This is a genomic window from Roseibium sp. ROS1, from assembly GCF_054658215.1.
Map to the genome: position 1 here is coordinate 1 of NZ_BAAGIG010000001.1, position 229,926 is coordinate 229,926.

Annotated in this window: 204 protein-coding genes, 3 tRNA genes, 1 other RNA gene and 1 riboswitch (1 of these 209 only partly in view); of the genes, 131 read left to right on the plus strand and 77 right to left on the minus strand. The window is 59.5% G+C overall.

Annotated elements, in window-relative coordinates; genetic code table 11:
* A tRNA-Met gene (locus tag ACYQ6M_RS00005) sits at positions 1-77 on the plus strand.
* A 333-nt stretch (positions 78-410) separates the two neighbouring features.
* On the opposite strand, the gene ACYQ6M_RS00010 is transcribed toward ACYQ6M_RS00005, so the two are convergent.
* From ACYQ6M_RS00010 to ACYQ6M_RS00060, 11 genes are all read right to left on the minus strand, one after another.
* Complete coding sequence (locus tag ACYQ6M_RS00010; RefSeq protein ID WP_460071428.1) at positions 411-758, minus strand: cupin domain-containing protein; 348 nt, start codon at positions 756-758, stop codon at positions 411-413.
* 12 nt (positions 759-770) lie between these two features.
* On the minus strand, positions 771-1,775 hold the full coding sequence (locus tag ACYQ6M_RS00015; RefSeq protein WP_460071430.1) for a quinone oxidoreductase family protein: 1,005 nt from the start codon (positions 1,773-1,775) through the stop codon (positions 771-773).
* Positions 1,776-1,814: 39 nt separating this feature from the next.
* The gene (locus ACYQ6M_RS00020; RefSeq protein ID WP_460071432.1) at positions 1,815-2,693 is read right to left on the minus strand and encodes a beta-keto acid cleavage family enzyme; all 879 of its coding nucleotides are present in this window, start codon (positions 2,691-2,693) and stop codon (positions 1,815-1,817) included.
* Positions 2,694-2,696: 3 nt separating this feature from the next.
* Complete coding sequence (locus tag ACYQ6M_RS00025; protein ID WP_460071434.1) at positions 2,697-3,443, minus strand: SDR family NAD(P)-dependent oxidoreductase; 747 nt, start codon at positions 3,441-3,443, stop codon at positions 2,697-2,699.
* The gene (locus ACYQ6M_RS00030; protein ID WP_055661117.1) at positions 3,440-4,366 is read right to left on the minus strand and encodes a dioxygenase family protein; all 927 of its coding nucleotides are present in this window, start codon (positions 4,364-4,366) and stop codon (positions 3,440-3,442) included. The genes ACYQ6M_RS00025 and ACYQ6M_RS00030 overlap by 4 nt, the downstream gene beginning before the upstream one ends.
* Positions 4,367-4,375: 9 nt before the next feature.
* On the minus strand, positions 4,376-5,170 hold the full coding sequence (locus ACYQ6M_RS00035) for a glutathione S-transferase family protein (protein ID WP_460071436.1): 795 nt from the start codon (positions 5,168-5,170) through the stop codon (positions 4,376-4,378).
* Between the two features lie 17 nt (positions 5,171-5,187).
* Complete coding sequence (locus ACYQ6M_RS00040) at positions 5,188-6,225, minus strand: branched-chain amino acid ABC transporter permease (RefSeq protein ID WP_168685496.1); 1,038 nt, start codon at positions 6,223-6,225, stop codon at positions 5,188-5,190.
* A complete protein-coding gene (locus ACYQ6M_RS00045; protein WP_055661120.1) occupies positions 6,225-7,103 on the minus strand; it encodes a branched-chain amino acid ABC transporter permease in 879 nt (292 codons plus the stop codon). Before ACYQ6M_RS00045 ends, ACYQ6M_RS00040 begins: the two co-directional genes overlap by 1 nt.
* Positions 7,104-7,114: 11 nt before the next feature.
* Complete coding sequence (locus ACYQ6M_RS00050) at positions 7,115-7,843, minus strand: ABC transporter ATP-binding protein (RefSeq protein WP_460071439.1); 729 nt, start codon at positions 7,841-7,843, stop codon at positions 7,115-7,117.
* On the minus strand, positions 7,843-8,586 hold the full coding sequence (locus ACYQ6M_RS00055) for an ABC transporter ATP-binding protein (RefSeq protein WP_023003760.1): 744 nt from the start codon (positions 8,584-8,586) through the stop codon (positions 7,843-7,845). Before ACYQ6M_RS00055 ends, ACYQ6M_RS00050 begins: the two co-directional genes overlap by 1 nt.
* Before the next feature lie 72 nt (positions 8,587-8,658).
* Positions 8,659-9,951 (minus strand): amino acid ABC transporter substrate-binding protein, encoded by a 1,293-nt coding sequence (locus ACYQ6M_RS00060; RefSeq protein ID WP_023003759.1) that lies wholly within the window; start codon positions 9,949-9,951, stop codon positions 8,659-8,661.
* Positions 9,952-10,530: 579 nt separating this feature from the next.
* Between ACYQ6M_RS00060 and ACYQ6M_RS00065 the strand changes: the two genes are divergently transcribed.
* The 10 genes from ACYQ6M_RS00065 (at position 10,531) to ACYQ6M_RS00110 (ending at position 20,624) form a co-directional block, all read left to right on the plus strand.
* Positions 10,531-11,562 (plus strand): LacI family DNA-binding transcriptional regulator, encoded by a 1,032-nt coding sequence (locus ACYQ6M_RS00065; RefSeq protein WP_023003758.1) that lies wholly within the window; start codon positions 10,531-10,533, stop codon positions 11,560-11,562.
* 629 nt (positions 11,563-12,191) lie between these two features.
* Complete coding sequence (locus ACYQ6M_RS00070; protein ID WP_460071442.1) at positions 12,192-13,649, plus strand: NAD-dependent succinate-semialdehyde dehydrogenase; 1,458 nt, start codon at positions 12,192-12,194, stop codon at positions 13,647-13,649.
* Position 13,650: 1 nt separating this feature from the next.
* Positions 13,651-14,529, plus strand: a complete 879-nt coding sequence (locus ACYQ6M_RS00075; protein WP_152505458.1) for a fumarylacetoacetate hydrolase family protein — start codon at positions 13,651-13,653, stop codon at positions 14,527-14,529.
* The gene (hpaH, locus tag ACYQ6M_RS00080) at positions 14,523-15,323 is read left to right on the plus strand and encodes a 2-oxo-hept-4-ene-1,7-dioate hydratase (RefSeq protein WP_206909202.1); all 801 of its coding nucleotides are present in this window, start codon (positions 14,523-14,525) and stop codon (positions 15,321-15,323) included. The genes ACYQ6M_RS00075 and hpaH overlap by 7 nt, the downstream gene beginning before the upstream one ends.
* Positions 15,324-15,328: 5 nt before the next feature.
* Complete coding sequence (locus ACYQ6M_RS00085; protein WP_460071446.1) at positions 15,329-16,090, plus strand: aldolase/citrate lyase family protein; 762 nt, start codon at positions 15,329-15,331, stop codon at positions 16,088-16,090.
* Positions 16,091-16,313: 223 nt separating this feature from the next.
* Complete coding sequence (gene prpB / locus ACYQ6M_RS00090) at positions 16,314-17,201, plus strand: methylisocitrate lyase (protein ID WP_460071448.1); 888 nt, start codon at positions 16,314-16,316, stop codon at positions 17,199-17,201.
* 20 nt (positions 17,202-17,221) lie between these two features.
* A complete protein-coding gene (locus ACYQ6M_RS00095) occupies positions 17,222-18,193 on the plus strand; it encodes a Bug family tripartite tricarboxylate transporter substrate binding protein (protein ID WP_023003742.1) in 972 nt (323 codons plus the stop codon).
* 76 nt (positions 18,194-18,269) lie between these two features.
* Complete coding sequence (locus ACYQ6M_RS00100) at positions 18,270-18,656, plus strand: 5-carboxymethyl-2-hydroxymuconate Delta-isomerase (protein WP_023003740.1); 387 nt, start codon at positions 18,270-18,272, stop codon at positions 18,654-18,656.
* Positions 18,657-18,675: 19 nt separating this feature from the next.
* Positions 18,676-19,116 carry a tripartite tricarboxylate transporter TctB family protein gene (locus tag ACYQ6M_RS00105; RefSeq protein WP_460071451.1) on the plus strand — a complete coding sequence of 147 codons (441 nt, stop codon included), beginning with the start codon at positions 18,676-18,678 and terminating at the stop codon, positions 19,114-19,116.
* A 2-nt stretch (positions 19,117-19,118) separates the two neighbouring features.
* The gene (locus tag ACYQ6M_RS00110; protein ID WP_460071453.1) at positions 19,119-20,624 is read left to right on the plus strand and encodes a tripartite tricarboxylate transporter permease; all 1,506 of its coding nucleotides are present in this window, start codon (positions 19,119-19,121) and stop codon (positions 20,622-20,624) included.
* Positions 20,625-20,655: 31 nt separating this feature from the next.
* Here ACYQ6M_RS00110 and ACYQ6M_RS00115 read toward each other — a convergent pair whose 3' ends face one another.
* Positions 20,656-21,426, minus strand: coding sequence for an IclR family transcriptional regulator (locus ACYQ6M_RS00115; protein WP_460071455.1), 771 nt, complete (start codon positions 21,424-21,426; stop codon positions 20,656-20,658).
* A 257-nt stretch (positions 21,427-21,683) separates the two neighbouring features.
* Complete coding sequence (locus ACYQ6M_RS00120) at positions 21,684-24,443, minus strand: AAA family ATPase (protein ID WP_460071457.1); 2,760 nt, start codon at positions 24,441-24,443, stop codon at positions 21,684-21,686.
* Between the two features lie 350 nt (positions 24,444-24,793).
* Between ACYQ6M_RS00120 and ACYQ6M_RS00125 the strand changes: the two genes are divergently transcribed.
* From ACYQ6M_RS00125 to ACYQ6M_RS00195, 15 genes are all read left to right on the plus strand, one after another.
* On the plus strand, positions 24,794-25,936 hold the full coding sequence (locus tag ACYQ6M_RS00125; RefSeq protein WP_460071459.1) for a serine hydrolase domain-containing protein: 1,143 nt from the start codon (positions 24,794-24,796) through the stop codon (positions 25,934-25,936).
* A 14-nt stretch (positions 25,937-25,950) separates the two neighbouring features.
* Entirely contained in the window at positions 25,951-27,672 is a 1,722-nt protein-coding gene (locus ACYQ6M_RS00130; protein ID WP_460071461.1) for a ShlB/FhaC/HecB family hemolysin secretion/activation protein, read from the plus strand.
* A 93-nt stretch (positions 27,673-27,765) separates the two neighbouring features.
* Positions 27,766-29,328 (plus strand): serine hydrolase, encoded by a 1,563-nt coding sequence (locus ACYQ6M_RS00135; protein ID WP_460071463.1) that lies wholly within the window; start codon positions 27,766-27,768, stop codon positions 29,326-29,328.
* A 290-nt stretch (positions 29,329-29,618) separates the two neighbouring features.
* Positions 29,619-31,007 (plus strand): sigma-54-dependent transcriptional regulator, encoded by a 1,389-nt coding sequence (locus ACYQ6M_RS00140; protein ID WP_023003722.1) that lies wholly within the window; start codon positions 29,619-29,621, stop codon positions 31,005-31,007.
* Positions 31,000-33,021 carry a sensor histidine kinase gene (locus ACYQ6M_RS00145; RefSeq protein ID WP_460071465.1) on the plus strand — a complete coding sequence of 674 codons (2,022 nt, stop codon included), beginning with the start codon at positions 31,000-31,002 and terminating at the stop codon, positions 33,019-33,021. The genes ACYQ6M_RS00140 and ACYQ6M_RS00145 overlap by 8 nt, the downstream gene beginning before the upstream one ends.
* 403 nt (positions 33,022-33,424) lie before the next feature.
* Positions 33,425-35,164, plus strand: coding sequence for an OFA family MFS transporter (locus tag ACYQ6M_RS00150; protein ID WP_460071467.1), 1,740 nt, complete (start codon positions 33,425-33,427; stop codon positions 35,162-35,164).
* A 539-nt stretch (positions 35,165-35,703) separates the two neighbouring features.
* Positions 35,704-36,720 carry a substrate-binding domain-containing protein gene (locus tag ACYQ6M_RS00155; protein WP_023003716.1) on the plus strand — a complete coding sequence of 339 codons (1,017 nt, stop codon included), beginning with the start codon at positions 35,704-35,706 and terminating at the stop codon, positions 36,718-36,720.
* A gap of 115 nt (positions 36,721-36,835) precedes the next feature.
* Entirely contained in the window at positions 36,836-38,353 is a 1,518-nt protein-coding gene (locus ACYQ6M_RS00160; RefSeq protein WP_460071469.1) for a sugar ABC transporter ATP-binding protein, read from the plus strand.
* 71 nt (positions 38,354-38,424) lie between these two features.
* Positions 38,425-39,369, plus strand: a complete 945-nt coding sequence (locus ACYQ6M_RS00165; RefSeq protein ID WP_075284065.1) for an ABC transporter permease — start codon at positions 38,425-38,427, stop codon at positions 39,367-39,369.
* A 26-nt stretch (positions 39,370-39,395) separates the two neighbouring features.
* Positions 39,396-40,376 (plus strand): sugar-binding transcriptional regulator, encoded by a 981-nt coding sequence (locus ACYQ6M_RS00170; protein WP_023003710.1) that lies wholly within the window; start codon positions 39,396-39,398, stop codon positions 40,374-40,376.
* On the plus strand, positions 40,366-41,361 hold the full coding sequence (locus ACYQ6M_RS00175; protein ID WP_055661136.1) for an aldo/keto reductase: 996 nt from the start codon (positions 40,366-40,368) through the stop codon (positions 41,359-41,361). Before ACYQ6M_RS00170 ends, ACYQ6M_RS00175 begins: the two co-directional genes overlap by 11 nt.
* Positions 41,362-41,421: 60 nt before the next feature.
* Positions 41,422-43,149: a glycerol-3-phosphate dehydrogenase/oxidase gene (locus ACYQ6M_RS00180; protein ID WP_460073167.1), complete on the plus strand. Its 1,728-nt coding sequence runs from the start codon at positions 41,422-41,424 to the stop codon at positions 43,147-43,149.
* Positions 43,140-43,982 (plus strand): class I fructose-bisphosphate aldolase, encoded by an 843-nt coding sequence (locus tag ACYQ6M_RS00185; protein WP_031270580.1) that lies wholly within the window; start codon positions 43,140-43,142, stop codon positions 43,980-43,982. The genes ACYQ6M_RS00180 and ACYQ6M_RS00185 overlap by 10 nt, the downstream gene beginning before the upstream one ends.
* Positions 43,975-45,486 (plus strand): FGGY-family carbohydrate kinase, encoded by a 1,512-nt coding sequence (locus tag ACYQ6M_RS00190; RefSeq protein WP_152505467.1) that lies wholly within the window; start codon positions 43,975-43,977, stop codon positions 45,484-45,486. The genes ACYQ6M_RS00185 and ACYQ6M_RS00190 overlap by 8 nt, the downstream gene beginning before the upstream one ends.
* 258 nt (positions 45,487-45,744) lie before the next feature.
* Positions 45,745-47,364, plus strand: coding sequence for a GMC family oxidoreductase (locus ACYQ6M_RS00195; protein WP_460071472.1), 1,620 nt, complete (start codon positions 45,745-45,747; stop codon positions 47,362-47,364).
* A 272-nt stretch (positions 47,365-47,636) separates the two neighbouring features.
* Here ACYQ6M_RS00195 and ACYQ6M_RS00200 read toward each other — a convergent pair whose 3' ends face one another.
* Positions 47,637-49,076, minus strand: a complete 1,440-nt coding sequence (locus ACYQ6M_RS00200; protein ID WP_023003698.1) for a helix-turn-helix domain-containing protein — start codon at positions 49,074-49,076, stop codon at positions 47,637-47,639.
* 131 nt (positions 49,077-49,207) lie between these two features.
* Here ACYQ6M_RS00200 and ACYQ6M_RS00205 point away from each other — a divergent pair, with 131 nt between their 5' ends.
* Positions 49,208-49,510, plus strand: coding sequence for a helix-turn-helix domain-containing protein (locus ACYQ6M_RS00205; protein WP_077291702.1), 303 nt, complete (start codon positions 49,208-49,210; stop codon positions 49,508-49,510).
* A gap of 276 nt (positions 49,511-49,786) precedes the next feature.
* Here ACYQ6M_RS00205 and ACYQ6M_RS00210 read toward each other — a convergent pair whose 3' ends face one another.
* Both ACYQ6M_RS00210 and ACYQ6M_RS00215 read right to left on the minus strand, forming a co-directional pair.
* Positions 49,787-50,725 (minus strand): LysR substrate-binding domain-containing protein, encoded by a 939-nt coding sequence (locus ACYQ6M_RS00210; RefSeq protein WP_031270575.1) that lies wholly within the window; start codon positions 50,723-50,725, stop codon positions 49,787-49,789.
* 228 nt (positions 50,726-50,953) lie between these two features.
* Positions 50,954-51,757, minus strand: coding sequence for a creatininase family protein (locus tag ACYQ6M_RS00215; RefSeq protein ID WP_460071475.1), 804 nt, complete (start codon positions 51,755-51,757; stop codon positions 50,954-50,956).
* Between the two features lie 172 nt (positions 51,758-51,929).
* On the opposite strand from ACYQ6M_RS00215, the gene ACYQ6M_RS00220 reads away from it, so the two are divergent.
* The 6 genes from ACYQ6M_RS00220 (at position 51,930) to ACYQ6M_RS00245 (ending at position 57,498) form a co-directional block, all read left to right on the plus strand.
* The gene (locus ACYQ6M_RS00220) at positions 51,930-52,925 is read left to right on the plus strand and encodes a putative metalloprotease CJM1_0395 family protein (RefSeq protein WP_460071477.1); all 996 of its coding nucleotides are present in this window, start codon (positions 51,930-51,932) and stop codon (positions 52,923-52,925) included.
* A gap of 178 nt (positions 52,926-53,103) precedes the next feature.
* Entirely contained in the window at positions 53,104-54,264 is a 1,161-nt protein-coding gene (locus tag ACYQ6M_RS00225) for an MFS transporter (RefSeq protein WP_055661140.1), read from the plus strand.
* Between the two features lie 49 nt (positions 54,265-54,313).
* Positions 54,314-55,102: an ABC transporter ATP-binding protein gene (locus tag ACYQ6M_RS00230; RefSeq protein WP_062486936.1), complete on the plus strand. Its 789-nt coding sequence runs from the start codon at positions 54,314-54,316 to the stop codon at positions 55,100-55,102.
* 227 nt (positions 55,103-55,329) lie between these two features.
* Positions 55,330-55,872, plus strand: coding sequence for a MarR family winged helix-turn-helix transcriptional regulator (locus tag ACYQ6M_RS00235; RefSeq protein ID WP_062486938.1), 543 nt, complete (start codon positions 55,330-55,332; stop codon positions 55,870-55,872).
* Between the two features lie 149 nt (positions 55,873-56,021).
* A complete protein-coding gene (locus ACYQ6M_RS00240; protein WP_447239006.1) occupies positions 56,022-56,261 on the plus strand; it encodes a hypothetical protein in 240 nt (79 codons plus the stop codon).
* 256 nt (positions 56,262-56,517) lie between these two features.
* Positions 56,518-57,498: a hypothetical protein gene (locus ACYQ6M_RS00245; protein WP_460071481.1), complete on the plus strand. Its 981-nt coding sequence runs from the start codon at positions 56,518-56,520 to the stop codon at positions 57,496-57,498.
* Between the two features lie 25 nt (positions 57,499-57,523).
* Here the strand turns inward: ACYQ6M_RS00245 and ACYQ6M_RS00250 are convergent, their stop codons facing one another.
* Positions 57,524-58,402: a LysR family transcriptional regulator gene (locus ACYQ6M_RS00250; protein WP_460071484.1), complete on the minus strand. Its 879-nt coding sequence runs from the start codon at positions 58,400-58,402 to the stop codon at positions 57,524-57,526.
* A gap of 117 nt (positions 58,403-58,519) precedes the next feature.
* Between ACYQ6M_RS00250 and ACYQ6M_RS00255 the strand changes: the two genes are divergently transcribed.
* The 7 genes from ACYQ6M_RS00255 to ACYQ6M_RS00285 all read left to right on the plus strand — a co-directional run bounded on the left by ACYQ6M_RS00255 (position 58,520) and on the right by ACYQ6M_RS00285 (position 68,286).
* On the plus strand, positions 58,520-58,909 hold the full coding sequence (locus ACYQ6M_RS00255) for a VOC family protein (RefSeq protein ID WP_209171397.1): 390 nt from the start codon (positions 58,520-58,522) through the stop codon (positions 58,907-58,909).
* Position 58,910: 1 nt separating this feature from the next.
* Complete coding sequence (locus ACYQ6M_RS00260) at positions 58,911-59,582, plus strand: SDR family oxidoreductase (protein WP_460071487.1); 672 nt, start codon at positions 58,911-58,913, stop codon at positions 59,580-59,582.
* A 20-nt stretch (positions 59,583-59,602) separates the two neighbouring features.
* Complete coding sequence (locus ACYQ6M_RS00265) at positions 59,603-60,694, plus strand: alkene reductase (protein ID WP_460071489.1); 1,092 nt, start codon at positions 59,603-59,605, stop codon at positions 60,692-60,694.
* Complete coding sequence (locus ACYQ6M_RS00270; RefSeq protein WP_460071491.1) at positions 60,691-61,029, plus strand: cupin domain-containing protein; 339 nt, start codon at positions 60,691-60,693, stop codon at positions 61,027-61,029. The genes ACYQ6M_RS00265 and ACYQ6M_RS00270 overlap by 4 nt, the downstream gene beginning before the upstream one ends.
* Before the next feature lie 298 nt (positions 61,030-61,327).
* Positions 61,328-63,061, plus strand: a complete 1,734-nt coding sequence (locus tag ACYQ6M_RS00275) for a trypsin-like peptidase domain-containing protein (protein ID WP_209171401.1) — start codon at positions 61,328-61,330, stop codon at positions 63,059-63,061.
* Positions 63,058-66,156: an AAA family ATPase gene (locus ACYQ6M_RS00280; RefSeq protein ID WP_460071493.1), complete on the plus strand. Its 3,099-nt coding sequence runs from the start codon at positions 63,058-63,060 to the stop codon at positions 66,154-66,156. The genes ACYQ6M_RS00275 and ACYQ6M_RS00280 overlap by 4 nt, the downstream gene beginning before the upstream one ends.
* A 156-nt stretch (positions 66,157-66,312) precedes the next feature.
* Entirely contained in the window at positions 66,313-68,286 is a 1,974-nt protein-coding gene (locus ACYQ6M_RS00285) for a DNA/RNA non-specific endonuclease (RefSeq protein WP_460071495.1), read from the plus strand.
* A gap of 141 nt (positions 68,287-68,427) precedes the next feature.
* Here the strand turns inward: ACYQ6M_RS00285 and ACYQ6M_RS00290 are convergent, their stop codons facing one another.
* Positions 68,428-68,883 carry a methylated-DNA--[protein]-cysteine S-methyltransferase gene (locus ACYQ6M_RS00290; RefSeq protein ID WP_023003661.1) on the minus strand — a complete coding sequence of 152 codons (456 nt, stop codon included), beginning with the start codon at positions 68,881-68,883 and terminating at the stop codon, positions 68,428-68,430.
* A 132-nt stretch (positions 68,884-69,015) separates the two neighbouring features.
* Between ACYQ6M_RS00290 and ACYQ6M_RS00295 the strand changes: the two genes are divergently transcribed.
* The 4 genes from ACYQ6M_RS00295 to ACYQ6M_RS00310 all read left to right on the plus strand — a co-directional run bounded on the left by ACYQ6M_RS00295 (position 69,016) and on the right by ACYQ6M_RS00310 (position 72,545).
* Entirely contained in the window at positions 69,016-69,921 is a 906-nt protein-coding gene (locus ACYQ6M_RS00295; protein WP_023003659.1) for a DMT family transporter, read from the plus strand.
* A 130-nt stretch (positions 69,922-70,051) separates the two neighbouring features.
* The gene (locus ACYQ6M_RS00300) at positions 70,052-70,696 is read left to right on the plus strand and encodes a L,D-transpeptidase (RefSeq protein ID WP_447238997.1); all 645 of its coding nucleotides are present in this window, start codon (positions 70,052-70,054) and stop codon (positions 70,694-70,696) included.
* A 105-nt stretch (positions 70,697-70,801) separates the two neighbouring features.
* Complete coding sequence (locus ACYQ6M_RS00305; RefSeq protein ID WP_023003655.1) at positions 70,802-71,338, plus strand: OmpA family protein; 537 nt, start codon at positions 70,802-70,804, stop codon at positions 71,336-71,338.
* 115 nt (positions 71,339-71,453) lie between these two features.
* Positions 71,454-72,545: a LacI family DNA-binding transcriptional regulator gene (locus ACYQ6M_RS00310; RefSeq protein WP_055661151.1), complete on the plus strand. Its 1,092-nt coding sequence runs from the start codon at positions 71,454-71,456 to the stop codon at positions 72,543-72,545.
* Positions 72,546-72,701: 156 nt separating this feature from the next.
* On the opposite strand, the gene ACYQ6M_RS00315 is transcribed toward ACYQ6M_RS00310, so the two are convergent.
* The 4 genes from ACYQ6M_RS00315 to ACYQ6M_RS00330 form a co-directional block, all read right to left on the minus strand.
* Entirely contained in the window at positions 72,702-74,330 is a 1,629-nt protein-coding gene (locus ACYQ6M_RS00315; protein WP_055661152.1) for a BCCT family transporter, read from the minus strand.
* 29 nt (positions 74,331-74,359) lie between these two features.
* Complete coding sequence (locus tag ACYQ6M_RS00320; RefSeq protein ID WP_208984754.1) at positions 74,360-74,800, minus strand: universal stress protein; 441 nt, start codon at positions 74,798-74,800, stop codon at positions 74,360-74,362.
* A 274-nt stretch (positions 74,801-75,074) separates the two neighbouring features.
* Complete coding sequence (locus ACYQ6M_RS00325) at positions 75,075-77,246, minus strand: diguanylate cyclase (protein ID WP_460071499.1); 2,172 nt, start codon at positions 77,244-77,246, stop codon at positions 75,075-75,077.
* Positions 77,247-77,397: 151 nt separating this feature from the next.
* Positions 77,398-78,579 carry a pyridoxal phosphate-dependent aminotransferase gene (locus ACYQ6M_RS00330; protein ID WP_460071501.1) on the minus strand — a complete coding sequence of 394 codons (1,182 nt, stop codon included), beginning with the start codon at positions 78,577-78,579 and terminating at the stop codon, positions 77,398-77,400.
* Positions 78,580-78,809: 230 nt separating this feature from the next.
* Between ACYQ6M_RS00330 and ACYQ6M_RS00335 the strand changes: the two genes are divergently transcribed.
* The 5 genes from ACYQ6M_RS00335 to ACYQ6M_RS00355 all read left to right on the plus strand — a co-directional run bounded on the left by ACYQ6M_RS00335 (position 78,810) and on the right by ACYQ6M_RS00355 (position 83,159).
* Positions 78,810-79,898 (plus strand): CobW family GTP-binding protein, encoded by a 1,089-nt coding sequence (locus tag ACYQ6M_RS00335; protein ID WP_031270558.1) that lies wholly within the window; start codon positions 78,810-78,812, stop codon positions 79,896-79,898.
* A 12-nt stretch (positions 79,899-79,910) separates the two neighbouring features.
* Entirely contained in the window at positions 79,911-80,888 is a 978-nt protein-coding gene (locus tag ACYQ6M_RS00340; protein WP_152509494.1) for a WD40 repeat domain-containing protein, read from the plus strand.
* 36 nt (positions 80,889-80,924) lie between these two features.
* Positions 80,925-81,425 (plus strand): DUF2937 family protein, encoded by a 501-nt coding sequence (locus ACYQ6M_RS00345; RefSeq protein ID WP_023003636.1) that lies wholly within the window; start codon positions 80,925-80,927, stop codon positions 81,423-81,425.
* 98 nt (positions 81,426-81,523) lie between these two features.
* On the plus strand, positions 81,524-82,423 hold the full coding sequence (locus ACYQ6M_RS00350) for a LysR family transcriptional regulator (protein ID WP_023003634.1): 900 nt from the start codon (positions 81,524-81,526) through the stop codon (positions 82,421-82,423).
* Between the two features lie 196 nt (positions 82,424-82,619).
* Positions 82,620-83,159 carry a TetR/AcrR family transcriptional regulator gene (locus tag ACYQ6M_RS00355; RefSeq protein WP_152505486.1) on the plus strand — a complete coding sequence of 180 codons (540 nt, stop codon included), beginning with the start codon at positions 82,620-82,622 and terminating at the stop codon, positions 83,157-83,159.
* A 133-nt stretch (positions 83,160-83,292) separates the two neighbouring features.
* On the opposite strand, the gene ACYQ6M_RS00360 is transcribed toward ACYQ6M_RS00355, so the two are convergent.
* Positions 83,293-84,366 carry a Glu/Leu/Phe/Val dehydrogenase dimerization domain-containing protein gene (locus ACYQ6M_RS00360; protein WP_152505487.1) on the minus strand — a complete coding sequence of 358 codons (1,074 nt, stop codon included), beginning with the start codon at positions 84,364-84,366 and terminating at the stop codon, positions 83,293-83,295.
* A gap of 249 nt (positions 84,367-84,615) precedes the next feature.
* On the opposite strand from ACYQ6M_RS00360, the gene ACYQ6M_RS00365 reads away from it, so the two are divergent.
* Positions 84,616-86,538, plus strand: a complete 1,923-nt coding sequence (locus ACYQ6M_RS00365; RefSeq protein ID WP_460071505.1) for a HoxN/HupN/NixA family nickel/cobalt transporter — start codon at positions 84,616-84,618, stop codon at positions 86,536-86,538.
* Here the strand turns inward: ACYQ6M_RS00365 and ACYQ6M_RS00370 are convergent, their stop codons facing one another.
* From ACYQ6M_RS00370 to ACYQ6M_RS00380, 3 genes are all read right to left on the minus strand, one after another.
* The gene (locus ACYQ6M_RS00370; RefSeq protein WP_460071507.1) at positions 86,539-87,297 is read right to left on the minus strand and encodes a gamma-glutamyl-gamma-aminobutyrate hydrolase family protein; all 759 of its coding nucleotides are present in this window, start codon (positions 87,295-87,297) and stop codon (positions 86,539-86,541) included.
* A gap of 82 nt (positions 87,298-87,379) precedes the next feature.
* Positions 87,380-88,048 carry a response regulator gene (locus ACYQ6M_RS00375; RefSeq protein WP_055661261.1) on the minus strand — a complete coding sequence of 223 codons (669 nt, stop codon included), beginning with the start codon at positions 88,046-88,048 and terminating at the stop codon, positions 87,380-87,382.
* A gap of 7 nt (positions 88,049-88,055) precedes the next feature.
* The gene (locus ACYQ6M_RS00380; RefSeq protein ID WP_460071510.1) at positions 88,056-89,417 is read right to left on the minus strand and encodes a cache domain-containing protein; all 1,362 of its coding nucleotides are present in this window, start codon (positions 89,415-89,417) and stop codon (positions 88,056-88,058) included.
* A 189-nt stretch (positions 89,418-89,606) separates the two neighbouring features.
* Between ACYQ6M_RS00380 and ACYQ6M_RS00385 the strand changes: the two genes are divergently transcribed.
* The 3 genes from ACYQ6M_RS00385 to ACYQ6M_RS00395 all read left to right on the plus strand — a co-directional run bounded on the left by ACYQ6M_RS00385 (position 89,607) and on the right by ACYQ6M_RS00395 (position 94,505).
* Positions 89,607-90,707 (plus strand): TRAP transporter substrate-binding protein, encoded by a 1,101-nt coding sequence (locus ACYQ6M_RS00385; protein ID WP_023003619.1) that lies wholly within the window; start codon positions 89,607-89,609, stop codon positions 90,705-90,707.
* A gap of 75 nt (positions 90,708-90,782) precedes the next feature.
* Entirely contained in the window at positions 90,783-91,817 is a 1,035-nt protein-coding gene (locus ACYQ6M_RS00390) for a TRAP transporter small permease subunit (protein ID WP_023003617.1), read from the plus strand.
* 21 nt (positions 91,818-91,838) lie between these two features.
* Positions 91,839-94,505, plus strand: coding sequence for a TRAP transporter large permease (locus ACYQ6M_RS00395; protein WP_460071513.1), 2,667 nt, complete (start codon positions 91,839-91,841; stop codon positions 94,503-94,505).
* An 80-nt stretch (positions 94,506-94,585) separates the two neighbouring features.
* Here ACYQ6M_RS00395 and ACYQ6M_RS00400 read toward each other — a convergent pair whose 3' ends face one another.
* The 3 genes from ACYQ6M_RS00400 to ACYQ6M_RS00410 form a co-directional block, all read right to left on the minus strand.
* A complete protein-coding gene (locus ACYQ6M_RS00400; protein ID WP_460071515.1) occupies positions 94,586-95,275 on the minus strand; it encodes a DUF4336 domain-containing protein in 690 nt (229 codons plus the stop codon).
* Positions 95,272-95,994: a response regulator transcription factor gene (locus ACYQ6M_RS00405; protein ID WP_023003610.1), complete on the minus strand. Its 723-nt coding sequence runs from the start codon at positions 95,992-95,994 to the stop codon at positions 95,272-95,274. The genes ACYQ6M_RS00400 and ACYQ6M_RS00405 overlap by 4 nt, the downstream gene beginning before the upstream one ends.
* A 152-nt stretch (positions 95,995-96,146) precedes the next feature.
* On the minus strand, positions 96,147-98,117 hold the full coding sequence (locus tag ACYQ6M_RS00410) for a PAS-domain containing protein (protein WP_460071518.1): 1,971 nt from the start codon (positions 98,115-98,117) through the stop codon (positions 96,147-96,149).
* Positions 98,118-98,285: 168 nt separating this feature from the next.
* Here ACYQ6M_RS00410 and ACYQ6M_RS00415 point away from each other — a divergent pair, with 168 nt between their 5' ends.
* Positions 98,286-100,199, plus strand: a complete 1,914-nt coding sequence (locus ACYQ6M_RS00415; protein ID WP_460071520.1) for a S8 family peptidase — start codon at positions 98,286-98,288, stop codon at positions 100,197-100,199.
* A gap of 33 nt (positions 100,200-100,232) precedes the next feature.
* On the opposite strand, the gene ACYQ6M_RS00420 is transcribed toward ACYQ6M_RS00415, so the two are convergent.
* Positions 100,233-100,493: a hypothetical protein gene (locus tag ACYQ6M_RS00420; protein WP_152505492.1), complete on the minus strand. Its 261-nt coding sequence runs from the start codon at positions 100,491-100,493 to the stop codon at positions 100,233-100,235.
* Between the two features lie 56 nt (positions 100,494-100,549).
* Positions 100,550-100,972 (minus strand): Ros/MucR family transcriptional regulator, encoded by a 423-nt coding sequence (locus ACYQ6M_RS00425; protein WP_023003602.1) that lies wholly within the window; start codon positions 100,970-100,972, stop codon positions 100,550-100,552.
* 728 nt (positions 100,973-101,700) lie between these two features.
* On the opposite strand from ACYQ6M_RS00425, the gene ACYQ6M_RS00430 reads away from it, so the two are divergent.
* From ACYQ6M_RS00430 to ACYQ6M_RS00485, 12 genes are all read left to right on the plus strand, one after another.
* The gene (locus ACYQ6M_RS00430; protein WP_023003600.1) at positions 101,701-102,831 is read left to right on the plus strand and encodes a porin; all 1,131 of its coding nucleotides are present in this window, start codon (positions 101,701-101,703) and stop codon (positions 102,829-102,831) included.
* 238 nt (positions 102,832-103,069) lie between these two features.
* Positions 103,070-104,098 (plus strand): LacI family DNA-binding transcriptional regulator, encoded by a 1,029-nt coding sequence (locus tag ACYQ6M_RS00435; RefSeq protein WP_447238987.1) that lies wholly within the window; start codon positions 103,070-103,072, stop codon positions 104,096-104,098.
* Positions 104,099-104,320: 222 nt separating this feature from the next.
* Complete coding sequence (locus ACYQ6M_RS00440) at positions 104,321-106,306, plus strand: AMP-dependent synthetase/ligase (RefSeq protein ID WP_055661165.1); 1,986 nt, start codon at positions 104,321-104,323, stop codon at positions 106,304-106,306.
* Positions 106,303-107,130, plus strand: coding sequence for an ABC transporter ATP-binding protein (locus ACYQ6M_RS00445; protein WP_023003592.1), 828 nt, complete (start codon positions 106,303-106,305; stop codon positions 107,128-107,130). The genes ACYQ6M_RS00440 and ACYQ6M_RS00445 overlap by 4 nt, the downstream gene beginning before the upstream one ends.
* A 12-nt stretch (positions 107,131-107,142) precedes the next feature.
* Entirely contained in the window at positions 107,143-108,096 is a 954-nt protein-coding gene (locus ACYQ6M_RS00450; protein WP_023003590.1) for a branched-chain amino acid ABC transporter permease, read from the plus strand.
* Positions 108,097-108,109: 13 nt separating this feature from the next.
* Positions 108,110-109,186: a branched-chain amino acid ABC transporter permease gene (locus tag ACYQ6M_RS00455; RefSeq protein ID WP_023003588.1), complete on the plus strand. Its 1,077-nt coding sequence runs from the start codon at positions 108,110-108,112 to the stop codon at positions 109,184-109,186.
* Between the two features lie 104 nt (positions 109,187-109,290).
* Positions 109,291-110,622, plus strand: coding sequence for an ABC transporter substrate-binding protein (locus ACYQ6M_RS00460; RefSeq protein WP_460071524.1), 1,332 nt, complete (start codon positions 109,291-109,293; stop codon positions 110,620-110,622).
* Between the two features lie 61 nt (positions 110,623-110,683).
* Positions 110,684-111,538: an ABC transporter ATP-binding protein gene (locus tag ACYQ6M_RS00465; RefSeq protein WP_023003584.1), complete on the plus strand. Its 855-nt coding sequence runs from the start codon at positions 110,684-110,686 to the stop codon at positions 111,536-111,538.
* 40 nt (positions 111,539-111,578) lie between these two features.
* A complete protein-coding gene (locus tag ACYQ6M_RS00470) occupies positions 111,579-112,817 on the plus strand; it encodes a phenylacetate--CoA ligase family protein (protein ID WP_460071526.1) in 1,239 nt (412 codons plus the stop codon).
* Between the two features lie 298 nt (positions 112,818-113,115).
* Positions 113,116-114,195, plus strand: a complete 1,080-nt coding sequence (gene hemH / locus ACYQ6M_RS00475; protein ID WP_460071528.1) for a ferrochelatase — start codon at positions 113,116-113,118, stop codon at positions 114,193-114,195.
* Positions 114,196-114,428: 233 nt separating this feature from the next.
* Entirely contained in the window at positions 114,429-115,412 is a 984-nt protein-coding gene (locus ACYQ6M_RS00480) for an SPFH domain-containing protein (RefSeq protein ID WP_035908098.1), read from the plus strand.
* Positions 115,409-115,864: an NfeD family protein gene (locus ACYQ6M_RS00485; protein ID WP_077291733.1), complete on the plus strand. Its 456-nt coding sequence runs from the start codon at positions 115,409-115,411 to the stop codon at positions 115,862-115,864. Before ACYQ6M_RS00480 ends, ACYQ6M_RS00485 begins: the two co-directional genes overlap by 4 nt.
* A 53-nt stretch (positions 115,865-115,917) precedes the next feature.
* Here ACYQ6M_RS00485 and ACYQ6M_RS00490 read toward each other — a convergent pair whose 3' ends face one another.
* The 3 genes from ACYQ6M_RS00490 to ACYQ6M_RS00500 form a co-directional block, all read right to left on the minus strand.
* Positions 115,918-116,775 carry an OmpA/MotB family protein gene (locus ACYQ6M_RS00490; protein WP_023003573.1) on the minus strand — a complete coding sequence of 286 codons (858 nt, stop codon included), beginning with the start codon at positions 116,773-116,775 and terminating at the stop codon, positions 115,918-115,920.
* 126 nt (positions 116,776-116,901) lie between these two features.
* The gene (locus tag ACYQ6M_RS00495) at positions 116,902-117,669 is read right to left on the minus strand and encodes a motility protein A (protein WP_023003571.1); all 768 of its coding nucleotides are present in this window, start codon (positions 117,667-117,669) and stop codon (positions 116,902-116,904) included.
* A gap of 157 nt (positions 117,670-117,826) precedes the next feature.
* The gene (locus tag ACYQ6M_RS00500) at positions 117,827-118,840 is read right to left on the minus strand and encodes a KpsF/GutQ family sugar-phosphate isomerase (RefSeq protein ID WP_023003569.1); all 1,014 of its coding nucleotides are present in this window, start codon (positions 118,838-118,840) and stop codon (positions 117,827-117,829) included.
* Between the two features lie 205 nt (positions 118,841-119,045).
* Between ACYQ6M_RS00500 and ACYQ6M_RS00505 the strand changes: the two genes are divergently transcribed.
* The 3 genes from ACYQ6M_RS00505 (at position 119,046) to ACYQ6M_RS00515 (ending at position 123,169) form a co-directional block, all read left to right on the plus strand.
* The gene (locus ACYQ6M_RS00505) at positions 119,046-120,509 is read left to right on the plus strand and encodes an outer membrane beta-barrel protein (RefSeq protein ID WP_460071531.1); all 1,464 of its coding nucleotides are present in this window, start codon (positions 119,046-119,048) and stop codon (positions 120,507-120,509) included.
* Between the two features lie 76 nt (positions 120,510-120,585).
* Positions 120,586-121,857 (plus strand): lytic murein transglycosylase, encoded by a 1,272-nt coding sequence (locus ACYQ6M_RS00510; RefSeq protein WP_051990118.1) that lies wholly within the window; start codon positions 120,586-120,588, stop codon positions 121,855-121,857.
* Positions 121,858-121,891: 34 nt separating this feature from the next.
* On the plus strand, positions 121,892-123,169 hold the full coding sequence (locus ACYQ6M_RS00515) for an SGNH/GDSL hydrolase family protein (protein ID WP_460071534.1): 1,278 nt from the start codon (positions 121,892-121,894) through the stop codon (positions 123,167-123,169).
* Positions 123,170-123,247: 78 nt separating this feature from the next.
* Here ACYQ6M_RS00515 and ACYQ6M_RS00520 read toward each other — a convergent pair whose 3' ends face one another.
* On the minus strand, positions 123,248-124,678 hold the full coding sequence (locus ACYQ6M_RS00520) for a glutamate synthase subunit beta (RefSeq protein ID WP_031270545.1): 1,431 nt from the start codon (positions 124,676-124,678) through the stop codon (positions 123,248-123,250).
* A gap of 91 nt (positions 124,679-124,769) precedes the next feature.
* Positions 124,770-129,446 (minus strand): glutamate synthase large subunit, encoded by a 4,677-nt coding sequence (gene gltB, locus ACYQ6M_RS00525; protein WP_460071536.1) that lies wholly within the window; start codon positions 129,444-129,446, stop codon positions 124,770-124,772.
* A gap of 668 nt (positions 129,447-130,114) precedes the next feature.
* Here gltB and ACYQ6M_RS00530 point away from each other — a divergent pair.
* From ACYQ6M_RS00530 to ACYQ6M_RS00550, 5 genes are all read left to right on the plus strand, one after another.
* Positions 130,115-130,414 carry a BufA1 family periplasmic bufferin-type metallophore gene (locus tag ACYQ6M_RS00530; RefSeq protein ID WP_023003557.1) on the plus strand — a complete coding sequence of 100 codons (300 nt, stop codon included), beginning with the start codon at positions 130,115-130,117 and terminating at the stop codon, positions 130,412-130,414.
* 190 nt (positions 130,415-130,604) lie between these two features.
* Positions 130,605-131,501, plus strand: coding sequence for an MNIO family bufferin maturase (bufB, locus tag ACYQ6M_RS00535; protein ID WP_023003554.1), 897 nt, complete (start codon positions 130,605-130,607; stop codon positions 131,499-131,501).
* 1 nt (position 131,502) lies between these two features.
* Positions 131,503-132,288 carry an HvfC/BufC N-terminal domain-containing protein gene (locus tag ACYQ6M_RS00540; RefSeq protein ID WP_460071539.1) on the plus strand — a complete coding sequence of 262 codons (786 nt, stop codon included), beginning with the start codon at positions 131,503-131,505 and terminating at the stop codon, positions 132,286-132,288.
* 43 nt (positions 132,289-132,331) lie between these two features.
* Complete coding sequence (locus ACYQ6M_RS00545; protein ID WP_023003550.1) at positions 132,332-132,916, plus strand: DoxX family protein; 585 nt, start codon at positions 132,332-132,334, stop codon at positions 132,914-132,916.
* A 43-nt stretch (positions 132,917-132,959) separates the two neighbouring features.
* Complete coding sequence (locus tag ACYQ6M_RS00550; protein ID WP_460071541.1) at positions 132,960-134,018, plus strand: threonine aldolase family protein; 1,059 nt, start codon at positions 132,960-132,962, stop codon at positions 134,016-134,018.
* 109 nt (positions 134,019-134,127) lie between these two features.
* On the opposite strand, the gene ACYQ6M_RS00555 is transcribed toward ACYQ6M_RS00550, so the two are convergent.
* On the minus strand, positions 134,128-134,574 hold the full coding sequence (locus ACYQ6M_RS00555) for an Hsp20 family protein (protein ID WP_023003544.1): 447 nt from the start codon (positions 134,572-134,574) through the stop codon (positions 134,128-134,130).
* A 274-nt stretch (positions 134,575-134,848) separates the two neighbouring features.
* Here ACYQ6M_RS00555 and ACYQ6M_RS00560 point away from each other — a divergent pair, with 274 nt between their 5' ends.
* The gene (locus ACYQ6M_RS00560) at positions 134,849-135,268 is read left to right on the plus strand and encodes a hypothetical protein (protein WP_460071543.1); all 420 of its coding nucleotides are present in this window, start codon (positions 134,849-134,851) and stop codon (positions 135,266-135,268) included.
* A 215-nt stretch (positions 135,269-135,483) separates the two neighbouring features.
* Entirely contained in the window at positions 135,484-136,557 is a 1,074-nt protein-coding gene (locus ACYQ6M_RS00565; protein ID WP_460071545.1) for an alpha/beta fold hydrolase, read from the plus strand.
* A gap of 30 nt (positions 136,558-136,587) precedes the next feature.
* Here ACYQ6M_RS00565 and hisN read toward each other — a convergent pair whose 3' ends face one another.
* Entirely contained in the window at positions 136,588-137,394 is an 807-nt protein-coding gene (gene hisN / locus ACYQ6M_RS00570; protein ID WP_460071547.1) for a histidinol-phosphatase, read from the minus strand.
* 268 nt (positions 137,395-137,662) lie between these two features.
* A complete protein-coding gene (locus tag ACYQ6M_RS00575; RefSeq protein WP_161633288.1) occupies positions 137,663-138,508 on the minus strand; it encodes an N-formylglutamate amidohydrolase in 846 nt (281 codons plus the stop codon).
* A gap of 444 nt (positions 138,509-138,952) precedes the next feature.
* Here ACYQ6M_RS00575 and cpdR point away from each other — a divergent pair, with 444 nt between their 5' ends.
* The 5 genes from cpdR to ACYQ6M_RS00600 all read left to right on the plus strand — a co-directional run bounded on the left by cpdR (position 138,953) and on the right by ACYQ6M_RS00600 (position 141,773).
* A complete protein-coding gene (gene cpdR, locus ACYQ6M_RS00580; RefSeq protein ID WP_006932209.1) occupies positions 138,953-139,312 on the plus strand; it encodes a cell cycle two-component system response regulator CpdR in 360 nt (119 codons plus the stop codon).
* Between the two features lie 149 nt (positions 139,313-139,461).
* A tRNA-Val gene (locus tag ACYQ6M_RS00585) sits at positions 139,462-139,536 on the plus strand.
* A 149-nt stretch (positions 139,537-139,685) separates the two neighbouring features.
* Positions 139,686-139,811, plus strand: coding sequence for a type B 50S ribosomal protein L36 (gene ykgO / locus ACYQ6M_RS00590; protein WP_006932207.1), 126 nt, complete (start codon positions 139,686-139,688; stop codon positions 139,809-139,811).
* 162 nt (positions 139,812-139,973) lie between these two features.
* The gene (locus ACYQ6M_RS00595) at positions 139,974-140,636 is read left to right on the plus strand and encodes a tetratricopeptide repeat protein (RefSeq protein ID WP_460071550.1); all 663 of its coding nucleotides are present in this window, start codon (positions 139,974-139,976) and stop codon (positions 140,634-140,636) included.
* Between the two features lie 129 nt (positions 140,637-140,765).
* The gene (locus ACYQ6M_RS00600; protein WP_460071552.1) at positions 140,766-141,773 is read left to right on the plus strand and encodes an alpha/beta fold hydrolase; all 1,008 of its coding nucleotides are present in this window, start codon (positions 140,766-140,768) and stop codon (positions 141,771-141,773) included.
* A 57-nt stretch (positions 141,774-141,830) separates the two neighbouring features.
* On the opposite strand, the gene pyk is transcribed toward ACYQ6M_RS00600, so the two are convergent.
* Together pyk and ACYQ6M_RS00610 are read right to left on the minus strand one after the other, a co-directional pair.
* The gene (gene pyk / locus ACYQ6M_RS00605) at positions 141,831-143,267 is read right to left on the minus strand and encodes a pyruvate kinase (RefSeq protein ID WP_023003528.1); all 1,437 of its coding nucleotides are present in this window, start codon (positions 143,265-143,267) and stop codon (positions 141,831-141,833) included.
* On the minus strand, positions 143,264-143,701 hold the full coding sequence (locus ACYQ6M_RS00610; RefSeq protein ID WP_023003527.1) for a DUF1036 domain-containing protein: 438 nt from the start codon (positions 143,699-143,701) through the stop codon (positions 143,264-143,266). The genes pyk and ACYQ6M_RS00610 overlap by 4 nt, the downstream gene beginning before the upstream one ends.
* 461 nt (positions 143,702-144,162) lie before the next feature.
* On the opposite strand from ACYQ6M_RS00610, the gene ACYQ6M_RS00615 reads away from it, so the two are divergent.
* The 3 genes from ACYQ6M_RS00615 to ACYQ6M_RS00625 all read left to right on the plus strand — a co-directional run bounded on the left by ACYQ6M_RS00615 (position 144,163) and on the right by ACYQ6M_RS00625 (position 145,727).
* Positions 144,163-144,972, plus strand: a complete 810-nt coding sequence (locus tag ACYQ6M_RS00615; protein WP_460071555.1) for an N-formylglutamate amidohydrolase — start codon at positions 144,163-144,165, stop codon at positions 144,970-144,972.
* A gap of 37 nt (positions 144,973-145,009) precedes the next feature.
* Positions 145,010-145,306, plus strand: a complete 297-nt coding sequence (locus ACYQ6M_RS00620) for a DUF1244 domain-containing protein (RefSeq protein ID WP_023003523.1) — start codon at positions 145,010-145,012, stop codon at positions 145,304-145,306.
* Positions 145,307-145,457: 151 nt separating this feature from the next.
* A complete protein-coding gene (locus ACYQ6M_RS00625; protein WP_031270542.1) occupies positions 145,458-145,727 on the plus strand; it encodes a DUF2312 domain-containing protein in 270 nt (89 codons plus the stop codon).
* A 90-nt stretch (positions 145,728-145,817) separates the two neighbouring features.
* Here ACYQ6M_RS00625 and ACYQ6M_RS00630 read toward each other — a convergent pair whose 3' ends face one another.
* Positions 145,818-147,563, minus strand: a complete 1,746-nt coding sequence (locus ACYQ6M_RS00630) for a DUF882 domain-containing protein (RefSeq protein WP_460073170.1) — start codon at positions 147,561-147,563, stop codon at positions 145,818-145,820.
* Positions 147,564-147,876: 313 nt separating this feature from the next.
* Complete coding sequence (locus tag ACYQ6M_RS00635; protein WP_023003516.1) at positions 147,877-149,451, minus strand: sigma-54-dependent transcriptional regulator; 1,575 nt, start codon at positions 149,449-149,451, stop codon at positions 147,877-147,879.
* A gap of 190 nt (positions 149,452-149,641) precedes the next feature.
* Here ACYQ6M_RS00635 and ACYQ6M_RS00640 point away from each other — a divergent pair, with 190 nt between their 5' ends.
* Complete coding sequence (locus ACYQ6M_RS00640) at positions 149,642-151,468, plus strand: M3 family oligoendopeptidase (RefSeq protein ID WP_228871284.1); 1,827 nt, start codon at positions 149,642-149,644, stop codon at positions 151,466-151,468.
* Positions 151,469-151,479: 11 nt separating this feature from the next.
* Positions 151,480-152,382, plus strand: coding sequence for a heme-dependent oxidative N-demethylase family protein (locus ACYQ6M_RS00645; protein WP_367021894.1), 903 nt, complete (start codon positions 151,480-151,482; stop codon positions 152,380-152,382).
* Here the strand turns inward: ACYQ6M_RS00645 and ACYQ6M_RS00650 are convergent.
* On the minus strand, positions 152,369-153,226 hold the full coding sequence (locus ACYQ6M_RS00650; RefSeq protein ID WP_460071558.1) for a helix-turn-helix transcriptional regulator: 858 nt from the start codon (positions 153,224-153,226) through the stop codon (positions 152,369-152,371). The genes ACYQ6M_RS00645 and ACYQ6M_RS00650 overlap by 14 nt on opposite strands.
* 97 nt (positions 153,227-153,323) lie before the next feature.
* On the opposite strand from ACYQ6M_RS00650, the gene ACYQ6M_RS00655 reads away from it, so the two are divergent.
* The 4 genes from ACYQ6M_RS00655 to ACYQ6M_RS00670 all read left to right on the plus strand — a co-directional run bounded on the left by ACYQ6M_RS00655 (position 153,324) and on the right by ACYQ6M_RS00670 (position 156,983).
* Positions 153,324-154,211: an SDR family oxidoreductase gene (locus ACYQ6M_RS00655; protein WP_460071560.1), complete on the plus strand. Its 888-nt coding sequence runs from the start codon at positions 153,324-153,326 to the stop codon at positions 154,209-154,211.
* 167 nt (positions 154,212-154,378) lie between these two features.
* Positions 154,379-155,758: an ABC1 kinase family protein gene (locus ACYQ6M_RS00660; protein WP_460071562.1), complete on the plus strand. Its 1,380-nt coding sequence runs from the start codon at positions 154,379-154,381 to the stop codon at positions 155,756-155,758.
* Between the two features lie 155 nt (positions 155,759-155,913).
* On the plus strand, positions 155,914-156,195 hold the full coding sequence (locus tag ACYQ6M_RS00665) for an aa3-type cytochrome c oxidase subunit IV (protein ID WP_023003505.1): 282 nt from the start codon (positions 155,914-155,916) through the stop codon (positions 156,193-156,195).
* Between the two features lie 116 nt (positions 156,196-156,311).
* Positions 156,312-156,983 (plus strand): RluA family pseudouridine synthase, encoded by a 672-nt coding sequence (locus ACYQ6M_RS00670; protein WP_460071564.1) that lies wholly within the window; start codon positions 156,312-156,314, stop codon positions 156,981-156,983.
* Between the two features lie 61 nt (positions 156,984-157,044).
* Here the strand turns inward: ACYQ6M_RS00670 and ACYQ6M_RS00675 are convergent, their stop codons facing one another.
* The 3 genes from ACYQ6M_RS00675 to rpsU form a co-directional block, all read right to left on the minus strand.
* Complete coding sequence (locus ACYQ6M_RS00675; protein ID WP_296596813.1) at positions 157,045-157,905, minus strand: sulfotransferase; 861 nt, start codon at positions 157,903-157,905, stop codon at positions 157,045-157,047.
* 173 nt (positions 157,906-158,078) lie between these two features.
* Entirely contained in the window at positions 158,079-158,930 is an 852-nt protein-coding gene (locus tag ACYQ6M_RS00680; RefSeq protein ID WP_208984760.1) for a tetratricopeptide repeat protein, read from the minus strand.
* A 168-nt stretch (positions 158,931-159,098) separates the two neighbouring features.
* Complete coding sequence (gene rpsU, locus ACYQ6M_RS00685; protein WP_008188883.1) at positions 159,099-159,326, minus strand: 30S ribosomal protein S21; 228 nt, start codon at positions 159,324-159,326, stop codon at positions 159,099-159,101.
* Between the two features lie 403 nt (positions 159,327-159,729).
* Between rpsU and ACYQ6M_RS00690 the strand changes: the two genes are divergently transcribed.
* Entirely contained in the window at positions 159,730-161,127 is a 1,398-nt protein-coding gene (locus ACYQ6M_RS00690; RefSeq protein WP_460071567.1) for an MATE family efflux transporter, read from the plus strand.
* A gap of 91 nt (positions 161,128-161,218) precedes the next feature.
* Here the strand turns inward: ACYQ6M_RS00690 and ACYQ6M_RS00695 are convergent, their stop codons facing one another.
* The 3 genes from ACYQ6M_RS00695 to ACYQ6M_RS00705 form a co-directional block, all read right to left on the minus strand.
* Complete coding sequence (locus tag ACYQ6M_RS00695) at positions 161,219-162,310, minus strand: 5-(carboxyamino)imidazole ribonucleotide synthase (protein WP_168685386.1); 1,092 nt, start codon at positions 162,308-162,310, stop codon at positions 161,219-161,221.
* A gap of 29 nt (positions 162,311-162,339) precedes the next feature.
* On the minus strand, positions 162,340-162,828 hold the full coding sequence (purE, locus tag ACYQ6M_RS00700) for a 5-(carboxyamino)imidazole ribonucleotide mutase (RefSeq protein WP_460071569.1): 489 nt from the start codon (positions 162,826-162,828) through the stop codon (positions 162,340-162,342).
* Positions 162,829-162,976: 148 nt separating this feature from the next.
* On the minus strand, positions 162,977-163,183 hold the full coding sequence (locus ACYQ6M_RS00705; RefSeq protein ID WP_023003497.1) for a YdcH family protein: 207 nt from the start codon (positions 163,181-163,183) through the stop codon (positions 162,977-162,979).
* 355 nt (positions 163,184-163,538) lie between these two features.
* On the opposite strand from ACYQ6M_RS00705, the gene ACYQ6M_RS00710 reads away from it, so the two are divergent.
* Complete coding sequence (locus ACYQ6M_RS00710) at positions 163,539-163,718, plus strand: YdcH family protein (protein ID WP_031270536.1); 180 nt, start codon at positions 163,539-163,541, stop codon at positions 163,716-163,718.
* Between the two features lie 58 nt (positions 163,719-163,776).
* On the opposite strand, the gene ACYQ6M_RS00715 is transcribed toward ACYQ6M_RS00710, so the two are convergent.
* Positions 163,777-165,417 carry an acyl-CoA synthetase gene (locus ACYQ6M_RS00715; RefSeq protein ID WP_460071572.1) on the minus strand — a complete coding sequence of 547 codons (1,641 nt, stop codon included), beginning with the start codon at positions 165,415-165,417 and terminating at the stop codon, positions 163,777-163,779.
* Positions 165,418-165,612: 195 nt separating this feature from the next.
* Positions 165,613-166,377, minus strand: coding sequence for a sulfite exporter TauE/SafE family protein (locus ACYQ6M_RS00720; protein WP_023003494.1), 765 nt, complete (start codon positions 166,375-166,377; stop codon positions 165,613-165,615).
* A gap of 185 nt (positions 166,378-166,562) precedes the next feature.
* Between ACYQ6M_RS00720 and ACYQ6M_RS00725 the strand changes: the two genes are divergently transcribed.
* On the plus strand, positions 166,563-168,470 hold the full coding sequence (locus tag ACYQ6M_RS00725) for a propionyl-CoA synthetase (RefSeq protein WP_460071574.1): 1,908 nt from the start codon (positions 166,563-166,565) through the stop codon (positions 168,468-168,470).
* 135 nt (positions 168,471-168,605) lie between these two features.
* Entirely contained in the window at positions 168,606-169,397 is a 792-nt protein-coding gene (locus ACYQ6M_RS00730; protein ID WP_055661189.1) for an SDR family NAD(P)-dependent oxidoreductase, read from the plus strand.
* Positions 169,398-169,462: 65 nt separating this feature from the next.
* Here the strand turns inward: ACYQ6M_RS00730 and ACYQ6M_RS00735 are convergent, their stop codons facing one another.
* Positions 169,463-171,271, minus strand: coding sequence for an ABC transporter transmembrane domain-containing protein (locus ACYQ6M_RS00735; RefSeq protein WP_460071577.1), 1,809 nt, complete (start codon positions 171,269-171,271; stop codon positions 169,463-169,465).
* 319 nt (positions 171,272-171,590) lie between these two features.
* Here ACYQ6M_RS00735 and rpmE point away from each other — a divergent pair, with 319 nt between their 5' ends.
* Entirely contained in the window at positions 171,591-171,815 is a 225-nt protein-coding gene (gene rpmE, locus ACYQ6M_RS00740; protein WP_006932159.1) for a 50S ribosomal protein L31, read from the plus strand.
* A gap of 375 nt (positions 171,816-172,190) precedes the next feature.
* Here rpmE and rcdA read toward each other — a convergent pair whose 3' ends face one another.
* Both rcdA and ACYQ6M_RS00750 read right to left on the minus strand, forming a co-directional pair.
* A complete protein-coding gene (gene rcdA, locus ACYQ6M_RS00745; RefSeq protein ID WP_023003489.1) occupies positions 172,191-172,730 on the minus strand; it encodes a protease adaptor protein RcdA in 540 nt (179 codons plus the stop codon).
* A gap of 414 nt (positions 172,731-173,144) precedes the next feature.
* Positions 173,145-173,342 (minus strand): DUF1192 domain-containing protein, encoded by a 198-nt coding sequence (locus ACYQ6M_RS00750; protein WP_460071580.1) that lies wholly within the window; start codon positions 173,340-173,342, stop codon positions 173,145-173,147.
* A gap of 183 nt (positions 173,343-173,525) precedes the next feature.
* Between ACYQ6M_RS00750 and ACYQ6M_RS00755 the strand changes: the two genes are divergently transcribed.
* From ACYQ6M_RS00755 to ACYQ6M_RS00770, 4 genes are all read left to right on the plus strand, one after another.
* The gene (locus ACYQ6M_RS00755) at positions 173,526-174,530 is read left to right on the plus strand and encodes an NAD(P)H-quinone oxidoreductase (RefSeq protein WP_460071582.1); all 1,005 of its coding nucleotides are present in this window, start codon (positions 173,526-173,528) and stop codon (positions 174,528-174,530) included.
* Between the two features lie 155 nt (positions 174,531-174,685).
* Positions 174,686-175,426, plus strand: a complete 741-nt coding sequence (locus ACYQ6M_RS00760) for a DUF1013 domain-containing protein (protein WP_055661191.1) — start codon at positions 174,686-174,688, stop codon at positions 175,424-175,426.
* A gap of 208 nt (positions 175,427-175,634) precedes the next feature.
* Positions 175,635-176,591: a TAXI family TRAP transporter solute-binding subunit gene (locus tag ACYQ6M_RS00765; RefSeq protein WP_460071584.1), complete on the plus strand. Its 957-nt coding sequence runs from the start codon at positions 175,635-175,637 to the stop codon at positions 176,589-176,591.
* A 233-nt stretch (positions 176,592-176,824) separates the two neighbouring features.
* A complete protein-coding gene (locus ACYQ6M_RS00770; protein ID WP_460071586.1) occupies positions 176,825-178,618 on the plus strand; it encodes a TRAP transporter permease in 1,794 nt (597 codons plus the stop codon).
* A 9-nt stretch (positions 178,619-178,627) separates the two neighbouring features.
* On the opposite strand, the gene ACYQ6M_RS00775 is transcribed toward ACYQ6M_RS00770, so the two are convergent.
* The 17 genes from ACYQ6M_RS00775 to ACYQ6M_RS00855 all read right to left on the minus strand — a co-directional run bounded on the left by ACYQ6M_RS00775 (position 178,628) and on the right by ACYQ6M_RS00855 (position 193,309).
* Entirely contained in the window at positions 178,628-178,876 is a 249-nt protein-coding gene (locus tag ACYQ6M_RS00775) for a DUF1272 domain-containing protein (protein ID WP_460071588.1), read from the minus strand.
* A gap of 69 nt (positions 178,877-178,945) precedes the next feature.
* The gene (locus ACYQ6M_RS00780; RefSeq protein WP_209171434.1) at positions 178,946-179,635 is read right to left on the minus strand and encodes a M50 family metallopeptidase; all 690 of its coding nucleotides are present in this window, start codon (positions 179,633-179,635) and stop codon (positions 178,946-178,948) included.
* 103 nt (positions 179,636-179,738) lie between these two features.
* The gene (locus tag ACYQ6M_RS00785; protein WP_023003479.1) at positions 179,739-180,779 is read right to left on the minus strand and encodes a peptidoglycan -binding protein; all 1,041 of its coding nucleotides are present in this window, start codon (positions 180,777-180,779) and stop codon (positions 179,739-179,741) included.
* 3 nt (positions 180,780-180,782) lie between these two features.
* On the minus strand, positions 180,783-181,772 hold the full coding sequence (locus ACYQ6M_RS00790) for a flagellar motor protein MotA (protein WP_023003478.1): 990 nt from the start codon (positions 181,770-181,772) through the stop codon (positions 180,783-180,785).
* A gap of 273 nt (positions 181,773-182,045) precedes the next feature.
* Positions 182,046-182,852, minus strand: a complete 807-nt coding sequence (locus ACYQ6M_RS00795; protein WP_077291762.1) for an inositol monophosphatase family protein — start codon at positions 182,850-182,852, stop codon at positions 182,046-182,048.
* Positions 182,853-182,925: 73 nt separating this feature from the next.
* Positions 182,926-183,489: an elongation factor P gene (gene efp, locus ACYQ6M_RS00800; protein ID WP_006932138.1), complete on the minus strand. Its 564-nt coding sequence runs from the start codon at positions 183,487-183,489 to the stop codon at positions 182,926-182,928.
* A 245-nt stretch (positions 183,490-183,734) separates the two neighbouring features.
* Positions 183,735-184,895: a tetratricopeptide repeat protein gene (locus ACYQ6M_RS00805; RefSeq protein ID WP_229004903.1), complete on the minus strand. Its 1,161-nt coding sequence runs from the start codon at positions 184,893-184,895 to the stop codon at positions 183,735-183,737.
* Between the two features lie 14 nt (positions 184,896-184,909).
* Complete coding sequence (locus ACYQ6M_RS00810; RefSeq protein ID WP_152509548.1) at positions 184,910-185,551, minus strand: thiamine phosphate synthase; 642 nt, start codon at positions 185,549-185,551, stop codon at positions 184,910-184,912.
* Between the two features lie 116 nt (positions 185,552-185,667).
* On the minus strand, positions 185,668-186,735 hold the full coding sequence (gene fba / locus ACYQ6M_RS00815) for a class II fructose-bisphosphate aldolase (RefSeq protein WP_023003474.1): 1,068 nt from the start codon (positions 186,733-186,735) through the stop codon (positions 185,668-185,670).
* Positions 186,736-186,969: 234 nt separating this feature from the next.
* A complete protein-coding gene (locus ACYQ6M_RS00820; RefSeq protein WP_077291765.1) occupies positions 186,970-187,338 on the minus strand; it encodes a VOC family protein in 369 nt (122 codons plus the stop codon).
* A 24-nt stretch (positions 187,339-187,362) separates the two neighbouring features.
* Positions 187,363-188,556 carry a phosphoglycerate kinase gene (locus ACYQ6M_RS00825; protein WP_228871315.1) on the minus strand — a complete coding sequence of 398 codons (1,194 nt, stop codon included), beginning with the start codon at positions 188,554-188,556 and terminating at the stop codon, positions 187,363-187,365.
* Between the two features lie 28 nt (positions 188,557-188,584).
* Positions 188,585-189,208, minus strand: a complete 624-nt coding sequence (locus ACYQ6M_RS00830) for a LysE family translocator (RefSeq protein WP_023003471.1) — start codon at positions 189,206-189,208, stop codon at positions 188,585-188,587.
* Between the two features lie 40 nt (positions 189,209-189,248).
* The gene (locus tag ACYQ6M_RS00835; RefSeq protein WP_023003470.1) at positions 189,249-189,422 is read right to left on the minus strand and encodes a hypothetical protein; all 174 of its coding nucleotides are present in this window, start codon (positions 189,420-189,422) and stop codon (positions 189,249-189,251) included.
* A gap of 22 nt (positions 189,423-189,444) precedes the next feature.
* A complete protein-coding gene (locus tag ACYQ6M_RS00840; protein WP_023003469.1) occupies positions 189,445-189,633 on the minus strand; it encodes a hypothetical protein in 189 nt (62 codons plus the stop codon).
* 163 nt (positions 189,634-189,796) lie between these two features.
* A complete protein-coding gene (gene gap / locus ACYQ6M_RS00845; protein ID WP_077291767.1) occupies positions 189,797-190,807 on the minus strand; it encodes a type I glyceraldehyde-3-phosphate dehydrogenase in 1,011 nt (336 codons plus the stop codon).
* Positions 190,808-190,951: 144 nt separating this feature from the next.
* Positions 190,952-192,940: a transketolase gene (gene tkt, locus ACYQ6M_RS00850; RefSeq protein ID WP_460071594.1), complete on the minus strand. Its 1,989-nt coding sequence runs from the start codon at positions 192,938-192,940 to the stop codon at positions 190,952-190,954.
* Positions 192,941-193,024: 84 nt separating this feature from the next.
* Positions 193,025-193,309 (minus strand): hypothetical protein, encoded by a 285-nt coding sequence (locus tag ACYQ6M_RS00855; RefSeq protein WP_077291768.1) that lies wholly within the window; start codon positions 193,307-193,309, stop codon positions 193,025-193,027.
* A gap of 67 nt (positions 193,310-193,376) precedes the next feature.
* On the opposite strand from ACYQ6M_RS00855, the gene ACYQ6M_RS00860 reads away from it, so the two are divergent.
* From ACYQ6M_RS00860 to ACYQ6M_RS00890, 7 genes are all read left to right on the plus strand, one after another.
* On the plus strand, positions 193,377-193,673 hold the full coding sequence (locus tag ACYQ6M_RS00860) for a DUF4164 domain-containing protein (protein ID WP_077291769.1): 297 nt from the start codon (positions 193,377-193,379) through the stop codon (positions 193,671-193,673).
* 6 nt (positions 193,674-193,679) lie between these two features.
* Positions 193,680-194,060: a cell division protein ZapA gene (locus tag ACYQ6M_RS00865; RefSeq protein ID WP_023003457.1), complete on the plus strand. Its 381-nt coding sequence runs from the start codon at positions 193,680-193,682 to the stop codon at positions 194,058-194,060.
* 108 nt (positions 194,061-194,168) lie between these two features.
* A non-coding RNA gene (gene ssrS / locus ACYQ6M_RS00870) (6S RNA) lies at positions 194,169-194,323 on the plus strand.
* A gap of 44 nt (positions 194,324-194,367) precedes the next feature.
* Positions 194,368-194,946: a 5-formyltetrahydrofolate cyclo-ligase gene (locus ACYQ6M_RS00875; RefSeq protein WP_460071597.1), complete on the plus strand. Its 579-nt coding sequence runs from the start codon at positions 194,368-194,370 to the stop codon at positions 194,944-194,946.
* A 42-nt stretch (positions 194,947-194,988) separates the two neighbouring features.
* Positions 194,989-195,819: a TIGR00282 family metallophosphoesterase gene (locus ACYQ6M_RS00880; protein WP_023003453.1), complete on the plus strand. Its 831-nt coding sequence runs from the start codon at positions 194,989-194,991 to the stop codon at positions 195,817-195,819.
* A 99-nt stretch (positions 195,820-195,918) separates the two neighbouring features.
* A complete protein-coding gene (locus ACYQ6M_RS00885) occupies positions 195,919-196,665 on the plus strand; it encodes a YebC/PmpR family DNA-binding transcriptional regulator (RefSeq protein ID WP_023003451.1) in 747 nt (248 codons plus the stop codon).
* Positions 196,666-196,764: 99 nt separating this feature from the next.
* Positions 196,765-197,076, plus strand: a complete 312-nt coding sequence (locus ACYQ6M_RS00890) for a MazG-like family protein (protein WP_023003450.1) — start codon at positions 196,765-196,767, stop codon at positions 197,074-197,076.
* 214 nt (positions 197,077-197,290) lie between these two features.
* Here ACYQ6M_RS00890 and ACYQ6M_RS00895 read toward each other — a convergent pair whose 3' ends face one another.
* A complete protein-coding gene (locus tag ACYQ6M_RS00895; RefSeq protein WP_460071600.1) occupies positions 197,291-198,052 on the minus strand; it encodes a TSUP family transporter in 762 nt (253 codons plus the stop codon).
* 190 nt (positions 198,053-198,242) lie between these two features.
* Between ACYQ6M_RS00895 and ruvC the strand changes: the two genes are divergently transcribed.
* From ruvC to serA, 18 genes are all read left to right on the plus strand, one after another.
* Complete coding sequence (ruvC, locus tag ACYQ6M_RS00900; protein WP_062487062.1) at positions 198,243-198,758, plus strand: crossover junction endodeoxyribonuclease RuvC; 516 nt, start codon at positions 198,243-198,245, stop codon at positions 198,756-198,758.
* Entirely contained in the window at positions 198,755-199,372 is a 618-nt protein-coding gene (gene ruvA / locus ACYQ6M_RS00905; RefSeq protein ID WP_062487064.1) for a Holliday junction branch migration protein RuvA, read from the plus strand. The genes ruvC and ruvA overlap by 4 nt, the downstream gene beginning before the upstream one ends.
* On the plus strand, positions 199,369-199,614 hold the full coding sequence (locus ACYQ6M_RS00910) for a hypothetical protein (RefSeq protein WP_023003446.1): 246 nt from the start codon (positions 199,369-199,371) through the stop codon (positions 199,612-199,614). The genes ruvA and ACYQ6M_RS00910 overlap by 4 nt, the downstream gene beginning before the upstream one ends.
* Positions 199,604-200,644 carry a Holliday junction branch migration DNA helicase RuvB gene (ruvB, locus tag ACYQ6M_RS00915; protein ID WP_023003445.1) on the plus strand — a complete coding sequence of 347 codons (1,041 nt, stop codon included), beginning with the start codon at positions 199,604-199,606 and terminating at the stop codon, positions 200,642-200,644. Before ACYQ6M_RS00910 ends, ruvB begins: the two co-directional genes overlap by 11 nt.
* Positions 200,645-200,815: 171 nt before the next feature.
* Positions 200,816-202,870, plus strand: coding sequence for a methyl-accepting chemotaxis protein (locus ACYQ6M_RS00920; protein ID WP_460071603.1), 2,055 nt, complete (start codon positions 200,816-200,818; stop codon positions 202,868-202,870).
* Positions 202,871-202,954: 84 nt separating this feature from the next.
* On the plus strand, positions 202,955-203,422 hold the full coding sequence (ybgC, locus tag ACYQ6M_RS00925; protein WP_023003443.1) for a tol-pal system-associated acyl-CoA thioesterase: 468 nt from the start codon (positions 202,955-202,957) through the stop codon (positions 203,420-203,422).
* A gap of 265 nt (positions 203,423-203,687) precedes the next feature.
* The gene (gene tolQ, locus ACYQ6M_RS00930; RefSeq protein WP_023003442.1) at positions 203,688-204,392 is read left to right on the plus strand and encodes a protein TolQ; all 705 of its coding nucleotides are present in this window, start codon (positions 203,688-203,690) and stop codon (positions 204,390-204,392) included.
* A gap of 3 nt (positions 204,393-204,395) precedes the next feature.
* A complete protein-coding gene (gene tolR / locus ACYQ6M_RS00935) occupies positions 204,396-204,848 on the plus strand; it encodes a protein TolR (protein ID WP_023003441.1) in 453 nt (150 codons plus the stop codon).
* A 6-nt stretch (positions 204,849-204,854) separates the two neighbouring features.
* Complete coding sequence (locus ACYQ6M_RS00940) at positions 204,855-205,805, plus strand: cell envelope integrity TolA family protein (RefSeq protein WP_460071606.1); 951 nt, start codon at positions 204,855-204,857, stop codon at positions 205,803-205,805.
* A 45-nt stretch (positions 205,806-205,850) separates the two neighbouring features.
* On the plus strand, positions 205,851-207,200 hold the full coding sequence (gene tolB, locus ACYQ6M_RS00945) for a Tol-Pal system beta propeller repeat protein TolB (RefSeq protein WP_023003439.1): 1,350 nt from the start codon (positions 205,851-205,853) through the stop codon (positions 207,198-207,200).
* Between the two features lie 151 nt (positions 207,201-207,351).
* Entirely contained in the window at positions 207,352-207,837 is a 486-nt protein-coding gene (gene pal, locus ACYQ6M_RS00950; protein ID WP_023003438.1) for a peptidoglycan-associated lipoprotein Pal, read from the plus strand.
* 246 nt (positions 207,838-208,083) lie between these two features.
* The gene (gene ybgF / locus ACYQ6M_RS00955; protein ID WP_460071610.1) at positions 208,084-209,031 is read left to right on the plus strand and encodes a tol-pal system protein YbgF; all 948 of its coding nucleotides are present in this window, start codon (positions 208,084-208,086) and stop codon (positions 209,029-209,031) included.
* Between the two features lie 88 nt (positions 209,032-209,119).
* Positions 209,120-210,388: a tRNA lysidine(34) synthetase TilS gene (gene tilS / locus ACYQ6M_RS00960; RefSeq protein ID WP_370199712.1), complete on the plus strand. Its 1,269-nt coding sequence runs from the start codon at positions 209,120-209,122 to the stop codon at positions 210,386-210,388.
* A 169-nt stretch (positions 210,389-210,557) separates the two neighbouring features.
* On the plus strand, positions 210,558-212,477 hold the full coding sequence (gene ftsH, locus ACYQ6M_RS00965; protein ID WP_023003435.1) for an ATP-dependent zinc metalloprotease FtsH: 1,920 nt from the start codon (positions 210,558-210,560) through the stop codon (positions 212,475-212,477).
* Between the two features lie 186 nt (positions 212,478-212,663).
* On the plus strand, positions 212,664-214,007 hold the full coding sequence (gene glmM, locus ACYQ6M_RS00970; protein ID WP_023003434.1) for a phosphoglucosamine mutase: 1,344 nt from the start codon (positions 212,664-212,666) through the stop codon (positions 214,005-214,007).
* Between the two features lie 432 nt (positions 214,008-214,439).
* Positions 214,440-215,261, plus strand: coding sequence for an outer membrane protein (locus tag ACYQ6M_RS00975; RefSeq protein ID WP_168685347.1), 822 nt, complete (start codon positions 214,440-214,442; stop codon positions 215,259-215,261).
* Between the two features lie 276 nt (positions 215,262-215,537).
* Positions 215,538-216,716 carry a phosphoserine transaminase gene (locus tag ACYQ6M_RS00980; RefSeq protein ID WP_460071614.1) on the plus strand — a complete coding sequence of 393 codons (1,179 nt, stop codon included), beginning with the start codon at positions 215,538-215,540 and terminating at the stop codon, positions 216,714-216,716.
* A 78-nt stretch (positions 216,717-216,794) separates the two neighbouring features.
* On the plus strand, positions 216,795-218,381 hold the full coding sequence (gene serA / locus ACYQ6M_RS00985; RefSeq protein ID WP_023003430.1) for a phosphoglycerate dehydrogenase: 1,587 nt from the start codon (positions 216,795-216,797) through the stop codon (positions 218,379-218,381).
* A gap of 158 nt (positions 218,382-218,539) precedes the next feature.
* Here the strand turns inward: serA and ACYQ6M_RS00990 are convergent, their stop codons facing one another.
* Positions 218,540-219,436: a DMT family transporter gene (locus ACYQ6M_RS00990; protein ID WP_460071616.1), complete on the minus strand. Its 897-nt coding sequence runs from the start codon at positions 219,434-219,436 to the stop codon at positions 218,540-218,542.
* A gap of 317 nt (positions 219,437-219,753) precedes the next feature.
* On the opposite strand from ACYQ6M_RS00990, the gene ACYQ6M_RS00995 reads away from it, so the two are divergent.
* The 5 genes from ACYQ6M_RS00995 to ACYQ6M_RS01015 all read left to right on the plus strand — a co-directional run bounded on the left by ACYQ6M_RS00995 (position 219,754) and on the right by ACYQ6M_RS01015 (position 226,687).
* Positions 219,754-221,025: an MFS transporter gene (locus ACYQ6M_RS00995; protein WP_077291776.1), complete on the plus strand. Its 1,272-nt coding sequence runs from the start codon at positions 219,754-219,756 to the stop codon at positions 221,023-221,025.
* Positions 221,026-221,308: 283 nt separating this feature from the next.
* Positions 221,309-222,601, plus strand: a complete 1,293-nt coding sequence (locus tag ACYQ6M_RS01000) for an adenylosuccinate synthase (RefSeq protein ID WP_023003427.1) — start codon at positions 221,309-221,311, stop codon at positions 222,599-222,601.
* Positions 222,602-222,865: 264 nt separating this feature from the next.
* Positions 222,866-224,632 carry a hypothetical protein gene (locus ACYQ6M_RS01005; RefSeq protein ID WP_460071619.1) on the plus strand — a complete coding sequence of 589 codons (1,767 nt, stop codon included), beginning with the start codon at positions 222,866-222,868 and terminating at the stop codon, positions 224,630-224,632.
* Between the two features lie 81 nt (positions 224,633-224,713).
* Positions 224,714-224,820: riboswitch (TPP riboswitch) on the plus strand.
* Between the two features lie 57 nt (positions 224,821-224,877).
* A complete protein-coding gene (locus ACYQ6M_RS01010; RefSeq protein WP_460071621.1) occupies positions 224,878-225,723 on the plus strand; it encodes an ABC transporter permease in 846 nt (281 codons plus the stop codon).
* Positions 225,724-225,745: 22 nt separating this feature from the next.
* Complete coding sequence (locus ACYQ6M_RS01015; RefSeq protein ID WP_023003424.1) at positions 225,746-226,687, plus strand: ABC transporter substrate-binding protein; 942 nt, start codon at positions 225,746-225,748, stop codon at positions 226,685-226,687.
* A 303-nt stretch (positions 226,688-226,990) separates the two neighbouring features.
* On the opposite strand, the gene rpoH is transcribed toward ACYQ6M_RS01015, so the two are convergent.
* The gene (gene rpoH, locus ACYQ6M_RS01020; RefSeq protein WP_062487082.1) at positions 226,991-227,875 is read right to left on the minus strand and encodes an RNA polymerase sigma factor RpoH; all 885 of its coding nucleotides are present in this window, start codon (positions 227,873-227,875) and stop codon (positions 226,991-226,993) included.
* A gap of 177 nt (positions 227,876-228,052) precedes the next feature.
* On the minus strand, positions 228,053-229,078 hold the full coding sequence (locus tag ACYQ6M_RS01025) for an RluA family pseudouridine synthase (protein WP_460071624.1): 1,026 nt from the start codon (positions 229,076-229,078) through the stop codon (positions 228,053-228,055).
* Here ACYQ6M_RS01025 and ACYQ6M_RS01030 point away from each other — a divergent pair.
* Both ACYQ6M_RS01030 and ACYQ6M_RS01035 read left to right on the plus strand, forming a co-directional pair.
* The gene (locus tag ACYQ6M_RS01030; RefSeq protein WP_152509567.1) at positions 229,077-229,433 is read left to right on the plus strand and encodes a hypothetical protein; all 357 of its coding nucleotides are present in this window, start codon (positions 229,077-229,079) and stop codon (positions 229,431-229,433) included. The two genes, ACYQ6M_RS01025 and ACYQ6M_RS01030, sit on opposite strands and share 2 nt — an antisense overlap.
* Before the next feature lie 135 nt (positions 229,434-229,568).
* Positions 229,569-229,644: transfer RNA gene (locus ACYQ6M_RS01035), tRNA-Glu, on the plus strand.
* Between the two features lie 91 nt (positions 229,645-229,735).
* On the opposite strand, the gene ACYQ6M_RS01040 is transcribed toward ACYQ6M_RS01035, so the two are convergent.
* A protein-coding gene (locus tag ACYQ6M_RS01040; RefSeq protein ID WP_055661274.1) for a DeoR/GlpR family DNA-binding transcription regulator crosses the window boundary here: on the minus strand, positions 229,736-229,926 show its final stretch. It continues 592 nt past the right edge of the window; 191 of the gene's 783 nt are visible here — the last part of the coding sequence; its start codon lies beyond the right edge, outside the window; the stop codon is at positions 229,736-229,738.

Here is a 229,926-nt window from a genome sequence, read left to right on the forward strand (position 1 = left end):
CGCGGGATGGAGCAGCCCGGTAGCTCGTCAGGCTCATAACCTGAAGGTCGCAGGTTCAAATCCTGCTCCCGCAACCAAATAAACAAAAGGCCGGCCAATAGGGCGGCCTTTTTTGTTGGATCACGCGCGGCAGGGATCTTGACATGACCCGGCCCCATCAAAAAGCGCTATGCCCGACGCACTGGCACAAAAAATCTAAAAGCCAAATACCAAAACAATATCAAACCCCGGCAGATATCCTGACCGGGGTTTTTTTGTGCCATTATGACAGGGGCTGGGCGAATGACCCACGCAGCGGGGCAGAAAACTCTCAAAGCCGGCGACAGGCCCAAATAAAAAGCTTGTTCACACCGACACCAACCTGACAGACCACTGAAACAAGAGCCACGACCGGTTAACCCAAAGACCTTCTAGAGACTTTGGGCTGTTTCCTCCATCGCCAGAAGGATGGTGGCCGGTTGGTTTGTCCTGTTTTCGAGAGCTCTTGGTTCATTTGAAGATAGAACGCAGGAATCCAGTGGTCCAAGGGTCACCACTTCATTTCCATTGGTGATGGTGACCTGGCCGGAAATGACCACATAGATCTTCTCTTGTGGGGACGCCTTGAGAGATGTGTGGCCTCCAGGAAGAAGATGGGACAGGCCTACCCACATTGAGTGCGTTGACGTTGCCTCCTTTCCCTGAAGACGAACGCACGCCATCGCGTAGTGTTCCGGCGCCTCATATTGCTGCGCGCTGTCAATGCGGGTTACCTGCATGTGCGTTTCCTTCTAAGGCTTGAGGATAACCCGCTCAGGCGTTGCACGCAGAACTGAAGCGTAGGCCTTGGCGGCGTCGTCAAATCCGTAGACGGTTTCCGGATTGATCGGGAAGGGCTTCAGAACACCGGCCTCGAACTTCGGCTTGAGCACGTCGAAGATCTTCGCGCCGTACACACTGTCGAGCGCCAATGTATCGATACCGATGAACTTGTGACGCCCGCGGAAAAACGTGAAGATGTCGAAGTCTACCGCCCTGTCGAACGTGGAGATGAAGACCTGACGCCCCTGTTTTGCAAGCGCCTTGTTGGCCATTTCGAAATAGGGGCTTCCGACGGTGTTGAAGACGATATCAGCGCCCCGCCCCCCGGTCTTTTCGCGAACCAGTTGAGCGACGTCCTGAGAAGAGCTGTCGAACATTTCGATGGGTTGCGCACTATGGCCGAGAAATTCCATGGGCTTGTATTCGACACCGAACACTGTTGCGCCTGCCATCGTCGCAAGCTGGATTGCAGCCTGTCCTACCTTGCCGTTGGCCCCGCAAACCAGGACATTGTCCCATGGCTGAACGCCGCCAGCTTCCCGCAGACCTTCAAAGGCGGTTATGAAGGGAACGCCGATCGAACCGGCTTCTTCCATGGTAAAATTGACCGGTTTTTCGCGGACTGCGGCCTGTGGCAAGGCCATATACTTGGCGTGAGAACCGTTTTGTGTGATGCCGAGTTCTCCGCCTCCTCCCCAGATTTCCTTGCCGATCAGATGTGCTGGTCCATCAACAACAACGCCTGCAAAATCGCGACCGGGAACTCTTGGCCAAACCGCATGCGGCATATGGCCGAGAGACGCCTTCACGTCTGAAGGATTTACACCAGCTGCCCTGATTTCAACCAGGACCTGACCCGGCCCGTGCTGAGGTATTGCCGGTTCGATCACGTCGATCAGAAGATTGTCCAGATCCGGCGACTTTTCCGTCACCCAAAGGGCCTTGCCGGTGACTGTCTTGCTTTGAACGTTCATGGCTCTTGTCCCCGTCCTTTTCACTTTGTTGCGGCGCGCTTACTGCTGGAGTCCAAGCATTTGCCTGGCTTCGCCTGCAGTGGCGATTTCGCCTCCCAGTTTCTCAATGAAGTCACGGGCTCTGGCGGTCAGTTCGCCATTGCCCTTTGTCCGTTTGCCCTTGCCGATATAGACGGTGTCCTCCATGCCAATGCGCACGTGGCCACCCAGCAGCCAGGCTTGCACCAGCATCGGAAAAGCCCATCGGCCGACACCAAAGCCGGTCCACACCGTGCCTGGCTGCAACATTCGGGAAGCCATGGACATGGCATCCGGAGTTGAAGGCAGGCCGTATCTCACGCCCGTTACAAGCGAACACATGGCGGGACCTTCGATACGTCCGGCCTTCAGAAAATCATTGGCCATCACGATGTCGCCGGTGTCGAACAATTCCAGTTCCGGTTTCACACCGCTGTCGCGGATGACTTCAGCCATCACGCGTACATTCCGGGGTGTGTTGATCACCACCTGTGCACCCGAGTTCATGGTGTTGAAATCCAGTGTGCAGATGTCCGGACGGATCCTTGCGATATGTTCCACCCGTTTTTCAGGGGGCAGGATCGTCGTTCCCGGGCCGGCGACCGAAGGATCGTCATCGGAGGGGACGAAACGGCCGCCTGGACCGGTCGTCAGGTTGAGGATCAGATCAGTGTTCTTCTGCCGGATCAGCCTGACAACGTCTTCATAAAGGCCGATCTCCATCGATGGCTTGGCCGTCTCCGGATTCCGCACGTGAATGTGGGCAATTGCGGCGCCGGCTTCGGCTGCCTCAAGGCATGCATCGGCAATCTCCTGAGGGGTTGCCGGCAGGTCAGGGTGCTGGTCTCGGGTGGTCAGGTTTCCTGTCACAGCGCAGGTGATGATGGTTTTATGCACCATGGTTCAAAGCCCCCGCCCGGCATCGACAACGATGCGCGTGCCCGTGGAGTGGGTGAGGTAGGCAACGGACGCAAAGATCGCCTTGCCGATATCCTCGGCTTCGACAACCTTTTGCAATGGGGTCGCTGCACCTGCCTTTTCGACCTGTTCCCGTGTTCTGCCTGGAACAAAATCCGTCGCAACCATTCCTGGAGACACTGAGAGGATCCGGACTTCCGGTCCAAGTGCCAGGCCAAGCGTATGGGTCATCGAATCGAGTGCTGCCTTTGCGCCGCAGTAGGCGATGGAAGAACCGAACCCCTTGAAGGCCGCGATCGAGGACACGTTGATGACGGCACCATCGCCGCTCGCCTTGAGCAGGGAGGCAAAGGCGCGAATGGACGCGAACACCCCCCGGAAATTGGAGGCGAAAACCTCATCGATGATGGTGTCCGTCAGTCCATCCAGATCCTTGTGAGCGACCGGCGTCGTGGTACCCGCCGAATTCACGAGAATGTCGACCCGCCCAACTCTGCTCGCGATTTCCTCCTTGAAGGCCTCAATGCTTGGCGTGTCGATGACATCGACTTTCAGCGCAAGATGGCCGTCGCCTTCGAGTGCCGTGACGACTGCCTGCGCCTTGTCTTCGCTGGAACGATATCCGACGACGACACGCGCGCCCGCCTCTGCGAACAGTTTGGCAGATGCTGCGCCTATTCCGCCGGAGCCGCCGATGACAACGGCGACTTTCCCTTTCAATGACTGGCTCAAGACACTTTCCCCTTGATCGGCGGTTCGGGGAAACGGGGTTCGCCTGGCTTCAGGATGAAGTCGTAGGTGCAGGTGTAGAAGGGGGCGGCAACGTCGGGATATTCGGCTGAAGGTGTTTCCCGGAGTTCCAGATCACCCGCGATCTGTTCCTTCGCACCGAACACAACGTCGTTCACCATCGCTTCGTCCGTATCGGCGAAAATCTGGGTGATGAGTGTCTTGTGTTCAGGGGCGGACACTATGAAATGGACATGCGCCGGACGCATGGGTGTCCGTTTCTGTGCCCTCAACAGATCTCCCGTAGTGGTGTGAACGGGGACCGGGTAACCGGCCGGTTTCACCGTGCGGATGAGGTAGTTGCCGTTTTCGTCCGAAACAAATTTGCCACGCAGATTGAAGTCAGCCTGGTCCTTGTCCTGGTTCTCGTAGAGTCCATCCGGGGATGCCTGCCAAACATCAAGCGTTGCCCCGGCAATGGGTTCACCATTCACGTCCAGTACACGGCCCTTCAGAACCAGCGGGTCTCCCGACGTGGTGGACCGTGCGATGGTGTCGCCAAACTCGCAGTCAGGTGCAGATCCCCGATAGAAGGGGCCAAGCAAGGCTGACATCGTCTCGCCCTGCATGCCGTCATTGTTGATGAGATCGATGAGTGTCGAGGCGCCGAGAACGTCGCAGATGAGCACCGCCTCGTTGTGGGCGTTGTCGGTCTGCTGGCCTATGGCATTGAGGATCTGCAGGCCTTTTTCGTATTCGGCTTCGGTCGGGCGAACCTCCCGCAGAAAGGCATGCAGGTGCCGGACGAGAGAGGTGATGATTTCCTTGAAACGCGGATCCGATGTCGCCTCCATGGCCGCCAGAACGGCAGGGGTGACATCCTCTTCCTTGCTGATCAGTCTTGTGGTCGTAACGTAGCTGTCCATGACGTTCCCTCAGGCGGACGCCGCTGTCGCATGTAAGGCCTGGTCGGCCCTGGCTGCTTTCAGGTGCGGGTATTTTTCGGTGAGCAAGGAGCCGTGGTAATAGGTGGCCCTGAAGGCGGGCTCCTTGCGAATGTTATCCAGCCATGCCGCGACCATGGGCTTGTCTGCCCAGGCATCACTCAGGTTGATGTCGTCCATGCGCACAATGACCGGCATGATGGCGATATCGGCATAGGTGAGGGTCTGTCCCATGATCCAGGGGCCACCTCCTTCCAGGAGCCACTGGTTCATTCGGTCCACGCCCCTGTCCAGGCGTCCCTGCGCCTCGTCCATGTCAGCCTTCGGAAAACCGGTGCGGCCCATTTTCATGAGAAACTCGCGGCGCAACGGCTTGCTGTCGCAAAGCGCCTGAAATTCTTCTGCGCTCATGGCCTGAAAATGCGGCAGGAAGGCAAGATTATAGGATGGTACGCGGATCGCCGGTGTCGGCACTTCATCGATGAAGCGCAACATCGCCCGCATCCTTGCACGCTCATGAGGAGCAGACGGTCGCATCGGGGATGTGTCCGGCAGTATGTCTTCCAGATACTCCATGATGACGGCGCTATCGGTCACGGGGACCCCGTCATGCACGAGGGTCGGAACCACGCCATTGGGATTGATCGCCAGATAATCCGGCTTGAGCTGGTCGCCACTGAAGAGGTCTAGCTTTCTTTCTTCAAATGCCTGTCCCTTTGCGTGAAGGGAGAAGCGCACACGCTGCGAGCAGGTGGATTGAGGCGCGTTGTAAAGTACGAAACCCATCGGTTGAGCCCTTTCTCTCAGTCCCAGTTCAGGAAGCGGGGCAGGCGGTGTTTCGCTGCCAGGGTCCCAACGATGCCGAGGGGAAAGAACATCAGCGCCAGCGCCATGATCAGGCCGGTTGCCAGGATGTTGAATTCCGAAGAGCCAAGAGTTGCGACGAAGATCTCGTTGAAGGCGACAATCAGGACTGCACCGATGACCGGGCCCGCGATCGTGCCCTTGCCGCCGAGAATGCACATCAGAACCATGTTCACGCTGACAAGAATGATCAGGAAGATGTTCGGACGGATGTAGGTGAGATATTCACCCCAGATAGCGCCTGCCATGCCGACAAAGGCTGCCGAGATGGCGAAGGCGAGCGTCTTGTAGGTGCGGGTATCGATCCCTGCGCTCTCGGCCTTGATCTCGTCCTTCGAAATGGCGCGCAGCCCGAGCCCGAATTTCGAGTGCTTGATCTTGTAGCTGATGAAGACGGTCAGCGCCGCCAGAATGACGAAGGCGTAGTAATACGGCAGCTTGGCCCATTCCACACTGAGGTCGTTGGCAGGTAGGGCGACACCATTGGCCCCACCGACAAAGTGCCAGTTGTCAAACAGGATGCGGGCAATCATCACCAGCGCCAGCGAGGAAATGATGAAGCTCGGGCCGCGCGTTTTGAGCGTGATACGACCGATCAGATAGCCGACAGCAGCGCAAACGAGGCCTGCCAGAGGTGCCGTCAAAAGCGTCGAAATGCCGAAGCGTGCCAGCAGCATTCCGGCAAAGTAGCCGCCAATGCAGAAGAAGACGTTGTGTCCCAGCGAGATGTAACCGGTGAAACCGCCAAGAATGTTCCAGCCCGATGCCATGACCGCATAGCAGGCCGTGAACAGGATGAGGTGGATCACATAGTTGAAGTTGCCGACAAATTGCAGTGCCGGAACCGCCAGCAAGAGGGCCAGAAGGACGATCGGAAACCAGGTGGCCCGTGTCCTGTCGGCGCGCCGTGCAAGCTTTTCGTTGTGCTCGGCCCGGGCCTGCAGAACGTTGGAAGTCTCGTTGAAAGCAAGGGACATTATGCAAGCTCCGGTTTTTCACCGAACAGCCCCTGGGGCCGAACGAGAAGGATGAGAAACAGGGCGAGAAAGAAGGTCATGGTCGACCATGTCGCTCCGACATAGGTGCCGACGAAGGCGGCAATCACGCTCAACAGGAAGGATGCGACGACCGTGCCGAGCAGTGAGCCCATGCCGCCGAGAACCACCAGGGACATGAGGACCGCGATCCACTCCCAGTGTTTTGCCGGAAAGAACGAGAAGACGAAGGAGACAAGGCAGCCAGCAGCCCCGGCGAGACCAATGCCGATTGCGAAGCTGACCAGGGCAACGCGGTTGACATTCACCCCCAGCAGTTCAGCCGCTTCGCGGTTCTGGGTGGTTGCGCGGATGGCGTAGCCGAAACTGGAATACTTCAGGAAAAGCGCCAGCACGGAAATGATGATCAGCGACAGAATGCCTGCATAAAGCTGGCCGGTCGGAATGAAGACATCACCGATAAAGATCGCATCGGTCGCGTAGTCCGGAGACGTCACACGCTGGGTGTTCGAGAAGAACCCTCCCAGTGCCCCTTCGACAACCATCGCGATTGCGAAGGTGAGCAGGACCGTCATTTCCGAATATTTGGCCGAGCGTGCTTCCCGTTCGAAAACCAACTTGTAAAGCAGCACACCTATGGCGGCCAGAATGACGATCGCCACGGGCAGCATCATCAAGGGGTCGATGCCATACAGCCGAAAACCCCAGTAGGCGACGTAAGCGCCGGCGATGATCAGCACCGGATGCGCCAGGTTTACGATGCGCATGACACCGAATACGAGACTGAGCCCGGATCCCATGAGGGCGAACACACCACCAAGAGCAAGGCCCAGAATGAGAGTTTGAATAATATCAGCCATGGTTGCCCTCCTCAGGCTGCCTTCTTGCCGCCGAGATAAAGGTCCTGTATCCGCGGGTCGCGCAGGACGTCGTCCGCAGGACCGGAAAACAGGGTGCGTCCCAGATCCAGAACGACGCCCTGGTCGGAATTCTTCAATCCCATCAAGGTGTTCTGCTCAACAAGAAGGATCGTGATGCCTTCTGCGGCCATCATCTTCATGATTGAAAACATTTCCTGGACGATCTTTGGCGCCAGTCCGAGCGACGGTTCATCCAGCATGACAATGTCCGGCTTCAGGATCATCGTGCGGGCCATGGCCAGGGTCTGTTGTTGACCTCCCGACATCGTGCCTGCGTGCTGGTCGCGGCGTTCCTTCAGGATCGGGAAGAGCTCCTCGATCTCGTCGATGCGTTTTTCCAGACCGGATTTGTCGCTCATGGAAAATCCGCCCATGCGCATGTTTTCCCGTACGGTCATTTTCGGGAACAGCGCGCGCTCCTGGGGAACGAAACAAATTCCCTTTCGAAGTACCTGGTCCGGGCGAAGGCCCTTCAGGCTTTCGCCCTTGTAGAGAACGTCGCCGTTGCGCACCTTGAGCATGCCGCAGATGGCCTTCAGCAAGGTGGACTTGCCGGCGCCGTTCGGACCGATGATGCAGTGGACCTTGCCGGGTTCGACACGAAGCTCGGCTCCGTCCAGAATTGCCGGGCCGTCGCCGTAACCGGCAGTCACATTGGAAACGTGGAGAAGTTCGCTCATCACGCAGCCTCCTCCAGGACGCCACCAAGATAGGCGTCGAGAACAGCAGGATTTTCGCGGACTTCTTCGGGCTTGCCATCAGCAATGACCTTGCCCTGTGCCATCACCACGATCTTGTGGGACAGGCGCATGATGAGGTCCATGTTGTGCTCCACGATGAGCACCGTCAGGCCCTGTTCGTTCAGCTTTTGTATGTGGCCGATGATTTCCTCAAGCAGCGTCGGATTGACCCCGCCAGCAGGTTCATCGAGCAGAATGATCTTGGGGTCGCTCATCAGGAGCGCTGCCAGATCCATCAGTTTCTTCTGGCCGTAGGACAGGTTGGAGCCGTCCTCGTAGGCGATCCGCGTAATGCCGAGGAAGTCGAGGATTTCCATCGCCTTTTCGACTTCTTCCGCACCAAGGGCGGGTTTGAAAAGATCCCGCCAGCCGCCGATCCTGGATTGGCAGATGACGTTTTCCAGAACCGTCATGTCCGCCAGGTTTCGGCTGATCTGGAACGTGCGGCTCAGGCCCATGCGGGTGATCTTGTGCGGCCGCAGATGTTCGATGCGTTGGCCCTCAAGAAGAACCTTGCCGGCCGAGGGTTCGGTTGTCCGGCTTATGCAGTTGAAGGCGGTGGTCTTGCCCGCGCCATTCGGGCCGATCAGGGCCGTGATGCTGCCTTTGGGAACGGTGAACGAACAGCCGTCGACTGCGCGGATCCCGCCAAAATGCTTGGACAGGTTATCTATTTCGAGCATGGGAACTCGCTTTGCGCTTGGAATGTCAGGAGAGCTTCCCGGGCGCCACGCGCCCGGGACCGGTTCGATCCGTCAGAACGAACCCTTCGGGTAGGTGAGGGCGCTGACGCCTTCAAACTCGTCCGTCGGATAGACAAACTGCAGTTCACCATCGTTCCACTGGGTCATCAGGAACGGCTTGTCTGCAGGCAGCCCCAGTTCATCCCAGTTGAACCGCCCGAGGATCGTGCGAACCGGCTCGTCCCTGGTGCGTTCCGACAACCATTTGCCCATGGCTTCATTGTCGGTTGAACCGGCACCGAGAATTGCCTGCTCGATGCCCTGGCAGACAGCGAAGGGAATGGCAGCGTCTTCATCGGGAACCGCTCCGAATTTTTCCTGATAGGAGGCGACGAAGTCGCTGTTGGAAAACGGTTCGCCGGCCAGTGTCGACTGAAACGGCGCATCCTTGTGCCAGGAGGTATGAACCAGGACGCCTTCTGCACTTGAGCCGGTGCCTTCCAGGTATTCAGCCTGTGTTCCCTGGCTGAAATAGACGAGTTTCGGCTCCGCCCGGACTGTCTTGAGTGCGCGTGTCAGCTGGACCGCCTCTTCCGCGGAAGCTGTCAGTCCGATGATCAGTTCCGCTCCGGAGCGTTTCACCTGATTGGCAAGGTTGAGCCAGTCGCTGAAACCTTCTTCCGGCCAACGCTCGGAAAAGACGACTTCGATGTTGTTTTCAGCAAGGTATCCCGGTGCGAGGTCGCGCACGAGTGAGCCGTCCGCCGGGTCCATGACCTTCTCGCCCATAAGGCCCGACCAGACACCGTTTGCGAAGAAGTCGTCCGCGGATATCACCGCCGCAGTCTTGGGTGTTTCACCCTCGGGGATCAGGTCCTTGATGATGCCTGCGAGGGAAGCGCCGACATATTCGGCGGCATTCGGCTGGAAATAGAAGATGTTCTTGTGACCCTGCGTATAGATGCGCAGGGCGCCACCGGCCGGCAACGGGTGAACCATGTTGTTCTTTGCCAGAATGCTGGCGACAGGGAAGGACAGACGCGAGGAAAAGGTTCCGTATACCGCCTCCACGCCGTCGACATTGATGAAGCGTTCGTACTGGTTGATGGCAGTTGCCGGGTCGGATCTGTTATCGGAAACAAGCAGCTCGACCTGGCGACCCATGATGCCGCCGCGCTCGTTAATGAGATCGACACACAGTTCATAGCCTTGCTGGTGTTTTTGTCCGGCAATCGAAAAACCACCGGTCAAGGGCAGGCTGGCGCCGATCTTGAGCGGATCAGCCGCCTGAGCCATTCCGGTATAGCCAGATGCAAGCATGCTGGCAGACACAAGAGCTGCCACCGTCCAATTAATGCGTTTCATCTTTTTCCTCCCTGAAGATGAGATCAGATCCTTTTCGGTAGATCTGCGGTGGAGCCCTCCCAAGCCCTTGCACCATACCGTAGCCATTCGTCGTGCCCCTTGCTCACGTTCGAGATCGGGGCGGCATTCACATCACCTCATGCATTTCAGCAATCGAACTTAATCGTGCAATCGATTGCACAGATATTCGCAATAATATGCGCGACGAAAATCGTCACGCTCTGATCCGGATGTGCCGGACAGGAAAAGTCTGACTCCCTCCCAAATCATCGATAGCGCCCGAAACACGTGTCGTGTTTCAGAGCGTTGGGCCGACGCCTCTCCCAAGGCTGACAGTCCCAAATCGAAGCACAGATCTTTCGCGCGTCCAACCCGTTTCGGGTTTGCCCTCGCCACAACGAACGAACCGCACGTACCGGTGCGGCGCCCATTTCAGGCAAGTCGCAGAACGCGAAATCCAAATCTCTGCAATCGATTGCATAATCGGTAACACGATCACAAACGAGGTGTCAACAGTTTTATGCAATCGATTGCGAAGAGGGTTCCATCCAGCTATATGGAGGGTGGGAGGACGCAAAGATGAGCCGACGGCCGACACTGAAGGATATTGCCCGGGAAACAGGTGTTCATGTTTCCACGGTTTCCCGTGCGCTTGATCCGCAAAAGCGCAGCTCGCTGACCGAAGAAATTGTCGTGAAGATCCGTCAAGCGGCCGACAGGCTGGGGTATCGGCCCAACCGGATTGCCTTCAGTTTGCGCAAGCAGAAGTCGATGACGGTCGGGGTGATGATCCCGGATATCACCAACATGATTTTCCCGCCGATCGTTCGCGGCATCGAAAGTGTGATGGAGCCGCTGGGTTATGCTTCCATCATCGTCAACACCGATGGTGACAGTGACCGGGAGCGCCGATTGACCGAGACGCTTCAGGAGCGCGGCGTGGACGGCATCATCCATACGGCTGTGTTGCGCAGCGATCCCAATATCGTGGAAGCGGCGCGCCAGGGTCTTCCGGTTGTCACGCTGAACCGAAAGGTCGAGGAAGCCGAGATCCCATATGTGATCAACGACGAGGAAGCCGGGATCCGCATGATTTTTGATCATCTTCATGATCATGGTCACCGGCGAATTGCGCATCTTGCCGGACCTCGGGACTTGTCGACCGGACTGCTGCGCCGTGAAGCGTTCTGCTCGGTTGCCCGGGACTACGGACTTTCAGCCGATGCACTTGTCATTGAGGAAGCCTGCCGTTTCGAGGAGGAGGAAGGCCGCCGTTGTGCGAAAGAGATATTGAGCCGGTCACCGGAAACAACCGCAATTCTGTGCGCCAATGACAGGCTGGCCCTCGGGGCCATGGATTATTGCGCCAGAAACGGGCATCCGTGTCCCGACAAGATTTCCATCACCGGCTTCAACGACATGCCGTTCCTGGATCTCATTCCGCCTGGCCTCACAACAGTGCGCATAGAACAGTTTGATGCAGGGGCCACCGCTGCCCGGCTGCTGGTTCAGATGATTGACGGCTGTGACGGCAAGGTTCCAAGGGAAACAGTTCTTCCGGTCAGCCTGAAATGCCGAAACAGCGTCCTTCGGATAGAAACCGACCATTAGAGAGCGCCTGACTTCTGCTGGCCGGGCGATTTTTGCGCAGCAACCTCAAGTGCGCCGTCATCCGGCCCTGGGGTGAAGAACAGTCACCCCAAAAGACTACCAACCAGGCACACCATTCCCTTGGGACGACACTCGTGACAGCGCCTGTCAGCTTCATTTTGGACGATCGGGGTGCTCTGATCGCGAGCCTGGTTTGCTTGAGCCCGCATTTCACTATTGGCTCCTTGCATTTAGTGTGCCCGATCGACGGGTTCAGAATGTGGTCGCTGAGCCGGATCGTTGATGTTCTTTCGGTTCTTTCGCATTCGTTGCCGGACCGTACAGCCGCGTAAACGTTCAGTGCCCGGCTAGTGGCACTCATTCATTCGTCTTTTCAGATACTTACGAAAGTGACCGATCCGGCAACCCGATGGTTGCTGGATCGTCCTGCTTCTTTCAAACGTCGGTTCGAGCCGTGGTTGGGCAGCCGCAGCTTCTGCTCTCGGCGACAGGGCCTCCCAAAAACACTGTAGTCAAGCGTCCCTTGAACAAATAAGTTCATAATGTGATTGTGATTATAATATTTGTTGAATATATATCCACAATATGAACTTTTTGAATTGAGTGTCCGGGCAGGGGGAGATGCATCAGTGTTAAAAGACAGGAGCCTTCTCTGCGAAAGCGTCCGTATTGGTGAAGGCAACTACGAAGCGGGTGTTGAGGGCCTTACCGTCACGAACCCGGCGACCAGCGCTTGCCTCGGTAATGTTCCCAACCTTGGGGGCACTGAAACAGAGTTGGCCATCAGACATGCCAAGGAGGCACAGGCCGATTGGGCCGCACAGCCTGCGAAGGCACGGGCCGAGGTGCTTCAGCGCTGGTTTGCGTTGATTGTCGAGAACGCTGACGATCTGGCGCGCATCATCACCCTGGAACAGGGCAAGCCTTTGAAAGAGGCGAAAGGGGAAGTCCTCTACGGTGCCTCCTATGTCGAATGGTATGCCGAGGAAGCGCGCCGCATATACGGCGAGACGATACCTGCGACGTCCCGGGACAAGCGCCTCCTGGTGGTCAGGCAGCCTGTTGGTGTGGTTGCGGCGATCACCCCCTGGAACTTTCCGAATGCGATGATCACAAGAAAGGTTGCACCGGCATTGGCTGCCGGGTGCGCAATCATCGTCAAACCCGCCGAGCAAACGCCTTTTTCAGCCCTTGCGCTGGCGACGCTCGCCGAGCGTGCAGGTGTTCCGCCTGGTCTCTTCACGGTTATCACGGGGGACGCGCGCAGGATTGGCGCAGCGATGACCTCCAGTCCCTTCGTGCGCAAGCTGTCCTTTACCGGCTCAACGGACGTCGGCAAGTTGCTGATGCGGCAGTGCGCCGACACCGTCAAGAAGATCTCGCTGGAACTCGGCGGCAATGCGCCTTTCATCGTCTTCGATGATGCCGATGTGGAAGCCGCCGTCGAAGGGGCTGTGGTGGCCAAATTCCGCAACAGCGGCCAGACCTGCGTTTGCGCCAATCGCATCTATGTGCAGTCCGGTGTTCACGACGCATTCGTTGCCGCTCTGGTGAAGCGGATGCGGACCATGAAGGTCGGCGATGGGCAGGCTGATGATACGGACCTTGGTCCGCTGATTGACGTTTCAGCCATAGACAAGGTCCAGGCGCATATCTCGGATGCCATTGCCAATGGTGCCAGGATTGAACTGGGCGGAACGCATCATTCCCTTGGTGGCACCTTCTTTCAGCCGACCGTTCTGACCGGTGTGCACCATGAGATGCGCATCGCACGTGAAGAGACCTTCGGGCCTGTGGCGCCAGTCTTCCGTTTCGACACGGAAGAAGAAGTGATCGCGCTTGCCAACGACAGCGAGTACGGGCTCGCAGCCTACTTCTTTACCCGCGACCTCGCGCGCAGTTGGCGGGTCGGCGAGCGTCTCGAGTACGGCATGGTCGGCATAAACACGGGCCTGATCTCCACTGCCGAAGCACCGTTCGGCGGCATCAAGCAATCCGGCCTGGGACGGGAGGGATCCCGCCTTGGCCTGGATGAATACCTGGAAGCCAAATACCTGTGTGTTGGCGGAATCGATGAAGGAAATTGACATGACGGCATATGAGCCAGCCATTGCAGCGTTTCGGGCAGAAGGTGCCCTGCGTTATGGTGTCCTGACAGGCGATGATCTGGTGGACGTGACCGACAATCTGGAAGCCCGGTTCAGCAATCTTCTGGACGTTGTTGCCGCCGGCGCCCTTCCGGATCTGGTCAAGGCCGGCGAGAGGCGTCCGGTGAGCTATCGGGCGTCAGATGTCGCCTTCCAGATTCCGATCGCCGCTCCCCAGAAGATCATCTGCGTCGGGGTGAACTACCCGGACAGGAACGCAGAGTACAAGGACGGCCAGGCACAACAGATGCGGCCCTCCCTTTTTCCGCGGTTTGCGAGCGGGTTCACCGGTCATGGCCAGCCACTGATCCGGCCACCGGAAAGCGATCAGCTGGACTATGAAGGCGAGATTGCGATCGTCATCGGAAAAGCCGGCCGTCGCATTCCGCGCGAGACGGCATTCGACCATATTGCCGCGATTACCCTTTGCAACGAGGGAACGATCCGCGATTGGACGCGCCATGCGAAATTCAACGTGACGCAGGGCAAGAACTGGGAAAGGACCGGCAGCATCGGCCCGGCTCTCGTCCCGCTGCATTCCCCGGCCCAATTGCAGGATGTTGCTCTTGTAACCCGCGTCAACGGTGAGGTTCGCCAGCAGGACCGGACGTCGAGAATGATTTTCGACTTCCCCTATATCGTCAATTACGTTTCGACATTTGCGCAGCTGATGCCTGGCGACATTCTGGTCTGTGGCACTCCGACAGGTGCCGGCGCAAGGATGGAGCCCCCTTGCTGGTTGAAGCCGGGTGATATTGTGGAAGTCGAAGCCGAAGGCATCGGCATCCTGCGCAACGGCATTGAGGACGAAAAATGCTGAGTGCCGCGCAGGTGCAGGACGTGGCGGCCGAACTTCTGGAAGCGGAAGCGACCCGGCAACAGACTGGCCTTCTCAGCGTGCGTTACCCGGACATCTCGCTGGATGATGCCTATGCCATACAGGGGGCGCAACTTGCGACCAAACTGGCAGCCGGGCGGCGCATCCTGGGGTGGAAAATCGGCCTGACATCCAAGGTCATGCAGAACGCACTCGGTATCGATACGCCGGATTCGGGCGTGCTTTATGACGACATGCTGTTCCCGGATGGCGGTCAGGTGCCACGCGGCCGATTTATCGAACCGCGCGTGGAAGCCGAGATAGCGTTTGTGATGAAGGCGCCAATCGATGGCAACGTGTCCCGTGAAGATGTGATCGCGGCGACGGATTATGTCAGCCCTGCGCTTGAAATCCTGGACACCCGCATCTTGCGTGCTGATCCGGAGACGGGAACGCGCCGGCGCATCTTCGACACCGTGGCGGACAATGCCGCCAATGCGGGCGTGGTTCTGGGAGCTCAACGGCATGACCCCGGCGAAGTGGATCTTCGCTGGGTTGGGGCTATCGTCGAACAGGATGGTGAGGTCACAGCCACCGGTCTTGGTGCGGCTGTCTTGAACGACCCCGTGATGGGGCTCGTCTGGCTTGCCCGGCGGATGGCCAGCTACGGCCACCGCATCGAACCCGGCCAGATCGTCCTGACGGGATCGTTTATCGGCCCCATCGAATGTCCACCCGGCACGGCGATCCGGGCCGACTTCGGACCGTTTGGCGCCGTCTCCACCAGATTTGCGTGAGCGTGATGACCTTAGCGAAAAACCTCTTCAAGGCGCGGCTTGCAAAGCCGGAGACCCAGATTGGCCTTTGGATGGCGCTGGCACATCCCGGCGCCGCGGAAATTTGCGCAGGAGCCGGGTTCGACTGGCTCGTCATCGATGCCGAACACGGGCCGAACGGGCTTGCCGAAATCATGGCGCAGCTGCGGGTTCTCTCCGGCAGCAGCCATCCGGTGGTTCGCGTCCGTGAGAATGACCGTGCCCTGATCAAGCAGATGCTGGATATCGGGGCGCAGACAATTCTGGTGCCGATGATCGAAACGGCAGCGGAGGCGCAGGAAGCCGTGGGCTCGGTCCGTTATCCGCCGGAGGGGGCGCGCGGTGTCGGCGCGGCCCTGGCAAGGGCATCGGACTATGGTCGCATAACCGACTATCTGCACACGGCAAACAAGCAGGTGTGTCTGCTTGTCCAGGTCGAAAGCTGCAAGGGCATCGATGCGCTGGACGAGATACTTGCCGTTGAAGGTGTCGATGGCGTCTTTGTCGGGCCAGCGGATCTGGCCGCGGACATGGGCTATGTCGGCAAGCCCGAAGCGGCTCCTGTGCAAGCGGTCGTGGTTGAGGCCCTTTCGCGGATCAGGGCCGCGGGAAAGCCTGCCGGTATCCTGACGTCCAACCGTGAACTTGCGCAACGTTATGCGCTCATGGGTGTCGAGTTTCTGGCCGTTGGGGCTGATATTGGTGTCTTTGCCCGCGGTCTTGCGGAGTTGAGGCAGGCGTTTCCCTGATCATTTCCCGGTTACGGCCGGGCGTGTCCATATTATGAACAGGCGGGCCCGTTGCGCGAAAGCGCGGCGGGCCTTTGTTTTTGGCTGTTTTCTGCGGCTGGGGCGGCTCGAAATCATCGGGAAATAACTTATTGACTTTGAAAAAAGCCATAATATGATCTTTATCAAATAAAGAGTTCAAAAAATGATCATATTATGATCAGTCAAAAATGAGAGGTTTATAATGACGACACTTTCGGCAGGCGCACGGTTCCGGCAGGCCTTGAAGGAAGAAAATCCGCTTCAGGTCATGGGGTCGATCAACGCCTACACGGCGATGATGGCAGAGCGCGTGGGCTACAAGGCTCTTTATCTTGCCGGTGCAGGCGTCGCGAACGCATCTTATGGGCTTCCCGATCTCGGCATCACGAACCTGAGTGACGTGCTGACGGATCTCCGCCGCGTTACGGATGCAAGCAGTCTGCCGGTCCTGGTTGATGTCGATACCGGCTTCGGCGGTGCCTTCACCATCGCGCGCCTTGTGCGCGGCCTGATCAAGGACGGCGCCGGTGCCATGCACATGGAAGATCAGGTCCAGCTCAAGCGGTGCGGTCACCGTCCGGGCAAGGAGATCGTTTCCAAGCAGGAGATGGTTGACCGCGTCAAGGCGGCCGTGGATGCAAAGACCGACGATCAGTTCTTCATTGTTGCCCGCACGGATGCGCTGGCCATCGAGGGCCTGAACGGTGCGATCGACCGGGCCTGTGCCTACGTCGAGGCTGGCGCCGACATGATCTTCGCAGAAGCCTGCACGGAGTTGTCCCAGTACAAGGCTTTCGTCGATGCGCTCGACACGCCGTATCCGGTTCTTGCCAACATTACCGAGTTTTCCAAGACGCCGAACTTCACTCTGGACGAGCTGCGCGGCGTCGGTGTTTCAGCGGCGCTCTACCCCTTGTCTGCGAATCGCGCAATGAACGCGGCAGCCCTGAAGGTTTACAAGCATATTCGTGAGGTCGGATCGGCGACCGGTGTGCTGGATATCATGCAGAAGCGCGAGGAACTCTACGACTTCCTGAACTACCACGACTACGAAAGGAAGATCGACGAGTTGTTCCAAAGTCGGAAGTAATTGAGCAAAGGGAGGAAAGAATGCTCACCAAGAGAACTTTGTTGTCAATCGCAGCGGGCGCCTTGGCGCTCACAGTGGCGGCTCCGGTTATCGCGCAGGACGCGTTTCCGGAGAAGCCGGTCCGCCTGATTGTGCCGTATTCGCCTGGAGGGGGGACAGACACTACGGCCCGGATTGTTGCCGACAACATGAAGGAGTATCTGGGGCAGCCTGTTGTCGTCGAAAACCGCCCGGGTGCGTCCGGAACGGTCGGCACGCTTCTGGCGAAACAGGCAGAGGCTGACGGGTATACCATTCTGTTCGGTATCCAGGCGACGCTTGCGCTCAACCCGTCGCTTTTCAAGTCGGCGACCTACAACTCGAAAGAAGACTTCTCGGGGATCGCGGTGATCTCCGAGTCGCCCTATGTGGTCACGGTGCCGGGGGATTCCGAAATCTCCGACTATGAAGGCTTTGCCGCGGCCGCCACGGAAAACCTGACCATGGCAAACGGAGGCAGCGCGGCGCTTCTGGCGGCGCGTTTGCTGGCCCGGCAGGCGGATCTCAGCTTCACCAATATTCCCTATTCAGGTTCCGGAGATGCAATTTCCGATATCCTGGCCGGCCGTGTGAATGCGATGATCAGCAGTCCTGTTTCGGTCCTGCCACATGTTGAGAGCGGTGCCCTGAAGCCGATCCTCGTCACGAGCACGGACCGTTACGCCGCGCTGCCCGACACGCCAACGGCAGACGAACTCGGCTTCGACGGTTTCAACGTGGTTGGGTGGTACAGTGTCGTTGCTCCGGCTGGTGTCCCCCAGGAGCGTCTGGACGTTCTGAGCGATGCCTTCAACAAGACCATTGCCAATCCGGACGTGCAGGCGAAACTCGAAAGCATCGGTGTAACGCCGTCCCGGCGTGGCCTGGATTCTGCGGCGACGACAGAATTCATCGCCTCCGAGGTCGACCTGTGGGGCCAGGAAATCAAGGACGCCGGCATCGAGCCGAAGTGACCTTTCCCTGAACTTCCATTTCGCAACAATTGAACCTACCGGGCGAGCTTCGGCTCGCCCTTTCAAGGATGGAACCATGCCGCACGCCTGGATCGAATATTCCGGTAATATTGCAGATCAGACCGAGGTCGAAACTTTCGGTCGCTGTGTCCACGCCGCCATGACGGAAGCCGGTATCTTCCCGATCGCGGGTATCCGCATCCGCATCACCCGCATTGACGATTGCCTGGTCGGTGACATGAACCCGGACAACGGGTTCGTCCACTTGTCCCTTCGCATCGGTGAAGGCAGGGATGCGCAGACCAAACAGGAGGCGGCAGACTTGATCTTTGATCGGACTTCGTCGCATCTGAAGCCTCTCGCTGACCGTGCCCGGCTTGCATACGCAATGGAAATGCAAGAGATCCCGAGTGCTTACAGTTACAAGATGAACAATTTGCACAAACACTTGAAAGCCAGCTGACGGTTTTCTGGAGGATGGGATGAAGGCTCTCTTCAAGGCACAGGACGGGCTGCTGGTCGCGCTCGCAGGTGCAGTTTTCCTCTACGCTTCCCGCGATCTCGACATGGGCGTGCCGCGCAACATGGGGCCGGGAATGTTCCCGGTCGTCTTGAGTGCCTTGACGATTGTCTTCGGATTGCTGATCGCGGTCGTCAACGTCGTTCGTGACGTCACCCTTCCAAGGCAATTCCCCTGGCTCGGCCTCTGCGGGGTCGTTGCTTCCATCGCACTCTACGCTTTGCTGATCGAACGGCTCGGCATCGCACTCACCACCTTGTGTGCGATTTCGGTTCTGGCGCTCGTCATTCCGCGCATGAAATGGCTGGAAACGGTGCTGCTCTCCATCGGCGTTTCTGCCTTCCTGTGGCTCACATTCGTTTTGGGCCTCGGCATGCCTCTCAGGCTTTTCCCCGGGTTCTGATCATGATGGATTTCCTCTCAGGGTTTACGGTCGCACTGCATCCGGTAAATCTCTTTTATTGTTTCGCAGGTGTTCTGCTGGGCAATATCGTCGGTGTTCTTCCAGGTATCGGCGCGATCGCGGCGATCTCGATCCTGCTGCCGGTCACCTTCTATCTGGAGCCGACGACCGCGGTCATCATGCTGGCCGGTGTCTATTACGGAGCCGAATATGGTGGCTCCATCGCATCGATCCTTCTCAATCTGCCGGGCACGGCTTCCAATGCGATCACAACGCTGGACGGTTACCCGATGGCGAAAAGGGGCGAGGCTGGTCTTGCCCTGCTGACAGCGCAGATCTCCTCGCTGAGTGGCGGCACTTTCGGCATTCTGGCCATGGTTTTCCTGTCGCCGTTGATCGTGAAGTTCTCGCTCTCCTTCGGACCGGCTGAGTATTTCGCGACCTTGCTGCTGGGGCTCGTTGCCGGATCGGTTGCAGTGGGCGGCTCGGCGCTCAAGGGCGTTGCGATGGTCTTCATCGGCATGCTGCTGGGCAGCATCGGCCTTGATCTCAACAGCGGCGTTGCCCGGTTCGACATGGGCTATGCAAACCTTCTCGACGGGCTGTCGATCGTCGCCGTTGCCATGGGGCTGTTCGGCATCCCGGAGGTCATCAACAAGCTGAGGGATGATCAGGGCGACAGGAAACCGATCGCCATTTCCGCCCGCTCCATGTTTCTCGCTTTCGGCAAACTCAAGAGCATCAAGTTCTCGATCCTTCGCGGAGCCTCCGTTGGTGGCATCCTGGGGCCCTTGCCCGGTGCAGGACCCACGATTTCCTCTTTCCTGGCCTATTCGCTGGAACGGTCCGTGGGTGGCAAGAAGGAAGAATTCGGCACTGGACGGATCAACGGGATCGCCGCACCTGAGGCAGCCAACAACGCTGCCGCCCAGACGGCCTTCATTCCGACCATGACGCTCGGTATTCCCGGAACGCCGACAATGGCGATCATCCTGGGTGCCTTAATGATCCATGGCATCGCACCCGGACCACAACTGGTGGTCGATCACCCGGATCTGTTCTGGGGCCTGGTCGCCAGCTTCTGGATTGGCAACGTGTTGCTGCTGGTGTTGAACGTACCGCTGATCGGGGTCTGGGCACGACTGGTTGCCGTGCCGAGACGGTTCCTGTTTCCCGTGATCATTGCACTGATCTGCACTGGCGTCTTCGGCGTGGCAAATTCCACCTTCGACGTCTGGGCTGTGTTGTTGATGGGGGTTATCGGGGCGATCCTGCGATTTTACGACTATTCCCCCGCACCGCTGCTCATCGGGTTCGTTCTGGGGCCGATGCTCGAGGAGCACCTGCGCCGCGCCTTGATGATTTCAGGAGGAGACTTCGGTTATCTTCTCGGATCCAGCACGGCCATCGCGATCCACTGCATCACGATCCTGATCATCGTGCTGCCGCTGCTCAACCTGCTCTGGTCGCGGATCAAGCGTAATAACGAAAATCCCGTTGCCGATTAACAGCCTCGGTCAATCGGAAGGCGCGGCCGGATCAGGCTCTACCTATCGGCCGCATCTTCGACAGCTTGGCGCTGATCTTCGCGACTTCCTCCCCCATGATGGCGAGTACCGATTGCAGGTGCTCGCCGGTCATGCGCGCCATGATGCTGGAAACGCTGATTGACGCAAAAGGTGTGCCGGCACTGTCGCGGATTGCCATGGCGACGGTCCTGACGCCAACGTCCGACACCCTGTCGATGTAGCCGGTCTCTCTTGCCAGGTCGACCATTTCACGGATTTTCGTGACGCCACCGGAGAACTCCTTGAGGTCGCCGGTGTTTCTGTCAAGGATCGCTTCGGCTTTTGCAGGCGGAAGGGCGGCAAGGACAGCCATGCCACCGGCGCCCAGCCCGATCGGGCGATGAACCCCGACGTCCAGAACAAACGCCTTCACGGGAAACGCGCCGCTTTCCCGGGCAATGCAGGTCATCTTGTCACCGACGACACGATTGAGGAAAACGGTGTCGCCCGTTACCTCGACCAGACGTTCGAGTTCCGGTTTGCAAACATCTTGCAGGTCATAGGCTGGGAAGACCAGCAGACCCAGTTCGTAAATTCTGGAGCCGAGGAAAAAGCGGCGGTTTTCCGCATCCTGGTCGACGAAGCCATGTTCGATAAGCGCCTGCAGCACTCGTCGGGCAGTCGGCCGGGTCAGGCCGGACTTTGCGAGTATGTCCGCGAAGGGAACACCGTCGGGATGCCCACCCGCGACAAGATCGAGCAGCATCGCTGCGCGGTCGATGCTTTGTGTTCCTGCAGTCATCCTCGTAAGTCTCTATAATCGTATGTGTTTAATATCTAATTCGACCGAATGTCCTAGTAGAGTGGTATTGCATGAGGGCACACGGGTCCATTGAAATGAAGGGCATTCGGGAATTTATTGGCATGGCTAAAGGCCTCGTTTCCGGATCCGATGTTGCCACTGTGTCTCCAAGTCGGAATGGGGTGACCTGGAAGCCTGTTGAACGGCTGGAGATGTGGGCTGAAGTCCGATCCGGACGCGGGTTGGCGGAGTGCTTCTCAGGTCAGTTGACCTGCAATCCGGTCCAGAAGGTCTTGCGCACGTTTTTCGTAAGTCACGGCGTTTTGGGTTCGTGCAATCCTGATTGCACGGCGAAGTGCAGATGAAGCGTTTCGGGTTCGTCCGGTCTGAACCGAGAGCAAGGCCCAAAGGCGATGGAGCTCCGCTTCGTGCCAGCGTTCGCCGGTACGTCTGATGATCTTGAACGCCGACGCAAGTGCCTTCAGCCCTTCGACCGGGTTACCGCAGCGGCTGGTCGCTTCTGCGTAGAGTGCCAATCCGTAAGGACGGGTCAGCGTCACGTTCATTGCCGCCTGTGCGTTCAGACCTTCGTGAATTTGCTGAAGGCCGGAAGCGTTCCCAAGCACGACCTGCGCCCACCCGGCCAGCAGGTCGCCATAGGGGCGCCAGAATGGAATTGCGGCTGCTTCGCAGGTTTCGATCAGGCCCGTCGCCCGTTCCAGCACACGCACCGGGTCTTCACGTTCACGAGCGATCAGAGCTCCTGCCCAAAGCATCTGCGCTCGACCGAAAGGCTGCTCCAATGTGTCCGTCAACGTCATGCCTTCGGCATAAAGGCGTTCGGCACGTTCGCCTTGGCCGAGCAACTGATGAACGCAAGCGGCATACTGGCGGCAGACGATGCCGGGGTCCTCGCCGAACAGAACCGATGCCTCTGCGCCGTGGTTCGTGTCGTAGGCGCTGCAAACAGCGTTGATATGAGGCAGACAGGCGGCAAGATCACCACGGAAGAACCGTGTTTGCCCGACAGCATTGTGGGCCACCATTGCATAGAGCGCTGGTGCATCCTCTGCCAGGTCATCGAGACCCTTGGCAAGTTCGTCGGCGGCTGCAAGGTCTGCCTTGGTCAGGTGGTGGTTCCAGAGCCCCGCAAGTGCGGGCACAATTGTCGTCGGGTCATTGGTTCGGCCTGCAAGTGTCGCGGCGCGTTCGTAAACGTCCCGAAGTTCGTCTGTGGTGAAGTGATCCCCGACGATAAGTGCTGCTCCCAAGCCCAGTAGCGTGCGGCATTCCGCCGTGTGCGTTTCGGGGTCAGGCTCGCAGGCGGCAAAGGAGACAAGCGCCTGCCGGAACTGGGCGGCTGCATCGGTGATTGCGCCGCGTTCCAGCGCGGTCAGGCCCGCAAGCCCTCGATGGACGGCAGCACGTTTCCAATCGGCGGCACGCTCGAAATGATCGGCTAGTGTGGACGCGATTTCGCCAGTGCGGGATTTGAACGCGGTTTCAAGCCGGCTGCCGATGCGTTCGTGAAGTCCTTGCCGATTTGCGGCCGGAATAGCGTCGTAAAGGGCCTCCTGATAAAGCGCGTGCCGGAAGACGTAGCGTGTTGCCTGCGTCCCGTCCGGCCAGGCCATGACACCGGCCCGTTGAATAAAGCGCCTGACGCTTGCAAGGCGGTCGAGAACCGCTTCGCCTTTTTCCACCTCGAGCCGTTCATCGCTCAACATGGCTGCGGAAAATCGAATTCCGGCAACGCTGGCAATGTCGAGTAACTGCCGCTCATATGGGTCCAGCCGGCCGATTTCGCCCGCGATGAATTTTCCGGCTCCGCGTGAGATTGCCGAAACGATTTCAGTGATGTCCTGCTCGGGTGCTTGCCGATTTTCGGAACTCTCCAGGACCCCGTCCCGATGCCACTGGTCGATGATCGCATCGACCAGGATGGCATGCCCTTCCGTTCTTCGCCTCAACTGGCCGGCAAGGGAGGCAGGCAGTCTGTGGTCCGGAAAGCGTCGCTTGAGAAGGTCCGCCACGGCTGTTTCGTCGAGGCCGTCCAGCGTGATCGGGCTAAAGTCCTGAACACGTTGAAGGTAATGCAATGTCGTTTGAAGATCTCCGGACTTGTCCAGTTCATCAAACCTGTAGGTTCCAACCACAAGGGTTCTGGCAGGAGCGCGGCGTTGAGCCCAGGAAAGAAGCCATGCCAGCGTGCTCTGATCGGCCCAGTGCAGGTCTTCCAGAATGATGACACCGGGCTGCTGCTGAGAGAGACGCTCCATGAGTGCGGTCAGCTCCCGCAACATTGAGTCCGGGTGCGTGTCCGTCAATCTTGTGGGCAGGGGAGCGGGCTCCCGGCCAGAACGAAGCTGAGGCAGCAGGTCTCGCCACGACGGTGCGACATCCTCAAGGAGTCGTAGGACCCGTTTTCGTGAGGCACCTTCGGCAAGCTGTGTCACGATCTCGATCAGTGGGCCATAGGGTTCCCGGGCACCTGGATGGGGAATGCACTGCCCCCGGGCAGACCAGAAGTCTGCCGTGCGTGGCAGCGTGGCGGCGAACGTCTCCACCAGCCTTGATTTGCCCGATCCGGCTTCCCCTGCGACAAGGCTCACAATGCGCTTGCCAGCGCGCACTGCCGCTGCGCAGTCCGCAAGGGACTGCAGTTCCGTGGTTCGGCCCACGCAAAGAGGGGCTGTTCCGGTGGTCTCCGTTCCGGAGTTCAGAACCGTGATCTCGCCTACAAGGCGGTAGCCCTGCCTGCCGACCGTTTCGATGAACCCGGGTGTTTCGGCGCTGTCCCCCAGCAAGCGTCTAAGCTCGCGGATACACTGCTTTGGACCGGTCTCGCGTCCATGCTGCTGTCCCCAGATCAGATGTCTCAGTTCTTGCTGGCTGACGACCTCTCCCTCGCGGGCGTGCAGCTCGACCAGCACGGCGAGAGTCTTGGGGCGCAAACGAACGACTTCCCCGTCACGCAGCAGTTCACCGCGAGAAACATCAAGTTCGACTTTTTGCACTGGGACGCAGATTCCGATGTTCAGGTGAGGCACGAGGACCGTGCCCCGATGAAGAATTACACTGATTGACGAACTACTTATACCATTTTTGCACCGTTGCCGACTTTGTTTGCCATCCTGATTTCCCTACCACCAGTCCTCATGGAGACGCGCCCCTGCGGCATGCCCCGCCGCAAGCGCGATCTCCCGTCTGCAACCGGAAAAGAGGACAGCCCAGTTTGACAAGATCGGTCACAACAGGCCCGGTGACAGCACGGGCCGTGCAATTGCTTGCGGTCCTGCTGGTGTCGGTATGCAGCGTTAACCCCGTCGCAGCGACAGTAACATGTGTTGAAGATTTTGACCGGGGTGTGACTTCCGAGGCAGCGGGTGTCAGGCCCGGCACGCCGCTCTCCGCAGCACTCTCGCAAAAGCTGGATGATGCGGTGCTGGCCGCGCTTCCGCTTGCCGAAACGCCGGGCGTCATTGTTGGTGTCCAAACACCAGACGGCACATGGAAAAAAGGGTACGGCGTTGCCGACCCGGCAACGGGAGCTCCGATGGAGCCGGGCATGCACACGCGCATCGGGTCCGTGACCAAGACCTTTACCGGAACAATGCTGTTGCAGCTTGCAGAGGCCGGACGGCTTTCTCTCGATGACACGATCGATGCCTATGTCGAGGGAATTCCCAACGGAGACAGAACCACGCTGCGCCAGCTTGCGGACATGACCAGCGGTGTGGCGAGCTACACCGCTTCCGAACGGTTTGTGGAGTTGTTTCTCGATCAACCCGGTGTCGCGTTTTCGCCCGAGGACCTTTTGACCTTTGCCGTCGAAAATTCGCCGCTCTTCGAGCCGGGAACGCGATACGATTATTCCAACACGAACACGATCCTCCTTGGCATGGTCATTGAAAAGACCACCGCGCAGCCTTTCGAGACGTCTTTGCGGAAGATGATCCTGGAGCCTCTCGGACTGGAAAAAACAGTCTGGCCGGGAAGCAGGACGGAACTACCGGAGCCCTACGCGCAGGGTGTTACCCTTCAGGGGTACGATGCGACGCCTGAGACACCTCTTGTTGCCACACACTGGAACCCGGCTTCACTCTGGACGGCGGGGGAGCTGATTTCCAACCTCGACGATCTGCTCGTCTATGGCCGAGCCCTTGGGTCCGGCCAAGGGCTTCTCGGCACCGAGATGCAGCAAGCGCGGCTGCGATCCTTCCGTCCGCCTGATGGGTACGGCCTGGCGCTTCGGTGCAACGGAGAGTGGGTCGGCCACACGGGCGAAGTGCCCGGATACACAACGGTCGTTTTCCATAGCCCGCGGACCGACACGACCCTTGTTGTCCAGGCGAACAGCGACATGCCTTCCGGTGACTGCGAGGAGGCAAAGGAGGCTCAGGACGCCGACGAAGCTTCGGGTCTGTCCTGCTCGCTGCCTGCCATGCGCATTTTTAACGCCGTCGCTCCGTTACTCGGCGAAACGGCTCCCCAGAACACCGCTGAATAAGAACGGAGCCGTCCGTGACAAGACAGGTGCTGCCTCCCCCGGCAACAAAAACCCTGCGCGGTGCTGCCGCTGCTAATTCCAAATCTGCCTTTCGGCTTCGGGCTGCTTCGGTTCTGGCCGTCTCTTTCGTGGCCGCGGTGTTTTCTCATTCTGCACCGGCTCAAACGCTTGATCAGGCCGTCGCCGGGCAAACCGTCATTATCGAACGGTTCACGCCGCCTACAAGGCCGGGCACGGTCGACATCACTGTGCAGGATCAGCGCAAGCGTGTTTCAGAACAAGATGCCGAGAGGGTACGCTTCACCCTCCGCTCGGTATCGATTGCCGGCGCTCATTCGGTTTCGAACACCGATCTGTCGGCCATCTGGCAGGGCAAGATCGGCAAGGACATGTCTCTTGCGGATCTCTACCGGATCGCCGAGGCGGTTGATGCCGCCTATCTGAGAGCCGGCTATTTTTCGATGACCGTCGTTCCGGTGCAGGACTTTGCGTCCGGTGCGGTCACGCTCCGGGTCTACGAAGGCTATGTTGAAACCGTCGAGATCACCAGTTCCATCCCGCGCATCAGGGAGCGACTGGCGCCCTATATCAACCGCCTGACCTCCATGCGGCCCATTCGGATCAAGGAAGCGGAACGTGTCCTGCTGCTGATGAGCGATCTTGCCGGTCTGCAGATAGAAGGAACAATTGTGCGCCCGGAAACGCCCACAGGTGGCGGTACGCTGAAGCTCGCGGTTGATTTCAGCCGATACAGCGCCGGCGTCGGTCTCGATAACCTTGGAACAGATACGGTCGGTCCGCTGGAACTTTCCGGAAATGCCACGGTCAACGACATCTTCGGGTTGTTCGAAACGACAAGCCTGGTTGGGGTGACCGTTCCGGACGCGCCCGAGGAAATGGTGCTGCTGCAGGCTTCGCAGTCGGTTCCAATCGGGTTCAACGGGCTCTCCGCGGGCTATGACCTAACCTATGTGACACAGAAGCCCGGCGCAGACCTGAAAGAGCAGGACATCCACATCGAAACCGTTATCGGTTCGGCTCATCTCCAGTATCCGCTCATTCGCACCATCGACCAGAGCCTTTACGGCAAGGTGGAAATCAATCTTCGGAACGACCGGATCGACGTGATGGGCGCGCGGGCTGCCCGTGAACAGGCGCGTTGGGCGACGGTGTCCCTCCGGTACGACCTTGATGCAGGCCCTGCCTCATTTTCCGCTGGAGCCGAACTGGGTCAGAGCCTGAACCACAAAGGTGAAATGGAAATTGACCCGGACGACTATCGCTTTGGCCGGTTCAACTTCGGCGTCTCATACGATCTGGCGTCCATCGCTCGGCTTCAGCTGCGCACGGCCAGCCAGTATTCGCCGACACCGCTGCCCGGTGCGGTCCGGTTCGCTCTCGGCGGCGACCCCTACGGCTGGGCGTTCGATGGCGGCAGCCTCTCCGGTGACAGTGGCTTTGCGTCCGCGTTTGAAGTCAGTCACGACATCGAAACCGGATGGTCTGCGCTTCCCGGTCTCACCCTGACGGCCTTTGCCGATTATGGCGTCGTCTGGAACGTGGATGAAGCCGCCGACTTTGCCCGCGACGAACTCGGTTCAGCCGGTGTCGGTGTCAGTGGCATGGTTGCCGACCGGGTGAATTTTCAGGTTCTCACCGCCACACCCTGGCATCGGCCGGAAAACGCCGAAGATCCGGGGACCCGGGTTTTCTTCAGGCTGGGGCTGGCGCTTTGACAACACCGGAAAGTATCGCCCCGGCCGGATCGGCCGAAACCCATCTGCAATGACCTGCAGGCGCGAATAGCAAGACTGATTGAGAGGTTACACATGTCGTTCTTCCAGCTCACACGGCGCCGGTTCCTGGCGTCCGCGTCTCTCGCGGTTCTGGCAGCACCAGCCCTTGCCGAGGACCTGCCGCCATCCAGAACGGCGGGAACCGATGTTCCGCCTGGCCAGATCGACAAGGCGATCGCCGGGCTTGACGGGATCGTTGAAGACATCAAGGCACGCAGCAAGGTGCCGGGCCTAGCGGTTGCCGTCGTACACAAGGGAGAGACTGTCTACGCGAAAGGCTTCGGAAAGCGGGGCGTCGAGGGCGATCAACCGATTGACGCCGACACCGTTTTCCAGATGGCTTCCGTGTCCAAGTCGATCGGGGCAACAGTCGTTGCCCGGCAGGTCACGCGCGGCGTTGTTTCGTGGGACAGCAGGATGCGCGACCTGCTGCCATGGTTCAGCCTTGCCGATCCCGATATTACCGAACGTTTGACAGTGGGGGATCTCTACAGCCACCGTTCCGGCCTGCCGGACCATGCTGGTGACGATCTGGAAGACATCGGCTTTGACAGGCAGACGATCCTCGAACGTTTGCGTCTGCAGCCCCTGCGCGCCTTCCGCACGAGCTACGCCTACACGAATTTCGGCCTGACCGCCGGCGCCGAGGCGGTTGCCGAAGCATCCGGGGCCGAATGGGCCGACCTTTCTGACGAGGCCCTGTTTCAGCCGCTTGGCATGACCAGGACCAGTGCGCGGTTCGATGATTTCATGGCACGGGAAAACCGCGCGGTGCCGCATGCCAGAAGCGGCGACGGTTTCAAGGCGCTGTACCAGCGGCAGCCGGACGCCCAGTCGCCCGCCGGCGGGGTGAGTTCTTCCATCAACGACATGGCCAGATGGATGAAGATGGTTCTGGCCGATGGTGGGGAGCTTATTTCTCCCGAAGCCTTGCAGCCTGCAATCAGTCCGCAGAGCTTTTCCAGCCGTCCCCATACGCCTGACGAACGCGCCGGGTTCTACGGCTATGGTTTCAATGTCGGCACTGACCCGTCCGGCCGGGTAATCCTCAGCCATTCAGGTGCTTTCATCCTTGGTGCGTCGACCTATTTCCTGATGATCCCCTCGCTCGACATAGGGATCGTGGTCCTGTCGAATGCGGCTCCTGTCGGTGCCGTTGAATCCATCGGCGCATCCTTCTCCGACATGGTTCAGTTCGGGCGTGTGACCCGAGACTGGTTCTCCGGATACGAAGGCCTGTTCGCTTCCTTCTATACGCCTGCCGGTTTCACCGCCGGTGAACCTGCGCCTGCGGCTGCCGCACCTGCTCCTGCGGCTGGCTATTGCACGGGCCGTTACGGCCATCCCTACTTCGGCACGGTCGAGGTGCGAGAGGAGGACGGCGGGCTCGTCCTGCTTGCCGGTCCCCAGCCAATAAAGCTGCCGCTGCATGCCTGGGACGGGTCGATGATGGTGTTTGACATTGCGAACGAAAATGCCGTGGCGGGTTCGCGCTCGACGGTGACTTTCTCAGGCGATGGCAAGGAAGCAAGCACCCTGGAAATCGAGCTCTTCGTGCTGAACGGACCTGCGCGGTTCGAAAGGCTTGCGCAATAGAGTGAGCTGATTCTGCGACGCACATTCAAACCCCGCAGGGACATCCTGCGGGGTTTTTGCTTTCGCACACCCTCAGCACCTGATCCGCAGAGAGAACAAGCAGAAGACGTCGGGATACTTGAGAACTCCGGTGCTGAGGCTGCTTCCCGTCCGGGCAATTGGTCGCGCGATTTCAGATAGTTGCAATTGCACGTGCGTCTCCGGAAGACATTGCATACTGGAATATGCAATGCTCCGGGCCGGAGGATGGACCATGACAAAAGAACGGATGAAACTGCCGGGGAGGGGCTATGAAGAGCGGTGTTTCCAAACGTCCTGAAGAGGCAGATTCACAGCCGGAATTCGGTCCCTGGCTGCCGCAGGCGTCGATCCTGATCGTCGACGACGAGCCTGGCATGCGCAATTTTCTGGTCCGCACGCTTGAGCCTTATTGCAAACGCATCGAGCAGGCCGCCGACACGGTCGAGGCCTCGGCTCTTCTCGATACCCACCATTATGACGTGGTGATCCTCGACAATATCATGCCAGGCAAATCCGGCGTGGAATGGCTTGGCGAACAGCGGCGGATCGGGTTTTTCGCCGATGCGATCCTGATGACGGCCTATGCGGATCTGGAAACCGCGATCCAGGCCTTGCGGGCAGGTGCCGTGGATTTCATCCTCAAGCCCTTTCGGTCCAACCAGCTGCTGAACGCGGTTGCCAGATGTCTCGACCGGGTCACGCTGCTGCGGGAAAACCAGCTGTTGCGCCACCAGTTGCAGGCAACATCCGACCATCTTCTTCTGCGTGACAAGCTGATCGGACATTCGCGCCAGATCGGCGAGATCCGCGAAACGATCTCCCGCGTCGCGCCACTGCCGACATCCGTTCTGATCACGGGGGAATCCGGGACCGGAAAGGAAGTTGCTGCCAGGTCGCTTCACGATCTTTCCGATCGGGCGGACAAGCCCTTCGTTCCGGTCAATTGCGCCGCTATTCCCGGAGACATGATCGAAGCTGAATTGTTCGGGCATCTCAAAGGCGCTTTCACCGGCGCCGGGTCCAGCCGCGACGGCCTGTTCATGCATGCGCATGGCGGCACGCTGTTTCTGGACGAGATCGGCGAATTGCCCATGGCACTACAGAGCAAGTTGCTGCGGGCAATCGAAGACCGGAAAATTCGGCCGGTCGGGTCCGAGCGTGAAGTGCCTGTCGATCTGCGGTTCGTGTTTGCGACCAACGCAAATCTGGAGCAGGCCGTGGAGGAGGGCCGGTTCCGGGCGGATCTCTACTACCGGGTCAACGTGCTTCAGCTCGAAATGCCGCCGCTGCGCGAGCGTGGCGACGACATCCGTGAACTTGCCTCGCTGTTCATGCAGAAGCTGTCCGTTCAGCTTGGAATGCCGCCGGTACCGTTTACCGATGAAGTGGTCTCCGGACTGCTGGCTTATGAATGGCCGGGCAATGTTCGCGAACTGCGCAACACGATCGAACGAACCTTGATTCTTGGCCGCTTTCCGGCGGAGTTCCACAGTACGCAGAGCCTGTTGCTGCCCGGCGGAGAAACGCTGCAGGACATGGAGAAGCGTCATATCCTGATGGTGCTCGAGGAAGCCGGTGGAAACCGTGCCGAAGCGGCGCGGCGGCTCGGCATTTCGCGCAAGACCATCGACAGGAAGCTGATGGACTGGAATGGCTGAGGAGAGACGACGCCGGAAATCGGGAAGCCGCCTGTCCGTCAGAGTCAGGCTTCTGGCCATCGCCCTGTTGCCGACACTTGTGGTTCTGCCACTCTTTCTCGGCTGGGCGATGGTGCGCTGGAACGCGAAGTTCGATTCCCTGTTGATCACCAAGGTCAATGGCGACCTGACCATTGCCCATCAGTACTTTTCGAGGATCCTGGAAAATTCGGGTGAAAAGATCGATGCGCTGGGCCAGTCGGCCTCCTTTCGCGACGTTGCAGACAGTGGTGATGCTGCACTTCTGGCAGGGCTGCTGGAGCGGCGGCGTGAGGAGCTGGGTCTCGATTTTCTATATGTCGTGCGCAAGGACAGGACAGTTGAGGCGGCCTCTCCGCCAAGTGCCGTTCCGCCGGTCTCCAAGGACTGGCCGGTCATCGAACAGGCCTTTGCGGGATCTGCCGCCACAAGCGTGGATATCTTCGAAGCCGATGATCTGACGGCGATTTCTCCGGCACTAGCAGATCGGGCCCGGCTGGATCTCGTCCCGACACCCAATGCGGTGCCGACCGAAAGGGCCGCGGAAACACGTGGCATGGTGGTTCACTCCGCAAGCCCGGTCACCGTGCCGGGTGCGCCCGTGGCAGCTCTGGTCGGTGGCATCCTGCTCAACCAGAACCTCGTTTTTATCGACACGATAAACGATCTCGTCTACCGCGAGGCGAGCCTTCCCGAAGGCAGCCAGGGCACCGCGACGCTGTTTCTGGAAGATGTCCGCGTCAGCACCAATGTCCGTCTGTTCGAAGACAAGCGCGCGCTTGGGACGAGGGTGTCCGCCGCCGTTCGCCAGAAGGTGCTGGGCGAGGGGCAGGTCTGGCTGGACAGCGCCTTCGTCGTCAACGACTGGTACATCTCGGCCTATGAACCGATCGCCGACAGTTTCGGCGAGCGGGTGGGCATGCTTTATGTCGGCTTTCTGGAGACGCCGTTCCGGGAAGCCAAGCTGGCGACACTGGTCGCGCTGCTGCTGGGCTTTCTTGTCGTGACCGCTGGCAGCGTGCCGCTGTTCCTGAGGTGGGCTCGCGGTGTCTTCAAGCCACTGGAAAAGATGACGGACACCATTGCCAGCGTCGAAAAGGGAGACCTTGGCGCCCGCACGCGGTCCGAAGGCAGCGGTGACGAAATAGCGCGTGTCGCCCAGCATCTCGATCATCTGCTCGACCTGGTTCAGGAAAGCGACCGGCAGCTCAGGTCCTGGAACGAGGAGCTGAACACCCGCGTCGAGGAACGCACGCGCGACCTCAAGATGGCGAACAGGCAGCTGGAAGACACCACCAAGCAACTGATCATGTCGGAGAAGCTCGCCGCCATCGGCGAGATCACCGCCGGTGTTGCCCACGAGATCAACAATCCGATTGCGGTGATCCAGGGCAATCTGGAAGTGCTGCGCATGCTGCTCGGCGATCATGCAAAGGTTGCCAGTACGGAAATCCGCCTGATCGACGAGCAGGTGGACCGGATCAACCAGATCGTCATGAAGCTGCTGCAGTTCGCCAAGCCGGACGAATATGCAGGCTACGCCGATCGGCACGCGCCGGACGAGGTGATTTCGGACTGTCTTCCGCTGGTTCGCCATCTCTTGCGCAAGACCGATATCGAGGTTGTCCGCGAGGCCACTGCCTCCCGTCTGGTGCTGATGAACCGGACGGAACTGCAGCAGGTGCTGATCAACCTCATCGTCAATGCCATCCATGCCATGCCCGGCGGCGGCACGCTGACGATGAAAACCTGGGATATGAACAAGGAAGATGTCGCCGGAGTGTCGATCGAGATTTCGGACACCGGTGTCGGCATGAGCGCGGATGTTATCGCGCGAATATTCGACCCCTTCTACACGACGAAAAGCCGGCAGGGCACCGGATTGGGGCTTTCGATTACCCAGACGCTGGTCAGCCGTCAGGGCGGCGATATCAAGGTGGAAAGCATCGAAGGGACCGGGACCGTTTTCACAATCTGGTTGCCTGAAAGCGCTTGACGTTGCGGGTGGGCTGCCCCTGAGTTGCGCCCGGCATCTAGGCCGTTTGGGCGATCAAGGGCTTCTGGACAGATTGTCCCAAACGGCCGGAAAACAACTTTTGAATGTGGACAAAATGTCCACTCATCGTTCTTCCTGAAAATCTAACTGTCTGAAATTCAACAGAAAAGAAACTGGCCCCGAACTTGCCCTCAGCAAGGAGCTGCCGGAAGGCGCGGGACGGTGCAACCGTTCCTGCGTTGCGGACCTGAAGCGGGAGGCTTCGACAGGTGCGCGTCTGCTGGGAGCGGGGCATCCGGCTTTGTCTTGCCGGACCGGGGGAGACATGACAGGCCGGCCGCAAAGGGACCGGCACCTTCCCGGAGGAATGCCCGACAACCGTGCATGGGAGGAAAATAAGTGCATGTTTGATCGGTTGAAAAAGGAACATATCGTCGCAGAGGACGGTTTTAACCGCTGGAAGGTTCCGCCAGCATCCATCGCCATCCATCTTTGTATCGGCTCCGTCTACGCCTGGAGCATCTTCAACCCGCCTCTGATCAAACAGTTCGGGGTGGTTGCCGCAGCGCCGGAAGACTGGAGCCTGTCTTCGGTCGTCTGGATCTTTTCCGTTGCCATCGTGTTTCTCGGGCTTGCGGCCGCCTTTGGTGGCAAGTGGCTTGAGGAAGTCGGCCCTCGCATGGTCGGTGTCGTTGCCGCCATCTGCTGGGGCGGCGGATTCATCATCGGCGGCTTCGGTATCATGACGCACCAGCTCTGGCTGCTTTACCTCGGTTACGGCGTGATCGGCGGCTGCGGTCTGGGACTTGGGTACGTATCACCCGTTTCCACCTTGATCCGGTGGTTCCCGGATCGGCGCGGCATGGCCACCGGCATGGCCATCATGGGCTTTGGCGGTGGAGCGATGATCGCAACGCCGATCAAGGAATATCTGCTCGGTCTATTCTACAAGGCGCCGGAGTACCTGGGCCCTGAAGGGTCTGTTACCCTGATCACCGAAGGCGGCAAGCGCCTTGCGGAAGTCAACGGCCAGATGGTGGAAGTGGTTATCGCAGGCGCCAAGCAGGTGGCAGCAGCGCCCGTTGCCCTTCAGGAGGGGATCTATGTGGTCGGTACCGGTAACACCGGGGCTGCAGGGACCTTCTTCACGCTCGGCATCGTCTATCTGGTCGTGATGATCATCGCGGCCTTCTCCTACCGGGTTCCGCGCGAAGGCTGGCGTCCGGCCGGCTGGACACCACCAACTGCCGATGCTGCGTCCCGCAAGATGATCACCCACAACAACGTTCACATCGATCAGGCGCTCAAGACACCGCAGTTCTATCTGCTGTGGATCGTGCTCTGCTTCAACGTGACGGCGGGTATCGGCGTGATCGGCGTTGCCAAGACCATGATGACGGAAATCTTCGGCACCACGTTGCCGTTGATCGTGAATTCGGCCTTTGCGGCAACCTACGTGTTCATGATCTCGGTCTTCAACATGGTCGGACGGTTCTTCTGGGCTTCCACATCTGACTTCATAGGCCGCAAGAACACCTACCACTGCTTCTTCGTGCTCGGGATCATCCTTTACCTGTCGATCCCCTTTGCAGCAGAACAGGTGAGCGTCAATCCGGCCGTTACCTGGCTCGTGATGTTCTATGCAGCCACCATGATCATCTTCACGATGTATGGCGGCGGCTTTGCGACCATCCCGGCGTATCTCGCCGATATCTTCGGCACGAAATATGTCGGTGGTATCCATGGGCGTCTGCTGACGGCGTGGAGTACGGCAGGCGTTCTGGGGCCGCTGGCGATCACCCAGCTGCGGAACATGTCCCTGAACAATGCGATCACGGATCTTGCCGCCAAGGTGGACCCGAGTGCCTTTGCCGAGAAATTCGGTGCAGGTGTCGATCAGCTCGACCAGCTGGTGGCCGCAAAGACGGTGACTGTTGCCCGGCTTATGGAAATCGCTCCGGCCGGCACGGTGGATCCCACACCGAGCCTCTACAACACCACCATGTATGCCATGGCAGGCTTGCTCGTGATCGCTTTGATCGCGAACTCGCTGGTGAAGCCGGTGCACGACAAGCATCACATGGAAGCCGGTGCCGACGGGACCAGCCCGGTTCCGGAAGGTGCGGAGCCGGCGAAGGCCTGATCAAGGCTTCTGCCATCACGATCAACCGGCCCGGAAGCATCCGCTTCCGGGCCTTTTTTGTGTTCATATGCATCGCAAAGCTGAGGGACTGGGGGTCGGATTTCGGCCCCGTCAGGGGCGTTCCGTCAGTTTTTCGGCACGTTCATGGTGAGCGTTTTCGAGTGACCAGATGCAATGCCTGCCACGAAAAGATGTTTTCTCTCAATGGCTTGTGTTCTCTCTTGGGTTTTTATTCGGCAATGTCTTATTTGAAGTGTTGATTGAAATAAATTTCAGAAAAAGAAATAAATACCAAAACAGTTTGACGGCTTTCGGGGGCTGCCCTTATCCATGGTCTCGCTGGGATAAAAACCAGTGTTTGAAATTTCTTGCAGTGAGCTGGCCTGTTTGACAGGCTGACCTGCAAGACCGGGAGGAGCAGCGTCAGGCTCCCTGCGTTGAGAGGAACGCAGACTGGATGTCCTGACAATCTGAAATCGATCACCCATCGGGCATTCGACCGTTCGCGGTTGGCAGCCCGTTGGTCCAGGGAGGAAACCATGGGCACTTCTATCTTCAAGGGAATTCTCGCGTCGACCATGCTGTCGGCTGCAGTTCTGACCGCAGCTCCGGCCGCGGCAGACGGTTTGAAATGCGAGCCGGGCGAAACCTACATCATGAACGTGATGGTTTCCGGCCATCCCTACTGGGTGCCGGTCTATCAGGGCTTCAAGCAGGCTGCGTCCGCATTCGGCTGCGAGACGATCTTCTCCGGCACGCCGGACTATGACATCACCAAGCAGATTGCTTCCTTCGAGCAGGACATGGTCAAGCAGCCGGCTGGCGTCTTGCTGCACCCGATGCAGTCCGATCCGTTTATCGAGCCGATCGACCGGGCCGTCGACAACGGCACGCAGGTCGTGACCTTCGCGGCGGATTCTCCGAAGTCCAAGCGCAGTGCCTATATCACCTCCGACAACCTTGCCGAAGCCAAGTTTGCTGCCGAAGAAATCGTCAAGCAGGTTGGCGACAGCGCGGAATATGCGGTTCTTGAAAACCCGGGTCAGTCGAACCACGATCTGCGCGTGACCGCGCTGCTCGACTACATGGGAGAGCACTACCCGAACATGAAACTGGTCGGCCGCCAGGCGACCAACCAGGACAGCAATGCCGCCTACCGGGCAACGGCCTCTATCCTTCAGGCCAACCCGAACCTTGCCGCTCTCTGGATCCCGGAAGCAGGCTCTGCTGAAGGAGCTGTCGCAGCGGTGCTGGAAGCGGAAGCGAAGGTGCTGATCATGCATGCCGATGTGACGCCGACCACTCTTGAGCACATCAAGGCGGGCAACATCCACATGGCGCTTAATCCGAACCAGGGCATGCAGGGGTTCATGGGCTTCATGGCCGTGTTCCTCGCCGCGCACTCCGACGTGTTCGATCCGTTCAACGACTACAAGGTTTCCGGCTACAACCCGGTTCAGATCCCTTACGTCGACAACGGCTTTGCCGTGATCACCAAGGAAAACGCCGACAGCTTCGACCTCAACGCCTACATGGAAGGCCGCGACCCGAGCTGATGAACAGACCGGGGCTCCTTTGGAGCCCCGTGTGATACGGCGGGCTGCCTGCAATCAATGCAGCAGATCAGGCAGCCCGTTCTTTCTCCGGAATTGCGAGCAAATCGGCCCTGTCATGACTGACGATGTGATCCTCAAGATCTCCAACCTCTCGAAATCCTTCGGGCCGGTTCAGGCGCTCAAGGGGGTAAGTTTCGAATTGCGCAAGGGCGAGATCCATGCGCTTGCCGGGGAAAACGGTGCCGGCAAATCGACGCTGATGAATATCATCGACGGCATTCTGCAGCCGGACAGCGGAGAAATCCGCTTCGATGGCGAACCGGTGGTCATTTCATCTCCGGCGATGGCGCAGAAGCTCGGCATCGGCTTCGTTCACCAGGAGATTGCCCTGTGTCCCGATGTGACGGTTGCCGAAAACATCTTCATGGCGACGACCAACGTCAGCAGTTCATTCCTGATGAACTATCGTGCACTTGAAAGGAAGGCCGCTGAAGTACTGGGCCAGCTTGGCGACATCGATCCGACGACACTCGTGCGGGATCTGTCGATTTCCCACCAGCAGCTTGTCGAGATCGCCAAGGCCCTGACACTCGATTGCCGGGTGCTGATCCTGGATGAGCCGACCGCGGCGCTGACAGAGAAAGAAGCGCAGATCCTCTTCAAGATCATGCGCCGTCTTGCCGACAAGGGCATCTCGATCATCTACATCTCCCATCGCATGGTCGAGATCTTCGACAACTGCGACCGGGTCTCCGTTTTCCGGGACGGCACCTACATCACTACCCGCAATGTTGCGGAGATCCAGCCCGATGACGTGGTCAATGCCATGGTCGGCCGGGTTATCGACGAGCTTTACCCGCGCAAGCAGTCCGAAAGCGAAAAGACGGACGATATCATTCTGGACGTTCAGAACCTGAGTGAAAGGACGCGTTTCAAGGATGTCTCGTTCCAGCTCCGCAAGGGCGAGATCCTCGGGATTGCCGGGCTGATCGGTGCCGGGCGCAGCGAGATCGTGAAGGGCATCTGCCGGCTTGAAGGCGACGTGACCGGGGAGGTTTCGCTCAATGGCCGCAAGCTGTCGCTGAAGACCTATCGCGACAGCATCTCCGAGGGCATCGTCTATCTGTCCGAAGACCGCAAGGGTGACGGCATCTTTCTGGATATGTCCATTGCCGCCAATGTCTCCGCCCTGAAGCCGGAACAGGTCGCGAATTCCTTTGGTCTGATTGCCGGAAGCCGGGAGGAGGCGCAGGCAGACTCGCTTGGCAAGCGTCTCAATCTCAAATGTGGCTCGCTGTCTGACCCGGTGTCATCGCTTTCCGGAGGCAACCAGCAGAAGGTTGCGGTCGCGAAAATGCTGTCGGTCAATCCGAAGCTGATCTTCCTGGATGAGCCGACGCGTGGTGTCGATGTCGGCGCAAAGGCCGAGATCCATCGCATCCTGCGCAATCTCGCCAGCAGCGGGGTCGGAATTCTGGTGATCTCGTCGGAGTTGCCGGAACTGATTGGCGTTTGTGACCGTGTGCTGGTCGTCCGGGAGGGACAGATCAGCGGCGAAGTCACGGGCGATCAGATGACCGAAGAAAACATAATGCACCTGGCGTCCGTGGGCGCCCAGGCAACCATAAACTAATCGTGGGGGAAACCATGGAAGACGCCGTCTCCCTGACAGACGCGCCGAACGGCAAACCGGCAGACGTATCGATGATCCGCAAACTGTTGCGCATGCGTGAAACGGGACTGATCGCGATCATCCTTGTGCTGTTCATCGTGATGTCCTTCGCCTCGCCCTACTTCCTGACCTGGGTGAACATGCGCGCCATGGTCATGGCCTTTGCCGTGGAAGGCATCGTGGTGGTCGGCATGACCATCCTGCTGATTTCCGGCGGGATCGATCTTTCGGTTGGCTCGGTGACAGCGCTCGCCATGGTGATTGCCGGCTGGCTGTTTCTGAACGGGGTCGACCCCTGGGCCGCGTCGGCGATTTCGATTGCCGCCTGCACGGCCATCGGGGCGTTCATGGGGTTCTTTGTCACCCGCGTCGGCCTTCATCATTTCATCGTGTCGCTGGCGATCATGGTGATCGCCCGGGGGGCGTGCCTTCTGGGCACGGGCGGGCGTCCGCTCGGTCTGTTCACGCTGCCGCCCGAGTTCAAGTTCATCGGCCAGGGGTCCATTGGACCGATCCCGGTCGTGATCCTGATCTTCCTTGTGGTGGTGATCGGCTTCGACTTCCTGCTGCGCCGCACGACCATGTTCCGCAAGGTGTTCTATACCGGCAGCAACGAGAAGGCCGCCGCCTATTCCGGCATCCGTACCAAGCGCGTGGTGTTCTTCACGACCACCCTTTGCTCGGCTCTGTGTGGTGTGGCCGGCATCATCTACATGGCCCGCTTCGGTTCTGCCCAGCCGACCTTCGGCATCGGCATGGAACTGAACGTGATTGCGGCGGCCGTTATCGGCGGGGCGAGCCTCAAGGGTGGTTCGGGAACCATTTTCGGAGCGATCCTGGGGGCGGTGCTGCTGTCGGTGGTCTCCAGCTCGCTCGCGCTTCTGGATGTATCGGTCTATTGGCAGGACATCATCCGCGGCTCGATCCTGCTGGCGGCGGTCTCCATAGACCACTATCTCGTCAAGAAACGCGCCTGACCCGGCTCCAGCGAAGAGGCAACCAGATGGCGGACAAGAAAAACGATATCGAGCTGATGCGCCAGATGCACACGGTTCTCGTGCTGCATTTCCTGGAAGGCAAGAAACAGTCGGAAATCGCCGAACTGCTCAACCTGTCGACGTCCAAGGTGAACCGACTGATCACCCAGGGCCGCAAGATGGGCATGATCAAGATCGATATCGAAAACCCGTTCCAGCGGTTGACGGATCTGGAAAACCTGCTGGAACAATCGACGCCGCTTTCAAAAGCACTGGTTACATCGTCCGTCGAAGGCAGCCCGAACACGACGCTGAAGCAGGTCGGGCTTGCCGCTGCCAACCATCTGGTGGAGACCATCCGCGATGGCGACATCATCGCCATCACGGGCGGCAAGGCCGTCGGGGCGGTCGTGCAGAACATCGAGACCGAACGGAAGTTCGACGTCACCGTGGTGCCGCTCACCGGAGGGGTGCAGGGTAAGTACCACACGGATGTCAATCATCAGGCCAGCCTGATGGCCGAGAAGCTGGGCGGCAAGGCACTGCAGCTTCATGCGCCGCTCTTTGCCGAAAGCCGGGAGCAACGCGACATGCTGATGGAAGTCGGCTCCATTCGCGAGGTCCTGGACCTGGCACGGCAGGCAACGATCGCTCTGGTCGGCATCGGATCCATCGCGACGCCCGGATCGAGCTACTACGACCTGCATCCGATGCCTGAATCGGACCGCAAGATGCTGGTTGGCAGCGGTGTCAGCGCCGAATTCCTGGCCTACCTGATGCGCCAGGACGGCACGGTTGCCGACTACGCCCTCAATTCGCGGCTGGTTGCACTGGCGCCTGAAGAGCTGCGGCGCTTCAAGCGCGTCATCGGGGTGACCTCGGGCGACGAAAAGATCTGGCCGATCCGGGCCGTCCTCAACGGAAACTATCTGAATTCACTCATCTTGGACGAGGACACCGCGGGAGCGGTCCTTGCAACCATGGAAGGCAAACAGAATGTTGCATGAAATGCTGACACGCGAGATCGGACGTTCAGGCATCGAGGCGTCGGCTATCGGGCTCGGCACCTGGGCCATTGGCGGCTGGATGTGGGGCGGCACGGATGAAGCCAAGTCGATTTCCGCAATTCAGGCTTCCATCGATGAAGGCATCAGCCTGATCGACACCGCTCCAGCGTATGGCCAGGGGCTGTCGGAGGAGATTGTCGGCAAGGCGATTGCGGGCCGCCGCGAAAAGGTGGTGCTGGCAACCAAATGCGGTCTCGTCTGGCACACCCAGAAAGGCAATCACTTCTTTGATTACGACGGCAAGCCGGTGCACCGGTATCTCGGCAAGGATGCGATCGTCCATGAGGTAGAGCAGAGCCTGAAGCGGCTTGGGACCGATTACATCGACCACTACATCACCCATTGGCAGGATCCGACCACGCCGATTGCGGAAACCATGGAGGCGCTGGAAACCCTGAAGACCCAGGGCAAGATCCGCTCCATCGGTGCCAGCAACACGACTGCCGACGATGTGAAGGCCTATGTGGCTGCAGGGCAGCTGGATGCGATCCAGGAAGAATATTCGATGATCAAGCGCGACATCGAGGAGACCCTGGTGCCGCTCTGCCTCAAGGAAAAGGTTTCGGTGCTGAGCTATTCATCGCTGGCGCTGGGTCTTCTGACGGGCAAGATCGGTCCTGACAGAACCTTCGAAGGTGATGATCAGCGCAAGGACAATCCGCGGTTCTCGGTCGAGAACCGCCGCAAGGTTGCCAGATTGATGGATGCCATTGCTCCGATAGCGGAGGCCCATGGAGCCACCAAGGCCCAGGTGGTGATCGCCTGGACGCTGCAGCAGCCGGGCATCACCTTCTCCTTGTGCGGAGCCCGCGATCCGGAGCAGGCGCGGGAGAATGCCAAGGCGGGGCGCCTCAGGTTGACCAGTGAAGAAATCGGGCTCATCGGCGATGCCGCCGCGACCCATCTGACCGAACTCGCCGCTTAAGAGACTTCGAAATTGAGATTGGAAAGGGCACCGGGCATCCGTCCGGTGAACGGGGAAGGCATGTCCGAACAACGGCAAGGAAAATGGGACCGTATCGCGCGTGACGGCGCGTTCGACGCCGTTGTCGTCGGCGGCGGTATCAACGGGATCGGGGTCTACCGGGATCTGGCGCTGCAGGGTGTCAGGGTGCTGCTGGTGGAACGGAACGACTTTTGTTCGGGGTGCAGTTCTGCCTTGTCGCGCATGATCCATGGAGGATTGCGCTATCTGGAAAACGGCGAGTTCGACCTGGTGCGCGAATCCCTGCGCGAACGCGACGCACTGCTGGTCAATGCGCCCCATCTGGTCCATCCGCTGCCGACCGTCATTCCCATCGGCTCGCTCTTTTCCGGGCTCTTGAACAGCGCGGCAAGTTTCTTCGGCTTTTCAGGTCAGCCTTCCAGCCGGGGAGCGGTCCCGATCAAGCTCGGGCTGACGCTTTATGACTGGGTGACACGCAAACGCCGACTGTTGCCGAAACACCGTTTCCGCGGAGCGAAGGCGACCCGGGATACCTGGCCTGGACTGACCGGTGCCATCCGGTGTTCGGCCACTTATCACGATGCCTGGATCAGCCACCCGGAGCGGCTTGGTCTGGAATTGGTCAGGGAAGCGGAAGAGGTGGCTCCGGACTGTGTCGCCCTCAACTATGCCTGTCTTGAGCCGTCCGGGAGCGGTTTTGTTGTGCGAGATCAGGTGAGCGGCCGAACGGAAGAGATCTCGGCGAAGATCCTCGTCAATGCCACTGGCGCCTGGCTGGATGATGCCATTGATGAGCTTGCCGGCAATTCCAGCCACGAACGCCTGGTGTCGGGTACAAAAGGATCGCATCTCATTCTCGACAATCCGGCGCTGGAGAAGGCGCTTGGTGGCCATATGGTCTATTTCGAGAATTCGGATGGCCGGGTCTGCATTGTCTTTCCGTTCTTTGGCAAGGTGCTGGCCGGGTCGACGGATATCCGCGTCAAGACAGCCGAACGTGTGCGCTGTGAGCCGGAAGAAGAAGCCTACATTCTGGGCTCGCTCCGGCTGGTTTTTCCGGAGATCGACTTCAATGCGGATGATGTCGTTTTCAGTTACAGCGGCATTCGGCCGTTGCCGAAGAGCGATCATGATTTTACCGGCCGGATTTCCAGGGGCCATTTTACCAAGCGTATCGAAGGACCTGTTCCGCAGATCTGCATGATCGGCGGCAAGTGGACAACGTTCCGTGCCTTTGCCGAACAGGCAACGGACGAAGTGCTCAGCGAACTTGGCCGGACCAGGCAGGTCGGCACCCTGTCGCGCCCGATCGGCGGCGGAAAGGATTTTCCTGATGCTGCCGTGATCCTGGAGCGCGACCTGATCTCGAACCATGGCATTGGTCCCGCGCGCGCCGCGCACCTGGTGGCGACCTATGGCACCACAGCGACGGAGCTGCTGGCCTTTTGTCAGGGCAGGCCGGCCGACGAGGCACTTTCGACGCAGACAGAAATCACAGCGGCGGAGATCGCGTTCCTCGCCTCCCGCGAAAGCGTCGTGACCCTTGCCGACATCGTGTTGCGGCGGACGACACTCGCCATCCAAGGACTGATCAGTGAAGAGCTGCTCGACAAGCTGGCGGCTGTCGCCGGTGAAGAGCTCGGCTGGTCCGACGCAGAGCGCGGGTTTCAGCGCGACCGGCTGATCGAAGACCTTTCCACCTATCACGGCGTTTCGTTTGAAGATCGCCGGAACCAAGACACAAGCAGGAGCAGAATATGCGTTTGAGCCCCAAAGCCCGGATGAACCGGATGTTCACCCACGGCGGCTGCCTGGATGTTGCCGTTGATCATGGCGTGTGCAACGAACCGAGCTTCATGGTTGGTCTGGAAGACATGGCCGGGGTTGTCGACACCCTGGTCAAGGCCGGACCGGATGCGATCCAGATGGCCTATGGCCAGGCGGATCTGTTGCAGTCGCGTCCGGAGAAGGACAAGCCGGCGCTGGTGATGCGCATCGACATGGGCAACCCCTACAATGACCAGCGCCACCGGGTGATGTGGTCGCTGCTGCAGAATGCCGACGAGCCGATCATCGGGGCTCTGGAAATGGATGCGGCTTGTGTCGTGGTGAACCTGTTCATGTTGCCGGACGAGCCGGAGCTGTTTCGCCAATGCGTGGAGAATATCTCCAGGGTGCGCGCTGCCTGCCACAAGTACGGCATGCCGTTGATGATCGAGCCGCTGGTGATGCTGCCGAACGACATCCGGGGTGGCTATCAGGTTGATGGCGACGCAGACAAGATCGTGACACTGGTTCGGCTGGCAAGCGAGATGGGAGCTGACATCATCAAGGCGGACCCGACCGATAACGCGGAAGATTTCCACCGGGTGGTCGAAGCGGCGCGCGTTCCGGTTCTGGTGCGTGGTGGTGGCAAGGAAGACCTGAAGACCGTTCTCAGGAAATCCGCTGCACTGATGCGCCAGGGTGCCAAGGGCATGGTCTATGGACGCAACATCTATCAGCACGACAACCCGAAAGCGGTGGTTGCGGCACTCATGGCGATGATCCACAACGGTGCCGACGGTGACGAAGCATGGGACATCTATAATCGTGGCTGACGACAGGACTTATCTGCTGGGGCTTGATGCCGGCAACACGGTGATCAAGGCTGTCCTGTTCGATCTGGCGGGCCGCCAGGTGGCGATGAGCGCACTGGACGGCCAATCGTTTTCACCTGCTCCCGGACATGTTGAACGCGATCTCGGAGAGTTGTGGCGCAATGCGCAAACGGTTATCCGCGAGTGCCTTGACAAAGCCGGTGTCGAGCCTTCGCAGATCGCGGCAGTTGGTTGTGCCGGGCACGGCAATGGTCTTTACCTGCTGGACAAGGACCATGAGCCACTGCTGGGCATCCAGTCGCTGGATACGCGCGCCGCGGATCATGCAGGCAAGCTGCGTGAGGCGCATGGCGACAGGCTGCACGCCCTGAGCCTGCAGGAGCCCTGGCCATCCCAGACCCCGACGCTGCTTGCCTGGATCAAGGATAACCGGCCGGATCTTTATGCCCGGACCGGAACCGTGCTCCTGTGCAAGGACTTCATCACCTTCAAGTTGACCGGAGAACGCGTCAGCGAGATCTCCGACATGTCGGGGTGCGGTCTGCTGAGGTTGCCGGACAATCTCTACGACAGGGAGCTGCTGGAACTTTATGGTCTCGGCGAGGCGGAGCCGATGCTGCCGCATCTGGTCGAACCGGCGGATGTGGCCGGGCATGTCACGGCAGAAGCCGCGGCTGCGACCGGACTGAAGGAAGGGACGCCGGTTGTCGGCGGCTATTTTGACGTGATCGCCAGCGCGCTCGGGTCGGGCGTTGTCCATCCCGGCGAAGCCTCGATCATTGCAGGCACCTGGAGCATCAATCAGGTCTTTTCGGAGGCCCCGATCGTCGACAAGGCAATGTTCATGGCCTCGGGTTTTGCCCCCGGCCGGTTCGTCAATATCGAATCGAGCGCAACATCGGCTGCCAACCTGGAATGGTATGTGCGGGAGCTGGTGGAGCGCGGGAAACATCACGACGATCCGTTCGGCTATTGCAACGCGAGGATCGCGGAGGTCGCGCCCGCGGCGGACGACCCGTTCTTTCATCCGTTCCTTTACGGCTCGCGGCTTGGGGCGGACTTCCGCGCCGGGTTCTATGGTCTCGCCGGCTGGCATTCGGAAGGGCACCTGCTGCGGGCCTTGTTCGAAGGGGTTCTCTTTGAACATCGCCGCCATATCGAGGTGCTCGGGAGAACCGGTGTCACGTTCGACCGGGCAGTGCTCTCCGGAGGCGGGTCACGCAGCCCGGTCTGGCCGCAGATGTTCGCCGATTGCCTGGGCGTTCCGATCACCGTTGCGGAAGCCCGTGAGACGGGTGCGCTGGGCGCGGCCATTGGAGGCGGTGTTGGTGTCGGTCTCTTCCCTGATTACGAGACGGCTGTTGCAGCCATGACGAGGGCGCAGAAGGAATACCTGCCGGTGGCTGCGATGAAATCGCACTACGACCGGCGCTACCGGACCTACTGCAAGCTGACAGATGCTCTTCGGTCCTTCTGGGCCGATATGCATGTCATGGACGAATAGTCCTCTTGGAGGAATTGCCGAAACGTCAGGATCTTCTAGTGTGAGGGAAACAGCCGGGCGAATTCGCATCGGCGAGCGCCCACATATGTCTTTTTTCGAGTTTGCGAAGAAACAGAAAACCTGATCAGGATGAGGGTGTTAAAGGGTCTCATCAGTGCCGGCGGAAGATTGCCTGGTCCGGCATGATGCAGATCATCGAAGTTTGGACCGCAGCAGGAAAGACTGCGGACAGGAAATGGGCAGGAAACGGGAAACGACATGAGCGGTCCGACTTCACTCGATGGAACCTACGATTATGTGATCGTTGGGGCCGGAACGGCCGGCTGTGTTCTGGCAAACCGGCTGACCGAGGATCCTTCGGTCAAGGTGCTGCTTTTGGAAGCAGGCGGTTCGGACAATTATCACTGGGTGCATATCCCGGTCGGATATCTCTTTTGCATTGGCAATCCGCGCACCGACTGGATGATGAAGACAGCCAGCGAGCCGGGCCTCAACGGACGCAGCCTAGTCTATCCGCGTGGCAAGGTTCTGGGCGGCTGCACGTCCGTCAACGGCATGATCTACATGCGCGGCCAGGCGGCGGATTACGACCATTGGCGTCAGCTTGGCAACGTCGGCTGGTCCTGGGATGATGTGCTGCCCTATTTCCTGAAGTCGGAAGACCATCATGCCGGAAAGTCAGGTTTGCATGGCGGTGGCGGTGAGTGGAAAGTCTCCAAGCAGCGCCTGAAATGGGAAATCCTCGAAGCCGTTCAGAAAGGCGCACGGGAGTTCGGTGTCGAACCGCGCGCGGATTTCAATGACGGCAGCAACGAAGGCAGCGGTTTCTTCGAGGTCAACCAGAATGGCGGCGTTCGCTGGAACACGGCGAAAGGTTTCCTTCGCCCGGCACTGAAACGGCCGAACCTGCGCTTGATCACCCATGCCGAAACCAGGTCGATCCTGCTGGAAGGCAAGCGCGCAGCCGGTGTTACCTTCACCGTGAAGGGGCAGGAAAGGACCGCGCGGGCGGAGCGCGAAGTTCTGCTGGCTGCCGGTGCGATCAATTCACCCAAGATCCTGGAGCTTTCCGGCATCGGCAATGGCGCGGTGCTGTCGCAGCACGGCATCGAGGTGAAGCATGAACGTGCTGGCGTTGGCGAGAACCTGCAGGATCACCTTCAGATCCGAACGGTCTACAAGGTCAAGAACGCCAAGACCCTGAACACCATGGCCAACAGTCTTTTCGGAAAAGCCTCGATTGCGCTTCAATACGGGTTGATGCGATCCGGGCCCATGTCAATGGCACCCAGCCAGTTCGGCATGTTCACCAAGTCAGATCCGTCACTTGAAACGCCGGATCTCGAATATCACGTCCAGCCGCTCTCGACCGACAAGCTCGGCGACCCGCTGCATCCGTTCCCGGCAATCACGGTTTCGGTGTGCAACCTTCGTCCGGAAAGCGTTGGTGCGTCACATATTCAGAGCGGTGATAGTGGGCAGCAACCCGACATCAAGCTGAATTACCTGTCGGCGGAAAAAGACAAGCTCATTGCCCTCAAGTCCGTACGTCAGGCACGGGAGATCATGACGGCCAAGGCCTTGCAGGCCTACCAGCCGGAGGAAATCCTGCCGGGGCCTCAGGTCGACAGCGACGAGGACCTTCTGAAAAAGGTCGGCGATATCGCCACCACGATCTTCCACCCGGTCGGAACCTGCCGGATGGGTCCGGACGAACAGTCGGTCGTCGATCCTCAGCTGAAAGTTCGCGGTCTCGATGGCCTTCGGGTTATCGATGCCTCGATCATGCCGAAGATCGTTTCCGGCAACACGGCTTCGCCCGTGGTGATGATCGCCGAAAAGGCGGCGGACATGATCCAGGCTGAACGGCGTGCCTGAGAGGAGCTCTGGTCGGAGAAATTGGGTGTGGTTGGTCCATTCTGCTGAAATCTGCCCACCCACTGCCTCATCCTGAGGAAGCGCCTTGGCGGTGTCTCGAAGGATGGGCGGCATATTCTGGGCAAGCGGCCCATCCTTCGAGACGGACCTGACGGTCCTCCTCAGGATGAGGGGGAAGTTGGTTGGGCTGAACTGAGTCGAGCTAACTTAAGCTGAGCAAACCTGTATTGAGCTGCTTGGGGCGTGTCCGGCAAATCTCTGAAATTTCACACCTAATCAGCCGCCTTCACCCGATATGGCACAATACCGCGCTGGCCTGAATCGATGAAGGGTTCCTTGTCGACGGCCGGGAAGGCGCGCTGGTCGCAATTGTCCCTCGGGCAGATGCGGCAGTTGACGCCAATGGGCTCGGGCGAGGAGATCTCGTCGACTGCAAGCCCGTCGGCATAGACGACCGCATCGGCATATTGCACCTCGCAGCCGATACCAAGCGCGTAGCGACGCTCACCGCTGCGGTAGTCCGGCTGGTGCTTGGTGATGCTGGTCGCCACGCAAAGATAGCGTACTCCGTCAGGCATCTGGGCGACCTGTGAGGTGAACTTGTTGGAGTTCTGTTCAAAGGCCTGATGGACGTTCCAGCGCGGGCAGGAGCCGCCGAAGCGGGCGAACTGGAACCGGGTTGCGCTGTGGCGTTTGACGACGTTGCCGGCTCGGTCGATCTTCACGAAGTAGAACGGCAGACCTTTGGCACCGGGGCGCTGCAGGGTCGACAGACGGTGGCAGACGGTCTCGATACTGGCGTCCAGCCGGTTGGACAGAAGCTGGATGTCGTGCCGGGTTTCCGCAGCGGTTTTCAGGAAGTCGTCATAGGCCAGGATCAAGGCGCCCGCGAAATAGTTCCGCAAGGCCAGCCGCGCGATGCTTTCCGCCGACTTGGTCTTGAACCTTGCCTTGGTGACCTCTTCTGAAATGAGGTCCCGGACACACAGTTCGGCGACGACTGACCCAAGCAGGAAGCTCTTGGTCGATTGCGGAATGGCACTGTAGAGCGCGATGGTGCGGGCGAAATCGTCCTGACGGATCAACGTGCCTCGATAGTCCGGAAATTCCGTGACTGATATACCGAAGCGTTCCTGAAGCCAGGTGGTCAGGGCGGTGAACTTCGAAGGGGCTTTCGAAAGTCCGATCTCCAGCGAGAGCTTCTCCGCGGCCCGGTCGATGCTGTCGACGTAATTGTCCATGTAGTGGAAATAGTCGCGGACCTCTTCATAAGCGGATTTCCGAGGTCCGGGACCGCTTTCCGGACTGCCGCCGAGCTGGACCAGATCGTCCTCGTTTGCTTCCCGGTCGTGATAGGTCCGCAGCGCGCCGTAAAGATCCATGATCGCCTTGGTGACGCCTGGTGCCCGAGTGACCAGCTCATGCACTTCCTGCCGGCCGACGGAGGCTGTCAGAAACTGGGTGTCGGCGAAAATTTCCTGAAGATCCTGCACCACCCGGTCGAGGTCGTTCTGTTCGAAGGCCGACAGATCGACGCCAAAGATCCTGTTAATCGTTAGCAACACCGAGGCGGTGACCGGGCGGTTGTTGTTTTCGATCTGGTTCACATAGGCGGTGGACAGGCCGATTTTCTTTGCAAACTCCACCTGGGAAAGGCCGAAATCCGAGCGGATTTGCCTCAACGTGTGGCCGGAATAGAGTTTTTTGCTCACGCTTGGCACCCTTCAGGATCAAATTGCAAAACTTTAACATTATGCAGTATGCATTTTAACATTTTACAATAGCCGGATAATCATGAAAAGTCCTGCCACCACGGAGGAATACAAACCCAAGGAACATAGTGATGACCGCTCATTTCGCCTTGCCGACAAGTTCCGCAGTCAATGGTAGCGCCGGCCCGTTCGCCGCAGGCATCCGTTGGCCGATCAACCTCACCGACCTGGTGACGCCGCGCCAGCTGGAAATCATGGTGAAGCTGTGCGAAGGCAAGGTGAACAAGCAGATTGCCTATGAGCTGGACGTGTCGATTGCGACCGTCAAGGCGCATATCCGCAATGCGATCACTCGTCTCGGGGCGAAAAATCGCACCAATGCGGTTGCCATCGTCGCTGCCAACAGCGCGATTTTCCAGAACGCAGCCGCCTGATCTGGTGACAGACCAGCCTTCCGGACATCCAGCCAGAAACCTGTGGGTGTCCGGAGGTGGGTCAAACTGAAATACCGGTGCAGCCAGCTCGACTTTGTTTGATCAGGCGTGCGTCTGACAGATTGTGCAAGCCCCATCGACCGCGGCATAACGCGAGAAAATAACCGCGAACCGCAGCCAGTCTGACGGCGAGACCGCCGTCAGTCGCTTGCATTTTGTCGAAAACCTGCTTCCCGACCCCACTGAACATACGAGCCGGACGTTTCCGGCAAAGGATCAGGCTGTCCGCTTGATCATGGATGTGCGGATGCTTTCCACCTCCGCGGCGAGGAAGTCGCAAAAGTCCTTGGCGACAATGGAAATCGGCCGGTGGGTCGGTGTGAGGATCGACAGGCTGTTCTGAATGCGCGGCCGGAACGGACGAAAGACGATCATGGGCGGGCCCATGCCGAGCCGACCTTTTTCCTGCGCGTTGTAGGCCGTGATCATGTCGCACATCAGGGCGCAGAGGCCTGCTTCGACGAAGCGGAGCCCAAGCCAGGCCGTCTGAAGTTCGAAGCGCTGGTTGAAACGAACTCCGGCATCGCGAAAACGGGCGAGTGTCTGCCGGTGGCTGCGATGTTCTGAATGAAGCAGCGCCAGCGGATATCCATCCAGTTCAGTCGGGGTAATGACTTCCTTCGAGGCCAGGGGATCGGTCGCGGGGATCGCGCACATGCATTCCAGGTCGAAGTCGATCTGGTCGAAGGAATTTCGGGCTCTCGGTGTTTCTGCAAATCCGATATCGAATTGCTGCGCGGCGATCAGTTCCTCGATTTCGGCTGACGTTCTGCTGGCCAGGGCAACCTTGACGCTTGGCTTGTCGGCAATGAACTTCGACAGGCTGTTGGGCAGGAAATCGGCCGTCGCTTCCGGTATGCCTGCGACCCGCAGTTGGCCGTGTTCCCGGTTGGCGAGACCGCGCAGGGTGCGCTTGGAAATTTCCAGCCGCTTGAGAATGGCTTCCGCTTCTTCCAGGAAGAATTCCGCTTCCGGTGTCGGAACCAGACGGCCTTGCTCGCGAACGAACAGTTTCAATTCCAGTTCGGTTTCAAGACCCGCGATTGTGGAGCTGACTGCAGGTTGCGTCCGGCCAAGCGTACGCGCGGCTTCAGAAATCGAGCCACTTCGCATGACCTCTCGAAAGGTCGCCAGTTGCCGAATAGAAAGATTCATGGTTCTGCGAGAACCGCCCTCTCAAATCTCCACATTTATTAATGTGTCGCCTAAACAGGTGCAGGTCAACACATGCAGAGAATTGTTGTGTATTCTTGTGGGTTTAGCTGAATAAACGCGAATAATACCTGCTTCGATTCCGTAATATTGCTATATTACGGAATCGAATGCTTCCCTCCGCGTAAGCTCAAGCCGTCCCGACAAGCTCGGGACGATTTCCGGCTGGTCTCAAGGTGCCGGTGACCAGAGCCTTGCAAGATCGAAGTTGTTGACGTCCTCAAGCAGCTCGACAAAGCCGCGTGCTGCGTGATCGAGCGATTGCCGACCCTTTTCAGCCGTGGCCAGCGAGGCGTTGCCGAGCGCGCCAGTTATGTTCAGGTCCTGCGCCTTCCATCCGTATTGGGCTTTGCCGTGGCCACGCAGATGCTTGAATTCCTGCAGGTAGGTTTGCTGTTCCGACGGAAAATCGGTGGCAAGCTCCATGCGGACAAGATCAGGACGCAGATGTAACATCAGTGATGTTTCGATGTCGCCGCCATGTATGCCGTATGTGAATTCCGCGTCGGCATACAGCCCGTCAGGCTGACCGAACCGCAGCCAGTTGGTGGCGGTGACGAACATGTCGTGTTTCACGCGTAGCTCCCGCGCCACGATATCCAGAACAGGAACGTTGCCGCCGTGGGAGTTGATCAGCACAAGTTTGCGAATTCCGGCACGAGCGACGCTTTCACCCAGCTCTAGCCAGGCGCGTGTGACCGTGTCCCAGGCCAGGGTCAATGTGCCGGGTGAAGAGATGTGTTCGTCCGATTTGCCGACGGCCTGTACGGGTAGGAAAGTGACGGGCAGACCAGTGGGCAGAAGCTCGAGTACCCGCTTGACCTGACCTTCTGCGATCGTCGTGTCCGTGGACAGTGGCAAATGCGGGCCGTGCTGTTCGATGGCCGCAACGGGAAGAACCGCGATCCAGTCTTCAACTCCTTGCGACTGAAAGTCGAGGGTTGTCATGTCTTGCCAATACGGCTTGGGCAGCATGGATCCGTTCCGCTTTGAAGATACGTCACTTTCTCCTTTGCATAGCGTGTCCGGGCAGGCAAGAGGCGGCAGAAGAACGGCCATTGAGCGAGTGGGTCTTCACGAACTTATGATGCCGGATTCTTAACCGGTGTTTAGAATTTGCTGACGCCTTTTTGGGACAATCCGCGCCATGATCGGCGCAATCCTGTCAAATACGCCGGCAACGATCCTGAGAGGAAGCGGTGTCGCGGCTGAACGCGATCCTGGTTCTGGGGAAAATACCCAGGGCCGGGACCAGGCTTCTGCGCGTGCAAGCCAGGCAAGTGCCCAGGCAATTTCTGCCCGTGCCGGCAATTCGCCGACCTTGACCGCACAAGCCGTGATCGCCCTGCAGGAAGCCGACGGTTCTGCCGATGCGCCAGGTCGATCCCGCCAGGCAACTGCACCCGGAAATCCCGAAAGCGAAGAAACCGAGACCGGAACGCCCGCAAATTCGGCGCCTGCTGGCGATAGTGCTGATGCGGAGGCCGAAGCCGCCAACGGTGGAGCTGGCCAGGCGCAGGATGATGCTGCAAAGGACGAAGACCCAGATGGCGACGGCCTTGACCAGGCCGAGGAAAAGCAGGTCGACAAATTGAAACAGCGGGACCAGGAAGTCCGTGCCCATGAGCAGGCACATGCCCGTGTTGGCGGTGCTTATGCCGGGGCGCCCAGCTACACCTTTCAGCAGGGACCGGACGGCAAGCGGTATGCCATAGGGGGCGAGGTCCAGATCGATACCTCCAGGGAACGCACCCCGGAAGCCACGATTCGCAAGATGCAGGTTGTCATTCGCGCTGCGACCGCACCTGCCGATCCGTCTTCTCAGGATCTGAAGGTGGCGCAGCAGGCAAGGGCCCAGATTTCCGAAGCGCAGGCAGAAGTCCGGCAGAAGAAGTCGGAAGAACTGTCCGGGGATGATGACGACGGGAATGTCAATTCCGCCTCCGGTTCCGATCCTGAAGCTGCTGGTACCGGCAGCACGACTGGCCGGAACAATTCTGGCGGCTCGGATAGTGCCGAGAATGCTGGCGGAACGAGCGGGGACAGGGCCCGGGCGGAAACCGCTGCAGCCATTTCCGCCTATCAGTCCGCAGTGGAGCGGACCAATGAAATCCAGTCCCGTCTGTCCGGGCTGGCCACTTGAGCCAGCAATCCTGGTCCTGCACAGAATCGAGACCTGGCTGCAGGCATTTTTTCCTATCGCGGAAGCTGGTTTAAGGCGCTGCTTATTTCACCCGGAATGATGCTTGTCAGGCTGGCACTTGCGTGACAGAAAGACGGCTCCCTTTCGGGCGCTCGCCCTCCCAGAAAATGTTAGCTCCATGTCAGTTTCAATTCAGCGCCAAGCCATTGCCGCGCGTCGTGTCGTTTCGGCGATCTTCTTCATGTGCGGAACCAGTATCGGTACGTGGGCATCGCGAATTCCCAATATCAAGTCTGCAACCGGGCTCGATGAAAGCGGCTTCGGCATTCTTCTGCTTGTCATGGCTTGCGGTGCGTTTGTCGCCTTTCCCATTACCGGAATGCTGATCGACCGCCTGGGCGCGGCCCCCATGACAAAGTTGCTGGCGGTCGCCAACATCATCAGTTTCGTTCTGATCGGTCTTTCGCCCAACGTGGCCTTGCTGACAGCGGCATTGTTCCTGGCAGGGCTGAGCATTGGTGCGCTGGATATTTCCATGAACGGCTGGGGTGCTGAAGTGGAAAAGGCGCTGGAGCGTCCGATCATGTCCTCCTATCACGGGCTGTACAGCCTGGGTGCGGGTGTTGCTGCCCTGGCCGGCGGGCTTGCGATCATGGCGGATCTCAGCGTGCTGTCGCATTTTGTCCTGTGGGGCATCGTGGCGGCGCCATTCCTTGTCTGGTATTGGCGCCAATCCTGGCCGCAGACCAAGGCGGAAAACGAAGATGGCAGCAAGGCGCCGCTTTTCGCGCTGCCCAAGGGGGCTCTGGTGCTGGTCGGGCTGATGGCGCTGGTGGCAGCGCTGGGCGAAGGCGCAGTTACGGACTGGGCCGCGCTCTATCAGATCGAGGATCTTGGCATTGCCGAGTCGATCGCACCCGCCGCTTTCACGATTTTCTCTATCGCCATGGTGATCATGCGCCTGTCCGGTGACAAGGTGATCGCCCGCTTCGGGCCGGTGCCGACCGCGCGGGTCAGTGGTATCGTCGCGCTGCTCGGGTGCATCCTGCTGGTCTCCGGCGCAGGTCTGTGGTCTGTTTGGGCCGGCTGTTTCGTGATGGGCCTTGGGTATGCGGTGCTGTTTCCGCTGGCCATGTCGCGGGCAGCCAGTGATCCGCACATGTCGAAAGGGGCTGCCCTTGCGGCCGTTGCGACACTTGGCTATGGAGCTTTTCTGTTCGGTCCGCCGCTGCTGGGCTTTGTTGGCGACTATCTCTCGCTGAGAGCGTCGTTCATCACCGTTGCGGTGCTGACGGTTGCCATTCCACTGCTTGCAGGGGCGCTCAAGGTCAAGGACTGACGGGCACTGTGGAGACGGTTCACATAACGGGAACGCTGGAAGCGATCACATGACGTCACACAAGAAGGCCCCCGTCGTTGTATCCCTGAACGGTATCGGCAAGGTTTTCGAAAACGGCACAACCGCGCTCGACGATTTCTCGCTGGATGTGCGCGAGGGCGAATTCGTGTCCCTGCTTGGGCCATCCGGGTGCGGCAAGTCGAGTGCGCTCAGGATCATCGCCGGATTGTCCGATCCCAGCACGGGCACCGTTTCCTGGCCGGCGGAGCGAAGCGGGCAGGAGGAACATGAGCTCGGGTTCGTGTTCCAGGAACCGACCCTGATGCCGTGGGCAACGGTTTTTGCCAATGTCTGGTTGCCACTGCGGTTAAAGGGCGTATCTCGCCAGGCTGCCCGGGACAGGGTGATGGAAGCACTTGCGACCGTCGGACTGGCCGACTTTGCAGAAGACTTTCCCCGTCAGTTGTCCGGCGGCATGAAGATGCGGGTCTCGATTGCCCGGGCGCTTGTCACCCGGCCAAAAGTTCTTCTGATGGATGAACCCTTTGCCGCGCTTGACGAAATCACCCGGTTCAAGCTTAACAACGACCTGCTGCACCTGCAGAAGACCTTCGGCTGGACCGTGCTTTTCGTGACGCATTCGGTATTCGAATCCGTCTATCTCTCCAGTCGCATCGTGGTGATGGCCGCCCGGCCAGGCCGGGTGATACGCGAGATGGAAATCGACGCGCCTTACCCGCGAGAAGACAGTTTCCGGACTTCCGCCGAATACAGTCAATATTGCCGCGAGGTTTCCGATGCGCTGCATGGTGCACTTGAGCCGGCTGACGCGCTTTAAAAAGGTGCCGGATGTCCATGGTAATGGTCTGTATCACCGTTCGACAGAGGCACGTCAGCGGTCGGTACATCAAAAGTTAGCTGGATAACAGGCGCCAAGTCTGCGCAGTCTCAGTAAAATCGACTTTTCCCGGGCGAGTGTCATTTGACGGTTAAATACTCCCGCTAGGGTTCCGCCGCATCATTGATGAACGTGATTCGAGTTGATTGGAAGACGGGGTTGCTGCGATGGCTTTTAATTACAAGAAAAGCATAACGTTTCGGCTGGTTCAGGCGGCGAAGGCGCAGCGGGCCCGGTCCGGGGCGCATCTCATGCGAATCGGGCTGCACCCCGGCCAGGAACTGGTGCTGAAGGTTCTGGCAGATACGGACGGGCGCACAATGAGCCAGCTGGCTCTCGCGCTTGGTGTGCAGCCGCCCACCGTCACCAAGATGGTGACCCGGCTTTCCAGTCAGGGATATGTTCGCCGCCAGGTTTCCGACACGGACGGCCGTCTTGCCCGCGTTTATCTGACCGATGTCGGCCGTGAACTGGTGCTGTCGGTGGACAAGGCCTGGAAGCGTCTGGAACGGGAAGCCATGTCCGGTCTGGAGGACAAGGACCGCAAGAAACTGCGGAAGCTGCTGCGGCAGGTCGAGAAGAACCTGTCGATTTCCGTCGACGACGACCCGGAACACGAGGCCGATTTCGACACAGACGGCGATGAAGTCGCGGAAGCCGAAGCCAAGGAAAAAGACAAGGCCAAGGAGAAGGAACTTTCAGTGGCCTGATCCACATCTGGCTCCCGAAACTCCCGTCAGCCGCCAGGTGGCACCATGTGCAGGGCGGCCGGGAAAGATTACAAATCCGTCATTTGAAAAGGGGCTTTGTGCTTCTTACCTCCGTCGCAGCCAGACTGGCACATACGGAGGATGCACACATGCAACTGAGGTATCGGACGATAAACGAGGACCGCGGTGCCCGCCGGGCAGCAGAGCTGCGAGACCGGTTCCGGCACGTGTCGGATGCTTCCATCAACCACCCGCAATTCGGTTTGAGACACGGTGCGCAAGCCCGCACATGGAGCGAGGTCAAATCCCGTCAGTCTCAATTTCAGGAGCTCATGGCCTGGAGTGTGCTGGCGGTGGTGATGGTCTTCATCGGATTGATGATACTCTAGACATCGCTGCCATCCTGGCTGAAACCGACCGGTGACGCTTCGGACAAAGGGGCACCGGCACGAGATGAACACGCGGCGAACGGCTGGACCGTTCGCCGCTTTTTTGTGTCTACCGGCCATGGCCCATCTGGGGGATGCAGGGCTATGGTCTCCGGCGCTAGAGCATTCGCGTTTCACAAACGGTTGATCCGGCTTATGAAGATTGTCGAGGACGTCGCAAGCAACCGCTGTCGTCAACAGCAACTGGGGGAATGCCATGAGTGCCACGATGACTGGGGGGAGAAAGAATTGGTTCGGGCAATCCACAGCCGTCAGGCGCGGCAAAGCTGCCCGGCTCTCTGCGACGCTGGATCACGGCAAAACCCTACGGCCTTTCCTGGCATTCATTGTTCTCCTTGCCGGAACAAGTTCAGCGGCAACCGCGCAGACGCCTGATCCCGAACCGAAATTGCCGGCGGGTCTTGAAGCCGAGATTGAGTCTTGCAAGGCGGATCCAGCGAACCGGATCGGCGGCGCCGCGATTGGCGAGTGCCTGGAGGACCGGGCAGCGGAACGGCGGGCGGAACTGGACCGCAGACGCGAAAAACTCGCTGAACGGCTCTGCAATCCCGCGCATACGAAACAGCTGTTTGAAGGTGGAAAAACCTGGGAGGCGCTGCGCCAGAGCGAATGCGGATTGCTTGGCAAGCTCCCGGGAAATACCGCGTCCTATATCAACATGGCGTCCTGCGAGATGACGCTGGCACTTCAGCAAAGCGAGGCGCTGGCTTTACTGGAGGATTTTGCCAATCCGTGGTGCCCTTCCTACGAACTGGTCGAAGACGCAAGCCGGAAGGGCGAGCCGGTGCCGGGCGAAGCGGTCGAGATTGTGGGCAGCTCCCTGTCGTGGACATTCGAGCCCACGCCAGACGCCCGGATCGTCGTGTCGGACAGTGTGTCCGGAGAGGTCGTTCCACTCGATATCTCTGGTTGCTCGTTTTGTTCGGGTGATGCGGACAATTGCGAGCAGGACGGTATCTACACCATGCGCGAAGACCCGGAACGTCCGCTTTTTGTCGCGGTTTGCCACAAGGGCGCACATTCCCAGCGTCTGACCCTGTTCGACCCGGTTGTCCGGGGCGCTGAACCCGTCGTCGAGAGTACGGGCGAATATTTCATCGAATGGCAGATTCAAAAGGGACGGCTGGAGTACCGGCCGGACGGGGCAGGGGACGCAGTCTGGCCCGAATACGACTGACCAATCGCTGTCGGCTGGACTGCCTTCATTTGAATGCAGGTTCCAGTTCCTCCAGCAAGGCCTTGATCCGCCGCACCCCCGACCGGCCTTTTGGATAAACAGCCTGTAGCCCGGCGGGGGGCAGCTCGAATTCCCGCAGCAATGGCACGAGTTTGCCCGCTGCCAGGTCTTCAGCAACATCCCACTGGGACTTGCGGGCAATCCCGAACCCGGCGAGACACCAGTCGCGCACCAGCCCGCCGTCATTTGCCGTGCGCCGTCCACTGACCGGGCAGCGCACTATCTTGCCGTCGATCAGGAACTGCCAGGAATTGTCGGGCTCGGAGCCAAAACGCATCAGCAGGCAATCGTGCCGGGCAAGGTCCCGGGGATGGTGCGGACGGCCATGGCGTTCCACGTAGGACGGAGCGGCACAGACAATCCGGGCGTTGGCCGCAAGCTTGCGGACGATAAGTGTTGAATCCTTCAACTCGCCATACCGGATCGCAACGTCGTACCCCTGCGAGGCAACGTCCACGAAACCGTCACTCAGGTGAAGATCGATCGTCACGTCCGGATGAGTTTCCAGAAACCGATCCAGCACAGCCCGAAGGCGTGTTCTGCCGAGGTCAAGCGGTGCCGACAGGCGAATGGGTCCGGCCAGTCTTTCCGCGCCTAACCGGATACGGACATCCAGCTCTTCCGCCTCGGCAAGCAGGCGGCGGGCGCCGTCCAGCAGCAAACGTCCTTCCTCGGTCAGACTGAGGGCGCGCGTGCTCCGTGTCAGTAACCTGACGCCATAGTGAGCCTCAAGTGCTGCCAGCCGCTCGGACGTCGTAGCGGGGGAATAGCCCATCTCCCTGCCCGCGGAGGCAATGCCTCCCGTTTCCGCAATGCGCACGAACAGTGCGAGATTGTCCATCATTATTCGAAAATTCCGAATTTTAGTTTCGGAATTGTCTCAATTATCTGGCTCTGTCGCAAGCATTAGGTTCGTGGGCAACAACGGTAGTCCGATGATTGCTGCCGGAAAGGAAACGGGATGCTGCTCGATCATATCACCATTAGAACCCACGATCTGGTGACAACACGTGCCTTCTTCCTTCGGGTCTTCGACGATCTGGAAGAGCGTCCGCGTCCACGCCCCATCCGCCAAATTCCGGGGCACTGGCTCTACTTCGGAAATGAACCGCTCATTCATCTGATCGGAATTCCTCCACACGCAGAAGAGGATCGGCAGGCGGACGGCTGGGACCATATCGGTTTCCGCCTCGAAGGTTACGGGGCTTTCCGGGCAAAGCTGGAACGGCTTGGCATTGCCTATTCTCCCATGGAGCTGCCGGAACTGGGCGAGCGTCGTCTGTTCTTCCGCACGCCCACCGGTCAGCTGATTGAAACCGTCTTTCGGGAAACCGACCAAAGGAGTGCGTGAGATGGCATTTACCCAGGAAACAAGAACCGTCGTCATTGGCGGCACATCCGGCATCGGAAGTGCTGTGGCCGATGCGCTGGAAAGCCGGCCGGGAGAGGTCTTGCGCGCAGGGCGCTCCAATGGACTGGACGTTGAAGACCCGAAAGAGGTTGCTGTCTATTTCACCGCGATCGGTCCGGTTGATCATGTGGTTTTCACGGCCGGCAGCCAGGCGCCGGGTGGACCCGTGTCCGGTCTTGATCTCGAGGCAGCCAAAACCGCTTTCGACACGAAATTCTGGGGTGCGGTCGCGGTGGCGCAAGCTGCGGCCAAGCATGTTCGACCGGGCGGTACCATAACATTCACCAGTGGTTTTCTGGCGCGGCGAACGGTTCCCGGTACCTTTGTGAAAACCACAATGAATGCGGCGCTGGAGGCAGGTGCCAAGGTGCTGGCGAAGGAGCTTGCTCCCGTCCGGGTCAACGTCGTCAGCCCGGGCCTTACCGATACATCCGCTTACGCCGCAATGGATCCAGCCGCCCGGACAGCCATGCTGAACAAGGCTGCAGAGACCCTTCCCGCCGGGCGTTTCGCAAGACCTGCGGATGTGGCGGCAGCCTATCTCCTACTGATCGACAACCCTTCCATGACCGGTGCCGTGATCGATGTCGACGGCGGCGCCCTGATCAACTGACGTTTGTGAAAGGACTTTCCATGGCCAGCCTGTTCGACCGATATGACCTCGGTCCCCTTGCCCTGCCGTCGCGCATCGTGATGGCTCCCATGACGCGCTCGCGCAGTACGCAGCCGGGCAATGTGCCCAATGACATGATGGCGGACTATTACGCCCAACGGGCAAGCGCCGGGATGATTGTCAGCGAGGCCACGCAGATCTCACCTCAGGGCCAGGGTTACAGTTTCACACCCGGCATCCATTCGGCGGAACAGGTCGATGGCTGGCGCAAGGTGACGGACGCCGTTCACCAAAAAGGCGGACGCATGGTGTTGCAGCTCTGGCATGTCGGCCGCATGAGCCATGCCCAGTTCCAGGGTGGAGGCCAGCCGGTTGCCCCTTCGGCCATCGTCCCGGGTGCGTCCATCTGGGCAGTTGATCCGGAGACCGGGCAGGGTGGCATGATCGAATGTCCCGTTCCGCGAGCACTCACGGCTGAAGAGATTTCTGCCATCGTCGAGGACTACCGGACAGCTGCAGCCAACGCCAGGGCAGCCGGGTTTGACGGTGTCGAGATCCATGCCGCCAATGGGTATCTGATCGACGAATTCCTGCGATCGACCTCCAATCGGCGGACGGATGCTTTTGGCGGCAGTCAGGAAAACCGCATCCGGTTTGCGCGGGAAGTGGCCGAAGCCGTTTCAAAAGTCATGGGGGCGGAGCGGACCGGCATTCGCTTTTCACCCTTCATCACCCAGCGCGGCATGGACGATCCGGCCGCACCGCAGACGATCCTGAAGCTCGCCGGGGAACTGGACAAGATCGGTCTTGCCTATGTTCATCTTGCCGAGGCCGATTGGGACGACGCGCCTGAAACGCCCGAAAGCTTCCGGGCTGCCTTGCGAGAGGTCTACTCCGGTACCGTCATTGTTGCCGGTGGCTATACCAAGGTGAAGGCAGACCGGATCCTTGCAGATGGATATGCGGACCTCGTTGCCTTCGGTCGTCCTTTCATCGCGAACCCGGACTTTCCGCGCCGCCTGGCGGACGGAGTGCCGCTTTCCGATTTCGATGGGTCGACTCTCTTCGGTGGTGATGCCGCAGGTTACACAAGCTATCCGGTGGCAGCATGACCACACCAATAAGCAAGGCAGAGATTGCAATGGCGACCGGCAGGGTCGGGACGCATCTGGTGTCGGAAGAAAACGGCGTGAAAATCTGGCATCTCCGACTGGCGCCGGGGGAGACACTGCCTGCCCACCGGCACGAGCGGCCTTATTTCTGGACCGTCCTGACCGATGGCAAGGCCGTTTCACGTCAGGCGGATGGCCGCATTCTGGACGTGACCTACAGGGCGGGTGATACCCGGCATATGTCGGATCTGTCGCCGGATACGGCCTTCGTGCACGACCTCACCAACACGGGCGAAGCAGAACTTGTTTTCGTGACCGTCGAATTCGTTCGGTAAACGGGTTTCGGCAGACAGGACAAACGGAATGGACGATACCTGTTGCTTTGCTTGCGAGCACAGGATCGTCCTTTTCGGCGTCTGCAGCCGCATCAGGCGGCGTATACTTGTGCGTTTATTTTCAGCTTGAATGACGCTATAATTGTGCCCTTGGGTTCCGAAGCCTGGGAGAACGTGCGGTTGGCCGTATTTTGACCGACAAGACGCATATTCTCATCCGACCGTCGGCGGTTGACTGACGTGTCGGCTCGAAGAGACAGGCTCGATTGATTTAACGATTCTCGATACGGTGTTGGTCATGCCGGTAACCAGTGCAGAGCTGAAGCAGCATCTGGAGCAGAACGAAGCGGCTGTCGACAGGGTGTTGCGCCGGGTTCAGGGGTTCACGGATTCCCTGATGACGCTCGACGCCTTGCGCAGTACGGCGGGCATCACCGGGCAGCCTCTTGAAGAACTGCTGGCTGATTATCTGAACGAGGAAAATCTTGGCTGGGAGTTCATGTTCCACCTCACCCAACCAATCGAGCCGATCAACGCGGCCAATTTCGACCTCGAGGATCTCGGTGATTTCGCGCACAAGATGCTGGGCTTCAAGCTGTATGTTTTCGATGAAATAGGGTTTTGCGGTATCGCGACACTCGTGTCTCACCGGCTCGCGCTGACCGCCTGGCATGTAACAGTCAAGGACAAGCGGAAGGAGCGCCGGTCCGGCCTCACGGTTCGCACGCAAGAAGGGAGCAAGTCGCTGCGCGTGCTTGGTGTGCGTTTCGAGATGCCTTGCCATGACGATCAATGGGATGTCGGTCTGCAGGACGGGGATATCCTGCGTGCCAACCCGGATGTCGCCTTGCTCGCCATCGAGCAACCGATGACAACGTATTACGAATTGCCGGCGAAACCTCCGGCGTGGATCACCGGGCGGAGAAAGCTTTGCCTGAGCCACAGACAGGACGACAACGGCAGGGGCGTCACCTTCGTTACCGGTCGTGCGACGATCGATGATCCGCCTCGTATCCAACTGGAATGGGAGGACGGTGTCACCAGACCCGGGTCGTCAGGCGGGTCGGTTTTCGACACGGATCTTGCATTCGCCGGCTTCCATCAGGGACAGCTGAACGGCGTTTCCGAGATCGTTCCTTACGCCACCTTCGCCGGCATAGAGGAATTTACCCAGGCAATTGCGGAGGACCGGGCACCGCCTTACATCTATTCGCTGACAGGGCGTGTCGATGGTCATCTGATTATCGGACGGCAGCGCTATTGTCATGCCATCCATGACGTGGTGCGGGGAGCCGCCCGTCACTTGCGCGGGATCTGGATCAAGCGGATGGAGATCGACCAGACGACGGGACTGGAATTTTCCTACGATCTTTTGTGTCAGGTTCTGGCGCAGAACGGTCAAGCGGCGCAGGTGTTCAGGGTTGAACTGTCTCTGGGAATGGAAGACCTGCTGGAAACGCTGAACGAGAGATTGCACGGCGGAACGCCGCTGCTGGCACGGCCGGGGGCTGCGGACGACGAAACCAGTGAAGGGGCAAGCGACAAGGACCGCGCCAGGCAACTGGTGGACCTCCTGGCCAAGACGACCGGCGCAACCGCGGACAAGCCGAGCTGGATCTATTTCGACAATCCGCGCGGAGGCTTGCGCAAGGCGGCACAACAGCAACTGGAACTGCTTCTGGCAATGATCCTGAGCGATACGCGCCTTCGATTTGTCATGGCCGGTGGAGAGACCTACAGCGTTCCGGGGCCAAAGGCGGAAAATGCCAGTGCGCTGACGGGGCCGGGGGTGATGGTGGATTACATCGGCCAGTTCGACCGCGAGGATGTGCGTCATACGCTTGAGGCGATCAACCGATCGCTGGGGCTTGGCCTGCCGACGCATGTGGTCGATTTCGTTCTGATGCAGGCCCTTCACGGCGTGCAAGCCCAGGGAACGGTCTATCGCAGTGCGGAAGTGAAAACCGTTTCGGAGAATCTGCAAAGGTCTCTCGCACCGTTGCTTCCGGCCGAAGGAGCATCATCGCCATGAGCAAGGACGGTGACCAGCTCGCGGAAGGCCTGAAGGCGGCCATGCGGTTTGCCGCAACGCGCAAAACCTTCACGCCGCGTGATGCGGTGGAGGCGGCGTCCAAGGTCTTGCAGGAGAAGCTGACGCCATTGACGATTGCCCGGCTGCTGACGGAGCTCAACAAGGTCGTCCTGGAAATTTCCTCCGAGCCGGTCTGGTCTCTTCGCAACGGGCCTCGCCATGGTGTGCTCAAGACCATCGAAACACCGGAGGAAGACACACCTGTTGCCAGAGCCCTGCGTGGTGACGAACCGTTCTCGCAGGAGACCATCGAACGACTGATTGCGGAAACACCGGATCTGCCCGAGCAGGATCAGCTCAAACGGATCGAAGAGATATCCGATGACCTCGACAGGGCCGGACCGAGTGCGCCTGCCTATCCGTTGCTGGTGCGCCTGCGCGGTGTCATGAACCGCGTGGATGCCGCAAGGCGGGCCAATGCCATGCTGAGCCGGGAGTTTTTTGGCCGGGAGAAGGAACTGGCCCGCTTGCTCGACTGGTGCGCGCGGCCCCAGGAAAAAACACCTGTCAGCGCCTTGTTCATCACCGGTCTGCCGGGCATCGGCAAATCCTTTCTGATTGACCGGGCAATGGCGGAACACAGGTCTGTTCAAAAGGCGCCAATCGTTCTGCGCCTGGACTTCGACCGGCGCGGGCTGAACCTGGAAGATCCCGACAAGCTGGTGCATGAGCTCTCCCGCCAGCTGGGCGATATCCTGACGGACGAAGCCCCCAGACTGCGCGACCTGAGGCTCAAGTATTCCGGCAATGCGGAAACGACCGGCACGACGGTGAGCAGTACCCTTTTGCCGACCGAGCTGGTCGATGCCATGGGCGCTGCGGTGCGGTCGCATGGCGGGCAGGTGGTCCTGGTGCTGGATACGCTTGAAGTGTTGCGCGGTCATGGCGAAACCCGGCCCATTCTGCTGTTCGAGGTTCTGGACAATCTGGTGCGGGCCGGGCTGTCGCCGATCTCGATCATTGCGGCCGGACGGGGAGATGCGCTCGATTCCGTCCGCAAACGCATCGAGGGACCGCCTCTGGAGCTGGAAGGCCTGAGCGAGACGGAATCCCGCAATCTTCTGGACAAGTTGGGGGCTCCCCCGGATTTGCATGACAGGATCTTCGAACTTTCGCGTGGCAACCCGCTGATGCTGCGGCTTTCAGCCAAGGTAACCCAGGCGGAGGACTTCGATCCGGGTGAACTGGAATACGGCGAAGCAGGCAGCATCACGGAAGCCTATCTTTACCGGGCTATCCTTTCGCGCATTGACGACTCGCTGCTGGCGAAGCTGGCACATCCTGGTCTTGTCCTGCGCCGGATCAGCGCCGAGGCAATCCAGTTCGTTCTGGCGCCGGCGCTCGGGCTCGGTGAGGATATCGATGAAGCTGCGTCCAGGCGACTTTGGCAGGAACTGAGCAGCCACCATTGGCTGGTGGCCGTTGACGGTCAGGACTGGCTGAAACACCGCGGCGACCTGCGGCGGGAAATCCTGCCCATGCTCTACGTCGAAAAGCCGGAGCTGGCCGCAAGAATAGACCGGGCGGCAGCAAACTGGTTCGCCGGGTTCGACCGTGAGACCGCGCTCTATCATGCCTTCCAGGCGACGCGGGCCGGAGACCCGATGCCCGAATTCACCGCAGCCGACGTTGCGGGCCTCAGCGAAGATGAACTGGACGAACTTCCTCTTCCGGCGACGAATGCCATTCTGCAGGAGCGCGGCGAGCGCTCGCGCCGGGCGCGCTACACCAGCAGCGAGCAGGGAACATCCGAACCGGTTCCGACTTCGAAAGCGGAGGAGGTCGAGCCGGAGCTGATCCGCGAACTCGAACTGACCCTTCGGCGGGGCGATGTGTTCGAGGCCGATCATATCTTCACCCTCAACAACGCCTTTCCGCGAAATCCGTCACCTTCCCGTCCCGAAGCTGCTGCCACGCTTGCCTATTTCTGGCTCTCCGGCCAGTGGGCGCGGGCCATGTCCCTTTGGCGGAAGCTGCCGAAATCCTTGCTGGAACGATTGAGCCGGGAAGACCCGGGCCTCTACGGGCTGGTCCTGCTGGAAATCGAAGCGGAAGCGGATTTCGACGGACTTGTCGCCCGGTTGCGTGGTGATGAAAAACTGGCGGCAACAGCCTGGCAGGCGCGTTCCGAGGGTTCCAGGATTGCCCTGAAAGGGGCGCTGGAATTCGCTCTCATGGCCAGCCAGGAAGGGCGCCCGGAGTATGTGGAGATCCTGGATCCGGTTGCCATGTCCGTCTTCAGGTTCGGCGAGAGGGTTTCGGAGTACCCGGCAGATGCAATCCGGCAGGGTGCCAACCGCGCCGAGCGGTTTGCGATCATGACCGGACAGCAGCATCCCGACACGGATCAGCACACCATTGCCCGAATGAACCCTGCGATCGCGCCCTTGAGCGTTCTTGCCCGCATTCAGCACAGTCCGCGCATGGCGCAATATCTGCGCGGCTTTTACGAGGGGTTGCATGAAACGCTGGAGATGCTGGGAACACCTGATCTCTTCGACAGTTTCGAACGCTATTCCAGCGACATCGAGATCGAAGGACCGGAAATTCTGGGAGCACTGGGCCTTACCTGCGACTGGGTAGGGGCATTTGCAGTGTTCAATGCTGTTCCGGATGCGCCGACGGTTGCGCGGGCGGCCGAACGCTGGCGTCGCTTCAGTGGCGGTATCTGGTCCTACCCGGGTACGCCGCCGTCTTACTGGGGCAACGGCGAGAGCGATGTCTTGCTGATGGCGCGGGTCAACAGTCTGATTTCCCGGAAGGATCCGCCGGCAACCGCCCGAGCGCTGTTGCGGCGATTGGCCTATGCGGCCGACTATCCCGACACGGAAGAAGGGGCCCGGCGTGCCCGGAGTGTTTTCGAGCGACGGCTGATGCGGCCTCTGGCAATGGCGATGACCGCGGGCTCTGCCCAGGACATTGCAGCTGCCCTTGCACCCAGGCTCATGGGGCCAGCCCTGACAGCGGCGTTGGCCGTGATCGGGGCTGATGCTGCGAAAAGAAACGAACCGGTCGACGCGTCGACATTGTTCTAGTCGCGTGCGTTTGCAGGTTCGTCAAACACGAAAGAAAGGAGAGAACCGGGCACTGTTCAGGTTCCGTGTTTCCGGCAAGGCCGCAAGCCTCGTCGATGCCCGAACCTATGGGGAATACCGGACAATAATACAGACATTGATATTGGAGGAATTTCCATGAACACGCGAGCATCATTGGAAAGTCAGGGACGGCTCGAAGCATTGAAATCGGGCGGACGGCTTGAGGCTGCGAAACGCGCCATCGAGGCAGGACACCCCTTTGTCGAGCAACTTGGACTGGACATACCGGATACGCTTGATGCGCTGGATATGTCCCTCGGCCAGCTTGAAGCCGCCGGCACGCCGTTGACGCAACTGGAAGCCATCGTGCGACTGGTTACCCGGCCGCCGATGGTTGTTGAAAACGGCGCGGCCTCGCTGATCCCGCTGCCGGATGAATTCGGTGCCGACATAGACATCAAGATCAAGCGGAACGAACACTGGATCGGCTCGGTCGGGCGGGTTGAATTCATCAACCACTCGATGACCTGGGGCGGAACCGCCTGGGTGGTTGGAGAAGAAGCCGATGGCCGGCATCTTCTTGTCGTGACCAACCGGCACGTGGCCAAGATTGTCGCACGCCGAAACGCCAGGGGAGAGGGCGTCTTCATGCGCTCGCCCTTCACGATGGTCCGTTACGGTGCGCGCGTGGATTTCAACGAAGAGGTTGGCGCGTTGCCGTCAGACGAGCGCCCGGCCGAGATCCTTCGCTTCACCTATCTTGCAGATGATGCCAGCGCCGACGTCGCGATCGGGCGGATCGAAAAACCTGCCGGCTTCGCCGTGGCGCCCTTGCCTCTGGTGGATACGGACGCGGAAACGGACGAGATCGTCGCGGTGATCGGCTATCCGGCCTTCGACAGCCGAAACGACCGCACCGAAATGGAGAAGTATTTCAAGGGCCTATACGATGTGAAGCGGTTTGCTCCGGGCAAGATGATGCCGGTTGCGCCGGGAACCGTGCTCAGCCACGACTGCACCACGCTCGGTGGAAACTCCGGCTCGCCGATCCTGAGCCTTGATCGCAACAAGGTGGTGGGGTTGCACTTCGCCGGAGCCTATGGAATTGCCAACAGCGCTGTCAGGGCGAGCACGCTGCGGGACCTTCTGTCAGGCAATCGGCCCACACAGGTCCTGGTCGAGGCTAGCCTTGAACAGGAGGTGGCCGACGGATTCCACGACCCGAACCATTTTATCGGCCGGAACGGCTACGATCCCAACTTCCTGTCGAAAAAGGTCGACTTTCCGAAGTTGCCGGACGGCATGTTCAATCTGGCCAGCCCGACGGATGCGCTCGCCGGCCGTCCGCATGAGCTGCGCTATACCCACTTCGGGCTTCTCTATGATGTCGATCGCAGAAGCCCCGTGGTCACTGTCGTCAACATCGACGGCGAAAAGGCAATCAAGATCAAACGCAAGAAACCGGACAAGTGGTTTTTCGATCGGCGCATTCCGGTGGAAGCGCAGCTCGGCAAGGGCGACTTCCCGGGAGATCTGGACCGGGGACACATGGTTCGGCGCGAGGACCCGAACTGGGGCGATGACCGCCCGGTGGCGCAACTGGCAAACGACGATACGTTCCACTACACGAACGCCTCGCCGCAGCATTCCTCCCTCAACCAGAACCGGTCCACCTGGCAAGGTCTGGAAAACCATATCCTCGACAGCACAAAGACCCATGCCTTCCGGGCAACGGTCTTTACCGGCCCCCTTTTCGACGACGACGAGGATCCGTTCCTCGATGGGGTCGGCATCAATCTGCCCCTGCAGTACTGGAAAGTGGTGGTGATGGATGCCTTGCAGGACGACGGCAGTCTTCGCCTGCACGCGACCGCCTATCTGTTAAGTCAGGGACAGGCCATTCAGAAATACCTGCAGGACCGCCGCGAGACGGAAGCTGTCGAAGGGTTCGCCTTTGGTGAGTACAAGACGTTCCAGGTGTCCGTTGCCTTTCTGGAAGACCTGTCGGGCTTCGATTTCGGACCGTTGAGGGATGCAGACCCGCTGGCGGCGCTTGCAGACGAGCTTGAGCTGCCCGACAGCCGACCGCAGTTTGTCGAGATCACGGGAGCAGATTCTCTGGTCCTGTGAGGAAATGTGAGCCTGCCGTGCGCGTGATATGACCAATCGGTCAGAGCATGCGTCTCGGCGGGTCCCTGCCGTTGCTCAGGTCTTTGCCTTTATCGACAGGGCCGGAGTGGCAGGTGTTTGACATCGACGACTTGAGTTGCGCTAGACCAGGAACGGGTAGCCACCCTCCAGTTTCAGAAGGGCGATCTTTGTTTCCGTACCGCCCGAGCCGGAATATCCGCCAAGGCCGTTCGCCGACAGGATCCGGTGGCAGGGGATGATGATCGGTATCGGGTTGGCTCCGCAGGCCTGGCCGATCGGCTGCCCGTATGTGTCCAGTTCCCTGGCAAGGTCGCCATAGGTGCGGGTTCCGCCATAGGGGATTGCGAGCATTGCCTTGAACACCGCCTGGTGCAGCTCGCCGCCTTTCGGGGCGAGCGGCAGGTCGAAGGTTTTCAGATCACCCGCGAGATAGGCCTGTACCTGGCGTGCCGCTTCCTTGAGCAACGGTGTTTCTTCTTTGCCAGAGGGCCCGTTCCAGTGTAATTGGGTGATTGCGCCGTCAACTTCCGTAATGGAAAGGCGTCCCAGCCATGTTTCAATTTCTGCAACCGGCATAACCGCCCCCGCTTGTCTTTTAAGGTTAGGTAGTGGGTTGGTGCAATTATCTCAACCGGACCGTTCCTGCCGGGACATGTCCGCTACTCTCTTTTTCATCTGCGGATGATCGTTTGAAAAGGGCCGCCGCCGATGGCGCATGACAGTCAGCACCGTTCGACCGGCAATGCCGCCGCTGCCACGGCGCCGCTCGCCGGGATCGGTCTCATCGTGCTGGCTTGCCTCAGTTTTTCCGTTCTGGATGCAACGGCCAAATACATGTCGGCCAGCCTGCCGACGCTGCAGATCGTCTGGATGCGGTTCGTCAGTCATGTGATCCTGTCGCTGGTCCTGTTCCAGGTCTGGAAGAAACCTTCGCTCCTGAAGACGAACCGGCCGGTCCTGCAGATCGTGCGGTCGTTCTGTCTGCTCGGCACCACCATTTTCAACTTCCTGGCGGTTCGTTACCTGCAGCTGGCCGAAACAATGTCGATCATGTTCGCCGCGCCATTCGTCATCACCGCCCTTGCCGGGCCGCTGCTGGGTGAATGGGCCGGATTACGCCGCTGGATTGCGATCATTGTCGGCTTCATCGGGGTTCTGGTGGTCACCCGGCCAGGACTTGGCGGTATGCACTGGGCGGCGATCTATTCGGTTGCGGCCATGTCCTTTTACGCGGTCTATGCGCTGCTGACACGCCAGCTCACGGCAACAGATAGCTCTGCCGGAATGCTGATCATTTCAGGTATTGTCGCAGCCATTGCCATGGCGCCGGCTGGTATCTCGGTCTGGGTCACGCCTCCGGACCTGTGGACATGGGTTCTGCTGTTCGCGACCGGCGCTTTTGGTGCGGGTGGGCATTTCCTGTTCATCATGGCGCACAGGATCGCGCCTGCACCGGTGCTGGCGCCCTTCATCTATACGCAGATTGTCTGGATGATCGCGCTTGGCTTCCTGATCTTCGACGACGTGCCCACGTATACGACCATTCTCGGAGCAGCCATCGTCGTCGCGTCAGGCCTCTACATCCTCTACCGGGAACGCGTGAAGGGGATCTGATCAAGGCTGCATCTGCCCGCACGCTGGCCTTAGGCGGTTGACGGGATTGGTTAGTTCCCGTCTTAATACCCGCCGGGGTTAAAACAACCGCCGGTCAGGAAGGATCGCCAGCCTTTAAGGGAGGTGTGGGATGGAGCTGAACCGCCGCAGGTTCTTGACAGGGGCAGCAGCCACGGCAGGCACATTGGCCTTGCCGCAGATGGCGCACGCCAATGCAGCTGCAAACGCTTATTTCAGTGGCTATCAGGAAGATAGCGGATTTCAATACAGAAGAACCAACTTCAAGAAGATCGATCCCGTCTGGCATCGGCAGATGGTGAAGTATTTCAGTGACGAGCCACCCGGCACCGTGGTGGTCGATACCAACAATCACTTCCTGTACTGGGTATGGGAAAACAACACCGCGCTTCGTTATGGCGTTGGCGTCGGGCGTGAAGGCTTCCAGTGGTTCGGCCGCGCCCGGATTGACCGCAAGGCCCTTTGGCCGAGGTGGGTGCCGCCACCGGAGATGCTGAAGCGGCAGCCGGATCTTCCAAGAATGGTCGAAGGCGGAGCTGCCAACAATCCACTCGGGCCACGGGCCTTGTATCTCTATCGGGATGGAAGCGATCTCGGGTACCGGCTGCACGGCACGCTGGAGCCCTGGAGCATCGGCCATGATGTGTCGAGTGGCTGCGTGCGCATGTTCCCGGAAGACATTGTCGACCTTTACCAGCGCTGCCCCAAGGGGACCGGCGTTCTGGTGCTGGAGCATCTTGGAGAGAAAGCGGGCTGAGCCCGTTCATCCGGAGCAATTTGCAATCGACCGGCGGAGCTGCAGTCGAAGGGGCTGAGGGCTGCCGGGCGAGGGGGAAACTGAAAGAGGATTTGGGGGCTTTCCTTGGAAAATACATTTGGCCGGATCGGCCGGGGCGCAGTCTTTGCGCTCATGATCGGATTTGGAGTCGCCGGCTGCAACAGCGCCGGTGGATTGTCGTCACCCGACGTGACCAACGCACCGGCCGCCGGTTTCGGAAATATTTCGTCGGGTTCGGAAGAAGAATTCATCATCAATGTCGGTCGCCGGGTCTATTTCGACCAGGGCTCGGCTGTGGTCACCGATGAGGCTCGCATCACAATCGAAAATCAGGCCAAGTGGCTGAAGTCGAACAAGAAGTGGCTGGTCAAGATCCAGGGCCACGCCGACGATCCGGGCAGCGAGGCTGCGCAGAAGACATTGTCGACCCAACGGGCGAACGCGGTCATGGCCGAACTGGTCAAACTGGGGGTCAATCCCAAGCGCATGTGGGTGAAGGGGTATGGCGTGGAGCGTCCGGTGACGGATTGCGACAAGGTCACCTGTCAGTCGCAGAACCGCAGGGTTGTCGTCAATCTACGTGAGGAATTCGACGATTCCGCTCCCGCTGGACGGCGCTGATCCTTGTGAGGGGCTTCGATCCCAAACTTCGGAAAAACAGAAAAACCTGTTTACCCAGAGGGGAGAGGGCTATAACGGTCTCTCCCAACGCCGCTGCGGTTATTGAGAAATAGGAATGTCTGAAGACAACGGTTCCCCTCCCTCCCAGCCGGAATTTCCGCAAAAGCCTGGTAAAAGGCTCACTCTCGGGCACATTGCCGACCAGCTCGGTATTTCCACGGCAACCGTGTCGCTGGCGCTTCGGGACAGTCCGCTTGTTGCCGAGGAAACCAGGGCGAAGGTCAAGCAGACCGCGGAGGAGATCGGATATATTTACAACCGGTCGGCGGCTTCTCTCAGAACCGCCCGCAGCCAGATTGTGGGCGTTGCCGTTCATGACATCCTGAACCCTTACTTCGCCGAAGTCTTTTCTGCGCTCGAGGACGTTCTGGAAGAGCAGGGGCAGATGATCTTCATCTGCAACCACCGCGACGACGTCAAACGCCAGCGTGCGTTCGTCAACACGCTGCTGCAGCACCGCGCGGACGGATTGATCCTGTGTCCTTCGGTCGGAACCTCGGCCGAAGAGATCAACAGGCTGGTGGACCAGGGGATACCCGTGACGCTGGTGGCGCGCGAGGTTCCGGGGGTCTGGGCACCGTGCGTACGCGGTGACGATCTTGCCGGCACCTATCAGATCACCAAGCACCTGATCAAACAGGGACACAAGGACATCGCCATGGTTGGCGGACGCCGTGGCAGCTCGACCGGCCGCTACCGCAATGCCGGCTGGCGCAAGGCGCTGGAAGAAGCGGGGATCGATCCCGCAAGCCAGCTTGACCTGCCGGAGCTGATGACCCAGGCCGATGGCCGGGCCGCAGTGCCGAAGATCCTGGAAGCCGAACATCGCCCCACAGCCATCGTCGGCTTCAACGATCTCGTCGCCCTTGGAATGATGACCACGTTCCGGCGAGCGGGGATCGAGCCGGGGCCGGACATGGCGATTACCGGTTACGACGATATCGACGGCGCTGATGCGCGTACGCCGGCGCTGACGACGGTGTCAGCCCAGCCGGACAAGATCGGACGGTTGGCAGCACTGACCCTGCTGCGCCAGATCGCGGGTGACCGCGTGCCCAATACGCCCATCGTGATCGAACCCGATGTGCGGATCCGTGAAAGCTCGCCGCCTCCCGGCGTGCGACTGGCCCCCAAGCTGGCCGACTAGACAAGTCGGCTGGCGATTGCCGCCTGCTTTTTAAAGGCCGTCAGATCATCCGGTCGCCCTTCGCCTGTCCGCGATGACTGCAACGTGGCTCGTCATGTTCGGATGCAAAAACGGGCGGCCAGAGCCGCCCGTTCCAGGTGTTCCTGCTGTCTCAGGTCAACGCGGCTCGTCCGCCAGTCCCTTGAAGATGGCGTAGCAGGCCAGCAACAGCACGATCGTGAAGGGGAACCCGGTCGAGACCGCCATTGCCTGCAGGGCACCCAGGCCCCCGCCAAGCAGAAGCGCGATGGCGACCAGACCTTCGAAGGTACACCAGAACACGCGCTGCGGCACCGGCGCATCGACCTTGCCGCCTGCCGTGATCGTGTCGATCACCAGAGAGCCGGAGTCCGAGGAGGTGACGAAGAACACGATGACCAGAATGATGGCGATGAACGAGGTGATCGATGCCATCGGCAGATCGGCGAGCATGCCGAACAGCGACAGTTCGGGGCTGTAGCTCGCGATCACGTATTCATGCACCTGGCTGTCGTTGCTGGCCAGGACCTGTTCGATGGCGGTGCCGCCGAACGCTGTCATCCAGATTACGGACACGATGGTCGGAATGATCAGGACGCAGACGATGAACTCCCGAACAGTGCGGCCACGGCTGACGCGTGCAATGAACATGCCGACAAACGGCGACCAGGAAATCCACCAGGCCCAGTAGAACGATGTCCAACCCTGGCGGAAGCTGTCGTCCTCGCGGCCGAACGGCATCGACAGCGGTACGATTTCCCTGCCGTAGGCAATAATGTTGGAGAAGAAGTCGGAGACCAGCGTTGCGGTCGGACCAGCGGCAATCACGAACACCAGCAGCAGAGCCGCAATCAGCATGTTGATTTCCGACAGAACCTTCACGCCGCCGTCGAGACCACGCAGAACCGAGACCAGCGCAACGCCGGTGATGCCGATGATCAACACGACCTGTGCCGTGGTGCTGACAGGTATGCCGAAAACGAAATCGAGACCTGCATTTGCCTGCTGGGCGCCAAAGCCAAGTGAGGTCGCAAGACCGAAAAGGGTCGCGAACACGGCCAGGATATCGATGACATGGCCCGGCCAGCCCCAGGTGCGCTCACCGAAAATCGGATAGAACACCGAGCGCATGGTCAGCGGCAGACCCTTGTTGAAGGAGAAGATCGCAAGAGCAAGTGCAACCACGGCGTAGATCGCCCAGGGGTGCAGGCCCCAGTGGAAGATGGTTGCGGCCATGCCCATGGCCTTCGCGGCCGCGACATTTTCCGGAATGATATTGCCGTCGGCGTCGAAGGGTTTTGGCACACCGATCGGCTCGGAAAAGGCCATGTGATAGACCGGTTCCAGAACGCCGAAGAACATCAGGCCAATGCCCATGCCGGCGGCGAACAGCATGGCGAACCAGCCGAAGTAGGTATAGTCAGGCTCGGCGTCCTTGCCACCGATGCGGACGTTGCCGAGGGGGGTGACGATCAGCGCCAGGCAGACGAGGACGAAGACGTTGCCGGAGATGATGAAGAACCAGTCGAGGTTAGATGTCAGCCACTTGCGCAGATGATCGAACATCGGGCCGACTTCGGTCTGAAAGGCAAGGGTCAGAAAGACGAAGGCAACGATGGTCAGGCCAGAGACCAGGAAAACCGGATTGTGGATGTCGAGGCTGAAAGGGCCGACAGAAGTTTCGATGTTGTCCTGGCCAATCTCGTATTCGGTGTCGATGAGATTGGCGGCGCCTTCCGGATCCGGAATGCCTTGATTGTCGCTCATGGGAGCGCTCCTTTTGTTCGGGAAACGGGTTATCTCACGAGGAAGACGGAAACATCTGCATGGCTCGCGACGCGTCCACCGTTCGACGGCCAGAAGTGATCCGGCACGTGCGGGATGTGCGTCGCCATGACCACGAGATCCGCGCCGGTATCGTGAACAGCCTTCAGAATCGCGTTTTCCAGGTCGACAGCCGGATCGTGAGAGAAAACGGCATGACCGGTAGCGGTGATCCCGTGTTTCTGCCCTTCTGCGGCAGCGTAGGCAGCCAGCTTTTCCCGAAACTCGTCCGGAGTGTGGGCAAGGGCGCTTGGGGTGTTTGAAGTTACCGCCGCAAATACCACGGGAATACTATTGGTTTTTGCTATATAAGCACCCGTTGCGATGGCTTTTTCAAGTTTATCCGCATGACTGAGGTCAATCGGAACTAGTATTTTTGTGAACAAATGTCCCTCCAAGATCTGTTCAGGCAAGAATATACAAGATTCAAGCCGTAGAGGTCCTTGCGCGGAGGGTCCGCTTCAGTATTGCATTCTAGTGTAATGTCGTCTTGTCCCGCTCCGCTACGATTACACTACTGTTGCATATACGGAGGGCGGCGTCAAAAGAACGGCAAGAATACGTCCCGATGCGACATATTGGCGCGTTGGGTTCGAATTAGCGCGCAGTTTTGCGCGGGAAGCCGGGAAAACGCTACGGCATCGCGTGTCGAACGTGGCCGCGAGCAGGCCAGACGGTCTGGGCCGGTCAGAGGGCCGGAGCGTGTTCCGGATACGAACTCTTGTGGGCAACGCATTTGTTGCGGCCCGTCGCCTTTGCCTCATAAAGCGCCGTGTCGGCCTTTTGCATGAGGGTCGAAAATTCCAGATCTTCGCGGGCGACGGTGGCAAGGCCCATGCTGCAGGTGACCGTCTGTTTGACGATGTCGAGCTGGCATTCCTCGATAATCTTCACCCGCAGGCGTTCACACACCAGCATGGCATCTTCGATTTCGGCGTTGTGCAGGATCATGCAGAACTCTTCGCCGCCGACCCGGCCGAAGATGTCGACAGCACGCAGGGCGCTGCTGACGGTATCGGAAAATTTTTTCAAAACCTCGTCGCCGGTGGCATGGCCGTACAGATCGTTGATCTGCTTGAACTTGTCGATGTCCATCATCACAGCCGTGAAGGGGCGTTTGGTGCGGCGGAAGCGTTGCACTTCAGTATTGGCCCGTTCCAGGAAAGCGCGTCGGTTCAGGATCTGGGTCAGGTCGTCGATGCTGGCGACCCGCTCCAGGTTGATCTTGGCGTTCATCAGGGCCTGGTGATCGCGCTGGCGGGCGATCTCATGTCCGACCCAGTCCGCGAACTGACGCACGATCTGAAGATCCGACGGGGAAAATGCCCTTTTGCGCACGTCCGGGGCGGTGAAGTTGATTGTCCCATGAACTTCACCATCCACGAGAATCGGGGCGCCGATGTACGTCTCCAACTTGAAGATCTCGTGGCAGGGATGCCTGGCGAACTCCGAGCTCGCGGCGTTTGCGGTCGCGATCGGCTCTTCGGACTTCAGCGTCAACAGACAATAGGTGTCCTGCAACGGGAACGAAGTGCCTGGAACGAGTTCTCCTTCCGGGCTCTGGGCGTGCGTGATCGTGTAGTGGTCGTCAATCACGTGACTGATAATGCCGAAGGGAACCTCGAAATGTTCGGTCCCCAGACGCAGGATTTCGGCAATCTTGTCTTCGTGGCCGAGCTCGCGGGTCGAGGTGATGGCGTAAAGCTCGGCCAGCGTACGTTCCGTTTTCTTCCGGTCGGTTATATCGGAAATCAGAACCACGATAGCTTCAACGGCACCATCATCGCCGAAGCGCGGGTTACAGCTCATCAGGCATTCGCGCAAAATGCCGTCGGGAAAATGGAAGCTGACTTCCGATGAAACCTTCTCACCGCTCATCGCTTCCTCGAAGATCGTGCGAACGGCTTCGCGTTCCTTCCAGGGCAAGCGGTCACGAAGCCGGGTGCCGATGAGAGTTTCCGGTTTTTCGTTGAACCAGTCACACGCGGTCTTGTTGATGAAGACGCATCTGCCCTCCAGATCGACCTCGGTGACGCTGGCCACAATGTTGTCGGCCATAAGCGAAAGGTTCTTGTAGGCGTTTTCTGCCTTGGCCTGAGCGTGTTTGAGTTCCGTGATGTCGAACCGGATGCCGGCGATGCCGCCGGCGCGGGTGCGGGTTTCCGAAATGCGCAGCCAGCGGCCGTCACTGAGGTTTTGCTCCAGGATCGAGCCATCGCCGGCCTGATGCCGATCGAGGCGCTCCGCCAACCATTCGTCGTCCGTCTTGCCGCCCGTCTCGTATTGCTTGCGGTTCAGGCCGAACCGCAGGATGTCCTCGAAACGATTGCCGGGGAACATGGCCGGTGCCGAATGGGCATAGATCTCGCGATAATTGTCGTTGCAGATAACCAGCCGGTCATCCTTGTCGTAGAGTGCGAAGCCTTCCGAAATCGCGTCCAGGGCATCTTCAAGTGTCAAGGCGATGTCGCTCAGTTTGCTTTCCAGCGCCTTTCGTTCCGCCTGATCCCGCGCGATAAACAGGATGCCGGTCAATGTGTGATCTGTATCGAACAGCGGTGCGCTGACAACCTCGACGGATACGGTCGACCCGTCTTCGAGCGCTAGATCTATTGAATAGGCCTTGCGGTTCCGGTGATCCGTTGGCGATTGGTAGAGTTCCGCCATCTGGGCAAACTGGTTCGGATCGGCGAAGAACCGTTTCGTTGTCGTGCCGACGACCTTTTCGCGATCCACCTTCAGCAGTTTGGACATAGCGTTGTTTACGAAAACGATGGTGCGTTCGGGGTTGGTCACGAGGACACATTCGTTCAAATCGCCGAACGTCTGTTCAAGATCCAAAGTGATGTTCTTGGTCATTTCCGTCCCCATTGTCCGACCTTTGTGCGGGTCGCGGTGTCATTCAAGACAATAAAAGTTTAATAAAAGGGATACGTAACGGAAGACTCCTTGAAGAAAATACGCATGTTAACCTTGGTCAGGTCTAGCGATCAGTATTTATGCCAAGTGTTCAGTTCTTGCGGTTTTCGTTCAGGAATTTTTCTATCCGTCCCAGCGCATCACGTATGTTGTCCGTGGAATTCGCGTAAGACAATCTGATGTAGCCTTCGCCCAATACACCAAAATCAGGGCCTCCGATGGTCGCAACGCCTGTCTCTTCCAAAAGGGCGGATGCAAGTGCCTTTGCCTTCCAGCCGGTCTGCTTGATATTCGGAAAGGCATAAAAGGCACCAAGCGGAACGCGGCAGGAAATGCCCTCGATGGCGTTCAGGCCGTCAACGGTCACCTTTCGCCGGCCGTCGAATTCCCGAACCATGTCCGCCACTGCGGTTTGCGGTCCGGTAAGGGCTGCAAGAGCGCCGAACTGGGCGGGGGCGTTGACACAGGACCACGCGTTGACCGCGAGCTTGCGCGCCTTGTCGATCAGGCCCTCAGGCCAGAGGGAAAAGCCCATCCGCCAGCCGGTCATGGCATAGGTCTTCGACCAGCCGTCGAGCAGGATGAGCCTGTCGCGCAGTGACGGGAACCCCAGCAGGGAGACGTGCTCCATGCCGTCATAGGTCATCTGCGAATAGATTTCGTCGGACATGACGGCTACATCAGGACAGCGTTCCAGCCCGGCGACGAGCTTTTCTATTTCAGCACGCGGGGTGACGCCGCCGGTGGGGTTGGCCGGCGAATTCAGGATGAGCAGACGGGTCTTGTCGGTGATCAGCGACAGCGTCTCTTCGGCAGAAAAGGCAAAGTCGTTTTCCTCGCGGATCGGAACCGGCACGGGCCGGGCGCCGGTGAACTCGATCATCGAGCGGTAGATCGGGAAGCCCGGATCGGGATAGAGAATTTCACTTCCCGGTTCGCCGAACATCAAGATGGCCATGAACATGGTGACCTTGCCACCGGGAACGATCAGAATGTTGCCCGGGTCAGTCTCCACTCCGTGACGTTTCAGAAGGTCGGCGGAGACTGCTTCGCGCAACGGGGCAATGCCGGTTGCGGGCGTGTAACCGTGCTGACCGTCGCGCAGGGCCTTGATGGCCGCTTCAACGATGTGATCCGGCGTTTTGAAGTCCGGCTGACCGATGCCCAGGTTGATGATATCGCGGCCTTGTGCGGCAAGTTCCGTTGCCCGTGCTAGCACGGCGAATGCGTTTTCCTCGCCAATCCGGTCAAATCCGCCAATCGTGTGCAGCATTTTGGTCTCCATGCCTTTGCGCGCTTCCTCGAGCCGACGTTAATGCGGTGGACAAGGATTTGAAAAGGCTGAAGAACGGTCAAAGCGTTCGGGCGAGTGTCCACAGGTATGGCGGGAAAAGGGAAATTTCCGTACCGCCCTCCCAATACGGCGGTGAAATGCTTATATTCGCGCCCAAGCGGCCCGCCGATCGGCGGGCGACCCTTTATCTTCTGCCAGGAAAGCGCGCAATGACTGCGACCCAGGACAGCCAGGCACAGATCCCCGTTACCGTTTTGACGGGGTATCTGGGTGCCGGCAAGACCACACTTCTCAACCGGATCCTGACCGAAAACCACGGTCAGCGTTATGCGGTCATCGTCAACGAGTTCGGCGAAGTCGGTATCGATAACGATTTGCTCGTGGAATCCGACGAAGAAATCTTCGAAATGAACAACGGCTGCATCTGCTGCACCGTGCGCGGTGACCTGATCCGCACTGTGCAGAACCTGATGAAGCGCAAGAATGCCTTTGACGCGATCATCGTCGAAACCACCGGCGTTGCCGATCCGGCTCCGGTCGCACAGACCTTCTTCATGGACGACGATGTGCGTGCCGCCGCGAAACTCGACGCGGTTGTGGCCGTTGTCGATGCCCGCCACGTGCTGCAGCGTCTGGAAGACACCGAAGAGGCCGAAGACCAGATCGCCTTTGCCGACGTCATCCTGATCAACAAGACCGATCTCGTCTCGGGCGAAGAGCTTGCCACCGTCGAGGCGCGTATCCGTTCGATCAATCCGTATGCCGTGCTCCACCGTAGCGAGCGTTGCGGCATCGAGATCGCCAAGGTGCTGGATCGGGGTGCGTTCGATCTCGACAGGATCCTGTCGCTCGATCCGCATTTCCTCGAGCATGGTCATCATGCCGACGAATGCGGTCCGGACTGCGACCATGACCACCATCATCACGGCCACGACCATCATCATGACCATGGACACGATCATGGACATGGGCATCACCATCATCACCACGATGAGGATCCCCATTCGGTCAAGAGCATTTCCCTGAAGGCAGGCGACCTTGATCCCAACATGTTCTTTCCCTGGATCAACCAGGTCACGCAGGTTCAAGGCCCAAACATTCTGCGCCTGAAGGGCATCATTGCCTTCAAGGGGGATCCGCAGCGCTATGTCATCCAGGGGGTGCACATGATCGTTGAAGGCGATCATCAGCGCGACTGGAAAGAGGATGAGCCGCGAGAAAGCCGCCTGGTCTTCATCGGACGCGATCTCAACTGGGATGTCCTGAGAGACAGTTTCCAGGCCTGCGCCGCGCAATAAGGAAGAAGAGACTTGCCGACAGTTGCTCCCGTGGAGGTGGACGGCTTCGTCGTCCGCGCCGGCTACTTGAAAGACACGGCCTTTTTTGCGTCCGGAGAAGGCGACATCGTCCTGTCCGGACAGGGTGAAACGAAACTGAAGCCGCACAAGGCCGGGCTTCTGGCTGCCGAGCCGACAATCGACGGCAAGGGGCTGATCACATCGGGTGACGACGGCTGCATCTTCCTGAGTGCGGCGGACGGATCGAGCGAATGCGTTGCCGAACGGCCGCGCAAGTGGATCGACCTGATCGCTGCCGGACCGTCCGGTGCGCTTGCCTTTGCCAGCGGCCGCACCGCCTGGGTGCGGTTCGCGGACGGGCGCGAAAAGGAATTCGCGCATGAACGGGCCGTCGGCGGTCTTGCCTTCGCGCCCAAGGGCATGCGGCTGGCAGTCGGGCGCTACGACGGAGCGACGCTTTGGTGGGCCGGCACGGACGGCGCACCGGTCGAGCTCAGCTGGAATGGCGCACATCTGGGCGTGAGCTTTTCGCCCGACGGCAAGTATGTTGTTACCGCCATGCAGGAAAACGCGTTGCACGGCTGGCGTCTGTCGGACAGCCAGGACATGCGCATGACCGGCTACCCGGCCAAGGTCAAATCGTTCAGCTGGTCGGTCAAGGGGCGATATCTGGCGACCTCCGGTGCCAATGCTGCGATCCTCTGGCCGTTCTTCGGCAAAACCGGGCCGATGGGGCAGACACCGCTGCAGTTGGGCACAAGGGGTGACAACCTGGTCAGCGCCGTTGCCTGCCACCCGAAGGAGGATGTCGTTGCTGTCGGCTATCAGGACGGCATGATCCTGATGTGCCGGTTCGAGGACAATGCCGAGGTACTGCTGCGGCGCCCGGGCCTGGGGCCGGTGTCTACAATGGCCTGGGATGCCGATGGAGTTCGGCTGGTCTTCGGAACGGAAACCGCGGAAGCCGGGATCATCAGTCTGCAGGACTGACGGGCCGTAACCTGGAAAGGGAGATCCTGACACGCGATGGCACGTATCATGATGCTGATTGTCATGTTGCTGAGTGGAACCGCGACGTCCCAGTTGCCGGAGTTCACACAGCAATATCGCCAGCGACTTGGTGGGGCCATCGACGCTCTGGAGGAAATTCTGGCCGATTTCAATCGTGACGCCGCTCGTTACGGGCTGACGTCGGCAGAAGCCATAGCGCGTCAGAAATCTTCGGAAGATCCCTTTATCAGAGCACGGGGCGACAGCATGCTGAACGCCGAAATCCGCTTGAGCAGGCTGAAACTGCAGCGGGAAGAGCTTGAAACGGCCGGGCCGCTGGATCGCATGATCATCTTTGCGCGCGGCTTCGACCCAACCCTGGCGCAGGCAACGGCCGAAGACTACGAGCCAGCCGTTCCGGTAACGCCGGCCGGCTTTGCCAGTGCAGGTGTTGGTGCGCTTGGCGGGCTCCTTGTCATGCGCCTGCTGATCGGCGCAGCGCGCCTTGGGCGCCGCACCAGACCTGCCCGGCACTAAACGCCCCGCCAGGCCGGCCTTTGGCGAAGCCTTTGACCGGCCGCCGGAAAATACGCTAAGCAGGGTTTCTGGAATGGCCCCAACGGGAAGGATGCCGGATGGACGCAATCACGCGGATGCGCTGCTTCATTCAAGTTGTCGATTCAAACGGATTTTCCGCAGCGGCCCGTGAAATGGGGCGTTCCAAGGCGCTGGTCTCGAAATATGTCGGCGAGCTGGAAGATGAACTGGGTGTGCGTCTGTTGAACAGGACCACCCGTCAGGTGTCGCTCACCGAAGTCGGCGAAGCCTATTACAAGGAAGCTGCCGAAATCCTGCAGCGGATCGATGATCTGCAAGCCTCGGTTCAGTCCTCGCACCAGGAAGTCCGTGGGCGTTTGCGTGTTTCGGCTCCCCGTTCGATGGGCGACGACCTGCTGAACCAGGCCATGATGCATTTTCTGGTGAAGTATCCGGAAATCAATCTGGACCTCAGGCTGGAAGACCGCTTCGTCGATCTCGTGGAAGAAGGTTTCGATCTTGCGGTCCGGGTCACCCAACTGGAAGATTCCAGCCTGATCGCCCGCAAGATTGCTCCATTTCGCACCGTGGTGTGCGCCACGCCTGAGGCGATCGAGACCTATGGGGCGCCGAATGTGCCCGCCGATCTTTCCACACGGCCTTGCATCATCGATACGAACTACCGCTTCAAGCAGAACTGGGCCTTCTACACGAATGGAGAGCGTTCGTCGGTGGCAGTGAAAGGCCCGCTGGAAGTCAACAGTGCTGCCGCGGCGCGCGAAGCGGCGTTATGTAACCTCGGTTTCCTTCGTACGCCGCTGTTTTTTGTGTCCAAAGATATCCGCGACGGCAAACTGGTTACGCTACTGGAGGCCTATGAGGAGCCGATGCGCGGTATTCATGCAGTTTATCCGCACCGCCGGCACTTGAGCGCAAAGGTGCGCGCCTTTGTTGATTTTCTGGTCGAATGGTATTCGTCAGGTCAAAACGACTGCTGATTTTTTTTAGCTGGTTCAGCTATTTCCCATTCCTTTGAGAATACGTTTTCGAATTTTATTTTCCGTTTCGTTTTTCTTGGTTAAATGAATGTATTCTGTAAATTTCTATCTATGGTTATTTAAGGGAAATTACTTACAATAAGTTTCGGTGAAGGTTTTCCTTGAAAAGCCGATGTATAAATCCCAAGGTTTACTCATGGAAAACGCGCAGGAACATATTGCCGCTCGCCTGGAAGAGGTTTTCTGGAGCCGGGGTTTCGCCGAGCCGAGCGTTCCCGAACTCAGGGCCGGCGCGGGTGTCAGCATGCGCACGCTTTACCGTCATTTTCCCTCGCGCGAGGCGATGGTGCTGGGCGCCCTTGAATACCGGCATCGACGCTATCTCTTCTATGTTCGCGAAGGTGTGACGTCGCCCGGGCTTGAGGCCGCCGTTCAGCTTTTTGACAAGCTGGGTGGCTGGATGCGCATGACGGCGGGCAAGGAGTGTCTGTTCCGCCAGGCGCTTGCGGCCAATCCCGGCAGCACCGAAATAGCGGCGATGGTCAAGCGCCACAAAGGCGAGCTTCTGCGTTTCTTCGGCGAATTGAGCGGGCAGGAAAGCTTCGCCTCGCGTCTTTACCTCCTGCATGAAGGTGTCACCGCCTGTTATGCGGAAATGGGGGAAAGAGCCGTTGAGGACGCGAAGAACCTTGTGAGGCAGATGTTCAAGGCAGCCAACGAAAGCCAGCTTTCCTGACCTGAGCATTAAATCAGGCGCACTGTTGCAGTGCTTTCTTCTGCCGACCGTATGCAGGCTCGACAACCGGAAACAGGCAAAGCAAAAAACGGCGGCTCAAGGCCGCCGTTTCCGTCTTTCGTGAAAGTTTTAATCAGGCCGACTTCGCTTTTGCCAGACGCTCTTCCGCCATTGTGTCGGCCACGCGTTCTGGGGTGCTGCCTTCGCGGGCGGCCCGCTCGAAAATCGTTGCCAGCGTTTCGCCGATGGCGATCGTCTTTTCACGCACCAGCTTGTCGCCGCTGTCCGCTGTTGCCAGGGCAATGGAGATCACGCCGCCGGCATTGATCGCGTAGTCGGGAGCGTAGAGGATGCCGCGTTTCTTCAGGGCCTCGCCGTCCGCCGGCGTCTGCAGCTGGTTGTTGGCGGCCCCTGCAACGATCTTCGCCTGGATTTGCGGAACGGTGCGAGCATTGAGGCCTGCCCCGAGAGCGCAGGGAACGAAGATATCCGCCTCCACCATATGAGCTTCGGCCGGATCAACCGCTGTGGCTCCGAACGCATCGATGGCACGCAGCACAGCCGGTGCATGAATGTCGGAAACAATGAGCCTTGCACCGGCTTCGTGAAGCTGGCGGGCAACGTCATGTCCCACGTGGCCCAGTCCCTGCACGGAGACAGTCTTTCCGGAAAGGTCGCTGCTGCCGTAGACAAATTTTGCGGACGCCTTGATACCTTCGAAGACACCGAGAGCCGTATAGGGCGACGGGTCGCCGAGGCCGGTTGCCTTGGTGCCGCGCACATGGGCGGTCTGGCGGGCAACGGCTTCCATGTCGTCTGGCGACACGCCGACGTCTTCTGCGGTGATGTAGGTGCCGGACAGGCGCTCCACATGGCGGCCGAATGCCTCCATCAGGGCTTCGGACTTGTCCTTGCGGGGGTCGGCAATGATGACGGCCTTGCCGCCGCCGAGATCAAGGCCTGCCAGAGAGTTCTTGTACGTCATGCCACGGGACAGGCGCAGGGCATCCGTTAGCGCATCCGCCGGGTTCTCGTAGGGCCAGACGCGGCAGCCGCCAAGTGCCGGGCCGAGCGTGGTGTCGTGGACGGCAATGATTGCCTTCAGGCCGGTGGCCTTGTCCTGGACGAAAACGATGTCTTCGTGATCGCCCATCTCCGGATGATCGAAAACGGCACTGTGGTGAACTGATTTATGCAAGGCGTTCATGGCTGGCTCGGTGCAGTGGTTATTGTTGTGAATATTTTAGACTTCACCCCGGGAATATTGTCTTTTTTCTCCTAATTTTGGTTGTTGGATGAGTTGAAAAATTCCTTATTTGATTACCAAGTGCGAAAATTGTTCCTTGGGTGTTTTGCGCCGCGAAATTGTCGCGGTCATCTTCCTGCCGTCTTCTCTGGTCAAACAACGCACTGCGTGTCATGTAAACATATTACATCTGATCAGTGGGTGATCCCGTTGCGCTTGCTTTCCACCTTTCGAGCCAAGGTTCTTCCTGCGGCCTCTCGCCGTTTCCTGTTGGGTCTGGGTCTTCTGTTGGCTGCTCTTGCCGGAGCCAGTGCGCACCCGCATGTCTTTGTCGAGGCACGAAGCAAGCTGGTTTTCGACGATGCTGGACAGGCGATTGCGCTTCAGCACGTGTTTCGTTTCGATGATGCGTTTTCCGCTTTCGCCATCCAGGGCTTCGACAAGGATGGCGACGGTCACTATTCCCGTGAAGAGCTGAGTGAACTGGCGAAGGTCAACGTGGAGAGCATGGCCGATTACGGCTATTTCACGTTCGGTGACAATAGCCGGGTCGAATTCGATTTCGATGACCCGACGGATTACTGGCTGGAAGTGGTCAAGGTTCCCCTCAAGGACTACTGGGTGATGAAGCCCGAGGACTTCGAGGCCATGGAGGAAGATGTCCGCATGAATGGCGGCTCCATGCCGGAGGATGTGAACCTGCTGGAACTGCATTTCACGTTGCCGTTCAAACAGCCCAGCGATACCGAGAGCCTGATCACGCTCGACGTTTACGACCCGACCTATTACGTCGATTTCCGCTTTGGTGCGGGGGACGATGCGCTGGGGACGGAAAACGCACCGGGCACTTGCCGTGTGAGCCGCAAGGAACCGCCGCCGCTGGATGATGCCGAAGCCTATGCGCTTGCACAGATCGGCGCAGACCAGCGTGACCTGCCGCCTGAGCTTCAGTCCGCTGCCGCCTCGCAGGTCAATCAGATGCTGGTTGCCTGCGGTGATGCAATGGCCGCCGCGAGTTCATCGTCCGGAACTTCGGAAGCCGCAACGCCCGAAACCACGTCTGCTTCCACGTCCACGGACAGTGCTGCCAGCTCGCCCGCCGATGCTGCCGCCGCAATTACGGCTGCACTCGATACGGCGAAGGCTTCAGAAGAAGCGGTTGCCGCGCCGAAGGCGGGTTTCCTTGATACGGTTTTCGGGACAATTGCAGTCAAGCAGAAGGAATTCTACCAGGCGCTGGTCGCCAGTCTCAGGGCCTTCCGCAACAATCCGCATGCGGCCTGGCTGCTGATGGGGCTTTCCTTCGCGTATGGCATCTTCCATGCCGCAGGGCCTGGGCATGGCAAGGCCATCATCACGTCCTATGTGGTTGCCAACAACGAGACCCTTCGCAAGGGTATTTATCTCTCCTTTGCCTCGGCATTCGCACAGGCGGTGACCGCGATCCTTCTGGTTGGAGGTCTGGCCGTCGTTTTCAATCTCACCAGCATCGCGATACAGGATACGGCGCGGTGGTTCGAGATCGGATCCTATGTGCTGATCACCGGTCTGGGCGGCTGGCTGTTGTGGCAGAAAGCCCTTCGTCCGCTGGCCATGAATGTGGCGTCCCGTCTGTCAGGCTCGCAACTCGCGCTCGCGGGCGCTTCGGCGGCCGGCCATCACGGTCATGGCCACAGTCACGATGGCCACCATCATCATGGTCACGATCATCACCACCATGACCATCACCATCACGAGATCGGTGCAGATGGCGTGTGCACCACATGCGGTCATGCCCATGCCCCGACGCCGGACATGCTTCAGGGCAAGATCACCCTTGCCCGGGCCGTGTCGATCATTTTTGCAGTTGGTCTTCGACCCTGTACCGGTGCGCTGGTGGTGCTGGTCTTTGCTCTTTCGCAAGGTATGATCGCAGCCGGCATCGCTTCCACCCTGGCGATGGCGGTTGGCACCGGCATAACCGTCTCGCTGCTTGCAGGCATGGCAGTCGGGGCCAAGGAACTTGCCGTGCGGCTTTTCGGCGAAGGCAGTCCGATGGCGGTAAAGGTTCACCGGACGATCGAAATCGTCGGGGCAGCCATCGTCTTCCTGCTGGGTCTCACGTTGCTGATCGCAACGCTCGGCTGGGGTTGATTACAAACCCAGGCGTTTGACGCGATAGGCCCGGACGGCATCACCGAAAGCGGCAAACAGCTTCTTCGACGGGCCGTCCGTCGACACCCAGTATTCGGGGTGCCACTGTGTCGCGAGGACGTAGCCGGCACTATCCTTGACGGAGGCCGCTTCGATGGTCCCGTCTTCGGCTTCCGCTTCCATGATCATGCCATTGCCCAGCCTGCCGACAGCCTGACGGTGGAGTGAATTCACCTCGAAAGGCTCGCTGCCGACAACGGTGGCCAGACAGCTGCCTTCGGCGACTTCCACCGGATGGGCAATCCGGAAACGTTCGTCCTGCCGTTCCGATGTTGGCGCGCGGTGATCGGCGCGACCTTCAAGGGACTGGATTTCGGTCAGCAGCGTACCGCCAAGGGCAACATTCAATTCCTGCATGCCGCGGCAGATGGCAAAGACGGGAATGCCGCGTTCGACGGCGCGCTTGAGCAGCGGCAGTGTCGTGGAATCGCGGGATGGATCGTATGGACCGTTCTCTTCCGTCGGCATTTCGCCATAAAGTTCCGGATTGACGTTGGACCGGGAACCGGTCGCCAAAACGCCGTCGACCTGGTCCAGAGCCGCATCCAGATCCAGATCCGCCCCCAGGGACGGCAGGATCATCGGGATGGCATCGGAGCCTTTCAGCACGGCCTGCAGATAGGTTGAGGTCGCGGCGTGCCAGTTGTAGCCCTCGATGGTTTTCACATCGGCGGTTACCAGGACAAGTGGTTTGGTCATTTCATGCCTGTCAGATGGGAGACCCATGTCTCCGGAAGTGTTTGGCCAGGGTGTGGACCCAAACAGATTTAGCCGAGCCGGATCAGTCCAGCAATCCCAGATCCTGCGCGACCTTGTAGAGCTGAGCGGCATTCTTGTTGCCGACCTTTTCCCGCAGGTTCAGGCGGTGGGATTCGACAGTGCGTACGCTGATGCCCAGTTCCTTGGCGACTTCCTTGTTGGGCTGGCCTTTGGCAATGGCTGTCAGCACCTGGCGCTCCCGATCGGTCAACCCGTATGGGTCTTCCACCGGTGCGGATGTGCCGGCACCAACCAGCGTCGGGCCGACCGCGGAGGAGAAATAGTATCCCCCATTGGCAACACTGGTGATCGCAGTAATCATCTCGGCTGCGGAGATATCCTTCAGGATGTAGCCGCGGGCACCTGCCTGGACGACGCCGCGCACATACTCCGGGTTGTCGTAGACCGACAGGATCAGTACAGCGATTTCAGGCAGCGTCTTGCGCATCTGGGTCGCCGCTTCCAGCCCGTTCATGACCGGCATGGAGACATCCATCAGAAGAACGTCGGGGCGCAGGTCTCGGGCGAGTGTCAGAGCATCGCGGCCGTTTGTCGCTTCACCGACCACTTCCAGGTCGGCCACCTTTTGCAGCCGGGCCCGGATACCGTCCCGAACCAGCTCATGGTCGTCTGCCAGAAGAACGCGGATGGGCCTGGTAAATGACCGGGGTGAAGGTGAATGCACTGTCATCTTTGCATCATGCCGCTTTTGCCGCCGCATTGTCGAGCGGCATCTGGACTTTAAGACGGGTTCCGCCGGAAGCACGTCTGCTCAGGGTTAACCGGCCACCATAGGTTTCGATCCGCTCACGCATGTTGCGGAAGCCGAGGCCGCCGGATTTCGGCAGCGGGCGGGGGAGGCCGACACCGTTGTCTTCCACCGAGAGCACAAGCTGCTGCATGCCGACCTTGAGGGAAATTGCGACTTCGCTGGCGTGGGAATGGCGCGCTACATTGGTCATGCATTCCTGAACCACACGGTAGAGGGCGGTCTTGGCACCTTCCGACAAGCGGGCGTGGCATTGCTCCGCCTGTACGTTGACGGTGATGCCCGACTGGTTCTGGAACTCCTTGCCGAGACTGCCGAGCGCCGCCGCAAGGCCCATGTCATCGAGGACACTGGGTCTGAGATCTCGCGATATCCGCCGGACCTCGGCAATGGTTCCATCCAGTGTCTTGAGGCATTTGGCTGCCTGCACCTGAAGATCCGGATCCCGGTTGGCCTCGCTATGGATCATTTCAACGCCATAGCGCACGGACACAAGAAGTTGGGAGATACTGTCATGCAGTTCGGTGGAAACGCGTTTGCGCTCCTGTTCCTGCACCTGGAAGATCCTGTTGGTCAGTTCCTTCAGCTTGGTGTCCGCAAAGCGCTGTTCGGAGAAACGCACACCGGCGATGAGGAAACCCGCAATAACGATGGCCGCAAGCGTGATCATGAAGGTGACGAACAGTGTCTGGCGGATGGAGCGGGCAAAGTCGGTGCGGATCGCGGTGACCTCGCGGGCGATGTCATCGGTGTAAAGGCCGGTGCCAAGCATCCAGCCCCACTTGTCGAGCAGGATTGCGTAGCCGAGCTTTTCCTCGACCGTGCCTGTCGAGGGCTTGTGCCAGACATACTGGTGGAAGCCGCCGCCGTTCTGGGCCGCCTCGATCAGGTTGCGGATGACGTAGTCGCCGTTGTCATCCTGGAGCTGCCACCAGTTTCCCCCCACCAGGTGCGGCAGCTTGGGATGGACGAGGTTGGTGCCGTCGAGCGTGTAAACGAAGAAATAGCCGTCGTAGTCGAAGGTCAGATGCTGCAGGATCATCTTGACCTTTTCCTGCGCCGCTTCGCGACCTCCCGGTTCTTCCTTGTAGATCTGCTCGATCGAGGTGAGAGCAAGACTGACGTAGTTCCGGATTTCCTGGCGCTTGGAGGACAGGATGCGCTGTTCCACTGCCTGGGTCTGCGTGTTGATCAGTTCCCGAGACTGATAGTACGTGGCCGCACCGATGAGTACGGAGACGGCGATCAATGGCAGGATCGTGATGAGCAGCAATTTGGTCTTGAAGGTCACGAATTTTGCTCTCTTGTTGCGCGAACATGCGGCAAACGATTATCTCTCTTGCGTGGTTCTCGGTAGTATTACTGAGAAGCTGCGCAGAACCACGAATAGCGCTTCAGACACTCGGTCAACTAGACATACCTCGAGATCGGTGCAAGTGTGTACCCGGTCCGAAATCGGGTCCGATTAGGGAGGAAACTAATGGATCGTCGTTCGTTTATCAAAAAGGCTGGTATTGGTGCCGGCGGTGTTGCCGCTGGATCCTTGCTGGCTGCTCCGGCAATTGCGCAGGGCACCAAGGAAATGGTCATCGTGTCCACATGGCCGCGCGACTTTCCGGGTCTCGGTATTCCGGCACAGCGCCTCGCAGCCCGTATTGCAGAGCTGACCGCAGGCCGCCTCAACGTTCAGTATTTCGCCGCTGGCGAACGCGTTGGTGCCTTTGACTCCTTCGACGAAGTCGCTTCCGGTAACGCGCAGGCCTATATCGGCGCCGATTACTACTGGAAAGGCAAGCATCCGGGCTGGGCAGCATTCACTGCCGTGCCGTTCGGTCTGACCCAGGCTGAAATGGACGCCTGGATCAAGTACGGCGGCGGCCAGGAACTGTGGGATGAGCTGGCTGGTGAATTCGGCCTGAAGAACTTCGCCATGGGCAACACCGGTGTCCAGATGGGCGGCTGGTTCAACAAGGAAATCGAAACCGCTGACGACCTGAAGGGTCTGAAGATGCGTATTCCGGGTCAGGGCGGCGACGTCATGGCGAAACTCGGCGCGTCTCCGGTTTCCCTGCCGGGTGGCCAGATCTACGAAAACCTTGTTTCCGGCGCGATCGATGCGACCGAGTGGGTTGGTCCGTTCAACGACTACTTCATGAAGTTCTACGAAGCTGCCAAGTACTACTACTATCCGGGCATGCACGAGCCGGGCGCCATGCTTGCTCTGGGCATGAACAAGGCATTCTGGGATGGCCTCGACAAGGTCGATCAGCAGATCATCGTTGCAGCGTGTGCGGAAGAAAACTCCAACACGATGGCTGAAACCAACGCCAACAACGGTAAGTACCTGACCCGCCTGATCAACGAGCACGGCGTTGAGCTGCGTGAATTCTCCGACGAGATCTACGACAGCTTCGGTGAAGCCGCTCAGGAAGTTCTGGAAGAAGCGATGGATCATTCCCCGCTGTCCAAGAAGATCTTCGAGAGCGTCATCAACGCACGTCAGGAAATCGGCAGCTACATGGCGATCGCCGACATTGCCTACAGCAACAAGCGTAACCGTTACCTCGGCATTCCGAAGTAATCGGTTGAGCAAATAAAAGGGGCGGGAGAAATCCCGTCCCTTCTTCTTAGACAAAGATAAAAAGGCACAGCCACGATGACGGCCTTGGACAATGTTCAAGACGGCTCGCCTGTTATGAATTCCGGTGGTAAAGCCTCGCCGGAGAGCGCCCGCTTCTTCCGCCTGTGCGGCTGGATCGTATTGGCGATCATGACGGCGTTTCTGCTCAACAACTACCTGACCTATTGGCAAGACCTACCAGGCATTGCGCCCATTTTCGGCGGCGCGGCCAATGGATCCATGCCGATTCTCTGGTCCTGGTTGCAATTGGCGCTCTATGCGGCGTTTGTCCTGTTGGCCTTCGGCTATGTGCGGACGAACGGAAACACGCTGCGTGAAGACAGCGTCCGGATCACCAACATCAACGCCTATCTCATCAGGGCCTGCTTCTTCGCGGTGCTGATCGTCGGGCTGGTTGACAGCGCGATCTCGTTCCTGCGCATCGAGGGCTTTCTGCCCGATGTCGTCGGGCAGGCGCTTGCCGACGATCTCGGCAAATCGCAGTTCCGGGGCCCTTATGTGCACATGCCGCTGATCGCGCTTTCATTCGTGATCGCAGCCTTCACCCGCACGCTGGGTTTCACCTGGCTTGCGCTTCTGGTGGTTGCCGCCGAACTGATGATCGTGATCGGCCGTTTCGTCTTCTCCTACGAGCAGGCTTTCCTCGCTGATCTCGTGCGGTTCTGGTACGCGGCGCTGTTCCTGTTCGCCAGTGCCTACACGCTGCTTGAAGAAGGGCATGTTCGGGTCGACATCTTCTATGCGGGCCTGTCCTCGAGAGCCAAGGGCATCGTCAACGCGGTCGGTTCCGTTGTGCTCGGCATCAGCCTTTGTACCGTCATCCTGGTCATCGGCATGGGCGGCAAGCAGAACATCATCAACAGCCCGATCCTGACCTATGAGACCACGCAGGCAGGTTTCGGTCTTTACGTGAAATATCTCATGGCGGGTTTCCTGGGCGTGTTCGCCGTTTCCATGATGATCCAGTTCGTGGCCTATTTCCTGGACGCGGTTGCCGATATTCGCGGCGAACCGGGTGGCCGGGATCATGACAGCCACACTGTTCAATAGAGCCTGACGAGACCGCTTGATATGGAACTTTTCTTCCTTCTTCTCCTGGTCGTCCTGATGGCGATTGCGCTTGGGTCGGGTTTCCCCGTCGCCTTCGCGCTCCCCGGATCGGCCATCCTGACCATCGGCATCGCTGCCGGATCGGGCTATCTGTTTGCCGGCGACCCCGGCGCGTATTTCTCTCACGGTGGCCCAAGCCAGTGGCTCAGCGCGGGGGTGACGAACTTCCGTGGCATCTACTGGGAGGCCGAGCGAGATACGCTCATAGCCATTCCGCTGTTCGTCTTCATGGGCATCATGCTTCAACGATCCAAGATCGCTGAAGACCTGCTGGTGACGATGGCGCGGCTGTTCGGCCCGGTGCCGGGTGGTCTCGGTATCTCCGTGGTGTTCGTGGGGGCTCTTCTGGCAGCCACCACGGGCATCGTCGGCGCAACCGTTGTCGCCATGGGCCTGATCTCGCTGCCGGCCATGCTGCGCAACAAGTATTCGGTGCCGCTGGCAACGGGAACGATTGCCGCTTCCGGGACACTGGGACAGATCATTCCGCCGTCGATCGTTCTGATCATTCTGGCCGACCAGCTTGCCAGCGCGGTCGATCAGGCCGGTTCGCTACGCCAGACACTTTACAAGGCGAGCACCGGCGAGCTGTCGATGCCGTCGGATTACTCTGTCGTGTCGACCAGTGCCGGCGAAATGTTCCTGGGTGCCTTCCTGCCGGGTCTTGTCCTGGTTGGCCTCTACATGCTGTTCATTCTGGGTTTCGCGCTGTTGAATCCGAAGTCGGCACCGGCAGTCCATGAAGAAGGCACCTTCACGCGTGCGTTCGCAGGCAAGGTGGTCCTGACCCTGGTGCCGCCGCTGGCCCTGATCTTCCTGGTGCTTGGTTCGATCATCGCCGGTGTCGCTACCGTGAACCAGGCTGGCGCCATCGGTGCCGTCGGTGCGATGGTCATGGCCGGTTATCGCCTTCGCGACGGCAAGCGCGGAGCCTACAGCCCGGCGATCCTGGCTATTCTGGCCTTGTTGGGGCTGGCCGTGGTTGTCAGTTTCTTCGGCTCGGTCAACATCAAGCTGATCCAGACCAGCGACGATGTTCTCGCCCTGGTGCTGGCTATCATCGCTGTTTCGCTGCTGCTGATCGCTGTCCTTTGGTCCGGTTGGCGTACGCTTAAGTTCGAAGACACCATGCGCGGAGTGATGGTGGAAACCGCCAAGACCACTGCGCTTGTGTTCATCATTCTTCTCGGCGCTGCCATGCTGACCTCTGCTTTCCGTGCCTTCGGCGGGGAAGAGCTGGTCAAGAACTTCCTGCAAGGTCTGCCGGGCGGGTTCTGGGCTCAGTTCCTGATCGTGATGCTCGTGATCTTCATCCTCGGCTTCTTCCTCGATTTCATCGAGATCGCCGTCGTGGTGGTGCCGATCGTTGCACCGATCCTGCTTGCCGATCCTGAGGCAAACGTCACCGCCGTATGGCTTGGCGTGATGATCGGTCTCAACATCCAGACCTCGTTCCTGACACCGCCCTTCGGCTTCGCGCTGTTCTATCTGCGCGGCGTTGCACCGGCCGTGGTCAAGACGCTGGACATGTACAAGGGCGTGGTTGCGTTCATCTGCCTGCAGTTGCTGGCACTCGGCATCGTCGGGCTCTATCCGCAGCTTGTGAACTATCTGCCGAACCGCTCGTCGCTGCTGTCCGAGACAGCTCCTCCGCCAAAGAACCCGCGTCTGCAGTACTGCATGGAGACCCTCATCTACGAGGACTTCCAGCAGAACGGCGACAAGATCCTGTCGGCAATCCAGTCGGTCGAATCCATCGACATGAGCTATCTGCCGGAAGATCTGCGCGATGATGTCATGGACGGTCTGGAAAAGGCGAAGGAAGCCATGCCGCAGATGGAGGCGATCCATCAGGCTGAAGCTGAAGTAGCAGCAGCGGCAGGGGCCTACAAGCCGGTGCACACACAGGTTCGCGCCATCGAACGCGATGCCCGCCGTCTTAATGACCGGATTGCCGACCTTCAGGTCATCGTTGACCGGTCGGGAGAAACCGGCATCTACACGGCTGCACAAGGTGAACGTGCTCAGGCTCGCATCGACGAGCTGAAAGCCCGGCATGAAGCCCTGATGGCTCAGATCCCGTCCGATTGGCAGGATACCTATACAACCTTCGCCAAGATCCAGAAGGCAGAGGATGTGGCCCGGATGACCTATCGTCGGACTGTCGATCAGGCTTACGAGCCGATTGCGGAGCTGAAGGCGATCCTCAACGGTGCTGATCTTGTTGCAAGCTTCAAACCGGAACTCGAAGCCCTGAAGGCCGAAGTGCCGACGCTTGAGCCGGAAGCGGCCGAAGAAGCGATTTCGGCCATGCGTTCCCGGGTTGGAGATGCGGAAGGCACGAGCGATATCCGCGATGGCCTGAACGAAGCCCGCAAGATCATGCGCAGCCGTCAGCCGAACGCGGAAGAAGCTGTTGCTGAAATCGACAAGTCGATTGCCGCTCTGGATGCGGATCTTGCCTGGCGCCGCAAAGGGGCCGAGGAAATCCTGCCGCAGCTGGAAACCTTCGATGACACCGTGGCAGCCAATATCGGTGTGAGAGCCCAGAACCGTTTGCCGACGGATATGGCTCTGGATGTTGCCGGGTGTCTGTCCGGGCATCGGGATATTTCCCTGAGCTTCTGATCTTCAGGAGCTTTCCAAGATGCAAAAAGGGCTGCCCCGGTGGGCAGCCCTTTTTAATTGTCTGATTGGTCTTGCGGAAGTCAGGCGAAGCGCTGCCAGGCGGACGCGAAAATACCGGCGGCTTCGGGCGCTTCAACAATTCGGCCATGACACATGACGATCCGTTTCACGGGCCAGCTGCCAACGGCTTCCTGAAAGGGGGCGATGCCGGATTTGTCGCGGATCGCGTAGCGGTGATAGAAGGCTACTCCCGGCGCGCCGTAGCAACCGATTGCCCTGAAGAACAGTTTTTCGGTGAAATTGTGTTCCGGTTGGTAGTTATAGAGCAGGTCAGCCGTTACCAGCGTGCCCGAACGCCGGTGAAAGAGAACCGTTTCGTTCAAGTCGTGCCCGCTCAGTGTCGCATGCTCGATTTCTCCATCAGCCACGACTGGTTTGTCAGTGACAATTTCCGAGTTCGCGATCTTGCCGATCTTCCGTTCAAGCCCTTTGGGAACAAGTACACGGGCATTGGGAAAATGGTCCTGTGCAGCGCGCAAATACATGTGATGGAAAAGGTTCGGCGCAAAGAGCACCGCGATCTCGCCCAGGCTGCGGAGGGCGTTTCTGACATCCTTGTCCAGTGCCACCGGAGAGTGGAGCACCAGTCCGGCGGAGGTTTCCAGAACGGTCATGCGAAGGCTGCCCTTGCAGCCGAGCCTGGTAAAGGTGGTATCGAGCGTCCAGAGCCCTTCGTCGAGTTTTCGGAGTTCCTGTGCGGAGTTGCTCATGACCACTTCACATCACAGGCCAGCATGTAGCCGGAACCGTAGATGGTGCGAATGTGGGCGGGCTCGTTCTTGCGGTTGAGCTTCTTGCGGATGCGCGAAATGCGCACATCGATGGACCTGTCGAGGCTCTCGTCACGGCCGCCATGTTCAAGCAGGTAGTCTCGCGACAGCACGCGCTTGGGGGCTCTCAGCAAAGCTTCCAGCAACGTGGCCTCTCCGGTGGACAGAAAAGTTTCCTCGCCTTCCGGAGAGGTCAGGCAATGGGAGGCGGGCTGGTAGGTCCAGCCTTCGAACCGGGCGCAGTCGACGCTGGCCTTCACCGGTGCCTGATCGGACGAGCGACGCAGAATGGAGCGGATACGCGCAACCACTTCGCGCGGGTCAAACGGTTTGACCACGTAATCATCCGCGCCAAGTTCCAGCCCCATGACACGGTCGGTGGAATGTCCGCGCGCCGACAGAACGATGATCGGCACTGATGACCGGCGTCTGATCTCGTTGATGAGCGCCATACCCTCCATATCAGGCAGGCCGAGATCGACGATGCAGGCATCCGGTGTTTCCAGGCCGAGTGCGATCAGCATCTGTGAGGCCGTGGAAAACACCTTGCCTTCCATCTCGAACTGGAGAAGGGCATCCAGCAACAAGTTGCCGATTTCCGGTTCGTCGTCGACGATGAAAACCGTGCGTTTGGTTGCCTGGAGGGAGCGTGTCTGCAAGGCGCGTTCCTGTGTCCTAGATCAAGGGTTACTGATTTCGATCCGTCTGTCGGATCGTTTGAGCGGAAAAGCCTGGCAACTGAGACCGGCAAGTTGGAGAGGGGCTCGGGACCAGAACTGATGGGTCAATCGCAATACTCTTTGCATAACCTTCAGGCCGGATCTGGTGTGGGGCTGAGAATCTTTTGCAGGGTGTCTGCAAGTTGAGCATCTGCGAAGGGTTTCGCCAAGACCGGAAATTCACAGGCGCATTCCTGTCCTGCAAGGTCGGACCAGTCGGCGTAACCGGACATCAGTGCAATGCCCAGATCTTGACGCTTCTGCTGGATCTCGCGCGCGAGCGCCAGACCATTGATCTGCCCCGGCATGATGATGTCACTCAACACTCCCCGCAATTCGGGAAGGTCCAGCGCCAGGCTCCGGGCGTCTTCCGCGTTTTCGGCTCTCAGCACCGCGTATCCGAGGTTCTGCAACTGGTCCGTCACCGTGTTGGCAACATCCGGGTCATCCTCCACCAGAAGCAGAAGTTCACCCTGACCCGGTTTCAAGGGGAGCGTTTCGCCCTCGTCCGCGTCCCGGCCAGTGGTTGACGTGATACGCCGATAGGGCAGATAAAGGGTCAGATAGGTGCCGACGCCCAGGGCGCTGGAGATGTGGATCGCGCCGCCTGACTGGCGAATGAAGCCATAGACCATGGACAGGCCGAGCCCGCTGCCCGTGCCGAAGTTCTTGGTGGTGAAAAAGGGTTCGAAGACACGCAGTTGCGTGTCCGGATCCATGCCGCCGCCAGTGTCGCCTACGGTAATACGCGCAAACCTGCCGGACGGAATGCCCAGGTCTTCGGCTTCGCGGGTGTCCAACTCACATGCATCCAAAGTGATGGTCAGCGTGCCGCCTTCCGGCATCGCATCGCGTGCGTTGAAGGCCAGGTTGATCAGCGCTGTTTCCATCTGCGTCGGGTCGATGCAGGCGCCGATTTCCTTGTCCTGAGCTGTAATCGTCACGTCGACCGAAGGCGGCAGGGAGCCTTCCAGCAACCGGCCGGCACTGGCGATGACCTTGGCAAGCGACACATTCTGGGGATCGATCGCCTTGCCACGGCTGAAGGCAAGCAGGCGCTGGATCAGATCCGAGCCGCGCTTGGTGGCTTCGAGCATCGGTGACAGCTTGCTGTCGAGGGTTTCCCGGTCGAGCGGCGTTTCCATACGCCCGAGAGACAGAAGATTGCCCATCAGGATCGCAAGCAGGTTGTTGAAGTCGTGGGCGAGCCCACCGGTGAGTTTGCCGACGGCGTCCATGCGCTGGGACTGCACAAGCGCTGCTTCCGCCTGCTTCTGGTCCGTGGCATCGAGCGACAGCACAAAAATGCCCAGGGTCCTGCCGTCCTTGGTCATGTCCGGAATGAGGGTCGAGCGCATGTAGGCGGTACTGCCGTCCGAACGATTGCGCTGATATTCGTAGCTGACGGCATTGCCTTCAAAGGAGCGGTTGATATGAGGCTCCAGCTCCTTGAACAGCTCCTCGCCAACCACTTCCGGTGCCGGCCGTCCCGCGATCGAGGCAACCGAGTGGCCGAACCAGTCGGCGTAGCGGCGGTTGGCGAAGCGGAAGACGGGGCCGGGAGACAGATAGGCAATCAGGGCAGGGATGTTGTCCGTCACCAGACGGAGCCAGTCTTCCGACTGCTGCAGTGCCCGTGTGCGCTCTTCCACCGTTCGTTCCAGCTTTTCCTGCCGGCGGCGATCCTCGGTGACGTCCGAATAGGTTGTGACGAACCCGCCCTTCGGCAATGGCGTGCCTGAAACGGCGATCACCTGGCCATTTGGACGGATGCGTTCGAAATAATGCGGTTCGAACAGCTTGGCCCGTTCCAGCCGGCGCTGGATCTTGCCTTCGATATCGCCGGGCCCATATTCGCCGCGCTCGGCGTTGACACGCAGGAACGCTTCCAGATGTGTGCCACGACGAGCCAGTTCCTGAGGAAAATCAAGCATTTCCCAAAGGCCACGATTCCACGCGACAAGTCTGAGATCGGCGTCGAAGGCCGAAAAGCCCTGATTGATGTGGTCAAGCGCGGCCTGCATCAGATCGAGCTGCGTCTTGAGCTGTTGTGTCTCCTCCATGGGGTGAGAGTAAGCCCGAAAAGCAGGTTTGACCATTCATCCGAGAAGAGAATGGCAGTCCTTGCCGACAAGACCCGGCGGGGGGCACGTGCAGGCCGAAAAACTTCGCCTTTCATGATATGCTGGCCAAGTATTTTTGACTTTGTTTTTCCTGCGATGGAGGGATCCATGCAATTAAAGAAACTTGATCCGAGGCTGCGCCGGTATGCGGCCGAGGCAGAACTGAAATCATTTGACGACGAAACCGCCCTCGACACCTTTCCGTCCGCTCCCGCGTCCCTGGAGAGCACTTCTGCCGGGTCGCCGCCGCTTGGGGAGGTCCGGCGCGTTCTGGTCGAACTGCAGGCGGATCAACCGCCAGCGGCCTTTGCTGACTTTCATTGGGTACATGTGGCCGGGAAAATCTATTCCGTCTCACTTCCGATGAACAGGCTGGTGGAGCTGCATGCGCATCCGTCGGTGGAAACCGTCGAAGCCGGACGGCGCTGGTTTCCGATGCTCGAAACTTCCCTTGCCGAAACCAGGGCGAACACGGTCCATCAGGGCAGTACCGGCGTCCCGGGCCGAACAGGGGCCGGCGTTCTGGTGGGCATCATCGATTACGGAATGGATTTCACGCTCGACGATTTCCGCAAGGCGGACGGCACCACAAGGCTGGCCTTTCTCTGGGACCAGCGCCTCGACGCCCGTCCGGGCGAGAGCGCGCCGGATGATTTCGCCTATGGCGTGGAGTATGGGGCCGACCAGATTGACCAGGCGCTGAATGCGTCTGATCCGTTCAGTGTTGTCCGGCACAGGCCGGATGCGGCTTCGCACGGCACACATGTTGCGGGAATCGCGGCAGGCAATGGCAGATCGCACGATTCCGACTTCGCAGAAGGAGCGCATCTTGGAGCAGCGCCCGAAGCCACGCTGATTTTTGTTCAGCCGGATACGCGCGACGGGTCCGGGACATTTACCGATTCCAGCCACGTGGTCGATGCAGTTGCCTACATCATGAACAAGGCGGATGCGCTCGACATGCCCTGTGTCATCAACATGAGCCTCGGGCAGAATGGCGGTAGCCATGATGGGGAGAGCCTTGTCGAAAGGGCGATCGACCGTCTGCTGGAGCCTCTGGGGCGGGCGTTCGTGAGCGCGGCGGGAAATGAACATGTCTGGCATGGGCATGCCGCCGGGAACATCAAGACGGGCGAGAGCCGGGAACTGCGCTGGAAAACGGGTGGTGGCATGCCTTTGCCCGATGGCACCATCACCCAGACCGGAACGGACAGGACGTCGAGCGAGCTGGAGATCTGGTATTCGAGTGTCGACAGGTTTGCGGTGACACTGACAGCACCGGACGGAACACAGTACGGGCCGGTGACCCCTGGTAAATCCCTGCTTCAGGACGAGGTCTTTATCGATTCGGAGCGCTTTTCGAGCTTGAACGGACAAGCGCGGATCTACATGCAACTGGAAGCACCATTCGGGCTCGGGATGCTGAGGTCCGGTGTCTGGACCTTGAAACTGGAGGCACTGGAAGGAGAAAACGGCAGTTTCGACGCCTGGATCGAGCGTGATCTGCGTGACCGGGACAACAATTATGCCGATCAGTCTTTCTTCCAGGGCGGCGATTTCGACCCTGTCCGCACGCTCGGCACTCCGGCAACAACACGCAGGGCAATTGCGGTTGCCAATTACAGCCACTATTCACTTTCGCCGGCGGCTTCCTCCAGCCGCGGGCCCACACGCGACAATCGGAACAAGCCAGAGGTTGCCGCCCCTGGAACAAATATTGTTGCGTCCTGCGCGCAAGGCGGGCGGAACAACGGCAACGGCGGGGTCCACCCGATGCGTGTGCTGAAATCCGGCACCAGCATGGCTGCCCCGCATGTTGCCGGTATCGTTGCCCTGCTGTTTCAGGAAGCACGCTCCTTGTCGGCGCCCCAGATCGCAAACATCCTGATGGCGACGTCGGATAATCCGGACGGCATACCGGGGTTCGATGTTGCCTGGGGCTTTGGCCGGGTGAACGCGGCGCGTGCCCTGCGGCTGCTGCGCGATCCCGATCAGCCCGGACGCACCGATGCGGTGATTTGAGCTTTTTGATGTGAAAAACAGGATGCGGCGTCGTTAACGCCGCATCGCACCGCCGACCTGGATATAGGTGACAGCGGTATCCTCAGCGAGCGAGTTGAGGTTTTCTGCGGTGACGAGCAACGTCATCAGGTGGCTTTGAGGGCTCCAGGACAATAATTCAGGAGTGCCCGCGCTGGTGGTGCGCATAGCCAGGTCGTCCGGGGTCTTGCCCGGTGCAAGTTCGACCATCGCCTTCATTTGCGCGGAGGGATCGTTTCTCATGATCGCCTTGCGCGCCTGCGGGCTGAGTTTCATCTGCCTGAAGTCCATACCTGGAATATAGCACTGCGCTGTCGGTCTTCAAAACCGGGTTAGCGTTTCCGATGCCCCAGTTTTGCGGCCTTGGCCATCTCGGCCCGTTTTTGCGCGTAGTTGGGTGCAACCATCGGGTAATCCGCGCTCAGGCCCCATTTGCGCCGATACTCGGCGGGGGTCAGGTTGAACTTCGTCTTAAGGTGGCGTGTCAGAAACTTGAATTTCTTGCCGTCCTCGAGACAGACGATGAACTCCGGAGTAACCGAGTGCTTTATAGGCACAGCCGGCACGAGGGGAGCCCGGAATACGGTCGGGGTGTTGTTGGTCGCGGTTTCCAGGGCAACGTGGACATCCAGAATCAACTCGATCAGATCCTGCTGCGGGACCGGGTTGTTCGTCACGTAGTTGGAAACAATTCCCGCGGTGAGCGCCATCAGGTTCGGCGAATCGAAGCTCTCGCCTTCTTCTGGTTCAGCCATGGGAGTTCCTTTTCCGAAATTGGGGACTGGAGAGGGCCGTGGGCGGGGCGGTGCCGGGCGCGCAGGCAAACCGTGCCAAATAGATTTGTTTTACGACTTCGCTTTTCAAGTAGCGATCACGTTTTTATCAAATAAAAAAATGTATGAGGAAATTTCGCCGATTTCGGAAACCGGAGAGTTTTCCATTGGCGCAATCTCAACTGTAGTTCTCAAGAAATACTGGACTAAAAATTCTGGTTGTTCCAAAAACCGCTGAAAACTGCAGGAAAAATAGACAAAATCGAAAATGCGATTTCTTCTCTATAGGAAAACTTGCTTTTCAAATCTGTAAACTGAACAGTGTAGTCATGAAGTTCGCATCTGCAGCAAAAGCAAATGTAAGAAAAACAGCATAAATAAACACAAAGTATTTAAAGTAGTGCAAGGGCGGGGGATATGGGGATGCCGTTTCGGGAGTTCAAGGGCAAAAATGAAAAAGTGAAAAATTGTAAAAAATGATGGATTATCAATGTGTTGCAAAAATATGACTCCAAATGCCAATGTGCGCCAGAGAAAAATTCTGGCTTGAATTCCGGCGTCGGAACTGGCTTTTTGATGCGGAGACGGCCAACGGGGTGCAAGTAAACGCTTGTTGTTGGTAGTCTAAAGGTTAGTTTGAAGGGGTCGCGTTAAAGTATTCGAATCCGTTCCTTCAGCCTTCCGACTGAATTTGAAACTGGAGTAATGTAATGAAACTCAAGAGTTTGATGCTCGGCGCGGCCGCAGCTGCTGCTGCAACCACCGCCCAGGCGGCTGACCTTCCGGTCGCTCCGGAGCCGGTCGACTATGTTCGCGTTTGTGACGCTTACGGCGCGCGCTTCTACTACATCCCGGGCACCGAAACCTGCCTCCGCGTTGGCGGCCGTGTTCGTACCCAGGTTGTCGTCAACAACGTTCTGGAAGACGGTGCCTTCAGTGACCGTGACTCCGACGGCTACTCCTGGCTGTCTCGCGGCTACCTGTACCTTGACGCTCGCACGGCTACCGAATTCGGTACCCTGCGCACCTACGTCTCCATCTACTCCACCGTGACCAACGGCGAAAACAGCACCACGCTGGAAAACGCCTACATCCAGTGGGGCGGTCTGACAGCTGGTCGTCTGACCTCGAACTTCGACATCTTCACCGGTCAGGCCTTTGTCGGTGTCGTGGATCGTGACTGGTCCGACGTAACGTCCAACCAGATTGCCTACACCGCTGCTTTCGGCAACGGCTTCTCCGCGACCATCGCTCTGGAAGACCGTTCCGATCGTGAATATGGTGATTACGGCGGGACCCGTGCTCCGGACTTCGTTGCCGCTCTCGGCGTTTCCCAGGGCTGGGGTTCTGCACAGCTGTCCGGTGCTCTGCACCAGGTTTACCCGGATGCAGCTGCCAACCGCACCAACAATGGTGGTGAAGACTCCCTGGGTTGGGCAGTCGGTGGTGGTGCTGCCATCAACCTGCCGATGCTCAACTCCGGTTCGAACATCTTCTTCCAGGGCTTCTACGCTGATGGCGCACTGTCCTACATCACCACGTATGACGGCGTAGCCGACTACAACGGCGACGACACCTCCACCGGTTACTCGCTGTCTGCTGGTGCCTACATCCAGGCAACTTCCACGATCGGCCTCGCGCTTGACGGTTCCTATGCCGACATCGATGCCGCAACTGGCCTGAACGACGTAACCCGTTACGCAATCGACGGTTCGGTTCAGTGGGAGCCGGTCTCCGGCTTCGTCATGGGTGCAGACGTTGGTTATGCAAACACCGACATCGACACCCAGGGTGACCAGGACGAACTCCTCTTCGGTGTTCGTATGCAGCGCACCTTCTAATCTTACGGTTAGACTCTGACTGACTAAAAATGACCTCCAGTCAGTCAATCGGCCCGGCAGACTCCAAACTGCCGGGCCTCCCCCGTTTTAGGGCACCCGCAGTCGCCAAGGGGAAAAGCGCCGAGTCTGCTGTGCTGTGGTTTCCGCGGCAACACCGAGCCGGTGCGACTGAAAATTCTTTGCCTCTCCAATTGAAAAGACGTGCGACGCCAGAATGTTCTCGGCTAACATTCGCGGAATGCCAAAGTCTGAATACAAAAAGAAAAATCCGACGGTTCAGGACGTCGCCCGCGCTGCCAATGTGTCGACGGCAACTGTCAGCCGCGTTTTGACGACACCCGACAGGGTATCCGCGGAAACCCGGCGCCGCGTGTCGGAAGCGGTCGAAAAGACCGGCTACGTCCTCAATCATGCCGCGCGCAATCTCCGCCGCCGGGACACGGGAACAATCGTTGCGCTCGTTCCGGACATCGGCAATTCCCACTTTTCGAACATTCTCCAGGGCATTGAAACGGTCTGCGCGGAAAGACAGCTGAAAGTGCTGATTGCCGACACGCGCAAGCCGTCCATGTCGCATTCGAGCCTGAGTGACTATTTCAGCAAAAACAATTGCGACGGGATCGTTATCCTGGACGGGCATTTCTCGATTTCCCGAATCAGATCTTCCAATCCCAAGTCCCCGCCCATCGTGCTGGCCGGCGAATGGAGCGACGATCCGGCGGTGCCGATTGCCGTTGTCGACAATCTGATGGGGGCTGATCTGGCAGTGTCGCACCTCATCGAACTGAAGCACTCCAATATCGGCCACGTAACGGGCCTCCTGTCGCACAAGCCGGGACGGGACCGGCTCGACGGATTCCGGGCCACCTTGGGCGGTGCGGGTCTCGATCCGGCCAGTGCCTGGATCTTCGAGGGGGACTACACGCTGGAAGCCGGCGTCAGGGCCGCAAAGGCATGGCTGGACCTGCCGAACCGGCCGACCGCCGTCTTCTGTGCCAGCGACCGGTCCGCCTTCGGCTTCATTTCTTTCCTGAGCGAAGCCGGCATCCGTGTGCCGCAAGATGTTTCGGTTGTGGGGTTTGACGACATCGACATTGCCGGCCATTTCGTGCCGCCACTGACTACAATCCACCAGCCTCGCCGGGCAGTTGGCGAGCAGGCTGCGAAACTGTTGCTCAACCTGCTGGGTGGTGCAAAGCCGGACAACGGCAGCGTTCAACTGGAGCCCTGGCTGGTGGTTCGCAAGAGTGCAGTTGAGCTGGTCTAGGCATCAGCCATTCGCACATGCAGCGCAAATGAAACAATTCGACACGATTGAAACATATTGCTGAAAATCCGCCGTCCTAGCCTGATTTTCAACGGGTTGGGACAGCGTCCTTCTTCGCCTTTAACAATTTACCGGTTGAAGGTTCGGTCGGCACGGCGTTTCATAGCCCCACAGGAAACGACCCTGGAAAACCGGGGCGCCTTCTAAAGGGAAGAAACATCTATGGTAGGGTCGGCCAGCGCTACATCGCGCGGGGAGGACACCTTTCCGAAGATTCTCATGCGCAACGCGCAAGTCTTCGGAGACCGGACGGCGTTCCGGGAAAAGGATTTCGGGATCTGGCAAAGCTGGACCTGGTCCGAGGTGTGTGAAGAAATCCGCGCATTCTCCATCGGTTTGAAATCTCTGGGCCTGAAGGCTGGAGACAAGATCGCCATCGTCGGTGCGAACCGTCCAAGGCTCTATTGGGCGATGGTTGCCGCCCAGGCACTCGGGGCCGTTCCGGTGCCTGTCTATTCGGACAGTGTTGCCGAGGAAATGGCCTTCGTGCTCGGCCATGCCGAAGTCACCTTCGCGGTGGTCGAGGATCAGGAGCAGGTCGACAAGCTCCTGTCGATGGCGGACGAGGTAAAGTCGCTTACCGAGATCATCTATGATGAAGTGCGCGGCCTGCGCGACTACGATCATACCCACCTGCACGGCTATTCCTCGGTACAGGAAAAGGGACGCGAGCTGCTAGCGGCAACGCCGTCCCTGGCAGCCGAGTGGGAAGCCGGATTCCGCGACGCCAAGGGCTCAGACATTGCGGTGATGCTGTACACTTCCGGCACCACCGGGAGACCGAAGGGCGTGATGCTGTCCTTCGACAATCTGGTCATTTCGGCACGCAACGGCAACAAGTTCGATCATCTGGACGAGACCGAAGAAGTGCTCGCCTACCTGCCGATGGCCTGGATCGGCGACCACGTGTTCTCCCTGGCGCAGGCTTTCACGGCGGCCTATTGCGTCAACTGTCCGGAAAGCATGGACACGATCGACGTGGACCGGCTTGAAATCGCGCCGACCTATTTCTTCGCACCGCCGCGCGTTTTCGAGAACATGCTGACCCGCATCATGGTGCGCATGGAGGATGCAGGGAAAACCAAGCGTGCGATCTTCGACTACTTCATGGAGGTCGCCCGCAAGGTGGGCGAGAAGATCCTGAATGGCGAAACGGTCGGCCTGAAGGACCGGATGCTTTACGCCCTCGGCGAGTTCTGCGTCTACGGACCTCTCAAGAACCGCATGGGTCTTACCCGAATGAAAGTCGGCTACACGGCCGGTGAAGCCATCGGGCCAGAGATCTTCCGCTTCTTCCGCTCGCTGGGCCTCAACCTCAAGCAGCTCTACGGCCAGACCGAGGCCAGCGTCTACATAACGCTGCAGCCGGATGGCGAGATCTACGGCGATACGGTCGGCAAACCTGCTCCCGATGTCGAGCTCAAGATCGCCGACAGCGGTGAAGTGATGTACCGCTCGCCGGGTGTCTTCGTCGGCTATTTCAAGAATGACGAGGCTACCGCCAGCACCAAGACGCCGGACGGCTGGGTGCATACGGGTGATGCCGGCATCATTGCCGAGAACGGCCACCTGAAGATCATCGACCGCGCCAAGGATGTGGGCAAGCTCAATGACGGGGCACTGTTCGCGCCGAAATACATCGAGAACAAGCTGAAGTTCTTCCCGAACATCAAGGAGGCGGTCGCCTTCGGTCATGAGAAGGACATGGTGGGGGTTTTCATCAACATCGATCTGACCGCGGTCGGCTCCTGGGCGGAACGCAACAACGTCAACTATGCCTCCTACCAGGAACTTGCCGCGCATCCGGATGTCTACGGCATGATCGAAAGCCACGTCGATCAGGTGAACCGGGACCTTGCCCGTGAACCGATGATGGCGGGTGCGCAGATCAAGCGGTTCCTGATCCTGCACAAGGAACTGGACGCGGATGATGGTGAGCTCACCCGCACGCAGAAGGTTCGCCGGAGCTTCATCGCCGAACGCTATGGTCCACTGATCGACGCGCTTTACGACGGATCCACCTCCAAACATGTGCGTACGGAAGTAACCTTTGAAGACGGCCGCAAGGGCGCAATCGAAGCCACCGTCGAGATCCGCGACATGTCCACCCATGACGCCGGAGCGGGCGTACAGGAGGCCGCCGAATGAACGCGATCGTTTCCGACAAGACACTGTCGCCGAATGGTGCGCAGGAACCGGCAGAGCGCGAGGTGCTGCTGCGGGTCGATAACGTGTCGCTGTCCTTCGGCGGCGTGAAGGCGATCACCGACATTTCGTTCGACATCCAGAAGGGCGAGATCCGCGCGATCATCGGTCCGAACGGGGCCGGCAAGACGTCGATGCTCAATGTCATCAACGGATTTTATCATCCGCAGGAAGGCACGATCACCTGGCAGGGTCAGGTGCGCCGCAAGATGAAGCCTTACGAGGCTGCCAGCCAGGGGATTGCCCGGACCTTCCAGAACGTGGCGCTGTTCAAGGGCATGACCACGCTGGACAACATCATGTCCGGCAGAACCTTGAAGATGCACAAGAACTTCTTCTGGCAACTTCTGTGGCGGGGCCCGGCGGAGCGCGAGGAAATCGAACATCGGCGCAAGGTCGAGGACATCATCGATTTCCTTGAAATTCAGGCAATCCGCAAGACACCTGTCGGGCGCTTGCCTTACGGGCTGCAAAAGCGGGTCGAGCTTGGCCGCGCGCTGGCGATGGAGCCGGACCTGTTGCTGCTCGATGAGCCGATGGCCGGTATGAACCTTGAAGAAAAAGAAGACATGAGCCGGTTCATCATCGACGTGAATCAGGAATTCGGCACGACGATCGCCCTGATCGAACATGACATGGGCGTCGTCATGGATCTCTCCGACCGGGTGGTCGTGCTCGACTACGGCAAGAAGATCGCCGACGGGCCACCGGAGGAAGTGCAGGCCAGCCAGGCCGTTATCGACGCTTATCTCGGTGTGAGCCACTAGGAGGGACGAACCATGCTCTACGACATTTTTATCGATCCCTTCGTACAGATGTACCAGATGCCGGATTTCTTCCTGCAGGTCCTGTGGGAAGGTTTCGTCGCCGGAATTCTGTATGCGCTGATCGCGCTGGGTTTCGTGCTGATCTTCAAGGCCTCCGGCGTTTTCAACTTCGCCCAGGGCATCATGGTGGTGTTCGCCGGCCTGACGCTGGTGGGCCTCAACGAAAACGGTGTGCCTGCCTATCTGGCACTGATCCTGACCATCGGCGTGATGGGGGTTCTGGCATACGGAGTGGAACGGGTGGTCATGAGACCCCTGGTCAACCAGCCGGAAATCATCCTTTTGATGGCGACCATCGGCCTGACGTATTTCCTCGTCGGCTTCGGTGAATTCGTCTTCGGCGGCGAGCCCAAGCAGATGATTACCGAGCAACTGGGGCTGCCAACCGGCTCGACCGCGTTCGAGTTCGGTGACCGGGGTCTCGTGATCCTGCAGCATATCGATATTGCGGCAGCCGTGATCGCGGTGGTGATGGTGACGGCGCTCGGCATCTTCTTCAACAAGACGCGGATCGGCCGGGCCTTGCGGGCCGTTGCTGACGACCACCAGGCTGCCCTTTCCGTCGGTATCTCTCTCAACCAGATCTGGGCGATCGTCTGGTTCGCAGCAGGCCTCGTGGCCCTGGCGACCGGTATCATGTGGGGGGCGCGGTCCGACGTGTCCTTCGCGCTGGAAATCGTAGCGTTCAAGGCGTTGCCGGTGCTGATCCTCGGCGGCTTCACGTCGATCCCGGGTGCCATTGTCGGCGGCCTGATCATCGGCTTCGGCGAGAAGATCGGCGAACTGTACTGGGGTGGTCTTGTCGGGGGCGGGATTGAATCCTGGCTCGCCTATATCATCGCCCTGATCTTTCTTCTGTTCCGGCCACAAGGCCTCTTCGGCGAACGTATCATCGAGCGGATCTAGGGATATCTGACCCATGTTTTATCGCGAAGCTGGCCAATTCAAGACGAGCTACAAGGCGGATCAGGCGCTGTTCCCGATCCTCCAGGACCGCGTCGGCCTGGCCGTTATTCTGATCACGGCGTTTGCGGTCATTCCGGCCCTTGCAAACGACTTCTTCCTGACCTCCATCATGATCCCGTTCCTGGTGTTTTCGCTGGCGGCGATCGGGCTGAACATCCTGACCGGGTTCTGCGGACAGTTGTCCCTGGGAACCGGTGCGTTCATGGGGGTCGGTGCCTATGCCGCCTACAAGCTGACGTCGATCTTTCCCGATGCCAATGTCATCGTGATGGTTCTGGTGTCCGGCGTGTTCTCGGCTGCCATCGGTGCGGTCTTCGGACTGCCGAGCCTGCGCATCAAGGGGCTTTACCTGGCGGTGACGACGCTCGCTGCGCAGTTCTTCCTGGAATGGTGCTTCATCCGTATTCCGTGGCTCTACAACTACAACGCCTCCGGCGCGATCGAAGTGCCGCGCCGCGAAGTCTTCGGCATCATCGCCACGGGGGCGGAAGCAACGCCGCTGGCACGCTACTTCATCGTTCTCGGTATCACGGTGCTGATCGCCTTCCTGATGGCGAACGTCCTGCGCGGCCGAATCGGCAGATCCTGGATGATGATCCGCGACATGGACATTGCGGCTGAACTCATCGGCGTTCGCCCGCTGCAGACCAAGCTGATGGCCTTTGCCGTGTCGTCCTACATCTGCGGCGTGGCCGGTGCGATGATGGTCTTCTTCTGGCTGAATGCCGCCGAGCCGTCGTCCTACTCCATCCGGTTGTCCTTCCAGGTGCTGTTCATGGTGATCCTGGGCGGCCTGGGCAGCCTCGGCGGAGCCTTCATGGGGGCCGCCTTCATCTGGATCCTGCCTGTTGTTCTGAAATTCGTACCCGGCCTCCTCGGCATCGACCTGGCCGCGGAGACCGTGGAGCACGCGACCTTCATGATCGTTGGCGCTCTCATCATTTTCTTCCTGATCGTCGAACCGCACGGCTTTGCGCGGCTCTGGCAGATCGCGAAGCAGAAGCTCAGGGTCTGGCCGTTCCCTTACTAGGGGCTGCCAGCCTTTTCGCCCGCCATCCGGACATGGACCGATCCGGTGAGGAATGGCGCAACCGGTCCGGCGGTATTCATTTCGATGCCGCGTGGGAGGAGAATATGAAAAGCATTAAGCAATTTGCGCTGGGAACCGCTGTTGCGCTCGGGGTCGGTCTCTCCGGCGCCATGACGACCGCGGTCCAGGCACAAGATACCAACTATGTGCCGCTCCTGACTTACCGGACCGGGCCTTACGCCGGCTCCGGCATCCATATCGCCAACGGCATGCATGACTACCTGCAGATGCTGAACGAGCGCGATGGCGGCATCGGTGGCGTCGAGCTGGCGCTGGAAGAGTGTGAAACCGGCTACAACGCCCAGAAAGGCGTCGAGTGCTACGAAGCCACCAAGGGCAAGGGCGCGCTGGTCTACAATCCGTATTCCACCGGTATCACGCTTCAGCTGATCCCTAAGGCCGGTGTCGACAAGATCCCGGTTCTTTCGATGGGTTACGGCCTGTCGGCTGCCGCTGTCGGTTCCACGTTCCCGTGGATCTTCAACGTGCCGGACACCTATTGGGACGGCGCTTCCGTGGTCATCAAGTACATCGGTGAGCAGGAAGGCGGTCTTGAAAACCTCAAGGGCAAGAAGATCGGTTACATCTTCCTTGACGCCGGTTACGGCCGCGAGCCCCTGCCGCTTTTGGAACAGCTGGCCGAAAAATACGGCTTCGAGCTGCTGCAGTACCCGGTTCCGGGTGCGGAAATGCAGAACCAGTCCTCACAGTGGCTCAACGTACGCCGCGACCGTCCGGACTACATGATCATGTGGGGCTGGGGTGCGATGAACCCGACCGCCGTCAAGGAAGCCGTCAAGATCCGCTTCCCGATGGACAAGTTCATCGGTGTGTGGTGGTCCGCGGGTGACGACGATGCTGCTGCCGGTGGTGAAGGTGCCAAGGGCTACAAGGCACTGAACTTCTCCGGTGTCGGCGCCGACTTCCCGGCTCTCGATGACATCAAGAAACACGTCATCGATACAGGCAAGTCCTCCACCGATGCGGAGACGATCGGAAGCACGCTCTATAACCGCGGCGTCCTGAACTCGGTCATCATCGCGGAAGGCATCCGCAGCGCCCAGCAACTGACCGGCAAGACTGTCATCACGGGCGAAGACATGCGTCTTGGTCTCGAGGCTCTCAACCTGGACGAGGCTCGTCTGGCTGAGCTCGGCCTGAAGGGCTTTGCTCATCCGATGAAAGTGACCTGCGATGACCATGCCGGCAGCCATCCGGTGTTCATCCAGGAGTGGGACGGCAAGAAGTGGCGTCAGGCTTCTGACTGGATCGAGCCGATGACCGATGTGGTCCGTCCGCTGCTGGAAGCAGCCGCTGCTGAATACGCAGAAAAGAATGCGCCGTGGCCGGCGCGCACCGAACCCTGCCCGAACTGATAGGCAGTCCGCTCCGCCGCGCCGCATAAACGTGCGGCGGAGCAACCAGGGAGAAGAGGGAATGGCATTGCTGGATGTAGAACAGCCTGGTTCGCAGGGCGCTCGGGACGCTGCCGGGACAATCCTGTCGGTCAACAATATCGAGGTCATTTATGACCACGTGATCCTGGTGCTGAAGGGCGTGTCGCTGACGATTCCCAAAGGCGGGATCGTGGCGCTGCTCGGCGCGAATGGAGCGGGCAAGACGACTACGCTGAAAGCGATTTCGAACCTGCTTGGTGCCGAACGTGGCGAAGTGACAAAGGGCAAGATCCTTTTCGATGGCGAAGAAGTCCAGGCGCTGTCGCCAAACGATCTGGTTCGCCGGGGATGCATCCAGGTGATGGAGGGCCGGCATTGTTTCGGTCACCTGTCCATCGAGGAAAACCTGCTCACGGGTGCCTACACCCGCAAGGACGGGTACAGCGCCGTGAAGGCGGATCTGGAGATGGTCTACAATTATTTTCCGCGTCTGCGCGAGCGGCGTGGCAGTCAGGCGGGTTACACCTCCGGCGGCGAACAGCAGATGTGCGCTATCGGCCGTGCCCTGATGAGCCGGCCGAAGATGATCCTGCTGGATGAACCGAGCATGGGACTGGCGCCTCAGCTTGTGGAGGAAATCTTCGAGATCGTCCGCCAGCTCAACCAAAAGGAAGGCGTGTCCTTCCTGCTTGCCGAACAGAACACCAACGTGGCGCTGAAATACGCGACCTACGGCTACATTCTGGAATCCGGCCGCATTGTGCTCGACGGCGACGCCAAGGCGTTGCGCGAGAACGAGGACGTCAAGGAATTCTATCTGGGCGTTGGCGGCGAGGGCCGTCGGTCGTTCCGGAATGTCAAACATTATAAGCGAAGGAAGCGCTGGCTGGCCTGACGGGGTTTCAGACACAGGGCCGAAACAGGCGGAGACGACCATGAGCGACATTCAGTTTGACGCGCGCGAGCGGCAAGACGCCGCTCAGCGCGAACGGGATCTTTTTGCCCGATTGCCGGATCTTCTGGTCCATGCGACAGGCAAATCCTCTGGGTGGGCCGCGCATCTGGACGGATGCGATATTGCTGGCGTTACCAACCGGGCAGCGCTCGCGGGACTGCCGGTTCTGCGCAAGTCGGACCTTCTGGAAAAGCAGCGGGCACAGCCCCCCTTCGGCGGATTTCTGGCAGGTGAGCTTTCCGGTGCTGCAAGGGTTTTCATGTCGCCAGGACCTATCTGGGAACCGCAGGCACCCGGACTCGATCCCTGGAACGGTGCGCGAAGCCTGTTCGCAGCCGGTTTCCGCAAGGGCGATGTTGTTCTCAATGCGTTTTCCTATCACCTGACACCGGGCGGCTTCATTCTGGATCAAGGTGCCATTGCACTTGGATGCACGGTGTTTCCCGCCGGCGTTGGCAATACGGACAGTCAGGTCGAAGCGATCGAGGTGCTCAAACCGTCCGGTTTCGTCGGCACGCCGGACTATCTGAAGATCCTCCTCGATCGTGGCCGGGACCAGGGCCGGGATGTCTCCTCCATCAAGAAGGCCCTGGTCTCGGGCGGTGCACTGTTTCCATCCCTGCGCGAGGAATACGAGGCAGGCGGAATTCGTGTCGGACAGTGCTACGCGACAGCGGACCTCGGCGTCATCGCCTATGAAAGCGAGGCAAGGGAGGGCATGGTCGTCAACGAGGACTACATCGTGGAGATCGTGCGCCCGGGCACCGGCGAGCCGGTGGCAGATGGTGAGGTCGGCGAACTGGTGGTCACCAATTTCAACAGCCTCTATCCGCTGATCCGCTTCGCAACCGGCGATCTGTCCAAGATCATTCCCGGACAGTCGCCCTGCGGACGCACCAACATGCGGCTTGCCGGCTGGATGGGACGGGCAGATCAGCGCACCAAGGTCAAAGGCATGTTCGTCGACCCGGCGCAGATCGCGCAGATCGTTGCCGCCCATCCCGAAATCAGCAAGGCCCGCCTTGCCGTCAGCCGCATTGGCGAGGCCGATGCCATGACACTGACCGTGGAAACCGACGCCTCCGGCAACGGCTTGCCGGAACGGGTTGCGGAAACACTGCGTGAAGTGACCCATCTGAAAGGGGACGTCCTGACCGTTGCTCCGGGCGGTTTGCCGAATGACGGCAAGGTGATTGCGGATGAACGGGAGTACGGTTGAGGCTCGGAGCAACGCGCAGGCATGCCTCCGGAGTTAATGCAAGTTTCAGTCTCATCCTGAAGAAGCGCGCAAGCGCTGTTTCGAAAGATGGCTGCATACTCCGGAGCAAGTTTCCCATCCGACGGGACGAAGCTGGCGGCTCTCCTCAGGTTGAGGTCTTTTGTTGTTGCACTTCCGCCTGAAATTCGGTGATCTGCCTGCTCAAATCTGCGTATGACAAATGCCGCATTGGCCTCGGCATGTGCTTGGCCTATGTATGGCGTCAGACAGACAGATCGTTTTAGGACCAATCCCGCAGATGACCGTTCAACCGACCGCGCCGATCGCAGCCGACCAGGAAGCCGCATTCAGAAAACTCGACCTGCCGAAGGACCATCCTTCGGTCAAAAGCGGCAAGGTGGGCGTGCTTCTGGTCAATCTGGGCACACCGGACGGCACGGACTATTGGCCGATGCGTCGGTATCTGCGCGAATTCCTGTCCGACAAGCGCGTTATCGAGTGGCCCCGGGCAATCTGGTATCCGATCCTCTATGGCATTGTTTTGATGACCCGGCCGGGAAAGTCCGGCAAGGCTTACGAGGAGATCTGGAACAAGGAAAAGGACGAGTCGCCTCTGCGCACGATCACGCGCAGCCAGTCGGACAAACTGTCCGAGATGCTGGGCGATGCGGACGGCAAGCTGAAGATCGACTGGGCGATGCGCTATGGTCAGCCGTCGATCCCGGACAGGTTGAAGGCGCTCAAGGACGAGGGCTGCGACCGGATCCTGATCTTCCCGCTTTATCCGCAGTATTCGGCAACCACCACTGCGACCGTCAATGATGTGGTCTGCAAGACGCTGTTGAAGATGCGCTGGCAACCGGCGATCCGGACCGTGCCGCCCTATCACGACGACCCGGTCTATGTGACTGCCCTCGCAAAATCAGTTGAGCGGCATCTGGACAGTCTCGATTTCAAGCCGGACGTGGTGCTGACCTCCTACCACGGCATTCCGCAATCCTATTTCAAACGCGGCGACCCCTATCATTGCCACTGCATGAAGACGACCCGTCTCATGCGCGAGGTCCTGGGCTGGGGCGCAGAGAAACTGCGCGTGACCTTCCAGTCCCGGTTCGGTCCGGAAGAATGGTTGCAGCCCTACACGGACAAGACCGTTGAACAGCTGGCCAAGGACGGCGTGAAAAACGTTGCGGTGATGAACCCGGGTTTCGTTGCAGACTGTCTCGAGACGCTTGAGGAAATTGCCGGCGAGGCCGGGGAGATCTTCGAAGAGAGCGGCGGCGAGAATTTCAGCCATATTCCCTGTCTGAACGACAGCGATCTTGGCATGGACGTGCTGTCCCATATCGTGCGGCGGGAACTTGGCGGCTGGATCTGACCAGCCGCAAATCCACAGGCGTTTAACCTTGCTGGTGGAAAATACTCGTAAAATTTCGCGATACTGCCCATAAGTCACGGCACTGTTTCACGAGCGCCTTAAGTGTTTGTGCGAACAGGGCTAGCGGACGCGTGTCCGTATAGGCTCAACGCCGCAAATACGCTGGAAACGCTCTGGTATTCGGCGCATAGTGACGGTGCTATTTTAGAAAATTACGGGAGACGTATATGCCAATCGCGGGATTTGACATTTTCCTGATCGGCCTTGTCGTGCTGGTCATTCTGGTCTTTTTCGCCGGCGTAAAGACGGTGCCGCAAGGCTACAATTATACGGTCGAACGTTTTGGCAAGTACCGGAAGACGCTGACGCCGGGTCTGAACTTCATCATCCCGTTCATCGACAGGATCGGCCACAAGCTCAACATGATGGAGCAGGTGCTGGACGTTCCGACCCAGGAAGTGATCACCCGCGACAATGCGACGGTGAGCGCGGACGGCGTGACCTTCTACCAGGTGCTCGATGCTGCGCGTGCTGCCTACGAAGTGCTTGGTCTTCAAAACGCCATTTTGAACCTGACCATGACCAACATCCGCTCGGTGATGGGGTCGATGGATCTCGACAACCTTCTGTCCAACCGCGATGAAATCAATGCCCAGATCCTGCGCGTCGTCGATGCGGCTGCAGAGCCATGGGGCATCAAGATCACCCGTATAGAGATAAAGGACATCAATCCGCCGCGCGATCTGGTGGATGCCATGGCCCGCCAGATGAAGGCGGAACGCGAGAAGCGTGCCTATATCCTTGAGGCCGAAGGCAAGCGCCAATCGGAAATCCTGAAAGCGGAAGGTCAGAAACAGTCGCTTATCCTGGAAGCGGAAGGCCGCCGCGAATCCGCGTTCCGCGATGCGGAAGCCCGCGAACGCGAGGCGGAAGCGGAAGCCAAGGCAACGCAGCTCGTCAGTGCGGCTATCGCCTCCGGTGACGTCCAGGCCATCAACTATTTCGTTGCCAACAAATACGTTGAAGCGTTCAAGGAACTGGCAACCTCGCGCAATCAGAAGACGCTCATCCTCCCGATGGAAGCGACCTCGCTGCTGGGGGCCTTGAGTGGCATAGGCGCCATCGCCAAGGAAGCGTTCGGTGAAGACGGCTCTTCCAAGCGGTCGTCCGCGCGCATTCCCAATACAAGCAGTGATCAGGGAGACGAGAACCGGTGAGCCTGATTGAAAGCACGATCGCGGCCCTCGGGCCCTGGAGCTGGTTCGTTCTGGGGCTTCTGCTGCTGGGACTCGAGATCCTGGCGCCTGGCACGATTTTTCTCTGGTTTGGCCTGTCGGCGCTTGTCGTCGGTGTCGTGGCTCTGTTGTTCGATTTCGCCTGGCAGGTGGATGTTGGGCTGTTCCTCGTGCTGTCACTCGTCAGCCTGCTGATCGGACGTCGGCTGATGCAGAAGCTTGCGTCGGAAAAGGGCGATCCGGGGCTGAACCAGCGCGGCAGCCGTTACGTCGGCCGGGAATTCACCCTTGCTGCGCCCTTGAACGAGGGTGCCGGAAACCTGTCCATCGATGACACGATCTGGCGCATTACCGGACCGGACATGCCGGCTGGCACGAAAGTTCGTGTCGAGGCAATTGATGGGGCGCGGCTGGTGGTCTCGCGGGTCAGCTAAATCTCACCGGCATCGTACGCGTTTCCTTTGCAGGGAGCTGTTGCCGTACGGGACTAAAGTTTGTGGCCTGCCGGCAGCGGCGGTTCTTCAGCCTTGAGCAGAATGCCGATCCTGCGGTTTGCCGCCAGGTAGGGGTCGTTGGGGAACAACGGTTCGGTGTCGGCCTTGCCAACCACTGAGTAGAACTGATTGTCCGGCACGCCGTATTCGGACAGGATCTGCCGGGCAACATTGGCGCGTTCGCTGGACAGCTCCCAGCCGGTATAGCTTGGATCGATGGACTGGCGGCCAGCAGTCGTGTGACCTGTAATCTCGATGCGATTTGGCATCTGCGACAGCACAGGTGCCATCTTGGCGATCAGGCGGCGGGTGGTCTCGTAAGGATACTTCGAGCCTTCCCGGAACATTGAGCGCCCGTCCTGATCGACGAGCATGATGTTCAGTCCGTCCTCGGATTCTTCCAGAATGATGTTGCTGGAAATCTCGGTGATTTCCGGCATCTCCTGCCAGGCCTGGCGCAGCGAGGCGGCAGCCGTCGCAAATTGCCGCGGTTTTTCGATATCGGCTTCCAGCGTGTCGTGCGTGTTGGCTTCCGGGCCCTGTTTGCGCCGCTGTTCATGGCGCACCTGGGAGAAGTCGGAATCCATCTCCTGTTCGACCTGGCTGATATCCTTCATGTAGTCGCGGATCGGAATGCCCTCGACCTCGATGATACCGGTCTTGCGGGAGGTGTCCTTCACACCGAAGGCTTCGCGCATGGACCCGGCGACCACCTGAAGCTTTTCCTTGTCCTGAATGGAAAAGGAAATGATCAGAACGAAGAAGCAGACGAGCAGGGACATCAGATCGGCAAAGGTCACCAGCCAGTCCGGTGCGCCGCCGCCGCCTTGAGGTTTCTGTTTCTTTGCCATCGCGCTGTGGTCGCTCTTTTGTCAGTTCCGGATCAGACTTGGTACGATCGATTGCGATTGAGCCCTTACCAATCGCTTCCAGGGTTGGCGAACAATCTGCCCGGGTTCATCTGAACGCTTCCTGCTCTAGGCCGCGTCCGCCAGTTCGGCGCGCAATTTGTCCGGCAGGTATGCAATCAGCATTTCCTTGATCAAGGCCGGGCTCTTGGATTCGCGGATCTGGCAAACACCGTCGATGATCAGCGTCTGGTTGAGATCGTCGACGTCGAATTTCGCATCCAGCTTGTCCACCAGAGGCAGACAAAGGATGTTGGAGATCAACGCGCCGTAAAGGGTCGTCAGAAGGGCGACAGCCATGGAAGGGCCGATTGCCGCAGGGTCGTCCATGTTGGCAAGCATCTGCACCAGGCCGACCAGTGTCCCGATCATGCCGAAGGCGGGAGCGGAATCGCCAAGTGCCTTGAAAACGCGCTTGCCTTCCGCGAGCCGGGAAAGCTGCAGGTCGCGCTCGCGTTCCATCGATTCCTTGATGAATTCCAGCTCATAGCCGTCCGCAATATATTGCACACCCTTGGCAAGGACCGGATCGGAGACGTCCACGTTTTCCAGGCCAAGCGGGCCGGACTTGCGGACGATTTCACCCAGGTTGCTGATTTCCGTTATCAGGTCGCGAGGGCTTGCGTTCTTGCCCGCAAGCGCAACCTTGAAGCCTGTGACGAAAGCAGTGGCGATGTCGGTAAGCTGGAAGCGGATCAGTGTGGCGGCGAGACCGCCGCCGACCACGATGAGGACCGACGGCACGTCAATAAACTGACCGAAACTGCCACCAAGAAAAATAGCGGTCGTCACGATGCCAAAGGCACCCACAATGCCGATTAATGTCGCCAGATCCATTCTGTACACACACCAAGGTCTGCGGCGTCAAGCCGATGAAACTTCGGGGCAGTGTAAGAGGCTTATGGCTAATCAAATCCTAATGACGCGCCACTTGCGGGCCGGAAAAGAAACTTTTTCGACCCCGTGAGGCAATATTGCCTGCTTCGGTGAAAGATCAGGCTGCGCCGATGCGAAGAAGATCGTGCAGATGGACAATACCGACGGGGCGACCGTCCTCGATCACGAACACGGAGGTGATCGACAGGCTGTTGGCCAATTCAAGAATTGAAGCCGACAATGTGTCCGGAGAAACGGTCTTTGGAGCACGCGTCATGATTTCACCGGCAGATTTTGCCAGGAGATTTGACGATACATGGCGGCGCAAGTCACCGTCGGTGATGATGCCGATCAACTGTTTCAGTTCGTCGACGACACCCAGCACACCGAAGCCGCGCTGGGTCATCAGGACGATGCCTTCGCTCATCGAGGTGTTTGCGGACACCAGCGGCATGCGTTCGCCGGTGTGCATGATGTCCTTGGCCGTTTTCAGGCTGGCGCCCAGGCGGCCGCCCGGGTGGAACACACGGAAGTCCTGCGCGGTAAACCCACGTCCTTCCAGAAGAGCCACAGCGAGTGCATCACCGACGGCCAGCTGAATGAGGGCGGAGGTTGTCGGGGCGAGGCCATGCGGGCAGGCCTCGGTGACAGCAGGCAGGTTCATGACGATATCAGCTGCACGGCCGAGGGTGCTGTCCTTGCGCGAGGTGATCGCGATCAAGGGCACCTTGAAGCGACGGGTGTAGCTGACGATGCCTGCCAGTTCCTGAGTTTCACCCGACCAGGACAGGGCGATCACGACGTCGTCTTCGGTGATCATGCCCAGGTCGCCGTGACTGGCTTCACTGGCATGAACGAAGAAAGACGGCGTTCCCGTTGACGCAAGGCTTGCTGCGATCTTGGTGCCGATATGACCACTCTTGCCGATGCCGGTGATGACAACGCGTCCCTTGCTCTTTTGAATGAGATCGAAGGTCTTCTGGAACGGGATGGCAAGTCCGTTCTTCAGCGCTGCGCGAACGGCACTCAGGCCGGCAATTTCGGTTTCCAGGGTCCGCTCTGCGGAGACGAGGCACAGGGACGTCATGTCAGTATTTTCTTCGGAAACCGGGTCGCGCAGAACGGTGGTCATGAACATAATTCTTTTTTTATTTAGGATCGCCTAGCTCTATGCCAGTCGCCGACGGGGATCAAGAACCCGTGATCTATTAAATGCATTAGATCAGGTGACTTTATGTAACTTTGTGTAACCTTCCAAATTGCGAAAAAGAAACGAAGGATTAACCATCATTCGTCAGGTTGGACCGGACATTCCACGTCGACTGGTCCCGGAATTCATGCGCAGCTTTCTGCCTCTGATCACTTTTCTTGCCGTTTTGCAGGCCGTTTCCGCGGCTGCACAAACGACGCTTGACGATTTGCGTGGATCGGACGACCCAGGCGGGGCGCAAGAATCAGCAGACCCTTCCGATCAGGCAGCCCAGGCGGCAGACCGCAATCCTACGCAGGCAAATGTCTTTTCCCTTCGTTCGACACTGAATTCGGCAACAGCGGAAACCGGATCGAGCGGCCTTGGAACCAATGGCAGAGCCACTCCTGTCAGGCCATTTGCCGACAGAATTGCAGCTGTCGACAGGGCGGTTCCTCTATCGGACAGCGGTATCGACGACGGCGTTTTTGGCGGAGATACGACCTTCGATGCGGCACAGGGGATCCGGCTCGGGTCCTTCACGCTGACGCCCCAACTGACCGTATCGACAGGTTGGACCGATAACCGGTCACAGGCGGCAGACGGAACCTCTGGCAAGTTCTACCGGATTTCTCCCGATGTTTCGCTGACCTCGAACTGGTCACGCCATCAGCTGGACACGTCGCTGCGAGGTTCCTTCACCGGATATCCCGGTGATACCGACGACAACGAGGCGAATGTCTTTGCGGCGGCAAACCTGCGGCTCGACATCAGCGAAGCGACACAGGTCACGACCAGTATATCCTACACGCTCAGCCAGGAGGACGACGGCAGCGCAGAATCGGCTTCCGGGACCGACTACGATCACGAACTTTCGGGAAGCCTCAGTGGTACGCGCGCAGTCGGCATCGTTGCCGCAACAGCTTCGCTCGGCGTCGACCGGAATTTCTATACGTCGGAAAGCGGCTCGGAATCCGGACGTAACAACACGCTCTACTCCGCCAGCCTGCGGCTGGACGGCAATACCGGCAGCGTGTTTTCCCCGTTCGTCGAGGGGGCGCTGCTTCTGCGGCGCTATGACGATACCTGTAGCGACGCCTTGTGCGAAAAACGAAATGCCAATGGCTATCAGGTCATGGGTGGTGTCACCATCGCATCCGGCCCCAAACTGACCGGGGAACTCGGTGCGGGGTGGCGGATCGAGGATATTGAGGATGAGAGGCTTGAAAACCTGTCAGGCCTGATTGCCGACGCCTCCCTGGTCTGGTCGCCAAGCCGCCTGACGACGGTTACCGCTGGTCTCGGCACTTCCTTCGAGGCAACCGATATCGACGGTGCCAGCGGTTCGATCATCTACTCCGGCGACCTGCGCCTCGCTCATGCCTTCAGTGATCGTCTGGTGGGCGAGACCGGTGTCGGTTACAGTTACCGGACCTATGAAGGTGTTTCGATCGAAGAGCGTACCCTGACAGGGTTTGGTGGTCTGACCTTCGCTGTGACGAAGAACATTGCGGTGACGGCGGATTATACCCATCGTCGTTTCGACAGTTCCCAGCAGGGGAACGACTATTCCGAAAACGCTGTTGAAGCCGGGTTTAGATTGCGGCATTAACGTCACGGTAACCAAATCAACATCATTCATGGGGCGGGGGCAGAAACTTACGGACCTGGGCATCGAGGAGGCCCTGATGCGGAACCTTGCGCAGCTGACTGCGAACGTGAAAACCATATTGCCCTTTTCAGGAAGACTGAGAACCCTCGGGCGCCGGCTGCTTTTGACTGCCGCGGCGACGGGCACTTTGCTGGCCGTTTCTGTGCCGGCACAGGCCGATCAGGGGTTCAGCCAGTTCGTTTCCGGCTTCTGGCCGACGGCCAAGGCAGCCGGCATTTCTTCCCAGACCTACAACGCGGTCTTCACCGGCATGCAGCCGGACGATGACACCTTGCGCCTGATGAGCAAGCAATCCGAGTTCGTGAAACCGATCTGGGATTATCTCGATAGTGCCGTTTCAGACACGCGGGTCGAAAAAGGCCGCGAGATGCTGAAGGAGTACAGCCAGGTTCTTGCGGTCATCGAAAACCGCTACGGCGTCGATCGTGAAGCCGTCCTGGCGATCTGGGGCATGGAAACCAACTATGGCGGCTTCATGGGGCGTCATAACGTAATCCAGGCACTGGCGACGCTGGCCTATGCGGCGCCGCGCCGGAAGAGCTTCTGGGAAAAGGAACTTGTTACCGCGCTGGCGATCGTCCAGGCAGGTCATGTTCGTTTCCAGGACATGGAAGGTTCCTGGGCCGGCGCCATGGGGCACACCCAGTTCATGCCCTCCAGCTGGAAGGCCTATGCCGCCGACTATGACGGTGACGGTCGCCGGGATATCTGGACGTCCATACCCGATGCACTCGCCTCAACCGCTGCCTATCTGCAAAAGCACGGCTGGCAGACAGGCAAGACCTGGGGATACGAGGTAGCCTTGCCCAGCGGGTTCGACTATCACATGGCCGATGGCGAAAAGACGCTGACGCTAGGCGAATGGGGGCGATACGGAATTCGCCGGTCAAACGGCAAGGATTTTCCGCGGCCGTCCGACAACGCCATCCTGGTTCTGCCTGCCGGAGCAAGCGGACCGGCGTTTCTGATGCTGAAGAACTTTTACGTGATCAAGCGTTACAACAACGCGACTGCCTATGCGCTTGCCGTCGGCCATCTTGCCGACCGGATCATTGGCGGTGGACCGATCGAGGGCGACTGGTCGCGCGAGCACCTTCCGCTCAATCGCTCTGAAACCGCGGAATTGCAGGCGCTTTTGAACCAGCGTGGATTTTCTGTCGGTACGGCGGACGGCAGGATCGGACCTGCTACCCGAAAGGGTATCCGAGCCTACCAGCGCTCACGTGGCATGGTTCCCGACGGTTATGCATCCATTGTTTTGCTGGCACGCCTGAAGCTGGACGGCTAAACTGGGCGCAGTGCAGCTGCAGCAGGAGCACAGCGTGAGAGTTCAGACACGGCAACGGGAAGGGAAGGGGACACGCGCCGCCTCGCTTCGGGTTGTCGTATGCCTTGGCCTTGCGCTTGTTGCCTGCTCTGCCGGACTCTCTGCCGCACAGGACGCGCAGCGCGGTGAAATCGTGGTTGCGCAGAACGGGCCCTTCCGGGGGTTCAATCCGTTTGCTCCATTGCAGCGGCTGTTTGGCGGTGGGGGCGAGAAGCGCAGAAAGCAGCCGCAAAAGACACAGCAGAAGCCGCGGGTTTCCCGGCCCGCGGGTGCACCGCCCAAATTCGACGTTCTCGAAAAGGACCCCAATGCCGGCCTGATCCTGGTCGTTGGAGACCGCATGGCACGCGGTGTCGCCGACGGGTTGAAATACACACTTGCGCAAAAACCACAGATCCGTGTCGAAGCCATTACCGAGGACAAGGAAGGTTTTGTCGGGGAAGGTTCGCCGGACTGGGCGACGCAGGTGGTTTCCAGGATCCGGGGGGCGGACGTTCAGGCCGTTGTCGTGATGATCGGCCGGCAGGATCTGGGTAAATCCTTTTCCGGTGAACCGCCCGTTGAATTCATGACTGCAGAGTGGCTGGAGAGCTACCGCAGGAAGGTCGACGGGCTTGTGCGTGTGGTGCGACAGGAAAAGAAACCGCTTGTGTGGGCCGGCCTGCCGCCCACGGGCGACGAACTGGTGAACGCGGATTTCACGCAGCTCAACTCGATCTTCCAGGGAGCGTCGGAGGACAGGCGGGTCCGCTATGTCGACATATGGGATATCTTCCTGGCTGAAGACGGCAGCTTTTCCTCTTACGGACCCGATGTCGACGGCAAGAACACGCGTCTGCGCACGAACGACAAGATTGATTTCACATGGGCAGGCTATCGGAAAGTCGCGTTCTTCGTGGAACGCGAACTGTCCCGCCTGCTCGGAGGCTATGGCGGGCTAGCTTTCGAAGGTGTGGAGGATGATCCGAACTTCATCGTCCTGACCGGACGTACGACGTCGCCCGAAGCACTGCTTCTGGGTGGCGAGGATGAAGAAGAGATCAATTCGGCCAGCAGGACCTATCGTTTCTTTGTCAAAGGCGAGCCCTTGCCACCCATGCAGGGACGTGTGGACGATCCACGGATGCCTGCCGTTGCAGTGTCTGCACCGGCTGCCACTGTTGAGGAAGTGTTCGCCCCTACAAGTGCCGACTTGCGTGAGAGCTTAGGTTCAGCAGTCAGCCAGGATGCGCAAGGCCGTGTCTCTGTGACTGTGCGTCCGGGATCGCAATGACCCTTTGAAATAGGTTCGAAAAACACAAAACCCCGCAGGCGTTTGCCGGCGGGGTTTTTTCATTTCCGGATTTAGAGTTCAGCGCGGCAGGTCGGTAGAGCCGGTCAGGAACTCGTCAACAGCGCGCGCTGCCTGACGGCCTTCGCGGATTGCCCAGACAACCAGGGACTGACCCTTGCGCACGTCGCCGGCAGCATAGACCTTGTCCAGGCTGGTCTTGTAATCGTCGGTGTTGGCCTTGACGTTGGTGCGGCCATCCAGCTCAAGCTTGTCGCCGGCTTCGGCGATGTAGGTTTCCAGCAGCGGGCCGGAGAAGCCGATAGCCGCCAGAACGAGGTCTGCGCGCAGGATGAATTCGGTACCTTCGATCGGGCGGCGTTTTTCATCCACGCGGGCGCATTTGACGCCGGTAACCTTGCCGTCTTCGCCGACAAGGGCAAGCGTTGCGGCAGAAAACTCACGCTCAGCGCCTTCGGCCTGCGACGACGAGGTGCGGAACTTGGTCGGCCAGTACGGCCAGATCGCCAGCTTGTCTTCCTTCAGCGGCGGGATCGGGCGAATGTCGAGCTGCGTCACCGACAGGGCTCCCTGACGGAATGCGGTGCCGACGCAGTCGGACGCGGTGTCGCCGCCGCCGATGACGACGACATGCTTGCCACCGGCCCAGATCGGGGCCTCGTCGCCTTCCGGCTCACCGCCGACCCGGCGGTTCTGCTGGACCAGGTACGGCATCGCCCAATGGCAGCCTTCCAGTTCCATGCCGGAGACACCCGGATCACGCGGACGTTCGGCACCTGCGCACAGGATAACCGCGTCGTGACGCTCTGCCAGTTCTTCCAGGGCAACGGTTACACCGACATTGACGCCGTAATGGAACGTCACGCCTTCAGCTTCCATCTGCTTCACGCGGCGGTCGATGTAGTGCTTTTCCATCTTGAAGTCGGGAATGCCGTAGCGCAGCAGGCCACCGGCCTTCGGCTCACGCTCATAGACATGCACGGTGTGACCAGCGCGGGCGAGCTGCTGGGCGGCCGCCATGCCTGCGGGGCCGGAGCCGATGATCGCCACTGCCTTGCCGGTCTTGGTCGCGGACAGCTCCGGTACGATCCAGCCTTCTTCCCAACCCTTGTCGGCAATCGCCTGTTCCACGCTCTTGATGTTGACCGGAATGTCTTCCAGGTTCAGCGTGCAGGCTTCCTCGCAAGGAGCCGGGCAGATGCGCCCGGTGAACTCGGGAAAGTTGTTGGTGGAATGCAGGTTCTTGAGCGCGTAGTCCCAGTCGCCCTGGTAGACCAGATCGTTCCAGTCCGGGATCTGGTTGTTAACCGGACAGCCGGTCGGGCCGTGGCAGAACGGAATGCCGCAATCCATGCAGCGGGCCGCCTGATTGGTGACGTCCTGGTCGTTCAGCGGAATGGTGAACTCGCGGAAATGGCGAATACGGTCAGAGGCAGGCTGATACTTCTGTTCCTGCCGATCGATTTCCATAAAACCGGTTACCTTGCCCAAGGCGACCTCCTCAAAATTTCATGCGTCTGTCCAGGGTGGCTGCAATCGGCCGCGTCATGCGGCCGAGAGCCAGTTCGTGCGTTTGGCCGGATTATTCGGCGGCGACCATGCCGAGGCGCTGCTCTTCCATTTCGCGCAGGGCCCGGCGGTATTCGACCGGCATCACCTTGACGAACTTGGGCCGGTACTGGGTCCAGTTGTCGAGGATTGCCTCGGCCTTTGTCGAGCCGGTCAGTTCCAGATGTTTCGTCAGCATCTGGCGCAGGCGCTCATCGTCATGGCGGGTCATGTCGCAGGAAAGGTCCACGCGGCCCTTGTGCTCGATATCGCCACCATGGTGGTGCAGCTTCTCCAGAAGATCGTCTTCTTCGGTCACCGGTTCCAGTTCGACCATGGCCAGGTTGCAGCGGGAGCCGAATGTGCCGTCTTCATCGAGCACATAGGCAATGCCGCCGGACATGCCGGCCGCGAAGTTGCGTCCGGTCTGGCCGATCACGACGACGACGCCGCCGGTCATGTATTCGCAGCCGTGGTCGCCCACGCCTTCGACAACGGCAACAGCGCCGGAGTTGCGAACTGCAAAGCGTTCCCCGGCAACACCGCGGAAGTAGCATTCACCTTCGGTTGCGCCGTAGAGCACCGTGTTGCCGACAATGATCGAGTTTTCCGGCACGATCCGGGTGTTCTCCGGCGGGCGGACGATCAGCTTGCCACCGGCAAGACCCTTGCCGACATAGTCGTTGGCATCGCCGACAAGATCAATGGTGACGCCGCGGGCGACGAAGGCGCCGAACGCCTGGCCTGCCGTGCCCTTCAGATTGATCTTCAGGGTGTCGGGGTGTTTCAGGCCCTTGTTGCCGTACCGCTTGGCGATTTCACCGGAGAGCATGGCACCAACCGACCGGTCAACGGAACAGATCGTCTCGTCGACAATTGTCGGTTCCTTGCTGTCCAGGGCCGGCTTGGAAGCGGCAATCAGGCGACGGTCCAGGATGTCGTGGATCGGGTGATCCTGACGCGTGGTCCAGCGGGTCTCTTCCGGTTTTGCTTCCGGCTGGAAGAAAATACGGGAGAAATCGAGACCCTTGGCCTTCCAGTGATCGATCGCGGCTTCCTTGTCGAGGAAGTCGGACCGGCCGATCATGTCTTCCATCGTTTTGAAGCCGAGGTTGGCCATCAGCTCGCGCACTTCTTCGGCGACGAAGAAGAAGTAGTTGATGACGTGTTCCGGGGTGCCCTTGAAGCGCTTGCGCAGGACCGGGTCCTGGGTGGCGATGCCGACCGGGCAGGTGTTGAGATGGCACTTGCGCATCATCAGGCAGCCTGCAGCAATCAACGGTGCGGTCGAGAAACCGAATTCGTCGGCACCAAGAAGCGCACCGATAATGACGTCCCGGCCTGTGCGGATGCCGCCGTCGACCTGAAGGGCGATGCGCGAGCGCAGTCCGTTCAGCACCAGGGTCTGCTGGGTTTCGGCAAGGCCGATTTCCCAGGGAGAGCCGGCGTGTTTGATCGAGGTCAGCGGTGATGCACCGGTGCCGCCGTCGTAACCGGAAATCGTGATGTGGTCGGCGCGTGCCTTGGCAACGCCGGCAGCAACCGTTCCGACACCCACTTCCGACACCAGCTTGACCGAGATATCGGCTTCCGGGTTGACGTTTTTCAGGTCGTAGATCAGCTGCGCCAGATCTTCGATGGAGTAGATGTCATGGTGTGGCGGGGGCGAAATCAGGCCGACGCCCGGGGTCGAGTGACGTACCTTGGCGATCACCGCATCCACCTTGTGACCCGGCAACTGGCCGCCTTCGCCGGGCTTGGCGCCCTGGGCAACCTTAATCTGGATCATGTCGGAGTTGACCAGATATTCCGTGGTCACGCCGAAGCGGCCGGAAGCAACCTGCTTGATGGCAGAGCGCTGCGGGTTGGACGAGCCGTCCGGCAGCGGATTGAAGCGCTCCGGCTCCTCGCCGCCTTCACCGGTGTTCGACTTGCCGCCGATCTGGTTCATGGCGATTGCCAGGGTCGTGTGAGCTTCACGCGAAATCGAGCCGAAGGACATGGCGCCGGTGACGAAGCGCTTGACGATGGCTTCAGCCGGTTCCACCTGGTCGAGCGCAATCGGCGAGCGGCCGATTTCGTCCGCGGACTTGATCCGGAACAGGCCGCGGATCGCGTAGCGTCCACTCTTTTCGTTCACTTCCTTGGCGAAGGCGCGATAGGTGTCCGGGAGCTTCGCGCGCACTGCATGCTGCAGCAGCGCGACGGAGTCCGGGGTCCACATGTGGCTTTCACCGCGGGTCCGGTAAGCGTATTCACCGCCAACTTCCAGCGAGCGGCGCAGGATGGCGACGTCGCCGAAGGCCTGCTCGTGGCGCAGTACGGTTTCATCGGCGACTTCGGCAAGGCCGATGCCTTCGATCATGGTTGCCGTGCCGAAGAAGTACTTCTTCACGAAGGACGAGCCGAGGCCGACAGCGTCGAAGATCTGCGCGCCGCAATAGGACTGGTAGGTCGAGATGCCCATCTTGGACATGACCTTGAGGATGCCCTTGTCGATGGACTTGATGTAGCGATAGACGACTTCGTCCTGATCGACTTCCTCCGGGAAGTCCATTTCCATGTGCATGGAAAGCAGCGTTTCAAACGCGAGATAAGGGTTGATCGCTTCCGCGCCATAGCCGGCCAGAACACAGAAATGGTGGACTTCGCGCGCTTCACCCGTTTCCACCACCAGGCCAACAGAGGTTCTCAGACCCTTGCGGATGAGGTGATGGTGCACGGCAGCGGTTGCCAACAGTGCCGGGATCGCGATGCGTGAGCGGCTGATCAGGCGATCGGACAGGATGATGATGTTGTATCCGTCCAGAACCGCTTTTTCGGCGCGCTCGCACAATTCGTCGAGAGCGCCTTCCATACCGACAGCGCCTTTTTCGGAATTGTAGGTGATGTCCAGCGTCTTGGCGGAGAACTGGTTGTCGGCGATGTCGCCGATGGCGCGGATCTTCTCCAGGTCCTCATTGGTGAGGATCGGCTGGCGCACTTCCAGGCGCTTGGAGGTCGACAGGCCTTCAAGGTCGAAGATGTTCGGACGCGGGCCGATGAAGGAGACAAGGCTCATCACCAGCTCCTCGCGGATCGGGTCGATCGGCGGGTTGGTGACCTGAGCGAAGTTCTGCTTGAAATAGGTGTAAAGCAGCTTGGACTTGTCGGAGAGCGCTGAAATCGGCGTGTCCGTGCCCATCGAGCCGATGGCTTCCTGGCCGACGGTTGCCATCGGGGTCATCAGAAGCTTGATGTCTTCTTCCGTGTAGCCGAAGGCCTGCTGGCGGTCGAGGAGGCTTTCACCGGCTACCGGCGCGCGCTGGCGCACGCCCGGAAGGTCTTCCAGTACGATCTGGGACCGGTGCAGCCAGTCCTTGTACGGGTTGGCCGTGGAAAGCTGCCGCTTGATTTCGTCGTCGGAAACGATCCGGCCTTCGTCCATGTCGATCAGCAGCATTTTGCCCGGCTGCAGGCGCCATTTCTGGACAATGCGCTCTTCTTCGACCGGCAAGACGCCAACCTCGGAAGACATGATGACGAAGTCGTCGTCGGTGACGATGTAGCGGGCAGGACGCAGGCCGTTCCGGTCCAGCGTTGCGCCGATCTGGCGGCCATCGGTGAAGGCAACGGCTGCCGGGCCGTCCCACGGCTCCATCAGGGCAGCGTGGTATTCGTAGAAGGCACGACGGTTGTCGTCCATCAGCGGGTTGCCGGCCCAGGCTTCCGGGATCAGCATCATGGCCGCATGGGCGAGCGAATAACCACCCATGACCAGGAATTCGAGGGCGTTGTCGAAGCAGGCGGTGTCCGACTGGCCTTCATAGGAAATCGGCCAGAGCTTGGAGATATCGTCGCCGAGCAGCGCCGACGATACGGACGCCTGACGCGCCGCCATCCAGTTGACGTTGCCGCGCAGCGTGTTGATCTCACCGTTGTGCGCAACCATCCGGTAGGGGTGCGACAGATCCCAGGACGGGAACGTGTTGGTGGAAAAACGCTGGTGGACAAGGGCCAGGGCCGACGAAAAGCGCTCGTCCTTCAGGTCGGCGTAATAGGCACCAAGCTGATAGGCAAGGAACATGCCTTTGTAGACGATGGTCCGGCTGGACATTGAAACGATATAAAAGCCTTTCGAAACCGCATCGGTTTCGGCACGCACACGGTTCGAAATGACCTTGCGCAGTACATAAAGGCGGCGTTCGAAGGCATCTGCCTCACCGCCGGTCTTGCGGATGAAGACCTGACGGGAAACCGGTTCGGTGGCAGCGATGTCCGTCGCCTTGGAAAGCGATGAATTGTCGACGGGCACGTCACGCCAGCCGATCAGTTCCTTGCCTTCGTCTTCAATGACACGCTCGATGATGGCTTCGCACTTGGCGCGCAGCTCATCGTCCTGCGGCATGAAGATGAAACCGACACCATATTCACCGGCATCGGGAAGCGTGGTGCCGGCGTTCGCGAGTTCTTCTGCAAAAAACGCGTGCGGGATCTGCACCAGCATGCCTGCGCCATCGCCCATCAACGGGTCGGCACCAACCGCGCCGCGGTGCGTGAGGTTTTCAAGAACCTGCAGACCGTCGGCAATAATCTTGTGGGACTTCTCGCCTTTCATGTGGGCGACAAAGCCGACACCGCAGGCGTCGTGTTCGCGCGACGGATTATAGAGCCCTTTGTCGGCGGCCGTGCTCAGTCGTTCCGCAAGTGTAGTGGTTGCGGTGGTCTTCATGTCCACGCTCCCAGCTTGCATGGCTGTGCTCGTCGTCAGCTCTATCTTCGTCATGTGCGCCCTCACTGTTGACCCCAGTGCCGCCGTGGCTGGGAGCGTCCGGTTCCGTTCGGGTCGCATTCCATCAAGAATGCGGTCCGGCGAACCCTGGCTTTCCTGCCCCGGCTCTGTTGTTGTATTAACCACGGCCGTTTATCAAAGCAAACCGCCGCATTGACGCAGCGGTCCTCCGCTGCCGAAACGTTCCGTCTCGCTTCCTTGCGGATCCTCCCCGGATCCGCCCAGTGGTCAGCCTGGCTATCACCGATGCCTTTTTGTCCTGCGCCCTGTCCGGGCCGTTTTGGGCATGGCGATAATTGGGACAGCATACCTGTCCTATTCCAAGCGGCGCGAACATGACAGATTTCGCCGTCGTGAGCAAGAGTGTTTCTGCGTCGCCGCATTATAATTGTTTCGCGCGAAAAGTGCCAATCGTCCGGAAAGGTCAAAACCGACGATAAATATGTAAGAATCTTGCGTTTGTTAAACTTTGTGCAGTTATGCTCGCAAAACAGTCACATGCGTTTGATTTCCTATTTATCTTCAATAGGGTCATCTACGGTGGGTGACTGGCGGCCCAGCAAAAACGCCGGTACGCAGTGATTTTTCAACGACGAGAGGAGATCGAGATGAAGCATAAGGCCATGTCTGCAGCAATTGTTGCCGGTGCGGTGGCAACCGCGGTTGCGGGTCTGTCGTCAACCGTTCCGGCTCACGCCCAGGCCAAGGAAAAATGCTATGGTGTGTCCCTGAAAGGTCAGAACGACTGCAAGGCGGGTGCAGGTACGACTTGCGCCGGTACGTCGACCGTCGACTATCAGGGCAACGCCTGGACGCTCGTCCCGAAGGGCACCTGCGTGACAATGGATGTTCCAGGTGGCCGTCACGGCTCTCTGACCGAACTTACGCGCGACCTGCCGGAAGCCTGATAGGCTTCAGACGGCCGCAACTGCGGCAATCTGGTCAGGCAGGCAGCTTCTTATCCCGCACTTGGTGCCGAGGCGGGCAGGGCGCCAGCCCTTTCAAAGTCAAGAGCCATGGTGCTTCAGTCAGTCCAGTCTGAAGATGTCCTCAGCCAGTGTGCCTGCCTGACAAAACTTATTCCACCCGGAGGACTCCATGGTTTCCGATACCCGATCAAACCCGGTACAGCGCTGCGAGGCGGCCGTTCCGGCTCGCGCCGGAGCCGGCCTGAAGCCGGAGCATGTTGCGGCTATTCTGGAAACGTCCGCGGATATCGGTTTTTTTGAAGTTCATGCCGAAAACTACATGGGGGCCGGCGGTCCGCCGCACCGGCAACTGGAGGCGATCCGCGAGCGGTATCCCCTGTCTCTTCATGGTGTCGGTCTTTCGATCGGCGGTGAACAGCCACTGGACAAGGATCACCTGCGGCGCTTGTCAGACCTGAACAAGCGATATGAACCGGGACTGTTTTCCGAACATCTGGCCTGGTCGACGCACGACACGACTTATTTCAACGACCTGCTGCCGGTACCCTATGACGAAGCTACGCTGAATCGTGTGTGCGATCACATAGATGAAGTGCAGGAGACCGTCGGACGGCAGATGCTTCTGGAAAATCCGTCGACGTACGTCGCCTTTGCACAGAGCACGATGAGCGAACTGGATTTTCTGAGCGAGATCGCGCGCCGGACCGGCTGCGGCCTGTTGCTCGACATCAACAACGTGCATGTGTCCTGCACGAACCACGAGAGATCCGCGAGAGATTATCTTGCCGCCTTCCCGATGGCCGCCGTCGGCGAAATACATCTTGGCGGTCATGCGCCTGACCGGGATGACGCCGGACGGCCACTGCTGATCGACGCGCACGACCGGGAGGTGGATCTTGCGGTCTGGCAGCTTTATGAAGATGTCATTCGTCTGCAGGGGCCGCTGCCGACCCTGATCGAGTGGGACAACAATGTTCCCGCCTGGCCGGTTCTGCTTGCCGAGGCACAAGCCGCGGATCGCATTCTGGCGCAGCCTGCAGAGGCTGGCAGAAAGCAAGCGGTCTGACATGCGTGGTCCGCTCGCCCTGCCGCAGGTCAATGCCGCCTCGTTTGGGCGTGCGCTGCTCGACCCGCAAATGGCAACGCCCGATGGACTGACTGGTCCGGACGGAGAAACAGCGCCGAAGCGATTCAATGTCTACCGCAACAACGTCATCGTCAGCCTGTGCGAAGCGCTCGGTGAAAGCTTTCCTGCTGTGAAGGCGCTGTTGGGGGAAGAGTATTTCAGGGCGCTTGCCCAGGCCTTCGTGACAGCTCATCCGCCGGTGTCGCCTGTGTTGATCTGGTACGGCGCCGGTTTCGCCGATTTTCTGGACGCGTTTCCGCCGCTCAAGGCATATCCTTATCTCAGCGATGTTGCCCGGCTGGAATGGTCTTGGCTCCAGGCCTATCATGCTGCGGATGCCGCGCCTCTCGATCCGGCAATCCTGGGCAGCATCGATCCGCAAAGACTCGGGGGCGTTCGCTTCGTACCGCATCCGGCGGCGCACGTCGTGACATCTGCCTGGCCGATCTGGGCGATTGCGCGAGCCAACAGGTTTGAACCCGATGAGGCTGAAGCTGTCGATCTTGACGAGCCGCAATCGGTAATGATTACCCGTCCGGACATGGAGGTGGATGTCTATCTGCTGCGTCCGGGCGGGGCTGTTTTCACGATGGATCTCCTGCAAGGGCAGACGCTTGCAGCAGCGGCAAGCCGGGCTCAGGAGGACGACGACGGTTTTTCCTTGTCCGATTGCCTTTCGGACTGTCTAGCAGCTGGTGCATTTTCCGCCCTGCAACTGGATGACTAACACGCACGCGGCAAATGGCTGCCGCTTGATCATGGGGGATTAGATGGGTGTGCTGATTGGGTTTTTTGTCAGGCTCTACACGATGGTGTTCGGAGCTCTGGAACGGCTGACAAATGGCTGGTTCATCGGGCTTGCTGCCCGGTTCATTTTTGCCGCGATCCTGCTGCAGTTCTTCCTGAACTCGGCGATGACGAAAATCGGCGGCAACATCATGAACATCTTCACGCCAACCGCAGGTGCCTATGCGCAGATGCTGCCCAAGATGATGGAGCAGGTCAGCTACGACACCAGCCAGATTGCGTTCTTCCCGTATGGTCTCATGGTGCTTCTGGGCACCTGGGGTGAATTTGTCCTGCCGGTGATGGTTGTTGTCGGTCTATTCACCCGCTTCGCCAGCCTTGGCATGATCGTCTTCATCTGCGTCATGACCTATGTCGACATCTATGGACATGGGGCTGACGCAAAGACGATCGGGGCACTGTTCGACGGTGAACCCTATGCGATCATTGCCGATGACCGGTTGCTCTGGATCTTCCTGTTGCTGGTGCCGGTGCTCAAGGGGCCGGGTGTCGTCTCGCTGGACTGGCTGCTCGGCCGGTCCTATCGCAAGCGCGAGATGTACTACTGAAAAATCGGTTGCCGGTTGTGATGCCAAGTGATTAAACCGGCACATGAATTTTGCCAGTGACAATTGGGCGGGTGCGGTTCCGGCGGTGATGTCGGCGCTGGCCCGCCATAATGACGGGTTCTCGCCGGCCTACGGCACCGACCCGTTGACCGATTCCGTCTCCGCCACGTTCAACGAGATCTTCAAACGCGAGGTTGCCGTCTTCTTCGTGGCGACCGGTTCAGCGGCGAATTCTTTGGCGCTGGCTTCCTGTGCCAAGCCGGGCGGGGCGATCTTCTGCCATTCCGGTGCGCATATTCAGGTTGATGAATGCAATTGCCCCGAGTTCATGACCGGCGGCAACAAGCTGTTGAGCGTGAAGGGACCAAACGGCCGGTTCTCCGCCGATGCCCTTCGCGAAAAGATGGCGCAGGTTCCTGACGGTGTTGTCCACCATGGTCAGGTCGCGGCCGTTTCCATCAGCCAGGCAACCGAATGCGGCACAGTCTATACGCTGGATGAAATAGGCGCGATCAAGGATGTCTGCCGGTCCCGTTCGGTGCCGCTTCACATGGACGGCGCACGATTTGCCAATGCGCTTGTGACGCTCGGCTGTTCGGCGGCCGACATGACATGGAAAGCGGGTGTGGACCTGCTTTCCTTCGGAGCCACCAAAAACGGCTGCTGGTGCGCGGAGGCCGTGGTTTTCTTCGATCTGGACGCCGCAAAATCCTTTGAGTATTTCCGCAAGCGCGGCGGTCATCTTTTCTCCAAGAGCCGCTTCGTGGCGGCCCAGTTCGAAGGCTATTTCCAGGATGACACCTGGCTGACGACCGCAAGCCACGCCAACGGCATGGCGACCCGTCTTGCTGAAGGGATCCGGCAGGCCGGAGGGCGTACTGCCTGGGCGGTGGAAGCCAACGAACTGTTCCCGATCCTGAAACGCAGCCAGATGGAAGCGCTTCAGGCGGCCGGTGCCAAGCTCTATGAATGGCCGGCAGAGGGCCTCGCCGAAGGCCACGCCCCGGCATCGGACGAAGTCTGTGTACGTCTCGTCACCAGTTTCGCAACGACGGATGAAGACGTCGATGCGTTTTTGAAAGTGCTGTCCGGGACGGTCTGAGGGCCGCCTCTCGCGCGGCGAGATATCTCGTGACGCGCAGGAACATCAAAAAAGGCGCCTGGTTTCCCAGGCGCCCCGATGATGCGATTGCCGCAGTTGAACCAGGCGGTTAGTGAGCCGTGGTTTCGATCTGCTTGGTTTCACCACTGGTGATTTCGATCTTGCGCGGCTTCATGGCTTCCGGGATTTCCCGGACAAGATCAACGTGCAGCAAGCCGTTTTCGAGGCTTGCCCCTTCCACGCGAACATGTTCGGCAATCTGGAAGCGGCGTTCAAAGGTGCGCGAGGCAATGCCGCGGTAGAGAATTTCCCGGCTGGCATCTTCTTCAGCTTTTTCACCCTTGATGGTGAGTGTGTGCTCCTTGGCTTCGACGCTCAGTTCGTCGTCGGAGAAGCCTGCCACGGCCATCGTGATGCGGTAGGCGTTTTCGCCCGTGCGCTCGATGTTATAGGGCGGATAGCTCGGCGCTTCGTTGCCGGCGGCATCGAGCATCGAGAAAAGCCGGTCGAAACCGACGGTGGAGCGGTAAAGCGGAGAAAAGTCCAAGTGACGCATGTGTCTGTCCTCTCTTGAGCAACTGATACTTCACTGATGTTGAGCAGTCCTTCGTCCCCCGGATTGGCGGGACAGGCTGCGGTGCAAACCCGGTTTGGCGCTTGCATGAAGAGATTTGGTTATTCGGATTTTCATTTCAAGAGGCAGGAAATATGGGGCGTCGTGGAAACATGAACGCCACATGAACAGTGCCTTCCGGTTGCGTTCAAGTGGCCCGGTGCATCTTCAATCCAACGTCAGCACGGCGCTGGCGGAACAAACTGGAGATTTGAAGATGTTTGCCAATGTTTCGAAATTGTCCGCCCCGATCGCCGGTGCCATTCTGCTGGTGTCCGCAGGTTTCATCACCACTGCATCCGCTGCCCCGCTGATCGGAAAAACCCAGATCGAACCGGCGAAAGCCGAGCTGGTGGTCAAGGTCGATCATCGCCGTGGTAACGGGCGTGGCGGCAACTGGAACGGCCGTCACGGAGGCCGCCATTTCGAAATGGGTCCGCGCCAGATCCGCCGCAGCCTGCGTCACCGCGGTTTCGACCATATCAAGATCCTCGACCGCCGTGGCCCGATGTACATCGTCCGGGCAAAAGGCTGGCGCGGCATGCCGGTTCGGCTGGTGGTCGATTCCCGCAATGCCAACATTGTCCGCAGCCATCCGATCGGTAACCGTGGTCACTGGCAGCGCCGCTGGTACTAAGCAGCAGCTACAAGCTGTCTGACACTTTCAGGGCCGGCTTCCCAGGGAGCCGGCCTGAAGCTTGTTGTGAGGGGCGCCTGGCACGAGTATCACTTGACGATGCAAGACAAAGCCGGACGGTGCCGGCAGGATCTGCAGGCGTGACGAGTTGTTGACGAAAAACCATTATCTGTTTGAAAAACAAACTCTCAACGAACCCGAGTGATTCGCAGCGCATGACCTTGATCGACCATCCCGACAATCCGGTGCCTGAAGGGGCGCGATCCGGGTTCGTCACGACGCCGGACGACAAGAAGATCCGGTATGCGCATTGGCCCGCCGCCGGTGCCCGGCGCAAGGGTACGGTAACACTGCTTCAGGGGCGGGCGGAGTTCATCGAGAAATACTTCGAAGTGATCGAGGATCTGCGTCAGCGGGGCTTTGCCGTCATCGCCTTCGACTGGCGCGGGCAGGGCGGGTCGCAACGCCTGACACGCAACCCCAGACGCGGGCACGTTTCAAACTTCAACAAGTACAAGCTGGATTTGCGCACCGTCCTGAAGGAAGTCTCACTGGCGACCTACCCCGGGCCTCACTTTGCGCTTGCCCACTCTACCGGAGCGCTCGTTGTCCTGTCCGATACGGACCGTCTGCGGACGATGCTGGACCGCGCAGTGCTGACAGCGCCGCTGCTGGGCCTGCCGACGGGAACATGGTTTCCCGGTCTGGTGTCCGGGTTCCGGTCGATCCTGCGCAAGCTCACTCTGGGGCTGTTTGGCCGCCCGGGCCTGAAGGCAACCTCTCCAAAGACGTCCTGGTTGATCGAAAAGGTTGCTATTCCGGTTGCCCGCCTGTTGTCGATGTTCGGACTTGGCAGGTTGTTTGTGCCCGGGGGCAACGCTGAAATTTCCGTCGCCTACGAAAACAACCGGCAAACGACGGACAAGGCGCGGTTCGAGCGGTTCAACAAGGTGCTGGAACAGGCGCCGGAGCTGGGTGTCGGGTCTCCCACTCTTGGTTGGCTGGGGGCGACCGGTCGCGCCATGCTGGCGCTGCGCCGGCGGGAGGCCGGGCCGAACATCAAATTACCCTGTCTGGTGTTGGCTGCGGGCAACGACCGGATCGTCTCCACACCCATGATCGAGGACTTCGTGGCGCGGGCGAAGGCGACTGCCTATGTGGAAATCGCAGGCGCCGAACATGAGCTGATGATGGAGCGCGATGCCTTCCGCGACCAGTTCTGGGCGGCGTTCGATGCCTTTGTGCCCGGTCTTGAAGCCGAACAGGCGCTGGAACGGGCTGGAAGCTGATCCCGCGCCCTGATGTGGCCGTGTGGCCGGTCAGGCTGCCTTTGCGAGGTCCCGCAGGAGGATTTCATGCAGACGCGGGTCGCCTGACGCAACGATCTGGCCGCCGTCGGCCGGAGAGCCGCCGGTCCACGTCGTGACAACACCACCTGCGCCTTCAATAATCGGCACAAGTGCAACGATATCATAGGCTTGCAGACCGGATTCGATTACCGCGTCGCCGTGGCCGGCTGCGACCATGCAGTAGGCATAGCAGTCTGTGCCATAGCGGGATAACTGAACGGCCGCTTCGATCTGGTCGAACGCCTGGCGTTCGCCATTCTTGAAAAGTGCCGGTGTGGTGGTGAAAATAGTGGCATCTTCCAGCTTCTGACAGGGCCGGGTCTTGAGCTGCCTGGCAACCAAAGGTCCATCGTACCAGGCCGTCTTGCCGTCGCCACCGAACCGTTCGCCGATATAGGGCTGAACCATCATGCCGAGGCTCGGGACGCCATTGGTCCGCAGGCCGATCAGCGTCCCCCAGGTGGGCAGGCCGGTGATGAAGGCACGAGTACCGTCAATCGGGTCAAGCACCCACACATGTTCCGCGTCGAGATTTTCCGGGCCGTGTTCTTCGCCAAGGATTCCGTGGTCCGGATAGGTCTCGTTGATCAGGGCGCGCATTGCCGTTTCACCGTTCTTGTCGGCGATGGTGACCGGGTCGAAGCCGGCTTCCCACTTGTTGTCGATTGCAAAGCCCTGGCGGAAATGCGGCATGATCGCACCGCTGGCTGCTTCCGCCAGCCTGTCCAGAAACGGGGCAAACAAATTGGAACTGGAAACAGGCCCTGCCGACATCATTACCTCCTGGCTGCGGAAACCGCTCAAAACCCAAATCAACGTGAATTGCCGCTTGTATAACCGGTTCTGCAAAAAAATGAATCTGCAAAACCTGAATGACTGCTCATACTTTGATCAGTTTGAAAGGGCTGTCGGGCTTGACCTTTGTGCGGTGCAATGCGATTTTATTGCGGTGCGATACGTTGTGTCGTACCGCCCTCCTTGGGCGTTTCCTCCCTAGACTCGGGCCGCCTCTTTTGAGAGCGGCCTTTTTTTTGGGTCCGGGGTTTTATTCCGCTGCGATGGGGTCCGCCGGCAAGGCTGCATCCGGCATGGAGGTCAGTTCGCGGGCAAACTGGCGCAGGTTGTGGAAGAGGTCGCCGAAGCCGGGGGTCGGTTGGTGGGTTGCCTCGTCCATATAGAGCCCGCGATTGATTTCGATCTGCAGGGCATGCAGGCCGCTTGTGGGGCGGCCGTAGTGTTCGGTGATGAAGCCGCCCGCATACGGCTTGTTGCGCGAGACGGTGTAGCCCATCTCCTTCAGCACCGAGCAGGCGAACTCCGTCAGGTCGCTGCTGCAGCTGGTGCCATAGCGGTCACCCAGGATGAAATCCGGCCGCGTGTCGGTGGTCTGGCATTTCACGCTTGAAGGCATGGAATGACAATCGATCAGAACCGCGTAACCGAAGGTGACATGGGTCTGGGCCAGAAGCCGGCGCAATGTGGTGTGGTAAGGCTTGTAGATCTCCTCCACCCGGCTGAGGGCTTCGGATACCGGCAGCTTGTGCCTGTAGATCTCGTGGTTCTCGCTGACGATGCGGGCCACGGTGCCAAGCCCACCGGCTACGCGGATCGAACGGCTGTTGGCATAGGTCGGCAGACGCCCGTCGAACATCTTCGGGTCGAGCTCATAGGGCTCGCGGTTCACATCCAGGTAGGCCCTGGGGAAATGCGCACGCAGCAGCGGCGCGCCGAGCGGCACGACATGAGCAAACAGATCGTCGACATAAGCATCCTCCGACCGCCGGATGGCTGTTTCGTCCAGGCGGGAAGACGCTAGAAAGCTTTTGGAATATTGCCTGCCGGAATGGGGTGAATTGAAAACGAACGGAACCCTTTGGTCCGCAGGACACAAAACTTCAAACGCTGGGAAGCCGTTAAAGTCCGCCTCGAAGGAGGCTTGTGGAGAAGGCTGCTTGTCGTCCGTCAATGGTGTGTCCTGGTTGCCGCCCGGTGCAGGCCATGGCCCATGGTGCCAAGGAATCGCGGCGCAGTCCACCTTGGTGGGATCAAAAGCCCCGCGGCTGTGGGGAAACATCTGGTGATCGAGGGCAGGAATGGCCAGATGCCACGAATGCCATAGCCGTACCAATGGCCCGGGAATGCATACGCCACGACGATTTTCCCCAACGTGAGAAGCCGACAGGTTCTCACGAGGCAAGTGACGGTTCGTTCTCAACAAGAGCCTATCCACACCGTGGGGACGTGATCCAATTCACCCTATCATTCTGTGGAATTCGAGCTATAACCGGCAGAAAGGGAACCGAACCCACACGAACAAAGGACCTGGTCAATTACGATGCCGCGTATCCTGCTTGCCGAAGATGATAATGACATGCGCCGCTTTCTGGCGAAGGCGCTGGAAAATGCCGGTCATGACGTCGTTTCGTTCGATAACGGCAGAAGCGCCTACGAGCGCCTGCGCGAGGAACCGTTTTCTCTGCTTCTGACGGATATCGTGATGCCGGAGATGGACGGGATCGAGCTGGCGCGCCGGGCTACGGAACTCGATCCGGACCTGAAGGTGATGTTCATTACCGGTTTTGCCGCCGTTGCCCTCAATCCGGAATCGGATGCTCCCAAGGACGCCAAGGTCCTCTCCAAGCCATTCCATCTTAAAGATCTTGTCCAGGAAGTGGAGCGCATGCTGGCCGCCTGACAAGGTGTTGACGCGGCGGAAAACAGGGGTTGCGAACCGGGCTGGGGAAATTTTGACAGTTCGGTGAAAAAGGGGGGTTGCACAGTTTGCGGATCCCCGTTATATCGCACTCCACCACGGCGCTGGGGCGTCGGACTACCGAGAAATTCGGGCGTGTAGCTCAGCGGGAGAGCACTTCGTTGACATCGAAGGGGTCACAGGTTCAATCCCTGTCACGCCCACCATTATTGCGCTGATTGAAGTTTCAAGAAGCGCGGATTGATCAGAAGACAGGCGCAGGACCTGCCGCAGCTTCTAGACCAATCCAGTCAAACGTGAGCGCCTTTGGCGCTCATTTGGTTTAAAGAAGCAGGGCCCTTGTGGGGACAGTGACATGAAGATCAAAAACTCGCTCAAAGCGCTCATGACCCGCCACCGCGACAACCGCATGGTTCGCCGTAAAGGCCGCGTCTACATCATCAACAAGAAAAACCCGCGTTTCAAAGCACGCCAGGGCTAATCTTGTTGCCGCGCATTGCGTGGCGGAAGAACTGAAAATCTCTTCCTGAACAAGGCTTTATCTTGTTGTTGGGAGAGGCGGCCAGGTCTCTGCCACCGTAGCGCACGAAGATGTGTCAAATTCCCGGATTGACCGCCGCATCCAACGATCCATAATCGTCGGATGCGGATTTTTGTGTTTGCCCTCCTGTTTCTCGCCGGCACCAGTCTAGCCAGCGCCCAGCCTGTTCCAGATCTCGGTCCGGAAGCAGAGCCACCTTCTGCCGAAGACTTCAATGCTCTTCCCGAAGATCTTCCGGAAGACGGCGGGCAGGTGGTCGTCGATGAGAGTGATCCGGAAGACGAGAAGTCGCGTCTGGACGAACTCTTTGCCAATCTCGCCAAATCGGACAATCCGAAGGAAGCCGAGCGTATCGGCCGGGAAATCCAGATGCTCTGGATGGATTCGGGCAGTGATACGGTGGATGTGCTGATGTCGCGGGCCGGCAAGGCAATCCAGGCTGACGATCACGCTTTGGCGCTGGACCTTCTGGACACAGTGGTCATCCTGAAGCCGACTTATGCGGAAGGCTGGAACCGGCGTGCGACAGTCCACTACATGACGGAAGATTTCGGCAAGTCCCTGGTTGATATCGAGCGCACACTGGCGTTGGAGCCCCGTCATTGGGGGGCCTTGTCGGGGCTCGCCATCATCCAGCGGCGTCTGGGGTTCGAAAGCGAAGCGCTGGCGACGTTCCGGCGGGCTCTTGAAGTCAACCCGAGCCTGGAAAATGCCACCAAGGCCGTGAACGATCTGGAAAAGGAAGCCGAGGGCGAACCCGCTTGAGGCAAGCCCGCCTGAGGTAAGTCCGCCTGAGGTAAGCCCACCTAAGGTAGGCCTAGCTGAGTAAGCTTGGTCAGTCTGTCTTTATGCCGCCGGGCTTGAATGCTGCGAGCGCGGTGCTATGTCCGGGCTATGATCCCGTTCCTGAATGCTCTTCTTGTCGCCGCCTGTCTGTTTGTCGCCTACTCGCTTTTCAGGGCAAGGCAGATTTCGCGCACCTACACACCTGACGGCAGTCTTGCCGAGGTGAACGGAGCGCAGATGCACTATCACTTCATTCCTGCGCCACAGGCGGCCAGCGAGCGGCCTGTGCTGGTGTTCCTGCATGGGGCCAGTGGCAACGCCTATGACATGAAGTTGGCTTTTGAAGGCGCATTCAAGGGGCGCTATTCGCTTCTTTTCATCGATCGTCCGGGGCTTGGGTTCTCGCAGCGCTCCAGAACGGGCCGGAACACGCCTGAAAGCCAGGCCGAGCTGATTGCCGGATTGCTCGCGAAACTCGGCATCGAGACATCAGTGGTGGTGGGGCATTCACTCGGAGGGGCCGTGACGGCAGCTGTGGGCCTAGCTGCACCGGAGCGGGTAAAGGGGCTGGTCTTCCTGGCTCCTGTCAGCCATGTGTGGCCGGGCGGCGTCAACTGGTACTACAAGGTTGCCGCGATGCCTGTCATCGGCTGGCTGTTTGCCTGGACGCTGACGATCCCTGTCGGCGAGCGGCTGGTGCCACAAATGCTGAAGCATGTTTTCCATCCGGATCCGCCACTTGCCGGCTATGCGGCGTCTGTCCGTCTGCCGCTGCTTTTCCGTCCCGAAAGCTTCCGCTCGAACGCGGCGGACATCTGCAGCCTGAAGGAAGCTGTCCGGCAACAGTCCCGGCAGTATGGAAAGCTGGGGCAGCCGTCGCTGATCATCACGGGTACGAAAGATACGGTGGTCTGGCCATCGATCCATTGTGAGGGCCTTTTGCAGGATCTGCCGGATGTGGAGCTGTTGATGCTGGGCGCGGCCGGTCATATGCCCCAGCATACACATGCAGATGAAATCGTGTCCGGTGTCGACAGACTGGTGGCGCGGATAGAGGCGTCAGAGGACAAGGCGGGAGTGGCTGAAGCCAGGGCCGGGACATTGCGCACGGCATGAAAAAGGCGGCCTTGAAGCCGCCTTTCGTCATCCGGTTTGTTTTAACCGATTAGATCGTCAAATGCCGCCCTGACCGTCGTTGCCGACGAAGGCAATCCGCAGCATGTTCGTGGAGCCCGGAGTGCCGAACGGCACACCTGCGGTCACGATAATGCGCTGACCCGGTTTCGCAAACCCTTCGGAGAAGGAGATGCGGCAGGCGCGGTCGATCATGTCTTCCTCGTTGGCGGCGTCTTCACTGACCACACAGTGCAAGCCCCAGCCGAGCGACAGGCGACGTGCAGTTGCAAGCACCGGCGACAGAACGATCACCGGGCTGGCCGGACGTTCACGAGAGGCGCGCAGGCCCGTTGCGCCAGACGTCGTGTAGCAGACGACAGCAGCAAGGTTCAGCGTTTCGGCAATCTGCCGGGCCGCTGCCGAAATCGCGTCGGCGCCGGTGGCTTCCGGCTCGGTCCGCTGCGCGTAGATGATCGTGCGGTAGTTGGGATCCTGTTCCACCTGCTGGGCGATCTTGTCCATGGTGGACACTGCCTCGATCGGGAATTCACCTGCAGCGGATTCGGCCGACAGCATGACGGCGTCTGCGCCTTCGAACACGGCGGTGGCAACGTCGGACACCTCGGCGCGGGTCGGCACCGGTGCGTTGATCATGGATTCCAGCATCTGCGTGGCGATCACAACCGGCTTGCCGGCACGGCGGCAGGCGCGGGTGATGCGCTTTTGAAGGCCGGGAACCTGTTCCAGAGGCAGTTCAACACCCAGGTCGCCACGGGCAACCATGATGGCGTCGGAGAGTTCGATGATCTCGTCCAGCCGGCCGATGGCCTGCGGCTTTTCGATCTTGGCCAGAACGCCGGCGCGACCACGGGTGATCTTGCGCACTTCGGCAATGTCGTCCGGGCGCTGCACGAAGGACAGGGCCACCCAGTCGACGTTCTGGTCGAGGGCGGCGATCAGGTCCTTGTGGTCCTTCTCGGTCATGGCGCTGGTCGCGATTTCCGAATCGGGAACGCTGACGCCCTTGCGGTCTGACAGCTTGCCGCCGACGACGACTTCCGTCACGGCCCGGGTGCGGTCGGCTTCCAGAACCTTGAGCTGGATCTTGCCGTCATCGAGCAGCAGGCGGTGGCCCGGCTCGAGAGCCTGAAGAATTTCGGGATGCGGCAGGTGCACCCTGTCGACACTGCCGCCGGACTTGTCGGCGTCCAGCGTGAACGTTGCGCCGTTTTCCAGCATGACCGGACCGTCGGCAAACGTTCCCACACGCAGCTTGGGTCCCTGCAGATCGGCCAGAATGCCGATTGGTCGTCCAACCTTCTCCTCAACAGAACGGATGCGTTCAACGAGCATCTTCAGACGATCATGATCGGTATGGCTCATGTTGATGCGGAACACGTCCGCACCGGAGCGATACAATTTTTCGATGATGTCTTGTTCTGAGGAGGAGGGTCCGAGAGTTGCAAGAATTTTGACTCGCCGGTTACGCCTCATCGCCCACCTGTCCCCTGTTGCACGGGTTCGGTCAGCTGGACCGTCCAGCTGCTCTGTTCGCCCGTGTCGATTTCAAAAAAGCCTGTCCGCTCGAATCCGCGAGCCACACAGTCCTCAATTCCGCGAATGGTGAATTCCTTTTCCCGGGTGCACATGAACGCCCGGCCACCCCATTCGCCGAATTGGTCATAATCAACTGCGTAGATGTAATAGTATCGTGACACCAGCGCCCCGGGTACCAGGGTCTCGCAGGAATTGGAAGCAAGGTTCCACCAGCCTTCGGTGACCCAGTCGGTCTTGTCCTTGTAGCCGATGGCTACACCAACCTGACTGTCGGTCTTGTTGCAAAGGCGCAGATCAGCTCTGGCTTCGTCACTGGATGCGGAGAAAAACAGCACGGTGAGGAATGCAGCAAAGGCAAATTTCACAGGCACGCTGATACATGCCCGAGACTCGCCCTGGTTCCGTTCCCCAACCTTAAACATATGCAGTCGTTCGCTTTGCTGCTTTACAGACATTCGCTTTTTGCGTCGACAAGGGGGCCTTGTCAACGTCGTTAACGGGATACGGAGCCTTTCGCCCAGACTTGTTTCCCGAACCGTCCGGATTTTTTGTCCAAATGAACAGTCCCACCCCCTATGCCGTCAGAAATGGGGCGGGAACATGGCCGCTCCGCCTCAGATCGGTGTTAGCTGTCAATAAAGCGTATACCGCGTTGTACACACCTTGGCAAAAACACAGGTGCCTTGATTGCAAGGAAGGGTGTGGAAGGTGTGGATGGCCTGCGGTGTTGCCGCCGGAAAGCGGTGTTTTCGGGCTTGGTTCCTTCGCCGGTTTGCCGTAAACCTGACCGCCTGCGCGATAGCGAGCCATAAAAGTTTCCACGAAGCGAGACATGATAGAACCAGCAGCCGAAACCGGCCGGGCCTTTCAGCCGACCGAATACGTAAAGGGCGATTTTACTTCCGGATTGCTGCTCTTGTGCGATCACGCCCGCAACACGGTCCCTGAGCCCTATGGCGATCTCGGCGTTCCGGCCGAACAGTTCGAACGCCATATCGGTTATGACATCGGTGCGCGCGCGGTCACGCTCGAACTTGCAAAGCGACTCAATGCGCCAGCTTGTCTGACCACCTATTCTCGGTTGCTGATCGATCCGAACCGGGGCGATGACGATCCTACACTGATCATGCGCCTGTCGGACGGTGCCGTCGTGCCGGGCAATGCAAAGGTCGACACGAAGGAGCGAGCGATCCGCATCGACCGGTTCCACAAACCCTATCACGACCTCATCGACCAGACGCTGGATGCCATGATGGAAGTGAGCGAGCCGCCGGTGATCGTCTCCATTCACAGTTTCACGCCGGTCTGGCGCGGCGTGCCGCGGCCCTGGCATGTCACCGTTCTGTGGGACAGCGACCCACGAGCCGTTCAGCCCATGCTTGAAGGCTTGAGAGCGCAGGAAGACATCGTCGTCGGTGACAATGAACCCTACGACGGAGCTCTCAAAAACGACACAATGTACCGGCACGCAACCCGCCGGGGAGTGGCACATGCGCTTCTGGAACTGCGGCAGGATCTGATTGCCGACGTGGCTGGAGCGGTTGAATGGGCGGACCGACTCGAGCCGGTTCTGAGAAAAATTGCCGGCATGTCCGACTGCCGGCGGATCCAGCATTTCAAGTCGCGTAGCGACGCTGCTTAAGGCCGGGCCACCGGTCCGGGACAGGGAGACCTTCGGGATGGACGATCAGACGAAACTCGAACTGGAAGCTGCGGTTTTCAGACGCCTTGTGGAACATCTGCGTGGACGGACGGACGTTCAGAACATCGACATGATGAATCTGGCCGGTTTCTGCCGTAACTGCCTGTCCAACTGGTATCAGGACGCGGCGCAGGACAAGGGCGTTTCCCTGGAAAAATCCGAGGCTCGCGAAATCGTCTACGGCATGCCTTACGACGATTGGAAGGCCAAATACCAGACCGAGGCGACTGCGGATCAGCAGGCCGCCTTTGAAAAGAACAAACCCCAACACTGAGCCGGGGGTGCTTCGGCTTGCTTGGCTGCTTGACGGCCAATGCGGAGTCTGGCAACGCACGGCCAGGTTATTGACGGCGGCTCATATCAGCCGCGGCCATTGAGACCGCGCACTGCGCGACAAGGAAGTACGAGAAGGAGAAACAGAAAACATGTCCGATCCCGGTGGAGTGGCAGGCGACCAGCTGCGCGCGTTTGTAGAGCGTATCGAGCGTCTTGAAGAAGAAAAGAAAGTCATCTCCGATGACATCAAGGACGTCTATGCCGAAGCCAAGGGCAACGGCTTTGACGTCAAGATCCTGCGGAAGGTCGTTTCCCTGCGCAAGAAGCAGCCGCATGAGCGTGAAGAGGAAGAGGCGGTTCTCGACCTTTACCTGCATGCACTTGGCATGGCTGGTGGTGCTGGCGGCGGCGAAGGCTGACAAGCTGCGGTAACCGCGGTTCACGACAAGAAAAAAGAGCGGCTGAAAAGCCGCTCTTTTTTTATGCTCAATTTTTCACTGGTGGACGCTTCAGCGCGCGAAGCGTACCGGAAGGATGACCACTGCCGGACCGTCGAACCGGTCTGTGCGCAGGTCGCCGTAAGGATTGTTTTCAAAGCTGGCGGAGACAAAGCGGTTGCCCGGCATCATCACATTCTTCAGCTGGCGCTGGTTGGGATGGCTGAGCCACGCGAAGGTCTGATGACGCGTGGTGCCTGCGCCGGACAGAAGCGTCGGAGCGGATTTGTCCGGCAGGCTTGCAAACCCGGCAAGCGGATCGACAATCTGATCACGCGGGATCCGGCCTGAAACGGACTGCTGGCGTGCAGGGGCTGTCTTGGCGGTGGCGCCGGCTGCCGGCCGATTGGCCTGTGCCCGTGCCGGTTCGCTTACCGACGGACGCAGCGAGCGGCTCAGGCTCGTCGGTGCTGCAGAGGCCGAAGCATAGGCAAGCGTCGTTTCCGAACGCGGTGCAGGCACCGGAGAAGGTACGGAAGTACCCGTTGCCGCGGCAATGGCTGCGACCGGATCATCGGTCGGAGCGGGGCCCGGAACGGGGACATCACCGGTCAGGCCGAGATTAGCCGCTGCAACCTTGGCAGCATCGCTAAGGCCCTTGCTGGGTTTCTGCTGCGGCGTGCGCGAGGCTACCTGGAACCGCGAGTCGATTGCCTTCTCGGGAACCGGGTTTGCACCTTGTGTCGGTGCGCTCGGTTGCCCGGTCTCGATTGCAAACCGCTGTGCATCAAGCGTGTTCGGTGCGGGCGGAGGCGTCTTGCTTGCCGCCACGGCGGGAATATCCGCAGGCGGTTTCACGATCGGCGCGTTGCTGGCCACGACAATCGGTGCTGCTGCCGGTGCTTCCGGTTCGCTTTCCAGGACCTTCCGGCTGGGAACAGGCGGATTTTCGATCACCACCGCCGGGGCTTCGGCAACCGGTGCCGGCGGCGTGTTGCCAACTGCGCCCGGACGCTTGGATGTGTTGTCACGGTTGTTGCCGCCGCCAAAGAGGCTGGCAAACAGGTTGCCGCCACCGGAGGACGCATTGTCATCCTGCGCGGTTACCGGAATCGGTTTGCCCGGGCGGGTCAGATTCTGGTCGCGTGTGCTCAGGCCATTGGAAGAGCTTGAGCGTGTGTTGGACGCGACGATCGTCGGTTTGGAACTTCTCGACCGGCCGGACTTGCTTTCGGCGAGCGCAATCTTGTAGCCGCTCATAGGTTTGCCGTCAGACGGAAAGTGAAGTGTCTTGCCGTCCGGGAACACGCGAGCCAGTTCGGAACGGCTCATACGCGGCCAGTGACGGACACTGCCGGTGTCCATGTGCACGAAGGGGGACCCGGATCTCGGATAATAGCCGACGCCGCCCACTTCCTTGCGCAGGCCGGTGGCACGCAGGGTGGCAAGTTTCACGCCGGGGATGAAAAAGTCCATCGCCTTGCCGAGCGTGTGCTGGCTGTTCTTGGCAACGCCAGAGGACCGCTTGCGCAGCATGTTGTTGGTTGCGGGAGACCGGTAGCTGGAGACGACGTGGATCGGCTGGCTTGCGCCCACCTTCTGGTATACTTCCCAGACCAGATCCAGCAGTTCCGGATCGATCTTGGTCATTTCGTTACGGCGCCAGTCGCGCAGGAAGCGGTTCGCTTCGCGCAGACCATCCGGCAGATAGCGGCCGTTTTTCTTGAAAGTAATCGACACACGCTCTTTGGTATGCGTGTTGTACAGCTTCAGGGTACGCGTCTCGGCCTGGGCAAAGGTGACCAGGCACACAGACACGACAGCAAACGCGCCGGCCGCTTTCGCGGCACGCTTCAGCCAACCGACGGCGTCGAAATCAACTAACCGTGTACGCAATCTCTATCTCGCCGTTTTCAGAGGGCTTTCACCCATCCCGTGCTCCCCAGCAGGATGCATAGCCTAGCTGCCGCAGGTTAAGAAGTTTTTACCCTATTTTCGCTTCGCTGATAATCGTTGCAGAACTGCAACGGCGCAAGCGCGTAGTGCAAAAACGCTCCGGTAGCGGTGGTTACCCGGAGAATGCGTCAAAATATCGTCGAAATCGACAGTTTGCGCTATGATTTGCCTCAATTCAGGCTGCCGCGTCCTTGCCGCTCTCGTCCAATCCGTATTCCTTGAGCTTGCGATAGAGCGTGGATCGGCCGATTCCCAACCGTTTGGCAACTTCTGTCATGCGTCCGGAATAATGATTGATCGCTGCGCGAATCAGTTCCTCCTCGATATCGGTCAACTTGCGGACATGACCGTCCTGATCGAGGTTGCGCATGAAACCGAAGGGCGCCGCTTGCTCAAAACCTGCCTGAGGGGCAGGAGCCGACGGGGTGTGGTGCGGTGGAACCGAGGGTTCGCTCGGGCGGACCGGCGCTGCGGCAAGATCGCCTCCGGACAATCGGTCCGGGTAGGCTATCTGTGCCTGCGGCTGGAGCGTTGCGCCCGGAGAGGCCGTCTGTTCCGTTGCCGCGGCAACCTGCGGGAAATCGTTGATCGTCAGTTGCGGGCCGTCGCACAAGACGACAGCGCGGAATACCGCGTTCTCAAGCTGCCTGATATTGCCCGGCCAGTGATACTCCTGGAGCATCGCGAGCGTGTCCGCGGTGACGCCGGCCACCTGAGGCTTGCCTTCCTCTGCCGCGAAACGGGCCAGGAAATGGCGGGTGAGCGCGGGAATGTCCTCTCGCCGGTCGCGCAACGGCGGGATCCAGATCGGGAAAACGTTGAGCCGGTAATAAAGGTCTTCCCGGAAGACACCTTCCTTCACCTGGTCGATCAGGCGGCGGTTGGTTGCCGAGATCAGACGGAAATCCACTTTCACCGGACGGCGAGCGCCGATCGGGTCGATCTCGCTTTCCTGCAGGGCGCGCAGCAGCTTGACCTGAACTTCCTGAGGCAGCTCGCCAACCTCGTCCAGGAACAGCGTTCCGCCATGAGCTTCCTGAAACTTGCCGACATGCTTGTCGACCGCGCCGGTGAACGCGCCCTTCTCGTGGCCGAAGAGAATCGATTCGACCAGATTGTCGGGAATCGCACCGCAGTTGACCGTGACCAGAGGTTTGGATTTGCGGTCGCTGGATCCCTGAATGGCGCTGGCGATCATTTCCTTGCCGACGCCGCTTTCCCCTTCGATCAGGATCGGAATGTTCGACGCGGCGGCCCTCTTGCCCAGATTGATCACCCGTTCCATGGCCGGCGAGTGGGTGATGATGTCGGCGAAGGTCAGTGTGCCGGAGGCCTGTTTGCGGATCCGGGTGATCTCGCCTTCCAGAGCGGATGTCTTCAAGAGATTGCGGATCGAGACATTGAGCCGTTCCGGCGCCACCGGTTTGACCACGAAATCCTGAGCGCCCGCATTCATGACGTTGACCACGGTATCAATGCCGCCGTGGGCGGTCTGAACGATGACCGGCGTTGCGTTCTTGTCGGAGCGCAGACGTTCCAGAACGCCCAGACCGTCAAGCTCGGGCATCACCATGTCGAGAATGATCAGGTCGATCTCGCTGGCTTCCGGGCTGGACATGATGCGCACCGCTTCGGCACCATTCTCGGCCGTTTTCGACCGGTAGCCGAATTTTTTCACGGCTTCCTGAAGCAACCTGCGCTGGATGGGATCGTCGTCAACAATGAGAATTTTGCCGCTGAGTGCTTGCATTGGCGGTTTCGCTCGTCCCGAATTGTCTCGTTTCGAACCATTCTGGTCGCAATTGGGTAAACAAATCGTCCAAGTGCAGGCAAAAAAGTTTTCACAGTCAGATTGCAGGCGGGCCTTTTCCCGGCCTACTAATTCTAACAACAGAAGATTGCCGGACCCGTTCGTCCGCAGACGCACCGGAGAAAAAAACTTGCCCATCCCACATCCCGTCCATGCCCCCCAGGCCGCCGCTTCAGGAGATCTCGGAGCGCTTCCAGAATGGGACCTCACGGATCTCTATCCCGCAGTCGATGCGCCGGAGGTTGCTGCCGACCTGAAGGAGATCCTGGAGCGGTCGAAAACCTTCGAGACGTCCTACAAGGGCAGGCTGGCCGACATGGCCCAGAGCAATGTTCCCGCGCTGGTCACCGCAATTCGCGCCTATGAGGAACTTGAAGACCTGATGGGCAGGCTGATTTCCTTCGCCGGCCTGGTCTATTCGGAAAACACGATCAAACCCGCATCGCAGAAATTCTACGGCGATGTGCAGGAGCAGATCACGACGGCAAGTTCGCATCTTCTGTTCTTCACGCTGGAGATGAACAAGATCGATGACGGCGTGATGGAAACTGCGCTTCAGGATAGTCAGTTTGCACATTACCTGCCGTGGATCGAGGATCTGCGCAAAGGCAAGCCCTATCAGCTGGAAGACCGGGTGGAGCAATTGTTCCACGAAAAGTCCGTCACGGGCGCGGGTGCCTGGAACAGGCTCTTCGACGAGACGATGGCCTCGCTGACCTTCGATGTCGACGGTCAGGAACTGTCGATTGAACCGACGCTCAACATGCTGGTGGATCCTTCGCCCGATACCCGCCGCAAGGCGTCGGAAGCTCTGACACAGACCTTCAAGGAAAACCTGCGCACCTTCACGCTGATCACCAACACGCTGGCCAAGGACAAGGAAATTTCCGACCGCTGGCGGAATTTCACGGACATTGCCGACAGCCGCCATCTTTCCAACCGGGTCGAGCGGGAAGTTGTCGATGCGCTGGTGGCAGCCGTGCGCGATGCCTATCCGCGCCTGTCGCATCGCTACTACAAGCTGAAGGCAAAGTGGCTGGGCATGGACCAGCTCAACACCTGGGACCGCAACGCACCTCTGCCGAATGCCGACACGCGAGTGATCCCCTGGGATGAAGCGAAGGACACGGTGCTGTCCGCCTACAGCGCCTTTTCACCCGACATGGCGGAAATCGCAGGCCGGTTCTTCGACCGGCGCTGGATCGATGCGCCGGCCCGCTCCGGCAAGGCGCCCGGTGCGTTTGCGCATCCGACAGTGCCAAGCGCGCACCCCTATGTGCTGGTCAACTACCAGGGCAAGATCCGTGACGTGATGACCCTTGCCCATGAACTGGGCCACGGCGTTCACCAGGTGCTGGCGGCACCCAACGGACCGCTGATGGCGCCGACACCGCTGACCCTGGCGGAAACGGCCAGTGTCTTCGGCGAGATGCTGACGTTCAAATCCCTGCTTGCCAAGGCGGACAACCCGCAGACCCGCAAGGTGATGCTGGCCTCCAAGGCGGAGGACATGATCAACACGGTGGTGCGCCAGATCGCCTTCTACACCTTTGAGCGCAAGGTTCACACGGAACGGCGCAATGGCGAGCTGACGTCGGACAAGATCGGTGAATTGTGGCTGTCCGTGCAGGGCGAAAGCCTTGGTCCGGCGATCAAGTTGAGCGAAGGCTATGAAACCTTCTGGACCTATATTCCGCACTTCATCCATTCGCCGTTCTATGTCTATGCGTATGCCTTTGGCGATTGCCTGGTGAACTCGCTTTATGCGGTTTACGAGGAAGCGGAGACCGGATTCCAGGAGAAGTATTTCGATCTGCTGAAGGCTGGTGGTACCAAACACCATTCCGAACTTCTGGCTCCGTTCGGACTGAGCGCGGTCGATCCGGATTTCTGGAAAAAGGGCCTGTCGGTGATCGAGCGGATCATCGATGAACTCGAAGCTCTGGAAGAGGCTTGACGCGGTTTCCGATGACACGGCCAGCGTTGCCACCCTTCCACCACACGCCCTATGACGGCACCAGCCAGCCTTTCACCGTCGGTCTGAAGCCGATCGGTGAGGAGGTCTGGCTGGAACCCGATCCCTTTCTGGCGAAACATCTGGGTGAGAAGAAACGGCTGTTTTCCGATCATCTGGAAACGGTTTTCCGTGCAGAGCCGGACACAGATGCCGCGCAGCAGGAGGTCCTGGACCTCCTCACGGAGAACCTCTCGCGGTTTCATGCAGATACCCACCGGGTCGGGGACGCCGAAGTCGAGATTGTCGCCAACGGCGCGCGTATCCCGCTTGCCGGGGCTCCCGCACTCGTAACGGCTGCAAGTCTTGTGCAGGAAGATCTTGTCTTGATGCGGCCCGGGCAGGACGGCTACAGGCTCGCGGCCGCCGCGCTCTGTTTTCCCTCGTCCTGGTCTCTGGCGGAGAAGTTCGGCCAGTCCATGACGGGCATTCATGACAATGTTCCCGGCTTCAACGGAAGCCGCATGGGAATGATGGTGGCCCGGATATTCGACAATCTGAAAGCCGGACAGTTTCTGGAGCGCTTCAACTGGTCGATCTATCCCGACGGCGATCTTCACCATCCCTTGCCGAAACAGATCCGCGTCAAGATTGACGACGGTGCACTGGCCCAGCTTTTCCTCCGGGTCGAGCGGCAAACCTTGCGGCGTCTACCCGGGTCCGGCGATATCCTGTTCACCATCAAGATCCATCACGATCCGTTGGCGGCACTGGAAGCGCAGGAAGGGCGTGCAGGGCTGGCGGATGGGCTCCGCAAGCAGCTGCTTGCGCTTGATCCGGATCAGCTTGCCTACAAGGGCCTTGTGGCAACACGGGACGATCTGGCCCGGGCGCTGGAAAAAATCAGTCTCGGCTAGCGGTAGATCGTGCTGTGTGCTGAGCGTCAATCAGTGCCCTGACCTTTTCCCGGTCTTCAGCGCTCGCCGGGTGGTAGACCATCATCGCAAGGTCCGCACGGCCGTCGACGGCAAAGGTCGAACATTCAAGGCTCATCCAGCCGGCCACAGGGTGCTTCAACCGTTTGGTAAGGTCGTCTGCGGCGAGGACGTCATGGTCCTTCCACAGGCGTTCGAAATCCGGGCTCAGCTGGCACAGTTCCTCCACCAGGGATGTGGTTTCATATGCGGCGCCGGCACGTACCACATCGGCCCGAAAAGCACCGACGACGAAACGGGCGACGCTTTCCCAATCCGCCTGGATATTGCGGACCCTCGGGTCGCTGAAGATCAGCCGCAAAATGTTGCGTTCGCCGGGGGGCAAGCTGGCGTAGTCGGTCAGGACGGCCGAAGAAGCGCGGTTCCAGGCAACGACGTCCCAGGTGTGGGTCCTGATCATGGCAGGGGTCTGTTCCAGGGCATCCAGAACGTTCTGAAGCCGGGGCGACACACCTTGCTGCGGTTGGTAGCGAACGTCAGGGGCACGGCCGAGCCCGATAATATAAAGATGCTCGCGTTCGACATCCGTCAGCATCAGGGCCTTTGAAACCCGGTCAAGGACTTCGGCCGAAGGCGCACCGCCACGTCCCTGTTCAAGCCATGTGTACCAGGTGACGCTTACATTCGCGCGTTGTGCGACTTCTTCGCGCCTCAGGCCCGGCGTTCGCCGGCGGGTGAGGGGAATGCCGAATGCGGCGGGATCCAGTTTTGCCCTGCGATCCTTCAGAAACCGGCCCAGTCTATTGTCTTCCTGGATATCCGCCATCTTATCCTGTCAGTCATTATACCTGTATAAAGTCACTACTTTAATTGGATAAATATTGCCGCAAGACTGCTCGCCGTTCAACCAACGGAGTGTTCTCATGCGAGTATTCGTTACCGGCGCAACAGGGTTTGTAGGCTCCGCCGTCGTTTCGGAGTTGTTGCAGGCAGGCCACCAGGTGCTTGGCCTCAGCCGATCGGAAAGAGGGGCTGCGCTCCTCCGGTCTCAAGGAGCGCAAGTGCAGATCGGGTCACTGGAGGACCTCGACAGCCTTCGTGATGGAGCAAGGGCAAGTGACGCTGTCGTGCACACGGCGTTCAATCATGATTTTTCGCGCTTTGCCGCAAGCTGTGAGGAAGACCGTGCCGCCATTCTGGCCCTCGGCGAGGGGCTATCCGGAACAGACCGGCCGCTGCTGGTTACCTCGGGTGTTGCCGTTGTCCGGTCCGGACCGGTGGCAACTGAAGCCGATCCGGCGGTTCCAACCTCACCGACCTATCCCAGAGCTACCGAGGCCGCGACGGCCGAATTGGTGCAGGCCGGGATCAACGCCAGGGTGGTCCGCCTGCCGTTCTCGGTTCATGGACCGGGTGATCATGGTTTTGTCCCGATGCTGATCGGCATCGCCCGGGAGAGGGGGTTTGCCGCCTATGTTGGCGATGGTGAAAACCGCTGGCCGGCAGTGCACCGTCTGGATGCGGCAAGGGCTTATCGTCTGGCACTTGAAACACCGGAGACAGATGGTCCTTTTCACGCAATCGGCGAAGAAGGCATTCCTTTCCGCGCAATCGCAGAGGCAATCGGCCAGGGGTTGAACCTTCCCGTGCGCTCGCTCACCCCGGACGACGCAGGACCCTATTTCGGCTTCCTGGGTATCTTTGCCGGAATGGATGGTCCTGCGTCCTGCGACAGGACCCGGGCTGCGCTCGGCTGGCAGCCGGCAGAATGCGGTCTGCTGGCGGACATCGGCAGAAGCGGCTATTTCTGAAAATAGCCGGGCGTTGCCAGGCAGTTGGACGCCTGCGTCGGAATAGCGGCTGGTGGAGCTGGATATTGTTGCGGTAGTTCATATGTAGTGCCAGGAGACCGTATCCAACGGTTCGATGCATCGGGCGTTCCCGGAACGCCAGTTGTTACAAGGGAGCCCGCCACCGCATGGCCGACAGCAAAGACCGTGAAAGCAACCGCCTCAGCGCCCGCATGGGGCGCTACGCCAAAGTCGGCACCAACATGGGTGGCATTGCCGCAAAGGTGGCCGGGGCACGGTTGTTCGGCATGGAACTCGACAATGCCAAGAACGCGGCCGAACTGGCCGCGGCCCTTGGCGGGCTGAAAGGCCCCTTGATGAAGGTGGCGCAGCTCTTGTCGACGATCCCGGATGCATTGCCGCCGGAATATACGACCGAACTTGCCAAGCTGCAGGCCAGTGCACCCCCCATGGGCTGGGCCTTCGTCAAACGCCGGATGCGGGCTGAGCTCGGTGCGGACTGGCAAGGCCGGTTTGCCGAATTCGGCAAGGAGCCGGCTGCAGCGGCTTCCCTTGGACAGGTGCACCGGGCCACCGGCCATGATGGGCGGGTTCTGGCCTGCAAGCTGCAATATCCGGACATGGCTTCTGCAGTCGAGGCGGATCTCAAGCAACTGCAGATGCTGTTTTCATTGCACCGGCGCATGAGCCCGGCCATCGATACGCGCGAGATCGCCAAGGAAATCAGCGCCCGGGTCCGTGAGGAGCTGGACTATGCCAGGGAGGCGGCACATATCGCCGTCTATCAGGGCATCCTGGGAGATTTCGACCGTATCCGCGTACCCGAAGTGATCCCGGAGCTGTCGACCAAACGCCTGCTCACAATGGGGTGGCTCACCGGAAAACCTCTGCTCGACTACAAGGAACACAGCCAGGACGAGCGCAATCTGCTCGCCAGAACCATGTTCCATGCCTGGTGGCATCCGTTCAGTCATTTCGGCGTCATCCACGGTGACCCACATCTGGGCAACTACACCGTGTTCGAGCAGGAAGGCGCTCCGGCGGGCATCAATCTGCTGGACTACGGCTGCATCCGCATCTTCCCCGAGGCGTTTGTCGAGGGCGTCGTCGAACTCTATCGTGGCCTTCTGGAAGAAAATGACGATCGGGTCGTCGCGGCCTATGAGCGTTGGGGCTTCAAGGACCTGAAGAAGGAAGTCATCGAGGTTCTGAACATCTGGGCAAGGTTCATCTACGGTCCTCTGCTCAGTGACCGCGTCCGATCGATCGCGGACGGCGTGTCGGCTGCCGAATACGGACGCAAGGAAGCCTTCCGCGTTCATTCCGCCCTGAAGCAACTGGGGCCGCTAACGGTGCCGCAGGAGTTCGTCTTCATGGACCGGGCGGCAATCGGGTTGGGCGGAGTGTTCCTGCACCTGCGGGCGGAACTCAATTTCTTTGAGCTGTTCAACGAGCAGATCGACGGTTTTGAAGCGGCAACCGTGCGCAAGCGCCAGAACGATGTACTGGCTACAGCCGGGCTTGCCGGAGCCTCACATGCTGCCTGATTGTGCGAAGGATTTCAGTGCGGAAAGGGATGCCAAAGCCAAAGCTGTCAAAAAGTCGCGACCTGTGTGACGAATTGTGCACTTCCCGTCATTGCCGAACCGGCAGGCTTTATTGTATGTAGGCTGCCGACTATCGAATTTTCCTGGGGGACTTCATGTCTGACGAAACTGCGCCCGCAATGGACTATGACGCTCACGAGCAGACTTACGAGGGGTTCATCAACTTCTCCAAGATCGGCACGATCGCAGTCCTGACCATTGTCGTCTGCCTGATCATGTTCGCCTTTGGCGGCACCGCTGCTACCGTTTTTGGCTGGCTGCTGCTGATCGCAACCCTCATTGCCACCGCTGTCGGCATGGCTCTGGGTGCATCCGGCTGGATCCCGCCTGCAGCTGTCTTCGTTCTGAGCGGCATCCTGGCGATCCTGACCGTCTGAGCGAAGCCTCCGGCCTTCATGGTCCGGCCAGCACAGACGAACAACGAACACATCTGTTTTTGGAAAGGCGCGGTCAGATCCGCGCCTTTTCCTTTTGTTATTGGACCCCAAGTGCGATGAGCCGCGCCGCGCCAGCATCCTTTGTCTATGACCCGCCGCTGGAGCCGTTTCTGACGGTGCTGCACGCTGATGACGATCTTCTGGTGATCGACAAGCCGAGCGGGATCTTGAGCGTGCCAGGCAAGGCTGCCGAACATGGCGACTGCGTCGAAAGCCGCGCGCAGGAGCGCTTCCCAGATGCGCGGATCGTTCACCGGCTCGACATGGATACGTCCGGTGTCATGGTTCTGGCAAGGAACCCCGCAGCACATCGGCATCTGGGGCTTCAGTTTGAACGGCGCAAGACGCTCAAGACCTACATTGCCGATATCTGGGGGAGCCCGTCAGAAGACGAGGGAGAAATTGATCTGCCGCTCGTTTGCGACTGGCCGAACAGGCCCAAGCAGATGGTCAGCTTCGAGTTTGGCAAACCTGCGCTCACCAGGTGGAAGGTACTTGAGCGGAAAGAACTGACGACGCGGGTCCGGCTGTTTCCCCATACGGGACGGTCGCATCAACTGCGTGTCCACATGCTTTCGCTCGGGCATCCAATCACCGGCGACAGGTTCTATTCGGAAGGTGAGGCGCTGACAGCCTCCAGCAGGCTTTCGCTCCACGCCGAAACGCTTGAACTGCACCATCCGGCGCATGGGGAGCGGATCTGTTTCCGGTCCGAAGTACCGTTCTGACGCTCATCGGTAATGGTGATTGGTTTGCCGGTCAGCTCAAGACGGCTGTCCCAGGTCGCGGTCAGGCGTTCGCCAGATATCTTTCCATTTGCAGGTCGGGATAGAGCTCCCGCATGCGGTGACCGCAGATCTTGTCGATGATTTCGCATTCCTGACGGGACAGGTTTTGAGGCGGCGTATAGGAAACTTCTGGCTCGAAGTTCGTTGCTGACGTCGGTTTCCAGGTGTTGATCTTCGTGTCGGCCACTTCGGGCTTGATGCCCGTCAGATTGGTGAAGGCCTCTATCCGGTCGATATTCTCCTGAAGGTTTTCCGTCAGGTCCTCATATTCGACGACGTGCAGCATTGCCGGCAGGTTCTCGAACTGATTGCGCTTCAGCGTGACGATCACTTCCGTGTTGGCGATCCACTCGGTGCAGCCTTCGACAAGCTTCGACAGGTCAGTGATCCAGCCCTTCGACTTCTGCGACCGCAGGACATCGTAGACATTCCGATAGATGTAGATGCATTTGAGGTCGCTGATCAGGTCCGACGTCTTGACGACGCTTTGAAAGGAAACATTGGGAACCTTTACCGCCCAGATATCCTTGTCGATTGCCTGCGTCGCATCGTCATAGCTCTGCCTGTAGACCTGCACAGCTCCGACCAGCGCATGGGTTGGAAATTCTGCCGGCAGATCCAGGCCAACCATCCAGTAGTCATAGTTCTCTTCGAAGATATTGTTCCATTCGAAGGCTTGCCGTTCCTGGTTGTTCTGGACGTTTACAATCTCCTTGTGCGCAAACTCGCACAAGTTGATGATGCGGCGCCCACAGGTTTCCCCGTAGCAAATTCCGTTTTCCGAACTCGTGATCAGCCGTTGCAGGAGCGTTGTTCCTGAACGCGTGGTCGGCGAAGTTACGAGAATGGGACTGGCTGTCATGGTGCGAAGCTGGCTTTTCTTCGTCTGGAACGGCGGTCTCGTGGCGAATCGCTTTGAAAACGCTAACACGAATGAACGCTGACGTCGAAAAGGGTGCACTTGCGCAACCTGCGCTCGCAGCGATGTGCGAGCGCGATACTAGATGAAAAGGCTTGCTGGGTGTCGTGGCCGGATCAGCCGTTGCCGACGCGGCCAAGACCTTCGCGGGCGATCTTGTTGGAGTTGTCCAGCGTGATCGCACGAGTATAGCTCCGGCGCGCATCCTTCGGATTGTTGAGCATTTCCTGGGCAAGGCCCCGGTTTGCCCAGGCAATAGCGGAATCCCGGTCGAGATTGACAGCCATCGACAGGTCCGAGAAGGCGGCGTTCGGGTCGTTTACAGCGATGTAGGAGATGCCGCGAGCGATATAGGGAGCGCTTGCCTTCGGGTTCAGGCCGATGGCGGTCGCGAAGTCCTCGATCGCGCGCTGATGCTGGTTCTGCGCCTGGTAGATCAGGCCGCGATTGTAGAACGCACGGGCATCGCTGCTGTCACGGGTGATGACGGAATTGAAGTCGGCAAGGGCAGCGTTGTAGTTGCCCTGTTGGCGATAGATGTTGCCACGCCCGACATAGGCCACGTCATAGTCCGGCTTGATGTTGATCGCGCGGGTGTAGTCGGAGACCGCCTGATCGTTCTGGCCCATGCGGCGATAGACAAGACCGCGGTTGGCATAGGTCTGGTAGGACTGCGGGTTGAGCTGCAGAGCCCGATTGAAGTCCTCGACCGCCTTGTCCAGCTTGCCGGCCTGGCCGTAGGCAATGCCGCGGGTGCTGTAGGCGCTTGCATCGTTCGGATTGGCATCGATCACCGCCGTCAGAGAGGCGATGTTGGTCGAAGATCCGGCCGAAGCATTGGTCGGCACATCGTCGTAGACGCCCGTGGTGCAGGCCGACAGCACGGCAGCAAGGCCAAGCAACGTTGCATGAGGCAGAAACTTGCGCATGCGGCACATACGATCTCTAAGGGTCAAGCGATTAGACATGCCGTTCATCTGCCTCCAATAGGGCGGGAGTATGGCTGCTTCACGCTCTTTGAACCAAGCTGGAAGCATTCCCCGCAAAACGCCAAAAGCCGACCGGAACTTCGGTCGGCCTTAGGGCAGTTTTGAGAAGATTGGCGGCCAAATCCGCCAGAAACGCTCAAGCCGAACTTAGCGGCGAGCGGACTTGCCCGGGAGCAGGCCTTCACGCTGTGCCCGCTTGCGAGCCAGCTTGCGTGCACGGCGAATTGCTTCAGCCTTTTCACGCGCCTTCTTTTCAGACGGTTTTTCAAAGTGACCGCGAAGTTTCATTTCACGGAAGATGCCTTCGCGCTGCATCTTTTTCTTGAGCGCCTTCAGCGCTTGATCGACATTGTTGTCGCGAACCAGAACCTGCACGCGTTTTTTCCCGTTTTCGATGCGCTGCAGAGGATCCGCAGCAAGAATAACCATGATGGAAGCGAGGCTTCGCCAACGAACCTTACGGTGGTTTCAAAAACACATGCGAATGCCCATCGGTTTACCGATCAACCAAGCATCCACTTGTGTACAGAGACCTTATCGCCGCTGACGCGTCGCTCACTTTGGCGCGCTTAATACCAGAGCAAACCCTATGTGTCCACAGGCATTCGCAAAGAAACCCGCCAAAATCGGATTCCGGCACCTGCGCCGGAGCGTGTCCCCAACCCGTAGAACAAGTGTGGACACCGGACAGTATCACGACTAGAGGTGGATGTCTCACCCCGGTCAGAAGAGCCTCGTGCAAGAAGGCATGACCTTGCCCACATTGTTGGAGGAAACAATGGCGCAGAACGCGTCAAGGGCTCCCGATTCGGACAAGAGCCAGTCCCTTTGGCGGAGCGACATACGGCCTACCCTTTCTCTGGGGTTGCCGCTTGCCGGGGCCCAGTTGGCCCAGATGGCCATCAATACCACGGACGTTCTGATGATCGGACGTCTCGGCGCGCAGGAGCTTGCTGCCTCCGTGCTGGCCTTCAATTTCTACATGCTGGTCTGGTTTTTCGGCATGGGTGTGCTGCAGGCGGTGATTCCGCTTGCCGCCCGTGCCCGCGGCCAGAAAAAGCTGCGCGACCTGCGCCGGGCCGTGCGCATGGGCTTCTGGATTTCCGTCCTGTTCTGCATTCCTGTCTGGGGCATCCTGATCTTCATCGAGCCTATTCTGCTGATGCTGGGGCAGGAGCCGGAACTGGCCAGGCTCGCGGGGGTCTACATGGTCTATCTGCAATGGACCATGTTGCCGGCTCTGCTGATCATGGCCGTGCGCGGCTTCCTGACCGTAATGGAGCGGACGCAGGTGGTGCTCTGGGCGACGATTGCCGGTGCCATCGCGAATGCGTTCCTGGATTATGTGCTGATTTTCGGCGAACTCGGTTTCCCGCGCCTGGAACTGGTTGGGGCGGGGATTGCCTCGGTCATCAGTGCGACAACGACATTCCTGTTCCTGCTGGCGTATGCCGTGCTGCACCCCAGGCTTCGGCGCTACAACATTCTTGGCCGTATCTGGCGGTCGGACTGGCCTGTCTTCTTCCAGATCGTCCGGCTGGGAACGCCGATTGCACTGACCATCATTGCAGAGGGCTCCCTGTTCACGGCATCGTCGGTGATGATCGGCTGGCTGGGCACGCTGCCGCTCGCCGGTCACGGCATCGCTCTGCAGATCGCATCCATCACCTTCATGGTGCCTGTCGGTCTGTCCGTGGCCGCCATGACCCGCGTCAGCCTTGCTTCCGGGCGGGACGACCACAAGGGGGTCGGCCGCGCCGGCTGGACCGCGCTGGTCGTGACCATGCTGTTCATGGGTCTTTTTGCCATTCTCTTCTGGACGATCCCGGAGCAGCTGGTGGGCGCATATCTCGACCTCAGCGACCCTGAAGCCAGGGAAGTGATGGCCTATGGTGTCTCGTTCCTGACGGTTGCGGCACTGTTCCAGCTTGCCGATGGCGGCCAGATTATCGGCGTCAATAACCTGCGCGGCCTGGGCGACACCACGATACCGCTTTTCTTTGCCCTGTTTGGATACTGGGTCGTCGGCATCAGCCTGTCGCTTGGACTTGGTTTCGTGGCCGAATGGGGCGGGGTCGGTGTCTGGTGCGGCCTGGCGGGCGGCCTTGCCTCCGTTGCGGTGCTGGCGAACCTGCGCTTTGCCCGGCGGGAGAAGCTGGGTCTCGTGCCCGGCTGAGTCAGCCCCGTTTTGGCAACGTATCGGCGTCAAAACCAGAAAGCCCCGGCTCGTGTCCGGGGCTTTTTCAATCCTTTTCAGATGGTCCTGTTCAGGACTTTTCCGAGATCCGGTTGACGTGGCCCATCTTGCGGCCTTCGCGGGTTTCGGCCTTGCCGTAAAGATGCAGACGGGCAGCGGGTTCCTTGAGAACCTCGTGCCAGCTGTCGGCGTCGAAACCGATGAGATTTTCCATGACAGCATCCGAATGCCGCTCGGCAGAGCCAAGAGGCCAGCCGGCGACAGCACGAATGTGCTGGTCGAACTGGGACGTCAGGCAGGCGTCCTGCGTCCAGTGGCCGGAATTGTGAACGCGCGGTGCAATCTCGTTGACCAGCAGCCTTTCGCCCGCTGCCTCGCGCACCAGGAACATTTCAACGCCCATGACACCAACATAATCCAGACCGGCAACAATCTTCCCGGCCATCGCACGGGCTGCGTCCAGCGTTGCCTGCGAGACGCCGGCCGGAACAGTCGAGGTCTTCAGGATGTGGTTTTCGTGGTGGTTCCGGGCAACGTCGTAGCAGGCAATGCCGCCGTCCAGGTCGCGTGAGACAATCACGGAGACTTCACACTCGAAGGGGATAAGCGCTTCGAGCACCATCGGTACCGCGCCGAGTTTTTCGAAGGCGCCGTCGGCATCCTCGGGCTTGCGGATCATCTGCTGCCCTTTGCCGTCATAGCCGAAGCGGCGGGTCTTCAGTACGCCCTTACCGCCAAAACGCGCAACGGCTTCTTCGAGATCCTGCTGCGAGGCAATGTCGGCGAAGTCGGCAATGGCAACACCGGCACCGGAGAGAAACTGCTTTTCGAACAGCCGATCCTGGGAAACCTCCAGCGCGCGTACACCGGGGCGCACCGGAACCTTGGCGTCGAGATGGGCAGCGGTCGGACCCGGCACGTTTTCGAATTCATAGGTGACGGCGTCGACGGAAGAGGCGAAGCGGTCGAGCGCGTCGATGTCCTCATAGGGCGCAACCGTGAAGGTGGCGCTGACGTCAAAAGCGGGACTGTTCGGATCCGGACAGAAGATATGTGTCTTCAGACCAAGGCTGGCGGCCGATTGTGCCAGCATCCGGCCGAGCTGGCCTCCACCAAGGATGCCGATGGTGTCGCCTGGGCTCAAACGGGTTTTGGCGTTCATGGTATGGATCCTGCCCGCTTCGGGCTATTTCAGTCGTTGGATGGCGTTTCGGCGACGGCGGCAGTGCGCTCGGCGCGGAAGGCGGTGAGGGCGGTGTCGATTGCCGGATCATGCAGGGCCAGGACGGCAGCGGCCAGCAGAGCGGCGTTGGTGGCACCCGCCTTGCCGATGGCAAGCGTGCCGACCGGAATGCCGGCGGGCATCTGCACGATGGACAGGAGACTGTCCTCGCCGGAAAGCGCCTTGCTTTCGACCGGAACACCGAAGACGGGCAGCGGCGTCAGGGCCGCAGTCATGCCTGGAAGATGGGCTGCACCGCCTGCGCCTGCGATGATGATCTTGAAGCCTTCGGCCTTTGCGCTCTTGGCGAAGTCGTACATCCGGTCCGGCGTGCGGTGGGCGGAGACGATGCGTGCCTCGTAGCTGACGCCGAGCTGCTCCAGCGTGTCGGCGGCGTGTTTCATTGTCGGCCAGTCCGACTGACTTCCCATGATGATGGCGACATCCGCTTTGGCCATAAAATGCTCCAGTTTCCGGCGGGCTCAGAAGAGCCGCGGAGTATAGGCAGCGCGCCGCGCATCGCAAGCGCGAATCGGCAGATTTCGTGTCGGAAATTCACATTCGGGGTGCATGGTGCCGATGCGGGAAACCCGGTGGCAGGCAAGCTCAGGCGATGATGTCCGGGAACAGCTGATCCTCAAGTGCCGTGATCCGGTCCTTGATCATCAGTTTCTTCTTCTTCAGCCGCTGCAGCTGCAAGGCATCTTGGTTCGAAGTTGAGGCGAGTGCCTCGACGGCCGCATCAAGATCTCTGTGTTCCTGGCGAAGCTGCGCCAGTTGCAAACGCAACGCATCACTATCCATCTGCGCCATCTATGTCCCCCAAACAGGAGATAAGTCCTAATCCATTTTGCCGATGACGGGCAAGATATCATCTTAGGCCAGCCGGTGGCCGGTTTTCAAAAGTCCCTTGCTTTCGTCACGCGAACCGGGGTGCAGGTCACGATTTCGTATGTTGAAAACTTGTGAACTGGCAAATCTTTCAAGGGTAATTTTCGTGAGTTTTAAGTGTCTTAATTGGGGCCGCTTCTTCAGGGTTTCCTAAGGATAGCAGCGAGAATGCATAATTTGACGGCGAAACGCTCAAGCTATGCGCAAAGAACAATCGACAACGCCGGAATTCCTGTGGCACGATGAAAATGTTGAGCCAACAGACAGGAGGTTATCCATGTCAATGCAGTCGCATCTCGCAGAACTTGAGCGCCGTCACGCGGAAATGGAACGCAAGATTGAAGACGCTCAGTTACATCCGAGTACAGACTCCCTGCAATTGGCTGACATGAAGCGTCAAAAGCTCAAGATCAAGGATGAGATTACGCGAATACGGGAAAAGGAAACGCTCCATTAGAGGGCAGTTCCACTGAGATTGAACGCCGCGCATTGCGCGGCGTTTTTGTTTTCAGCCCCTAGAGCGCCTTTGCCTGCTCGCGCAGGGCGAATTTCTGGATTTTGCCTGTCGAGGTCTTGGGCAATTCGCAGAAGACAATAGTCTTCGGGGCCTTGAAGCTGGCAAGGTGCTGCCTGCAGAAGGCAATCAGGTCGGCCTCGCTAACCGTTGAGCCGTCCTTCAGCTCGACAAAGGCACAAGGGGTTTCGCCCCATTTCTCGTCCGGCTTTGCCACCACTGCGGCGGCCTGCACGTCGGCGTGCTTGTAGAGTACTTCTTCCACTTCGATGGAGGAGATGTTCTCGCCGCCGGAGATGATGATGTCCTTGGACCGGTCCTTCAGCTGGACATAGCCGTCGGGGTGCAGGACGCCGAGGTCTCCGGAATGGAACCAGCCGCCCTTGAAGGCCTTCTCGGTCGCTTCCGGGTTTTTCAAATAGCCCTTCATCACGACATTGCCGCGGAACATGACCTCGCCAAGGGTCTCGCCATCGGCAGGCACCGGCTCCAGCGTTTCCGGGTCGAGCACCGTCAGACCTTCCAGCGCGACATAGCGTACGCCCTGGCGTGCCTTTTTCTGTGCCTGTTCGGCAAGCGGCAGGTCGTTCCATTCGACCTTCCAGTCGTTGACGACCGCCGGGCCGTAGACTTCCGTAAGGCCATAGAGATGGGTGACGTTGAAACCGGCGGTCTTCATGGCTGCGAGCACGCTTTCCGGCGGCGGGGCGGCGGCTGTGAAGAATTCCACTTCGCGGTCAAGATCGCGCTTGTGCTCGGGCGCTGCGTTGAGGAGCGTCGACATGATGATCGGCGCGCCGCACAGGTGGGTGACGCCTTCATCGGCAATCAGGTCCCACATGGTTTGCGGGCGGACCCAGCGCAGACAGACATGGGTTCCGGCGACAAGCGACAGAGACCAGGGAAAGCACCAGCCGTTGCAGTGGAACATCGGCAGGGTCCAGAGGTAGACCGGGTGCTTGGCCATGGAGGCGGTAATCACATTCGCCTGGGCCAGCAGATAGGCGCCGCGGTGGTGGTAGACCACGCCCTTCGGATTGCCCGTGGTGCCGGAGGTGTAGTTGAGCGCGATCGCATCCCATTCGTCATCCGGAAGCGACCAGACAAAGTCCGGCTCGCCCGATTGCACGAATTCCTCATAGTCGAGGCTGCCGAGACGTTCGCCTTCCTGCGGAAATTCGGTGTCGGAAAAGTCGATCACGGTAGGTGTCACTGTCGCAATCGACAGGGCTTCCTTGACGACCGGCGCATATTCACGATCGGTGATCAGCACCTTGCAATCGGCATGGTCGAGCTGGAAGGCAATGATAGCTGCATCAAGGCGTGTGTTCATGGAATGCAGAACCGCACCGGCCATCGGCACCCCGTAGTGGGCTTCCAGCATCGGCGGCACGTTGGACAGCATGACGCTGACCGTATCGTTCTTGCCGATTCCGAGCCGCGTCAATGCGGATCCAAGCTGGCGCGCCCGCCGGTAAAAGGTCCGGTAGTCGGTCCGCTGACGGCCATGGATGATCGCAACCGTGTCTGGAAACACATCCGCCGCCCTTGCCAGGAAGCTCAGCGGACTGAGCGGTGCATAATTGGCGGTGTTCTTGTCGAGACCCCGAGCGAAGGGGTTGACGCTGGCATCCATGACCATCCTCCCTGAAGCATCCCGCCAACAGATGGGAACGGGATGCCAAAAACGTCTTGAGACCACTCTGGTGCCCTCCGCCACATGGGAGGAAGGCACGGTGACCGGTTGATTTTGGCCGTATCAAAACCAGAAACGGTTTGCCGTGCAATTGGTCATTGGCGGGGGTATCCCCTTAGACGATCCACCCCGCGCGCCATGTCAGGCAAGAAGGCCGACAATTCCGTCATAAGTCAGCTTGGCGCCGATCACGCCCATGAAGATATAGATGATGGCGTAGAACATTTCCGCCTTGACGATGCGCACCAGCCAGACGCCGACAAGTGTTGCCACCAGCGCAACTGGAAACAGCGTGACGGAAGTCGACAGGTTGGTGGCGTCGAATTGTCCCAGCAGGAAATAGGGCACCAGCTTGATCGCGTTCACGGTGGCGAAAAAGATGACCGCCGTTCCGGCAAACAGCATGGGCGCCATGCGCAGCGGCAGCATGTACATCTGAAAGGGTGGGCCGCCGGTGTGGCTGATGAAGCTGGTGAAGCCTGCCATCATGCCCCAGAACGTGCCCTTCGGCAGATTGTGACCGCTTGCGGTGGTGATCTTGCGCTGCTTGAAGAGATAATCGGCGACGAACGCCAGGGACATTATGCCGATCAGGAAGATGACGAAGGAGTCGTTGACATAGGCGGCCGTGGCCCAGCCGATGCCAATGCCCATCACGGCCGCGGGCAGCAGAATGCTGAGGGTTTTCCAGTCAGCACGGCCGCGATAGGCAATCAGCGCGACAATGTCCATCACGATCAGGATCGGCAACATGATGCCGGCGGCCTGCAGCGGTGAAATGACGAGCGCCATGATCGGCACTCCAAGCATGGCGAAGGTACCGCCGAACCCGCCCTTGGACAGGCCGACCAGAAAGACCGACGGAATGGCGGCCGCATAGAACCAGGGATCAGTAATTGGGATCATGTGCTGAGAAACGCGAGGAGTAGAACGGACAGGCCCGGCAGACAATCATGCCAGAGTGCTTACGTAAAGTCCCGAAGGCCGAATTGCCTATAAGCGGAGGCTTGCAATTTCGGGTGCCCTTACAGCACTCTAGGCCGCAAAAGCCGGAGCTGTGTCTCCGGGCTTGTGTTTGGGAGGACATTGTCATGGCAAGCCGGTATCACGAGATCTACCAGGGCTGGAAACAGGATCCGCTCGGGTTCTGGAAAGAGGCCGCTGAGGAAATCGACTGGGTCTCGACGGGCGACAAGGTGTTCGATCCCGATCAGGGGCAATATGGCCGCTGGTATCCGGATTGGGAGTGCAACACCTGCTACAACTGCCTGGACCGGCACGTGGAGCGCGGTCGTCCCGGCCAACCGGCACTTATCTACGACAGCCCGATTACCGGACGGACGGCAAGCTACACCTATGCGGAGCTTCTGGAGGAAGTGGAGGCCATGGCCTGCGTGCTGGCCGACCAGGGCCTCGTCAAGGGCGACCGGGCCATCATCTACATGCCGATGATCCCCCAGGCCGTGATGGCGATGCTGGCTTGTGCGCGTCTTGGTGTCATTCATTCCGTCGTCTTCGGCGGGTTCGCCGCAAACGAACTGGCAACGCGAATCGATGATGCGACCCCGAAGGCAATCATCGCAGCGTCCTGCGGCATCGAGCCGGGCCGCGTCATTGCCTACAAGCCCCTGATCGATCAGGCCATCGATATTGCCAGGCACAAGCCGGAAAGCTGCCTCGTCTTCCAGCGCGAGGAACTGACGGCGGACCTGAAAGCGGGCAGGGACCACGATCTCGGAGTTCTTCAGGCAGATGCTGTCGCGGCCGGGCGCAGGATCGCGCCGGTTCCGGTGAAGGCAACCGACCCGCTCTATATTCTCTACACTTCCGGCACGACCGGTCAGCCGAAGGGTGTCGTTCGCGACAACGGCGGCCACATGGTGGCGCTGAAATGGTCGATGCAGAACCTTTACGACATTCAGCCGGGGGAAGTTTTCTGGGCGGCATCAGACGTCGGCTGGGTGGTTGGCCATTCCTACATCTGCTACGCGCCGCTATTGCACGGCTGCACCACGATCGTGTTCGAGGGCAAGCCTGTGGGGACGCCGGATGCGGGAACGTTCTGGCGGGTTATTTCCGACCACAACATCGTGTCGCTGTTCACGGCGCCGACTGCCTTCAGGGCGATTCGCAAGGAAGACCCGAAAGGCGAGCTGATCCAGAAATATGATCTGTCCCAGTTCCGGTCCCTGTTTCTGGCGGGAGAGCGTGCGGACCCTGAAACGGTCAACTGGGCCATCGACCAATTGCAGGTGCCGGTGATCGACCACTGGTGGCAGACGGAAACCGGCTGGTGCATCGTCGGCAATCCGGTTGGTCTCGGCCAGTTGCCGGTCAAGCCGGGGTCTCCCACCGTGCCGATGCCCGGCTACGACGTCCAGGTGCTGGACGATGCCGGCCATCCGCTGGGCGCCAATACGCTTGGCAACATCGTGGTGCAACTGCCGCTGCCGCCGGGTTCATTGCCGACTTTGTGGAATGCGGACAAGCGATTCTTCGATGCCTATCTCGCCGAGTTCCCCGGTTACTACAAGACGGCGGATGCCGGGATCATTGATGATGACGGGTATCTGTCGATCATGGCGCGGACCGACGACATCATCAACGTTGCCGGCCACCGACTGTCGACGGGCGGCATGGAAGAGGTGCTGGCCACGCATCCCGATGTTGCCGAATGTGCCGTCATCGGCATTGCAGACAAACTGAAAGGCCAGCTGCCTTGCGGGTTCGTTGTTCTGAAAGCCGGTGTCGACCGGACCCACGACGAGATCGAGAAGGAGCTTATCAAGCTGGTGCGCGACAAGATCGGCCCGGTGGCGGCGTTCAAGATCGCGATCACCGTCGACCGGTTGCCGAAAACGCGTTCCGGCAAGATTCTTCGAGGCACCATGCGCCAGATCGCCGACGGAGAAAGCTGGAAAATGCCGGCCACGATCGACGATCCGGCGATCCTGGACGAGATTACCGAAGCGCTCAAAACACACGGGATTTCTGTCTGAATTGACCAGGTGACGTTGCTGGAGGGCGATAACAGCCATCGACACAGCCGTTTTTGACACTTAATGTCGGGCCGCCGCGAAGCGGCCCGCGCTATTTGCGCATCAGAATTAAACTCAAGCAGCCGTGAGGTTTCCGTGTCTTTGGAGAATAAGGTCGCCATCATTACCGGGGCAGCCCGTGGGATCGGATTTGCAGTCGCCAAGCGCTTTGTCGCCGATGGCGCGAAGGTCGTGATTGCCGATGTGGATGACGAAGCCGGTGAAGCCGCGGCTGAAGATCTGAAATCGCAGGGCGAGGCAATGTACATCCATTGCAACGTCGCTGAACGTCTGGACGTTCGCAATCTGGTTGCCGAAACGCTGAACGCCTATGGCGACATCGATGTGCTGGTCAACAACGCCGGTATCGTGGTCGGCGCGGATTTCCTCGACCTGGAAGAAGAGGATTTCGAGCGCGTCCTGTCGATCAACCTGAAGGGCGCTTTCCTGTGCTCGCAGGCCGTTGCCCGCCACATGGTGGAAAAGGTTCAGAACGGTGGCGAGCCGGGCTGCATCGTCAACATGTCGTCGGTCAACTCGGTGCTCGCGATCCCGAACCAGATCCCCTACTGCGTTTCCAAGGGTGGCATGTCGCAGCTGACCAAGACGACCGCCCTGTCGCTTGCCCAGTACGGTATCCGCGTCAACGCCATCGGGCCGGGCTCGATCATGACCGAGATGCTGGCGTCGGTGAACAGCGATCCGGCGGCGAAGAACCGCATCCTGTCGCGGACGCCGATGCTGCGCGTCGGCGAACCGTCCGAAATCGCCAGCGTCGCCGCGTTCCTGGCGTCCAGCGATGCCAGCTACGTCACCGGTCAGACGATCTTCGCCGACGGTGGCCGCATGCCGCTCAACTATACGGTCGCGGTTCCCGACGACGCGTGATTTGACATCGGCATTCATCAGCCAAGAAGGGCGGCAGTCATGCCGCCCTTTTCACGTATGACGGGCTATGCGGTTTCCGCGTCCAGCTCGGCACCAAACTGCAGCCTAGCAAGCTTGGCATAAAGGCCACCGGCAGCGGTCAGTTCGCCGTGTGTCCCGGTTTCGACAATCCGGCCGTTTTCCATCACCACGATCCTGTCTGCCTTGAGAACCGTCGCCAGCCGGTGCGCGATCACCAGTGTGGTCCTGTTCTCCATCAACCGGTCGAGGGCTTGCTGGACCAGATTTTCGCTTTCCGCATCGAGCGCGCTTGTGGCTTCGTCCAGCAGCAGAACGGGTGCGCGTTTCAGGACGGCACGGGCAATGGCAATGCGCTGGCGCTGGCCGCCGGAAAGGGTTATGCCGCGTTCGCCGACGATGGTGTCGTAGCCGTCCGACATCTTCTCGATGAAGGGGGCCGCAAGCGCTGCTTCCGCGGCGGCGATGACTTCTTCCTGGCTGGCGTCCGGGCGTCCGTAGGCGATGTTCTCCGCAATGCTGGCGCCAAAGATAGCCGTGTCCTGCGGCACCAGTGCGATATGGCGGCGCAGGTCTTCCGGGTCGAGATCCGGCAGGGCAACGCCATTGAGGCGGATGTCACCCGAGACGGGATCGTAGAACCGCATCAGCAGGCTGAAGAGGGTCGACTTGCCTGCGCCGGAAGGTCCGACCACGGCAACTGTTTCGCCCGGCGATATGATGAGGCTGAGGTCGCGGACGACAGGCATTTTCTCCGCGTTGCGATAGGCGAAGGACACATCCTGGAAGACGATCTCGCCGCGTGGCGTCTCGGGCAGGCTGACCGGGTTTTCAGGTGCGGCGATTTCCGGCTGGATTTCCAGAAGTTCCGACAGGCGTTCTGCCGCGCCGGCTGCCTGTGAGAGTTCGCCCCAGACTTCGGAGAGGGCAGCCAGGGATCCGGCCGCCAGAATGGAATAGAGCAGGAACTGGCTGAGTTCACCGCCGGTGATCCTGCCGGAGAAGACGTCGCTCGCACCGATCCAGAGGACGGCGACGATGCTGGCCCCGATCACCATGATGGCAAAGCCGGTCAGCGCAGCGCGGGCGACGATTGCCTGACGGGCAGCCTGGAAGGCGGCATTGACGGCATCTGCATAGCGGCCTGCGCTGCGGCTTTCATGGGTAAAGGCCTGAAGCGTGCGGACCGAGCCCAACATCTCGCTTGCATAGGCTGATGCTTCAGCAAGGGTATCCTGGGCAAAGCGGGACCTTCTGCGCACCTGGCGCCCGAAGCCGAGGATGGGAATGAGAATGACCGGGATAGCTGCCAGGACGATGACGGAAAGCCGTGGACTGGTGACGACCATCATCACGGCAGCGCCCAGGAACATGATCAGGTTGCGCATGGCAAGCGATGCGCTGGAGCCGAAGGCAGCCTTGATCTGGGTGGTGTCGGCCGTCAAACGGGAGAGGATTTCCCCGGATTTGGCGCTGTCGTAAAAGACCGGGCTGAGCCTGGTCATATGAGCAAAGACATCGGAGCGCACATCGGCGACGACCCGTTCGCCAATCCACATGACCAGGAAATAGCGAACGGAACTGGCAGTTGCGAGAGCGCACACCACGCCGATCAGCACGGCGAAATAGGAATTGACCAGCGCGGGGTCATCGGCGCCGAAGCCGAAGTCGATCATCCGGCGGACCGCCGCAGGAAGAACAAGCGTTATGACGGCGGCCGAGAACAGGGCTGCGACTGCCGCTGCAACCATGGTCTTGTGCCGGAAGAGATACGGCAGCAGCCGGGTAAGCGGGCGAAGCGATCTGCGGGACTTTCCGGATGGGGATTGGGTTTCGTTGGCAGGGGCGTCGGCCACTGGGGTCTCCTTGTTGTTCCTTCCCGTCTTAGCATGTTCCGCAGTGCGGACAATGACTTTGGACAAAGCCGCCAAGAGCTTTAAAAGGGCTTTGCCGGAGGAAAGCGGGCCGCGTCGGCGGGGGGGTGAAATCCTTTGCCGGAGATAGCTGGAAATTGCCGGAATTTGCCCCTTGTCTTGGCTCCTTCCATGGGGTATATCCCCGCCTCATGTTTCTGAGGGCGGCGTCCGCAACCGGATCGGCGGCCCCTCATTTCGTTTTGCGTTTGCTTGGCGGCTTTCCCGGAAGGTTGTCACAGGGCGCTTGAAAGGACCGGCCATGAAAGCGGATATTCATCCCGACTACCACACCATCAAGGTCGTCATGACCGATGGCACCGAATACACCACCCGCTCCACTTATGGTGCGGAAGGCGACACCCTGACGCTCGACATCGACCCGACGTCCCACCCGGCATGGACCGGTGGTGACCGTCAGCTGATGGACCGCGGCGGCCGCGTGTCCCGCTTCAAGAACAAGTTCGCTGGCTTCCTGGGCTCCTAAGCTTCAGCCACGACAGTTTCAAACGAAAAACCCGGCCTCTGGCCGGGTTTTTTGTGTTTTGAGGTCCGCAGGAAACGCAGCAAGTACAATGTCACCCAGGGCGAGCACCGCGAGATCCGGGGTTTACCCGTTTCCTGAGAGCTGGCCAGAGAGCTGACCAGAGACCTGGCTAGTGACTTGGCCAGAAAACTGGAGCGTGTTGACCTTCATCAGCAAACCCTGGCGCTTCGGCACTCGGCGTTGAGTATAGGCTTCGGATCTACGCTTCGCTACTCGGGAGGCATCCTGAGGCTTTACTGGGATCCGGCGCAGGCTCACCCAAAACAAAAAGCCGCCTTGCGGCGGCTTTTCGAATTCGAAAGAGGTTGATCGGACTTAGCCGAACTTGCCGAATGCGGCGTGCAGCTTGTTGATCTGGGAAGCGACCGGATTGTCGTTCGTGGCTTCCTCGACCTGCTCTGCGTCCTTGCGGTACAGCATCTTGTCGAGGTGGACGACGCGTTCCTGCAGCCGGGAAGAGCGGTCGACCAGCTCGCGCAACGTTTCCGGCAGATCAGTCCAGGTTGGGCCGCCCGCAGCTGTGGACAGCTTGTCGAGGCGAACCTTGTTCTTCTCACTGCCGGCCTGCTCACGGGACATCTCGCCCTCGTTGACCGCACGCTGCAGCAGCAGCCAGGAGGCCAGCTGCATGAGCCGGGTGGTCAGACGCATGGACTCCGTCGCGTAGGCGAGGGAGGCAGGACGCGGAAGCTGCTTGGCTTCTTCGCGGCCGTTGCCGTCCAGGTACATTGCGGTTTCCTCGACCAGCGACATGCCTTCCTGAAACAGGCTCTGGAAGCTGTCGGAGCTGGCAAGGTGATGCGCGATATGAACTGCGCTTCCTGTGTCACCGGCTTTTTTGATGTCGTCCGTCATAGGATTGCTAAGCCTCAATTACTCTTCCGGTTATCCTGCCATCTCTTCTTGGTCTGTCCCGGGATATGACATCCCGTTTCAGGTGTTCCTTTTTGGAACGATGCAGGTCTTCATGGCCTGTATCCAGCAAAGCGCGTGCCAAACGGACAAGTAAACGGCCATTAACCAGAACATTGACAAGATACTATGAGGCGTTGGCAAAAAAAAGAGCCGCTTGGTTGCGGCTCTGAGTCTTTAACAGGGAGGCGTCAAACAGAGTGGACAGGAGCCACTCACATCCAGATGACTGGATAGCTATGTTTATATTTTAGAAAGATTAATAAGAGGTAAACGAGTAAATTTTTACCTATCAGCTTTACTGTAAGTGCGTGTCAAAAAAGGACATAAACTCAAGTTCTGTAATAATTTACAGGGTCACTTCTGGAAAATTGAGTTGGCTGCATCGCGAATAGTGCCGCGTTGCTCAAGCTCCTTCTGGGTACGGTTAATTTCACCCTTCAGAGCTTCGATCCGGTCCTGCAGCTCCGCCTCGGAAAGACGAGACAGTTCTTCCCTTACGGTAACTGCGCCAAGTGGTGATTTTTTGGGGACATCTTCATCAAACAGGTTCATCGGTTTCCTCCTCTGCGGTCCCAGATCGGGGTCCGGCCGCGTTTCCGACCGTTATTTAACCCGAGCCCGGGCGGGTTGCCTCGCCGGGCTGTTTTCCTGCAAATAGACAGACGCTCGATTTACCATATGCCAGGCACAGTTGGCCTAGCCAGTCCCAAAATGAACCAAAAAGGAAACGCCTCTATGCAGAATCTGCCGGATCGCATGACCGCCGTTGCCATTTCAGAGCCCGGAGGACCGGAGGTTCTGCGCGTTGAAGAGCGGTCCATTCCCGAATTGGGACAAGGTGAGATCCTGATCAAGGTGGCGGCTGCCGGTGTCAACCGGCCGGATGTCCTGCAGCGCAAGGGAGCCTATCCGCCGCCGAAGGGCGCGTCCGACCTGCCGGGGCTAGAAGTCTCTGGCGAAGTGGTGGCTCTGGGCGAGGGATCAAGTCGGCACAAGATCGGTGACAAGGTAACGGCGCTCGCCCCTGGCGGCGGCTATGCGACCTACTGCAAGGTGCCGGAGGGACATGCCCTGCCGGTTCCCAAGGGGCTTTCCATGGTGGAGGCCGCAGCCGTTCCGGAAACCTTCTTCACTGTCTGGACCAATGTGTTCGATCGCTGCGGCCTGAAAAGCGGAGAGCGCTTCCTGGTGCATGGCGGCACTTCGGGTATCGGCACAACGGCAATCCAGCTCGCGAAGGCTTTCGGCGCCGAAGTCTTCACTACCGTCGGGTCTGCGGAAAAGGCCGAAGCGGTGAAAAAGCTCGGCGCGGACCACGCCATCAACTACCGTGAAGCGGAGTTCGAAAAGGTGATCCTGGAGATTACGGGCGGCGAAGGGGTGGACGTGATCCTGGACATGGTCGGTGGTGACTATGTTGAACGGAACTGGAAAGCGGCAGCGGTGGAAGGGCGTATCTGCCAGATCGCGACGCTGAACGGCATTGCGGAGAACGTCAATTTCTCTCGCCTGATGGTCAAGCGCCTGACCCATACGGGGTCGACGCTGCGTCCTCGCAGCGATGCGTTCAAGACGGCAATTGCCGAAAGCCTGAAAGAGAAGGTCTGGCCGCTGCTCGAATCGGGCAAAGTCGCACCCGTGATGGATTCCACCTACCCCTTGGCCGAGGCCGCGGAAGCCCATCGGCGCATGGAAGGCTCTGGCCATATTGGAAAAATCGTCCTGACGGTGGATGTCTGATGCCGGATGGAAACCTGCAACTGCGCGATTGTTACGCGAGTATTTGCGTTTCCGTGTTTTTCGACATATATTCCGGCCACTTTCCAGGAAACTGATCAAGGAACACCGCTTTTTCGCCCTGCCGGGCGAGGGAGCAGACGAGAGGAATTTATCTGATGGCGAACACGCCGCTTATGCCGAAGGCAACCGCCGTCTGGCTCGTGGACAATACCGCGCTGAGTTTCACTCAGATCGCCTCCTTCTGCAAACTGCACCCGCTTGAAGTGAAGGCAATTGCCGATGGCGAAGCCGCACAGGGGATCAAGGGCCTTGATCCGATCCTGACCGGCCAGCTCTCCCGTGAAGAAGTCGAAAAGGCTCAGAGAGATCCGAACTATCAGCTGAAGCTTCAGGGTTCGAAGGTGGTCGTGCCTGAATCCAAGCGCAAGGGACCGCGTTACACGCCGGTGTCCCGTCGTCAGGACCGTCCGAATGCGATCCTGTGGCTGGTGCGCAACCATCCGGAACTGAAGGATGCGCAGATCATGCGCCTTGTCGGCACCACCAAGCCGACCATTGCCGCAATCCGCGACCGGACCCACTGGAACTCTGCCAACCTGACGCCGTCCGACCCGGTTACCCTGGGCTTGTGCAGCCAGCTTGAGCTGGACATGGAAGTCGAAAAGGCAGCGAAGAATGCTCCGCTGCCGATGGCAGGCGAAGTGAACGAGACCCTGATGTCCGTCGAAGACAGCACCAGCGAAGACGCTATCGCAGCTGCTTTCTCGCTCGATCCGTCCAAGCCGATCCAGCGCGAGGAAGAAGAGGAAATCGACGCCGATGCCGTGTTCGCCAAACTGAACTCGCTGAAGAGCGAAACTCAGGACGAAGACGAAGAAGACGACGAAAACCGCTGATCGCTTCCCGCTTTCTGCAAATTCTGGAGCCGCCGGCTGAGTTCAGCCGGCGGTTTTTGTTTGACCTTCCAGACGCATGTTTCCGGCTTGCCCGCCCAGGGTGTGGAATGGCTGAATTTTCGACATGAGCCGTACCCAGATCATATGAAAACGCGTTGCCACGTTGAGGATCACACAATAATCTCCCTGAAAAATTCGGGAGACGCTCATGACCTACAGACTTTTGAAACTTGCTTTTGGCCTGACCCTCGCCTTTGGCTCGTTCCAGGCTCACGCGGAAACGCGGATCACCTATAAATCCGCCAAGACCGGTTCCTCCTATTACCAGATGGGTGTCCAGATCGCGGAAGCCATCAAGGCCGGCAGCAATGGCGACATGATTGTCACCGTGGAAGAAAGCCAGGGCTCCGTTCAGAACGTGATGGAAGCCAAGGCGCGCGGTGGTGACTATGTGTTCACGACGCCGCCAGCGCTCGTTTCCCTTGCCCAGGGCGGCAAGGCCATGTTCGAAGGCAAGGGCGATCCGAAGTTCGATGAAATCCGTGCCCTGTTTCCGATCCCGTCGTTGACCATGCATTTCGTCATGTCGGCCGATAGCGGTGTTTCCGACTTTGCCGGCATGGAAGGCAAGACGATCCTTCTCGGCAAGGGCTCCTTCGGTGCGACGGAAGGCGAGAAATATCTCAAGATGTTCGGTCTCGAAGGCAAGGTGAACATCGCTGACGCGGAACTTTCCAATGCGGTTGCCGCACTCAAGAACGGCCAGATCGATGGTTTCGTGACCGCCGGTTCCTGGCCCGCGCCGAATGTTATCGAGGCGGCTGCCTCCGCGGACGTGACAGTGCTTTCGCTCAGCGACGACCAGATTGCCGAAACCAAGCGTTCTAAACTGGTCATTCCGGCCGGGACCTATGCCGGCCAGGCCGAGGACATCGTCACCACCTCGCTGCCGGTCGTTGCCTATACGACCAGCGCCATGGACGACGACACAGCCTATGCCCTGACCAAGACCTTCTGGGACGAAAAAGCCAAGATGGGCGAAGAAGCCCCGTGGTGGAACGGTGTCGACCAGGCACTGATGGCCAATATCACCGGCAAGGTCCACCCGGGTGCCGCACGCTACTATCAGGAAGCCGGCATTGAATTGACCGACGCCCAGAAGTAAATCACAAGATCGAACGCGGGGCGCCATGGCAGGATCTGCCGGAAAATGGCGCCCCGTATCGTTCGAGCAGACATAATGGTCCGGCGGAAATCGTCCAACGGGCCCTTCCAGGACTGTCCAAAAGCATCAGTTCCCTGCCTTGCGCGGGAGAGCGCTCTGACAGAATGAAACCGTGCAGCGGCATGTCGCCCCTTCGGCAGATAAGCTGCGCAACCAGATAGAAATACCAGCCCATGATCAGTGGTGACACCGCGACATCGCCCTTCCAGCGAATGGCCATGCTTCTTCTCGCAACGGCGCTTGTCGTATTTCATCTCGGGCTGATCTTCTCCGGTCTGGTGCCGAACCTCGTCAGCCGGCCGCTTCATCTTGCACTTGCCCTGCCATGGATCTTCATCTTTGCCAAAGGCGGTTTTCTCACGCGCGTGAGCGGTGCAATCCTGTGTGCTGCAGGTGTGGCCGTCTGTCTGTGGATCGTGGCCAACCAGTCCGCGCTTTCGGACCAATACGGCTTTCTGGAAGGTGACTTCCAGTTCTGGATGGCCGGCACCCTGTTGCTGGTTGTGCTTGAGGGCGCGCGTCGCGCAATCGGCTGGCCGCTGCCGGTGGTGGCGGCGCTGGCACTGGCCTATGGCATGTTCGGTCAGCATATTCCGGGTGAATTCGGTCACTCCGGCACGCCGCTTGCGAGTTTTCTCGGCACGCTGACCATTGCTGAAGGCGGGGTCTGGGGAAGCCTGACCGGTGTCTCGGTGGGCGTGGTCGCCATTTTCGTGATTTTCGGCGCTGTTCTGAATGCCGGAGAAGCCGGACAAGGGTTCATGAACGTCGCTGCTGCGGCGGCAGGCCGGCTCAAGGGCGGGGCGGCCAAGGTGTCCGTGTTGTCTTCGGCGCTGTTCGGCTCCATTTCAGGCTCCGCGTCTGCCAATGTGGCTTCCACCGGTGCAATCACTCTTCCGGCCATGACGCGGCTCGGCTACCCTAAAAAACTGGCGGCAGCCGTCGAGGCAGTTGCGTCCTCCGGCGGCCAGATCATGCCGCCTTTGATGGGGGCAGGGGCCTTCGTCATGGTGGAGCTGACACGGGTGCCCTATACCCAGATCATGGCAGCGGCCTTGCTGCCTGCAATTCTTTATTTCTTCGCGGTCTGGGTGGGCATCAATGCCTATGCCAAGCGGTATGACCTTGCTGCCATCGACCAGGGCGATCAGCCGCAAATGCGCCAGGTGGCCATTACCTCAGCCTTCTTCCTGGTGCCGTTCTCCGTGCTGCTGTGGGGCATGTTCGTCGCGCGCTATACACCGCAATACGCGGCCTGCATTGCCATTCTGGCCGGTTTCGCGCTGCTTTTCTTCAACGCCCAAGGAACCTTTGCACTCAAGGACATCCTGCTGCGGCTGGAAAGCGCGGCTTTGAACTCGGCCCGTCAGGTATCGGTCATCGCGGCGATCATCGTCTGTGCATCGATCATCATCGGTGTGCTGGCGATCACCGGGCTCGGCGTCAAGATCACCTCGCTCATTCTGTCCGGGTCGGGTGGATACCTGTGGCCGTCCTTGTTCCTGACCGCGCTTGCCTGTCTGATCCTCGGTATGGAAGTGCCGACGACCGCGGCCTATGTCATCTGTGTTTCCGTTGCCGGACCGGCCTTGATGCAGCAGGGGTTGGAACCCTTGCAGGCGCATCTTTTCGTCTTCTGGTTCGCACTGCTGTCGACCATCACGCCGCCTGTCTGCGGAGCCGTCTTCATCGCCGCCGGGATGATTGGTGAAAACTGGCTGAAGGTCGCTCTTTCCGCCATGGCGCTCGGCATTGGCCTCTACATCATTCCTCTGGCCATGGTCGCCAATCCGGCGGTGCTGGAGCTTGCGGCCCGCCCGCTGCCGGCGCTGCTTGCCGCGGCCAAGATCGGCCTCGGGCTGGGCCTTGTTTCCTACGGTGTCATAGGCTTCAGGAAGCCCCTGCAGAGACTGGCTGCAAGCAGCGCAGGCCTTCTGATTATCTTTGTCGGGGGCAATCTGCTCTAGTCAGTCGCCCTAGGTGCCCTGGCCACAGCCTTCCGGCTTGAAAATTCGTTGTGTCGAAGCTGGGTGGCGCAGCAGGGCTGCTGCCGGCCGAATTGGGCGTTGCTGAAAATTGCCGCCGCAGTTGGGGCACGCGCCATTGAGGACGTTTCGGGCGCAGGCCTCACAGAACGTACATTCGAAAGTACAGATAAAGGCTTCTTCCGATTCCGGTGGAAGGTCCTTGTTGCAGCATTCACAATTGGGGCGCAGATCCAGCATGGCGGTCTCCGGTAAGGATTTGTCCGTCAAGGGTCATCCGTTGCGGTCGGTGAGGTCAAGCGGCAATCGCTAGCTCTTTTGAACGCGCTTTCCGAAATCGACGTTGCTGCTCTTCCCGAGGCCGTGTCTGAGGCACAGGTAGATGATGGCTAGGCTTGCCAGCAGCCAGAGTGCACCCCAGAAAATCGTGGGGCCGCCAAACTCTTCCGCCAGCATGTAGGCATCGGAACGGGCACCTGAGCGACGGATGGTGTCGTCGAAAATGTCGAAAGGCACGTAGAGGATGCTGGTCAGGCCGATGACGCGCAGAATCAGGTCGTTGACCGTGACACTGAGGAACCGGGCCGCCGCCAGCATGGCCACGCCGGTGCCGATGCAGAAGGCAAGGGCAAAGAGGTCGCGGATATAGAGCAGCGCGACCAACAAGGTGAAGGCACCGAGCAGGCCCAGCACGATGCGGTCTGCATTTGTTTTCAGGGCAATCATCAAGAGTGCCATGCCGATGGCAAGTGAGCCGAGATACCCGGCCGTCAGCGTCAGGAACCGGCTGCCACCGCGTGTGATCGCATGGCCACCCTGCCAAGGCGAGAGAGAGATTTCCTCCACGGAACCACCGGTCAGGATGGCCGCCAGCGCGTGGGACAATTCATGCAGATAGACGATCAGGATCTTCAAGGGCACGACCAGGAAGGTGTTCCAGAAGAGGAACATCACGGCGGTAATGAGGATGAGCTGCCAATGGCCTTTGAGGATCTGCATGAAATTGAAAAGTCCGTCTGAGGGCGGAAAAGTCAAGCCGGCATGCCTGGTTCGCCCGACATCACGCGTGCATTCCTCAGGATCCGTTAAGCTGACGTGAGTCTCAGCGTTCCGTCAGTTTCAGTTCGATCCGGCGGTTCTTGGCCAAAGCGTCCGGTGTTTCCCCTTCTTCCAGCGGCTGGAATTCGCCGAACCCGGCTGCGACAAGCCGCTTGGGGTCGACGCCGCGTTCGATCAGGTAGCGGACCACGGAAATGGCGCGGGCGGCGGAGAGTTCCCAGTTGTTACGCAAGCGTCCGGTGCCCGACAGGGGGCGGGCGTCGGTGTGCCCGTCAACACGCAGCACCCAGTTGATCTCGTCCGGGATCTGACCGCTGAGTTCCTGGATGGCGTCTGCGAGCTTGTCGAGTTCCTGCCGGCCTTCCGGATTGATGTCTTCCTGACCGCTGTCGAAAAGCACTTCGGACTGGAACACGAACCGGTCGCCAACGACGGAGATGTCGGAACGCTGGGACAGGATTTCGCGCAGGCGACCGAAGAAGTCCGAGCGGTAGCGCGACAGTTCCTGCACGCGCTGAACCAGTGCGGCGTTCAGCCTCTTGCCGAGGCTGGCGATCTTGGCCTGGCTGTCGGCTTCCTTTGCCTCGGAAGCTTCAAGAGCAGCGTTAGCGGCAGCTATCTGGCGGCGTAGTGCCGCGATCTGCTGATTGAGCAGCTCCACCTGGGCAAGGGCGTCCTGGCTGATCTGACGTTCGTCGTCGAGCAGGTTTTCCAGCTGGGTGGCGCGTCCGCCGGCCGCATCGGCTGCACCGGAACTGTTTTCCAGAAGGCCAAGCAGCCGGGTCTGTTCGCTCTGTGCATCGGAAAGGCTGGCCTGCAGGCCGAGGATCGTGTCTTCCAGCTCCCCGGAATTGGCGCGCTCCAGGGCGAGAAGCTCCGTCAGCTCGCTGATCTGGGCATTCAGCCGGTTCAGCACCGTGTCGCGGCCCGATAGCTGCTGCGACAGGAAGAACTGGGCGATCATGAAGATGGACAGCAGGAAGATGATGACGAGCAGCAGTGTCGCCATGGCATCAACGAAGCCGGGCCAGTAATCGGTCGACTGGGCCCTTCGGCGAGCGCGCAATCCTGCCAGTCCGGCCATCGTCTACTCCTTCGCGCGGTCGAAAGCGGCGGCGATCGAGGACAGGAGCCCTTCGATGCGCTTTTGCTGTTCGCCCTGGGCCTCGGCCCAGTCGCGCATCATCTGCTGTTCGGAGCGAACGTGTTTCACCAGGCCCTGAATGCCTTCGGCCAGATTGGCCATGGCCTGGTTGGCATTCTTGCTTCCGCCTTCCTCAACGCTTTTCTGCAGGGCGGAGATCGAGGCCTGTATCTGTTCGACGCCGGGTGAATCCGGGGCATTGAACAGGCTTTCTTCCGGATCGATGTCAGTAACCGTGGACAGCCAGTCTTCCAGCTCGTTGTAGAACCGGTTCTGGGCCTGTCCCGCCTGCAGATCCAGGAAGCCGAGCACAAGCGAGCCCGTCAGACCGAAGAGCGAGGACGAGAAGGCCGTGCCCATGCCGGACAGCGGCGCTTCCAGGCCTGCTTTCAGGTCCTCGAAGATAACGTTGGCATCACCCGAACCGACGTCGAGCGACTGGATGGTCGCGCCGACCGAGCTGACGGTCTGCAGCAGGCCCCAGAACGTGCCGAGCAGGCCGAGGAAAACCAGGAGGCCTGTGAGGTAGCGCGACATCTCGCGGCTTTCCTCAAGACGCATTCCGATGGAATCGAGGATCGAACGGGCGGTGGTTGGCGTCAGGGCCATGTCGCCGGACTTGTTGCCGAGCAGGGCAGCCATCGGCGCCAGCAGCACCGGCGAACGCGTGTCGAGGCCCGGGTCGCCGATCCGGAAACTGTTGACCCAGGAGATTTCCGGGAACAGTCGGATCACGCGGCCGAAGAGCAGCAGCACACCGAACACGCCGACAAGCACGATCAGGCCATTCAGACCCGGGTTGCTCATGAAGGCCGTCGAAATCTGCGGGAACAGGATGAAGGCGATGAAGGCAACGATCACCAGAAAGATGATCATGAAGGTCAGATAGGCCCGCGGACTGGACAGGCTGTAGGGGTCAAATTCACGGGCCATATTGCGTTATCAATCACCTGAATTGGACGTAACTGATTGATAGCGTGATTTTTAACGGCTTGGAAACCTCGAATTGCCGAAGAGGCCCGAATAAAGTCTGGAAAGCCCGAAAACCGCCGGGTTTATCCAAAGGCCTTCTCATGAAGAGACGGGCCGTGGGTCCCGTCTCCCGGGGTGGGCGGTTTGCGCCGCACATCTTTCAGGTCAGCGTGATGCGCTTTTCGAAGATGAGGGTGTTCGCGTCGCGGTGCTGCCGGGAAGCGCTGGAGGCAATCAGCCCTGAGCCGGGGTTGCCGCCTTTTTCAGAAGCTGAAGCAGGTATTTGTGGGCGTCTTCGTTGCCGACAACCACATCGCCGCTTTCCAGCATCTTGTTCTTGCCCTGAAGATCGGTGACGAAACCACCGGCTTCGCGCACCATCAGGAGGCCGGCCGCAATGTCCCAGCTGTTCAGGTTGCGCTCCCAGAAGCCGTCGAGACGGCCGGACGCGGTCCAGGCAAGATCGAGGGCAGCCGCGCCGCAGCGGCGGATGCCAGCGACTTCCGGCATGATGTAGCGCAGCTCGCGCAGTGTCCGGCCATGGTCGCCCGACCCGATGAAGGGCAGGCCGGTGCCGAATACCATCTCATGCAATTCGGTGCGGCCGGCAACCCGCAGGCGACGGTCGTTCAGGAAGGCGCCGCGACCGCGTTCAGCGGTGTAGAGCTCATCCATCACCGGATTGTAGATGACCCCGGCCACGATCTCGCCAGCCCGTTCCAGTGCGATGGAGGTGGCGAAGATTGGAATGCCGTGCAGGAAGTTGGTGGTGCCGTCGAGCGGGTCGACATGCCAGCGATGCTGGCCGTCGGTTCCTTCAACTTCACCGCTTTCTTCCATGACCAGCCCGAAGGTCGGGCGGGCCTTGGTCAGTTCAGCGCGCACAATGTCCTCGGCGCGGCGGTCTGCAGCCGAGACGAAATCGCCGGGTCCCTTGCGGGACACCTGAAGGTTTTCTACTTCACCGAAATCGCGAACCAGAGAGCGTCCGGCTTTCGTTGCGGCTTGAACCATCACGTTGAGGAGAGCTGTGCGGGCCATTGTTTGTCACTTGTTGTTGGGTGCCGCCCGGCAAAATCCGGGCGCGCCAATTTGAAGTCTTGCCGGGAGGAGATCAGTCCGCGCGGCGGACGTACTCCAGTGAACCGGTGTCGACGATGATCTTTTCGCCGGCGGTGATGAACGGAGGTACCATCACGCGGACGCCGTTTTCCATGAGCGCGGGCTTGTAGGACGAAGACTGGGTCTGGCCCTTCACCACTGCGTCGGCTTCCCGGATTTCCAGGGTCACGAACTGCGGCAGGGTGATGCCGATCGGGCGCTCTTCATGCAGTTCGACGGTCACCATCATGCCGTCCTGCAGGAAAGCGGCGCGGTCGCCGACGAAATCAGCCTGAAGTTCCAGCTGCTCGTAGGTTTCGGTGTCCATGAAAATCAGCATGTCTTCCTGGGTGAAGAGATACTGGAAGTCTTTCTGCTCCAGACGGACGCGCTCGACCTTGTCTTCGGAGCGGAAACGCTCGTTGAGCTTGCGGCCATCGAGCAGGTTTTTCATTTCAACCTGTGCGAAGGCACCGCCTTTGCCTGGCTTGACGTGTTGGACTTTGACAACCGCCCAAAGCGTGTCCTGGTGCTGAAGCACGTTACCGGGCTTTATTTCGTTTCCGTTGATTTTCATGGAACGACCGACTGTTTGATTTGTTTGGATCTTAGGGTCTGTTGACCATTAGAAATCCGCCGCGTCCGGTGGAAACTCCACCCAAACCACGACAAAACTCCAAAACTCAACAGAACCTTTAGCAGGGCGAGACCGGCGGGCCGCCGATGCGCCTGAAATTTGCTCGCGCCTGTCCACCACAAAAGCCGGTGGAGTTCAAGGAAAAAAGGCAAACATCCTTACGATTCCGCGCTTCCTCGCAAGGTTTACGGAGATTCCTTGCCGGGCTCCTCCGACGGGGCCATCAATGTGGCCGAATATTGTTCGGCCAGCTTGCGCGCTTCATCCATTGTTGTTTCGTCCAGACTTTCGATAATCCGGTCGAGCGAGAAATCGGAAACACCCAAGGTGCGGGCAATCAGGTGCCAGCCCGCTGCGGCGGCAAAATCCTGTTCCCGACCACGGCCGTAGGCATAGGTCCGTGCCAGCCGGTTCATCGCGACCGGGTTGCCGGACGTGGCGGCCCGCTCGAACCAGTCGGCGGCTTCCGTCTCGTTCGGATCGACGCCCTTACCCTGGAACCGCAGAATGCCGTAGTAAACCTGCGCGGAGGTGTGTCCGCGGCGGGCTGCACGGCCAAGCCAGAACGCACCCAGGCCGGGGTCGTTCAGCCCGGTCTGGGCTTCCAGATAGGAAAGGCCGAGCGCGTATTGCGCTTCCGGATCGTTTAGCTGGGCGGCTTCTTCCAGAAGTTCTCGCGATTTCTTCTCGTCGAAGGGGCGGCCTTCGCCTTCCTCGTAGAGCAGGGCGAGATTGTAGAGCGCAGACGCATTGCCCGCGTTGGCAGCCTCTTCGAACAGGTCCGCTGCCTTCTTCTTGTCGACTTCGACACCGGTGCCGAGCAGATAGAGCTGGGCCAGCTGCATGGCAGAGCCGGTATCACCCTTGGCGGCGGCCAGGCTGTACCAGTCGGCAGCCTTGGCCTTGTCCTGATGTATGCCGAGCCCGGCTTCGTGCAGCACGCCTAGCAGGGCTTGGGCGGCCTTGTCGCCCTGTTCCGCCAAAGGGGTCGCAAGACCGAGCGCGGTCAGGAACCAGCCGCGTTGAAAAGCGGTGTACGCGGTATCAGCGTTGGCGACTTCGCCTTCTTCCAGTTTCGGCGGACCCGCGTCGACAATGCTCAGCAGTGTCTTGTCCTTGGTCGTGACGTCGATCAGCACCGGTAACGGTTTGCCATCCGGGCCTACTGGTACGTCCGGCTCTGGCGCTGCCTCACCGGCCTCTGTTGTTTCGCTGGTGCCGGTGTTGTCCTGGGCAATGGCCGGAGAAAACGACACGGATGACAGCATTCCAGCTGCCAGCAACCCTGCCGCAAGCAGAAAGGGGGCGTGAAGTTTCCGGCGTAGGCTCGTTTCAGGTGTCGGCATGCATCCAGCTCTCGCTATTCGACTTCAGGAAAGGGATGGGCGTCCAGAATACGATTGGCTTCGGCAATCACGGATGAAATATCCGTGTCCGATTGCCAGGCAGCATCCTTGAGGGCAACAAAATCTGCTCCGGTCGCGGCAACGTCTCCCAGAGTTTCTAGCGTGTTGCCGGCAAGTGCGACGCAGGGTGTTTCGAACAGTTCTGCCCACCAGGAGGCGCTGGACAGGGTTCTGTCATGGGCCTCGGCTTTTTCAGGCAGGTCCAGCTTGCCGAAGAAGATGTAGTCGACCCCGGTTTCGGCCCATTCCATGGAATCATGCTTCAGCTTGGTGCCGCCGGTGCCGACGATACGATCGGGTTTGAAGCTTTCCACGGCCAGCTTCAGGTCTTCCAGCGAGGTGTCGACGTGGACGCCGTCGGCGCCGCTGCGGCCGGCTGCCTGGGTATCGCGATAGACGATGGCCGCCGCACCGCCTTCCTGGATGATCGGAACAAGTTCGCTGGCAGCGGCTTGCAGATCCTTGGTGCTGGCGCCAGGGCGGTAGATCATCACGCAAGCGATGTCACCACCGGTGAAGGCCTGTTTGAGCTTTGCCGCCATGTCGGCGGTGTCAAATTCCGGCGGCGTCACGAGAAAGAGGCGGGGACGGTTCACTTGTGCGGTCCTGATTGATGTCTGATCGGGATTTTGTCCCTAAAGACGGCGAAAGAGGGACGCAAGGCCCCTCTTTCAATAAAGTGAAAGAATTTCTCTGCCGGTCCGGCCGAAAATCAGGCGATCTTCGGATCCAGTTCGCCAGACTGATAGCGTTTCGCCATGTCGGCAAGCGTAACGATCTTCTTGATCTTGGACGCCTGGCCGGCCGTGTTGAAGGCTTCCAGACGCTCGATGCACAGCTTCTGCATGGCATCGCGGGCAGGCTTCAGATATTTGCGCGGATCGAACTCGCCCGGGTTCTCGCTCAGGATCTTGCGGATCTGACCGGTCATCGCCATGCGGTTATCGGTGTCGATGTTGACCTTGCGCACACCGTTCTTGATGCCGCGCTGGATTTCTTCCACCGGCACACCCCAGGTCTGCGGCATCTGGCCACCATACTGGTTGATGATGTCCTGCAGGTCCTGCGGCACGGAAGACGACCCATGCATGACAAGGTGGGTTTCCGGCAGGCGGCGGTGAATTTCCTCGATCACATGCATGGCAAGGATTTCGCCGTCCGGCTTGCGGGTGAACTTGTAGGCACCGTGGCTGGTACCCATGGCGATGGCAAGAGCGTCGACCTTGGTTTCCTGCACGAACTTGACGGCTTCTTCCGGGTCGGTCAGTAGCTGGTCATGGCTGAGCTTGCCTTCCGCGCCGTGGCCGTCTTCCTTGTCGCCCATGCCGGTTTCAAGAGACCCCAGAACACCGAGTTCACCCTCAACGGAGATGCCGCCCAGATGGGACATGTCGGTCACGGTCTTGGTGACGCCGACGTTGTAGTCCCAGTTTGCCGGGGTCTTGCCGTCGGCTTCAAGGGAACCGTCCATCATCACAGAGGTGAAGCCGGCCTGGATGGCCGTCATGCAGGTTTGCGGAGCATTGCCGTGGTCCAGATGCACGCAGACCGGAATATGCGGATAGATTTCCACGACGGCGTCCATCATGTGCTTCAGCATCACGTCGTGGGCATAGGACCTGGCACCGCGGGAGGCCTGGATGATAACCGGGGCGTCGGTCTGGTCCGCCGCAGCCATGATCGCCAGTGCCTGCTCCATGTTGTTGATATTGAACGCCGGAACGCCGTAGTCGTGTTCAGCAGCATGATCAAGAAGCTGGCGGAGGGTGATACGTGCCATCAAAAATCTCCAGAGGGTCCGGTTCCAATGAGCCGACAAGGTTCGCGAAAAATCACGACACCTATTTTGCGGTGCGTCAAGTCCCGCTGGTTCTAACAATATTTGTGGCCATTTAAAGAGGGCCAGCTTCGCTTAAATCAATTAAAATACAAGGGTCTGCCGGAAATCGTGTTGGCAGATTTAATTTGCGGATCGAATTAAATTGAGGCGGTCGGCACCACCGCCCGGCGAGTATTAAACCGGCGAACTGATATCGACAAATGTTCCGGCCGGATCTCTGACAATCATCCTCATCTGGCCATAGGGCATTTCGCGAGGTGCCTCGACCACGTTCACACCGAGTGTCAGGGCACGCTCGTATACCGTTGAACAGTCGTCGACGACAAAGGTCAGGATCACTCCTGCGGTGGCGCGCTGGGCACGTGCCGGGACAATCTCGCTGGTCTGTTTCAGGATGCCCAGCTCGAGGGCCGGGTTATCGGCATCGGCAAGGTTTACAAACCAGTCGGACACGAATTGCGGCTGCAGGCCCAGGAGGTCCTGATAGAAGGCCGCCGTTGCGGCGACCTCCTCGGTCAGGATGTTGGTGAAACAGCGTTGCATGACAGATTTCACCCCACTTCGATGTCAGGCTTCGAGTGCCTTCACCCCCGGCAGTTCCTTGCCTTCCAGCCATTCCAGGAAGGCGCCGCCGGCTGTGGAGACATAGGAGAAATCGTCAGCCGCTCCCGCGTGGTTGAGCGCTGCAACGGTATCGCCGCCACCGGCCACGGAATTCAGCTTGCCCGCCTTGGTGTTGGCAGCGGCATGCTTGGCAGCCGCAACGGTTGCGGTGTCGAACGGGGCGATCTCGAACGCGCCCAGGGGGCCATTCCAGACCAGGGTCTTGGCGGCGTCGATCTTGGTTTTCACCGTTTCGATGGATGCCGCACCGACATCGAGGATCATGCCGTCTGCCGGGATGGCGTCGAGCGAAACAGTTTCGTTGTCAGCGCCGGCCTTGAATTCCCTGGCAACAACGGCATCGGCAGGCAAGACGATCTCACAACCGGCCTTGTCGGCTGCGGTCATGATGCGTTTTGCGGTTTCAGCCAGATCATGCTCGCACAGCGACTTGCCGACGTCCGTGCCTTGTGCGGCCAGGAAGGTGTTGGCCATGCCGCCGCCGATAACAAGCATGTCGACCTTGGCAACGAGGTTTTCCAGCAGATCGATCTTGGAAGAAACTTTCGCACCGCCGACAACGGCGAGAACCGGACGAACAGGATTGCCGAGCGCGGAGCCCAGGGCTTCAAGTTCCGCCTGCATGGTGCGGCCTGCATAGGCTGGCAGAAGCCGGGCAATGCCCTCTGTGGAGCCGTGGGCCCGGTGTGCCGCCGAAAAGGCGTCGTTGACATAGATGTCGCCGTTGGCGGCCAGAGCCTTGGCGAAGTCCTGGTCGTTCTTTTCTTCACCGGCATGGAAGCGGGTGTTTTCCAGCAGCAGGACATCGCCATCGACCATGACGTCGACAGCATCCTTTGCCGCCTGGCCGATGCAGTCGTCTGCAAAGACCACGGGTCTGCCAAGCAGGCCGGCAACCGCCAGGGCGACCGGGCCGAGCGACATGTCGGCAACGCGCGCGCCCTTCGGGCGGCCGAAATGGGCGAGCAGGATGACCTTTGCCTTCTTGTCGGACAGTTCGCGGATGGTCGGCAGGACCCGCTCGATACGGGTGGTATCGGAAACCTTGCCGCCGTCCATCGGCACGTTGAGGTCGACGCGGACCAGAACGCGTTTGCCTGCAATGTCAGTCAGATCATCGAGAGTTTTGAAAGCCATTGATTTACCTGTTGGAAATCGCCCGTCTTCAAGGACGGCTGGAGTTGGTGGAAACGGCGATGCCGATGCCGAACAAGGTCAGGAGAATGCCGAAGGACCGTTCCATCCAGAGCTTGGCACGCATGAACTTGAGGCGTACGGCGGGAAGTGTGAAGAAGACGGTCACCAGAACAAACCAAAGGAACACGCCGCCCGCCATGATCACGCCATAACCGATCTGGGTCCAGAGCGGCGTTTCGGGAGACGTCACCTGCAGAAACACCGAAAGGGCGAACATGGTGGCTTTCGGATTGGTCACGTTGGTGAAGAAGCCCCAGCGAAGCGCGCGGAAGGGCGACATGCCGGACAGGGCACCGTCGGCCGGCATTTCCTTGGATGCCGTGCGGTACATGGTGACGCCCAGGAAAACGAGGTAGGCAGCGCCGATCAGTTTCAGCGCGTTGAAGAGCAGGATCGACTGGGAAACGATCAGGCCGATACCCGCCAGTGCGTAAGTGACGTGTACGCCGAGGGCCAGCGCGATGCCGAGCGCAGTCATGATGCCGGCGAGCCGTCCGCCGATGAGGGCATTGCGCAGGACAACGGCAAAGTCGGGCCCGGGAACGATTGCGACCACGACGGTCAGCGAAATGACGGTGAGCAGTTCGAGCAAGCAGGGAACTCCGGGAAGGATAAGGATCGAACAGGGAGAGTTATCGATCTGGCGGTGATTGAAGGTTGGCCATCGTTTCGGACTTTTGTCCGTCAACATCCGGCTGCCAGGACCGTTTGGTGTTTCTTGCGGAGCGTTCCTTCGACCGTTCCACGAAATAGAAGCCGACGCCGATCAGGACAACAAATACGATCAGAAAAGTCAGCGTGGTCATGGTCAGGATCCTTCAATTGGACTCAGGAATTTCCAGCCGGGGAATCCGGCTTTCGCAAGACATCGGTATTGAGGCTGCCCATGTCAGGCTCATCGTCCTGATCTGAAGGGAACCGTTCGTTGTCCCGCTTCATATCGAGCCAGTAGAACCCGAAACCCACTAGGCAACCAACCGCGAACAACGACCCAAGAATGACCAGTAGAGCGGTCATGACGGCGTCTCCAGGATTGAACTGCAAGTCTGCAGCTCCAGTCTACATGACCTTTGCCCCGGGGCTATGCCTGAATCGAGAAAGTTTTTTGCGGCTTTGCCGGAAAGACATCCATACCGACAAAAAAGACGCCGGATGAACCGGCGTCTTTCGAAGGCAGGGATCAGATGAGCTTTGCCATCGCCACGGCCGTGTCGGCCATGCGGTTGGAGAAGCCCCATTCGTTGTCGTACCAGGACAGGATGCGCACGAAAGTGCCGTCCATGACCTTGGTCTGGTCGCAATGGAAGACCGAGGAATGGCTGTCATGGTTGAAGTCCATCGAAACCAGCTTGTCTTCGGTGTAGCCGAGCACGCCCTTCAGTTTGCCGTTTGCGGCTGCCTTGATGGCTTCGTTGATTTCCTCAACGGTGGTGTCGCGCTTGGCGATGAAGTTCAGGTCGACCACGGAAACGTTCGGCGTCGGGACACGAATGGCCACACCGTCCATCTTGCCGGCCAGGTCTGGCAGTACCAGGCCGACGGCCTTTGCAGCGCCGGTGGAGGTCGGGATCATGGACATGGCCGCAGCACGGGCGCGGTAGAGATCCTTGTGCATGGTGTCCAGCGTCGGCTGGTCACCGGTGTACGAGTGGATCGTGGTCATGAAACCTTTTTCAATGCCGATGGTTTCGTTCAGCACATAGGCGACCGGGGACAGGCAGTTGGTGGTGCAGGACGCGTTGGATACGACCAGGTCGTTTGCGGTCAGCGCATCGTGGTTGACACCGTAGACGATGGTCTTGTCGGCGCCGTCGGCCGGGGCGGAGACCAGAACGCGCTTGGCGCCGGCTTCCAGATGCATGGAGGCCTTTTCCTTGGCGGTGAAGATGCCGGTGCATTCCATGGCGACTTCAACGCCAAGCTCGCCCCAGGGCAGTTCCTTCGGGTCGCGGATCGCGGTCACCTTGATCGGCTTGCCGCCACCGACGGAAATGGTGTCGCCATCGACCTTGACCTCCGCTGGGAAACGGCCGTGCACGCTGTCGTAACGCAGCAGATGCGCGTTGGTCTCGACCGGGCCGAGATCGTTGATCGCAACGACTTCAATGTCGGTGCGGCCGGATTCGATGATCGCACGCAGCACGTTGCGGCCGATGCGTCCAAATCCATTGATTGCTACCTTGGTTACCATAATCCACTCCCGCAATCTTCGGTGTGCCTCAGAAGGGGCTAAACCGATTTAAAAACCACATAATGTGGTCACTTGAAAAGCACTTGATGTGCCCGTAGGCCCGGCACCATAGGAGGAAGTCTTGGTGCCGGGAATTGATTTCGGTTAAACGATGAGCTTTGCCTTGGCGGCTGCAACCACGGCGTCCGCCGTGATGCCGAAATGCTCGTAGAGTTCCTTGTAAGGCGCGCTCGCGCCAAAGCCGGTCATGCCGACAAAGATACCGTCCGCACCAATAAAGCGGTCCCAGCCCATGCGGATGCCGGCTTCAACGGCGATCTTGACCGGGCTGTTGCCGATGACGGCGGCCTTGTAGTCGTCTGACTGTGCTTCGAAAAGCTCGTACGACGGAACGGAGACCACGCGCACGGCAATGCCGGCCGTGCTCAGGTCCTTTTGAGCGTTGACGGCGATTTCGACTTCCGAACCGGTCGCGAAGATGGTCACGGCCGCGTCTTCGTCGCTGTCGATCAGCACATAGGCACCCTTGGCGCAGAGGTTGTTTTCCTCATAGGTCTTGCGCAGCGACGGCAGGTTCTGACGGGTCAGTGCCAGGACCGACGGTCCGTCGCGGTTTTCCAGCGACAGCTGCCAGCACTCGAGTGTCTCGGTGATGTCGGCCGGACGGAAGAAGGTCAGGTTCGGGATCGCGCGCAGGGCGGCGAAATGTTCCACCGGCTGGTGGGTCGGACCGTCTTCGCCAAGACCGATGGAATCATGGGTCATGACGTGAATGACCCGCTGGCCCATGAGGGCTGCGAGACGGATCGACGGACGGCAGTAATCGGAGAAGATCAGGAAGCCGCCGGAATAGGGGATCAGGCCGCCGTGCAGAGCCATGCCGTTCATGGCTGCCGCCATGCCGTGTTCACGGATGCCGTAGTGGATGTAACGGCCGGAGAAATCGTCCGGGGTGACTGGCGCGGTCTGAGGCGTCTTGGTGTTGTTGGAACCGGTAAGGTCGGCGGAGCCGCCAATGGTTTCCGGAACAACTTCGTTGATGACGCCCAGAACAGCTTCGGAAGCCTTGCGGGTCGCCATGGTCGGCTGTTCGTCGGCGAGCTTCTTCTTGTAGTCCAGAACGGCCTGGGTGAAGCCGGCCGGCAGGTCGCCACGATTGCGGCGCTCGAATTCGGCGCGGGTCTCGGCGTCAGCTTCGGCAAAGCGCTTCTGCCAGTCCTTGTGAGCCTGGGCGGAGCGAAGGCCGGCAATGCGCCAGGCGTCCAGAATGTCGCTCGGAACTTCAAACGGCGCGTGCGGCCAGTTGAGCGCGGCACGGGTGCCGGAAATTTCGTCTGCACCAAGCGGCGAGCCGTGAACCTTCGCGGTGCCTGCCTTGGTCGGTGCACCGAAGCCGATGGTGGTCTTGGCGGCGATCAGAGTCGGGCGGTCGCTGGCCTGTGCCTGGCGGATCGCGGCGGAAATGGCGACCGGATCGTGACCGTCGACGCTGAGCGTGTTCCAGCCGGAGGCGGCAAAACGGGCCTGCTGGTCGGTTGAATCGGTGATTTCGACCTTGCCGTCGATGGAAATGCCGTTGTCGTCCCAGATGACGATCAGCTTGTTGAGCTTCAGGTGACCTGCCAGCGACAGGGCTTCCTGGCTGATGCCTTCCATGAGACAGCCGTCACCGGCCAGCACATAGGTGTAGTGATCGACAAGATCCTCGCCGAAGCGGGTGGACTGCAGGCGCTCGGCGATGGCCATGCCGACCGCGTTGCCGAGACCCTGGCCGAGCGGGCCGGTGGTGGTCTCAATGCCGGCGCCGTGGCCGTATTCCGGGTGCCCGGCAGTGCGTGCGCCGAGCTGACGGAAATTCTTGATCTCGTCGAGGGAGAAGTCTTCATAGCCCAGCAGATACAGCAGGCTGTAAAGCAGCATCGAGCCGTGACCGGCGGACAGAACGAAGCGGTCGCGGTCGGCCCAGTTCGGGGATGTCGGATCGAATTTCAGGAATTCGGTAAAAAGAACTGTCGCGATATCCGCAGCGCCCATGGGCAGGCCGGGGTGACCGGAATTAGCCTTTTCCACGGCATCGATGGCAAGAAAGCGGATCGCATTTGCCATGCGCTGGTGTTTATCAAGATCGGTCATCGTGGTCCCGTTGCTTGCTTTGGAGCCCCCCTTGGCCGAAGCAGAGAGCCCGGCAAGGTTGTTTTGAGGTGCGTTGCTCAAGAATTAACACTCGTCAATCTCGAACAGGCGCCAGACAAATATCAGGAACGGCACCCGAGTCAATAAAGCTGGTTTGGGTCTTTTGAGGGCATTGCCGGGGAAGAATTTTTTCTTCCACGCGTTATAGAGTTGAGGATTCTGCCAATGGTGGCATTGACTGAGAGAAGTTGCGGTGCCTAAGCTCGACGCTCTAACAAAGATTTGCTTTTTCGCCGTGAAACGTGCTTTGCCGCGCATTCTCTGAAATGCCCGTAATTTGAGCAGCAACTCCAGGGTCGAAAGCGCCAAATCTCCAGTCTGACCTAGGAAGGAATGGGCGGACCGCCGCAGAAGAACGATTGGGACGACGTAATTAATGGCGGATGTCGACTGCATGGAAAAGACCAGCCTGGCCGATGCGGTAAAGCGGCTGGACAAAGCCGTCGGCAATCTCGAAGCGGCTGTCCAGCGCCGTCTTGATGCAGACAGGTCGCTCAATGCCCTGCAGGATGACCTGCAGCGGCTCGGCGAAGACCGTTCCCAACTGGCAGCCTCACTCGATGAAAGCGAAGCACGGGCTTCCCGGCTGGAAGAGGCCAACCGGGATGTCTCCCGGCGGCTTGTCTCGGCAATGGAAACCATCCGCAGCGTGCTCGACGCGCACGGAGGCTAGGCGCATATGGCTCAGATCACGGTTACCATCAACGGCAAGTCCTTCCGCATGGCCTGCGATGACGGCGAGGAAGAGCGCCTGATGGGCCTTGCTGCCCGTTTCGATGGCTGGATCAACGACTTGCGAGGCGCCTTCGGCGAAATCGGCGACCAGCGCCTGACGGTAATGGCCGGCATCATGGCGGCCGACCAGCTTTCGGAACTGGAGCGCAAGGTCGCCCGGCTTGAAGAACAGCTGGCCGATGCCAAGAAACAGCAGGTGGCCGCGCTCGACAACATGAGCCAGAACGAGGAAGAGCTGTCGCGTGCCGTCAATACTGCCGCCGCTCGGATCGAAAGCCTTGCGGACGGTCTTTCCAAGAGCTTGCGGGCCCAGGACAACGCCTGAGGCGACTGCCGATCCGGCCAGACGGCAACGGAGAGTGCCCGCAACTTCGTTTGTGATGAAATCCATGCCGCACTGGTAATTGCCGTCGCACCGGATTATATGCGGTACTTGCGGCTGCCCGATACGTCAGGAACATTATCCCCGGGGCCTTACGCATTCCCTTGGGAGCTGTCCCTGCGCTGGGCCGTGGTCCGTTGCATACGGCGCCCACCTACATTGTAGGTTTCCCGGGATTGCAAATCCAACGGTCGGGCGGCTGCGCGTTTCCTTTTCAGGACGCGGGCCGATCCATTCTATTCGAGGCCCCATGACCGACCTTTCCTCTATTGCTGCCGAAAAAGACAGTCTTCGCAAGCAGGTGCTTGCCCGCCGCAAGGCAATGCCGGAGGTGGAGCGGATCGAACACAGCCTGATGCTCAGCGATCACGCCGAACATCTGCCGCTGCCGGCAGGAGCAGTTGTTGCAGGGTTCTGGCCGATCCGGGACGAAATTGACCCGCGCCCGCTGATGGACCGCCTGCGCCAGCTTGGGCACCCCCTGTGCCTGCCCGTGATGACCGGCCCGAGCCTCATCTTTCGCCGCCTGGAGCGGGATACGGAACTGGTTTCCGCCGGTTTCGGCACCTCCGAACCCGGCCCCTCTGCCGGGGAAGTGCGCCCGGATGTTCTTCTGATGCCGCTTGCCGGCTTTGACGGCAAAGGCACGCGCATCGGTTACGGCAAGGCTTTTTACGACATTACAATTGCGCAGCTGCAACACTCCGGGCCCCTTTTGTGCATCGGGCTTGCCTTTTCCGTGCAGGAGGTTGACCGCGTCCCCGCGGAAGCGCATGACAAGCCGTTGAATGGAATTCTGACCGAGCAGGGGTACCGGGCGTTCGGCTGACGGCGAAAGTGATCGCCGAAGCAGGCCGCCCAGTGAGGATATATGCGTATTCTGTTTCTGGGCGATCTTGTCGGCCGCGTGGGCCGTACCGCCGTCATTGAGCAATTGCCGGAGCTGGTGGAAAGCAACCAGCTCGATTTCGTGATCGTCAACGGTGAGAACGCTGCGTCCGGGTTCGGCATTACCGAGACGATCCTGCAGGACGTTCTGGATGCGGGCGCCGACGTCGTGACCACCGGCAACCACGTCTGGGACCAGCGTGACACCCTGGTCTATATCGAGCGACAGGACAGGCTGCTTCGCCCGGTAAATTATCCCTCCGGGACGCCGGGGCGCGGTGCGCACCTCTTCACGGCCAGAAACGGCGCAAGGGTGATGGTGGCCAATGTGATGGGCCGCGTTTACATGGATGCGCTCGACGATCCCTTTGCCGCCATCGACAACGTCATCAACGGATGTCCGCTTGGCGATGTAGCCGATGCCATCATCGTCGACATGCATGCCGAAGCCACCAGCGAGAAACAGGCCATGGGCCACTTCCTGGATGGCCGGGTCAGTCTCGTTGTCGGAACGCACACCCATGTGCCGACGGCCGATCACCAGATCCTGGAAAACGGCACGGCCTACATGTCCGATGCGGGCATGTGCGGTGCTTATGACAGCGTTCTGGGCATGGACAAGGAAGAGCCGGTCAACCGGTTCCAGCGCAAGATACCGAGCTCCCGGTTCACACCGGCAACAGGCGATCCGACCATCTGCGGTGTCGCCATCGAGACGGACGATCGGACCGGGCTTGCCGAGCGGGTTGCGCCGCTTCGCATAGGCGGCCGGCTGGAGCCTGTGATCCCGCCCTTCTGGCCGAACGGGGCTTGACCACGGCCGAGAATTTCTCTGCGCTGGATTTTCCGGGTCAACTTGCCTATAAGCGGCGCAGTTTTCACTGACATCACCTGTAAAGAACCGAGAAGAGCCATGGCAGGCCATTCAAAATTCAAGAACATCATGCACCGCAAGGGACGCCAGGACGCGGCCCGCTCCAAGATGTTCTCCAAGCTGTCCAAGGAAATTACCGTCGCCGCGAAGATGGGTGACCCGGATCCGGACGCGAACCCGCGCCTGCGCCTTGCCGTCCAGAACGCCAAGGCCCAGTCCATGCCGAAGGAAAACATCCAGCGGGCGATCAACAAGTCCCAGTCCGGCGACGATGACAACTACGAGGAAGTCCGTTACGAGGGCTACGGCCCGGCAGGTGTTGCCGTGGTCGTCGAAGCCCTGACCGACAACCGCAACCGGTCCGCATCCAACATCCGGTCCTATTTCACCAAATGCGGCGGGTCGCTGGGGGAAACGGGCTCGGTCTCCTTCATGTTCGACCGTGTTGGCGAAATTATCTACAAGCCGGAAGCCGGTGAAGCCGACGCGGTTCTGGAAGCTGCGATCGAAGCCGGCGCGGAAGACGTTCAGTCCGACGAGAGCGGTCACACGATCTACACCGCCTTTGAAGATCTGAACGATGTTTCCGCTGCTCTGGAACAGGCACTGGGCGAAGCGGATTCGACCAAGATCATCTGGAAGCCGCAGAACCTGACGCCGGTCAACGCGGACAAGGCCCAGACCATGATGAAACTCATCGACATGCTGGAAGACGACGACGACGTCCAGAACGTCTACTCCAACTTCGATGTCGACGAAGAAACCATGGCCTCTCTGGCTTCCTGAGTAACACAGGATATGGATCTGAAAACCCCGGCCCTGCCGGGGTTTTTGTTTTGGTGGTCCTGAGGCTCGCGCCTTCCTTGAACCAAGGAGACCGATCGCATGTTCAATATCTTCGACCTGACGCAGAAAGACCCGAAAACCTTGCAGGAGCGTGCGCTGAAGCTGGCGGAGGAAGCCGGAGAGCTGGCACAGGCCGTTCTTTCGGCAACGAAGGCGCCCGGCAGCGAATACAAGAACCAGACGCTGGCAGATGTCCGTGAAGAAGCCGCCGATGCTGCAATCGTGGCGATGAGCGTCCTTGCGCAGGCTTCTTCAAGCAGGGAAGAGTTCGAGGCGGAACTCACGCGACTGATGGCGGAAAAATGTGCCAAATGGCAGGAGAAGCTGCAGGAAAAGCCTTTGGCCGAATAGGGTTTGCACCGCGTTTTTGGGGCGGGTTTTGCCAACTTGATCGGGTGGTCCTGGCCATACTCAACCTCATCCTGAGGAAGCGCAAAGCGCTGTCTCGAAGGATGGACTACATAACTCCGGAACAAGAGGCCCATCCTTCGAGACGCCGCTTCGCGGCTCCTCAGGATGAGGGTGTCTGGGTGTTCCTCCACACTAACATAACGCCAAGAACCGCCTACCGGAAAAGCGGATCCAGCAGGGGCATGCTGGAGAGCGCGGCGAGGGCGATCAGGCCATAGGCGAGCTTGCGATAGAGTTTCGGGTCGGCGTGCTTGAAGCCGTTGGAGCCGAGATAGATCGCAAGGGCATAGACGGGGATCGCCATGATCAGGAGGTGGAACACTTCCAGCGTGAAGAAGCCGTTGAAGATATAGGCAACGAAGGTTCCGATACTCGCGAGCGCGAAGAACACGATCAGGTTGGCACGGACGATTGCCGGTTCCTTGGCGCTGGAGAGCCAAAAGGCAACCACCGGCGGGCCGGAGACCTGCGAGATGCCGCCGAGGATGCCCGCAACTGCGCCAACCCCAAGCGACACCGGCCTGGAGGGTTTGCGTTCATAGCGCCAGCCGGACACCAGCAGCAGTAGCAGTCCGGTCACGATTGCAAAGATCGTCCAGCGTAGAACCAGCACGTCCGCGTTGGCCAGAAGCCAGGCGCCGACGTGAACAAAAACCACGGCACCAACGACCGCGGGAAGCACTGTCGACCAGTTGCACAGCCTGAGCGCCTTGACCACCAAAGGCAGTGCGACAATGCCGTCGATGAACAGAAAGGTGGCGGCCGCGGTTGACGGCAGCATGACGCTGGCGGCCACCGGCATGAAGATCATTCCCGCACCGAACCCTGCAAACCCGCGCACGCAACCTGCCACAAACAGGACCGCGGCGAGGAACACCAGAAGGCCGGGCGGAAAGGAGCTGAAGATGTCGGCCATGGGAACTCGCGGAACGGACGGGATCAAAAAGGGATTGGCCCGGCAGATCGCGGGCCTTGGCGGGGGAGGTGGCCTGCCGGTAGGGGCAAGGCCGGATTAAACACGTTGTGAGGTGTTTTTGACAGGCTTTCCGGTGGTAAGCCGCGCTTTGGCTGGCGTCAACGGGGAAGTTTTGTTACCGATTTGTTCCATGATACACGCGATTCGTTTGCTGGGCATCGACCCGGGGCTGCGGCGTACCGGCTGGGGCATGATCGAGGCGACGGGAAATCGCCTGTCCTTCATTGCTTCCGGAACGGTAACCTCCGACAACAAGAAGAGCCTGGCCGAGCGCCTGGTACAGCTGCATGACGGCCTCAGCGAAGTCGTGCGCCAGCACGAACCATCCGAAGCCGCGGTAGAACATACGTTCGTCAACAAGGATGCGGGCGCAACTCTGAAGCTCGGGCAGGCACGCGGGATCGCTCTGCTGGTGCCATCGCTCGCCGGACTTCCGGTTGCCGAATATGCGCCGAACCTCGTCAAGAAGACGGTGGTCGGGACCGGTCATGCGGAAAAGGAACAGATCCGGGCCATGGTCAAGGTTCTGATGCCGCGGGCCACTTTCAATTCGGACGATGCCGCCGATGCACTGGCAATTGCCATTTGCCATGCGCAGCACCGGTCCAACAGTACAGCGCGGCTTGCCGCCATGGGGGCAATATGATCGGCAAGCTGAAAGGCACCATCGACAGCTATGGCGAGGACCACGTGATCCTGGATGTGCACGGGGTGGGCTATCAGGTTCATTGTCCCTCGCGCATTCTGCAGGGTCTGCCGCGCGCAGGTGAAGCGGCTGTCCTTTTCATCGAGACAATCGTTCGTGAGGACATGATCCGGCTCTATGGCTTCGGGGTAGAGGCGGAGCGCGAATGGTTCCGTATCCTGATGACCGTTCAGGGTGTCGGTGCCAAGGTTGCGCTGGGCATTCTGGGGATCTTGAAGGCAAGCGAAGTCGCCAACGCAATTGCGCTTGGCGACAAGGCAACGATTTCGCGGGCGCCTGGCGTCGGCAAGCGCGTTGCCGAACGCATCATTGCCGAACTCAAGGACAAGGCGCCGGGACTTGCCACGGTGGACCAGGGCACGATTGCGGTTTCCCAGAACGTTGCCGACAACGTGGCTGCCCGGCCGGTGGCCGAGGCGGTTTCGGCGCTCACCAATCTGGGGTATGCACAGGCGCAGGCGAGTGGCGCCGTCGCAAAGGCCTTGCAGTCAGTCGGTGAGGACGCGACCACGGAAACGCTGATCCGCCTTGGCTTGAAGGAATTGGCCGGATGATCGCCGTTACCTATGGCATCATTGCCGTCGTATTCGTGGTTCTGGGGATCGGCGGTATCATGTACCTCGATCACCGCTTCAGTGCCTCGGTGGGGGATCGTCCGTTTACAGTCAACGGACGCCGTGTGGAGTCGGACGACCCGTTTGTCCTGCGCCAGTTCAAGAAATTCTATGCACTCCGGGTGGCCTATTCCCTGGCTCTTCTGGTGTTGCTGTTTGTGGTCGTAAGCCATGTCGGATGACACTCGCATCGTGACGCCGGAAATCCGGGGGGACGAGATCGATTCAACCATGCGCCCCCAGGTGCTGGATGATTTTGTCGGTCAGGCCCAGGCGCGCGCCAATCTGAAGGTCTTTATCGGTGCGGCGAAGGCGCGGGGAGAGGCGCTGGATCATGTCCTGTTCGTCGGGCCTCCCGGTCTCGGCAAGACGACACTGGCACAGATCATGGCGCGCGAACTGGGGGTCAATTTCCGGGCAACCTCCGGTCCTGTCATTGCGAAGGCGGGCGACCTTGCCGCACTTCTGACCAACCTGGAAGAGCGCGACGTCCTCTTCATCGACGAGATCCACCGGCTCAATCCGGCAGTCGAGGAAGTGCTATATCCGGCGATGGAAGACTTCCAGCTCGACCTGATCATCGGCGAAGGACCGGCTGCGCGTTCAGTCAAGATCGACCTGGCGAAGTTCACGCTCGTTGCAGCGACAACGCGGCTGGGTCTCTTGACCACTCCGCTGCGCGATCGCTTCGGCATTCCGGTCAGGCTGCAGTTCTATACGGTTCCGGAGCTGGAGCACATCGTCAAGCGTGGCGCCGCCATTCTCGGCATCGGCATGGTTGAAGACGGTGCCCGCGAGATTGCCAAACGCTCCCGCGGGACACCGCGTATCGCCGGACGACTGCTGCGGCGGGTAAGGGATTTTGCCATTGTCGCCGGCGTCGAGCGGGTCGACAGGGAACTCGCCGACAGGGCGCTTCTGCAGCTGGAGGTCGATGGTGCCGGGCTCGACAGTCTCGACCGTCGCTATCTGAGCCAGATCGCGGTGAATTTCGGTGGTGGGCCTGTCGGGATCGAGACCATTGCGGCAGCACTTTCCGAGCCTCGTGATGCGATCGAGGAGATCGTCGAACCCTACCTGATCCAGAACGGGTTTCTGCAGCGGACGCCAAGGGGACGTATCCTGACGCCGATGGCGTTCGAACACCTGGGTCTCGCGGCCCCATCCAGACCGGATGCTCCGCAAATGGGACTGTTTACCGATCCCGAATAGTTTACGTAGTATTTATAAGACAAGGTCTTGTCGGTTACATCCAGCTCTGCATAGCGATTAAGCATTTATTCGCGAATCCTGCCGTATCGTCGCGTTAACTATGCGGGGGAAACCATGCGGAAGCGCCTTTCATCTAAACTGGCTTTAATGTTTTTAGCCGGCGCACTCACTATGTGCGTGGCAATTGTCACGGTCACGTCGACCATTTCGCGGGATGTTGCAAACGGTCAGGCAGATGCCGGCCTGCAAAGTGCTACCAAGGCGAAACAGAAGGTTATTGAACTCTCCCTTGGGCAGGTGAAGGACAGCGCTGCGTTCTTCTCCACGCTGGAAGGCGCCAAGGACAGTCTGATGAAGACCATGGTCGGGTGGAAGAACCTGAAAGAAGGGCAGAACGAACTGCTCCGGAAGATCTTCGTGACCGACAATCCGCACCCCGAAGGTGAGCGTCACCTTCTGGTGGAGCCGGAAGAGTCCAACTACTACGTGAACAATCACAAGGTCGTTCATCCGATCTACCAGGAACTTGTCGATCAGGGCCTGTTCTCGGATGCGGCGCTGGCCAATCCGGACGGGTTCATCACCTATACTTTCCGCAAGGGTCCGGAATTCGCCTTCCACGTGGAAGACGCGCAGATCCAGGGCCATCCGGTGCAGATCGCCATGGGCAAGCTGTTCGAGGCCTCGAAAAACGAGACGCTGGCGGCCGGGCAGATCTATTCCTCAGGTTTTGTGACCACCGAAGATGGCACCGTCTCGGAAGTTCTTGCGGTGCCTGTGTTCTATCTGGACCGGTTCTTCGGCGCGATTGCGTTCACGACCAACATGGAGCATCTGGCCGGATTGCTGAACGAGAAGACCGGCCTCGGCGACAGCGAGCGCATCTTCCTTGCCGATTCCGATGGCAAGCTGGTTCAGCTCGACGATATGGGCCGCGCGAGTGCCGTCCACATGATCTCCGATATCAAGGTCAACGACCGGCTGATCCGCCTGGAAGACGGTGACTACCGCTTTGCGGAAGCAAGCAACACGTTTGTCGGTTCGCCCTTTGGTGTTGTCGATGCCGTCAAGCAGACGGAACTGTCGGCTGCCGCCGATCGCATCACCTATGGCGCGATCATTTCCGGTTTCCTCTGTCTGGTTCCGATCGTCGGCCTGATCTGGTGGGTAACCCGGCGCATGTTCGCTCCCATGGAACGCCTTGCGGTCGCGGCTCGCAAGATCGCCGACGGCGACCTGGAAGTGGGTGTCGAAGCGACCGAACGCCAGGACGAGATCGGCCGCATGGCGCGCTGTATCGAAGTGTTCAAGGACAGTTCGATCGAACGCGAGCGTCTGGCATCCGAGCGCAAGGTTGGCCACATTGCCCGCGAACAGCGTGAAAAGACCATCGATGCGCTGATTGCTGCATTCCGGGCCGAGTCGCAGGCGGTTCTGGAGCTGGTGGAAACCAATATTGCCCGTGTGGAAGAAGTCTCTTCCGCCCTCAGTCACCGGTCCACTGCCGCGTCAGACCAGGGGCAGACCGCGGTGTCGACTTCGGAAAACGCTTCCTCCAACGTTCAGGCGGTTGCCTCCGCCACCGAGGAACTCAACGCGTCGATTTCCGAGATCTCCCGTCAGGTCGAAACCACGGCAAGCATCGTGGCCCAGACCACGACCGCCGCGCAGAGCTCCAATTCCAAGATCTCCGGTCTTGCGGAAGCGGCCGACAAGATCGGCGACGTCGTGTCGCTGATTTCAGAGATCGCCGAACAGACCAACCTGCTGGCGCTGAACGCGACGATCGAAGCTGCACGAGCGGGCGATGCCGGCAAGGGCTTTGCGGTCGTTGCCTCCGAGGTCAAGTCGCTCGCCGGCCAGACTGCCAAGGCAACGGAAGAAATCTCCGCGCAGATCGCGGCAATCCAGGCCTCTACCACCGAAGCGGTGGAAGAGATTGCCCGGGTGTCGGAATCGGTCGAGGAGGTCAACTCCTACACCACCACGATTTCGGACGCCGTGCAGCAGCAGGGCGCTGCCACCGGTGAGATTTCCAGAAACGTTGCAGAAGCCGCGGAAGGTACCCGCAGCGTTGCTGAGACTGTGGCGTCGCTGAACGAAGGCGTTGCCGAAAACTCGGAAGCGGTTGGCGACATGCTGAACGCGACCATCGAGATGAAACAGCAGGCGGAACAGCTTCGTGCGTCCGTCGAGAAATTCCTCTCCGAGGTTGCCGCTGCATAAGATACGGCCTACGTAAGGGCCAGGTACGAGCCTCCCGGTCGGTCGACCGGGAGGCTTTTTCATTCAGCTTTCGAGGGACAAAGCGTGTCGGACTGGCCGGATCTCGCCGGCCGCCTGGAAGATGGCGGTCATGTGCTTCCTGTTCGCGTCTACTACGAGGACACGGATTTCACGGGTATCGTCTATCACGGTGCCTATGTGCGCTTCTTCGAGCGCGCCAGGTCGGATTTCCTTCGTCTTATCGGCATTCACCATCGTGAGATGGCCGAAGGTACCCACGGCGCTTCACTGGCCTTTGCGGTCAAGACAATGACGCTGGACTTCCAGAAACCTGCCAGGATTGACGATGTGCTGGAAGTTCATACCAGCCTTGCGGAGTACAAAGGCGCCCGAATTCGGCTCGATCAGCTGATTTACCGCGGCGAAGAGCTGCTGATTTCGGCTGCCGTCACCGTTGCGATCATCACCTCGCAGGGACGTCCGACCCGACTGCCGCAGGTCCTTTCGGAAAAACTCGTGCAGCATGCACCTGGAGAAAACACCGACGGTTGAAGGGCTTGGCTCTGAAAGAGCAGGCAAGCTGCTTGGCGGCGGTAAAATACTTTCAAAACCCATTACTGCGTTAATCTTGCAGTAACCTTAATTGATTCCTTTAGAGAGGGACTTTCTTTGATTGGAAAAGTCCCAGTTTTGACAAAATCAAACGTCAGAGAGGCGGCAGGTTACAAGAGCCGGCCGGCTGATTCCGGTTCCTCGCTGTCGTTTTCGAAACCTTGAATGCAAAACAGCGTCAGACGGCCAAGGGGTCATTGAATTTATGGAAACACTTGTCCAATCGACATTGGCGCCAGAGAGCGGCATTTCGTTTTTTGCGCTGTTCTGGCAGGCGCATATCGTCGTCAAGGTCGTAATGCTCGGCCTTTTGGGCGCTTCGGTATGGTGCTGGGCGATCATCGTCGACAAGATCATGCTGGTCGGCCGGACACGGCGCCAGATGAGCCGGTTCGAAACGGTGTTCTGGTCCGGTCAGTCTCTCGAAGAACTCTATAATACGCTTCACAATCGTGTGAACCATTCCATGGCGGCACTGTTCGTCGCAGCCATGCGTGAATGGAAGCGCAGCCACGAGGGCGCGCGGCCTGCCATCGGCAGCCTGCAGCAGCGTATCGACAGGGTGATGGATGTCACCATCCAGCGCGAAGCCGAGCGGCTTGAAAGCCGGTTGCTGATCCTGGCAACCGTTGGCTCCGCGGCACCGTTCATCGGTCTGTTCGGAACGGTCTGGGGCATCATGACGGCGTTCCAGGCGATCGCGGCATCGGAAAGCACCAACCTTGCCGTCGTGGCGCCCGGTATTGCCGAAGCGCTGTTTGCGACCGCGCTTGGTCTACTGGCCGCCATTCCGGCTGTTATCGCCTACAACAAGTTTTCGGCCGACGTCGGCAAGGCGGTTTCGCGCATGGAAGGCTTTGCGGACGAGTTCTCCGCCATCCTGTCCCGTCAGATCGACGAGAGGGGCTGATCCATGGCCATGCAGGTCGGTTCAGGGCAGGCAGGAAGCGGACGGCGCGGGCGGCGCAGGCGTCGCCACGCACCCATGAGCGAAATCAACGTCACGCCCATGGTCGACGTGATGCTGGTGCTCCTGATCATCTTCATGGTGGCTGCTCCGCTCTTGACGGTCGGTGTGCCGATCGATCTGCCGGAGACCAGCGCCAAGGCCCTGGAAGGCGATACCGAGCCGATAACCATCTCGGTGAACGCGGCTGGTGAAATCTTCATCCAGGATACCCCGATCACGATTGAAGAGATCGTGCCAAAGCTCGAAGCCATTGCCGCCAATGGTTACGAGGAACGTATCTACGTGCGCGGCGATCAGGATGCCGACTACGGCACCATGATGAAGCTGATGGGCCGCATCAGCGCGGCCGGGTTTAAACGCCTCGGTCTTGTCACTCTGGAAGAACGGGACTCGTAACGCGTCATGCGCGCAGGTCTCATCGCGTCTCTGGCCGGTCACTCGGCTTTCCTGCTCTGGGGCTTGATCGCCTTTCCGGACGCTGAGAGCTTTGCGGTTCCGCAGGTGGATTCTCTGCCTGTCGAACTGGTGCCCATCGAGGAAATCACCAGGCTTCGGGTCGGCGAAAAGACCGCCGAAATTCGGGATGTCGCGGCGGTGAACCCAAGCGATACCCCGGCCGAGGAACCTCCGAAACCGACCGATAAACCGGGCGAAAGCAAGGTTGAGCAGCCGACGCAGCCGACACCTTCGCCGTCTCCGACGCCTCCTCCGGCACCGGAACCAACGCCCGTTGCAGATCCGGAGCCAGCTCCGGCGCCTGCGCCCGAACCAGCGCCGGTGGCCGAACCTGCGCCTGCACCAGATCCTGCCCCGGCGCCGGAGCCTGTGCCGCAGCAGGAGGCCGCGCCTGCGCCCCAGCCGATCGTGACCAAGGTTTCGCCGCGCTCCAAGCCGACGCCGCCGAGGAATGCGCCCGAGCCGCCGAAGGATAATTTCGACAGCACCGATATCGCTGCGCTTCTGAACAAGGTCGAACCGGCCAAACAGACCGGCGAAACCAGCCAGAACCCGGCCTCTCTCGGTTCCCGGCGCGGGGAGCAGAACGTGCGTATGAGCCAGTCCGAGCTGGATGCGCTGCGCGGAATGGTGGCGCAATGCTGGAACCCGCCGGTGGGTGCCGTCGGTGCGGAAGACCTGAAGGTTCGTGTCCGTTTCAACCTGTCCCAGGACGGTCAGGTTTCGGGCCAGCCGGAAGTCATGAATTCCAGCGGCAATCCGGCGTTCGGAGCAGCCTCAAGCAGTGCCGTGCGCGCGATCATGCGCTGCCAGCCATACAATCTGCCAATTTCCAAGTATGAAGCTTGGCAGGAAGTCATCATCAATTTCGACCCCAGAGAGATGCTCGGGGGATAGACTGGCCCGGCCAGTTCAAACGTCCATAAGGGAGCTGTTGTGCTCATGCGCGGAATACTGAAAAAACTTTCTGTTTTCACAAGCCGGAAAGCCAGAGGGCTCGCATTTGTTCTCGCTTCTTTTGTGGTGATTGCTCCGCTGCCGGCGGCAGCGCTTGTCGAAATCGATATTACCCAGGGCAACATCGAGCCCTTGCCGATCGCACTGCCGTCGTTTTCCGCCGAAGGCGGAGACGGCAAGCTGGCCGCGGACATGACCAACGTCATTGCCGCCGACCTGAAACGATCCGGCCTGTTCCGGCCGCTTGACCCGGCCAGCTTCATTCAGAAGAACATGAGCGTGAATTCCACGCCGCGTTTCGGCGACTGGCGCCAGATCAGTGCCCAGGCGCTTGTCACTGGTACGGTGATCAAGCAGCCGGACGGGCGTCTGCGGGCGGAGTTTCGTCTGTGGGACGTTTTCGCGTCAGAGCAGATGCTGGGCCAGCAGTTCTACACGACACCCGAAAACTGGCGGCGTCTGGCGCATATCATCGCTGACGCGATCTATGAGCGGCTGACCGGTGAAAAGGGCTACTTCGACACCCGGATCGTCTATGTCGATGAAACCGGCCCGAAGGACAAGCGCGTCAAGCGCCTGGCGATCATGGACCAGGACGGCGCAAACGTGCGTTACCTGACGCGCGGCGACGATCTGGTGCTGACACCGCGGTTCTCGCCGACGAGCCAGGAAGTCACCTACATGTCCTATGGCGGCGCCGATCCGAGTGTCTATCTGCTGAATATTGAAACAGGTCAGCGCGAAATCGTCGGCAACTTCCCGGGCATGACCTTTGCCCCGCGGTTCTCGCCCGATGGCCAGAGCGTGGTGATGAGCCTGCAGCAGGGTGGCAATGCCAACATCTTCAAGATGGACCTGCGCTCTCGCCAGACGACGCGTCTGACGAACGACGCGGCCATCGATACGAGCCCGTCGTTCTCACCGGACGGACGCCAGATCGTGTTCGAATCCGACCGCGGCGGCACACAACAACTTTATGTGATGAGCGCAGGCGGCGGTGGTGCGCAGCGTATTTCCTTCGGGCCAGGCCGGTATTCCACGCCGGTATGGTCGCCGCGTGGAGACCTGATCGCCTTTACCAAGCAGCACCAGGGCCGATTCATGATCGGCGTCATGCGGCCGGACGGAAAGGGCGAGCGTATCCTGACCGAGGGCTATCACAATGAAGGTCCGGCCTGGTCGCCGAATGGCCGTGTGCTGGTGTTTTTCCGGGATACGCCGGGTGCCAATGGCGGGCCGCAGGTCTGGACCGTGGACCTGACAGGATACAACGAACAGCGGGTGGAGACCCCGGCCTTCGCGTCGGATCCCTCCTGGTCGCCGCTGATCGACTGATGGAGACATGCGGCCTGTGAAGGCAGGCCGTGTTAAGCTTTCGCTAACCATGTTTGAAAAGGCGTTTTTTACCGGTTTTGGCTAGAAAGCGTTTACCAAGAACCGGACGGATGAAATGTCAGGTTGGCGGGCTGGGGTGTAGGAGACAGGAATGTTCAAGAGTTTAAACGCCGGACGGGGCGCGCGCTGGATTGCAGTCTGCTTCGTGGTTCTGTTCGCAGCAGCATGTGCCCAGAACAAACCGGACGGGCTGTCGAGCAATGTGAAGCCCGGCACGGGCCAGGACTTCGTCGTGAACGTGGGTGACCGCGTGTTCTTCGAAGAAGACCAGTCGGTGGTGACATCGCAGGGTCAGGCAACCCTTGCCAATCAGGCCAAGTGGCTGAACCGCTATCCCCAGTACACGATCACGATCGAGGGGCATGCGGATGAACGCGGCACGCGTCAGTACAACATCGCGCTGGGAGCACGCCGTGCCCAGTCCGCACGTGACTATCTGGTGGCGCAGGGCGTGAACGCCTCGCGCGTCCGGACGATTTCCTACGGCAAGGAACGGCCTGTTGCTGTCTGTAACGACAACAGCTGCTGGTCGCAGAACCGCCGTGCGGTGACGGTCCTGAACAACGCGACCAACTGATCCGGCAAATGCCGAACAAAAAAGGCCGGGCAGCTTGCCCGGCCTTTTTTGTTGGGCCGGCCGGAAATGACGAAATCACTTCAATGTCAGCCGGTAACGTCAAAATTTGGCCGAAGTCGAAGCGCTCTGTGCACTTGAGTAAGAAGCCGGGCATGGTAAGACATCATGCGCGTGGATCTGCTTGAGTATTGGCGTTTGTCGGACCACGGCCAGACACTGGTACAGCAAATCCAACCGGAGGAGCGAATGCTGAAACTAAAGGGACTGGCAGGTCTCATCATGGCGTTGGTCATCACCTTCGCCACTGCCACACCGTCGCAAGCCCAGCTGTTCGGACGCAAGAATGACGATTCCAGCGTACGGATCGGTCAGCTTGAGGAACGGATCCGGGTTTTGACCGGTCAGATCGAACAGTTGTCCTATCAGATGCGGGAATTGCAGGATCAGATGCGCCGCATGCAGGAAGACAATGAATACCGCTTCCAGCAGCTGGAAGGCGGCACCCCGGGCAAGCGCTCGGATGCCGCTCCAGGATCGACCGCTCCGGGCCTAGGCCCGGACGGTACTCCGCAGTCGGGCAACCTTATCGCGCCGGGTGGAGGTTTTGCGACCCTCCCTACGGACGGATCTGGAGACGGCAACTGGGATCAGTCCGGCGGCTATGAAAGCGGTTTGCCGAGCGACGGTCCGATCGACCTTTCGCGGCTGGCCAACGGGCTTGAAAACCTGCCTGGCACAGGTCAGGAAATCGCGCCCGATCCCGGTCTTGCCACCGACGATGACCAGATTGCCAGCGTCATCGGCAGCGGCGACCCGAGCTCTGACTACAATCAGGCGTATTCCCTGGCGGTCAATGGCGATTACGCAGGTGCCGAGCGCGGATTCCGGAATTTTTTGGAAACCTATCCCGACGATGCACAGGCGGCGAACGCTCAATACTGGCTGGGCGAAAGCCTGCTGGCACAGCAGAACTACCGCGAGGCAGCCGATGCCTTCCTGAAGACCTACACGGACCATCCCGGCAACGCCAAGAGCCCCGACAGCCTGCTCAAGCTGGGTGTCTCGCTGCGTGGTCTCGGCGAAGCGGATGCGGCCTGCGCAACGTTTTCCGAACTGCTGAACAAATACCCGAATGCCGCTCCAGCCGTTTTGTCCCAGGCGCGGGATGAACGCCGTCGTGCCCAGTGCTCCTGACGGGCCGGTTGAGCCCGAGAGGCTCCCGGCCGATCGCGTCGATGCTCTTTTTTCAAAGCTAAGCTCTTTTTCCAATCTGGCGCTGGCAGTGTCCGGCGGCTCGGATTCCCTTTGTCTTCTTGTCCTTTTCGATGAATGGCGCAAACGCACCGGCTGGCAGGGTGCCGCCGAAGTGCTGTGTGTGGATCATCAACTCCGGCCCGAAAGCGGTCGGGAGGCGGAATTCGTTGCGACGAATGCGCGCGCGTGCGGCCTTGCCTGCACGGTGTTGCGCTGGACCGGCACCAAACCGGCTGCAAACCTCCAGGAAGCGGCACGCATTGCCCGTTACCGGTTGATGGCAGCGCGTATGCGGGACATCGGCGCGGAGGCGCTTGTTCTTGGTCATCACCTTGACGATCAGGCGGAAACTTTTCTGGACCGTCTGACCCGGGGGAGCGGCGTTACCGGCCTCAGCGGGATGGCGGCTGACGAAGGCGGCGGTCCGGAAGGTCTGCGCTTGCTGCGTCCGCTCCTGAGTGTTTCGAAATCCGACCTCGAGGCAACGCTTGAAGAGCGCGGCCGTTCCTGGTGCACGGATCCTTCGAACCGGAACCCGAAATACAAGCGCAGCCGGCTCCGCGCCATCTTGTCGCTGTTGGCCGAGGAGGGATTGAGCGCAGAGCGTCTTGCGCAGACCGCTGCCAATATCCGCCGGGCGCGGGAAGCCCTGGAGCGGACCGCCGATGACCTGGTCGCTCGGCTGATCACCGAGCACCCGGCAGGACCCGCGCGCCTGGAGCGTGAAGCCTACGGCGAGCAGCCGGAAGAACTCCGTCTCCGGCTGCTCGTCTATCTGATGGCGCGTGTCTCGGGCAAGAATTCCCGACCAAGACTTGCCAGGCTTCAGGCTCTGGACGGGGTTCTGATGTCCGGTGAGGCGAAGCGTCAGACCTTTCAAGGATCGGTTTTCGACGCAGACGCAAGCGTCATCAGAGTGTGGAAAGAGCCGGGGCGCGAGCCGCCGGGCATTCTCACGGGTCTTGCTGGAACCGGCACATGGGATGGCCGCTTCCTTTACCGGGTCCCCACACGTTCTGTTGGCGAAAGTGATGCCCCCTTGTGCCTGGGGCCGCTGATGAACGCGCCTGTAGCGTCCCGGGAAATCGACTGGCCGGCGGGCTGGCCCAAGGCCGCCTTCGACTGCGCGCCGGTCCTGTGGCGGGCAGGGGAGATCCTGACCCCGGCTTCCGCAACGGCTGTTTTGACCATTGGCAATTCCTGCAGCAGCGCAGATTTGAATTTGGAGCGAATGCCGATCCAAGGTAAATTGCCGGATAACTTTATGGACAATGAGGACACAGACGAGGAAATCTGAGGTTTTCCCCATCTGGAACATCTGTTAGAGGTCCGTGCTTAAGAAAATAGTCAGCGCATCTGCGCAACTATGGCGCACCGCCTTGGCAGCGGGCTTTGGGCGACCTATCTTCGCTCTAAAGAAACGTAACCGCGTGCAGTTAGTCGCGTTGGGCGGTTAAGGAAACGAAATGAACGCACATTTTCGCAACTTCGCTCTCTGGGTGATCATCGCCCTGCTATTGATCGCATTGTTCCAGCTTTTTCAAAGTCCCGCGCAGCATGGCGCAACGAATGACATTGCTTATTCGGACTTCATGAAGCAGGTCGACAACGGCGAGATCCGATCGGTCATCATTCAGGAACAGAAGATCACCGGTACCTACAGCAGTGGCAGTGCCTTCCAGACCTACGCTCCTGACGGCGCGCAATATGTCGATGAGCTGCGCAGCAAGGGCGTCTTGATCAATGCCCGCCCGCCGGCGGAAAGCTCTCCGTTGCTTGGTGCGCTGTTCTCCTGGCTGCCGATGCTGATCATCCTGGGTATCTGGATTTTCGTCATGCGCCAGATGCAGGGTTCCGGCGGCAAGGCCATGGGCTTCGGCAAGTCCAAGGCGAAGCTGCTGACCGAGGCACACGGCCGGGTAACCTTCGAAGACGTGGCCGGTATCGACGAAGCCAAGGAAGACCTTCAGGAAATCGTCGAGTTTCTGCGCGACCCGCAGAAGTTCCAGCGTCTTGGTGGCCGGATCCCGCGCGGTGTTCTGCTGGTTGGCCCTCCGGGTACCGGTAAGACGCTGACCGCGCGTGCGGTTGCCGGTGAAGCCAACGTTCCGTTCTTCACCATTTCCGGTTCCGACTTCGTGGAAATGTTCGTCGGTGTGGGTGCGTCCCGCGTCCGCGACATGTTCGAACAGGCCAAGAAGAATGCTCCGTGCATCATCTTCATCGACGAAATCGACGCGGTCGGCCGTCATCGTGGCGCCGGTCTCGGCGGCGGTAACGACGAGCGCGAACAGACGCTCAACCAGCTGCTGGTCGAGATGGACGGTTTCGAGCCGAACGAAGGCATCATCATCATCGCCGCGACCAACCGGCCGGACGTTCTGGACCCGGCGCTGCTGCGCCCGGGCCGTTTCGACCGCCAGATCGTGGTGCCGAACCCGGATATCACCGGCCGCGAAAAGATCCTGAAAGTGCACATGCGGAAAGTTCCGCTGGCACCGGATGTCGACGTCAAGACGCTGGCACGCGGTACACCGGGCTTTTCCGGTGCGGACCTGATGAACCTCGTCAACGAAGCCGCGCTTCTGGCTGCCCGCCGCTCCAAGCGCCTGGTGACCATGGCAGAGTTCGAAGACGCCAAGGACAAGGTCATGATGGGTGCGGAACGCCGTACGCTGGTGATGACCGAGGAAGAAAAGAAGCTGACCGCCTATCACGAAGCCGGTCACGCGCTGGTGGCTCTGCACCAGGAAGCTTCCGATCCGATCCACAAGGCGACCATCATTCCGCGCGGACGTGCGCTTGGCATGGTCATGCGCCTGCCGGAGAAGGACCAGGTGTCGCTTACCCGCGCCAAGTGCAAGGCCGACCTTGCCGTTGCCATGGGTGGCCGCGTCGCCGAAGAAATGATCTTCGGCTACGAGAAAGTGACTTCGGGCGCGTCCGGCGACATCCAGATGGCCACCAAGCTGGCCCGCGCGATGGCGACCCAGTTCGGCATGTCCGACAAGCTCGGTCCGCTGCTTTACGGTGAAAACCAGGAAGAAGTGTTCCTGGGGCATTCCGTGGCAAAGAACCAGCACGTTTCCGACGAAACCCAGAAGATCGTCGATGCGGAAATCAAGTCCTTCGTCAACCAGGGCTACGAAACCGCCAAGAAGATCCTGGGCGACCACGAAGACCAGTTGCACACCATCGCCAAGGGACTCCTGGAGTACGAAACCCTGTCGGGTGACGAGATCAAGGGTCTGCTCGATGGCAAGCCGCCGGTGCGCGACACGGACGACGACCAGCCGGTCGGCCGGTCGTCCGCGGTGCCGACCGCCGGTGCCAAGCGTGGCGGCGACGAGGCCAGCGGTGGCATGGAGCCGCAGCCGCAGTCCTGATCGGTTCCGACATTCTGAACAACCCAGATGCCCGGCCTGCGCCGGGCATCTTCGTTTGCGGTGAAAGAACAGGGTTGCCAGCCATCAGGGAATGGTAACAATTGCTCACATATTTTGAATCGTGACTTCGGCTGATTGCGTTACAAAGAGCGCAACCAAGACAGATAGATCAGCAAGGCATATTTGATGCGCAAGTTTTTCGGCACCGACGGCATCCGCGGTCAGGCGAACAGCTATCCCATGACCGCCGAGATGGCGTTGAAGGTTGGCATGGCCGCCGGGTTGGCTTTCAAGAACGGCGGGCACCGCCACCGGGTGGTTATCGGCAAGGACACCCGCCTTTCCGGCTACATGCTGGAAAACGCCCTCGTGGCGGGCTTCACTTCGGTCGGCATGGATGTGTTCCTGCTGGGCCCGCTGCCGACGCCCGCGGTCGCCATGCTGACACGCTCGCTCAGAACCGATCTCGGTGTGATGATCTCTGCCTCGCACAATCCGTTCCAGGACAACGGCATCAAGTTCTTCGGACCGGATGGCTTCAAGCTCAGCGACCAGATCGAAAAGACGATCGAAGAGCTGATGGAAAGCGACCTGACATCCCGTCTGCCGAGCGCCAGCGAGCTAGGCCGTGCAAAGCGGATCGACGGTGCGCAGCAGCGCTATATCGAATTTGCCAAGCGGACGCTGCCAAGGGAAATGAGCCTGGAAGGTCTGCGCGTCGTCATCGATTGCGCCAACGGGGCTGCCTACAAGGTCGCACCCGAGGCGTTGTGGGAGCTGGGTGCGGATGTGATCACCATGGGTGTCACGCCGGATGGCTTCAACATCAACAAGGAATGCGGCTCGACGTCGACCGATGCCTTGTCCCGCAAGGTGCATGAAGTGCGCGCCGACATCGGTATTGCGCTCGATGGCGATGCGGACCGGGTCATCATCGTCGATGAAAACGGCTCAGTGGTGGATGGCGACCAGCTGATGGCTGTGGTGGCGCAGTCCTGGCAGCAAAGCAACCGCCTGTCCGCGCCGGGGATCGTGGCGACGGTCATGTCCAATCTCGGACTGGAGCGATACCTTCAGAGCCTCGGGCTTGGCCTTGCACGGACCAAGGTCGGTGACCGCTATGTGGTCGAGCATATGCGTGCCAACGGCTACAATGTCGGCGGCGAGCAGTCCGGCCATATCGTCCTGTCCGACTTTGCCACGACCGGCGACGGCTTGATCGCGGGCCTGCAGGTTCTTGCGTGCGTCAAGGATCAGGACAAGCCCGTGTCGGAAGTCTGCCGCCGGTTTGAGCCCGTACCGCAGATCCTCAAGAATGTGCGCTACAAGGGCGGCAAGCCGCTTGAGCAGGACCTGGTCAAATCCGCGATCGAGGATGGCGAAGCCCGCCTTGGCAATTCCGGCCGCCTCGTGATTCGAGCTTCCGGCACCGAACCGTTGATCCGCGTGATGGCGGAAGGCGACGATGCGGAGCTGGTCAAGCAGGTGGTCAATGATATCGCCGGCGTGGTGGCGACAACCGCGGCCTGATCGGCGAGACAGCAAGTGATAAGAAAAGCCGCCCATGTGAGGCGGCTTTTTTTGCACCCTTTTCCGAGGACAGCCCCGGATGACACCTGGGATGCAGGCTCGAGACAGGGCGACCGGATGCCACTTTCTCGAAAAGTCCTAACAAGTTTCTGAAAACGTGGCGATAGGTGGATCCTCGGTTCCGCTTTCTGTTTCACTTAACCGGGGTGACAACAAGTGGCTCTGGCACTATGTCCCCGGCCTGCCTGATAATTTTGCACGCCTGTTTCTGATCTTTCGATGTTTCTTCGGCTGTTAAGGTTTCCTTAAGGTAAAAAAACGCGGTTAAAGAACAGAGTTAAGTCACAATTAATGAATTCCCGTCAGTATGCTTTCAAGTTTGATGTGTCCGGCATTGGTTAACGCGGACGCTCTCTGGAAAAGGACGAGGACATGGACAATTTCTTTAAGCGTTTGTCTTTGACCGGCTTTGCTGTTGCGCTTTCCACTGCTGCATATGCCGCGGATTTGCCAACCCCGGTCATCGAGCACATCCCGGAAGTCCCGGCCGTTGGTGGTTGGTACCTGCGTGGTGATATCGGATACAAATTCTACAACGATCCAAGTGGCAGTTTTAACGATCCGGTGATCGGAGACCTGCGATTCCAGCGCGAGTCCATGGATGATGCCTGGATGATCGGGGTTGGTGTCGGTTACCAGTTCAACGACTATTTCCGTTCTGATGTCACGATCGACTACGAAACCTCGGCAAATGTTAAAGGTTACGCAGTTTGCGGCACTTGTGCGGGTGGTTTTTCGACAGAATCAACTGATGTCGACGTCTGGACTGTCATGTTGAACGGTTATGTTGACCTAGGCACATGGAACCGCATCACACCATATGTTGGTGCCGGTATTGGTGCTTCCTACGTGACTACCGACAACACCTATTCGATCAACCCAGGTGGTACTGGTCGCACGGACTATGACGGATCACATAGTGAATGGAACTTCGCATGGGCACTTATGGCCGGTGCGTCCTACGCTGTTACCGACAACTGGGCAATCGATGCAGGTTATCAGTATCGCGATCTCGGTGATGCCAAGACTGTCAAACTTCATGATGCGGGTACCGGAGAGACTCGCGTTGAGTGGGACGACCTGACTGCGCACGAAATTCGGCTCGGTGTTCGTTACAACTTCGGTGCTGGCGCTCGTGTTCCAGCCGGCCCGGTCTACTACGAGCCGCAGGGTCCGATCACCAGCAACTTCTGATCTTCCGATCAGCGAATTTGAAAGGCCGGTCAATCGACCGGCCTTTTCCTGTTTGCGCCCACACTTTCCCTTGAGTTTTCTTGAGCCAAGCGACGCCAATCCTGATTTCAGGTGCGGGTGGCTTGTCTCAGAGAACGCTTCCGGAAGGCGAGGGGGCGTGACCGAATTTTTCCGTTCACCCGTGATTTGAATTGACCAAAGGTCAGGAAGGTCCTATCCCCATAGGTGGGCCACCTCTCCCCAACGAGAGGCAACTATCTGCGAGGGTAGACAGATATGACAGACCTCACCGCCAAGCCGGACGTGCGTCCGGCCAATCCCAATTTTTCTTCTGGTCCCTGTGCCAAGCGTCCCGGCTGGTCGCTTGAGGCCTTGGGCGATGCGCCGCTCGGGCGGTCTCACCGCGCCAAGCCCGGCAAGGCCAAACTTGCCGAAGCCATCGAGTTGACCCGCAAGGTGCTGAACGTGCCGGACGGATATCGGATCGGTATCGTCCCGGCGTCCGACACCGGCGCTGTCGAGATGGCGCTCTGGTCGCTGCTCGGTGCACGTGGCGTCGAAATGCTCGCCTGGGAAAGCTTCGGCTCCGGCTGGGTTACCGACGTCATCAAACAGCTCAAGCTCGATGATGCCCGGGTCCTGGAAGCGCCTTACGGCGAACTGCCGGATCTTGCCTCGGTCGATTTCTCCAAGGACGTTGTTTTTACCTGGAACGGCACCACTTCCGGCGTCCGTGTTCCCAACGGCGACTGGATCCCGGCCGATCGCGAAGGCCTGACCATCTGCGATGCGACTTCCGCCGCTTTTGCGCAGGACCTTGCGTACGATAAACTCGACGTCGTGACCTTCTCCTGGCAGAAAGTGCTGGGCGGGGAAGCTGCACATGGCATGCTTATCCTCAGCCCGCGCGCGGTCGAGCGTCTCGAAAGCTATACGCCGGCCTGGCCGATGCCGAAGATCTTCCGCATGACCAAGGGCGGCAAGCTGATCGAGGGCATCTTCAAGGGCGAGACCATCAACACGCCGTCCATGCTCTGTGTCGAGGACTATATCGACGCCCTCAAGTGGGCCGACGGCCTGGGTGGGCTGTCTGGCCTGCGTGCACGCGCTGATGCGAACCTCAAGGTGCTTGCCGATTGGGCGGAAAAGACCTGCTGGGTCGATTTTCTTGCAGTTGACCCGGCAACACGGTCGAACACGTCCGTCTGCCTCAAGGTCACGGATCCGGGCATTCTTTCGCTCACTGCAGACCAGCAGGCCGCCTTTGCCAAGGCTCTTGCCGGTACGCTCGACGCTGAAGGCATCGCCTATGACATCGGCGCTTACCGCGATGCACCGTCCGGTCTTCGGATCTGGGCCGGCGCGACCGTCGAGACGAGCGATCTTCAGGCCTTGACCCATTGGCTTGACTGGGCATTCCAGTCGGAAAAAGCGAAGCTGCCCCAGGCCGCCTGAGCCTGTTCATCCTTCAACGACAACAGTCCCGGGCGGTGCGCTGCCCGGATCGTTTCTCGTATTCAAGGAGAGGCTCCAATGGCTCCCAAGGTACTGATTTCCGACAAGCTGTCGGACGCTGCCGTGCAGATCTTCAAGGATCGCGGCATCGACGTGGACTTCCTGCCGGACGTCGGCAAGGACAAGGAAAAACTGCTGGAGATCATCGGAAAATACGATGGTCTGGCAATCCGTTCGGCCACCAAGGTTACGGAAAAAATCATTGCAGCGGCTGAAAATCTGAAGGTGATCGGCCGTGCCGGGATCGGCGTCGACAATGTCGACATTCCCAAGGCGACCGCGCGCGGTATCATCGTCATGAACACGCCCTTCGGCAACGCGATCACCACTGCCGAACATGCCATCTCGATGATGATGGCGGTTGCGCGCCAGATCCCGGCGGCGGATGCCTCGACCCAGGCAGGCAAATGGGAGAAATCCCGTTTCATGGGCCGTGAACTTACCGGCAAGACGCTAGGGTTGATCGGTTGCGGCAATATCGGCTCTATCGTGGCGGACCGGGCCATCGGCCTGAAGATGAAAGTGATCGCCTTCGATCCCTTCCTGACGCCGGAAAGGGCCGTTGCGCTAGGTGTCGAGAAAGTCGAGCTTGACGGCCTCTTGTGCCGGTCCGACTTCATCACACTGCACACACCGCTCACCGACAAGACGCGCAACATCATCGATGCCAAGGCCATCGAGAAGATGCGCAAGGGCGCGTATCTGATCAACTGTGCCCGAGGCGGGCTTGCGGATGAGGCGGCAGTGCGGGCGGCCCTGGACGCCGGCAAACTCGGCGGGGCGGCGTTCGACGTCTTTGTCGAGGAACCAGCCAAGGAAAACCTGCTGTTCGGCGCACCGAACTTCGTCTCGACGCCGCACCTGGGTGCTTCCACCACGGAAGCCCAGGAAAACGTTGCGCTGCAAGTGGCAGAGCAGATGTGCGACTACCTGCTACAGGGCGCAGTCCGCAACGCACTCAACATGCCGTCCATCACTGCCGAGGAAGCACCCAAGCTGGTGCCGTTCGTGCGTTTGGCCGAACAGTTGGGCTCTTTCGCGGGGCAGCTGACGGAGACCGGCATCGAAGGGGTTCGCCTGGAATATGCCGGTGCCGTTGCCGAGATGAACGTGCAGGCGCTGACTGCAGCTGCCTTGACGGGGCTGCTGACACCGCTCCTGCAGACGGTCAACATGGTTTCAGCGCCCATCCTTGCCAAGGAACGGGGCATGAAGATCGAGGAAATCCGTCGCGAAAAAGACGGCGCCTACGAGACCTACATGCGCCTTACGGTGATCACCCAGCGTCAGGAACGTTCGGTCGCAGGCACGGTCTTTGCCGACGGAAAACCGCGGATCATCCAGGTGAAGGGCATCAACATGGAGGCCGAGCTCGGCCCGCAGATGCTTTACATCACCAACGAGGACAAACCGGGCTTCATCGGACACCTCGGGATGGAACTCGGCAACAGCGGCGTCAACATCGCGACCTTCCATCTCGGCCGTCTGGCCCCCGGGGACGATGCGATCTGCCTTGTGGAGGTGGATGGCGACGTGTCTCCGGAGGTTCTGGCACGGCTGGAGGCCGTTTCCCACGTCAAGCAGGTCAAGGCTCTGCATTTCTAGAATGGCTGGCGTTCGACGGAACGCCCGCTGATCCGCTATCCGGTCAAAAAGGGTGCGTGCCCCTAATCGCGCCTTCCGGATGTACGTCAGGTGCAGCCCAAGTTCCTGGCGCTTGAGCCTTCTGCCTTTTGCAGAAGGCTCCTTTTTTTCCAAACCGATCAGACTGCCGGCGCGCGGCGCTTTTTGAGGATGCGTCCGTCAAGAACGACGAGGCCTGCCAGCAGCACGGCAAATCCGCCAAGCTGAAGCACACCCAGATTTTCTCCCAGGATCAGCCAGCCGAAGAAGAGAGCGCTTGCCGGGACAAGGAGCGTGACCAGCGAAGCGTTGGTCGCGCCAGCTTCGGCCAGAATCTGGAAATAGATCAGGTAGGCAAGGGCGGTTGCCAATACGCCGAGCGCGAGCACATTGAGCCAGGCCGTCAGGCTGGGATCGGCCATGGTCCAGTTACCGGCAGTCAGAAGAGCGACCGGCAGCATGAGGGTGGTCGAGCCGAGCAACTGACCCGTTGCCGTCACTTGCGGCGGCAGCGTCTTGAAGCGGCGGGCGAAGGTCGCCGCGCAGGCATAGGAGATCGCGGCACCCAGGCAGCAAAGCTGTGCCCACAACGGGTCGCTCGCAAGGCCCGACAGGCTGCTCCACAACATGATGGCGACACCTGCAACACCCAGCATCACACCGGCAATCCTGTTGCCCTGAAGCGCTTCCTGTTTCGTCAGCAGACCAGCCACGATCACCGTGAAGACAGGCGTCGTTGCATTCAGGATGGATGCGAGGCCCGCACCGATTTCTGTCTGTCCGAGAAACAGGAGAGAGAAGGGAATGGCGTTGTTCAGCAGTCCCATGACCAGAAACGGCACGGCATATTTTTTCTCCAGCCGGTTCAACATGCCACGATGCCAAAGGATCATCAGCAGGACCGTGCAGGCAATGGAAACACGCAGGAATACGAGAACAAACGGCGGAATTTCGGCAACGGCCACCTTTGCGAACAAAAAGGAACCGCCCCAGATGGCGCCAAGGACGGTCAGCATGATCCAGTTACGAAGTGGCATTGCACGATCTCTGATTGAGTGATGTCTCTCAGGTATCACCCCACCGGAAGGAAGAACACCCGAAACGCGAGTAGAGGACTGGTCGCTTGTGAGGATGGGGCGTAATGCTTCGGGGCGCCCCTTGTTCGTCGGGCCGCCGAGACGGGTGAGGTGAAGGTGGGCATTGTCCGGGCTTCCTTCATGCATTCGACGACGAATTGCGGCCGCCTGTCCGTTTTGTCTGTGCAAGCGTCGGTCCTGGGCTTGCGCAGTCGGTTCACTCCGGCAACAGTATCGAGGCCGCGTTTTCTTCGGCTGCTCGGAAGAGTTCTTCATTCATGACCCAGGTTGCCCCCGCAGCGGATTCCAGATCGCTTGCCGGACGTTTGACACCGTTGCTGGTTGCCGCCGCTTGCCTCCTGGGTGCGAACGGACTTTCCGTGACAATGATTTCGGTGCGCGCCAAATCGGAAGGCATGTCCGATGCGCTCATCGGGTTGCTGGGGTCGTGCTATTTCGGCGGCATGATCGTCGGTGTGCTGCTGACACCGTTTCTGATCGCGCGGGCAGGGCACATTCGCGTCTTTTCCACGCTGGCTGCAATCAGCGCCATCGCCATTCTGGCGATTGCCTTCACACCTGCCGGCTGGCTCTGGATGGTCGTGCGTCTGGTGAGCGGGGCGGCTTTTTGCGGCACGACGATGGTTCTGGAAAGCTGGCTCAATTCCATCGCCACCAATTCGTCCCGCGGGCGGATCCTTTCCGTCTACCGGATAGTCGACATGATCGCCGTCATGGGCAGCCAGTTCATGCTGCCCGCGTTCGGTCCGCTTGGTCCGGATATTCTGATCGTTCTGGCCATCCTGTTCTGTTTCGCGCTGGTGCCGATCTCCCTGACAAGTGAGCGCAATCCCGCAGCGCCGCCCGCGCGGTTCTTCGATCCGCTCATGTTGTGGCGCGTGTCTCCGGTCGCCCTTGTCGCCGTCTTCACCATTGGCCTCACAAACGGTGCGTTCCGCATGGTTGGCCCGGTTTATGCGGAAGGAATTGGGCTGGGGCTTGAAACGGTTGCCGCGTTCATCGCGATCTGGGTCTTTGCCGGGGCGATCTTCCAGTATCCCGCAGGCTGGCTGTCCGACCGGCTCGACCGGCGTGTGGTGCTCGGTGTCTTTACCGTCGGTGCCGGGCTGGCCTGTCTCTTCATTTCGGGGTCTTCGACCCGGCTGGAGCTTTTTGCAGGCGTCTTCCTGTTCGGCGGATTTGCCCTGCCGCTCTATTCCCTTTGTGCGGCCCATGCCAACGACAATGCCGAGCCGGGGCAATTCATCGATGTGGTGGCGGGGCTCACGCTTGCCTATGGCGTCGGCGCCATGGCGGGGCCGTTCATTGCCTCACTGGTGATGGAGCAATTCGGCCCCTCGGCCTTCTTTCTCTATACCGCCACGCTGCACCTGTCGCTCGTGGTGTTCATCTTCGCGCGGATCGTCAGCCGGGACGCTGTTCCTGCAAGCAAGCGGCATCGCTTTGTCTGGCTGCTGCGCACGTCGCCGATGATTTTCAGGCTTGCGCGCAACGACAAGCCGGATGCAGGTGAGCCACCGGCTAAATAATCTGCCGTCGCGACATTGCCGCAAATGCAGTCTAATCCGGGAAAAGTCCGTTCAGGTGCACGGTATGACTGGTCAATTGTCACAGGGGTGACCGGGCCGATCAGGAGAGCTGGCAAAAAAACCTGCTTTTGGCTCTCAATCTCCCTGCGGAGACTCGCATGAGCAGGGAAACCTGTCTATAGTCCGCGCCGTTTGCCCCGGTCCGGTTGCCGGGGCTTGTCGTGTTGGCGCCCCGGACAAGTTTCGGATGGTGCGGAAGCTGCTTCAGGAGAGCAAAGTCTAGATGGCGAATGTGGTTGTTGTCGGTTCGCAATGGGGTGACGAAGGCAAAGGCAAGATTGTCGACTGGTTGTCGGAACAAGCCGATGTCATCGTAAGGTTCCAGGGCGGGCACAATGCCGGTCATACCCTTGTCATCGACGGTGTCAGCTACAAGCTGTCTCTCCTGCCGTCCGGGGTTGCACGCGAAGGCAAGCTGTCCGTCATCGGCAACGGCGTCGTGCTGGATCCGCATGCGCTGGCAGAGGAAGTCGAACGCCTCAGCAAGCAGGGCGTCGTGGTGACGCCGGAAAGCCTGCGTGTTGCCGAGAACGCAACGCTGATCCTGTCTCTGCACCGCGAGCTTGATGCGTTGCGCGAGAATTCCAACACCGGAACGCGCATCGGCACCACCAAGCGCGGTATCGGACCGGCGTATGAAGACAAGGTTGGCCGCCGCGCTATCCGTTTGATGGACCTGAAGAATCTTGCCACTCTGCCAGCCAAGATCGACCGCTTGCTGACGCACCACAATGCGCTGCGCCGGGGTCTTGGCCAGGATGAGGTTTCCGCACAGGCGATCTACGACGAACTCGCCAGCGTTGCGGACAAGGTCCTGCCCTACATGGACAAGGTCTGGTACTTGCTGGACGATCTGCGCCGTCAGGGCAAGCGTATCCTTTTCGAAGGTGCACAGGGCGCGTTGCTCGACATCGACCACGGCACCTATCCCTTCGTGACGTCGTCCAACACGGTCGCCGGCCAGGCTGCGGCAGGCAGTGGCCTTGGCCCGAATTCGATCAACTATGTGCTCGGTATTACCAAGGCCTATACGACACGCGTCGGTGAGGGCCCGTTCCCGACCGAACTGAAGGACGAGATCGGCGAGTTCCTCGGTACGCGCGGCCATGAGTTCGGTACGGTTACCGGCCGCCGCCGCCGCTGCGGCTGGTTCGACGCTGTGCTGGTGCGCCAGACCGTCTGCACCTCGGGCATCACCGGCATCGCGCTGACCAAGCTGGACGTTCTGGACGGTCTTGATGAAATCAAGATCTGCATCGGTTACGAACTGGACGGCGAACGCATCGATTATCTGCCGGCTTCGCAGGGTGCCCAGGAGCGCGTGAAGCCGATTTACGAAAGCCTGCCGGGCTGGAAGGAATCGACCGAAGGTGCTCGCACCTGGGCCGATCTGCCGGCGCAGGCGATCAAATATGTGCGTCACGTCGAAGAACTGATCGGTGCTCCTGTCGCTCTTCTGTCGACAAGTCCGGAACGGGACGACACAATTCTTGTGCAGAATCCCTTCCAGGATTGAGATCTGTGACGTTAGAAGCACATTATTAAGGACTGCGGTTGCGTGCTGCGAATCACCGCACGCAACCACCTTTCGTTTTCGGCGTTCCATGTGTGTGCCGAACAAACAATCTGTGTTAGGAAAAGGGTACTGCGAGGTTCTCTGTCGCGGCGAAGTTATTGAAGAAATAGCACCGGTTTTCGAAAAACTTGCTATAAGCCTGAGAATGAAACGAAATCTCGGGCCCGCAGAACAGATCCTTGCAGTCGGCCGGTAGGCAGGAAGATGGCTGATTACTATTCAATTCTGAAGAAAACGATCGCGTCTTTACCTGAAAACAATGGTGCTGCACGCAGAAGCGTTTACAGCCGTGCGCGCAATGCCATTGTCAATCAGCTGAAAGCCTATGAGCCGCCACTGGCGCCGTCCGAGATCACGGCCGAGCAGCTGCGTCTGGAAGAAGCCATCCGCAAGGTGGAAGCCGAAGCCGCCCGCGAAAGCCTCGGTCTCAGCCCCACTGTTCCGAAGGTCGAAACGCCGACCCCGGCACCGCAGGTTTCCGCGCCGCCCGTGACACCGCCTCCGGCTGAGCCGGTGGCGGAGACTGCGCCGGAAGCGCCTGCACCGCAAGAACCTGAAACAACTGCAGCGCCGGTGTTGGATACCCCGGCTCCGTCGCCCTTGAAGGAAACCCTGACACAGGCCGAAGCGCTTGGCACAGCGGCCAGCCAGGCTGTTCACCACGCCAAGGAAGCTGCCGACCCGGGCGCTGCGCCTGTGCGCCAGGAGCCCTCTTTCGGTGGACCGGTGCAGCCGGAACAGGCTGATGATGGCCTGTTCGAGCCTGCAGATAACACCGATGCGGCCGATCCCGCCGATCAGGCTTATCCTGGCGACGAGACAGCCAAGCCGAAAGACAAGTCGGCCTCCAAGAAAAGCCGCTCCAAGCGCACCAAGCCGAGTGCTTCGGATGCGCTGCGTGGTGATTCATCCGGTAGCCGCACCGTTCCGATCGCGATTGCTGCGGGTGTCCTGCTGCTGGTGCTCCTGGGCGCCGGAGCCTATTTCCTGATGCCTGCGGGCGATGAGACAGCCGATAGCGGCAACGTGCCGGTCGCGTCTTCTTCGCAAACGCCTGTCGATACGCAGCCGGACACCACACCGGAGCCTTCGACCGCTGCCCCTGCCGGAGAAGGTGAAGAGCCTTCGAAAAACACCGACCGCCTGTTGAACGAAGGCGAGACGGATGTGGTTGCCCCGGATGCACGTACGGTAACCACGACGACGATTACCGGACAGTCTGATTCGCCTGCGCCGGCCGATACACCGCAGGTCGATACACCAGCTTCCGCTGCGCCCGAACCTTCCCAGCCGTCCATCGTGACGAGCGGAGAAAACGATCAGTCTTCTGCGACCACCGAAAGCCCGATTGCGGTGCCGGAAGACAATCTCTCGGCCATTTCGCCAGACGAAACTTCACCGGCTCCGTCCGCTACGGATGCGGATTCCTCGGTGCAGCGCTCCATCCTTTACGAAGAAGGGGAAGAGTCCGGCGGTGCCGGAACGGCTGCGCAAGGCGCTGTCGTTTGGGGTGTCGATGAAGAAACGAATCTGGACGGCAAGGCTCTCGCGGTTCTGAGCGCCTCCATTGAAATCCCCGAGCGGGATGTGAAGGTCGACATTCGCATCAAGCCGAATGACGATACTTCCTTGCCCGCCAGCCATCTGGTCGAGATCAAGTACGAGTTCCCGGAAAACTTCGCTCCGGGTGACGTCGTCAACGTGCCCGGCCTGGTCATGAAGCCTACGGAAGAAGCTCGTGGCGATGCGCTGATCGGCGCTTCCGTGAAAGTGTCTCCGGGCTTTTTCTGGATTGCCCTTTCCAGCTTGCCGAACGAGCAGCAACGCAATCTCGCCCTGCTGCGTGAACGCGGCTGGATTGACATTCCGATGCTTTACGAAAACGGCAAGCGCGGCATCCTGACCCTGGAAAAGGGAACCGCCGGTGCAGATGCCGTTGAAAAGGCGATCACATCCTGGCAAGCCGGCTAAGCGCCAGCCTGCCTCCTTTCAAAATCTGAAGAAGCCGCCTCACGGCGGCTTGCCTTTTTCCGTCACACAAGGCATGGTCCGCCTTGGTCCGAGGGGTGTTCCGGTTACCGGAGCTGAGATGGCGTAATGCCGAACCCTTAGAACCTGATCCGGGTCATGCCGGCGAAGGGACGGAATCCTTAGCCTATTCCCGGATCTCCATTGTCATTTTCGGCTTGTCCGAAGACGGGAGATCCTATGCGTACTTGTCTGCGACCACGGCGGTCGCCGCACATCCGAATGCCGGTATCGGCTTTCATGCGTTCCTGTTGGCCAATGGCGGCGGGGGCTGCGGGATGATGGCGTTTGTGAAAGCTGTTGCCAGGACCATACTCGGCCTGCTGCTGACCGTCGCAATCTGGGCGGCAATCGTCCATGTGTTCGACACCCAGCATTATATCCTGCCGGGTCCGGACCGCGTCTTTACAGCCTTTGTCAAACACGCAGGCTTCCTTCTGCATCATGCCGGCATCACCGCCTATGAGACGGTGCTCGGGTTTGTGCTGGGGGCAGCCGCCGGGGCATTGCTTTCTGTTCTTTTGTGGCTGTTTCCGATTGCTGCAAGGTTCGCCATGCCGCCCATTCTGGTGACGCAGGCCCTGCCTGTTTTCGCAATCGCGCCGATCCTGGTGCTCTGGCTTGGTTTCGGGCTGGCATCCAAGATCGTCGTTATCATCCTGGTCATCTTCTTCACGGTCACATCGACGTTTTTCGATGGCCTGCAGCGGCTTGACCCGGGTTTGTACGATCTCGCCCGGCTCTATCGTCTGTCTCGCCTGAAGGAACTCTGGTTCTTTCGCCTGCCGTCAGGCTTGCCGGCGTTTGCCTCCGGCCTGCGGGTGGCCGCGGTGTTCGCTCCCATGGGGGCGATCATCGGCGAATGGGCCGGGGCAAAAGGAGGCCTTGCCTTCATCATGCTTCAAAGCAGCAACCGGATGCAGGCGGACATGATGTTCGCCGCCCTGATCCTGCTCGCGGCGATGGTGCTGATCATGCGCTTTGCCGTGAACCATCTCACCCGACTTCTTGTTCCCTGGCAGCCGCTCACCTAGCTGCCGCTCTACGGAGGACCTCATGAAAAAACAAATCCTGTCACTAGCATTGGCGGCCGGGCTGCTGGCATCGGGGCCGGTACAGGCCAGTGAGAAACTGACCTTGCTGCTCGACTGGTTCATCAATCCGGATCACGCGCCGCTGGTAACTGCGCAGACCAAGGGTTTCTTCGAGGCAGAAGGCCTCGAGGTTGAGATCATCGAACCTGCGGACCCGGCGATGCCGCCGAAACTGGTTGCTGCCGGGCAGGGCGATATCGCGGTGTCCTATCAGCCGACGCTTCATGCGCAAATCGAGGAAGAACTGCCGCTGAAATGGATCGGTACGCTGGTGGAAACGCCCCTCAATTCTCTCATCGTGCTCAAGGACGGCCCGATACAGGAACTGAAGGATCTCAAGGGGAAGAGTGTCGGTTTTTCCGTGTCAGGCTTCGAGGACGCGATGTTGGGCCAGATGCTGCGTTCGGCCGGTTTGACCATGGATGATGTCGAGCTGGTGAACGTGAATTTCGCGTTGTCAGGCTCTCTGCTTGCCGGTCAGGTGGATGCGGTGATCGGCGCATATCGCAATTTCGAGCTCACCCAGCTCGAAATCGAAGGCAAACCCGGCAAGGCTTTCTTCCCCGAAGAAAACGGTGTGCCGATCTTTGATGAGCTGATCTATGTCGTCAACAAGGACAAGACGGACGATCCACGCTTCGCCAAGTTCCTGGCAGCCGTGGAAGCGGCCACGATCTATCTGAGCAATCACCCGGAAGAAGCCTGGAATGCCTTCATAGAAGCGTATCCGAACCTCAATGACGAGCTGAACAGGCGTGCATGGTTCGATACGTTGCCGCGGTTCGCCAAGCGTCCGGCTGCACTTGATGAAGGCCGCTACCAGCGCTTTGCGGAATTCATGGCCGAAGCCGGTCTGATCAGCAAGGTCGTGCCGGTGGAGAGCTACACGGCCGAAATCCGCTGAGGGGTTGAAGGAACGTTGCCAAGGACAAGACGGCGCTGGAGCCAGTCTCCAGCGCTTCTGACCACCGGCAAAGAAGCTCCCTCTCTCCGTCGTCACTCCGGCCAAGCGTAGTGCGAGCCGGGGCCGGGGAGGCGGAAGTCTCTGTGAGTGTCTGTGGTTTTCAGGCGATGGCTTCCGGGCTCTCCGATCCCGGATCTTCGCTGTGCTGCGTCCGGGATGACACCGGGAAGGACTTTCAAGCAAAAGAAAAGCGCTGGAGCCTGAGCTCCAGCGCTTTTATTGTTTTTTCCAGGTTCGGCTATCTCAGGCCGTGGGCTGGTCCATGGTGCGGGCGCTGTTGCGCACAGCTTTCTGAACCTTTTCGAAGGCGCGAACCTCGATCTGGCGGACGCGCTCACGGCTGACGCCGAATTCGCCCGAAAGGTCTTCCAGCGTCATCGGGTCTTCGGCCAGGCGGCGTGCTTCAAAGATGCGCCGTTCGCGCTCGTTGAGCACGTCCATTGCGTCGTTCAGCATCTTGCGACGCATGTCCAGCTCTTCCTGATTGGCAAGCAGGGTTTCCTGACTGTCGCTTTCATCGACAAGCCAGTCCTGCCATTCACCGGCATCAGCTTCCGCGCGCACGGGCGCATTCAGGCTGGCATCGCCGCCCAGACGGCGGTTCATGGACACCACTTCCTCCTCGGACACCCCGAGTTTGGTGGCAATCTCAGAGACCTGATGCGGCTTCAGATCGCCTTCGTCCAGCGCCTGGATCTTGCCCTTGAGGCGACGCAGGTTAAAGAACAGGCGTTTCTGGTTGGCCGTGGTCCCCATTTTCACGAGGGACCATGAGCGCAGGATATATTCCTGGATAGCCGCCTTGATCCACCACATGGCATAGGTCGCGAGCCGGAATCCCTTGTCCGGTTCAAAGCGCTTGACCGCTTGCATCAGGCCGACGTTGCCTTCGGAAACGACTTCTCCGATCGGCAGGCCATACCCGCGGTAACCCATGGCAATCTTGGCGACGAGGCGTAGATGGGAATTGACTAGGCGTTCTGCAGCTTCAGGGTCTTCATGCTCTTTGTAGCGCTTGGCGAGCATGTACTCTTCCTGCGGCTGAAGCATCGGAAACTTGCGGATCTCGTCCAGATACCGGCTGAGACCGCCTTCCCCTGCTGTAAGCGTCGGAACGTTCTGGGCCATAACATGCACCCCCTTTCGTCAAGTTTGCGACCCCTTCCTCCCGCTGCCCCGCAGTGATACGCAAGCAAGCCATTTTTGAGGGAAGGCGGACGCACAATAGTGTCCGTACAGGCACACAAGAGCTTCTAATATAGGTCCAAATTGGCCGATTGCATGGTCAGAAAACGAAAACGCATCCTAAAATTTTTGTAATCCGGACAAAAGATTTGCGAAATCATTCGGGTAAGGGCTCTCAAAGCGCAAGGTTTTACCATTTGCCGGGTGTTCGAAAGCCAGCAGGCCGGCATGCAGGGCTTGCCTGTGAAAACCGTTCACGAGGCTTTTGAGTGGCTCATCCAGACGGTTTGCCTTGGTCTTGAAACCCGACCCGTAATCATCGTCTCCGATCAGCGGATGGCCAATGTGGGCCATGTGCACGCGGATCTGGTGGGTGCGTCCGGTTTCAAGACGGCATTCCAGCAGCGAGGCGAGGGCAGGCTGCTCGGCATTGCCGAAGCGCTCCTTCACCTGCCAATGGGTAATGGCGTGGCGGCCGGAGGTCTTGACGACCGCGATCTTCTGCCGGTTTGCCTGTGAGCGGGCCAGATTGGCGTTGATCGTACCTTTCAGGCCGGAGGGTGCTCCCCAGACCAGAGCCGAGTAGGCGCGTTCCAGCGGTCCGGTGCGGCCGTGGTCGGCAAACTGGGCTGCAAGGCCCTTGTGGGCCTGGTCGGTCTTGGCGACGACAAGCAGTCCGGAGGTATCCTTGTCGATCCGGTGAACGATGCCGGGGCGCTTCACGCCGCCGATGCCGGAAAGGCTGTCACCGCAATGATGGATGAGTGCATTGACGAGGGTGCCGGTCCAGTTGCCGGCGCCAGGATGGACGACAAGCCCCGCCGGTTTGTCGACCACGATAAGGTGTTCGTCCTCAAAGACGACCGAGACGGGGATGTCCTCGCCCTTGGGCTCCGGGTCTTCTGCCTGCGGCAAAGTGAGGGTCAGGGCATCGCCTTCATTGACCCGGTATTTCGGCTCCACTATTTTCGCGCCGCCGACGGTGACGTCCCCGGACTTGATCAGGGACTGGATCCTGTTGCGGCTAAGGGCTTCCAGATGAGCCGCCAGCACCGCATCCAGCCGTTTCCCGGCATCGGCTGCATCAACTGTTAAACTGAAATCCTGGTCCAGACCGGCCGGATACTCGAGGGAATTGTCTGTCATGTCACAACCTGATTATCGGGATGAGGGGCCGGGTGAAAAGCCGCTTGATCCTGCGGCCGAACGCATCCAGGCCAAACTGAAGCGTTTGTTGCTCGGCTCGTCCCTCGTCATGATCGCCGGCTTTATCGCTGTCTTTGCAGCAATTCTCTACAAGATCAACTCCAATAAGTCCGATGTTTCCGCCGATCAATATGCCGCAACAGTGGCAGTTGGCGCCGACGCGGAAATTTTGCAAGCGAACCTTTCGAACGGTCTCTTGCTGGTTCTGGTGCGTGAAGGCAGCAAGACGGCGCTGCTGCGCTTCGATCCCGTCACGGGCAAGCAACTGGGTCGCACGGATTTTGTCGCACGCTGACGTAGCGTCGCGCATACGGCGCGCGGTTATGAACAGGCATGTGACAGAAAAATGAAAATTAGGGCTTGCGTCTTTTGTCATGCAGCCGTATACGCACGGTCCTCGGCTTGAGGCACTGAGCTTCTCAAGCCCCGCGCGCCCATCGTCTAGCGGTCTAGGACGCCGCCCTTTCACGGCGGAAACACGGGTTCGAGTCCCGTTGGGCGTGCCATTTCTCCCCAAGGCACAAACAGCATATCCACATCCTGCGCACAGGGTTCTCCACCCGTTTGTGCACCGGTTACTCGGAGTGCTGTGTTCGATCAGCCGGCGGTGCTGTCTTCTTGCTGGCCGGTCTCGATCAGTTCGACTTCCGCGTCTTGCGCAATCTGCGCGAAGTCTGGCGAGGGGCAATAATCCGTTACGAAAGTAGTGACCTGTCGCAGGTGTCCGACACGGACCGGTGCAGTGCGCTCGAACTTGGTGCTGTCGGCGGCCAGAATGACGTGCCTGG

Excerpts from the sequence above, each read along its gene's own strand:
- ACYQ6M_RS00510 (WP_051990118.1), top strand. The coding sequence starts at position 120,586 with ATGCGGAACCTTGCGCAGCTGACTGCGAACGTGAAAACCATATTGCCC.
- ACYQ6M_RS00360 (WP_152505487.1), bottom strand. The coding sequence starts at position 84,366 with ATGAACGCCTTGCATAAATCAGTTCACCACAGTGCCGTTTTCGATCAT.
- ACYQ6M_RS00670 (WP_460071564.1), top strand. The coding sequence starts at position 156,312 with ATGAGCCGCGCCGCGCCAGCATCCTTTGTCTATGACCCGCCGCTGGAG.
- ACYQ6M_RS00450 (WP_023003590.1), top strand. The coding sequence starts at position 107,143 with ATGCTCTACGACATTTTTATCGATCCCTTCGTACAGATGTACCAGATG.
- ACYQ6M_RS00235 (WP_062486938.1), top strand. The coding sequence starts at position 55,330 with ATGGCTTTTAATTACAAGAAAAGCATAACGTTTCGGCTGGTTCAGGCG.
- ACYQ6M_RS00410 (WP_460071518.1), bottom strand. The coding sequence starts at position 98,117 with ATGGAGGAGACACAACAGCTCAAGACGCAGCTCGATCTGATGCAGGCC.
- ACYQ6M_RS00885 (WP_023003451.1), top strand. The coding sequence starts at position 195,919 with ATGGCAGGCCATTCAAAATTCAAGAACATCATGCACCGCAAGGGACGC.
- ACYQ6M_RS00170 (WP_023003710.1), top strand. The coding sequence starts at position 39,396 with ATGGCGGACAAGAAAAACGATATCGAGCTGATGCGCCAGATGCACACG.
- ACYQ6M_RS00490 (WP_023003573.1), bottom strand. The coding sequence starts at position 116,775 with ATGGCAAAGAAACAGAAACCTCAAGGCGGCGGCGGCGCACCGGACTGG.
- ACYQ6M_RS00075 (WP_152505458.1), top strand. The coding sequence starts at position 13,651 with ATGACGGCATATGAGCCAGCCATTGCAGCGTTTCGGGCAGAAGGTGCC.
- ACYQ6M_RS00690 (WP_460071567.1), top strand. The coding sequence starts at position 159,730 with ATGGCGCAGAACGCGTCAAGGGCTCCCGATTCGGACAAGAGCCAGTCC.
- ACYQ6M_RS00040 (WP_168685496.1), bottom strand. The coding sequence starts at position 6,225 with ATGTCCCTTGCTTTCAACGAGACTTCCAACGTTCTGCAGGCCCGGGCC.
- ACYQ6M_RS00465 (WP_023003584.1), top strand. The coding sequence starts at position 110,684 with ATGGCATTGCTGGATGTAGAACAGCCTGGTTCGCAGGGCGCTCGGGAC.
- ACYQ6M_RS00065 (WP_023003758.1), top strand. The coding sequence starts at position 10,531 with ATGAGCCGACGGCCGACACTGAAGGATATTGCCCGGGAAACAGGTGTT.
- ACYQ6M_RS00765 (WP_460071584.1), top strand. The coding sequence starts at position 175,635 with ATGACCTACAGACTTTTGAAACTTGCTTTTGGCCTGACCCTCGCCTTT.
- ACYQ6M_RS01000 (WP_023003427.1), top strand. The coding sequence starts at position 221,309 with ATGGCGAATGTGGTTGTTGTCGGTTCGCAATGGGGTGACGAAGGCAAA.
- rpmE (WP_006932159.1), top strand. The coding sequence starts at position 171,591 with ATGAAAGCGGATATTCATCCCGACTACCACACCATCAAGGTCGTCATG.
- ACYQ6M_RS00910 (WP_023003446.1), top strand. The coding sequence starts at position 199,369 with ATGATCGCCGTTACCTATGGCATCATTGCCGTCGTATTCGTGGTTCTG.
- ACYQ6M_RS00790 (WP_023003478.1), bottom strand. The coding sequence starts at position 181,772 with ATGGCCCGTGAATTTGACCCCTACAGCCTGTCCAGTCCGCGGGCCTAT.
- ACYQ6M_RS00400 (WP_460071515.1), bottom strand. The coding sequence starts at position 95,275 with ATGAGCAACTCCGCACAGGAACTCCGAAAACTCGACGAAGGGCTCTGG.
- ACYQ6M_RS00430 (WP_023003600.1), top strand. The coding sequence starts at position 101,701 with ATGAAACTCAAGAGTTTGATGCTCGGCGCGGCCGCAGCTGCTGCTGCA.
- ACYQ6M_RS00295 (WP_023003659.1), top strand. The coding sequence starts at position 69,016 with ATGGCGCATGACAGTCAGCACCGTTCGACCGGCAATGCCGCCGCTGCC.
- ftsH (WP_023003435.1), top strand. The coding sequence starts at position 210,558 with ATGAACGCACATTTTCGCAACTTCGCTCTCTGGGTGATCATCGCCCTG.
- ACYQ6M_RS00835 (WP_023003470.1), bottom strand. The coding sequence starts at position 189,422 with ATGACCACGCTGACTTTTCTGATCGTATTTGTTGTCCTGATCGGCGTC.
- ACYQ6M_RS00665 (WP_023003505.1), top strand. The coding sequence starts at position 155,914 with ATGTCTGACGAAACTGCGCCCGCAATGGACTATGACGCTCACGAGCAG.
- ACYQ6M_RS00565 (WP_460071545.1), top strand. The coding sequence starts at position 135,484 with ATGACCTTGATCGACCATCCCGACAATCCGGTGCCTGAAGGGGCGCGA.
- ACYQ6M_RS00300 (WP_447238997.1), top strand. The coding sequence starts at position 70,052 with ATGGAGCTGAACCGCCGCAGGTTCTTGACAGGGGCAGCAGCCACGGCA.
- ACYQ6M_RS00715 (WP_460071572.1), bottom strand. The coding sequence starts at position 165,417 with ATGGTCATGGATGCCAGCGTCAACCCCTTCGCTCGGGGTCTCGACAAG.
- pal (WP_023003438.1), top strand. The coding sequence starts at position 207,352 with ATGTTCAAGAGTTTAAACGCCGGACGGGGCGCGCGCTGGATTGCAGTC.
- ACYQ6M_RS00540 (WP_460071539.1), top strand. The coding sequence starts at position 131,503 with ATGCGTGGTCCGCTCGCCCTGCCGCAGGTCAATGCCGCCTCGTTTGGG.
- efp (WP_006932138.1), bottom strand. The coding sequence starts at position 183,489 with ATGAAAATCAACGGAAACGAAATAAAGCCCGGTAACGTGCTTCAGCAC.
- ruvA (WP_062487064.1), top strand. The coding sequence starts at position 198,755 with ATGATCGGCAAGCTGAAAGGCACCATCGACAGCTATGGCGAGGACCAC.
- ACYQ6M_RS00865 (WP_023003457.1), top strand. The coding sequence starts at position 193,680 with ATGGCTCAGATCACGGTTACCATCAACGGCAAGTCCTTCCGCATGGCC.
- ACYQ6M_RS00175 (WP_055661136.1), top strand. The coding sequence starts at position 40,366 with ATGTTGCATGAAATGCTGACACGCGAGATCGGACGTTCAGGCATCGAG.
- ykgO (WP_006932207.1), top strand. The coding sequence starts at position 139,686 with ATGAAGATCAAAAACTCGCTCAAAGCGCTCATGACCCGCCACCGCGAC.
- ACYQ6M_RS00250 (WP_460071484.1), bottom strand. The coding sequence starts at position 58,402 with ATGATGGACAATCTCGCACTGTTCGTGCGCATTGCGGAAACGGGAGGC.
- ACYQ6M_RS00390 (WP_023003617.1), top strand. The coding sequence starts at position 90,783 with ATGACGGCCTTGGACAATGTTCAAGACGGCTCGCCTGTTATGAATTCC.
- ACYQ6M_RS00455 (WP_023003588.1), top strand. The coding sequence starts at position 108,110 with ATGTTTTATCGCGAAGCTGGCCAATTCAAGACGAGCTACAAGGCGGAT.
- ACYQ6M_RS00395 (WP_460071513.1), top strand. The coding sequence starts at position 91,839 with ATGGAACTTTTCTTCCTTCTTCTCCTGGTCGTCCTGATGGCGATTGCG.
- ACYQ6M_RS00615 (WP_460071555.1), top strand. The coding sequence starts at position 144,163 with ATGATAGAACCAGCAGCCGAAACCGGCCGGGCCTTTCAGCCGACCGAA.
- ACYQ6M_RS00460 (WP_460071524.1), top strand. The coding sequence starts at position 109,291 with ATGAAAAGCATTAAGCAATTTGCGCTGGGAACCGCTGTTGCGCTCGGG.
- ACYQ6M_RS00595 (WP_460071550.1), top strand. The coding sequence starts at position 139,974 with ATGCGGATTTTTGTGTTTGCCCTCCTGTTTCTCGCCGGCACCAGTCTA.
- hpaH (WP_206909202.1), top strand. The coding sequence starts at position 14,523 with ATGCTGAGTGCCGCGCAGGTGCAGGACGTGGCGGCCGAACTTCTGGAA.
- ACYQ6M_RS00255 (WP_209171397.1), top strand. The coding sequence starts at position 58,520 with ATGCTGCTCGATCATATCACCATTAGAACCCACGATCTGGTGACAACA.
- ruvC (WP_062487062.1), top strand. The coding sequence starts at position 198,243 with ATGATACACGCGATTCGTTTGCTGGGCATCGACCCGGGGCTGCGGCGT.
- ACYQ6M_RS00180 (WP_460073167.1), top strand. The coding sequence starts at position 41,422 with ATGTCCGAACAACGGCAAGGAAAATGGGACCGTATCGCGCGTGACGGC.
- ACYQ6M_RS00010 (WP_460071428.1), bottom strand. The coding sequence starts at position 758 with ATGCAGGTAACCCGCATTGACAGCGCGCAGCAATATGAGGCGCCGGAA.
- ACYQ6M_RS00755 (WP_460071582.1), top strand. The coding sequence starts at position 173,526 with ATGCAGAATCTGCCGGATCGCATGACCGCCGTTGCCATTTCAGAGCCC.
- serA (WP_023003430.1), top strand. The coding sequence starts at position 216,795 with ATGGCTCCCAAGGTACTGATTTCCGACAAGCTGTCGGACGCTGCCGTG.
- ACYQ6M_RS00725 (WP_460071574.1), top strand. The coding sequence starts at position 166,563 with ATGGCAAGCCGGTATCACGAGATCTACCAGGGCTGGAAACAGGATCCG.
- ACYQ6M_RS00285 (WP_460071495.1), top strand. The coding sequence starts at position 66,313 with ATGAACACGCGAGCATCATTGGAAAGTCAGGGACGGCTCGAAGCATTG.
- ACYQ6M_RS00495 (WP_023003571.1), bottom strand. The coding sequence starts at position 117,669 with ATGGATCTGGCGACATTAATCGGCATTGTGGGTGCCTTTGGCATCGTG.
- ACYQ6M_RS01005 (WP_460071619.1), top strand. The coding sequence starts at position 222,866 with ATGGCTGATTACTATTCAATTCTGAAGAAAACGATCGCGTCTTTACCT.
- ACYQ6M_RS00275 (WP_209171401.1), top strand. The coding sequence starts at position 61,328 with ATGCCGGTAACCAGTGCAGAGCTGAAGCAGCATCTGGAGCAGAACGAA.
- ACYQ6M_RS00160 (WP_460071469.1), top strand. The coding sequence starts at position 36,836 with ATGACTGACGATGTGATCCTCAAGATCTCCAACCTCTCGAAATCCTTC.
- ACYQ6M_RS00820 (WP_077291765.1), bottom strand. The coding sequence starts at position 187,338 with ATGCAACGCTGTTTCACCAACATCCTGACCGAGGAGGTCGCCGCAACG.
- ACYQ6M_RS00345 (WP_023003636.1), top strand. The coding sequence starts at position 80,925 with ATGGCACGTATCATGATGCTGATTGTCATGTTGCTGAGTGGAACCGCG.
- ACYQ6M_RS00310 (WP_055661151.1), top strand. The coding sequence starts at position 71,454 with ATGTCTGAAGACAACGGTTCCCCTCCCTCCCAGCCGGAATTTCCGCAA.
- ACYQ6M_RS00155 (WP_023003716.1), top strand. The coding sequence starts at position 35,704 with ATGGGCACTTCTATCTTCAAGGGAATTCTCGCGTCGACCATGCTGTCG.
- ACYQ6M_RS00210 (WP_031270575.1), bottom strand. The coding sequence starts at position 50,725 with ATGAATCTTTCTATTCGGCAACTGGCGACCTTTCGAGAGGTCATGCGA.
- ACYQ6M_RS00860 (WP_077291769.1), top strand. The coding sequence starts at position 193,377 with ATGGCGGATGTCGACTGCATGGAAAAGACCAGCCTGGCCGATGCGGTA.
- ACYQ6M_RS00895 (WP_460071600.1), bottom strand. The coding sequence starts at position 198,052 with ATGGCCGACATCTTCAGCTCCTTTCCGCCCGGCCTTCTGGTGTTCCTC.
- ACYQ6M_RS00240 (WP_447239006.1), top strand. The coding sequence starts at position 56,022 with ATGCAACTGAGGTATCGGACGATAAACGAGGACCGCGGTGCCCGCCGG.
- ACYQ6M_RS00145 (WP_460071465.1), top strand. The coding sequence starts at position 31,000 with ATGGCTGAGGAGAGACGACGCCGGAAATCGGGAAGCCGCCTGTCCGTC.
- ACYQ6M_RS00020 (WP_460071432.1), bottom strand. The coding sequence starts at position 2,693 with ATGGTGCATAAAACCATCATCACCTGCGCTGTGACAGGAAACCTGACC.
- ACYQ6M_RS00805 (WP_229004903.1), bottom strand. The coding sequence starts at position 184,895 with ATGCCGACACCTGAAACGAGCCTACGCCGGAAACTTCACGCCCCCTTT.
- ACYQ6M_RS00385 (WP_023003619.1), top strand. The coding sequence starts at position 89,607 with ATGGATCGTCGTTCGTTTATCAAAAAGGCTGGTATTGGTGCCGGCGGT.
- ACYQ6M_RS00055 (WP_023003760.1), bottom strand. The coding sequence starts at position 8,586 with ATGCTCGAAATAGATAACCTGTCCAAGCATTTTGGCGGGATCCGCGCA.
- ACYQ6M_RS00440 (WP_055661165.1), top strand. The coding sequence starts at position 104,321 with ATGGTAGGGTCGGCCAGCGCTACATCGCGCGGGGAGGACACCTTTCCG.
- ACYQ6M_RS00035 (WP_460071436.1), bottom strand. The coding sequence starts at position 5,170 with ATGGGTTTCGTACTTTACAACGCGCCTCAATCCACCTGCTCGCAGCGT.
- ACYQ6M_RS00140 (WP_023003722.1), top strand. The coding sequence starts at position 29,619 with ATGAAGAGCGGTGTTTCCAAACGTCCTGAAGAGGCAGATTCACAGCCG.
- tolB (WP_023003439.1), top strand. The coding sequence starts at position 205,851 with ATGCGCGGAATACTGAAAAAACTTTCTGTTTTCACAAGCCGGAAAGCC.
- ACYQ6M_RS00265 (WP_460071489.1), top strand. The coding sequence starts at position 59,603 with ATGGCCAGCCTGTTCGACCGATATGACCTCGGTCCCCTTGCCCTGCCG.
- ACYQ6M_RS00880 (WP_023003453.1), top strand. The coding sequence starts at position 194,989 with ATGCGTATTCTGTTTCTGGGCGATCTTGTCGGCCGCGTGGGCCGTACC.
- ACYQ6M_RS00600 (WP_460071552.1), top strand. The coding sequence starts at position 140,766 with ATGATCCCGTTCCTGAATGCTCTTCTTGTCGCCGCCTGTCTGTTTGTC.
- ACYQ6M_RS00660 (WP_460071562.1), top strand. The coding sequence starts at position 154,379 with ATGGCCGACAGCAAAGACCGTGAAAGCAACCGCCTCAGCGCCCGCATG.
- ACYQ6M_RS00530 (WP_023003557.1), top strand. The coding sequence starts at position 130,115 with ATGAAGCATAAGGCCATGTCTGCAGCAATTGTTGCCGGTGCGGTGGCA.
- tkt (WP_460071594.1), bottom strand. The coding sequence starts at position 192,940 with ATGACCGATCTTGATAAACACCAGCGCATGGCAAATGCGATCCGCTTT.
- glmM (WP_023003434.1), top strand. The coding sequence starts at position 212,664 with ATGCGCAAGTTTTTCGGCACCGACGGCATCCGCGGTCAGGCGAACAGC.
- ACYQ6M_RS00940 (WP_460071606.1), top strand. The coding sequence starts at position 204,855 with ATGCGCGCAGGTCTCATCGCGTCTCTGGCCGGTCACTCGGCTTTCCTG.
- ACYQ6M_RS00060 (WP_023003759.1), bottom strand. The coding sequence starts at position 9,951 with ATGAAACGCATTAATTGGACGGTGGCAGCTCTTGTGTCTGCCAGCATG.
- ACYQ6M_RS00425 (WP_023003602.1), bottom strand. The coding sequence starts at position 100,972 with ATGGCTGAACCAGAAGAAGGCGAGAGCTTCGATTCGCCGAACCTGATG.
- ACYQ6M_RS00220 (WP_460071477.1), top strand. The coding sequence starts at position 51,930 with ATGATCGGCGCAATCCTGTCAAATACGCCGGCAACGATCCTGAGAGGA.
- ACYQ6M_RS00100 (WP_023003740.1), top strand. The coding sequence starts at position 18,270 with ATGCCGCACGCCTGGATCGAATATTCCGGTAATATTGCAGATCAGACC.
- ACYQ6M_RS00875 (WP_460071597.1), top strand. The coding sequence starts at position 194,368 with ATGACCGACCTTTCCTCTATTGCTGCCGAAAAAGACAGTCTTCGCAAG.
- ACYQ6M_RS00550 (WP_460071541.1), top strand. The coding sequence starts at position 132,960 with ATGAATTTTGCCAGTGACAATTGGGCGGGTGCGGTTCCGGCGGTGATG.
- ACYQ6M_RS00195 (WP_460071472.1), top strand. The coding sequence starts at position 45,745 with ATGAGCGGTCCGACTTCACTCGATGGAACCTACGATTATGTGATCGTT.
- ACYQ6M_RS00095 (WP_023003742.1), top strand. The coding sequence starts at position 17,222 with ATGCTCACCAAGAGAACTTTGTTGTCAATCGCAGCGGGCGCCTTGGCG.
- ACYQ6M_RS00500 (WP_023003569.1), bottom strand. The coding sequence starts at position 118,840 with ATGACCACCGTTCTGCGCGACCCGGTTTCCGAAGAAAATACTGACATG.
- ACYQ6M_RS00290 (WP_023003661.1), bottom strand. The coding sequence starts at position 68,883 with ATGCCGGTTGCAGAAATTGAAACATGGCTGGGACGCCTTTCCATTACG.
- ACYQ6M_RS00245 (WP_460071481.1), top strand. The coding sequence starts at position 56,518 with ATGAGTGCCACGATGACTGGGGGGAGAAAGAATTGGTTCGGGCAATCC.
- ACYQ6M_RS00635 (WP_023003516.1), bottom strand. The coding sequence starts at position 149,451 with ATGCAAGCACTCAGCGGCAAAATTCTCATTGTTGACGACGATCCCATC.
- ACYQ6M_RS00205 (WP_077291702.1), top strand. The coding sequence starts at position 49,208 with ATGACCGCTCATTTCGCCTTGCCGACAAGTTCCGCAGTCAATGGTAGC.
- ACYQ6M_RS00650 (WP_460071558.1), bottom strand. The coding sequence starts at position 153,226 with ATGGCGGATATCCAGGAAGACAATAGACTGGGCCGGTTTCTGAAGGAT.
- ACYQ6M_RS00325 (WP_460071499.1), bottom strand. The coding sequence starts at position 77,246 with ATGACCAAGAACATCACTTTGGATCTTGAACAGACGTTCGGCGATTTG.
- ACYQ6M_RS00445 (WP_023003592.1), top strand. The coding sequence starts at position 106,303 with ATGAACGCGATCGTTTCCGACAAGACACTGTCGCCGAATGGTGCGCAG.
- ACYQ6M_RS00230 (WP_062486936.1), top strand. The coding sequence starts at position 54,314 with ATGACGTCACACAAGAAGGCCCCCGTCGTTGTATCCCTGAACGGTATC.
- hisN (WP_460071547.1), bottom strand. The coding sequence starts at position 137,394 with ATGATGTCGGCAGGGCCTGTTTCCAGTTCCAATTTGTTTGCCCCGTTT.
- ACYQ6M_RS00695 (WP_168685386.1), bottom strand. The coding sequence starts at position 162,310 with ATGAACGCCAAAACCCGTTTGAGCCCAGGCGACACCATCGGCATCCTT.
- ACYQ6M_RS00990 (WP_460071616.1), bottom strand. The coding sequence starts at position 219,436 with ATGCCACTTCGTAACTGGATCATGCTGACCGTCCTTGGCGCCATCTGG.
- ACYQ6M_RS00680 (WP_208984760.1), bottom strand. The coding sequence starts at position 158,930 with ATGTCTAATCGCTTGACCCTTAGAGATCGTATGTGCCGCATGCGCAAG.
- rcdA (WP_023003489.1), bottom strand. The coding sequence starts at position 172,730 with ATGACGGACGACATCAAAAAAGCCGGTGACACAGGAAGCGCAGTTCAT.
- ACYQ6M_RS00135 (WP_460071463.1), top strand. The coding sequence starts at position 27,766 with ATGTCGTTCTTCCAGCTCACACGGCGCCGGTTCCTGGCGTCCGCGTCT.
- ACYQ6M_RS00015 (WP_460071430.1), bottom strand. The coding sequence starts at position 1,775 with ATGAACGTTCAAAGCAAGACAGTCACCGGCAAGGCCCTTTGGGTGACG.
- purE (WP_460071569.1), bottom strand. The coding sequence starts at position 162,828 with ATGGCCAAAGCGGATGTCGCCATCATCATGGGAAGTCAGTCGGACTGG.
- ACYQ6M_RS00435 (WP_447238987.1), top strand. The coding sequence starts at position 103,070 with ATGCCAAAGTCTGAATACAAAAAGAAAAATCCGACGGTTCAGGACGTC.
- ACYQ6M_RS00545 (WP_023003550.1), top strand. The coding sequence starts at position 132,332 with ATGGGTGTGCTGATTGGGTTTTTTGTCAGGCTCTACACGATGGTGTTC.
- ACYQ6M_RS00620 (WP_023003523.1), top strand. The coding sequence starts at position 145,010 with ATGGACGATCAGACGAAACTCGAACTGGAAGCTGCGGTTTTCAGACGC.
- ACYQ6M_RS00975 (WP_168685347.1), top strand. The coding sequence starts at position 214,440 with ATGGACAATTTCTTTAAGCGTTTGTCTTTGACCGGCTTTGCTGTTGCG.
- ACYQ6M_RS00825 (WP_228871315.1), bottom strand. The coding sequence starts at position 188,556 with ATGGCTTTCAAAACTCTCGATGATCTGACTGACATTGCAGGCAAACGC.
- ACYQ6M_RS00760 (WP_055661191.1), top strand. The coding sequence starts at position 174,686 with ATGGCGAACACGCCGCTTATGCCGAAGGCAACCGCCGTCTGGCTCGTG.
- ACYQ6M_RS00470 (WP_460071526.1), top strand. The coding sequence starts at position 111,579 with ATGAGCGACATTCAGTTTGACGCGCGCGAGCGGCAAGACGCCGCTCAG.
- ACYQ6M_RS00420 (WP_152505492.1), bottom strand. The coding sequence starts at position 100,493 with ATGAAACTCAGCCCGCAGGCGCGCAAGGCGATCATGAGAAACGATCCC.
- ACYQ6M_RS00350 (WP_023003634.1), top strand. The coding sequence starts at position 81,524 with ATGGACGCAATCACGCGGATGCGCTGCTTCATTCAAGTTGTCGATTCA.
- ACYQ6M_RS00995 (WP_077291776.1), top strand. The coding sequence starts at position 219,754 with ATGACCCAGGTTGCCCCCGCAGCGGATTCCAGATCGCTTGCCGGACGT.
- ACYQ6M_RS00775 (WP_460071588.1), bottom strand. The coding sequence starts at position 178,876 with ATGCTGGATCTGCGCCCCAATTGTGAATGCTGCAACAAGGACCTTCCA.
- ACYQ6M_RS00750 (WP_460071580.1), bottom strand. The coding sequence starts at position 173,342 with ATGAACCTGTTTGATGAAGATGTCCCCAAAAAATCACCACTTGGCGCA.
- ACYQ6M_RS00840 (WP_023003469.1), bottom strand. The coding sequence starts at position 189,633 with ATGACCGCTCTACTGGTCATTCTTGGGTCGTTGTTCGCGGTTGGTTGC.
- ACYQ6M_RS00920 (WP_460071603.1), top strand. The coding sequence starts at position 200,816 with ATGTGCGTGGCAATTGTCACGGTCACGTCGACCATTTCGCGGGATGTT.
- ACYQ6M_RS00705 (WP_023003497.1), bottom strand. The coding sequence starts at position 163,183 with ATGGCGCAGATGGATAGTGATGCGTTGCGTTTGCAACTGGCGCAGCTT.
- ACYQ6M_RS00085 (WP_460071446.1), top strand. The coding sequence starts at position 15,329 with ATGACCTTAGCGAAAAACCTCTTCAAGGCGCGGCTTGCAAAGCCGGAG.
- gltB (WP_460071536.1), bottom strand. The coding sequence starts at position 129,446 with ATGAAGACCACCGCAACCACTACACTTGCGGAACGACTGAGCACGGCC.
- ACYQ6M_RS00415 (WP_460071520.1), top strand. The coding sequence starts at position 98,286 with ATGCAATTAAAGAAACTTGATCCGAGGCTGCGCCGGTATGCGGCCGAG.
- ACYQ6M_RS00260 (WP_460071487.1), top strand. The coding sequence starts at position 58,911 with ATGGCATTTACCCAGGAAACAAGAACCGTCGTCATTGGCGGCACATCC.
- ACYQ6M_RS00110 (WP_460071453.1), top strand. The coding sequence starts at position 19,119 with ATGATGGATTTCCTCTCAGGGTTTACGGTCGCACTGCATCCGGTAAAT.
- ACYQ6M_RS00050 (WP_460071439.1), bottom strand. The coding sequence starts at position 7,843 with ATGAGCGAACTTCTCCACGTTTCCAATGTGACTGCCGGTTACGGCGAC.
- ACYQ6M_RS00890 (WP_023003450.1), top strand. The coding sequence starts at position 196,765 with ATGTTCAATATCTTCGACCTGACGCAGAAAGACCCGAAAACCTTGCAG.
- ACYQ6M_RS01025 (WP_460071624.1), bottom strand. The coding sequence starts at position 229,078 with ATGACAGACAATTCCCTCGAGTATCCGGCCGGTCTGGACCAGGATTTC.
- ACYQ6M_RS00505 (WP_460071531.1), top strand. The coding sequence starts at position 119,046 with ATGCGCAGCTTTCTGCCTCTGATCACTTTTCTTGCCGTTTTGCAGGCC.
- ACYQ6M_RS00370 (WP_460071507.1), bottom strand. The coding sequence starts at position 87,297 with ATGACCAAACCACTTGTCCTGGTAACCGCCGATGTGAAAACCATCGAG.
- ACYQ6M_RS01030 (WP_152509567.1), top strand. The coding sequence starts at position 229,077 with ATGTCACAACCTGATTATCGGGATGAGGGGCCGGGTGAAAAGCCGCTT.
- hemH (WP_460071528.1), top strand. The coding sequence starts at position 113,116 with ATGACCGTTCAACCGACCGCGCCGATCGCAGCCGACCAGGAAGCCGCA.
- ACYQ6M_RS01015 (WP_023003424.1), top strand. The coding sequence starts at position 225,746 with ATGAAAAAACAAATCCTGTCACTAGCATTGGCGGCCGGGCTGCTGGCA.
- ACYQ6M_RS00165 (WP_075284065.1), top strand. The coding sequence starts at position 38,425 with ATGATCCGCAAACTGTTGCGCATGCGTGAAACGGGACTGATCGCGATC.
- tolR (WP_023003441.1), top strand. The coding sequence starts at position 204,396 with ATGGCCATGCAGGTCGGTTCAGGGCAGGCAGGAAGCGGACGGCGCGGG.
- pyk (WP_023003528.1), bottom strand. The coding sequence starts at position 143,267 with ATGAGGCGTAACCGGCGAGTCAAAATTCTTGCAACTCTCGGACCCTCC.
- ACYQ6M_RS00225 (WP_055661140.1), top strand. The coding sequence starts at position 53,104 with ATGTCAGTTTCAATTCAGCGCCAAGCCATTGCCGCGCGTCGTGTCGTT.
- ACYQ6M_RS00315 (WP_055661152.1), bottom strand. The coding sequence starts at position 74,330 with ATGAGCGACAATCAAGGCATTCCGGATCCGGAAGGCGCCGCCAATCTC.
- ACYQ6M_RS00555 (WP_023003544.1), bottom strand. The coding sequence starts at position 134,574 with ATGCGTCACTTGGACTTTTCTCCGCTTTACCGCTCCACCGTCGGTTTC.
- tolQ (WP_023003442.1), top strand. The coding sequence starts at position 203,688 with ATGGAAACACTTGTCCAATCGACATTGGCGCCAGAGAGCGGCATTTCG.
- ACYQ6M_RS00185 (WP_031270580.1), top strand. The coding sequence starts at position 43,140 with ATGCGTTTGAGCCCCAAAGCCCGGATGAACCGGATGTTCACCCACGGC.
- ACYQ6M_RS00375 (WP_055661261.1), bottom strand. The coding sequence starts at position 88,048 with ATGACAGTGCATTCACCTTCACCCCGGTCATTTACCAGGCCCATCCGC.
- ACYQ6M_RS00720 (WP_023003494.1), bottom strand. The coding sequence starts at position 166,377 with ATGATCCCAATTACTGATCCCTGGTTCTATGCGGCCGCCATTCCGTCG.
- ruvB (WP_023003445.1), top strand. The coding sequence starts at position 199,604 with ATGTCGGATGACACTCGCATCGTGACGCCGGAAATCCGGGGGGACGAG.
- ACYQ6M_RS00785 (WP_023003479.1), bottom strand. The coding sequence starts at position 180,779 with ATGGCCGGACTGGCAGGATTGCGCGCTCGCCGAAGGGCCCAGTCGACC.
- ACYQ6M_RS00770 (WP_460071586.1), top strand. The coding sequence starts at position 176,825 with ATGATCAGTGGTGACACCGCGACATCGCCCTTCCAGCGAATGGCCATG.
- ACYQ6M_RS00330 (WP_460071501.1), bottom strand. The coding sequence starts at position 78,579 with ATGCTGCACACGATTGGCGGATTTGACCGGATTGGCGAGGAAAACGCA.
- ACYQ6M_RS00215 (WP_460071475.1), bottom strand. The coding sequence starts at position 51,757 with ATGCTGCCCAAGCCGTATTGGCAAGACATGACAACCCTCGACTTTCAG.
- ACYQ6M_RS00115 (WP_460071455.1), bottom strand. The coding sequence starts at position 21,426 with ATGACTGCAGGAACACAAAGCATCGACCGCGCAGCGATGCTGCTCGAT.
- ybgF (WP_460071610.1), top strand. The coding sequence starts at position 208,084 with ATGCTGAAACTAAAGGGACTGGCAGGTCTCATCATGGCGTTGGTCATC.
- ACYQ6M_RS00150 (WP_460071467.1), top strand. The coding sequence starts at position 33,425 with ATGTTTGATCGGTTGAAAAAGGAACATATCGTCGCAGAGGACGGTTTT.
- ACYQ6M_RS00045 (WP_055661120.1), bottom strand. The coding sequence starts at position 7,103 with ATGGCTGATATTATTCAAACTCTCATTCTGGGCCTTGCTCTTGGTGGT.
- ACYQ6M_RS00780 (WP_209171434.1), bottom strand. The coding sequence starts at position 179,635 with ATGCAGATCCTCAAAGGCCATTGGCAGCTCATCCTCATTACCGCCGTG.
- ACYQ6M_RS00335 (WP_031270558.1), top strand. The coding sequence starts at position 78,810 with ATGACTGCGACCCAGGACAGCCAGGCACAGATCCCCGTTACCGTTTTG.
- gap (WP_077291767.1), bottom strand. The coding sequence starts at position 190,807 with ATGGTAACCAAGGTAGCAATCAATGGATTTGGACGCATCGGCCGCAAC.
- ACYQ6M_RS00645 (WP_367021894.1), top strand. The coding sequence starts at position 151,480 with ATGACACGGCCAGCGTTGCCACCCTTCCACCACACGCCCTATGACGGC.
- cpdR (WP_006932209.1), top strand. The coding sequence starts at position 138,953 with ATGCCGCGTATCCTGCTTGCCGAAGATGATAATGACATGCGCCGCTTT.
- fba (WP_023003474.1), bottom strand. The coding sequence starts at position 186,735 with ATGGCACGTATCACCCTCCGCCAGCTTCTTGATCATGCTGCTGAACAC.
- ACYQ6M_RS00675 (WP_296596813.1), bottom strand. The coding sequence starts at position 157,905 with ATGACAGCCAGTCCCATTCTCGTAACTTCGCCGACCACGCGTTCAGGA.
- ACYQ6M_RS00105 (WP_460071451.1), top strand. The coding sequence starts at position 18,676 with ATGAAGGCTCTCTTCAAGGCACAGGACGGGCTGCTGGTCGCGCTCGCA.
- ACYQ6M_RS00710 (WP_031270536.1), top strand. The coding sequence starts at position 163,539 with ATGTCAATGCAGTCGCATCTCGCAGAACTTGAGCGCCGTCACGCGGAA.
- ACYQ6M_RS00030 (WP_055661117.1), bottom strand. The coding sequence starts at position 4,366 with ATGGACAGCTACGTTACGACCACAAGACTGATCAGCAAGGAAGAGGAT.
- ACYQ6M_RS00280 (WP_460071493.1), top strand. The coding sequence starts at position 63,058 with ATGAGCAAGGACGGTGACCAGCTCGCGGAAGGCCTGAAGGCGGCCATG.
- ACYQ6M_RS00655 (WP_460071560.1), top strand. The coding sequence starts at position 153,324 with ATGCGAGTATTCGTTACCGGCGCAACAGGGTTTGTAGGCTCCGCCGTC.
- ACYQ6M_RS00355 (WP_152505486.1), top strand. The coding sequence starts at position 82,620 with ATGGAAAACGCGCAGGAACATATTGCCGCTCGCCTGGAAGAGGTTTTC.
- ACYQ6M_RS00980 (WP_460071614.1), top strand. The coding sequence starts at position 215,538 with ATGACAGACCTCACCGCCAAGCCGGACGTGCGTCCGGCCAATCCCAAT.
- ACYQ6M_RS00270 (WP_460071491.1), top strand. The coding sequence starts at position 60,691 with ATGACCACACCAATAAGCAAGGCAGAGATTGCAATGGCGACCGGCAGG.
- ACYQ6M_RS00795 (WP_077291762.1), bottom strand. The coding sequence starts at position 182,852 with ATGGCCCGCACAGCTCTCCTCAACGTGATGGTTCAAGCCGCAACGAAA.
- rpoH (WP_062487082.1), bottom strand. The coding sequence starts at position 227,875 with ATGGCCCAGAACGTTCCGACGCTTACAGCAGGGGAAGGCGGTCTCAGC.
- ACYQ6M_RS00625 (WP_031270542.1), top strand. The coding sequence starts at position 145,458 with ATGTCCGATCCCGGTGGAGTGGCAGGCGACCAGCTGCGCGCGTTTGTA.
- prpB (WP_460071448.1), top strand. The coding sequence starts at position 16,314 with ATGACGACACTTTCGGCAGGCGCACGGTTCCGGCAGGCCTTGAAGGAA.
- bufB (WP_023003554.1), top strand. The coding sequence starts at position 130,605 with ATGGTTTCCGATACCCGATCAAACCCGGTACAGCGCTGCGAGGCGGCC.
- ACYQ6M_RS00560 (WP_460071543.1), top strand. The coding sequence starts at position 134,849 with ATGTTTGCCAATGTTTCGAAATTGTCCGCCCCGATCGCCGGTGCCATT.